The sequence below is a fragment of the Plantibacter flavus genome, assembly GCF_900177615.1.
Classification (GTDB): Bacteria; Actinomycetota; Actinomycetes; order Actinomycetales; family Microbacteriaceae; genus Plantibacter; species Plantibacter flavus.
Genome location: NZ_FXAP01000006.1, coordinates 1 through 225,949, shown reverse-complemented (window position 1 = coordinate 225,949; position 225,949 = coordinate 1). Strand labels below are relative to the sequence as shown.

Here is a 225,949-nt window from a genome sequence, read left to right as displayed (position 1 = left end):
TTCACGCCCGGCGATCTCGGCACCGACCTCGGAGCAGCACCTGCCGCGCAGCCCGTCACGATCCGAGACGTCGCCAGCTTCGCCCCCGCGGCACCCACGGTCACGACCGAACCCGCCGCCTGGGGTGTCCGCGGGCTCCACACCAACGTCATCGCAGGTGCTTCCGGCCACACCCGCACCGGCACCCTGTTGGGCCAGGTCGCGGAGGTGAACTTCATCCCCGTCGGCTTCACCTTCGACTACGGCGACGGCGACGGTGACACGACCACGACCCGGACCGGTGGATCCTCGTGGGCTGCCCTCGGACTGGCCGAGTTCTCCAAGACCCCGACCAGCCACCGCTACACGACGGTCGGGACCAAGACCATCACCGTCGAAGTCGAGTACGCCGCCGAGTACCGCATCGGCGACACCGGGTGGCTTCCCGTCGTCGGCACCCTGTCGATCCCGACCGAAGAACCCCACACGGTCCAGATCGTCCGCAACTCGACCGTCGGCGTCGACAAACCCTGCCGCCCCGGCAAACCAGCCATCGGGTGCTGACCGCCTGACCGGAACCGTGCTCGAGGCCGGTCCCGATCAGATGAGCCCCTCGCGACCGCCCGACGCCCAGTTCGGGTCGGCCGAGCGAGGTCCGCTCACCTGGTCGGCGTAGGTGTCGATCTCGGCTCGGATCTCGTCCGACAGGTCCACCTGGAACGCCTCGAGGTTCGCATGCAGGTGCGCGACGCTCCGGGTGCCGGGGATCGAGACGACCCGTGCACCGAGCTGCTGTCCTCGATCGTGCACCCAGGCGAGCGCGAGCGCCTCCGCGGTCGTCCCGATGCGGCGGGCGAGGGTGCGGAAGCGTGCGGCCAGTTCGAGGTTCGCAGCGAGGTGCTCGGGCTGGAAGCGCGGGAAGTTCGCTCGCGTCCCACCGAGTGGCACCGTCTCGGCCGTGAAGTCCTCGGTGAAGAGCCCGCGCGACAGCGGGGAGAACGCGACGACCGTCACGCCGAGTTCCGCCGCAGTCGGGACCACGTAGGTCTCGATGTCGCGGCTGACGATGCTCCACTCGGACTGGATCGCGGCGATCGGGTGCACGGCGTGCGCACGTCGAAGTTCGTCGCCCGTCGCCTCGGAGAGCCCGATGCGGAGGACCTTGCCCGCGGCGACCAGTTCGGCGAGCGCCCCCACCGTCTCCTCGATCGGGATGTCGGGGTCGACGCGGTGCTGGTAGTAGAGGTCGAGGTGATCGGTGCCGAGGCGGCTGAGCGTCCCGTCGATCTGCTCGTGGAGGTGTGCACGGTCGCCGCGGATCCCTCGTTTGCCGATGCCGCCGCCGGTGACGATGCCCACCTTGGACGCGAGGAAGACGTCGTCGCGGCGCCCCGCGAGGTACCGGCCGAGGAGTTCCTCGCTCCGGCCGTCGCCGTAGACGTTCGCGGTGTCGATGAGGTTCACGCCGCTCGCCAGGGTGGCGTCGAGGATGGTGGTGACATCGGCGTCGGCGATCGCCCCGTAGGTACCGGCGATGGACATCGCGCCGTACCCGATGGCGCCGACCTCCGCGGCGGTGTCGCCCGCGCCGATCGTGGTCGAGGGCAACGCGGTCGTGGACGGCGCTGTGGCCAGGGGTGCTTCGCTCATGAATTCACCGTACGGCTTCACGACAGGTTCGACGTCCGGTTCGTCACGCGGTGCAACGTCAGACGCGCGAGCCGGCGCGGGCGGCGAGCGCCTGCAGGAGCGCGGCGGGTTCCTCGGGATCGTCGATCGTGATCGCGAACTGCTTGCCAGAGGTGCTCGTGACGACGAGTCCTGGCCCGGAGCGCAGCACGACGGCAGAGCGGCCGGGCATGATCCGGTACCCCCAGCCACCCCAGTCCATCGGGCGGATGTCGGTGGCCTCGACGACGTCGACCTGGTCGAGGGGGATGCGCTTCATCGGGATGCCGAAGAGCGAGACGACGCGGAGGCCACGCCAGTCCACGCTCACGCGGAGGCGGATGAAGGAGGCGCAGAGGAGGGTCGCGGCCGCGAGGATCGACAGACCGAACATCGCGACGCCCGACTCGCCACCCAGCAGGATCGGCGTGTAGGCGACGGCGCCGATCGCGACGAGGGCGAGCGTGAGCCACAGGAACATGATGGCCGTGACGCTCCGACTCCAGGCACCGAACTCGGTCTCGCCGAGGTCCATCGGCGCCGGTCGTGCAGCGGCACCGGCGAGCAGCGGCTGAGCCGGCAGGATCACGGCGGGGATCACGCCCCAGAGCGAGCACGCGGCGAGCGGGACGATCCACCACCCGAGTACTGCGCCGTCGACCGATCCCGCCTGCACGGTGAGCCAGGTGGGGATGATCCACACGGACGCGGCCGACCCGGCGGCGATGCCGATGAAGAGGACGATCATGCGTTTGGTGCGCATGTCCGGCTTCGGCAGGGCGAGCAGGATGATGGCTGCGATCGCGGCGACGGACGCGATGATCAGCGTCACGAGGAAGACGCCCGCGGCGGGCAGGGAGTCGTCCGGTGCCCCGGTGCCCGACCAGTGCGAGGCGACGTCGACGGGGATCGCATCGCCCCAGACGAGCCGGGTGAGTGCGATCGCGATCGCCGGGACGGCCATGGCGACGCCGGCGAGCAGGATCCGTCCGCGCGCAGGTGCTGCCGGTGGCGGTGTGGTGGTGGTGTCGTGCATGCGCTCCCCCTGAGCTGCTGAGGTGGTCCGATCGTCGGTGGTGACGGCCGACGTGGTCGCGAGGTGGGCGCCGGGGATCGTCAGGTGCGTTCGATCATCCGGCTGAGGTCCGTCGGTGAGATCCCGAACTTGCGTGCCTCGGTGACGAGCTGGTCGACGAGTTCGTTGATCCGGACGAGGCCCGGCGCTGCATCCTGATTCACCCACGCACCGCGGCCCTGTCGCATCCCGATGAGCCCGTCGTCGCGGAGCTCTCCGTACGCGCGGAGGACCGTGTGCATGTTGATCTGCAGTGCTCGGGCGAGGTCGCGGGCAGGCGGGAGGCGCTCCCCCGGTGCCAGCGCGCGCGTCGCGATGCCGGAGCGCACCTGCACCGCGATCTGCTCGGCGAGCGAGACCGCGGAGGTGGGATCGACGCGGAACAACATGTTTGCAATGATACTAGAACAATGCCGCCCGTGACCGCGACATCCGTGGGGTTGAAGTCGGCGCGGTGCGCTGACGCGAGTGTGCGCCACTCGGCACGGGCGCACCCCGCAACCGCGAGCGCGCCCCTCCAGAGACCAGCGCTCACGCGGCAGACCCGCGCTCACGTCAGCGCACCGCGCTGGCACAAGCCACAGCGGAGGGAGGGGCCGGTCAGAGGGCGACGACGTGCACGGCGATGTCCGCGGCCGCGAGGCGCTCGAGCTCGTCGGGGTCGGCGGAGGAGTCGGTCACGAGGTCGTGGATCTGCCCCAACTCGGCCATGCGCGCGAGCGTGACCCTCCCGACCTTCGAGCCGTCGGCGACCACGATGACCCGCTGCGCGTGCCGCACCATCGCCAGGTTCGTCCGCGCCTCGCGCTCGTCGTGCGTCGTCGCACCGCCCTGCGCACTGATGCCGTCGGTCCCGAGGATCGCAGTGCCCACGTTGATCGCGCTGAAGGTGTTCTCGGCGAGCGCCCCCACCGCCTCGAACGACGAGGAGCGCACCAGGCCTCCCGTCATGATCACCTGCAGGTTCGGCCGCGAGGCGATCTCGGTCGCCGTGGTGAGCGAGTTCGTCACGATCGTGAGCTCCGACCGGTTCGTCAGCTCCTTCGCGACCGCCGCGGTCGTCGTGCCACCGCTCAACGCGATCGCGTACGGCCCCGCCGGGATCATCTCCGCCACCCGCATCGCGATCCGCCGCTTCGCCTCACGGAATTGCGTGTCTCGGAACCGGACAGGCACTTCGTCACGCGCCTCGATCGCCCGAGCCCCACCGTGGGTGCGGAGGACGAGACCGAGGTCGTCGAGGTCGGCGAGGTCGCGCCGGATCGTCGGCGCCGAAACCTGGAGCCGCTCGGTGAGCTCGTCGATCGGGACCACGACGTCGTCGACGGCGAGCAGCGCGAGGATGTCGCGCATCCGCTGGCTACGCTTCCCCGATGGCGCGTGTCGCGACAGCTCGGCCACTGTGGGTCCTCGCATGGTGACCTCCGTCATCATCGTCCGGCGCTCGGCGCCCGCATCGGTCGACCCGACACCAGTTGCTCAGCGAAAGTGAGCATTTGAGTCGATTTCCGATCAAGTTCTTGCTCGGTTCGATCACTGTAGTCGATGATCACTCCATGACACGAGTGACTTTCATCGGGGCGGGCAGCGTCGTCTTCACCCGCCAACTCATCGCCGACCTCCTCCGCTACCGCGACCTCGCCGGCCTCGAGATCGTCCTGCACGACATCGACCCCGAACGCCTCGCGGTGGCCGAGGGCACCGCCCGCCACGTCGACGAACGCCTCGACGGCCGGGCGACGATCTCGGCGGAATCCGACCGTCGCCGCGCCCTCGCCGGTGCGGACTTCGTGATCAACATGGTCCAGGTCGGCGGCATCCGCGCGACCGTCTCCGACCTCGAGATCCCGGCGGCCCGCGGTCTCCTGCAGACCATCGGCGACACCACCGGCGTCGGCGGCGTCTTCCGCGCCCTCCGCACCTTCCCGCTGCTCTCGGCGCTGACCGCCGACATGCGCGAGATCTGCCCCGACGCCCACCTCCTGAACTACACCAACCCGATGGCGATGAACATCTGGTGGGCGTCGGTCGTCGCCCCCGACATCAGCGCGATCGGCCTCTGCCACAGCGTGTTCTGGACGGTGAACGACCTCTGCGAGCTCGTCGGCGTGCCGATCGAGGGCACGAGCTACCGCGCCGCCGGCGTCAACCACCAGTCGTGGTTGCTCGAGTGGACCCACGAGGGACGCGACCTCTACCCGGCCCTGCGCGACCGCATCCGCGAGGACCCCGAGCTCAGCCGCCGCGTTCGCGTCGAGATGTTCCGCCGCATCGGCTACTACCCCACCGAGACGAGCGAGCACTCCTCCGAGTACCTGTCCTGGTTCCTCCGCTCCCCCGAGCAGGTCGAGCGCTTCCGCCTCCAGCCGCTCGAGTACCTCGGCATCAGCGAGGAGAACGTCGCGGAGTTCGAGGCGACGAAGGCCGCCCTCGCCGCCGGGACTCCGTTGACCCTCGAGGACGAGGCGAGCGAGTACGCGCCGCAGCTCATCCACTCGCTCGTGACCGACACCCCGCGACTCATCCACGGGAACGTCGTCAACCGCGGCCTCATCGACAACCTGCCGCAGGGCGCCGTCGTCGAGGTCCCCGTCCAGGTCGACGGGAACGGCATCGCCCCGCAGCCCATGGGTGCCCTGCCCGTGCAGTGCGCCGCGCTCAACCGCCCGTACGTCTCCGTCGCGGAGCTCACGATCGAGGCGGCCCGCACCAGCAATCCGACGCTCATCCGGCAGGCGGTCCTCATGGACCCGAACGCCTCGTCCACCCTCACGCCCGAGCAGATCTGGGAGCTGTGCAACGACCTCGTCACCGCGCACGGCGAGCTGCTGCCGGAGCCGCTCCGGGAGATCATCCCCGCCGACCGCATCTGACCGACCCGAAGTACCGCCGAACCGATTCCTTCCCGAACGATCGACACAGGAGACGACCACCGATGTTCCCACCCCGTTCCACGATCCACGCTTCCACCTCACCGCACGCCCGCCGCGCACGTCGCCTCATCACCGCGACCGCCGTCCTCGCCGTCGGGGCGCTCGCGCTCTCCGGGTGCGCCGGCGGATCCTCCGGTGCCACGACGCTCGACAAGGACGCGAAGGTGAAACTCACCTTCTGGACCGGGCAGGCCGACGCCGCGCAACAGATCCTGACCGGTCTCGTCGACGACTTCGAGAAGCTGCATCCCAACGTGACCATCGACGTGTCCTCGGGCGCGCCGTCCACGGAGGACCTCCTGCAGAAGCTCTCCGCGAGCTTCGCGGGCGGCAACTACCCCGACGTCTCGTACGCCTTTGGCTCCTGGGCGAGCCGGCTCGAGGCGTCCGGCCGCACCCTCGACATCACCGACCAGGTGGCCGAGCCCGACGTGAAGTGGGACGAGTTCTCCGAGGCGGCCCGCAAGACGGTGCAGCCGACCGGCGAGAAGACGATCGGCTTCCCCGCCGTGGTCGACAACATCTCCCTCCTGTACAACACGACCGTGTTCGATGCGGCCGGCCTCGACTACCCCACGGCGGACTGGACCTGGGACGACTTCCGTGAGGCGTCGAAGCAGCTCACCGACCCGGCGACGAACACCTACGGCTACGCCTACTCGGTGTCGGGCAGCGAGGAGACGACCTGGCAGTTCTGGCCGCACCTCTGGCAGAACGGTGGATCGATCATCTCCGACGACGCCAAGACGGCCGAGTTCGCCTCGGATGCGGGCGTCGACGCACTGACCTTCCTCCGCGACATGGCGGTCGAGGACAAGAGCGTCTACCTCGACCAGACCGATACGAAGTTTGGCGACCTCTTCGCCAGCGACCGCATCGGCATGATCACCTCCGGCCCGTGGCAGCTGTCGACGCTGCAGACGAAGGGCACGAAGTACGGCGTCACCGTCCTCCCCGGCACCGACGGCGATCACCAGACCGTCTCCGGCCCGGATGTCTGGGCGCTCTTCGACCACAAGGACAAGAACCGCGAGTACTGGGCGTACGAGTTCACGAAGTGGCTCACCGACTCGGAGCAGGACCTCAAGTGGAACGTCGCCTACGGCAACCTCCCGCTGCGCTCGAGTGAGATCGACACCCCCGAGTTCCAGGCGCAGGTGGCTCAGCTGCCCGGCCTCGACGTGATGGCCGAGAACGGCGTCAACGCCAAGCAGGCCCGCCCGACGGTGCCCGGCTACGTCGGCCTCTCGGAGGCCATCGGCAAGGCGATCTCCTCGGTGCTCCAGGGCCAGGGCGACCCGAAGCAAGCGCTCGAGGACGCCGCGAAGACCGCTGACGACGCCCTGGCGGAGGACTGATGTCCACGGTCGCCGGACGCGACACACGTCCATCGACGGAGCCGAAGCCGGAGCGTGCCGAGCGCGCTCCGGCCCGGCCCCGACGTTCCGGACGACGGTTCCGCGACAGCCTCACCGGCTGGGGCTTCGTCGCGCCGGCGATGCTCATCGTGCTGGGCCTGTCGATCTTCCCCGCGATCTGGGCGTTCTTCCTGTCGCTCCAGAAGTGGGACGGGTTCAGCGAGCCGGAGCAGGTCGGGCTGGAGAACTACGCCAGCATGATCGGCAACGACGAGCTGCAGGCGGCCGTCGTCCACACGGTCGTCTACACGCTCCTCTTCGTCCCGGCGTCGCTCGGACTCGGACTCTTCCTCGCCGTCGCACTCAACCGCCGGATCCGTTTCATCGGCGTCTACCGCACGGCGATCTTCGTCCCCTTCGTCGCCTCCGCCGCCGCGACCGGCATCCTCACGACCTACCTCTTCAACCCGCAGTTCGGGCTCCTCAACACCGTGTTCCGGTTCCTCGGACTCCCGGCGCAGGGCTGGCTCGAAGACCAGGGGCAGGCGATGGTCGTCATCACGATCATGTCGCTCTGGGGGCAGGCCGCCTTCACGACCGTCATCTACCTGGCGGCGCTGCAGGACATCCCCTCCGAACTGCTCGAGGCCGCGCGGATCGACGGTGCGAACGCCTGGCAGTCGTTCTGGCGCATCACCTTCCCGCAGCTCGGGCCGGTCACCGTGTTCGTCGCCATCTGGCAGTTCATCCAGGCGATCCAGCTGTTCGACCTCGTGTACACGACCACCAGGGGCGGCCCGCTCGGTGCCACCCAGACGATCGTGTTCTACCTCTGGGACGCGGCGTTCAAGCAGTTGCAGTTCGGGTACGGCTCCGCGGTCGCCTACGGGCTGTTCGTGGTGACACTCATCGCCACGATCGGTGTCGTCCTGTACTCCCGCCGTTCCAACGTGGAGGCATTCTGATGACCGCCCTGACCACCCCACCACGCGACGCCGCCACCGGCAAGCCGTCCGTGACCGCTCCGCCCGCCGAACGACGAACGCGTCGACGCTTCAGCCCCTGGCACCTCGTGCTCGCGCCGATCGCGATCGTCTTCGCCATCCCGTTCGTGCAGATGTTCATCACCTCGGTGACGCCGGAGTCGGAGATCAACACCTATCCGCCCCGCATCCTCCCCTCGCACATCACCTTCGACGGGTTCGCGAAGCTCTTCTCCGAGTCGAACATCCTGCTCTGGCTCGGCAACACCGTCATCGTGTCGACGGTCGCGGTCCTGTCCCACCTCGTGCTCTGCTCGCTCGCCGGCTACGGGTTCGCGCGCCTGAAGTTCCGCGGCAAGACGATGGGCTTCCTCATGATCGTCGCGACGATCATGATCCCGACGCAGCTGCTCATGATCCCGACCTACATCCTGTTCTCCCGGATCGGGCTCATCGACAGCCTCGGGGCGGCGATCGTGCCGTGGCTGGCGTCCGCGTTCGGCATCTTCCTCATGCGGCAGTTCTTCCTGTCGCTGCCGGCGGAGCTCGAGGAGGCCGCGCTCATCGACGGCTGCACCCGCCTGCAGGTGTTCTTCCGGGTGATCCTGCCGCTCGCGAAGCCCGCGCTGGCGACGCTCGCGATCTTCACCCTGTTGGGCTCGTGGAACGACCTCGTCTGGCCGCTCATCGCGATCAACAACGACCAGGCCTTCACGCTGCAGCTCGGCATCACGAACTTCCAGGGCGCCCGCCGCACCGACTGGGCGCTCCTCATGGCCGGCAACGTCGTCGCCACGCTCCCGCTGATCGTGTTCTTCCTCTTCGCCCAGAAGCAGTTCGTGGCGACCATGACCTTCTCAGGCCTCAAGGGGTAGGCACCGATCCCGGCGTGGCAGGATCACGTCCATCGCCGCGAGAGCGTCACACGATCAACCAACATCGATAGCCCCCAACTCCCCCTCATCACCTCGACCCACCCCAGGAGCAACCCGTGTCCATCACCACCATCGTCGGTTCGGAAGCCACCGTCCGCGAGATCACCCAGCAGCCCGACGTCTGGCTCGAGGCGTCGACGGGGATCGCCGCCCGCCGCGAGGAGATCGACGCGTTCCTCGCGCCGCTCCTGGCACGGCCCGAGCTGCGCATCGTCCTGACCGGGGCGGGGACCTCGGCCTTCATCGGCGAGATCGCGGCACCGGCCCTGACCCGGACGCTTCGTCGCCGGATCGACGCGGTCGCGACCACCGACATCGTCTCCAACCCGCAGGAGTCGTTCGCCGAGGACGTCCCGCTGCTCCTCGTGTCGTTCGCGCGCTCCGGCAACAGCCCGGAGAGCGTGGCGGCGACGGAACTCGCCGACCAGTCGCTCGCCGAGGTGCACCACCTGGTGATCACGTGCGACGAGACCGGCGAGCTGTACCGACGCCACCACGACCGCGCCTCGTCGCTCACCGTCCTCATGCCCCTGCGGTCGAACGACGAGGGCTTCGCGATGACGTCGAGCTTCAGCTCGATGCTGCTCTCGGTCCTCCTCATCCTCGGCGGCGCTGACGACGCCGCGGTGCAGGCGCTCGCGGCCGGAGCGACGACGATCCTCGATCAGCGCGAGGTGGACATCCGTGCCCTGGCCAACGAGGGGTGCGAACGCGTCGTCTACATCGGCAGCGGCCCGCTCACCGGCCTGGCACGCGAGTCGGCGCTCAAGCTGCTCGAGCTGACCGCCGGACAGATCGTCACCTACTACGACTCGGCGCTCGGGTTCCGTCACGGACCCAAGGCGGTCGTCGACGACAGCACGCTCGTCATCGTCTACCTGTCGTCCGACCCGTACACGCGGCGGTACGACCTCGACATCGTCGCCGAACTGCGCGCGATGCTGTCGCCGGAGCGCGTGATCGCGATCTCCTCGGAGCCGGTCGCCGGCGCCACGGCGTACGACTGGGTGCTGCCCGAGCTCGCCGGCCTCGACGACGCGCAGCTCGCGATCGGCTACGTGCTCGTCGCGCAGCTGCTCGGCCTGTCGTACTCGCTCCAGCTCGGTGCGACCCCGGACAACCCGTTCCCGAGCGGCACGGTGAACCGCGTCGTGCAGGGGGTGCGGATCCACCCGGTGACCGCCGACGCAGCGGGCACCGCACCCGAGGAGCGGTAGGCGTGTCACTGTTCCTCGGTGTGGACGGCGGCGGCTCGAAGACGGCGTTCGTGCTCCTCGACGACGGCGGACACATCGTCGCCGAAGCGCAGACGGCCAGCTGCTACTACTTCGACGACGGCATCGAGCTCGTCGGTCGGATCCTCACCGAGTGCGTGGCGGCGGTCACGTCGCGGGCGGGGGTCGAGGCATCCGACATCGATCAGGCGTTCCTCGGGCTGCCGGGATACGGCGAGGTCAGTTCCGACCTCGACCGCCTGAACGCGATCCCCGGCGAGGTGCTCGGCCACGGGCGGTACTCGTGCGACAACGACATGGTGTGCGGCTGGGCCGGATCGCTCGGCGCCGTCGACGGGATCAACGTCATCAGCGGGACCGGGTCGATGACCTACGGCGAGCGCCGTGGCCGCGGGCACCGGGTCGGCGGCTGGAGCGAGCTGTTCGGCGACGAGGGCTCGGCGTACTGGATCGCCGCCCGGGGCTTGAACGCGTTCACGCGGATGAGCGACGGCCGCCTGTCGCGCGGACCGCTCTACGACCTCATGAAGCTGCGGGTCGGGATCACGAGCGATCTCGATGTGATCGATGTCGTCGTCAACGAGTGGAAGGGGCAGCGTGCGTTGATCGCCGACCTCTCGAAGACGGTCGTCGATGCCGCCGGCCACGGTGACGAGGCGTCGGCGACCATCCTGCGGGAGGCGAGCGGAGAGCTGGTCGAGATCGTGGAGGCGACCCGCGTCGCGCTCGGCTTCCTGGACGACGAGGTCGTCCCGGTCTCCTACTCCGGCGGGATGTTCACGGCGGACGCGATCCGAGTCGGGTTCGAGCAGGCGCTCCACGCGCTGCCGCCGGCGTACGAACTCCGCGTCCCGATGTTCGGTCCCGCGGTGGGCGCCGCCCTGTACGCGGCGAAGCAGCACGGCTCGCCACTGGCCGAGACGGCCCTGGACCGCCTGGGTTCCCGGTAGCTCGCGACCCCGCCCGCATCCGCGGACGCCATCACCGTCACCCCGGCGACCGCGGGGGTGCACACTCCTGCCCGAATCAGCAGTCAAGGAAGACCATCGTGAAGAAGACCCAGAGTTGGATGTTGTACGCCGGACTGTTGGTGCTGTTCTGGGGCGTCTGGGGGGCGTTCTCGTCACTCCCCATCACGCTGTACGGCTACCCGGACGAGATGGTCTACGTCATCTGGGCGGTCGTGATGATCATCCCCGCCGTGTTCGCGCTGCGCGGCCAGACCTTCGACCGTCGACCACGAGCCGCCGTCTACGGACTGCTGATCGGGCTCACCGGCGCCGGCGGACAGCTGCTGCTGTTCAACGCCCTGTCGACCGGCCCGGCCTACCTGATCTTCCCGATCATCTCGATCTCCCCGACGATCACCGTCATCATGGCCGTCATCCTGCTGCGGGAGCGGCTGAACAGGCTTGCCGTGCTTGGCCTCGTCGCGGCACTCGCGGCGATCGTGCTCTTCAGTGTGTCGAGTGGGTCCGCCGAGGGCGCGTCAGGGCCGTGGCTGATCATCGCGATCCTCGTGAGCATCGCCTGGGGCGTCCAGGCGTTCTTCATGCGCAAGGCCGCGACCATCGGGGTGAACGACGCGACGACCTTCTCGTGGATGGCGATCAGCGGCCTCATCCTCACGCCGTTCGCGATCATCGCGATGGGTGGGCTCCCGCTCGACGCACCGTGGCAGGCACCGGTGCTGACGGCGGGCACGCAGCTGTTGAACGCGGTCGGGGCGCTGTTCCTCGTGATGGCGCTCAGCCGCGGGAAGGCGTCCGTCGTGGCGCCGACGACCAACGCGCTCGCGCCGGTGCTCACCATCCTCGTCTCGCTCGTCGTCTACCAGACCCTGCCGAGCATCTTCGGCACCATCGCGATCGTGCTGGCGCTCATCGGCTCGACACTCATGGTCTACAGCGACGAGCGGCGCGGCGAGGCCGTCCCGCCGGCTCTCCGCGACGGCGCTCGGGCGGCCGCGAACCGCTGACCCCTCCCCGCCCGGTTCGTGCCAGCGCGGTGCGCTGACGCGAGCGCGGTGCGTAGCCTCGAGCGCGGGTCTCCAAAGACCCGCGCTCGACCGTGCGGGGCGCGCTCACGCCGCATCGGGTGCACTCGGGCCGGGTGGGGTGTCCTCCTACCGAGTGTGAGTCGCTCGTGTCAGCGCACCGCGCTGGCGTGAGGACGGGCGACTTTGAAGCTTGACCCTCACGCGGCGTGAGGCTTTAGCGTCGTCACCATGACGATCACGATCCTCGACACCGCCAGCGGCATGCGCGCCGTCCTCGACGCGTCGGAAGCCGAACGACCAGCGCGACTCCGGGCCATGCTCGAGCCCGTCGCCGACATGTACCGGTACTTCCCGGGCGAGGTCGACCTGCTCTCCATGCACTCGATGGGCTCAGGGTTCCCGATCGGCCGGAGTCGGGATCGGGTCGTCGACGGCCTCGACCGACTCGTCGCGGCGGACGCGTGGGGACGGATCTCGCGGGCACTCGACGCGGCGATCGCCACCCAGCTCGACGCGGTACCGACCCTTGTCGTCCCCGACATCACCGTCCTGCTCGTCCTCGGCGACCCCGACGACACCTACTTCATGGAGTCGATCCGCGGATTCATCGGCAACGGCAGCGCGACCGGGTTCATCTCCCTCATCCTCTGGCCGACGGAGGAGAACCTCGCGCGCCTCGAGGCGTCCGCCGTCCACGAACTCAACCACAATCTGCGATACGCGCCGGGTGGGGTGGTGTGGGATCCGGCGACCGTCGTGGTCGGTGAGCAGGTGGTGTCGGAGGGGCTCGCGGACGCGTTCGCCCGGCAGATGTACGGACCGTCCGGCTACACGCCGATCGGTGTAGCGCACCTCGACGACGACGCGGTGTTCGACCGGGTCGTCGGGGGTCTCGACGTCCGAGGGATGCAACACTTCGTCTCGTGGGTGCACGGCGACGAAGCCGCGCTGCGATACGGGGGCGAGCCGGTCGGTCTGCCGATGGGTGCCGGGTATGCAGCGGGCAACCGTCTGGTCGACGCCTACCTGTCGGTGACGGGGGCGACCGCCGCCGAGGCGCTGCACGTCCCGAGCGCGACGATCATCGAGGTGGCACTCCGCGAGCTGGGCTGAGGCGGATCGCCCTCACTCCCAGACGGCGGTGTCGGGGTCCACGCCGTGGCTGCGCGCGTTCGCGTCGATGATGTTCGAAAGCCACTCGGCGAGGCCGGGCTCGATCCGGTCGTAGGTGTCGGCCATGCCGGGCTCCGTGAGGGCGAGGCGACCGGTGATCACGTGCATGGACGGCGTGCAGTGGAAGTACTCGCTGAGGGCGGCGCGATGCCGTTCGGCGAGGGTGTTCGCCGTCTCGCTTCCGGCGACGACACCGGCGCGCTTGGCCTCGGCGAGTTCGTCGACCAGGTCGCGCATGGGCCCGACCAGCGCCCGCCAGTCGTCCGGCGTGCGGGTCGCGGACCGCTCGGCGTACTCGGCCCACTGTGCGGAGTCACCCCAGCGAGTGCGCGCGGTCTCGGCCATCGTGGGGTTCCAGTCGTCACCGAACACCGCTTGGCGCTCGTCCTCGGGGACGAGCACGCCGAGCTCGTCGGCTTCGAGCAGGCGGTCGACGGACCGGGCGACGGCTTCGAGTCGCTCGATGGTGTCGCCGAGTTCGCGCCGGCGCTCCGCGAGCTCCGCGCGTCGTTCGGCGGCCGGCGCGGTGAGCAGGGCGGGGATGCGAGCGAGCGGGACACCGAGGTCGCGGAGGAGCACGACCCGGCGGAGTCGGGCGATGTCGACGGACAGGTACGATCGGTAGCCGCTCTGGTTCCTTCCGGACGGCTGCGCGACCCCGAGTTCATCCCAGTGGTGCAGCGTCCGCACGGAGACCCCGATCTCGGCCGCCGCCCGACCGACGGTCACACCACCCTCGGCCCTCCTATGCTCGGCCCTCCTATGCTCGTCCATCCACCCAGCATCGCACCCGGGCCCGACCTGCGCCTCCGGCTCTTGCGTCGACGACGCGCGCAGCCGGACCGGTCGCGGTTCACCACCACGAGGTGTCGAACGTGACGACCGGAGCACCACCATCGAGGTCGATCTTCCCGTCGACGGAGATTCGATCCGTGCCGGACATTGGTCCACCGAAGTAGCGCGCATTCGACGTGTAGGTCACTGCTGCCTCACCGTTCTCAGCGGTGGTGAACGCCAGGCCTCCTCGCAGGCGCTGTGTGATCTCGATGGTGGGCTCCTTCGTGATCGACCAGTGCACATCGCTGACGTCCGCCGTGAAGGCGTACACCGAGAAGGGGCATCCGTCGGGACGCAAGGTGGTCGCCGCGGCGCAGGAGGCGAGGACTTCGTCGACCTGCCGGTCCACTTCTTCGACGAGCGCCTCCGTCGGCTCGAGCTCCAGGGCACCCTCAGTGAGGGACCTTCCACCCTCCGCTGTGGCCAATAGGCGTGCCGTGGAGCCGGTGACCCATTCGGAGTCCTCAGGCAAGGCGAGGGTGTAGGCGCCGGGAAAGACGGGAAGCGACACCGTGCCCAATTCGCTTCGAATGACATCCGACACATCGATCGGCTGCTCGTTCACCATCACTTCGTCGATCCCCTCGGGCAGCTCGAGCGCCAGACTCGGCAGTCTGACGGTCTCGAGCCTCCAGGAATCGAAGACGAGGCCGACCTTGCCCTCTGCGACGAGACCGTAGTCGCTCCGTATCTTGCGACCGTCCTGATCGAGCTCCACCTCGACAGCGGTCCGACCTTGCTCGCTCGTCACCTCGATGACCCGATACCCCGTGATGCGTGACGTCGTCGCCTGCAGGACGTCGTCGCTGAGCAGGACGCGATCGCTGGAACTCGCGCTGATGTCGGCCAGCTCCATGGCGCGAGACGCATCCCCGGCGACGACCGCGTCGAGGTAGTTCCGTACCTGCTGCGTCGGGCTGAAGACCTGATCGTTGAGGACGGCTACGGCGACCGATCCGCCGACGGCCAGGACGAGCACGCTTCCCGCGACGACGACACCGGTGCGGACCGCCCGCTTCCGCTCCGGCGACAGCGGATCCGGGGTCGAGGACTCGAGTGACGCCGACACGACCGCAGACGATGGCTCCGCAGCGTCGACGGAGACCCCTGAAGATCGTGCCTTGCCGGCCTCCGCGATAACGCGCGTCAGCCGCGCCGGCAGCACTGCGATCAGCGACGGCGCGACGAGACGGGAGGCTGCTTCGACCCCGACACCGACCACCATGAAGATGAGGCACGTCCACGGGGCGACGCCGATGGTCACCGTCCCGCGCATGACCTGCATGAAGATGCTCCCGAACAAGCCGAAGCCGCCGGCTTGAGAATCGCTCCAAGCGGTCGCTCCACCAAACACGGTGATGAGCAGACCGAGGCATCCGAAGACACCGACGGTGATGAGCCAGGCCACCCCGACGTTCGCCGTGGCCGGGCGGCGGAGTCGGAGCACGGTCGCCGCCAAGACGATGAGGCCGAGCGCGACGATGATCGCTACGACGACGACCCAGAGCGGCGCGATCGACGGCAGCCACGGCGCACCCTCGGGCACCACTGCGTCCACGAGAGCGCCGCCGCCGCTCACCGTGACCGCCGACAGGTTCATCAGCGCGAGGGCGACGAGTCCTGCTGTCGGCGCCCAGAGCGCTCCGGTGAACGCGACCGACGGCTCGGGCGCGGCGGTCACCGCCCAGATGATGGCAGCCACCCCGGCGATGAGGACACCGACGGCGGCGTACAGCGCGGCTGCACCCATCGCCGACCAACATGCACGCAGGGCGGGTCCGCCGCGTTGGGTCAGCGGTCTGCCGGCCGCGCGAGCGTGCACGATGGCCCGGCCGAGGAACGATGCCAGCGTCCCGAGCACGAGTGCTCCGAGCCCGGCGGTCGGCGATGCCGCGCTGGCCGTGACCCGCACCGCGTCTGCAGCGTTCGAGAGCGACGAGACCGCTGTGAGTAGCAACACCGACAGCGAGAGGACGAACCCACTGAGGCCGCTGAAGATCCATCGGTGCGCGACCGCCGTGGGCCTCCGATGTTCATCTGCTGCACCCCCGACGACCAGCACCGCCGTCACCACGGCCGTGAGCGGGATCGGGATCCACAGCACTGATGCGGACATTGCCACACCGTACCCGGAGACGCCGACGGTCAACACGCCTCCGACAGCCATCCCGACGAGCTGGGCGGGGATCGTGCTGAGGACGAGGAGGTCCCGTTGATCGGTCGGCACGGCGAGACTGCTGATCATGGTGATGTGGGCAGCAGCGATGAGCGCCGCGACGAGGGCGAGCCCGGCGATCGCGGAGGCCCAAGCGATCCGCGGCCAGATCGACTGTCGGTGCCGGGAGGAGGTCTGTTCAGGTGCGGTACGAGCCTCTGGCGCGGTTGCCGGAGTCACGCCGGCGGCGGATCGATTGTCGACCGGCTGAGCATTATCGGTCTGAGAACGTGGTGCGTCGTTCGTCATATTTCCCCCTTCGCCCCCAGGGGGCTCGATCTCATATCTGAAACTTCAGATGATGATACCGGAGGTTCACCAGGAACGGCCCCGATCCGCTCGCGCGATCGGGGCCGTCTTGGTCAGCCGTTCAGGAGGTTCAGGCGGCGCGGCGCTTCCGCATTGCGACGAGGACACCACCGAGGAGGACCAGCAGGACCCCCGCACCGATCGTGCCGAACGGCAGCTCGGTACCCGTCGTCGCGAGCGCCCCACCCGACGCCGAACCGTCGACGCTCGTCCCGTCTGCCGCGACGATCCGCACCTCGGTCCAGCCGATGAGCGAGCCGTCCGCCGCGTAGACCGCGACCCGGTGGCCACCCAGCGTCGCGTCGGCCGGGATCGTCGCCAGCAGGTCACCAGCGGCGTTCGTCGTGCCGGTGGCGATTCGCGCCGGCGTCGAGTACAGCCACACCTCGACGGCCGTCGCAGCGAAGCGGTCCTCGAGGCCGACCGTCACGGTCTCGCCCCGCCGCACGGTGTCCGCCAGCGTGATCGCACCGCGGTTGGCCTCGGTGAGGCTCGTCCCGGGCAGTGGCGTGACCCCACCGGTCGGGGGCGTCACGGGCGGCGTGGTCGTTCCGGGCAGCGACCCGAGACGCAGGGCCTCGGAAGCGTAGCCGTCGGCGAACCAGTACACGGGACGCTTGCCGTCGACCGACAGGGAGGCCGGCGCGGTCGCGAAGCCCTCGTTGTTGAGGTTGGGCAGGCCCGCCGGACGCTCGACCTGAGCGATCCCCGGCTGCTCAGTCCCGTTCAACGTGATCTGCGCACCGGTACCTGCACAGCCGTCGTCGCATACGGCCCACAGCACGCCGAGCGTCGTGTCGTAGTCGAGCGCCATGACCGCCGGGAGGCCCGGGTCGATCGTCGAGATCAGCGTGGCCGAGCCGTCGGCGTTCAGTGCGAACGCGTACACGTCGCCGGTGTCCTCGACGCCGACGAAGAACAGTCCGTCACCGTGGCCCGCGTAGTCCGCCGGGTCGTACGTCGCCTTCGTGTTGTCGTCGAAGAGCTTGCCGACGAGGTCGCCGTCGGCCACCCACTCGACGGCCTCGACACCGAGGTTCGCGCCGACCGTCGGCAGCAGGGCCGTGAGGTCCCACTCCTCGGAGGCGACGACGTCGGGGCCGGGCGCGTTCGGGTCGACCTTGAGCACGGCGTTGAGCGTCGTGCCCTTCACGCTGTTGTCGCGCTCGACACCGACGTAGACGGAACCTGCGCCGTCGACCGTGATGCCCTCGGTATCAGGACCCGCAGCAGACGAGTTCGACGCGTCCTTCTGGAAGCGGGCCCGCTTGCCCTGCTCCCAACCGTCGACGAACGAGACCGAACCGTCGGCGTTGATCGCGAGCTTCCAGAACGAGCCGGTGCCGTTGTCGACCGCCCAGAGGAACGCACCGTCGGCGGTGACCTGGGTGTCGAGGCCGGAGCTGTCCTCAAGGAACATCGGCGTGGTGTCGAGCACCGTCACGTCGGGCGAACCGGGCCACGGACCGACCGGGATCTCACCGGCGCAGACGTTGGCCGCCCCCTTGGTGGCCTCGGCCGTCGCAGCGAAGGCGCCGGTCGCGTCGGGGCAGCGTCCCCAGGTGTTCGCCGGGTGTCCCTCGCCCCAGGTGGTCGAGTCGAGCAGTGCGTCGCCCTCGAACAGGCGGACCGTGTCACCGCCGCCCAGCCCGAAGCCGAGGGCTGCGCGCTCGATGACGAGGTAGCCGCCTGCCGCGATGCTCGTGCCGGTGGGGATGGCGTAGGCGTGGGTGTCGTCATCGTCCTTCACGACGATGCCGGAGACGTCGAGCGCGGCGGTCGTCGGGTTGACGAGCTCGATCCAGTCGTCGGGCGATCCGCCGTCGGACTCGACCTCGTTGATGCGCACCGGGTTGCCGCAGGCGTTGCGCAGACCCTTGGTGGAGACGGCGGTGTCGACGAACTCGCCCGTGCCGTCGGGGCAGCGCGCGAAGACGCCGTCCGCGTGGGCCGCGTAGGTGTACTCGGCGACCGTCGCGCCGGCGGCGTTCCGCACGGTGGTGGTGTCGCCGTTGCCGAGCCCGAACGCGAAGTTCACGTTCTGATCGAAGACGAAGTAGGCGCCCGGCTCGAGGATCGTGCCCGCGGGCAGCGGAGTCGTGTCGGTGGCGTGACCCACCGGGTCGTTGTCCATGAGCGTCCAGCCGGAGATGTCCAGCGCCGTCGCCTCGAGGTTGACGATCTCGACCCAGTCGGTCGTGTCCTTGTCGGATTCGACCTCGTTGATCGTGACGTTCGGGAGGACGCAGTCGTTCGCGGCGCCCTTCGTGATGCGTGCGAGCGTGAAGTCGTCTTCACCGTCGGGGCAGCGGGCGAGCGTGGCGGCGATGAAGTCACCGTCGATGGCCGCGTGGCCGCTCCACGTTCCCGAGCGGTCGACGAGCGTGCCGGTCGCGTCGAACAGGCGGATCTCGTCGGCGCTACCGATACCGATCGGGTCGCGGAACGCTCCCTGCGTCTCGGTGCCGCCGACCAGGCCGATCGTCGCTTCGTCGACCACGAGGAACTCGCCGGGGGCGATCGACGTGCCGGGCAGGAACTGCCAGCGGTGGTCGTCGGAGTTGTCGCGGATCTCGTAGCGCGAGATGTCGAGCGCCGTCGTGCCGGGGTTGAAGAACTCGACCCAGTCGGATGGCTGGGAGTCGATCTCGTTGATGCGGATCTCACCGTCGGTCTCCGGGACCTCGGGTGCGGTGAAGACGTTCGCGGCACCCTTCGTCGACTCGGTGGTCTCGGCCCAGCCGGCGCGGTCGGCGGTGACGCCGTAGGTGACCGGCGCGTGTGCGGTCCACGAGTATTCGTCGGCGATCGCCGCGGTCGGGTCGAACAGGCGGACCGAGTCCGCCTTGCCGAGACCGAAGCCGAGCTGGTCCTCGTCGACGACGAGGAAAGCACCGGGCTCGACGACGGTACCGGCCGGGAACGTGTAGTTGCTCTCGTCCTTGTTGTCCTTCACGACCCAGCCGTCGAGCGTGACGGCGGTCGTTGCGGTGTTGGTGAACTCGATCCAGTCTCCGGGGACGCCATCGGAGGACTCGACCTCGTTGATCTGGAGCCCCGGCGCTGGGGCGGCGATGGCGGCGGCGGGCGTCGCGATGAGGGCGGTTGCACCGATGGCGCACGCGGCGGTCATCGTCAACACACGGTTGAGGCGGGGCATGGGTCTCCAGGGCACGAAGGGACGGGGATCGTGTCCCATCCCATCGGCGTGGGGTGGCCGGGTGGAGGAGCGGCGGTGACCGGGAGGTGAACGGCGGGTGGCTTCCCAGGCGGGACGTGCTCACGCTCGCGCACGCCTGGCACGACGGACCGCGAGCCCGCATCACCGTCGCGGCGCGCACCCGCAGGCCCATACTCGCGTAGGACTGATCGCGCTCTCTCGTGGCCCATCGCCACATACAATGTGGACGACCGAATTGGGGAGAAAATGGCACGACGGCGTGGGTTCTTGGCGGAGATGCAGCACCAGACGAGGCTCGCGGAGCAGCGACAACGCAACGCAGTTCGACAACACAACGCGAACGTTCGCCAGGTGGAACAAGCGCAACGCGCGGCCGAACGAGCGCAGCTCGCCGCAGCTCGCGCGTCAGAGGCCGATCGCAAGCGCCTTGAGAAGGAAGCGGCAGCCGCGCACGTCGCCGCGATGCAGGCCGAGGTGGATCAACGGAACGCGGATCTGCGCGATCAGTACGCAGAGATCGACGGGCTGCTCAGCGCCACACTGGATGTCGACGACTACGTCGACCTCGAGGAGCTGCGTGTCCGAGTTGAACACCCACCGTTCCCTCGAGTCGATCTGCGAGTCCCGACATCCGCTCCCACCCCGATCCCCGATCCCCCGCTGCCGGTCAAGTACGCCGCCCAGGAGCCGGTCGGGATGTTCGGCAAGAAGCGGAAGCTCGCCGAGGCACAGGCAGCAGTGGAAGCACGCTATGCAGCCGACTATTACGCCTGGCAGGCGGCGGTCGCTGGACTCCCGCAACAGCGTGCGGCACAACAGGCGGCATACGAGTCTGCGGAGCAGAAGCGTCGTGGACGGCTCGCATTCGAAGAATCCAAGTACACGCAGGAGTGCGAAGCGCGCGAGACTGCCGCAGCCCAGCGGAACGCCGAGCTGGACCAGCTCATCACCGGTCTCGGCTACGGCACAGTAGAAGCCGTCCAGGAGTATGTCGGCATCGTCATGGCGAACTCGGTCTACCCGGAGTGGTTCACGGTCGACACCAACGCGACGTTCGAACCATCGACAGCCGAACTCAGTCTGCGAGTGACCATCCCTGGGCCGGACCAGATCCCGACGACCAAGGGCTATCGGTACGTCAAGGCGTCAGATGAGATCTCCGCGTCTCCGCTGGCGGCGAAGGAGGTGAAAGATCGATACGCGGCAATCGTTCACAACGTCGGACTGCGGAGCGTCCACGAAGTCTTCGAAGCCGATCGGCGCGCCCTCATCCACAATGTGTCGCTCGAATTGGGCACCGAGACGATCAACCCGGCGACCGGGCGCGAGACCTACGTGCAGTTCCTCGCCCTGGCCGTCTCTCGCGACGAGTTCCTGAAGCTGGATCTGGCCGCGGTCGTTCCGCCCGCAACCCTGGAACACCTTCGCGCAGTCGTGTCGAAGAACCCGCACGGGCTCATCGCGGTCGACGGCAGCGGGGTTCGCCGAGCATGACGGATAACGGATCGATGATCTTCAACCCGCCGCCGGGATGGCCGAAGCCTCCCGCCGGATGGAGGCCGCCCGCGAGCTGGACGCCAGATCCGAGTTGGCCACCTGCCCCAGCCGGTTGGGCACTGTGGATCGATCCGAATGAAGGACGCGAAGCCGAAGCACCAGCCGCAGTGGCTCCGACAACCGTGACCACGCCGCAGACGCCGAATACCTCGACGAATGCAGCAACCTCCGTCCGCATCCAGGAACTCGAGCGTGAGAACGCCGCCCTGCGCCAGAAGTTGGCCATCGGGCATACAGACGACCTCGTAGAACTCGACGACGCACGAGTCCTGCAGTCGGTGGGCATCTACCGTTTCCACCATCCTCTCGAGACCGCTGCCGCTTACCAATTGCGGCTCCAAGCGATCGAGGCTCGCATCGCCTCGCTCGTTCGGGACGACCGCGCGATCGAGAAGTCCGAACTCTTCACGTTCAACAACTCCCTAGCTCAGGGCAAGCGCATGACCTCGGATCTCGCCAAGCTCATGTTGCGTGCCTACAACTCCGAAGCCGACAACGCGCTCCGGACACTTCGTGCGGGAAACGTCGTGACCGCGAAGAAGCGTCTCGAGTCGTCTCGCACCGCGATCGCGAAGCTTGGTGCGCTGATGGAGATGCGGATCAGTGACGAGTTCCATCGACTTCGAGAGAAGGAGATCGAGCTGACCGCTGATTGGCTCATGAAGAAGCAGGTTGAGCGGGAAGAAGCCAAGGAGGAGCGGGCACGGATCAAGGAAGAGCAACGTGTTCAGAAGGAACTCGACGATGAGCGAGCACGTCTGGACAAAGAGCGCGCTCACCTGGTCAACACGCTCGCTGCCCTCCAGAACCAAGGGCAGACCGATGAGGATCTCCTCCGTCGTCTCGGGGCTATCGACGAGGCGATCGCTGACAACGACTTCCGAGCCGCGAACATCCGTGCCGGATACATCTACGTCATCTCAAACGAGGGAGCGTTCGGCCCCGACGTCGTGAAGATCGGACTCACTCGTCGGCTGACTCCGACCGACAGAATCTCCGAGCTCAGTGGAGCTTCGGTGCCGTTCCGGTTCGACACCCACACCTTGTTCTTCTCGGAAGACGCCGTCACCCTGGAGAACGAGCTGCACAAGCATTTTGCAGACCGGGCTCTGAATCAGGCCAACCCTCGAAAGGAGTTCTTCTTCGCTAGCCCGGCAGAGGTGCGCGATGTTCTCCTGCAGAAGGTCGGCAACATCCTCGAATTCTCCGACAGCGCCGAAGCTACGGAGTATCGGCAGTCCCTCGGCCGTTGGCCACAACGAGGCCAATCTCGGAACGAGATCGTGGCCCTCGGCTCGTAGCTCGCGTCTAAGAACTCTTCGCTCCCGAGGTTTGGCCACACCTGCTCCGTGACCCGTTTTGGGACTGATGACCCTCACATCGAAAGGGTCAAACTGAGGTGAGCCCTCTGATCCGCAACAGGCTGGTCACCACCTAGTCATCGGTGCGCCGCTCCACAACGAAAGAGGTTTTCTCATGCCGCAGCCCACGCGCTCCGCCGGAGTAGCCCTCTAATGGCGGTCGGCCGAGTCATCGGTGGGCACTACATGGACGCGACGGTGTCCACTGTCATTGGAAGCGACCTCGTGGTGCAGGCCGGGCTGAAGTGGAAGAAGCTCAATGACGTCCAGGTCTCCGAATGGGAGGAAGTCCTCTCAGAGTCGAAAGACGGAGTCGTCAGCGCCGTAGGGCAAGCAGTTGCAGGCGCCCTGCTACCGCGATTCCTCAGTAAGGGCGGGTCGGCCGCTGTTGGCGCTGCTCTTGAAGCGCGACGGCCACCCCGAGTCGTTCGGGTCAGTTGGGCTGACGGAAAGCGCTCACTCGTGAGACTTCCGGATGAGCTCTTCACCCACTTCGCGCTTGTACTCGAGCACCGTCGCACCGAACCGGCGCCGGTGGAGATGGTCACTAGCTCCGGCATCACCGCTTCGTCTGAGTCTGACGGGAAGCCACGAATTGCGGAGCAAGCGTTGACGCACCTTGCGGAAATACTGAAAGACCGGCTGCCCCGCAATAATGCACCTGCGATCGAACCGGGCGAAGCGGCTGCCCCACATGAAATCGATATCGCGGCTCAGCTCAGCACGCTCTCGCAGCTTCACCAAGCAGGACTCATCAGTGAGGCGGAGTTTACGGAGAAGCGGTCCGAGATGCTGATGCGCTTGTAGGAACCTGTCACAGGACTACGCTCACCCCATGACCGACGATGCGACCACCGACACCGCTCCGCGCGCAGACCTCACCGGCTGGGTGCGGACCCCGTTCACCGGCGGCGGCGTCACGCACGACCGCTTCGAGAAAGGGTCCGGGCCGGGCGTCGTCCTCATCCCCGAACTACCCGGACTCACGCCCGAGGTCCTCGGGTTGGCGGAGCACCTCGTCGCCGAGGGCTTCACCGTCGCTATCCCCTCGCCGTTCGGGACGCCTGGCCACGAGGGGACCATCGGCTACACGCTCGCGAGCGTGAGCAAGGTCTGCGTCTCCGCCGAGTTCAAGGCGTTCGCGACCGGCGCCCACCGACCGGTCGCCGACCACGTCCGGGCACTGGCCGCCGACCTCGCGGCCCGCACGCCGGGCCCTGGCGTCGGCGTCATCGGCATGTGCTTCACCGGCGGATTCGCCCTCGCTGCTGCCGTCGACGAGCACGTCCTCGCCTCCGTCATGAGCCAGCCGTCGACGCCGTTCCCCGTCAGCCGTGCCCGCCGCATCGACCCCGGGATGTCCGCCGCCGAGTTCGGCGCCGTCGCAGCCCGTGCGGCACAGGGCTCGGTCTGCGCGCTCGGCCTCCGCTTCAGCGAGGATCGAGCCGTCCCGCGGGAGCGCTTCGCCACCATCGCGGCCAAGCTCGGCGACGCGTTCGAGGTCATCGAACTCGACTCCTCCCCCGGCAACGCCGCCGGCTTCTCGAAGACCGCGCACTCGGTCCTCACCGGCGAGGTCCGCGAGCGCGACGGCCACCCGGCGTTCGAAGCCCGCAAGCGCGTGGTCGCCTTCCTCCGCGAACGACTCGCGAAACCGACCACGTCGGCCTGATCTTCCCAGCCGCCCGTCCCGCTGCGATCATCGACTCCATGACTTCGACACGACACGACCGCGCGACACCGAACCTGCCGTCACGCAGCTTCGATGCGACGGAGACGTTCTACTCGGCGTTCGGCTTCGAGCGCACGTTCCGAGACGAGGGCTGGCTGATCCTCGTCCGCGGTGGTCTGCAGCTCGAGTTCTTCCCGGCACCCGACCTCGACCCTGCGTCGAGCAACTTCATGTGCTGTCTGCGCGTGGCCGACGTCGACGAGCTCTACGACACCATTCAGAAGTCGGGAATCGCCGAGGCGACCGTCGGCGCGCCTCGCCTGCACCCGGTCCGGATGCAGGATTGGGGACTCCGAGCTGGATTCCTCATCGACCCGGACGGCACGCAGCTCACCCTCATCGAGCAACGCGACTGATCCGCGACGGCGCGGCATCCGCGGGTCGCTGCTCGGGAACGCCTAGAAGAACGTGATCCCGTGCGGTGCGCGCGGCGTCTGGAGCATTGATCGCAGCAGGAGCGGCGCAGCAGGGTCGGCCGCCTGCAGCACACCGGCTGCGGCGAGCGACACCGGGGAGACCGCGCCGAGCAGGAGCGAACCGAGGTCGGCGACGTCGAGCGCCAGGTCGGCGCCGGCAGCGTCGGTCTCGTCGCTCAGCTTCGTGGCCGTGCCGCGGCCACCGGTCACCTCGAGGCGGAAGGTGCCCGCCGCGTAGCCGAGCGCGTCGGTCACGGCGATCGTCAACGAGCCGTCGACCGCGAAGGGACGCGACGCGAGGACGGCCGGGAGGTCGAGGACGCGCAGCCACACGTGGTCCTCTTCGTGCTCGATGTCGTAGGCGCGGTTGTCGCCGAGGGCCGACACGATCGGGTCGTCGAGCCTGGCGCGGTTGTACTTCACGACGTCGTTGAGGTCGATGGAGAGCAGGAACTCCCAGAGCGACAGGTAGGCCGAGTCGGTCGCGTAGACGAGGTCGATGATCTCGATGCCGGTCTGACCGCCGGGCTGCTCGACCATGCGCCACGTGACGTAGCCGTCGACCTCCTCGCCGTCGGCGGGACGGTGCACGGCGGCGCGGGTGTCCTTCGCCGGTTCGCCGTCGCGACCCAGTGTGCCCAGGACCAGCGGCCAGGACCCGGTGTTGCGGACCATGGACCCGATCGAACGCTCGTCGAAGCGGTCGAACACCTGACGTGCGACGCCGTCGACCAGGTACTCGGGGGTGACGACCGACACGATGCCGCTCGTCGGCGCGAGGAACGGCAGGGCCTTCGCGCGCTTCACGACGACGTTGCGCTCACGAATCGCGGAGCCGAACCCGAAGCGACGGTAGATGGTGCCCTCGCTGGCGGTGAGGGCGGCGATCGCATAGCCGTCGGCGACGCCGCGCTCCAGAGCCTGCGTCATCATGCGGCGTAGGATCCCTCGGCGTCGTTCGGTCGGGCGGACCGTGACGTCGGAGATCGCCTGCGTGTTGATGCTGGTGCCGTCGCCCCAGCTGAGCGCCTTCGGGAACCAGGAGAAGGTGCCGGCCGGCCAGGTCTCGTCGACCGAACCGGGCTGCGGCTTGCGGACGTAGGCGCCGAGCAGCACCGCTTCGTCGGCGATGAGTTCGTTCACCTTGCGCTTGCGCGCCTCCGGCTTCGGGGTGGACTCGTGGAAGCCGAATCCGATGGCGTCGAGGGCCGCAAGGCTCTCGGGCGTCGGTTCGCCGTCGGCCCCGTTCGCGAACGGGAACTCACGGAGCTCGTACCGGGTGTCGAAATCTTTGCTGTTGGCCACGACTCCAGCCTAACGACCCGGCCTGACACACCCCAGGGAAGCGCGATGGGACCGCGACCTCACGGCAGGGTGATCGACACCTCGACCGTATACGGGAGAGTCAAACCTGCCACGACGGCCTCCAAGCTGCACCTCGAAGGTTCCTTAGTGAAGGATAAGCGTCTAAACTTCACTAACGGCCTTCGTAACTGCAACTTCGGCCGGGAAACAGGAGGGGACGATGACGACCGCTGTCACGTATGAACAGCGGCCCTGGCGGTCGCGCATCGCTCCCGACGCGTTGCCGAAGCGCGAGCGGCTGCTCCTCGCACAGCCATACGACGCCGCGGTCACGCCGCCGATCGCGGACCTCGACATCCGCTTGTCGGATGATCTCGTGGAACTGCTGGGCGAAGCGCAGGAACGGATCATCCGTTTCGACAGCGAGGTCGGTCACGTCACCGCGCCCTTCTCGTCGATCCTGCTGCGGAGCGAATCGGCGTCGAGCTCGCAGATCGAGAACCTGACGAGCAGCGCGAAGGCGATCGCCGAAGCCGAGTTGGACGAGCGTGACACCGGGAACGCACCGCTCATCGTCGCCAATGTCCGAGCTCTCGAGGCAGCACTCGCAGCATCGGACGAGCTCTCCAACACGACGATCATCGCCATGCAGGAGCAGCTCCTCGGCACATCGGCACCGGAGATCACCGGTCGATATCGCGACGAGCAGGTCTGGATCGGGGGCGGCAATTTCGGTCCGCATGAAGCAGACTTCGTTCCGCCGCACCATGACCGTGTCGCAGCGGCGATGGACGACTTCATCGCCTACTCCGTCCGACCGGCACCCCTCCCGCTCGCTGCGATCGCCGTCGCTCACGCGCAATTCGAGACCATCCACCCGTTCCCTGACGGCAACGGGCGCACCGGTCGAGCGCTGGTGCAGGCCGCCCTCCGGCGAGTCGGACTGACCAGCGGGGTCACTGTGCCCATCTCAGCCGGCATCCTGCAGCAGCGTGACGACTACTTCGCTGCACTCACCAGCTATCGGCAGGGCGACGTCGAGCCGATCGTCAGCGTCTTCGCCGACGGTGCGTTACTCGCGATCGCCAACGGACGGACGTTGGTGGAGGAGATCGAGACCATCCGGGCCGCATGGCAGCAGGCCTTGCGCGACATCCGCGCCGATTCGGCCGCGCATCGCATCACAGCACTGGCACTGGAACATCCGGTGATGAACAGTCGGCTCGTGCGCGAACATCTCGACGCCTCAGATCGCACGGTCTTCAACACCCTCGACACCCTCGTCGACCGTGGCATCCTCACGGTCGGCTCGTCGCGACAGCGGAACCGTCTCTGGACCGCGCCTCCCGTTCTGGCAGCGCTCGACGGGTTCGCTGCGCGCAGCATGCGGCGCGGTTGATCGGCCCCGCTGAAGAGCGACCCCCGACTACCCGGGCGCACGACTTCGGTAGCCTTCACGCGTGAACATCGATCCCACCGCATTCACCATCTTCTCCGTCACTGCCTGGCTGCTCGGCTTCATCCTGTTCGTGCTGGTGTGGATCTTCATCATCAGGACCGCGGTCCTGTCAGCGCTTCGGAAGCACCACGCGGAGACACAAGCCGAGCGCCGAGCCGCCGCAGGACGCGGCCTGCCGCAGTAGAGGCAACCGATGCCAGTTCCCCACGACACGGAGCACCTCAGGTTCCGGCGCATGACACAGGCGGACCTCGACGAGATGGCGAAGCTCCTCGGCAATCCTGCGGTCATGGAGTTCTACCCGTCACCGAAGACCCGAGAGCAGGCCGCGGCGTGGATCGCCTGGAACGAGGACAACTATGCCCAGCACGGTCTCGGCCTGTGGATCATCGAGACCCGCGACGGCGACTTCGTCGGTGACTGCGGCCTGACCTGGCAGCGGGTCAACGGGGAGCTGAAGCTCGAGGTCGGGTACCACGTGAGCCCCGCTTGGCAGGGGCGGGGGTTCGCGACCGAGGCCGCCGCCGCCAGTCGGGACTTCGCCCTGGAGCACACGGACTCGCTCGAGCTCGTCGCGATCGTCCACCCCGACAACCGGGCTTCGTCGCGCGTGGCGGAGAAGATCGGCATGCGGCGCGTGGACGACGACCGCGGCGCAGACGGGTCGGTGCGGCACGTGCTGAGCATGCGACTTCGATCGACGGACGCCCTCAGCGACGCCGATCACCTCGCTGAGTAGCCGCCGCAGCTACTCCCGTGCCGCCACGAACGCCGCGACGCAGTCCTCGATGTCCTGCTCGCTGTGGGCGGCACTGATCTGCACGCGGATGCGGGCCTCACCGCGAGGCACCACCGGGAAGCTGAACGGGATCACGTAGATGCCCTGATCCAACATCCGCGCCGCGACCTGCACCGCCTGCTGCTCGTCGTCGAACATCACCGGGATGATCGGGTGCGAGCCTTCCAGCAGCCGGAAGCCCTCCTCGGTCATGCGGGCACGGAACAGGTCGGCCTTGCGGAACAGTCCCTCGCGCAGCTCGTCACCCTCCGCCGCAAGCTCGACTGCCCGACGCGCCCCGGCGACGAGCGACGGAGCCAGGCTGTTCGAGAACAGGTACGGCCGGCCCGACTGCCGCAGCACGTCGACGATCTCCTGCTTCGCACTCACGTACCCGCCCGACGCACCGCCGAGCGCCTTGCCGAGGGTGCCGGTGAGGATGTCAACGCGGTCCTGCACCCCGAACAGCTCGGGCGTCCCGCGACCACCCGGGCCGACGAACCCGACGGCGTGCGAGTCGTCGACGAGGACGAGCGCGCCGTAGCGGTCGGCGAGGTCGCAGATCTCATCCAAGGGCGCGTAGAAGCCGTCCATCGAGAACACGCCGTCGGTGACGATCACGGTGCGACGAGCGTCGGCGGCGTTCATGAGCTGCTGCTCGAGGTCGGCCATGTTGCGGTTGCGATAGCGCAGGCGGCGGGCCTTGCTCAGACGGATGCCGTCGATGAGCGACGCGTGGTTGAGCGCGTCGGAGATGATCGCGTCGTGCTCACCGAACAGCGCACCGAAGACCGCTCCGTTCGCGTCGAAGCAGGAGGAGAACAGGATGGTGTCCTCCGTGCCGAGGAACGCGCTCAGCTCCTGCTCGAGGTCGCGGTGGATCTGCTGGGTGCCGCAGATGAAGCGGACGCTCGCGAGCCCGTAGCCCCACTCGTCGAGCGCCACCTTGGCGGCGTCGACGATCGACGGCTCGTTGGCGAGGCCGAGGTAGTTGTTGGCGCAGAAGTTCCGCACCTCGCGGCCGTCGATCGTCACGTGACTGCCCTGGCGGGACGTGATCGCGAACTCGCGCTTCGTGAGGTCGTCGGCCTCGATGCGGTCGAGCTGGTCGCGCAGCTGCGTCTTGATGGTGCCGTACATGTCGTCTCCTCGGGGTCGAGTGGGCGGTTGAGCTGAGTGGGGCGGTCGTTCAGGCGGCGGTCGCGGCGTGGGCGGTGACCGGTGCCTGTTCGTCGACGACGCCGGTGATGACGACGTCGCGGGTGTCGGTCCAGTCGATGAGCACCTTGCCCGCCGCTCCCCCGCGCGCGGTGTCGAACGCGTCCTGCCAGGAGGCGAGCGGGAAGCGGGCGGTGACGAGCGACTCGAGGGCGCCGCGGAGTTCGGGGCTGTGGTCGACCATCGCGCTCGCGTGGTGCCAGGTGTCGAACATCTCGCGGCCGTAGATGCCCTTGATGGTGATCATGCGGGTGATGACCTTGGTCCAGTCGATCTCGATGTTGGTCGACGGGAGACCGAGGAGCGCGACCTTGCCGCCGGTGTTGAGGTTCTCGATGAGCTCGCTCGCCGCGGCGGCCTGTCCGGACATCTCGAGGCCGATGTCGAAGCCTTCGAGCATGCCGAGCTCGGCCTGGGCGTCGGCGACCCGTTCCTTCGAGACGTCGACCACGCGGTCGGCGCCGACGGCGAGGGCCTTCTCGAGGCGGTCGGCGACGACGTCGGTCGCGACGATGTTGCGCGCCCCGGCCACTCGGCAGACGGCGATGGCCATGAGCCCGATGGGACCGCAGCCGGTGATGAGGACGTCTTCGCCGAGGATCGGGAAGCTGAGGGCCGTGTGGACGGCGTTGCCGAGGGGGTCGAAGAGGGCGCCGAGGTCGGGGGTGACCTGGTCGCCGTGGACCCACACGTTGGTGGCCGGCAGGACGACGTACTCGGCGAAGGCGCCGTCGAGGTTGACGCCCAGGCCGCGCGTGTGGCGGCAGAGGTGGCGGCGGCCGGAGCGGCAGTTGCGGCACGTGCCGCAGACGAGATGGCCTTCACCGGAGACCGCTGCGCCGACGGAGATCCCTTCGACGCGGCTGCCGACCTCGACGACCTCGCCGGAGAACTCATGGCCTGGGACGAGCGGGGCGTCGACCGCGCCGGCCGCCCACGGGTCCCAGGACTCGATGTGGAGGTCGGTGCCGCAGATGCCGGTGCGGTGGACGCGGATGAGGACGTCGTCCGAACCCATGGCCGGCATTCCGCGCTCGACGAGTTCGAAACCGGCGGTGTCGGGTCGTTTCCAGAGGGCGAGCAACGGCGTTCCTTCCTGCGGGAGCGGCGGCGGCCGGCGGTACCGGCTGTCGCGGACGGGCGTCCTTGCGCTGTCCTGGTGACCAACTTAGTCAGATCGACCCGTCATGAATATTGAGGGTTTCCACGTGACCAGTTAGCTTGAGCTGATGAATCTCTCTCAGATGCGGATCATGCGCGAACTGGCCGAGCGCGGAACGATCGCGGCGGTCGCGCGGCACCTGCATGTGACGGCGCCGGCGATCTCGCAGCAGCTGGCCGCGCTGCATCGTGAGCTTGGCGTCGCGCTGACGTATCGGGTGGGGCGCGAGATCCGATTGACCGAGGCGGGCATGGCGCTGGCCGAGATGGCGGGGACGGTGCACACGCTGATCGACCGTGCGGCCGAGACGGTGCGCGAGTACGGCGGCGACACCGGTGCGCGGGTGCGGGTGGCGGCGTTCCAGAGTGCCGGGCAGGCGTTGCTGCCGGGGTTGCTGGAGGACGCTGAAGGAGGTCCGTCGCTGGTGTTCGGCGAGCACGATGTCGCGCAACCCGAGTTCGCCGAGCTCGTCGATCAGTACGACCTCGTCATCGCGCACCGGATGGACCATGACGAGCCGTGGCCGTCGGAGCAGCTGTCGGTGACGACGTTGTTGAGCGAGCCGTTCGACGTGGCGATGTCGGTGGATCACCCGCTCGCTGGGCGATCGTCGCTGTGGGCGGCGGAACTCGCGGACGAGTCGTGGATCGCAGCGCACGCGGGCTTCGCGCCGGATGTCGCGCTCGGGGTGGTCGAGGCGACGGCGGGGGTGCGGTTCCATCGCGCGCATCGGGTGAACGACTACCACCTGGCCGCGTCGCTCATCGTGGGCGGGGAGCTGCTGGCGTTGTTCCCCCGGTACACGGCACCGCGGGCCGACCCGCGGTTGGCGCTGGTGCCGCTCGAGGACGTGCGGATCGCGCGCAACATCGACGTGCTCGCGCGTCCGCACGCGCTCGCGCGGGTCGCGGTGGCGGGGATGTTGGGGCGGCTTCAGGACGGAGCGGATGCGCTGCAGCGGGAGCGTCCGTCGGCACTGGTCGGGCCCGGACTGCATCACGTCGAGGTGTGGCTCGCGGACGTCGACGCGGAGCGGGCGGGCTGGGCCTGGCTGCTGTCTCGTGTCGGGTTCTCCATGGAGAGCGAGTGGCCGGGCGGCGAGTCCTGGGAGGCCGGCGGCACCTACGTCACGCTGACGGCGTCGCCGAACCTCAGTGCGTCAACGCATGATCGGCGACGGCCGGGCGTGAACCATCTCGCGTTCCACGGCGGCACGCGGGAGGCTGTCGACGCGATCATGGCGGCGGGCCCCGAGCATGGCTGGCGGCCGCTGTACCAGGATCGCTACCCGCACGCCGGTGGCGAGCAGCACTACGCGGGCTGGTTGGCGAACGAGGCGGGTTTCAAGGTCGAGGTGGTCGCGGATCTCGTGGTCAACGCTCTGCACAGCCTCAACGCCGCCGCCCCACCGTCAGCGCCTGAATGCTAGGCTTCACTCACCACATCCCCCACGCCTCTCGTTGAAGCGCACTCGGGGGATTTTTTTGTTCACTCGGGAGGACCATCGTTGCCTCGACCACCTCGACCCCGTGGCACCCTTCGCTATGAGAAGGAGGCGCTCAGCCTCGACTCGCTCGTGAGTCGACTCGAAGAGCGCGGTCTGACGATCGCTGACCGCAGCCACCCCGCCGCTGATCGCACGCCTCAGGACGGTGCAGTTCAGGGTCAGCTCGCGAGAACCCCACCGCCAGCAGGTCCGCTCGAAGTCGATCGCCGGTCACCCCGTCACCGCTTGCCGAGATAGATCTCACTGGCACAGAGCGCAGCGACCTCTGGAAGGGTGAGGCCCGATTCGGAAGAAGCGAGCTCTGGCACGCACAGCATGACCTCCATCGGCTCGATATCGAGCTTGTCGGTGACAGCGAGGACCGAACTCCACGCTCTGGAGAAGTTGTCGGTCGTGACCGGCGTACCGGTTGCGACCAGCGCCGCGGCGGTCGCCTGCTGCACTTGCCGGGAGGAGTACGAGCCGCCAACCACCTCGCGTGCTTGTTCTATCGGATCGTCTGCAGCCTGCATCGAAGGGCCGTCAGCTGGCGGCGAGTGCATCGACGACTGGCTGTCCGACTGGACGGCTGCTGGAGGACGCGATCCGCCGACGACAACGCTGACGACGACGATCGCGCCGATCGCCGCGATGATCGAGCACGCGATCAGAACCTGTCCCGCCGTCGTTCGCGTGAACTTCAGCGGCGCGGGTGGGTCTCCCCCGGAATCCGTTTCGGGTAGCGGTTCAGACATGCGGAGGTCACTCTCCATCGGGTCAAGTCGGAGTGGTCGATGCTGGCCGGGGCTACCGGGCTTGTCGATCCACCAGCGCTACCCTTCCACAACTCGGGCGCGTGACCCATTCTGGGACTGATGACCCCCGCCCCTCCCCCGCCAGACTGTGCTTGGCCCGGTTCGCGGGTCCGTCACCTGCCGTCGATGATCCGATGCCGCTGCGGGTCGCGTTGACCCAATGCAAGGACCGTTCCCATGAGCTCGACCACCCCGCCCTCTGCCACGCCCGCCGGCTGGTACCCCGACTACGCGGACCCGACGCAGCAGCGCTACTGGGACGGTGCCGCATGGACCACTCACACCGCGCCCGCCGCGGTCACACCTCCGCAGCAGGCGGCGACCGCTCCGCTCGTCAGCCAGCCGCTCCAGCTGCAGAAGTCCGCGCCGCCCGCGTTCGCCACCGCGCCGGTTCCGTCGCCGTACGCCACGCAGCCAGGCACCACATCCGGCATGAGCGGCAAGGCGAAGGGTTGGATCATCGCCGGCGCTGTCGTCGGTTCGCTCCTGCTCGTCGGTGGTGTCTCGAACGCGATCAACGGCGGACGGACCGAGCCGGTCGCCGTCGCGCAGACCGCAACCCAGACGCCGACAGCAACGCCGACACCGGTTCCGACCGCGACGGTCGAGCCCATCGCCGAGCCCGCTGCACCGGCCGTGGTCGATGTCGCCGCGTTCCAGGCGGGCGCGAGCAAGCACACCGCCGACATCGACAAGGACCTCGACGACATGGTCACCACGCTGGCCGAGGGCGGCACCTGGCGGTTGATCTCGAACACGGCTGAGATCAGCTTCAACCTTGGTCAGCTGGAGTCGCTGGACGTGCCGGCATCGATCGCCGCCGAGTGGGCGCCCGCCCTCGTCGGACTGCAGACCAACCTCGACACGCTGACGACCGCGGTATCGGGCGGCGACCCAGCCACCATCCAGGGCGCGATGGATGGCGTCCGCGCGTCGGCCGCCGTGCTGCGCGACATCGGCACTCGGGCGGTCTGAGTCAGGTTGGTGACTTCGGAGTCGGTCGAGACCGACTCCGATCTGCACGAGATGCTAGACGGGTTGGAGACGAGAGACAGATGGACATCAAGAACGAAGACGACCTCAGGAAGAGGCTAGGAATCGACTCATGGAGGAATCTGTCGAAAGACAAGCTCCTCGCGTTCGTATCGGAGATGCCGAACATGAGCAAGGAGGTGGCGCTCAAGGCGATCGAGCAGTTCCCGGACTTCAGGTCCCTCGTCGTCGACTCACTCACGCAAGTGCAAGCCCAGGCAGCACATGCCGTTGACGTCAACTGGAAGAGCCAGAAGAAGGTTCACAAGGCTCTCGCGGATTACCGCAAGGCGCTCGAGCGGGAGCTCGACCGAGAGAACCTCACGACCGAAGACCGCTTCGCGATTCTCGGATTGTTCCAGAAGGCGATCGATCAAGAGTCGGCGAAGGACTCCGAACACAAAGCGTTCGTATTCGGCATCATCGGGACCGTGGCCAAGGTTGCCGCAGTGGGTTTGGTCGCAGCTGTCGCGGTCCTTGGCGTGAGTACCAAGATCGGCGACGACAGCGCCTCGTAGACGCCAATCGTTGTTGCGCTAGCCAGCCGACAAACCGTCGATCGTCTCCCCTCGTCGCGCCAGGCGCCCGGACGCCAACCCGAACTCGAGGGCCTCGTCCAGGCGCGACCCGATCGCGGCGGTGACTCGCTTGCCACCGAAGATGGCGAGGGTCTCGCGTCTGAGTTCGTCGGGCGAGAGACCGGCCGACTCCTCCGCTGCGATCGCCATCGCGTTCGCGATCTCCACCAGGGAGATGTGCTCGATCGCACGGGCCGCTTCGGCCGAGGACTGACGCGCTCCGCGCCACGTGAGCGGGTCGATCGAGGTCGGCCAGGCGAACGGCTCATCGGAGCGGCCCAGCAACTCGGACGGGACCTTGTCGAGGATCGACTTCGCCCGCGAACCCGCCACCCGATCGAGACCGAACGCACCCGCGACCAGCTTCGCCAGACGCGTCACGTGGATCGGCCCCTCGGCCTCCACCGCAGCACGGATCGCGCCCTGCACCGCGACGACCGACTGACGCCCCGGCAAGCGGTCGAGCACTTCGATCCCACCCAGCATGGGTGCGTCCCAGGGCTGGTACTCCGAGAGCTCCGGGTGCCGCGCTGACGTGTCCGGCACCGGCGCCGCCTCGACGGGCTGCGCCGAACCGACCTTGCGATCGCGGAACTCCGACAGGGTCTCCAACGACGCCAGCCGCTCCGACCACTCCCGCACTCGGGCGCTGCGAACGGGTGCGGGTGCATCCGAAGCATCGGGAGCGACATCGGCCTCATCGGTAACCGAGGCATCAGCCGCATCCGACTTCGCACCAGCCGACACCTCCGGCACCGCACTCCCGGCAGCAGACCGCTCAGCAGCAGCCTCAACCGCCGCGACCAACCGGTCCAGCACCTCCTCGCGGTGGTGCAACCACTCCGGCAGCCACACGCGCTCGACGCCCGGCCACCGCATCAGGCCGCTCAGCACTTCGACCGGCAGTCCGTCACGGTCCGCGACCGTCCGTCGCTCACGCCACGACGCTCCGTCGAGCAACACCGCCACCAGCGGTCGGTCCGGCTCCGCTTCCGTCGCGATGCTGATGTCGACGCGGAAGTCCGACAGCCCGACATCCGTCCGCACGGCGTGCCCGGCATATCGCAGCTCGTCGGCGATCTCGTCGCGGTGGCGGTCGATGATCGCCTGACGACGACCGTCCTCGCCGGCGGCCTCGCTCCCCCGCTGCGCCAGCTCGAGATACGCCTTCAGGTGCTTGATGCCGATCGACGAGGTCTGCTCCGCCCGCAGCTCCGACGGGTCGAAGCTCGCGAACAGCACGACCTGCCGCCGCGCCCGCGTCACCGCGACGTTCAGCCGTCGCTCGCCACCTGCCCGCGTGAGCGGCCCGAAGTTCAATGGGATCACGCCCTTCTCGTTCGCACTGAACGCGATCGAGAACAGGATCGTGTCGCGCTCGTCACCCTGCACGTTCTCCAGGTTCTTGACGAACAACCCGTCCTGCTCGTCGAGCGCCAGCGCGATCCGTGGGTCGGCACTGTCTCGGAGCAGATCCTCGATCAACGTCCGCTGCTGCGCGTTGAAGGTGATGACCCCGAGCGACGGCGTCTCGTCCGGCGAGGCCTCGAAGCGACGCGAGATCTCCTCGACGATCGCCTGCGCCTCCACCGGGTTCGTCCGAAGCGACTTGCCGCGACCGCCCCGCTCGAACTGCCCGTCCAGCCGCACGAACGCCAGCCCGTGACCCGCGACCCCACCGTCGCCCGCACCCGCGAACGGCGCGGGGAACGACGACAGCTGGCTGTCGTAGTAGTGATGGTTCGAGAACGCGATGAGCGACTCGTCCTGACTGCGGTAGTGCCACGACAGCCACTTGCTCGGCACCCGCGCCTGCACGCACTCGGAGAGGATCGACTCCTCGTCCTGCAGCACCTCGCTCGTGTAGTCGGCGTCGTCGTCGATCGTCGCGCCGGCCTCGGCGAACGTCGTCGGCGGCATCTGCTTGCTGTCACCGACGACCACGACCGAGCGCGAACGCCCCATCGCCCCGATCGCGTCGGCGACGCGGATCTGCGACGCCTCGTCGAACACGACGATGTCGAACAGCTCGGCAGCGGCCGGGAAGAACCGCGCGACCGACTCCGGGCTCGCGAGCGTGCACGGCATGATCTGCGTGATGAGCTCGCCGAAGTTCTCGAGCAGCGCACGGACGCTCATCCCGCCGCGCTGGCGGTCGATCTGCCGACGCAGCCCGCCGACCTGACCGCTCTCCGACTGCGAACTGAACGTCCGCAGCCCGAGCACCGACGCCGGGATCGCCCGCGGCAACTCCTCGCGCACGGCCTTCACGCTCGTGGTGAAGCGGGTGACGCTGCGGTTGTGGGCGGTGGCGTCGAACGCGTCGAGCGTGGTGGTGCGTTCGCGCTCGTCGATCGACGCCTGCGCGAGACCCTTCTCGAACGCGAGTGTCGCGTCCTCGGTCTCGATGCGACCGGCGAGGATCGCGGCGCGGACGTCGTCGAGCCCGTGGGTGCGGAGCGGTTCGATGACCTGCACGAGGTCGAGCCAGCGTTCGAGGACGACGGGCTCGGCGGCGTCGAGACGGCGGGCGTCGCGCGTCGACCACCAGGCCTGCAGGAAGCCCTCGCCGCCCGACCACGCCGACTGGCGCTCGGTGCTGACGGCCGCGGTGCGCAGGAAGTCGCTCCAGGTGCTCGCGAGCGTCGTCAGCGCCTGGGCCGCCTGCTGCGATGGCTGGGTGATGGCGTAGTGGTCGCGGACGGCGGTGATGAACGCATCGTCGGGCGTGCCCGGGAGGCGGAAGCCCTCCGACAGCCAGCGATACCAGCCGAGCAGTTCGCGGACGGGCTGGGTCGGCTCGACGAGCGGGTTCCAGCGGTCGCCGACGAGCGGCAGGGCGGTGGACCGGAGCGTGCCGCGGAGCTGGACGAGGCGGTCCTGCGCCGCCTTCGCCTCGGTGAGCTGCGGGACGAGCTGCTTGACCTTGAACGAGGTCGCGTCGACGGCCAGCACGTCGCTCAGCTGCGCGAGCGCGGCCCGGAGCCGCTTCTTTCGACCGAAGAAGCTCGACGCGGCAGCCTGCTCGGCGGCGTGGAGGGGGCCGGCGATGTCGCGATCGAGGATGGCGGGCGTGAAGGTCGAGCGCCACTCGGCCTGGGCGTCGCGGAGCTGCTCGGCGGCGGCAAGAGCGTCGTCGAGCCGGGTGAAGTCCTCGGGCCTGGTTCCCGCCATGAGCGCGCCGATCGGCAGGCGCGGCGCGGCGACGGCGGTCGACCAGAGTCCGAGCAGGTCGGGGCGCGACGCGAGACGCAGGGCGTCCATCGGGAGGCCGGCGTCGAGCGTCGTCGCAAGAGAGGCGTCCAGCGCGCGGGCGGCCTGCTGCACGGTCGCGGCGTCCAGCCCGGGAGCGGACGGGCCGTCGAGGAACGCCCACGGGTGCGTCGTGCTCGGCCGCGCGAGGTCGGAACGTTCGGGCAGATCCCGGAACACCTGCCGCAGCCCCTCGAAGGCCTCGGGCGTGCCGGCGGCGACGAGCTGCTCGGGGATCGCCATCGGAACGAGGTCATGATCCATCGCGAGCAGGCGACTCCGTGCGGAGTAGAGCGAGAAGCCGGCCGCGTTGACCTCGTGGAGGCGGTCGGCGTAGCGGGTGAGGGTGCGGAGGCCGGACTCGGACAGCTCGCGGTTGGTGCTCAGCGCGTCGATGTCGGCCTTGGTGCGGAGGTCGAGGCCGGTCTTGATCTGCGCGCGGACGACGTTGGGCCGCGCGCCCTTGTCGTGGAGGTCGAGCGAGAACGCGCCGAGTCCGACGTCTTCGAGTCGCTGCTTCACGACATTGAGCGCCGCACGCTTCTCGGCGACGAACAGGACCTTCTTGCCCTCGGCGAGCGATCGGGCGAGGAGGTTGGTGATGGTCTGCGACTTGCCGGTTCCGGGAGGGCCTTCGAGCACGAAGGTGCGGCCGGCAACCGCTTCGGCAACGGCGTCGAGCTGGGAGGAATCGGCGGCGACCGGGCAGTCGAGGCCGAGGCGGTCGAGGTCGGTGTCGGTCTGCGCGGGCGTCGGGTCGGCGTAGGCCTCGAGCGGCGAGTTGATGAGGTGGTCGACGAGGCTGTTGGACGCGAGGGTCTCCCAGTTCTCGTCGAGGTCCTTCCACAGCCGGTACTTCGCGAACTGGAGAATCGACAGCGACGCGGTCTCCTCCACGCGGAACGGCAGGCCGGCGTCGAGGATCGCCTGACGCACGGCGGTGAACGCGGCCGGGAGGTCGATGCCGGAGCCGTCCTCGACGGGGTTGGCGAGTCCGGGGATCTCGAGGCCGAAGCCCAGGCGCAGCTTCTCGAGCAGGCAGTAGTTGGGTGTGGAGGAGCCCGACTCGTCGAGGGTGAGGCGGTAGGAGGAGCCGCGGCTCGTGGTCGTGAGTGTGACCGGCACGAGCACGAGGGGTGAGCGGAGGTCGCGGTCGCCGAAGCGCCAGCTCAGCATGCCGAACGCGAGGTAGAGGTTGTTGGCGCCCGTCTCCTCGACGATCGTCTTGGCCTTGTAGGCGAGGGCGCGGAGCTTCGTCGGGTAGGCGGCCTCGGTGACGTCGATGAACGCGCTCTTCTTGTCCTCGAGGAAGGTGATGCGGTCGCTCTCGTCGAGGTCGCGGCCGAAGCGGATGCCGCGCTGCTGGTCGATCGTCGCGACGCTGTCGGAGGCGACGAGGGTGAGCGGGGTGCCGTGGTTGATGCTGTCCTCGAGGCGACCGAGCGCGGGGCCGGGGACGGCGAGCTCGAAGCCGGAGCGGTCCGTGTAGTTGATGAGCTTGTTGCGGAGGCTGAGGTCGAGGAGGGCGTTCTTCCAGGTGGAGACGCGCTTGGGGACGTCGGGGCCGTGGCCGGCGGCGTTCGACTCGGCGGTGGCCGGGGCGTCCTGCGTGAGGGCGCGGGCTTCGGGTGCCTGGTAGAGGGTGACGACGGGTTCGCCCTCGGCGTTGATGCGGCGGCTCGGCAGCGGGTAGATCTTGCGGCGGCGGGCCTGGACGACGTCGGTGACGCCGATGAAGTCGTCGAGTGAGCCGGCGAGGTGGTCGGTGTGGGGCCGGCGGGAGGCCTCGGCGAAGGTGGCGGAGGTGCCGGTGAGCATGGTGGTCTCGACGACGCCGATGCGGCCGAGTTCGAGGGAGTTGACGGCTTCGGAGACATCGGTGCTGGCGACGACGTCGAGGGTGGTCTGGACGCGCCAGTAGCCGAGGAAGATGTGGTCCTTGAGCAGCCAGAGCAGGGGGTGGATGCCGATGGCTTCGAGGACGGACGCGAGCAGGATGGTGGTGTCGAGGCAGGTGCCGAGGTGGCTGGTGAGGACTTCCTCGGGGGTGCGGACCTTCTGGCCGCTCTGGCCCCAGCTGGCGGGCGGTTCGGCGTAGCGGATGTCGCGGGCGCGGGCGGCGTCCCAGACGGCGGCGACGATGGCGTCGATGCGGGCGGGGTCGTCGAGTTGGTAGGCGGCGAGAGAGCTGTTGCCGGTCTGTTTGTCGAGGAGGTCGGAGACCTCGAGCATGAGTTCGCTGACGACGAGGGCGTTGGGCTGTACGTGGGCGGCGAGGAGTTCGAGGCCGAGCTGCACGGGTGCAGCGATCCACTGGTTGGACGCGAGCACGGTGACGGGGCTCTCGACGGCGCCGAGCTGGGTGCCAGCGGCGTCGCGCACGGTGACGCGGATGACGCCGGGGCGCTGTTCTTCGACGAGGAGCATGCGGCGTGGGTCGAGGAGGACCTCGGGGCTGCGGAGGAGGGTGGTGCGGTCTTCGCCGAGGTCGGCGAGGAGCACCTTGGTGTCGGCGAGGGCGCCATCGGCGGTGACGACGTCGATCTCGACGGACGCCGCCCGGCGTTCCCCGCCGTGATTCTCGAGGACGATCTCGTCGATCACCGCGATGCTGCAGTGCGCCATCGCGTAGCTGAGCGTCGGCGTCGCGCTGACGCGGATGGTGACGGATGAGGGGGCGGCGGCGTCTGCTGCAGACGAGGTGCCTGCGGCGCCGTCAACGGAAATGGAGCCTGCGGCGCTCTGCTCACTGGCTCCGTCGGTCCCTGAGCCTGTCGAAGGGCCCATCTCGCCAACGCTCCCCGCCTCGGCCAACGCGACCCCCTCGGTCCCTGAGCTTGTCGAAGGGCCAACCAACACCCGCACCTTCAACTCCCCCACAACCGCAGCCTGCTCCGCGGCCCCGACACTCTCCAACAGCAACTGCATCGAGTCCAACGCCCGATACGCCGACTGCTCCGTGAACCCGGTGTTGTGAGCCCAGGCGTTCCGAACCTCCCGAAGCTCGCTCGCGTATCCGCGAGCACTCCGTGACAGCACTCGGTCGAACGGGTACCCCAGTTCCCCGATCCGCTCGGTCACCGCCCGGAGCATCAGCGAAACATCGATCGCGGAGTACCGCCCGTGGCTGCCCCCGGAAGCGCGGTCCTTATCCTCGATCACCCGCGTCCACTCGACCCCAGGAACCGCCTCTGCGAACGCGCCCTCGACGACGGGGCGAAGCCCCAGCCCAAGCTGCTCGAGCCCCTGGCCGACGGCGGAGTTGAGTTCAGAAGCGTCCATGTGTGGGCCTTTCATCGGGGTGGTGCGTTTGAGCCCGTCACGGATTTCGCGCATCAGACGGCCGCAACAGAATGCCATCGGTCGCATCTACCGCCGCAGTGTGATGTGCTCGCCGCGACGCGAGGAAGCCTGCCGGGCGCGCCAGTACGAACCCTAACCCGCCGTCGGCGACGCCTAAAGATCCTGGAGGAACGCCAGGCGGACCATCGTGCCCACCGATGGGAGAGTAACGCGCTCCTTTGATCGGCCTCATCAGTCACAATACGCCCCGCGCCGACGAACCTGAGTTCTCGTATTGGTCGGAGCGTTCATCGACCACTGCAGAAGGGAGTCGACAGCGCAATCGCCCCTTTGCTCTGCGGGCAGGATGCCATGCGTCCCACGGAGAGCCATCAAGTCAGGGGTGGGGCGCTTTGGCATGACATAGTCCTCGCCACGATCCACCTACAATTCTTCACAATATTGCGCATGATCCCACGCTGCAGGACCCAAATCTGGAAGGCGAGGCCAGCTTCGCGATCCGTAGATTGAGTACTGGGGACCATTCGACGCAGGTGCGTGGGCCGGAGCGCGAGCACGAGAGTACAGCCCTGTCCCGCAGAGGGTTCGAGAACGGGGCACCTTGAGACATCGCGCATTGATACCGACCGAGCAAGAGTGCATCTCCAACACTCGAATCGCCTCAATCCGCCAGCGGAGACGCTGCTCACTCACAGCCAACTTTCGTCGCAGGACAGCCCGCACTTCGAAAGGACACCTGCCCACCTTGCGTCAGACATCGGCAGGGCGCTTTAGCCATTCGCCCCTAGTGACAGCAGAACCTACCTGGCCTCAGAACACTTCGCCGGTTCAATAGCTCCCCGATCCGAACCGAACCGACCGCATCGTCTGTGCAAGACAAATTCGAAATGCTGGTGCCACTAGTCAACAACCGATAGAGTAGGAAGCATGCTTACACAGGAGTCCGTAGTCATATCACGCGGACCCCTCAGGCGAGTTGATGATGACGCAGCCATCCGCACACTCAGCCGCGATGCTTCGAGCAAAGCGCTCGTTATAGACCTGAGCCCCGAAGCCACCGACCAACTGCGCGGCGACACACGAATTACTACACTAACGCAGCAGGTCGAAGAACCCGGGGAGTCAATTTCTTATCCTGACCTTCCTCTCTTATTCTTCACCGGCGCGTCCGGCCAAGAAGTACTACTACTTCACATCACGTCAAACAAGCGACTTTGCTTAGTCTCCGTTTACAGCACCGGGCTCCTAAAGTCCGGCTGGCCAAAATCGCTGATTCACGCAACTAACGAGTCACTTATCTCCGTATTGATTCGCAATGCGCAGGAGCAATACGCAGAACCTGACTGGCACACGTTCGTGGCCTCGGTGCACAGAGAATTGAGGCAGCTGAACGCCCTTCACGTATCTCGGGTAATCGACGAAGCCACGGAGACCGCACGACGTGCGTTCACCGATAATATTGCAGACTTTCCACACCGTCGAACGGCATTTGAATACTTACTAGACACCCGGTCTCGCTTTCACAGTTCAATCGCTCACTACAGAGCACGCGGACTGGACACCGTCGATGAGCTCGCCGACCTAACCTCGGCCGTGACAGCTTGCGATGCACTAATCACGTCCATGTCTGGTATGGCCAACCTAGTACTTCAGGAGCAGAATGCAATTCGCATAGCCAAAGAAGCTCGTCGTGACGATATGCTTCGCACGCGTGATAGCCAGATCGCAAGACTCGCAGCCGCCATGCTAGCGCCCGGCTTATGGTTCGCGTTTCTCGGCGCTAATATTTTGCCGGAGAGTTTCAATGGATTGACTACCCAATCCATGCAATCAACTATCGCCAGCATCATCGTCGCCGCGTTCCTGGCTGCGAGCGGTTGGCTACTCATTCCGCGCGTACTCACCTCTAGAGAAAGGAGAAGACTCAATGAATAACCGAACCTCGTTTTCGAGTATCTTGGCCAGCCTGAGGACCGGATCCTCGAGCTTTGATATGAGCCGCGAACCGACCGGCAGTCCCTACATAACCGTACCAAGTTCAAGCTCGACCCCGTTTGTAGCCCCTGACTTCGAGCTAGACCATGCGGAATTCGATTCTGAAGCATCCGTCCTGCTAATTTCGGCTCCGGCTGCCGTTGGGAAGAGTTCGCTAGCCAACCAACTCGGTGCTCGGAGCGGAAACTTGGTTTGGGATCTATCCCGTTTCAGCGTCGGATCGAGCTTCTTCGTGGGCGCACTCGTACGGAACTTCGGTCCCAATGGACTAAGCCAAGTCACCAACGACCTGCGTGAGGGCAGGGCCACTCTAATCTTGGATGCGGCCGACGAGGCCTTATCACGAGCCGGTGCGAGCAACTACGCAGCTTCTCTCGAGGATCTAGCGAGGTTGATTGCCCCCAGCAACGCCGCCGGCCCTGCCGCAATAATTCTCGGCCGTCCAGACACCATGGACGAAACCGACCGGATCCTCGCCGCACTAGGCGTTCGTACTCAAGTCGCAAGAGTGGCATTCTTTTCGGAAGGACAGGCTCGAGATTTTGTGCGAGCGAAGGCGAGCGACACGGAGAGAGGAGGTGTAGCGGCGGATGAGCTCAACGACTTCTTGACTGAATTCTTCCGGGCAGTGGGCCCTGCGGTCGGCAATGGCGAATGGGCATCTAGTCAGTCCTTCCTGGGCTACGCGCCCGTACTAGATGCACTTGGCACCTTCTACCGAGATCAGAACAACCCCCTCCGACGCCTGAGTGAAATACGGAAGGGTAACTCGAACTCGCATGTTTGGGAGCTGCTCGCCGAGCTACTGGAAGCAATCTTGGTACGCGAGGCCGAGAAGTTTGGCCAGAACTTCGGCGGTGACGATGAGCGAAAGTGCGCATTCGGGGAAGCATCGTACAGTCCACAAGCACAGTTGTTGTTGCTACTCAGCGACACACCAGAGGACATAGAGATATCTCCACCTACGTCGCAGTACGCCGAGGATTCTTGGATTCTAGAAGAACTGATGCCCCGTATGTGGCAGTGGTTCGGGCAGCATCCTTTCTTGAAACGCGTCGCCGACGAGCCGAATCCATTGCTGCGTTTCGCTGGTGCAGCGTTCCGCGACTATTCTGTAGCATCTCTCCTGGCCGCTTCGGATCTTGCTGCCCTATCACGAGTTCGAGACTACTGGCAAGACCCGCGCGTTACGCCTTCTCCGATTTTCTCGCGCTTCTGCATGAGCGAGGTTGTACATCTCTCTGCCGTCCCGATAGATGTCATCTCTATGGTCGTAGACTCGCACGCAACTGGATTTCAACCATTGGCAGTTCTTGAGATCGAGGTCCACGACGAGCAGGACAACGCTTCGCTGGTTGAGTGCACTCTGCTCGAGAACGGCTCGCCGGTGCGCACACTGACCTCTCACATGCGGCACGGGGAATCTCTGTACCTCTCTCGCGGCATTGCGCAGACGATCATGGACGCACCGGATGTAGGAGTGGTAGTCGGGTCCGGCGCGCAAGACTTTGTCATTGGTCCAGAGGTAATCATTCGTTGCTCGCGGCTAAGTACGGAGTCAACTGAAGTTCGAGTGCGAGGAGGCGTTGATTCGGCGTCAGAAGTTCGGACCGATATCTTGCTGGGGTCGACACGTCGGGTTTCGGGTGCAGGACCGGATTCGCTTCGGATGACCGTGCCTGTCGCTGCCTTTCCTTGGCAGGCATACCGCATATTACCAAGTGTCGATGAGTTCGCTGACGCTGATCTCTACTGGGCAGGGATGGCGACACGCCGGTATCTGAAGTGGTTTGTCAGACGTTCTCTACTAGAGGTCGGCGGCCTACATTATCCTGCCGGGCAGATGGAGACCATTCTCGGCAAAAATCGAGCCTCAGCGGAAGTACACGAGTTCTTGTCAGAGCGAGAGTACGTGTATCGCGAGGGCATCCTACTTCGGCTTCGGTTACCTGGCATCAACGGCGCAACCGTTTTGTCGAATGATCTGCAGGATTCCGCCTATCGCTCCTTTCTCATTGACTTCATCAAGTGGACCCGCGTGCGATCTCTGAGCTCGGAAGCTCGCTGAGCGGTTCGTTTGCCGAAGCCACGCGACACCTCTCAGTCCGAGATTGTCGTGCCGGATTGTTTGGTGTTGCACTTACTAGGGCCCCGGCACTCGGCTGCACTTCGAGATGGTCGTTCCCATGAGCATCTACTCGAGGCAGAACTTCGACTGCTGCACTTTCCGTACTAGTGAGTTTTCGCCAGGACATCTCGGCCGCTGCTCTTGACTACAGTGCGCAGAGAATAGACCACACTTTGCTACGGAGACACCCCACTAACGACTATCGGGGTGTGAACGTCGCTCTACTGACTACGCGGCCCCTAACCAACAGAAGCGGTCCACACAGGTGGGATGCGTGCATAAGGGCAGGATCGGTGTAGGACGACATTTGACTGATTGCTCATTGGCTTAAATCGACCGTTGCATAGGAGACAATCTCGCGGCCTGAGAAGTGCACCCAATAGCGATCGTCATGATTGGCAAAAGCCTAATCTCGGCATCCTGCTCGCGCCGCCGGATCATCATGAGGATCTGCGAGGGCGATGTTACCTAGATTCAGCGGGGCGCGCTTTCCCAACCCCTTAGCAACCTTGGGGCAACCTTCAAAGCTGATTCAGGTGCGACAATAGTGCGAGCAGACGAACTAGGTCCGCTCAACATCCAGCAACGCATCCACCGATCCGACCTCGGCAACGAGCGCGCCCCACCCACGCTCCCCCGCGACCGCGGCCTCGCCGTCGGTGAGCAGCCGCAGCGTCCGCACATGCCCGACCACCTGGCCGGCCTCGTTCCGGATCTCGTCGAACGACGCTCCCCAGCGCGATGGCGTCACCAGTAGTGCAGAGATGGCTGTCCCGTTGAGGAACGGCGTGCCGTTGCGCCAGGGCGCGAGCACCGGTGGCACCCGACGGTTGGTCGCGATCTCGTTGATCACGATGCGCAGCGCGACCATCGCGGCACCCTGCTGGCCATCGACGACCTCCACCGCGAGCTCGATCCGCTCGCCGGAGTCGGTCTCGAGCCGGGACACCCCGGAGGTGAGGATCGTCACCGGCCCGTTCTCAGGCCGCTTCTCGATCACCATCACCGACCCACCGATGCGGTCCTTGAACACGACCGGATCCAAGCCGAGGGCATCGAAGATGTGGAGCGGGAAGGCGTCTTCGCCCGGGACGAGAGGGACATCGCTGCTCATGGGGCGAGCCTAGCAAGCGCTCATTCAGGCGAAAGACTCCAGCTCGGCAGGCACCACGCCACCAGGCGTCGCATGGGACGCCACATTCCCCGCATGACGTCCACCCCTGCCCCTCGGCGCCTGCCCTCGGTACGGTGGAACCAACGCAGCAGAGAGGCACCACGCGCATGTCCACTTCGAACCAGCCGCCCGCCCAGAACCAGCCCTACCCGCTCCCGGTGCCCGGCCCGGCTCCGGTGAAGACCGGCAAGCGCGGCAATGGACTCGGCATCGCCGCACTCATCGTCGGAGGGTTCGCGCTCATCGGTGCGTTCATCCCGATCCTGAACTACGTCGCCGGGTTCGTCGGACTCGTCGGCCTCGTGCTCGGCATCGTCGCGCTGTGCCTGAAGAACCGGAAGAAGGGCTTCGCCGTCGCCGGCACGATCGTCTCGGCCATCGCGATCGTCCTGAGCATCATCCTCGCGATCACGTACACGGCCGGGTTCGCCGGACTCGTCAGCGACGCCGTCAAGACCGCCGAAGCGAAGTCCTCCGAGGCCGCCAACAAGGAGATCTCCGTCGTCTACGAGGTCAACGGTACTGCCACCGACGCCTCCATCGTCTACTCCACGTACACGGCCGGCACCAACGGCACCGAGCAGTCCACCGGCCAGGCGCTCCCGTTCATCAAGGAGCTCACCGTCAAGGCCGGCAGCGACACCGACTTCACCGCGTTCTCCCTCGTCGCGACCAACGGCGCCGAGGACACCGGGTCCGTGAGCTGCAAGATCACCGTCGACGGCGACGTGGTCGCCGAGCAGACGTCCACTGGCGCGTATGCGTCGGTCGCGTGCTCGGCGTCGGGTGTCGACGGGGTGACGGAGAACAGGTAGGGACATCGACAACCTTCGCTTACGCGCACTGGACCCGACGCGCACAGAGCTGGACTGAAGACCGTTCGGTCACGGTGTCGATACCTCTTGGATCTAGACCGGAGAGCACGATAGTCGCCCCAGCCCCCTTGCCTAACTATCGCAGGGTGGGGTTGCTTCTCAGGCACGGGCTGACTTCCTGTCTAGAAAGACATACCACGACTCCATCGGCCATGGATCGCCCCGGTCTCCCCAATCGTTGAACGAGCGAAGCGGCACGACACGCCCCGACCCTTGTTGAACCGGGGACGTGCCCGTAGGCGCGATCAGTTCGGCAACCGTGCGAGCCGCTGCCGGTCTTGATGCGCGTGGGATTTCTGCACGGGCAGAGCTCACTGCGCTCCGGTTCGCTCGCCCTTGAAACGCCACTTATTAGATTCCCATCAGTTCTACCCAGCCTGGGTCACACGCGTCCACTTCGAGGTCGCAGCGGGTACACGCGAGCAGTGAGGACAAGGCGTAAGCGGTTCGCAGTTTGAGCACGGGCCCAGCGATCGTTTGGTCGTCAAAGTTCGACGTTCCGAGCAACGAGCGCACTCATAGGTACCCGGGGGCGCCTTCTTGTCGGCTGGAAATGGGGCCTCAGGCTCAAGCAGCGTCGCGGCAATCAGCTCGTTCTTCGCCACCAACCCACCAGCTATCACCTCAGCTTGAGTCATCATCAGGAGCACTTCCTGCACCCCACCCCTGGTACTTAGAAGATAGTCAGCTGCGCGGCCAGCGGGGTAAGACTTAGCTTGGGCCAACTTTTCAAACTCTTGTCGCGCGTAGTCGCTAGGGTGGGCAATCGCATTGCGAACCGTCACCAGCTCTGATGCCGCACGCTGCTCAATCGTTCGAAACCTCAATCGATCGAAAACGCTCCCCTCCTTGAGGTACACGTCGGCCAATTCAATCGTGCGACCCAGCGGTAGCCACGAGAGGAACTTCTCCCGCCGCCCGCCGGCACTGAGAACCAAGAGGTCAGCTTCATCGCGCGTCTTGACAGCGAGGGTTGGGCCATTGCCGGGTATTGCGGGATCGCGGAGCAACGATAGGTAGAAGAGCTCTTGAAGGAACGTCTCCAACAACGAGTGCGTACGAAGAGTAGCGAGCTCGACCACATTAGCCAGCGTGCCCCTTGAAACTCCAGCACTCTGAGCGTCTGTGATGGTGTGCTTCAGATCCTGCATCGCATCACCCAGCTGCTTCAGAATTCCTTCGCCAGCGTCCACTTCGAGCGCTTCTCTAGCTCGACCGGGCCAGAAGGTAATCAGCGCGTGCTTTACGACTCGTCTTATCCGCCGTCGCTCCTCTAAGCGGCTTCATCAAGACGTCGTCAGCCTCGGCCTTACGGATGTCAAGCTCAGTTTGTTCCATCCCCCGAACGATATCAGCGGCGGAGGGAGAGGCCCCAAGACGACCGGAAGCAACAGCAAATGCCACGTAGAACCAGGCCGTCGTGCGGAACCTGCGAAGGGAGGAACGCGACGCCGCTTCACCGTAGACGCCCTCCAGAATGTCGAAGGTCGCTTCAAAATCGCGGACGAGCGCTTCGCGGTCCGGCAAGCCATCGTCGAACTTGCGGTAGAGGCCATCAATCGACGCCTTGCTCCGAGCGGATATTCCGTTGATCAGAAAACCCAGGAGGTCAGCAGACAACTCCACCTCCTTCATCTGTGCAACGTCCTGTCGGGTGAATATCCCCCAATTCACCCAGCGTTGGTTCTGCTGATATGCCAAGGAGTACGAGGTTTCCTTGAACTCACCAAACCACGTGGCATTCCTGATTTCTTGGGGATTTAGTTTCAACCCGGTAGAGTTCATCCGCTGGAAGATCGTCAGAACGGTCACGTCGTCGATGTCAGACGGGAGCACGTTGACGGACAGGGGCGTTTGCAGGATTCGAGTCTGCACATCGTCGGGGAGCTGCTGAAACGACAGTCCGGCATACTCGCGATTATGCGCGCGGAGAACGGTGAAGCGATCCCATTCATCGACATTCGCGAGGCTGTCGATGTCAAGGTAGGCGAGGATGGTTCGCAGACGCTGCTGCCCGTCGACAACTTGCCGGACCGTTCTCGAAGTCGCGACGTCGAGCCGGTTGTGCAGGAACACCAGCGGTAGCGGGTACCCCCGCAGAAGCGAGTCAATCAACAAACTCTTCACCCGTGGATTCCACACTGATCGCCGCTGGTAGAACGGATTCAGGTCTAGAGACCCTTGCCGTTGCCACTCAAGGAAGTCCACGATGGAGTAAGTCGTCTTTGCAACCTCTAGTGCAGCCATGTGTCAATCGTAGGGGCGAACGGTTCGTTTCGCGATCACAGAGAATGGAAGCGCGAGTCGTACTCGTGCGCCATCCTGACGATCATCCCATCGTAGTAGAACGCGTCGCCAGGCCGGGGCGCTGGCGCCGCCTCCACTACGTCGACCGGGCCGCCTCTATTCTCAAAGCTGAGCACCGTCACGCCGATTCCGTCGAAACCGACCCCTGAAGTTCCACTGCGCCGCGGCAGCTCAGCGACCTTGCTGAGGATGCCTTCGACGTCCTTGGGCTGACGGTGACGCGTCACCCTGGCGGGCATATCGTTCAGGGAAAATGGGTTTGAAACCGAGGACATGAACACCTCTGCTGCATTGACCTGCACATACGCGATGGCCAGGGCCTGATTGGAGGCCCCATGCACACACAAATGAGACGAATTCAACTCGTCGTAGAGTCGAGGTCTCGCTTTCTGGTGGGCGGTCATCGCAGCCTTCGCTTCAAGTGCGATGAGTACCGCCCCAACGCTAGAGACCCGTATGTCGGGAAGTTTGTCCAGGAGACCTTGTTCGGCGGAAGTTAGCGGAATCCCGTAGCTCGACGCGAGCCCTTTGAAGGTGGGTCCCTTCTGACTCACAGGGCCCGAGGGTCGAGCGACCACGAGATCGAGCGCCTTCTCGCGATGTGTTTCAAAGTCGCGCATCGTGTGGTTGACGCCAAGCACCACGAGACCTCGCCTCGCGTGGTCCCGCAAGACGGCGGACTGGTTCAGAAGATCGAACGCAACTCCCCAGCATCCGACCTTGGAGTGGCGATCGGAGCGCGAGTTGTACTGCCAGCGGTTTCCATACATGTCAGGATCGCCAGGCGTGGAGAGAAAGTTCGCGAGAATTTGGGGCCCGTGCACACATAAAACGTACCCTGATCCCAGGCAATCCCCACTATCTCGGCGTCATGATCTCAACATGCGACGCGATGTCCTCGCGAAATCCAGGATGACGACCAAGATTTCCCCGCTCGAGCCGGCTGAGGAACCCGGCGGATGCCCTGTGAGACAGCGGCTCGGATGCTTCCCAGTCGACGACGTCTCCGAGGTGCGTGTATGGCATAGCCACAGGGAATTCCGACAAGCCGGGAACGGTCCACATTTCTCCGGCGCGTCCGTAGGCCGCGGTGGGCCAGCTCCCCTTCGAATGCGCCCAGGGCACATAGTCAACGCTCGGCTCGCCCGGAGAAGCGAGACGGCCACCAACCCATTGCGCGACGCCGACAGTGACCGCGTTTCCGACGAGCTTCCACCTGGGGCCGTTCTTCCGAGTACTGACGCCCTCGACCTCGGTCCATCCCCTGTCAAAGCCCTGCATAGCCTCAGCGTCTTCGATTGAAGGTTTGACGAACCGTCGACCGCGTGCGGCGGCGGGCACCCACACAGCTGGTGGCGACGGGATCCCGATTGTGGAGCCGCCCTTTAAGGTCGGAACGGCATCTTGCGCCCACCCCAGCCCACCGCGTCCTTCAGTCCAGTAGAAACCAAAGGCGTCATCTGACAATTGATCGGGAGTTGGGCTTCCAGCATCATCCGCAAAGAGAACCTGGCGGGGATCAAGGGTGGCGGACGCCACCATGATGACACGTCGTCTCCGCTGTGGCACCCCCGTGAAGCGGGAGTCCACCACCCGATAGGCCCAGGCGTACCCGAGCGATTCCAGCTCGCCCACTAGGTAACTCATGGCCTTGCCGCGATCGAGCGCAAGCATATTGGGAACGTTCTCAATCAGGAGGGTTGGCAATACCGAGCCTTCGCCGGCAAGCCTCAGCGCATCAAACAAGTGGCTCACCAGACCAGAGTTCGCGCCTCCGATCCCGGATGTACGACCTGCCTGGGAGAGGTCGGTGCAAGGGAATCCGGCTGTGACGAGGTTGACATCTTCCGGTAGGGTCCTAAGCTCGCGAATGTCGGGATGTACTTCCACGCCCGGGAAGCGCGCGCGGAGCACGTTCTGAGCTGGCTCCCACCATTCGCAGAACATGCTCGTTTCGACCTCGTGCCCTAGCGCACGCTCGAACCCTAGTTCGATGCCGCCGATGCCGGCGAAGAGGGCCGCCACCCTAAATTTTGGCTCAGTCACGCCCAACCTCCAACACATCTCGTCTGAGTCGACACTAGTTGAGTTCTGCGCAGAACTCGAGTCGACGCTCGCGCCTCACGTTAGAACACAGGTCCGACACTCCGCGATAGCTCAGCATCGATGCGATCTGCAACGTCTACCGGCGGCTCATGCTCCCAAGCCCGAAGGACCCGCCAGCCTGCAGCTGCGAGTTCCCGATCCACTCGACGATCGCGCGTCTCGTTCGCAGCCAGCTTCTCTGCCCACCAAGCGCTGTTCGACCTCGGCAGGGAAGCGTGTAGTGGACATTTATGCCAGAAACACCCGTCGATGTAGACGGCCAAGCGATGCTTAGTGAAGACGATGTCAGCTCGACTGCGCATGCCTCGAACCGGGGACAGATCAATCCGGTAGCGTCGCCCCCTTGCGAACAACTCGCGGCGCACCGCCAGCTCGGCGCCAGTGTCCGAGCGGCGTACGGACCTCATGCGGGACGAAGTCTTCGCGCTTGGCCGGTCAGGAGCTGGTTGCACACATACACAGTAAGTCGTTCCGCCCCGGCAGGGGATCGCCACTCTGACACCGCGAGGAGGCCCACATCCAAAGGAAGAGTGTGAGCCTCGGCGTCGTCCTCGCCGTAAGCATGGACCTCGACGATTCGTTGGGATGAGCTATTCGCCCCCGATCATCCCTTCGAAACGGTGATCTCCACCGGCGTCGGGTTCTGGAACAGGTCGAGCACCGGGCAGTGCGCATCGACCGCGGCGCGCAGCTCCTGGTACCGGTCCTCAGTCTCGGGGCCGCTGATGCTGATGTTCAGCCGGATCGTCGAGAACCCCGCGCGAACCTCGTCCGTGATGCCGAAGAGGTTGCGCACGTCGAGGTCACCCTCAGCTTCGACGCTGATGTCGTCGACCTGGATGCCCAGCGCGCTCGCGTACAGCCGGTAGACGACGATCTGGCAGGAGATGAGCGCACCGAGCGCGAACTCGACCGGGCTCGCCGCGACATCGTCACCAGCCAGCGCGGCCGGCTCGTCGACGAGGAAGCGGTGCTTGCCTGCGGTGATCGCACTCGCGACCGAGCCCTCGCCGGAGCCGGAGACGCGGTAGGTGAGCGCCGCACTCGATGGCGCGGAAGCGATCCGCTCAGACCAGGAGGCGCCCGCGGCAGCGAGGCGGTCCGCGCGCTCGGTTGCGGAGACGTTGGGGACGGTAGCGAGGTCGTTCGTGAGGAGAGTCATGCGGACAGTGTCGGCGGTGAGCGCGATATCTGGCCAGCGTCCGATGACACAACTCGTCACGAAGGCGACGGCACCGGCCTCAGGGCGGGCAGGACCGTCGCAACTGACGGGTCGACTCGCGGTCAGTACCGCCACTCCGACGCCGCACTCACATCGAGAGGCGGCGCACGAGCTCCTCGACGGTCGAGAACTTGATCGACTCGACGCCCTCTTCGTCGTCCTCGTCGGGCTCGACCTCGACGGCCTCGAAGGCGAGGTCGGCGTCGAGCTGCACGAGCACCGAGCTGTCGGGGAACTGCTTCGGCGCGTCGAACGAGAGCAGCACGGCGTCGATGAAGACGATCACCGATCGCAGCACGAGGTCGTCACGCAGGTCGGCGGTCTCGATGACCTCGTCCGACTCGACGGCCTCCTCGATCTCCGACGCCACGCGGTCGAGCAGCACCTTCCACTCCGCCGTCGGCGTCGACAGGACCCGCTGCGCCAAGTCGGCGAGCGCCGCCGGCTCCGGCTCGCCCTCCTGCTCCTCGGGCTCGGGGTCGACGTTGAGCATGACCTCGGCGTCGATCGCGCCGAAGCGGGCGAGCCCGTAAACGAAGGTGTCCTCGATCTCCGGAGAGGCGACGAGGCCCCGACGCGTGAGTTCTTCGGCCAGGGCAGTCAGCGATGCAGTCATGCGCGCCAGGCTATCGCGACCGGGTGAACGGAGGCAGAACGCCCCGTCGCGCTGAGTTGCCCGGATGTGTCGGAAAACGGGCGATATTGGAACCGTTCCGGGCGACTCAACACAGGTGGCGACGCCCGCGCACGTTGAGTCGCCTGGAAAGGTGAAGTTCGCCCCCTCTGCGATGCGGCGATCAGCGTTCTCGGAGTCCGGCGAGCAGGAGTTCGACGGCTGCGCGCGCCTCTGACTCCCAGTGGGGGCGATCGATCGTAGACGAGATGCCGTGGAGCACGATCATGACCGCTCCGACAGGCGTGCCAGGGCGGATGGCACCGTCGGCGGCCGCGTGTTCCAGGAGGTCGGCGACGGTGCGTTCGACTCTGATGCCGCCGTCGGCCAGTGCTGCAGGGTCTGTAGCTGCTGCCAGGGCGCGGGCGAGACCGGTGTGGGCAATCACGTACTCGACGAACCCGCGAAGGAACACGTCGAGGTTCTTCCCCGGAGACCGCGCCGGGTCGTTTGCCTGGTCGCAGAGTGCGGCGACCTCGCCCTCGTACACTGCGGCGGCCAGCGCCTCCCGGGTGGGGAAGTGTCGATAGAGGGTTCCAACCCCCACACCGGCGCGCGCCGCGAAGTCGTCGAAGCGCAGTTGCTCGTCCCGGTCGAAGACATCACGCGCAGCGGCTACGATCGCGTCCCGGTTGCGGCGGGCGTCCACTCGCAGAGCTCGAATCTCGGCCATGCAGACTCCTCTCATTGACAATTGGAGATGATCTCCATATATACTCCTCAATGGAGACGATCTCCATTTTAAGGAAGAGGCACCAGTTGCGCATCTTGATGTTCGGCAGAGGGGTGATCGCGACGCTGTACGGTCGCGTGTTCCAGGCGGCCGGCCACGACGTCGAGTTCTATGTGCGTCCAGGGCGCGCCGCGGAGTACGGCGACGAGGTGCAGCTGGACTGGATCGATGCGCGCCGGAGACCGTTCGGCCGCAGGGTTCGCGAAACGTTCCGGACCCCGCTTCGGGAGTCCCTCGATCCGGCAGATGGGTTCGACCTGGTCGTGCTGAGCGTCGGGCACCATCGTCTCGCGGAGGCGACCGCGTTTTTGGCTCCCCGCATCGGCGACGCGACAGTGTTGGTGTTCGGCAATGTCTGGGAGGAGCCGCTGACCGCGGTCGCGCCGCTCCCGGCCGAGCAAGTCGTGTTCGGGTTCCCTGGTAGTGGCGGCGGCTTCGGGGACGACGGGGTGCTGAGTGGCGCAATGCTGCCCTCGGTCATCATCGGCACGCCGGACGTCTCGCCCAACCGGCGGGAGGAGGAAGTCCTCCGAGCCTTCAGGGGAGCCGGCGTCGCCGTTCGGCGAGAACAGGACATCCGAGGGTGGTTGTGGTTGCACTTCATCGCCGACGCCGGCATGTTCGATCAGGCCATCCGGAGCGGGTCGCTGGCGAAGATGACGGGCGACCGGCGAGCATTCCGCGACGCCTTCCTGACGACCCGTGAACTGCTACCCGTTCTCGAGGCTCGAGGGGTCGACCTCCGATCACACCGCAACGCGATGCTGCCGTTTCGGCTGCCTGGCCTGATCGCTACTGCCTCCGCCTGGGCGACGAGGCTGATTCCGATGGCCAGGAGGAGCCTCGCAGCACACACGGATCCGCACACACCAGAAGCGTCAGCGGTCCTCGCGGACACGCTGCGCGAGACGCGCCGCCTGAACATCAGCACCCCTCGCCTCGAACGCTGACAATCTGAACGCTTCCCGACGGGCACAGCCGAGCTGGCGTGGGAACGCCCCGCGATCGTTTCCCGGTCACTTGCCCCTGACGGCCCGGCGACGTTCTCCAGGAGATCTCCCGCCCTCATCAATCACGGCCCCGCGACACACTCCACTCACAGAACGACGCCGTGAAGCGATCAACTCCACAGCCTGGAGCGGTCTCCGGGGCGAAACTGGAACACCTCCGGGCGCCTCAACCCAGGCCCGGCACCGCAGCTGTCAGCGGCACACGCCATGATCGCCGTATGCCCTTCGCAGACGAGCTCCTCGGCACCGCCGTCGCCCGCACCCTCACCCGCTCGCTTCAGGAGGCAGCGCCGGGCAACCCGTTCGACGCCACAGCCCACGCTGCCGAGCGACTCGACGGCCTCGCCCTCCGCGAGCGCGCCGACCTCCTGCGCGACGCCCTGCTCGAGGACGTCCCCGGCGACTACCCGACGCTCGCCGGCGTCATCCGCACCGCCCAGGCGACGAACCCCGCGTTCACCGGCTGGCTGATCTGGCCGGTGACGAGCGCCGTGGCAGCCCGTGCGGTCGAGGAGGGCACTCCCGACGCCTTCGACGACGCCATGCGACTCCTCGCCGAACTCACCGAACGCCTCACCGCCGAGTTCGCCATCCGTACCCTGCTCCGCCACGACCTCGACCGCGCGCTCGCCATCGTCGTCGACTGGACCACCTCCGACAACGAGCACATCCGCCGCCTCGCCAGCGAAGGCACCCGCCCCTACCTGCCGTGGGCCGTGCGCGTGCGGGAGATCGTCGCCAACGCGGGCGTCACCGTCCCGATCCTCGACGCCCTCTACCGCGACCCGAGCGAATACGTTCGCCGGTCCGTCGCCAACCACCTCAACGACCTCAGCCGTGACGACCCCGAGCTCGTCGTCGCCACCGCGAACCGCTGGCTGGCCGACCCCGACGCCAACACCCCGGCGCTCGTCCGCCACGCCCTGCGCACCCTCGTGAAGCGCGGTGACCCGGGTGCGCTCGCGGCCCTCGGCTTCGGCGCGGCGACGACGGAGGTCGAGGGCTTCGCGGTCGACAGCGCCCACGTCCCCTTCGGCGGAACGGTCCGGTTCGTCGCGACCGTCCGCAACACCGGCACCGACACGGCCCGCCTCGCGATCGACTACGTCGTGCACCACCAGAAGGCGAACGGCTCGCAGAAGACGAAGACGTTCAAACTGACGACGACCGAGCTGGCCCCGGGCGAGCACATCCTCCTCGCCCGGGAGCACTCGTTCCGCGCGATCACCACCCGCCGCTACCACCCGGGGGCACACGGGATCGCGCTGCAGGTGAACGGGGTCGCGACCGAGCCGCTGGCGTTCGAGCTGCTGCCGCCGGTGGAGTGAGGCGGGCGTCACCATGGCCGAGCTCAGTTCGTTGAGCCTGTCCAAGGGCGCACTTCGACAAGCTCAGTGACCGGTGGGAGCTCAGTGACCGGAGGGAGCTCGGTGAGGGCCTCGGTGGGCCGCTCCGCACCCGACCGCTGTAGGTTCGCGTCGGAGATGCCGGACCATGCCAGGATTCCAGCGCAGTCGGCTGCGGCCAGAAGGACAGGGTTCTTGGAGAAGTGGCATATTCCTCCACAGACGAGATGCCCTGAACACGATTACTCGACGCGTCGATTTCCGGGTCGGCGTCAGGTTGGCCTTGCAGCGGCACGTCTGGAGTTCGTTTGGGTGGCGGCCCAGCTTGCAAGCAGCGCGAGTGCCTGTTCTGAGGATGAGTCCGGTTCGGTGCCGTAGGCGATGAGGGAGAGTCCGTCGTCGGCGGTGAGCTCCATGGCTTCGAAGGTGAGTTCGATGTCGCCGACGACGGGGTGGTGGATGCGTTTCTTGCCGGTGCGGTGGGCGTGGACGTCGTGAGCAGCCCAGCGGACACCGAAGTCCTCACTCCGGGTGGAGAGTTCACCGATCAGATCGGTGAGTCGTTTGTCGTAGGGGCGTCGGCCGGCTTCGCCGCGAAGAGAGGCGACGAGGTCGGAAGCGAGGCGGTCCCAATCGGGATAGAAGTCCTTCGAGCGCGGGTCGAGGAACGTGAACCGGGCGGAGTTCGGTGTCCCGGCCGGGTCTATGAACATCGGCGCATACAGCGCCCGACCGAGCGTGTTGGTGGCGAGCATGTCGGATCGCCCGTTCCTGATGACGGCGGGGGCTCCCATGCTGTCGAGGAGTCGTTGGATCGTCGGGCGGACCCGGTTCGCGGGTGTTCGTCGGCGTGCGACCGGGGAGGCGTTCGCGACGTGAGCAAGATCGAGCAGGTGCGCATGCTCGGCCTCGTCGAGTTGGAGGGCGCGCGACAGCGCTTCGAGGACGCTCTCGGAGACGCCGGCGAGGTTGCCGCGTTCGAGCCGGACGTAGTAGTCGACGCTGACACCGGAGAGCATCGCGACCTCCTCGCGGCGAAGCCCCGCGACGCGCCGCTGGCCGCCCAGGTCTGGGAGCCCAGCGTCGTGCGGGGTGAGTTTCGCACGTCGACTGGTCAGGAACTCCTGCACCTGCGCTTTGATATCCACCCTGTAACGGTACGTCGCCGCGATCGCTCGTGGGAGGTACCGTCAGTAACTCCCACCCCGCTGGGCCGTGCTCGTAGCGTCGACGTATGGACACTTTCACTCTGAACAACGGCGTCGTCATCCCCGCTCTCGGGCTCGGCGTCTTCCAGACCCCGCCGGATGAGACCACCGCCGCGGTCTCCGCCGCCCTGCAAGCCGGCTACCGCCACATCGACACCGCGGCCGCCTACGCGAACGAGCGCGGGGTCGGTGACGCGATCGCCTCATCCGGCCTCGACCGTTCCGAGGTCTTCATCGAGACGAAGATCTGGATCAGCGACTACGGCTACGACGAGACGTTGCACTCCTTCACCAAGAGCGCCGGCAAGTTGGGTGTCGATCAGCTCGACCTGCTCATCCTCCACCAGGCTCTCCCGAGCGAGTTCGAGCAGACCATCGGTGCGTACCGGGCCCTCGAACAGCTCCTCGCAGACGGCAAGGTCCGGGCGATCGGCGTCAGCAACTTCATGGTCGAGCACCTGACCCGCCTCCTCGACGAGACGACCGTCGTCCCGACCGTCAACCAGATCGAGGTCCACCCGTACTTCCAGCAGCGCGAGGTCCAGGCGTTCGGCGCTGAGCACGGCATTCTCACGCAAGCGTGGTCCCCGATCGGCGGCATCACCTCCTACCGCGACTCCGAGCGCCGCAGCTTCGATGAGCCGGTCATCCTCGGCATCGGTGAGCGGTACGGGAAGTCGGCCGCTCAGGTGATGTTGCGCTGGCACATTCAGGAGGGCCGCCAGGTCATCCCGAAGTCGACCAAGTCGGTGCGCATCGCGGAGAACATCGACGTGTTCGACTTCGCGCTCACCGACGATGAGCTTGCGCAGATTGACGCCCTCGAGACCGGTGTCCGCGGCGGGCCCGAGCCGGAGGCCGTCACCCTCGAGGCCTTCGGCCGCGAGATCCCGGAGGCCTGACCCACTCTTGCGGGTGCCGGCCCCGCGCCGCGCCCGCAAGAGTCCCTCGCTACTGATCGGAGTGACGCTGATGAATCGACGTCTCTTCCTCACCGGCGCCGCGCTGCTCAGCGTTGGCTCCCTCACCGCCTGCACCAGTTCGGAGACCGCGATGCCTGCACCCGCCGAGCTGAGCGCCACACCCTCGACGACCCCTGATCGCCGCGTGCTGCTGGCGTACTTCTCCCGACCGGGGGAAAACTACTCCTACGGCGGCCGCACCACCCTCGACGTCGGCAACACCCAGATCGTTGCGGACATGATCGCCGCGGCGTCGACGGTCGATGTCTACCGGATCGAAGCCGCCGATCCCTACCCGGACGACTACGACGCGACCGTGGCCCGCAACGTCCAGGAGGAGAACGTCAACGCGCGCCCCGCGATCGCGAACCCACTGCCCGACGTCGCCGGCTATGACACGGTGCTGCTGGGCTGCCCCGTCTGGAATGTGCAGACCCCGATGATCCTGCGCACCTTCGTGGACAGCGTCGACCTCGCCGGGAAGCGCCTCCACCCCTTCGTCACCTACGCCGTCAGCGGCATCGGCCGCGTCGAAGACGACTACGCGGCCCTCTGCCCCGACGCGAATCTCGGCGAAAGCCTCGCCGTCCAGGGCGAGAAAGCCGCCGACGCGCGCGCCGACGTCGACGCGTGGCTGCGCCGCATCGGCCTCTGAACCCAACAAGCACCCGTCCCGGGCGCTACCGCCCAACCGTCTCCGATGAGAGGACACCTCGTGAAATATACCCGTCTCGGCAACTCCGGCCTGAAGATCAGCAGCATCGCGCTCGGCTGCATGACCTTCGGCGATCCCGCCAGCGGCCACCTGCCATGGTCCCTCCCGAAGGACGATGCGCTGCCGTACTTCCGGCAGGCACTCGACCTCGGCATCACGTTCTGGGACACCGCGAACGTCTACTCCTACGGCGATTCCGAGCGCATCGTCGGTGAAGCACTGCGGCAGTTCACGAACCGCGACGAGATCGTCCTCGCCACCAAGGCCCACTTCTCCGACACCCCCGGCACCGGCCCTGGCCTGCAGGTCGCCGGGCTGTCGCGGAAGGCGATCATGCAGCAGATCGACGCGTCCCTGACCCGCCTCGGCACCGACTACGTGGACCTGTACCAGATCCATCGCTTCGACCCCGAGACGCCGATCGAGGAGACGATGGAGGCCCTCCACGACGTCGTCAAGGCCGGCAAGGCGCGCTACCTCGGCGCGTCAGCGATGTGGGCGTGGCAGTTCGCGACGATGCAGCACGCTGCGGACCTTCACGGCTGGACCCGGTTCGTGTCTATGCAGGACCAGTACTCGCTCCTCTACCGCGAGGAAGAACGCGAAATGTTCGGCTTGCTCGCGTCCCAAGGTGTCGGCAGCATCCCCTACAGTCCCCTCGCCAAGGGGCGTGTCGCCCGCCCTGCCGGCGAGCAGACGCAGCGCTCCTCCGACGACCCGGTCGGTAACAGCTTCTTCGCTGACACCGAACGGGACCGCCCCGTGATCGACGCCGTGCAACGCGTCGCGGAGAGCCGCGGTGTCCCCATGGCGCAGATCGCGATGGCATGGGTACTCAACAACCCTGTCGTCGCAGCCCCCATCATCGGAGCGACCAAACCCCACCACCTCGATGACGCCGCGGCAGCCGTCGACATCGACCTCACCCCGGAAGAAGTCACCGCACTCACCGAGCACTACACCGTCCGCGCCGCCGGCGGCTTCTGACGGGAAGACGACACCGGAACTCTCGGCCACGCTGCGCTCGCTAGGCGCGCTTACCGAGACCGAGCGCGCCGCCCCAGTAGATGATCGCTCGATCCATCTGACGCGGTTCAGAGGGGCCTTCGAGCGGCTCTTCCCAGAGTCGGCGGTCTGCCTCCCGGCGGGCTTGCTGCTGTTCCTCGTAGATCGCGCGCGACCGTGCTGCGGCTTCGGTGCGGCTCGCGTCGACGATCCGCATGCGCTCCTGGTGGTTCCAGCCATTGCTGATGCTTGGTCTCGTTCACCGTGAAGTGCAGCAGCGCTTCGGCTCGTGGGTGCTACGCGACGAACACGGGGCGCGATTGTGGCTTCCCACTCAAGGCCCCGGCCGCGAGGCGGAGCGCATCCGCCTTATCCTTCGTGATCGAGTTGCTTGGCTCTTCGACGTGCGCGCCCGCGGTAGAGAAGTGTCTCGCTAGACGCGTTCTGATTCCGCAGAACCTGGCAAATATGCCAAACGCCTGTCACCTGCGCGTGGAACATGCCAACTTCACCTGGAACCTACAACCGCATCCGGCAGCCACGCCAATCGGAATACACATGTATTCTTTCCGCGTGTCCACTCTCTCTTCGCCCACATCCACGCCCGATCTGATCAGCGACCACCCCGCCGCGAGCTGGCGCGTGCGCGCACCGTGGCTCGCCGCCATCGCCCTCGCGCTCGTTCCCGTGATGTTCACGGCCGGCGCGTCAGCAACAGCGCAACTCTCCGGGGCGAGCGAGGCCGGAGCAGCCCTCATCCTCGCCGCCGGCGCGGCCGTCTCCGCGATTCTCGGCCTGGTCGTCATGCGCCTGTCGCCGCCTCGAGTCCGTGACTTCGGCTTCCGGCGTCCACGGCGAGCGCGCGCCGCGCTCTGGTTCATCCCGGCCGCAGCCACCGTCCTGATCATCCTCGGCACCCAGGGCGTCCGGGTCGACGCACCGACCATCGCGGCGTACGGAGTCCTCGTCGTCGCAGTCGCGCTGAACGAGGAGACCTGGTTCCGCGGCATCGTGTTCGCGATCCTCCGCGCACGCAGCACCCGCACGGCCGTCGTCGGCACTTCCGTCCTCTTCGGCGTCCTGCATCTGGCGAACCTCGCGGGCGGTGCAGACGTCGGATCCTCCATCCTGCAGGTGGCGTTCGCAGCCCTGTTCGGCCTCGTCGCCGCACAACTCCTCGTGCTCACCGGCAGCCTCTGGCCCGCGATCGCCTGGCACGCCGCCTGGAACTTCGTCAGCTTCATCGGCGGCGACTCGACCGACAGCCGTTCACTCGTCGGAATCGGCGCGGCCTGTGTCGCCATGCTCGGTTACGCAGTGCTCCTCGGGCGACGGACGCCCTCGCGGACGGACGGCGCAGCGACGACCGACGCCCCAGCCCTACCCTGAGAACGTGGACCTGACCGAGCGCCAAACCGAACTCGCCGACGCGGCGCTGCGGATCGTCGCACGATCCGGCCTGGGCGCCCTGTCGTTCCGCGCCGTCGCGAGTGAGGACGACTGCTCGCTCGGTTCCGTGCAGAAGGCGTTCCCGAGCAAGCAGCGGATGGTGGCGGCAGCGTTCACCCGACTCCGCGACACCTCGGCGCCCCTGCCACCCGGCGAACCGGGCCGCCCGAATCTGAGGCAGTGGCTCGTCGACCTGTTCATCGGTGTCCTCCCGCTCGACGAACCACGCCGAGCCGCACACCGCCAGGGTGAGGTGTTCGCGCAGGTCGCGCTCGTCGACTCGGACATCGCCGCCGCCATCGCCGAGAGCGACACCCGACTCCGCGGGCTCATCGCGTCGCTCATCGCGCGCGGACGCGCGGAGGGCGAGATCCCGGCCTGGGTCGAACCGGACACCACCGCCTGGGCCGTCTGGGCGCTCGCGGGCGGCGTCGCCTCCCAGCTCACGTACGACCCGGCACCTGAGAGCGACGTCCGGAGCAGACTCGATGCGGCGATCGGCGCGCTCCTGGGCGTCGCAGCCACCGACTGACGACCGGCCGATACGACCGAACCAACGCGGATGAACGTCCGCTGAGAATCGCCGAGCGGAGGAATGCCCCACCCCGCCGGAACCGTTCCCTCGAACATGACAACCATCGGAATCATCGGTTCAGGAAACATCGGCTCTCAGCTCGCACGCCTCACGGTGGCGCAGGGTCACGACGTCATCGTGTCCAACTCGCGCGGACCGGAGACGCTCACCGACCTCGTCTCGGAGCTCGGCGAGCACGCCACCGCCGGCACCGCCCTCGACGCGGCCGAGCGCGGCGACATCGTGATCGTCACCATCCCGCTGCACGCGATCGACACCGTCCCCGTCGCACCGCTCGCGGGCAAGGTCGTCATCGACACGGACAACTACTACCCCGAGCGCGACGGACACATCGCCGAGCTCGACGAGGAGACCACCACCACGGCCGAGATGTTGCAGGCACACCTCCCCGAGTCGAAGGTCGTGAAGGCGTTCAACCACATCTACGCCGCCGACCTCACCACCAAGGGCAAGCCGTCCGGCACCCCCAACCGCCGGGCCCTCGTCATCGCCGGTGACGACGCCGACGCGAAGGCCACCGTCGCCGCACTCATCGACTCCTTCGGGTTCGAGCCCCTCGACATCGGCGCTCTCTCCGAGGGATGGCGCATCCAGCGCGACACCCCCGGCTACGGCCCGGACGTCGACGCCGACAAGCTGCGTGAACTCGTCGCCGAGGCCAAGCGCTACCGCGACATGTAATCACGCCGCATTGCGAATCGCCCCGCGTGGTCGTCCAGGAGGCCCTGGTACGACCATTCGGGGCGATTCGTCGTTCAGCGGCCCGGTGGGTCGGCCCGCCACTCGAGGAGTAGCGGCGCATCCTCGAACCCGGCGCAGCGGTAGACCGGCGCACCCGCGTCGTTCGAGCTGACGGAGACACGGCCGATGTCGCGAGCGCGGGCGGCGTCGAGGAGTCCGTCGACGAGGCGACCGGCGATGCCGCGACCGCGGAACTCCGGGCGGACGAAGACACTCTGCACGTCGCCCGTCAGCCGGCGGAGTGTCCCGATGTTGGGTGCACGGGAGAACACGACGAGCCATGCCATCCCGACGAGCTGATCGTCGACCTCGGCGACCAGGCACACCCGGGAGTCGGGGTCGACCGCGATCCACGAGACGAGGTCGTGGGCGAAGAGCGCCCGTTCCCAGTCGGCGAGCGGGGCGGCCGGCGGTGACATCATCAGCTTCAGCTCGGCGAGCCCGGCGGCGTCGGCCGGCGTGGCGACGCGGATCACGACCTCGGGTTCCATGGGTCGAGTGTGCCACGGGCTGCTGTCATGGGCGGGAGGTGGCCCCTCCGCGGTGCCCTTCGACAGGCTCAGGGAGCGGAGAGGCGCCTCGGGCGGAGGTGGCTGCCGCTGGAGAAGTGACCCGGGACCGGTCACTGAGGCTGTCGAAGGGCAGGGAACGGAAGGGCGGCTCGAGCGGAGGGACCGCCGAGGCACCAGTGACCCGGAACCGAGTGACGGTCACTGAGCCTGTCGAAGTGCGGGGAACGGAAGAATGGCTCGAGCGGAGGGACCGCCGAGGCACCAGTGACCCGGAACCGAGTGACGGTCACTGAGCTTGTCGAAGTGCACGCGAGGGACGCCCGCCCGGACGCGAGCCTCCGCGCTGGAAAGCCGGACTCGAGGGCCCTTCGACAGGCGGATCTTGAGCCTGTCGAAGGGCAGGGAGCGGGATGGTGTCCGAGATAGAGGCCGCCGCCGCTAGCCAAGACTCGGGGCAGGGCTCCGCTCGCCGACCCCGTCGAGGTGCTCGAGGGCCCTTCGACAAGTGGATCCTGAGCCTGTCGAAGGGCGGGGAGCGGGATGGTGTCCGAGGTGGTGGTGACCGCCGCTAGCCGAGCGACCCGCGACCGAGGTCCGCGCGCAGAGCCTGTCGAGGTGTGCACGAGCGCCCTTCGACAAGCTCAGGGACCGGAGGAAGACGAGTTCAGGGAGCGAGCGCCGCGAAGCGGTCCAGGGCTGCACGGAGCACGGCGCTCTCCTCGGCGCCGCCGTGGCCCTCGGTCTCGACGATCGTCAGCTCGCTCACCGGCCACAGCTGGTGGAGGCGCCAGGCGGTCGCGGCCGGTCCGCTGATGTCACGTCGGCCGTGGACCAGCGCGCCGGGTATGTGCGCGATGCGGTCCATCCGCGACAGCACCGCCCGGTCGCCGGTGAGGAAGCCGTCGTGACTCCAGTAGTGGGTGACGAGCGTCGCGAACGCCTGGCGCACGGTCGCGTCGGCGAACAGCTGGCCGACGCGTTCGGGGTGGTCGAGCGACACATGCACGCTCTCCCAGCGGTCCCAGGCGGTCGCGGCGTGCGTGCGGTCCGTCGCGTCGCCCTCGCGGAGACGACGCGCGTAGGCCTCGACGACCCGCTCGCCGTCCCACCGACCACTGTCGGCCTCGAACCGCGCCCACTCCTCGGGGAACACGCGGCCGACGCCCTCGGTGATCCAGTCGACCTCGTCACGACTCGTGGTCGTCACCGCGACGAGCGCCAGCGCGATCACCCGATCGGGATGCTCCTGCGCGTAGGCGAGCGCGAGGGTCGTGCCCCACGAGACACCGGCGACCACCCAGCGCTCCACACCCAGCGCCTCACGCACCTGCTCGATGTCGGCTATCAGACGCTGGGTCGTGTGGTCGTCGAGCTGGTCGCGGGCGTCCACGATGTTCGGCAGGCTGCGACCGCTCCCGCGCTGGTCGATGCCGATGAGGCGGTACCGCGACAGGTCGAAGTGCGAGCGGTACCAACCGGTGCCGAGCGAACCGCCCGGGCCGCCGTGCAGCCAGAGCGCGGGAACGCCGTCGGGGGTCCCGGACTCCTCGACGAAGATCGACGCACCGCCCTCCACGTCGACGAAACCGGTGGTGTGCGGGTCGGCGTGCTCCTCGGTCATCCGTGCCACGGTACACAGATCGGGCCCTGCGTGCGGGCCCTTCGACAGGCTCAGGGACCGGGGACGGGTGAACTCAGGGACCGGGAAGGGGTGCGCGCCCTTCGACAAGCTCAGGGACCGAGAGGGAGCCGTCGCCCTTCGACAGGCTCAGGGATCGGGGACGGGTGAACTCAGGGACCGGGAAGGGGTGCGCGCCCTTCGACAAGCTCAGGGATCGGGAGGAAGCCGTCGCCCTTCGACAGGCTCAGGGACCGGGGACGGGTGTGCGACCTTCGACAAGCTCAGGGACCGAGAGGGAGCCGTCGCCCTTCGACAAGCTCAGGGACCGGGGACGGGTGAACTCAGGGACCGGGAAGGGGTGTGCGCCCTTCGACAAGCTCAGGGACCGGGGACGGGTGAACTCAGGGACCGGGAAGGGGTGCGCGCCCTTCGACAGGCTCAGGGACGGGGAGGGCGACCGCCCGATTTGTAGACTGGGCGCCCATGGGGGAAACGAACGCAGTCACGTCAGGGTCCAAGCAGGTGTGGATCGTCGCCGGAGCGCTCCTGGTCGGGTCGGTCCTCCTCGGCCCACTCGTCCAGATCGGGTCGTTCCTCGGGCCGACCGATGGCATCCTCGCGACGTTCCTGTCCGTCTTCTCGATCGCCCTGTTCGCGATCGGCTCGGACCGTTCCAGCAGCGTGACCGCGAGGCGCCCGCTCGGCACCGGCTCCCTCATCGCGCTCGGCATCTGGATGACGATCAGCTCGTTCGTCCGCGGTCTGGCGACGATCCCGGCCGCCGTCGAGACCTTCCTCAGCTTCGGCTACATCGACCTGCTCATCCAGTTCGTGCTCGCGGCCATCGCGACAACGCAGATCGCGCGCGCCGGAACCGTGCCCCGCCCCTGGAACCTCGCGCCACTCTGGGTCGTGGCGGTGACAGCAGCATCGTGGGTCGTCCAGCAGATCATCGTCGTGGCGGCGGGTTCGAACGTGTCCCTCTTCATCCCGATCATCTTCATCCTCGACGGGTGGGTCCGTGTCGTCGGCCCCGTCCTCCTCGGGATCGTCGCCATCGCCCTCGCCAGCCGCGAGTCGGCCGTCGCTGCTTCCGTCCGGGAGCAGGAGTCGTAGGCTGTCGGGAATCGACATCGGGGGACGTCACATGCATCGACGCATCGCAGCAGGACTCATCGCACTCACACTCGCCGGCGGGCTGAGCGCCTGCACTGGCGGGGTGACGAGCTACGCCGACCTCGAGCGCGACCAGGCCGACAAGGATCGGCTCCCGGCGAGCACCGCCGGAGCCGGCAGCGACGACCCGCTCGCCATCGACGCCGAATCGATCCGACTCGTCGCGGTCCAGGGCGACACGGAGATCTTCCTCGCGTCGGCGACGGAGCAGGGTCAGTCCCGGATCTGCATCATCGTCTTCGCGGAGACCGAACCGTTCCGGGCCTGCGGCAGCGGTGACCGCGTCAGCATGAGCGACAGCGTCAACGAATACACGGTGCTGTCCGACGCCGTCGTCGACACCGCGCTCGACCCCGCTGAGGACTGGACGAAGATCAGCGAGAACGTGTTCACCCGCCCGGTCCAGCCGACGACGAGCGACACGCAGTAACGATCGTCCTCCTGACAGCAGGAGAACCGCCCCGCAGCAGGACAGATGGGCCGCGAGCGTCCTGCTGCCGCGCGGATTTCCGGTTCCTGCGCCCTTCGACAAGCTCAGGGACCGGCGTGGCACGTCAGGCGGATACGGCCGCGGGACTGCGTGGGCCCTTCGACAAGCTCAGGGACCGGGAGCGACCGGGGAGCTACGAGACGAGCCGCTCACGCAGGCGTTCGACGGACGGGGCGACGTCGCGCCGGGTCGGGCTGATCGTCGCCCAGACCTCGTCGAGGGAGAGGCCGAGCACCTCCGCGACGGCGGCGATCGTCGAGAACGCCGGCGTCGCGACCCGGCCCGACTCGATCTTCCGCAGCGTCTCCGGCGAGAGGCCGGCGTCGAGGGCGATGTCGAGCATCGAACGCTCACCACGCGCCTCGCGCAGGAGCGCACCGAGGCGCTGACCGCGTTCGACATCGGAGGGGGTGAGCGGGAGGCGGACCATGCGCCCAGTGTAGTACGGGATAGTTTGACCGGTATAGTTATTGGCCGAGCGCCGTTCGCGGCACGAACACCACCGCACCACGAACGCAGCACGCCGACGGAAGGGCCCCGCATGATCGAGATCTTCACCCCCACCGAGGTCGCGAAGGCGCGTCGCACCGGCGAGCTCGTCGCGAACATCCTCCACACGCTCAAGCACCGGGTGACGGTCGGCACCAACCTGCTGGAGATCGACCGCTGGGCGAAGGCGATGATCCTCGAGGCCGGCGCCGTCTCCTGCTACGTCGACTACGCCCCCTCCTTCGGTCGCGGTCCCTTCGGCCACTACATCTGCACCGCCGTGAACGACGCCGTCCTGCACGGCCTCCCCCGCGACTACACGCTGGCCGACGGCGACCTCCTCACCCTCGACCTCGCCGTCCTCCTCGACGGCATCGCCGCCGACTCGGCCATCAGCTTCGTCGTCGGCACGGCGACCCCCGAGGACCTCGCGCTCATCGAGACCACCCAGGAGGCCCTCGCCGCCGGCATCGCAGCCGCCAAGCCGGGTGCGAAGATCGGCGACATCTCCTTCGCGATCGGCACCGTGCTGCGTGGCGCCGGCTACCCGGTCAACATGGAGTTCGGCGGCCACGGCATCGGCACCACCATGCACCAAGACCCGCACGTCTCGAACGACGGTCGCGCCGGCCGCGGCTACAAGCTGCGTCCTGGCCTGCTCCTCGCGATCGAGCCGTGGGTCATGGCCGACACCGACAAGCTCGTCACCGACGCCGACGGCTGGACCCTCCGCAGCGTGACCGGCAGCCGCACCGCCCACAGCGAGCACACCATCGCGATCACCGAGGACGGCGCCGAGATCATGACGCTGCCGACCGTCACGTTCTGAGCATCCGAAGGCCCGCCGGGCGCACTCGACCGGGCCGGCGCACCGTGTCTAGGCTGGTGAGATGACCGACGATCGCCGCACGGTCCTCCGGGGCCGGTACCTGAGCCTCGGACTCGGTGAACTGTTCGCCGCCGTCGTGTTCACCTGGGTCGCGTCCGTCTCGGTGCTGCCGTTGTTCGAACGGCCTTCCGATGCGCTGGCGTTCTGGTCGGCCCTCGCACCGCTGCTGCTGATACTCGTGCAGGCAGGCGTCTACTGGCTTGCCGCCAGGCGGTGGGTCGAGCAGGGCACGATGCCTCCTGGACTGGCCGCCGCCTTCCGCGGGTTCCGCGTGCTCGACGCGGTACTGCTGCTCGCCGGACTCGTCGGCATCATCGCCTGGTTCCCCGCCCACCCCTTCGCGGCCATCGGCATCCCGTTCGTCTGGCTCTTGGGCGTCACCGAATACGTGAACTACTTCGTCATCCGGCTCGCCTACCCACCGTCCGTGTGGTTCAAGCGGATCGGCGAGTGGCGTACGCCTCGACTCATGCAGGACGTCCGGGCGGCTCAGCGGAGCTGACGCTCAGCGAGCGGCGCTGAGCCCGTCGATCCACTGCGCGAACGTCTGCACACCGTGCTGCGCATCGAGCCCAGCCAGGGTCGTGCCGTCGCGCATCGCCTTGCCGAAGCCGCCGGGCAGCGGGATCTGCACGACCAAGCCACGGATGCCCGTGGCGGCGGTGTAAGCCTTGACCATCGCGGTCATCCGCAGTTCCTCGGGGCCCGCGAGATCGGCCGGGCGGCCCTGCGGCTCGCCCTCCGCCAGCTCAACCAGGCGCTCGGCGACTTCGCGCGCAGCGACCGGCTGCGACGTCATCGTGGGCACCATCGTGACCGGCCCGAAGCGGAACCGTTCGACCATCTGCTGCGCGAACTCGTGGAACTGCGTCGCCCGGAGGATCGTCCACGGGATGCGACCGGTGCTGACGAGCTCCTCCTGCAGCGCCTTGCCCGCGTAGTAGCCGAAGGGCGCCAGGTCGCTTCCGACGATCGACAGCGCGACGTGGTGGGGTACGCCGGCGGCGCCCTCGGCCTCGAGCAGATTGCGGGTGACTGCCCCGAAGAACTGGCGCGACTGCTGGGCGGACTGGGTGGCCGTCGAGGTCACATCGATGACGACGTCCGCGGCCTCCAGCTGCTGCGCGAGCCCGGCTCCAGTAGCGAGGTCGACGCCGGTGGCACGCGACAGCGCGACCACCCGGTGTCCGTGCTCCTGGGCCACCGCGACGACGTGTCGCCCGACCATCCCGCTGCCTCCTGCGACGACGATCTTCATGCGACACTCCCCTCTGCTCGACGGATGTCACTCTAGCGGCGGGATGCCACGGCGGTTGAGTTGCAGTCGGACGCAGCGTGATGTAGAACGAATCTGCGCGTCGAGATGGAGATTCGTCGGCCGGATCGATCCATCCCGAGGCGCACTTCCCGAACCCACCCGACCAGGAACCACCCGACCCCGATGACGACCCTGCAGCACCCCTCGACCACCGGCTCCATCCCCACCCCTCGGCAGCAGCTCGCGGCTCTTCCGCGCACCCTGCGCCGCCGCATCCCGACCGAGCAGCGCCAGCGGATCCACACGCTGGCCGCCACCATCGGCGGCTTCATCCTCGTCACCGGTCTCGCGGGTGCGTTCATCACCGGCTGGTTGATCCTGCTCGGACTCCCGGCTGCTGCGATCCTGATCGGCGCGACCACTCCGTAGGCGGTCACGGCCGCGCGTGAGGCCGGGCTGGTGGCGCCTAGAAGTGCGTCCGGAGGAAGGGCGCCTGCTCCGTCGCGAAGGCGAGGTCGAGCGCTCGGACCGCCTCCCATGACCCGGTGATGAGCCCTGCTTCGGCGAGCGCCGACACGCGCGGGCCGCCGAGGAGGACGGCCGACAGCTCGTTGATGGTGAGGCGCACAGCGTCGTCGTCGGCCGACTCCGGCACGTCACCGAGGCGTTCCGCGACCGCGGCACCGTGCTCGTCGATGCGGAGCTCGAACCGACCGCCGGCGAGACCGAGGGTGTCGTCGACGTCGAGCAGGTGCTCGCGAGGATCGGATGCCCCAGGGACGGTGAACCGGCGCGCACCGAGCACGGTCGGCACGTCGACGATGCGGAGCCAGAGCGAGTCGGCTCGCGCGGTGGTCTTGACCGCACGGCGATCGACCAGTCGCCACTGGATGGCTTCGACCGTCGGAGCCTGGTGGAAGGTGACCTTCGTCGTGAGGCTGATCCCGGTGAGGTGCCGCCAGAGCGCGTAGCGGGCCTCCGGGGTGGTGGCGACGAGGTCGTCGACGACGATCGTGCCCCACTCCTCGCCGACGCGGTAGAGCGCGTAGCCCTGCGGTTCGCCGTCCGCGTCGTCGTAGCGGATGGCGAGCGTGTCACCCTCGCCGTGGCTGAAGTGCCGGATGGTCACCTCGCGGAGGGCCTGCTTCCACCACGCGACGCCGCGGTCGATGTCGCCGGTGCCTCGGGAGCGCTCGAACAGCCCGGGTGCGACGGTGGCGAGCGAGCGCGGGTCGAGCGTGTGGACGCGGCCCGTGGGCGCCGCACCCCGCCAAGCGACGCGCTTGGGGTCGACCTCGTGCGTGAACTCCCAGGTCGCCGGGGCGAAGCCGTAGCGGCCGTAGATGGTCGCCTCGCTCGCGGTGAGTGCGACGACTGCGGCACCGGTGGCCTGCGCGTGGTGGAGTCGGTTCTCCATCAGCGACCGCGCGATCCCTCGACGCTCGTGCGAGGTGGAGACGGTCACCTCGGTGATGGCCAGGGCGCGGACGGTGCCGCCGGGGATCGACAGGGCGGTCGGGAAGGAACCGAGCGTGCCGACGGGGACGAGCGGTTCGGCTGCGGTGTCGTCGTAGACCCCGAGGATGGAGCTGCCGACGAGGAGCTGACGCCGCTCGGTGCGCACTGCCACGTCGGTCTCGGGCTTCGAGAGGAAGCCGCGGGACGCTGCACCCCACCAGAGGTCGAGGGCGGCGTGGTCCGTGTGGTCGAGCTCGACGGTGCGCAGGTTCATGCGCCAAGCCTATTGGGGTGCTCGGGACGCAGGAGATCGGCGCGAGAGCAGGACGGGCGGGCGCGAAGCGTCCTGCTGTCGGGCGGATGTCCTGCTGCCGCGCCGGGCGTCGGGCGGGTCAGGCGACGTAGACCTTGCGGAGGGTCTCGCGGACGGTCCAGGTGGTGCGGGCGCCGGCGGCGAGCCGGCCGATGGAGCCGGCACGGAGCTCCAGCGACGGGGTGCCGTCGGCGAAGTCGACGGTCGCCTCACCGGAGAGGACCACGAACGCCTCGTCGACCTCGGTGTCCTGCACGACGCCGACACCCAACTCCCAGACACCGACCTCGGTGTCACCGACGGCCGCGAGCGACACGATCCCACTCCGTGGCGACCCCGCGACGACGTCCTCGGGCGCGAGTGGGTTGTCGGCGAGCGCCACGTCGGCGCCCTGGAGCACGGCGTTGGGAGCGAGCAGGTGGTCGGTCATGAGGTACCTCTCTGAGCAGGGCGGAGACGAGCGGGGTCGGCGCAGCCGGACGACCTACCCGACGCCCCAGCCGTAGGCGAGCTTGTGGGCCTCGAGCACGAAGAAGGTCTCGGTCGACCGCACCCCGGGCGTCGGCTGCAGGGTGTCGAGGAGGAAGGTCTTGTAGTGGTCCATGTCGCGGCACACGGCCTCGACCATCACGTCGAAGCCACCGCTCGTGAGCACCACGTAACTCGTCTCCGCGTGCTTCGACAGCTCCTGGCACACCCCGCGCGCCATCCCCGGCTCACAGCGGATGCCGATGAGCGCCAGGTGGTCGAAGCCGATCGACAGCGGGTTCGCGATGCCGACGATCTGCAGGATCCCGGTGTCCTCGAGTCGCTGGATCCGGTAGCGGACGGACGAGGCCGGCAGCCCGGTCTCGGTGGCGATCTCCGAGAACGCCTTCCGTCCGTCCTGCTGCAGGATCGCGATCAGCCGACGGTCGATGTCGTCAAGGTCGTTCATGTGGCTCCTCCGGCAGCGGGCGGATGGTCATCTGGCAAGCGTAGCGAGGGAAGCCGTGCGGCCCGGGTGCGGTGTCCGCCCCACCCGAGCCACGAGCCCCGGCCGACCGACCGACCCGAACGCGGGCGGTCGACCGGGGCGACGCCGATCGAGCAGACCAAGGGAGGTCGCTGATTAGCGGGTCGGTCCGACTAGCGGACGTGGATCGCGCCGGTACGGAGGTCGGTCATGTCGTGCAGCGTGTACATGCCGCCGATCCGACCCCATCCGGTGCCCTTGCCGCCCGCGCCACCGAACGGCATGTTGATGTCCCACCAGCCGTTGGAGTCGTTCACGATGACCTGGCCGGTCTCGAGCTCCTCCATGAAGCGGTAGGCCTTCGACAGGCTCTCGGTGAACACCGCGGACTGCAGGCCGAGCGCGTCGGCGTTGGCGATGCGGAGGATGTCGTCGTCGTCCTGCGCCGTGAGGATGGGGAGGACCGGACCGAACGACTCCTCGCGCGACAGCAGACTGTCCTCGGAGACGCCGTCGACGATCGTGAAGTCGTAGTAGAGGTCCGTCGGGTGGCCGGTGGCACGACCGCCGCCGAGCAGGATGTCGAAGCCGAGCGCGCGGGCCTCGTCGAGGTGGCGGTCCATCTTGGCGGCGACGCCCTCGTTGTTGAGCGGGCCGAGGTTGATCCCCTCGTCGAAGGGGTTGCCGAGTCGCACGGTGGCCTTCGCGTAGGCGAGGGCCGCCTCGACGAAGGCGTCGTGGACGTTGTGGTGGACGATGAGCCGCTCGGTCGCGCAGCAGACCTGCCCGCCGCTGTAGAACGCGGAGTCGACGGCGGCCTTCGCGGCGCGTTCGATGTTCGCGTCCTCGAGGACGACGATCGGGCCATTGCCGGAGCACTCCATGAGCGAGCGCTTGAGGCCGGCGGTGCGGACGATCTTCGCGCCGGTGGCGGACGAACCGATGAAGCCGATCGCGTCGATGCCGTCATGCGAGACGAGCTCGGAACCGAACGCGCCGTCGCCGGGGAGGACGCTGACGAGCCCGGCCGGGACGCCCGCCTCGACGAGGCAGTCCATCGCCGCGAGGACCGCGAGGGGCGTGTTGCTCGGCGGCTTGACGATGCAGGCGTTGCCGGTGGCGAGGCCCGGAGCGACGAACTCACTGAACATGAGGAGCGGGAAGTTCCAGGGCGTGATGATGCCCCAGACGCCGACCGGCGCGCGCCAGGTGAACATGCGCTTGTCGATGTCGCTCGACGGCAGCGTCTCACCGTAGAGGCGGAGGGCGTCCTCGGCGTGGAGGTGGAAGAGCTGCGCGGCTTCGGCGATGTCGGCGATCGACTCCGCGAGCGGCTTGCCCTGCTCCAGCGTCTGCAGGCGGGCGAGCTCTTCCACCCGGGCGTTGATCGCGTCGCCGACCCGGTGACAGATCTCCGCGCGCTTGAACACGCCGAGCTTGCGCCATTCCCGCTGCGCCTCGTGCGCCCGGCGCACCGCCTCGTCGAGTTCGGCGGTGCCGGCCACGGGGATCGACGCGATGACGTCACCGGTGACGGGGCTGATCACCTCCGAGCGCTCCGAGCTGGATCCGTCGGTGAACTCGCCGGCGATGAAGAGCTGGGTGCGAGTGAGTGTCGGCAACGTGGTCATTCCGGACCTCCTGGTGTCGTGGCTGGGCCGACGACGCCGAACAGCGTCGTGCGGATGTCGTCGGGAGAATGTGGGATCAGCCTAGGACCTTGCGATTCCTCGAACAAGCAGTATTGTTTCGTCAAAGTTACGATTACAACAACGAAACCGACACGATCTTGTCGTCACAACAATTCTTCGGCACATTGAGTGCACCAGCAGCGAGACAGCGACGTCCCGTCCCCCACGAATCGAGAAGAGCCCATGTCGACCGAACACGTCACCAGCACCGACGAGACCACGCACCTGCCGAAACGGATGCGCTGGTTCGACGGCTTCGCCATGGCGATGACCATGCCAGCCGCGCTCATCGCCACCCTCGGCGCCTCCATCACCGGCCTCGGCGGCTGGGGGGCCGCCGTCCTGTGGGCGATCTCCATGATCCTCGCCATGGGAGTCAACTGGATCTACACCGAGCTCGCCACCATGTTCCCGAACTCCTCCGGCGGCATCGCGCACTACGCGGCCGAAGCGTGGAAGTCGCGCGCACCCTGGGTCGCACCGATCACGGGCGTCGGCTACTGGCTCCCCTGGGGCACCAACCTCGCCACCTACGGCGCGGTCACCGGTGCACTCATCCAGGCGCAGTGGTTCCCGAACGAGGACTGGGTGATCCAGCTCGGCCCCATCTCCATCACCTTCCCGATCCTCATCGGGCTCGGCGTCATCGGCGTGATGTACCTCATCAACGTCATCGGCGTCCGCGTCACGATGGCGTTCGTCTACATCACGGCGGGCATCCTGCTCATCCCGCTGTTCGTGTTCATCGTCTTCCCGCTCTTCAGCGCCGACTGGGCACCGCTCGACCTCACCTGGAAACTCGAGGGCATCGAGGGCCTGCACACCGCGATCGTCTGGCTGTACATCATGGCGTGGACCACCTTCGGCATCGAGGTCTGCGCGACCTTCGCCCCGGAGTACCGCGACTCGGTGAAGGACACGACCAAGGCGATCAAGGCCTCCGTCCTCTTCTGCCTCGGCGTCTTCTTCGTCATCCCGCTGACCCTCGGCGGCTACGCGGGTGAAGCGGCGATCGCCGACAACCCGGCGACCTTCTTCGTCGCCAGCTTCGCCTCGCTCGTCGGTGGCGCCGCGGACGTCATGGTGCTCTGCCTCATCGCCTCGCTGCTGCTCATCATGACCACCTCGGTGGCCGACGCCTCACGCGTGCTGTTCAACATGGGCAAGGAGCGCGTCACCGTCCCGTCGCTCGGCGTGCTCAACCGTCGCGGTGTGCCGTTCCGCTCGCTCAACGTGATGCTCGTCATGAACGTCGTCATCCTGGTGGTGCTGCAGAACCCGCTCGCGATCATCGTGACCGGCAACCTCGGCTACATCCTCACGCACTTCTTCGCCGTCTCCGGCTTCTTCCTGCTGCGCAAGGACCGCCCCGACGCCGTCCGCCCGATCCGCCTGCCGCGCTTCTTCGTGCCGCTGTCGGTCGTGCTGTCGGTCATCCTCGCGATCATCCTCATCGTCGGTGCCACCGGGTTCTCCACCACGGGCTACGGCGGGTTCCTCGAGCTCGGCATCGCGCTCGGACTGCTCGCGCTGGGCGTCGTCATCTGGCTGTTCGTGCAGCGGAGCACCAAGCTCGACGCGGGACTCGGGAGCGGCGGGGCATCCGCCGGAACCCCACGTGCCGAGGCCGAACACACCGACGCCGCCCGCACCGACTGACCGCGCACCACACACCAGCACCGAACCACGCACCACAGGGGACCCACCATGAGAACCACCTACGAACTGGCCGAAGAGCTCGCCGACACCGCACGCCTGCGGGAACAGCTGGCCTCGGCCGAACCGGAGCCGTACTGGCTCGACGACCCGGCGCGGCCCGCTCCGCTCCCCCGCCTCGAAGCGGACGTCGAGACGGACCTGGCGATCGTCGGTGGTGGGTACTCGGGCCTGTGGACCGCGCTGCTCGCGAAGGAGCGCGACCCGGACCGCCGGGTCGTGCTCCTCGAGGGCCGGCGCATCGCGTGGGCGGCGTCCGGTCGCAACGGCGGGTTCTGCGAGCCGAGCCTCACCCACGGATCGTCGAACGGCAAGAGTCGCCTGCCGCACGAGTTCGACCGCCTGGAGGAGCTGGGACGCGAGAACCTGCGCGAGATCGGCGAGACCATCGCCCGGTACGGCATGGACTGCGACTGGGAGGATACGGGGCTGCTGCAGGCGGCGACGGCTCCGCACCACGTCGACTGGTTGCGGGAGAGTGCCGAGGAGCACGGCGCGCGGTTCCTCGACCGCGAGGCGATGCAGGCCGAGGTCCACTCGCCGATCTTCCAGGCCGGCCTGTTCGAGCCGACCGGTGCGGCGCTCGTCAACCCGGCCAAGCTGGCGTGGGAGCTGCGACGCGTCTGCCTCGACCTGGGTGTGGAGATCCACGAGTACACGCACGTCCGTTCGATCCGGTCGGACGCGACGTCGGTGACCCTCACGACGACGCACGGCTCGGTCGTCGCGAAGCACGTCGCCCTCGGCACCAACGTCTTCAAAGCCCTCATCCCGAGTGCCCGGAAGTACACGGTGCCGGTCTACGACTACGCGCTCATGACGAACCCGCTCTCCGCCGAACAGCTCGAGAGCCTGGGATGGAAGGGCCGTCAGGGCATCTCCGACCTCGACAACCGCTTCCACTACTCGCGGCTCACGACCGACGCGAACGGGTCGACCCGCATCCTCTACGGCGGCTACGACGCGGTCTACAACTACGGCGGGCGGGTCGAGCCGCGGTTCGACCAGCGCGAGGAGTCCTTCCTCAAGCTCGCCGCCCACTTCGCCCACACCTACCCGCAGCTCGCCGACCTCGGCTTCTCCCACAAGTGGGGCGGGGCGATCGACACCTGCGGGCGGTTCTTCTCCTTCTTCGAGACCGCGCACGGCGGCAAGGTCGCGCACGCCGCCGGGTTCACCGGGCTCGGCGTCGGGGCGACGCGGTACGGCGCGAACGTCATGCTGGACCTCCTCGCCGGCACGCCGACCGAGCGTACGACGATGGACTTCGTCCAGAAGAAGCCGACGCCGTTCCCGCCCGACCCGCTCGCGTTCATCGGCGCGCGCATCTCGCTGTCGGAGATGGCCCGAGCCGACCGTAACGAGGGCAAGCGCGGACTCTGGCTCCGCACGATGGACGCCGTCGGGCTGGGCTTCGACTCCTGAGCGACGTTTCGGCCCATGAGCCGCGGTCCAACCCATGACAGGCGGAGCCTGGTTCGATACGGTGCAGGTGGTGGTCCCGCTCCCGTCGAACCCGCACAGCTCGCGTCGGCCCGCAACGGACACCGCACCGCACCAGCAGCACCTCAGACAAAGGAGCACACCAGTGAGCGACTACGCCGTCGTCAACCCCGCGACCGGAGAGACTCTCCGCGACTACCCGACGATCACGGACGAGGAGCTGCAGCAGGCGATCACCGCCGCGTCCGCCGCCCACGAGGAGTGGTCGCGTCGCGCTCCCGTCGCCAACCGTGCCGCGCTCATCGCCCGCGTCGCCGCCCTCCACACGGAGCGCCGCGAGCAGCTGGCCGAGATCGCCGTCCGCGAGATGGGCAAGACCTACGAGCAGGCGCTCGGTGAGGTCGACTTCGCCGCCGCGATCTACCAGTACTACGCCGACAACGGTGAGGCCTTCTCCGCCGACGAACCGATCGAGCTGTCCGACGGCACCGGCTCCGCATTCATCCGTCGTGCGTCGCTGGGCGTGCTGCTCGGCATCATGCCGTGGAACTTCCCGTACTACCAGGTGGCGCGGTTCGTCGGCCCGAACGTCGTCAACGGCAACACGATCCTCCTCAAGCACGCCCCGCAGTGCCCCGAATCCGCGCTGGCGATCGCGCAGATCTTCGACGACGCCGAAACCGAGCTGGGCGCCCACGACTCCGTGTACGTGAACATCTTCGCCACGAACGACCAGATCGCGACGGTCATCGCCGACCCGCGCGTGCAGGGCGTCTCGGTCACCGGTTCGGAGCGCGCCGGTTCCGCCGTCGCCGAGCTGGCCGGCAAGCACCTCAAGAAGGTCGTCCTCGAGCTCGGCGGGTCCGACCCGTTCATCCTGCTGTCGACCGACGACCTCGACGCCGCCGTCCAGGACGCCGTCAACGCCCGCATCGACAACAACGGGCAGTCCTGCAACGCCGCCAAGCGCTTCATCATCATCGACGAGCTGTTCGACGACTTCGCCGCGAAGTTCACCGAGGTCTTCACCGCGAACGCCCCGGCCGACCCGATGGCGGAGAGCACGCAGCTCGGCCCGCTGTCGTCGGCCGCCGCGACCGAGCGACTCGGCGAGCAGCTCGGCCGCGCGAAGGCACAGGGCGCGACGATCCTGGCATCCGGCGAGCCGTCGGGGAACTTCTTCCCGCCGGCCGTGCTCACCGACGTGACGCCCGAGATGGACGCGTTCCACGAGGAGTTCTTCGGACCCGTCGCGTCGCTGTACCGGGTCGCGTCGGAGGAGGAGGCCGTGCGCCTCGCGAACGACACCCCGTTCGGCCTCGGCTCCTACGTGTACACGACCGACCAGGAGCAGGCGCTGCGGGTCGCGGACGGGATCGACGCCGGCATGGTGTGGATCAACCTCGTCCTCGGCGACGCGGCGGAGCTGCCCTTCGGCGGCGTGAAGCGCTCCGGCACCGGCCGCGAGATGGGCAAGCCCGCCATGGACGAGTTCGTCAACAAGAAGCTCATCCGCATCGCGTAGGCTCCGCTCACTGAGCTTGTCGAAGTGCGGTCGCTGAGCTCGCACCACCGGTCGCCGAGCTCGCGCCACCGGTCACTGACGCCCCATCCGGTCACTGACGCCCCATCCGGTCACTGACGCCCCCATCCGGTCACTGACGCCCCATCCGGTCACTGAGCCTGTCGAAGTGCGGTCCCGCCCCATGTCGACCGCCCTTCGACAAGCTCAGGGTCCGGGATGGGTTGCGCGCGAGAACCGGGACACGGTGCACCCGCTCACCGCGCTCCTCACCCGCGGAACGCTTTCCGGTCACCGAGCCTGTCGGAGTGCGGTGCCGCCCCATGTCGACCGCCCTTCGACAAGCTCAGGGTCCGGGATGGGTTGCGCGCGAGAACAGGGACACGGTGCACCCGCTCACCGCGCTCCTCACCCGCGGAACGCTTTCCGGTCACCGAGCCTGTCGGAGTGCGGTCCCGCCCCATGTCGACCGCCCTTCGACAAGCTCAGGGTCCGGGATGGGTTGCGCGCGAGAACCGGGACACGGTGCACCCGCTCACCGCGCTCCTCACCCGCGGAACGCTTTCCGGTCACCGAGCCCGTCGGAGTGCGGTCCCGCCCAATGTCGACCGCCCTTCGACAAGCTCAGGGACCGGAACGTTGTGGCTCAGGGACCGGGATGGTGCAGCTCAGGGACCAGTCCGGCAAGGCGACTTGGGGACCTGAACCCCTGCTGGGGTTCGTCGGCAAGCGGCGGTCACCCCGAACCGTGCACCTTTTCCGCTCCCTGAGCCTGTCGAAGGGCCCACGGAGGCACCTCGACAAGCTCGGTGACCGGGGTGGGCTCGAGGACCGGGGTGGGCTCGGTGACCGGGTTGCGCTCGTCGATCGGGGCCCGAAGGATCTTCAGCCGTCGGCGAGCTGGAGGGCGCTCCACAGCTCGGCACGGTCGCCGAAGCGCGAGAGGTCGAGGTCGAGCAGCGACTCCAGCGTGGTGATGCGCGCGCGGAGGGTCTGCCGGTGGATCCCGAGTCGGCCAGCCGCCTGGTCGGTCACGCAGTTCGCCTCCAACCACACCCGAGCCGTCTCCACGTGGACCGCCCGAGCCTCGGCACCGAGCCCGCCCAACGGCTCCAGCAGCCGGTTCGCCAGCACCGACCCGCCCGAGGCGCTCAGCAACCCGAGCAACCCCTGCTCGGCGAGCGCCTCGTACCGCACGAGTCGCGGCGTCTCCCCGGCCGACGCGCGCGCCCGCTCGGCCTCGGCCAAGCCGTCCCGCAAGCCCTCCCAATTCGTCCTCGCCGACACCCCGCCCGACAGCCCGTGACGGCCGACGACGACGTCCCAGAGTCCGGTGTCCGCGTCGCTCGACACGATGACGATCCGTTCGTCCTGCTCGGCGAAGAACAGCTTGCCGCCGTGCGCCGCGGCCTGCACGTCGAGTTCCGAGAGGAAGCCCAGCTCACCCACGGGGATGTCGACCACGGCGACGCGGATCGGGTCGGGCGGCAGCGGCCCCCAGAGCCGCTGGGCGGTGCGCTCGGCGACGGCGCGGTCCCCGGAGAGCAGCAACTCGAGGAGCCCCGACCGCAACTGTCGGCGTGCGAGGTCGAGGGCGCCGTGCTGCTCGAGGGCGATGCTCGCGAGGCCGATGACGCTGGAGACGAGGTCATGCTCGGCGTGGTCGAGCGGCACGCTGGAACCGACCGCGAGGATGCCCCGCAGCTCGCCCCGGCGACCGAGCGTCAGCAGCGTCGCGCCCGCCGCTCCGTCCGCGAGGTGCAGGCCGGCCCGCGACCCGCGGCGCAGCACCTCCGCGACGGCTGCCTCCACGCCCTCCGGCACCGGTTCGCGCGTCCTCGTGGTGACCCGGTTGCCGAGCGCGTCGTACAGCGCGACCCAGCAGCCGAGCTGCTGCCCCAGCTCCGCGAGGATCGCGGTCAGGCCGTCGGGTCGGAGCGCCGCCCTCGCGACCGCACGCTGAGCGGCGAGTGACCACTCGAGCGACGCCACGCGTGCGGCAGCGACCGCGTCGGCGACGAACCGGATGATGCCGATGAACGGGGTCCGCTCCCCCACCTCGAGCAGGGTGAACCCGTGACGCTCGCACGCATCGACGAGCCGCTGCGGGATGTCGGCGTGGATGATCCCGGTGGCGAACCCGAGCGCGATCACGCCCCGCGCGGAGAGGCGGCGGACGTACTCGTCGGCGCGGCGGTCGGCGAGCTCGTCGCTCATCTCGCCGGTGAACTGCATGCCGTCGGTGAGGAGCAGCTGGCCGGGCTCCAGCCAGGGCGTCGGGTCGCCGAGGTCGGAGCTGTGCACCCAGGCGATGTCGCGATCGAGGACGTCGGCGTCACCCGCGACGACGAGGCCGAGCTTGAAGACCGGCTCGGCCATGAGCGTGCGCAGGGACACGTTCGAGGACGCACGGCCGACCTCGCCAGCGATCACGGAAGTGGTGGACATGTGCCGAAGCTATCACCGATCCCGCCATGTACATCGGCCGCGTCGATTGCCAGGCTGCAGGAGTGATCAATGACTTCCTCTCCGGCCTCGACAATGCCGGCGTCCGCGACGCCGACACCCAGCGCGTCCTGCACTCCTGGTCCGCCCAGAGCACGCTCAAGCCGCTCCCCATCGCGGGTGGTCTCGGCAGCACCGTGTGGGACCACGACGGACGCCACTACCTCGACTTCTCCAGCCAGCTCGTCAACGTGAACCTCGGGTACCAGCACCCGAAGGTGGTCGCGGCGATCCAGGAGCAGGCGGCGCAGCTCACCACGATCGCGCCCGCCGCCGCGAACGCGACCCGTGCCGAGGCGGCGCGGCTCATCCTCGAGCGTGCGCCCGAGGGCTTCGAGAAGGTCTTCTTCACCAACGGCGGCGCCGACGCGAACGAGAACGCGATCCGCATGGCGCGCATCGCCACCGGCCGCGACAAGGTCATCTCCACCTACCGCTCGTATCACGGCAACACCGGCGCGGCCATCGTCGCGACGGGCGACTGGCGCCGCATCCCCAACGAGTACGCCCGCGGTCACGTGCACGTGTTCGGCCCGTACCTCTACCGCACCGAGTTCTGGGCGACGACGCCGGAGGAGGAGTCGGAGCGCGCCCTCCGCCACCTCGAGCGCACCGTCCAGGCCGAGGGTCCCGGCTCGATCGCCGCGATCCTCCTCGAGACCGTGCCAGGCACCGCCGGCATCCTGACCCCGCCGCCCGGCTACCTCGCGGGTGTCCGCGCGATCGCCGACCGCTACGGCATCATGCTCATCCTCGACGAGGTCATGGCCGGCTTCGCCCGCACCGGCGAGTGGTTCGCGTTCGACGCCTTCGACGTGCGCCCCGACCTCATCACCTTCGCGAAGGGTGTCAACTCCGGCTATGTGCCGCTCGGTGGCGTCATCGTCTCGGAACACATCGCCCGCGTCTTCGACGAGCAGGTGTTCCCCGGCGGACTCACCTACTCCGGCCACCCGCTCGCCGCCGCGAGTGTCGTCGCGACCCTCACCGCGATGGCTGAGGAAGGTGTCGTCGAACACGCCAAGGCGATCGGTGCCGACCACATCGGCCCCGCGCTCCGCTCCCTCGCCGAGCGCCACGAACTCATCGGCGAGGTCCGCGGCAGCGGCGTGTTCTGGGCGGTCGAGCTCGTCGAGGACCGCGAGACCCGCGCACCGCTCGATGCGGCGGCGATGGGTCGGTTCAAGTCGTCCCTGCTCGAGGCCGGCCTCCTGCCGTTCATCAGCGAGAACCGCATCCACGTCGTCCCGCCCGCCGTCGTGACCGCCGACGAGGTCGCCTCGGGTGTCGCGATCATCGACGCCGCCCTCGGGGAGCTGAGCGCATGAGCGGCGACCCGGACCCGTTCTGGGACTCGGTGTCGGGACTCCCGGCACCCGTCCCGGCACGACCAGCACCCAGCACCAGCACCCCTGCACCCCACGACGCCCAGGAGCCCTCCGCATGACCACCACCGCCTCGAGCACCACCCCCACCTCCGACGCCGGTTCGCTGCCGGTCGTCCCGCACTGGATCGATGGAACCGAGGCCCCGTCCACGTCCTGTCGCACCGCCCCGGTCTACGACCCGGCACTCGGTGTCGCGACCAAGCACGTCGCACTCGCGAACCAGGCCGAGATCGATCGCGCCGTCGCATCCGCCGCCGCGGCCTTCCCCGCCTGGCGCGACCTGCCGCTCGCGAAGCGTCAGCAGATCGTGTTCAAGTTCCGTGAGCTCCTGGAAGCGAAGAAGGGTGAGCTGGCGGAGATCATCACCGCGGAGCACGGCAAGGTCGTCTCCGACGCGCTCGGTGAGATCACCCGGGGGCAGGAGGTCGTGGAGTTCGCGACCGGCCTCGCCCACCACCTGAAGGGTGAGTTCTCCGAGCAGGTCTCGACCGGTGTGGACGTGTACTCCACGAAGCAGCCACTCGGGGTCGTTGGCATCATCTCGCCGTTCAACTTCCCCGCGATGGTGCCGATGTGGTTCTTCCCGATCGCGATCGCGGCCGGGAACACGGTCGTGCTGAAGCCGAGCGAGAAGGACCCGTCCGCGGCGATCTGGCTCGCGAAGCTGTGGAAGGAAGCCGGGCTCCCTGACGGGGTGTTCACGGTGCTCAACGGTGACAAGGAGGCCGTCGACGGGCTCCTGACCCACCCCGACGTCCGTGCGATCTCCTTCGTCGGTTCCACGCCGATCGCGAAGTACGTGTACGAGACCGGCACCGCACACGGCAAGCGGGTCCAGGCGCTCGGCGGGGCGAAGAACCACATGCTCGTGCTGCCCGACGCCGACCTCGACCTCGTCGCCGACTCCGCCATCAACGCCGGCTTCGGCTCCGCGGGCGAGCGCTGCATGGCGATCTCGGTCGTCGTCGCTGTGGAGCCCGTCGCGGACGAGCTCATCGCCAAGATCGCCGAACGCGCAGCGACCCTGCGCATCGGTGACGGCCGCCGGAACTGCGACATGGGACCGCTGGTGACGAAGGTGCACCGCGACAAGGTCGCCTCCTACCTCGACATCGCCGAAGCCGATGGAGCGACGATCGTCGTCGACGGCCGCAACACGCCCATCGACGGTGACCCGAACGGGTTCTGGCTCGGCCCGACCCTCATCGACAACGTCCCGACGACGTCGAAGGTGTACACGGAGGAGATCTTCGGACCCGTCCTCGCGGTCGTCCGCGTCGCCTCCTACGAAGAGGGTGTCGCGCTGATCAACGGTGGTGCGTTCGGCAACGGGACCGCGATCTTCACCAACGACGGCGGCGCCGCCCGACGCTTCCAGAACGAGATCCAGGTCGGCATGATCGGCATCAACGTGCCCATCCCCGTCCCGGTCGCGACGTTCTCCTTCGGCGGGTGGAAGGACTCCCTGTTCGGCGACACCAAGGCCCACGGCGCCGAGGGCGTCCGCTTCTTCACCCAGCAGAAGGCCATCACCTCCCGCTGGCTCGACCCCTCCCACGGCGGCATCAACCTCGGCTTCCCCCAGAACTGAGGCTCCCGGCCCCTCGGCAGTGCTCCCCGCGAGCCTGCCGAGGGGCCGAGTGCTTCCGGAGACCCCTCGACAAGCGCACAGAACGGGTGGGAGACGCGGTCCCTGAGCCTGTCGAAGGGCGGGACCAGGGACGGCCCCGCCCTTGCCACGGGTCGGCCGCAGCCGCGACAATGGCCCCGCCGACCACGACCGACGAGGGGCGCCACTGATGGCCATCGGACCGACCGAGCTCGATCACCGCTTCACCGCGCCGATCGGCGTCGATGTGAAGGGCGACGTCTGGTCCTGCGTCGAGATGCCCGGCTCGGCCGAGTTCCTCGGCACCGGCAAGTCCGTCCGCGTCGACGCGACCGTCGACGTCCACCTCACCCGCCGCCTGAGCTGAGAGCAGGAGATCCGCGCGACAGCAGGAGATCCTGAGGGAGGACCTCCTGCTGCCGCGCGGATCTCCTGTGCTCAGCCGCCCGTGACCCGGCTGATGAGGTCCTGGATGAACGGCACCACGTCAGATGCCTGGTCGACGCCCGCGAAGGCGACCGCCAGCAGCGGCCACAGCGACACGAGGAGCGCCGAGATCACCGCGGCGACGGCGAGCACCCAGGAGAGTGCGCCGTTGCGGCTGCGGACGCATCCGAGCAGGAACAGCAGTGCGAGGACGTACCCGATGAGGAGCGCGACCACGATGCCACCGACCGGGACGTTGAGCGCACCGACCGTCGCGCCGTCGGCGGCGCCGATGAGCCCGAGGATCGGGATCAGTACGCCGACGACGATGAGGACGAGCAGGACGACCCCGGTGATCGCGGCGGCCCACACGGCTCGCGGCCGCGGGCGGGCGCCGTACGACGTGGTCCGGCTGAAGAGCGGCATGTCACTGCTCCTTCGTCGGCGCGGCAGCTTGGACGGCCGTGGCCTCGGCGGGAGCGTCCGCCACCTCGTCGACGTCAGCGACCTTCGGGGCAGGCTGGTCGTGCGTGTCATCGTCGGCGGGCTCGAGCGCGCTCGGAGCTCCGTCGACGGGCGCCGCGGCGCCGCTGTCCTGCTCGGGGGCCGGCACCAGGTCGGCATAGGGGCTCGTGGTGGCCGGCACTTCCACCGGAGCGTCCTGGATCGCATCAGCCGCACCGACGGGCTCAGGGTCGGCGAGGTTCGGGTCGGCGCCGTGCGTCACCTCGTCAGCGACGGTCGCGAGCGAGTCGGCCGCGGTGGCCAGCTGGCGCGCGGCCTCGGCGAGCTCCTCCGAAACGTCGTCGGAGGAATCCGACACCACCGCATCGATCGGTTCGCCGCCGACGTCGCCGTCAGCCACGAGCTCGCTGTCCGAACCCGCGGCCGCACCCGGCTGCTCGTCCTCCAGTGCCCGGCCGTCGTCGCCCTCGGACCGGCCGGTCCGCTGCTCCACCGCGTCACCAGCGGCGTCGGCCAGGTCGGCCGCTCCGGCTCGGGCCGAGTCCACCGCGTCCGATGCAGCAGCCTTGGCGTTGCCGAACGCGTCTCCAGCGGCCTCCGCCGCGTCGCCGATCGCAGCACCCGCCGCGGACGTCGCGTCGCCGACGGCGGCTTTCGCCTCGTCGATCACCTCCCCCGGATCGGGCTCGATCGGGTCGAACGGCCCGTGGATGTCGGTGACCGTGATGTCGATGTCGACCGGTCCCGGGTGGCGGGCTTCCAGCATGGCCGCGACGTCGGCCCGGACCGTGTCCGCGACCTCGTCGATGCTGGCCGGGTACTCGGCCACCAGTGAGACCTCGACGTTCAGCACGTCCTCGTCGGCCAGGACGTTGACGCCCGGGACGGCGGTGCGGCCGAGCAGGCGGGTGCGGGCGCTGTCGATGGCGCGGGCCGTCGGGGACCCGAGGGCGTGCACGCCGGGGACCGTCTCGGCCGTCGTGGCGATGACCTGGGCGAGCTCGTCGGCCTCCTGCTCACGTCGCCGGCCGGAGTCGAGCTCGACCACCGGTGCGTCCGCGGGTTCCGGCGAAGCCACCGGCTCCGACACCGTCACCGTCGGCGTCTCGTCGGAGACCGAGTCGATCACAGCCGGTTCAACAGCCTCTGATCCAGCGACCGTCGTGTCCGCCGCAGCGACCGATCCAGGAGCGGACACGGTCCCACCCGCGTGCTCGCCGTCGTGCGACTCGATGCGGCGGACCTCGTCATCGGGATGCGCGGGTACGAGCACCGTCGGGTGCTCCGCCCGGACCTCGGCCGGGGTGGGGATGTGCTGCTGGTCCGGGTGCTTCGTGTCGTCGCTCATGCGATCCTCCTCGCACCGCGTCGGCGGTGCATCGGTCCTACTGCTGTCGATTCGGGTGCCGCGGCGGCACCGCGGGGTGTCGGGTCAGACGACCCGGTTGGTGCTGGCGAGCCGCGTGCGCAGTCCGCTGACGATCTGGATGACCACCGGGGTGGACGTCCCGAGGACGCCGTCCCACTCGTGGATGGCCGCCTCGATGTCGCGCCGCAGCTGGACGGGCGAGGCGCCGCGACGAGCATGTGCGGTGAGGCGCAGGGTGGACTGCTTGCGGATCCGGAAGCCGGTGACGTCGACGGACACCACGTCGGGGTTGCGCCCGATCGCCTCCTCGAGGACCTGCTCGGCGACCTTCACGTCGAGCACGACGCGACCACCGGTCGGGGTGTCCTTCGTCCGCTGCTCGTCGACCTGCAGCAGCGTGCCGGTGTGGCCGCGGCCCTGCCGGAACACGAACCAGAGGATGACGAGGATGAGCAGCAGGGCGACGACCGCCGCGACCCACAGGATCCACGGCTGGGCGTCGATGGTGTCGTTCGTCGGTCCGACGGCCCGCTCGGCGTTCTCGCTGATCGTCCGCTGCACGTCAGGCAGAAGCGCACCCACGGACAGGGCCGCGCCGGCCGCGAGGACGACGAGTCCCACCACGAGGATGAAGAACCGGTTGAGGAATCGATTCGTGGAGTTCATCAGGCCACCGTTCCCTTGCTGCTCACGCGGACCTTGGCGCGGAGCGCCGGCCGGTAGTCGTAGGACGCGACCTCCGCGTCCACGGCCTGCTGGATCTCGCGCTGGTCGACGCGTCGGCCGCTCGTCGGCGTGACGTCGACGCGGGCGCTCCTGGCGCCGACGCTGACACTCACCTGCGAGGGGTCGATGTCACCGGCGTACGAGGCGACGCGGGCGAGCGACTGCGCGATCACGCGGTCGTCCACGACGGCCGCGGTGCGGTCGGCGATCGACCCGCGACGCCCTTGGCGGGCGGGAGCCAGCGACAGGACGATCAACACGAGGCCGATGATCGCCGCGACCGCGCCGATGGCGACGAGCAGCGGGGCCGGAGCGGTCGCCGCGGTGAGCACCGCGGTGACGATGTCCTTCGGTGCGACGAGGAGCGCCGGCTGCCCGATCGCGGCCAGGACCGATTCGGTGCCGAGCCAGGCGAGCACGAGCGCGAGAATGATCGCGATCGCGATCGCGAGCGTCGACCGCGGCGAGTGGGTCTCGCGACGCACCGCGCGGCGATACAGGGCTGGGGTGCTCACAACACCCTCCTTCGTTCTTCGAGCTTCGCGCCCGTGATGTGGAGGTCGACGCGTCCGATCGTCGACCCGGTCAGGTCCAGGCACCGCTCACGGATGCTGGTCTGTGCGCGTGCCAGGCGTTCGAGGACGGTTCCCGAGGTCCGGGATCCGGCGCCGAGCGGCGACACGTGGATGGGCGTGCTCGCGGTGACCGTGAGGGCCCCCTGGGCGTCGGAGAGCTCGACCGAGACCTCCGACGCCCGCACACCGAGTTCCTCCGCGGTGACGGCAGACACGACGCGACGCACGGCGCGGGAGCTGATCGTGTTGCGACCATGCACGGCCTGTTCGGCCGTCACCGCCGCGGTCACGACGACCGCCGCCCGCGGAGTGCGTCGGCGACACCGCGCAGGTCGAGCTTGCCCTCGAGCACGCGTCCGATGCCGAATCCGATCAGCATGAACAGCGCGACGAGGACCATGCTCCAGAAGCCGAATGCGACGGCCGCCAGCGCCAGGACGGCACCGACGAGGATGCCGCGATCGGTCGTGGTCACTGGACGCGGCTCTCGTCAGCGTCGTTGTCGTCGTCCGACGGGATGTGGACGTCGGAGACGGTGACGTTGACCTCGGTCACGTCCATGCCGACGACGTTCGAGATCGCGTCGGTGACGCTGCGACGGACGTCGTCCGCGACGCGCTGGAGGTCGACGGGGTACTCGGCGACGATCACGATGTCAGCGGCGACCTGCTTCTCGCCGACCTCGACCGAGACGCCCTGACCGCGGTCCTGAGCGTTGATGGCGTTGCGGATGGCGCCGATGGCACGAGCTGCTCCGCCGCCGAGGTCGTGCACGCCGGGGACCTCGCGGGCCGCGATGCCGGCGACCTTCTGGACGACGCCGTCGGCGATGACGTTCTTGCCCGTGGAGGCGGTGGCTGCGTGGTTGGCGGTGTCGGTGGTGTTCGACATGGTGTTGCTCCTTCGGTGGCTGGTACTGCGGTTTCACGTTCCGGGTGTCCGGTCGCGGTGCCCGTGTTGCGGGCGACATCTATGAGACTGCGCGTCACGCCCGATCCTCACGGTCGATCGTGGATTCGTCCGGAAGCACTCATTTTCTGGATATCCGAAGTCGGTCGATCAGGCGCGGAGGGTCTGGCTCGGGCCCTCGCCGAAGCGGTTCCGGTAGGCGGAGGCGAAGCGTCCGAGGTGGACGAACCCCCACCGCTTCGCGACCTCGCCGACCGTCGTCTCCTGCGGCGAGCTGTCGGCGAGCTCGCGGCGGGTGCGGTCGAGTCGGATGTCGCGCAGATAGGCGGTGGGCGACATGCCGAGCTCGCGGCGGCAGTGGAGCTGCAGCGTCCTCGTGTGCAGCCCGGCCGCTTTCGCCGCGTCGGCGGGCGTGATGGGTTCCGCCGCGTGATGGTGCAGGTATTCGACCGCGAGGCGCGTGCGCGCCATCGAGGGCTCGCGGAGCGGCTCCGGCAGGTCGACCACCGCCCACGGTGCGAGCTGCAGCAGCGCGAGGGCGAGCGGTCGTTGGGCGTTCATGCGGAGCAGCGGAGGCGCCGTCTCGTCGGTGAGCACCGGGGTGGAGGCGTTCAGCGCAACGCGCCAGCGCTCGATCGCCTCGGGTGTCGGTGTCGCCTCGAGGTCGAACGACACCTGCTGACTCGGGCCGGCGTGGATCTCGGTCGCGATGTCCTCGAGGTACGGTGCGGAGAACAGCACGGAGTTCTGCCGGTGCGGGGTGAGGTGCACCGTGTACGGCCGGCGGAACGGGAGGACGAACGGCGAGCGCGGGATCTCCATCCGTTGGCCGTCGCGACGCACGATCCAGCCGCCGCCGGTCTGGACCCACGAGACCACGTAGTCGGTGAGGCCGGGGGTCTCGCCGGTGACGTGCCCGGTCATCGTCGCAGTGCGGAGCGAGACTCGGTCGTCGCCGATCGACACCCACTGGAACGAGAACGGATCGGTGCCGCGGGTGACGGTGAATCGGCTGCCGTCGTAGGCGCGCTCGTAGTTCTGCCGGGCGACCGCCGGGTCGTCGCCGCTGACCGTGATCCTGCGGATCGGAACCGTCGACGCCGTACTACTCGCACTGCCGAGCAGCGGGCCGGTGTCGGAGTCGCTCTCCGGATCTGATTCGGATGCGAGGAAGGAGTGTTGCATGGTCGTCCTTGTGCGAGTGGGGGTCTCTTCGTCGCGGGACGGGCCCCAGGGCCCCGTCGGTTTCCCGCGTCATTGGAGAGACGGACCGAAAGGAGGAAATCTCACGGTTCACTCAGGTATTCGTCAGGGAACGCCGATCGGATGCTCCCTCTTGGTCCCTGAGCCTGTCGAAGGGCAGCCGAAAGCGCCCGTTCCGTCGTCCTGCAGCTCTCCAGACGACGCAACGGGCGCTCTCGGTGATGTCGCAGCGCCGACTACGCGGCGTCCAGATACCCGTTCGGGTTGAGGACGAACTTCTGCGCAGCCCCCGCATCGAACTCGGCGTACCCGCGCGGGGCATCCTCGAGGGTGATCGCGGTGGCGTTGACGTTCTTCGCGATGTGCACCTTGTCGTGCAGGATCGCCATCATGAGGCCGTGGTTGTACTTCATGACCGGGCACTGACCGGTGGTGAACGACAGCGACTTCGCCCAACCGGTGCCGAGACTCAGCGACAGCGCGCCCTTCTTCGCGGCTTCGTCAATGCCGCCCGGGTCGCCCGTCACATAGAGCCCGGGGATGCCGAGCGCGCCGCCGGCCGCGGTGATGTCCATGAGGGAGTTGAGTACGGTCGCCGGTGCTTCATGACCCGCGTCACCGCCGTGGCCACGAGCCTCGAAGCCGACGGCGTCGACCGCGCAGTCGACCTCCGGGACACCGAGGATCTGTTCGATCTGCTCCGCCGGCTCGCCCTTGGTGAGGTCGACGGTCTCGCAACCGAAGCTCCGCGCCTGCGCCAGCCGGTCGGCGTTCATGTCGCCGACGATGACCGCAGCGGCGCCGAGGAGCATGGCCCCGGTCGCTGCGGCGAGGCCGACAGGACCCGCGCCTGCCACGTACACGGTCGATCCGACGCCGACGCCCGCCGTCACCGCACCGTGGAAGCCGGTCGGGAAGATGTCGGAGAGCATCGTGAGGTCCATGATCTTCTCGAGCGCCTGGTCGCGGTCCGGGAACTTCAGGAGGTTCCAGTCCGCATAGGGCACGAGCACGTACTCGGCCTGGCCACCGACCCAGCCGCCCATGTCGACGTAGCCGTAGGCACTGCCCGGGCGGTCGGGGTTCACGTTGAGGCAGATGCCGGTCTTGCGCTCCTTGCAATTGCGACAGCGACCGCAGGCGATGTTGAACGGCACCGAGACGATGTCGCCGACCTTGATGAACTCGACGTCCGGTCCGACCTCGACGACTTCACCGGTGATCTCGTGTCCGAGGACGAGGTTCGGCGGTGCCGTGGTGCGGCCGCGGACCATGTGCTGGTCGGAGCCGCAGATGTTGGTCGCGACGGTCTTGAGGATGGCGCCGTGGGGGACCTTCCGGCCGACGTTGGCCGGGTTCACCCCCGGTCCGTCCTTGAGTTCGAAGGTGGGGTAGTCGATGTCGATGACCTCGACGACACCCGCTGCTTTGTAGGCGACAGCTCTGTTACCTGACACGTGATCCTCCTTGATCGCGGGCGCCCGTTGTGGGGCACCCTGTGTCTGCTCGACCCTATCCCTCCAGCGTCCGCAGCGGCAGGGGCGGAGGTCCTGCCGGGGTCCGTTCCGTCTGCTCCCCGAGCACCTTCGTCAGTCCCTGAGACCACCTCAGTCGGTCCCTGAGCGCACCTCCGCCGGTCCCTGAGCGCACCTCCGCCGGTCCCTGAGCGCACCTCCGCCGGTCCCTGAGCGCACCTCCGCCGGTCCCCTGAGCGCACCTCCGCCGGTCCCTGAGCGCACCTCCGCCGGTCCCTGAGCGCACCTCCGCCGGTCCCTGAGCCTGTCGAAGGGCACCCCCGTGGAGCGCGCGCTCGGTCGTCGGCACACCTTGTCCAGGCTTCCCTGAGACCGTCGGCCGATGCCGCGGTCATCCCCCACATGTACAGACGGAGGCCCAAAACGTACACTTGCGACATGTCCCGGATCAACGTCACCGAAGCTCGCGCGAAGTTCTCCGAGCTCATCGCGCGATCCCACACCGAAGCCGTGTTCGTGGAGCGTCGCGGGCGCGCAGAGGCCGTCATCATCAGTCCCGAACAGTACGACCGGATGATGGAAGCGCTCGAAGACGCCGAGGACGCCCGTGCCTTCGACGCGGCGATGGCCGAGGAGGGCGACAGCATCCCGTGGGCGCAGGCGAAGGCCGACCTCGGCTGGGAATGAGTCGATACGACATCGAGCTGCGGCCGGCCGCGATCAAGGCGCTCCGCAGGATCGACCATCAGGACCAGCGACGCATCCGGGCCGCGATCGCTCTGCTCGGGGAGAACCCACGCCCGCCGAGCGCCACGGCGTTGCAGGGGCGCCCCGGCTTCCGAGTCAGGGTGGGCAGGTATCGGATCGTGTACACGATCGATGACGGTGTGCTCCTCGTGGTCGTCATCACGCTCGGCCATCGGAGCGACGTCTACCGGGGCTGACGTCCGGTGACTTCGTGTCGGCGCCCACCTCTACGCTGGTGGAGCAGACCCGAGGAGAGCACCCAGCATGAAGAAGACTCCCTTGGCGTTGCTCGTCGCGCTCCTTGCAGCCGTCGTGGTGCTCGTCGCAACGCAGTTCGACGGCGGGACCGTGTTCGGCGGACCAGGATCATCGACGCCGACATCCGTCGCACCGACGCCCGCGGCGGTCAGCCCGAGCGCACGGGCATCGCTCGAGGCCGCCGGCTTCGCTGTCGTGGACGCGTCCGGGCAGTTGGTCGTCTCCGCCACCGCCGTCGAAGACGCGCTGGCCGACGTCGACACCGCCACCCAGGTCGCCACCGGCTACGACCGGGACCGTTTCGGTCAGCGTTGGGCGGACATCGACCGCAACGGCTGCGACACCCGCAACGATGTGCTGGCGCGCGATCTCGTCGACGTCACCTTCAAGCCGGGGACCCGCGACTGCGTCGTCCTCACCGGAGTGCTGCACGACCTCTACACGGGGTCGACGATCGACTTCCAGCGCGGCGAGCGGTCGAGTCAGCTCGTGCAGATCGACCACGTCGTCCCGCTCGCGTGGGGTTGGCGCCACGGCGGGAACACGTGGACGGAGCAGCAGCGCGAGCAGTTCGCGAACGACCCGATCAACCTGCAGGCCGTCGACGGCGCCACGAACTCGTCGAAGTCCGACTCCGGCCCCGGCGGTTGGATGCCGCCCTCGGCCGCCTCGCACTGCGAGTACGCGGCCAGGTTCGTCCTCGTGCTGATGGCGTACGACCTCACGGTCGACGACGCCGACCGCCAGACGCTCACGGGCACGCTGGACAGCTGCCGGGCGTAGCGGCGTATGGCAACCGCGCGAGAGCAGGACAAACGCCCGAGAACCGGAGATTTCCCGCGATTCCATCCGGTTCTCGTGCAGATATCCTGCTGTCAGGCGGCACGAAAAAAGCGGCCCACCGAAGTGGACCGCTTTCAAAACGTGCGCCCGAAGGGATTCGAACCCCCAACCTTCTGATCCGTAGTCAGATGCTCTATCCGTTGAGCTACGGGCGCATTGCTTGCTGAGAGAAGAGAACTTCGGCTCGGCAGGCCGAAGTAGAGCCTACAACACGGAAGCCGAAGACGCGAATCGCCCTTCGACAAGCCCAGGGACCGGGGAAGGTGCCGCCCTTCGACAGGCTCAGGGACCGGAGGAGGTGGCTCAGGGACCGGAGGAGGTGACTCAGGGAACGGAGGAGGTGGCTCAGGGAACGGAGAAAGTCGCGCAGGGAACGGGATGGTCGCTCCAGGGGCGGGTGCGGCTCGGGGACCATGGGAGGGCTCCCCATCGACACGACGGGCGCCGACATGGAACAGTCGATGCGACCACCTGCCGAGAGGACGACGTGAGCGCAGCACCAGGACCGACGAACGACGGATTCACCATGATCGGCCGCCCTCCCGCCCGGGCGAACCTCGTCCTCATCGTCATCCTGTCGGGCATCCTCGCCGCCATCGTCGGGTGGGGCCTCGGGAGCATCATCGATTCCGTCTTCGACGTCGCGCTCATCCCGATCATCACCATTCCGTTGTGCTTCATCATCACCGCCGGCATCTGCTTGTCCTACCTCCGGGCCGCCTTCCGCCCGGTCGGTGTCGACACCGTCCGCGGCACCGCGCTCCTCCGGGGCGAGACGATCCCGCTGCGCTCGATCGTGAGCGGCGAACTCCTCACCCGCAATCCCGCCGCCACGACTCCGGCCCTCAGCCTGCGGCTCACGACCGACACCGGCGCACGCGCGCGCATCATCGTGAACGGTGGTTGGCTCCGCAGCCTCCCCACCTCCGACCTCGTGCCGCTCGTCGCGCTCATCGCCGGCAGCGGCATTCCCGACGACACCGGCCAGGATCCACTCGACGTCGGCCGGGAACGCATCTCCCGCTCACTCGCTGGGAAGGGCTCGGACGTGATGATCGGTCGACGCGGGTTCATCGCCGACTGCATCGCCGTTGCGGAGTCCACCGGCGACGTGAAACTGCTCGAAGCGGTGGTCCAGGCCGCAGGGCCGCTCGGCCGGAGCATCCGGGACGAAGCGATGCGGGCCGCACAGGGCGCAGTGGAGGACGTTGTGCGTGCGCATCAGGACATCGCTCCGGCGGCGCCTGATGCCCCGAACCCGACTCCCCTGGTGCCGCCTGCGCCGCAGTACGGGTCGGTCGTCGCGGACGAGGACGAGGCGACGGCGGTCGACGACGACACAGACGACGACCGGTTCCGTCGACCGGACGACCCGGCCCGGCTGGCCGCCGAGCAGATCGTCGACCGGGTGCACCTCGACAAGCTCGGTGACCGGAATGGGGCGCTCGGCAATCGGGATGCGGAGCGCGTCGGCCCGGACGACGGACGCGAGTTGCCGTCGTGGATTCCGCCACAGGATCGGACGAGGGTCGGCTCCTGGCTCGCGGACGACGACGAGGTCGTCCACCTGCAACCGATCCCGGAGACGGTGGGCGCACGCACCCTCCGGAAGGTCTGCGACCGGATCCTCATCGGGCTCGCCGGCGTCGGCCTGCTCGCGATCTTCGGCGCAGCCATCGCCGAAGGCGTCATCGACCGCCTCCTGCCGTCCGATGCGAACGCGCTCGTCGCCGTCGCCGTGGTCGGCTCGGCGCTGCTCGCGTTCGTCGCGTGGATCGTCGGCGGCATCGCGCGGGCACGCGAGATCCACATCGCTCAGCGCTTCTCCCTCGACTGGCTCGATCGGCGCGGCCCGGAACAACGCCGCCGCGGACTTCCGCCGGTGCTCTTGCAGCACTTCCTCGGCCCGATCCCCGCGTCGCGCCTGTTCGCGGCCGGAGCGTACTTCGGCACCTGCGTCGGTGGCGTCGGGATTCTCGCGGGCGCCCTCCTGTCCGTCGACCCGGAGGAGCTGGGCGCGACCGGACCGATCATGCTCGGCATCAGCCTCGTCCTCACGGCCGTCGGGACGGTGCTCTTCATCGTGCGATGGCGACGGGTGAAGCGGCAGCGGGCGCTGGCGATCGAGCTCGGCGGCGAGCGCCTGGCCTATCTCGGGAACCTGTAGGCGAGCGGGCGATCGGCGGGCCCTTCGACAAGCTCAGGGACCGGAGGGAGGCTCAGGGACCGGAGGGAGGCTCAGTTACCAGACGAGGGCTCCCAGCCCTTCGACAAGCTCAGGGACCGGCGATGATTGCCGAGAGGATCTCTCGAGCGACCTCCCTGGGCCGTTTGTGAGTCGTGTCGATGCGCATGTCGTCGGTGAATCCGGCCCGCTCGAGGACGCCCGCCAGTTCGGGGTGACGCCGCGTGTGCCAGCTGAGCGCCGCCTCGTCGTCACCGTGGCGTCCGGCCAACCTTGAGCGCGCGACGTCCGGATCCAGGGTCAGGCGCACGTGCAGCGGCCTCGGGGAGCCGAGGGCGACGGTGGTGCGTTGCAGCTGGTCGGGCGTCTCCATCACCGTGGCGACGACGACGACCGCTGCGCCGGCGCGCCGGAAGTTCGCGGTGATCGCCTGCAGATTCTCGAGAGCGAGAGCGGTCCGGAACGGGTCGCCCTCCCGTGCAGGCCAGGACCGGCGCAACCAGTCGACGTCGATGACCGCGCCTGAAACGCCGCATCGCTGCAACGCCTCACCGACTGCCTCGGCAGCGGAGGTCTTCCCGGTGCCCACGCTGCCATTGATCAGGACGGTGTCGAACCTCGCAATGGGCATTGCCCGATGGTATCGGTCGCGGCCACGACGGTGCTGGTGCCTCCACCGCTCCTGCGGAGGGGTGAATGAGCGCCGCCGCGATTCAGGGGAGGTGACTCATCGAGCGACGACCTTGGCGAGCACCCAGCGCGCCTTATCGAGGGTGTTCGCGGGTGCCGGCAGGTACTGGAACGCCCGAGCACCACGCTGCACCGGGACGCCCTGCGCCTTCGCGGCCTCCTCCAGCTGCGTGGCGAAGCGCTGCCAGCCGTCGAGGCCCTGCGGGAAGCCGAGGTACTCGGTGAGCGACGTCACCACCACCTCGGAACCTGCGCCCGTCGACTGGACCTCGATCGTGACGTCGTCTTTGGCGACGTAGTCGATGCCCCACACGCCGGGCCGCAACGACTTGGCCTTGCGCTTCGGCAGCCCCTCGATGAGCGCGGTCGCACCGGCGGGGTCCGTGCCGAGGACGACCGAGCGCCCGAACTCCTGCAGCATCTCCGGCACCTTGGTGGCGCGACGTTCGGTCGCGGTCTCGCGCAGCTTCCGGCGGCCGAGTCCCTTCAACACCCCCAGCCCGACGATGGCGAGCAGGACGAGAATGGCGATGATTGCGAGCACGTTGCTGTCCACAGGAGCCCCCCAAGGCTGTCGGTCACGAGCGGTATCGCTCAGGACGAGGATGCCGCAGACCCGACATCCGTTCAATGGGTACCGGTCCCCACCCCGTCAAGCAACGGTCAGGCCGGTGACGGGAGTCCCGCGTCAACGGCCGCCGATCCACGCCTGTCCGTCGACGCCGAGACGGTCGACACCGGAGCGGACCGCGCGGCGTCCCGCCACATCGCAGCCGGCGTCACACCAGGGATCCCCGTGATCGAAGCGATACTCCGGAATCCGCTTCGCCGATACAGCGCGCGGTTGCGCTCGTTCGACGACTCCAGGTACACGGGGACGCCGTCGGCGTCGATGGCGCGCAGGCGTGACTCGAGGAGCGCACCCCCGACACCGGCCCCGCGAGCGCCGTCGCCGACGCCGATCTGTGCGAGGTACCAGTGCGGTTCGACCGGGCGGTGCAGCGCGAGAGTCCGCTGCAGGCGCATGGCTCGCGGAAGTCCGCGCAGTCCCAGCGCACGGGTGAACCTCGGCAGCTGCCGCACCTGGTCGAGCACGGAGTGGCGGGCGTCCGGCGTCTCCCAGACGGCGACTCCGAGGACGACCCCGTCGGCGTCCCGGCGAGCGAGGTCGACGCGGCCACTCGATGTCGCACCCGAGCACAGCATCGCTTCGAAGAGGAGGGCGAGCCGGCGCTCACGGTCGGAACCGGAGACGAGCGTCGCGGTGACCGTGTCCTGTCGGAAGGCGGTCGCGAGCACGGCCGCGGCCTCCTCGAGGTCGGCGGGCGAGGCGGGAGCGATGGTGAACACGCGGTTCCTTTCGGGCGGAGGGTGGGTATGGGGCGACGATCTGCGCGGGTCAGTGCGCCTGGGAACCGAGCTCGATGACGAGCACACCGACCGCGATGAGGCCGATGCCGACGATCATCTTCGGCGTCAGCTTCTCCTTGAACAGCACGCGCGCTCCGATGGCCGTGAGCGCGACCCCGCAGGCGGCCCAGATCCCGTAGGCGATCCCGACGGGCATGCCGTTCGCGAGCGCGATGGTCAGCAATCCGAACGCGGTCACGTAGAACACGGCGACGGGAGCGATCCACCGCTTCTTCCGCAGGCCTTCCGAGGCGCGCAGGGAGAGCGTCGCGGCGACCTCGGTGACGATGGCACCGGCCAGGAGCAACCAGGTCATGCGCCGACCTCCCCGTTCGTCGCGGCGGGCTTCGGCGACTCCGGGGCGTGGCCCGTCTCCACGAGCACGACGCCGGCGATCACGATCGCGATGCCGAGCCCGATCGTGAACGTGAACTGCTCGCCGAACACGAGCGACGCGAGCACCGCGGTGAGCGCGACGCCGGCCGCAGCCCAGATGCCGTAGACCACCCCGATCGGCACTCCCATGCGGAGCAGGAGCGACAGGGCGACGAACGCGCCCGCGTATCCGGCCACTGCGAGGATCGACCACCAGGGGTTCTCGATGGCGCCACGGAGCGAGAGGGTCGCCGTGACCTCCAACAGGATGGCGGCGGAGAGGATCAGCCACTTCTTCATCGGGAACCACCGCCCGCGAGTGTCAGGAGCCGTGAGACGAGGTCGGCGCGCTGGTCGCGGCCGACGTCGAGGATGCCGGTCGCCTCGGCGATCCAGAGGCCGTTCGCCGCCAACCAGACGAGCAGGAGGGAGGTCGAATCGGTGTCCTCGCCGAACCCGAACCAGGTGCGGAGGTACTCGAGCCAGGGAGCGGCGAGTTCGGGACGCCTGACCGCCTCGGCGAAGACGACGAACTCGCCCTGGCTCGCCCCGCCCTCCCCCGCGAAGGCGACGAAGGCCCGCACACGCTCCTCGAGCGTCGACGTCTCGAGTGGCGCCCCCAGCTCCTCGACGAGCTCGCGCTGCCAGCGGGCGACGACGTGCTCGATCACCGCGATCATCATCGCGTCACGCGAGGGGAAGTGGTAGCGCAGGCCGGCCTTCGTCAGACCGACCTCCTGCGCCACCGCCTCGTAGGTGATGTTCGCCTCTCCGGAGGCGTCGACGACGCGGACGGCGGCATCGAGGATCTCGTTCCGTGCACTCGGTCTCATGAGAGTTACTTTAGCTTACGTAAGGTAAAGTAATGCTGAGAAGCAGCCGGGAGGAAGCGGCCCGTCGCGGCCCATGTGACGCTCTGTTTCGGGCCCCTCGCGAGCATCCGAGCCCCCGAGTACCGTCGTGCTGGACGGCGCCGTGATCGCCGTCGGACCCAGCCTCGACGAGACGACCCGGTGGTATCCCTGTGAGCAAGCGCATCATCCTCAACGCGTTCGACATGAGCTGCGTGACCCATCAGGCGCCCGGCCTGTGGAAGCACCCTGACAATCAGGCGCACCGCTACAACGACATCGACTACTGGATCGACCTCGCCAAGCTCCTCGAGCGCGGCACCTTCGACGCCCTGTTCATCGCGGACGTCGTCGGCATCTACGACGTCTACCGCCACTCCTCCGCGCCCGCGCTCATCGACTCGGCGCAGCTGCCCGTCGGCGATCCGATCATCCAGGTGTCGGCCATGGCGAAGGCGACCGAGCACCTCGGCTTCGGCGTCACCGTCGCGTCCACCTACGAGCTGCCGTACGCGCTCGCGCGCCGCTTCTCCACGCTCGACCACTTCACGAAGGGTCGGGTCGGCTGGAACGTCGTCACCTCCTACCTCGACTCCGCCGCCCGCAACCTCGGCCTCACCACCCAGATCAAGCACGACGACCGGTACGGGATCGGTGAGGAGTTCCTCGACGTCACCTACAAACTGTGGGAGGGCTCCTGGGAGGACGACGCCGTCATCATCGACCGGGAGAACGGCGTCTACACCGACCCCACGAAGGTGCACCCCATCAACCACCGGGGTGAGCACTTCCAGGTGCCCGGCATCCACCTCTCGGAACCGTCGCCGCAGCGCACCCCCGTCATCTTCCAGGCCGGCGCCTCGGCCCGCGGTCGCCAGTTCGCCGCCACCCACGGCGAAGCGGTGTTCATCAACGGCCTCGTCCCGGAGCTGACCCGCAAGACGACCGACGACATCCGCGACCGCGCCGAGGCCCTCGGACGCCCGCGCGACAGCGTGAAGATCCTCACCCTCGCGACCGCGATCGTCGCCGAGACCGACGAGGAGGCGCAGGCCAAGTACGAGGAATACCAGCAGCACATCTCGCTCGACGGCGCCCTCACCCTCTACGGCGGCTGGTCGGGCCTCGACCTCTCCTCCTTCGACCCCGACAAGCCGCTCAAGTACGTCGACACCGACGCCGCCCGCTCGGCGCTCGCGATCTTCACCCTCGCCGACCCGGACCGCGAGTGGACGCCGCGCGACATCGCCCACTACATCGGCATCGGCGGTATCGGGCCCGTGTTCGTCGGCAGTGCCGCGACGGTCGCCGACGAGATCGAGCGCTGGATCGACGTCGCCGGGACCGACGGCTTCAACCTCGCCTACGTCATCACGCCCGGCACCTTCGAGGCCGTCGTCGACCTGCTCGTACCCGAGCTGCGCCGCCGTGGCCGGGTCTGGGACGAATACCCGGAGGGGACCCTCCGAGGCCGCTTGAACGGCACCGGCTCCCCCGTCGTGCCCGAGTGGCACCCGGCCCACCGGTACCGCGGCGCCTACGTCGGGCAGCCGTCCGCCGCCGACGACACCGCGCCCTCCCTCTTCGACACCGACAACGCCTACGAGACCAACGCCTACGCCACCGAAGGAGCTTCCGCATGAGCCTCGACACGATCATCACTTCGACAGGCTCAGTGACCGGGCAGCCGGTCCCCGAAGGGCGCACCCACTGGTCCGGCACCGCCGACGACGCCGAGCTCGCGCACTGGGACGCCGTCGCCTCCGAGGTCGCCACCAAGCTCGCGGTCGACGTCCTCGAACGCGACCGCGCGAACCTCGACCCCACCACCGAGCTCGACCTCCTCCGCGAATCGGGCCTCGTCAACCTGCTTGACCCCGCCGAGTTCGGTGGCGGCGGCGGGCACTGGGAGAGCGCCTTCCGGGTCGTCCGCATCCTGTCGCGCGTCGACGCCTCCATCGGCCAGCTGCTCGCCTACCACTACATCAACGCGGGCAACATCGGCTTCACCGCCGACCCGGCCACGCAGGCCGAGTGGCACCGCAAGACCGTGGAGGGCCGGTGGATCTGGGGCGACTCCGTGAACCCGACGGACCCCGACCTCTCGCTCACCCAGGACGGCGACGCGTTCCGCCTCAACGGACTCAAGCGGTTCTCGACGGGCGCCTCGGCCGGCGACGTCATCCTCGTCAACGCGGTCGTCCGCGGTGGCGACCACGACGGCACGATCTTCCAGTTCGTCCTCGACCACGACCGCGCCGGCATCGCCTACCTCGGCGACTGGGACGCGCTCGGCCAGCGACTCTCCGCGTCGGGTTCCGTGCGGTTCGAGGACGTCCTCGTCGAACAGGCGGACATCCTCGGCACCGTCGACGACGAACCGTTCTCCTCCCTCGTGACGCCCGGCATCCAGCTCGCCTTCGGCAACCTCTACCTCGGCATCGCGGAGGGCGCGCTCGCGCAGGGCACGGAGCTCGTCCGGGCGCGGAAGAACGCCTGGTTCCTCAGCCACGCCGAGACCTACCGCGACGACCCGTTCGTGCAGCGCGTCGTCGGCGAGTTCGTGTCGTCGATCGCCGCCGTCGAGGCGCTCGCCGACCGCACGAACGCCCGCTTCGACCGCATCATCGAGCGGGGAGCGGCGGTGACCGCGGAGGACCGCGGCGCTATCGCCATCGAGATCGCGAAGCTCAAGATCGTCTCCACAGAGCTCGGCATCGAGGTCGCGAACCGCATCTTCGAGGTCACCGGGTCCAGCTCGGCGAAGGCCTCCGTGGGGCTCGACCTGTTCTGGCGGAACGTGCGCACGCACTCCCTCCACGACCCGGTCGACTACAAGAAGCTCGAGGTGGGCGCGAACCACCTGAACGGCGAGCTGCAGCCGATCTCGCTCTACACCTAGGCCTTCGCGCCACTCCCGCCCTTCGACAGGCTCAGGGACCGGCATCCCGGGCCACTCCCGCCCTTCGACAGGCTCAGGGGCCGGCATCCCGGGCCACTCCCGCCCTTCGACAGGCTCAGGGACCGGGCCCCAGCTCAGTGACCGAACCAGCCATCGGTCCACGAGCACCTCCATCGGTCCCCGAGCACCTCCACAGGTCCCCGAGCACCTCCACCGGTCCCCGAGCACCTTCCACCGGTCCCTGAGCTTGTCGCAGGGCCCACCGACTGACCAGCCCACCGCCGCCTCCGGAACGGAACCAGATGACCTCCGCACCCTCCACCACCGCCCGCCCGGTCGGCTTCTCGGCCGCCCGCGAGCTGCTCCTGCCGCTGTTCGCCGAGATCCAGGCCGGCGCCGTGGAGCGCGAACTCGAGCACCGGCTCCCGCGCGAGGAGGTGCGGAAGCTCGCCGCCGCCGGCTTCGGCGCGCTCCGGGTCCCCACCGAGTTCGGGGGTTCGGGACTCACCTTCCCGGAGTTCACCGAGCTCCTGATCGAGCTCGCGGCGGCGGACTCGAACCTCCCGCAGATCTTCCGCGGCCACATCGCCCTCGTCGAGGACCAGCTGGTCGCCGCCCCGAGCGACCGACGCACCGCCTGGCTCGAGCGGTTCGTCGCCGGTGAGATCGTCGGCAACGCCTGGAGCGAGGTCGGCTCGGGCGCACTCGGCGTCTCCGGAACGGTCGTCACCGAGCGCGCCGGCCGCTACGTCGTGAACGGCCGCAAGTTCTACACGACGGGCAGCATCTACGCCGACTGGACGGACGCCACCGCGCGCCTCGTCGTCGAGGGCCAACCCGACACCGAGGTCACCGTGCTCGTCCGCACGAACCAGCTGGGCGTGACGATCGCCGACGACTGGGACGGCTTCGGCCAGCAGCTCACCGGCACGGGGACGATCGTCTTCGAGGACGCCGTCGTCGACGCCGATCAGCTGCACCCCTTCACCGACCGGTTCCGCTACCAGACCGCGCTCTATCAGCACGTGCTCATCGCCGTGCACGCGGGGATCGCGGCGGCGGTCGAGCGCGACGCCGGGGAGCAGATCCGTGCGCGCACCCGCGTCTACACGCACGGTCTCGCGCCGCTCGTGAAGGACGACGGGCAGATCCAGGCGGTCGTCGGCGAGATCTCGTCGATCGCGTTCGTCGCGAAGCAGACCGTCCTCGGGGTCGCCGCGGCGATCGAGCGGGCATCGGAGACCGCCGCCGACCGCGATTCCGCGGACGACCTGCAGGCGAACATCGAGGCCGAGATCCGTTCAGCCCAGGCGCAGGTGGTGCTCTCTGAACTGGTGCCGCGCGCCGCGACGCTGCTCTTCAACACCTTGGGCGCCTCGGCCGTCAGCCGCACGAGCGCGCTCGACCGGCACTGGCGCAACGCCCGCACGGTCGCGTCGCACAACCCCGTGATCTACAAGACGCGCATCGTCGGCGACTGGTCCATCAACGGCACCCCGCCGCCCTTCGTCTGGGCCGTCGGCACGGCGAAGCCGCAGTAGCCCGCCGCGGCACGAGAGCAGGACATCCGCACGAGAGCAGGACATTCCGCGTCGAAACGTCCGGTTCTCGGGCGGATGTCCTGCTGCCGAGCGGAGCGTCAGCGGCCGGCGAAGGCGCCGCGGTAGGCGCGCAGCGGGTGCGTCTCCGGGAGGGTGGGCTCCGCACCGAAGAGCTTCTCGCGGAGCGTGCCCGGCGCGTACTCGCGCTGGGCGAGCCCGCGCTCCTGCAGGACCGGCATGACCTCGTCGACGAAGACCTCGTAGGAGTGCGGGATCATCCAGTTGGCGACGTTGATCCCGTCGATCCCGGCCGCGCGCCACTCGGCCAGATGGTCGGCGATCTGCTCCGGCGTGCCGACGACGCGGCCACGCAGCTTCGCGGTGAGCTTCGCGAGGTCGCGCACGGTCGGCTCGCGGTCCGGCGAGAGGGCCTTCAGCGCATCGAGCATGCTGTGCCCGCCCTGGGTCTGGACGTCCTTGAGCGGAGTGTCCGGGTCGATCGGCTTCCCGGTCGCCTGGTCGGTGCCGAGGTTCGAGTGCGCGAGGAACGCGTCGGCGGACAGGAGTTCGTCGTACTCGGCTTCGATGCGCTTCGCCTCCTCCTCGGTGCTGCCGACGATGAACGACATCGCCTGCCAGAACTTGACGTCGCGCGGGTCTCGGCCGGTCTCGGCGACGAGCGCGCGCGTCGACTCCGCGGACGCCCGCGCGGCTTCAATGCTGGGCGCCATCATGAACTGCACCTCGGCGTAGTCGGCGGCGAACGCCTTCCCCGCGCCGGACGACCCTGCCTGGAACAGGAGCGGTGAACGCTGCGGCGACGGCGACGAGAGGTGCGGGCCCTCCACGCGGTACCGTTCGCCGACGTGGTCGATGCGATGCACCTTGGCAGGGTCGGCGAAGACGCCGCTGGCCTTGTCGGCGAGGAGTGCGCCGTCGTCCCACGACCCCTCCCAGAGCTTGCCGACGACCGCCACGTACTCCTCGGCCCACGCGTACCGCTCGTCGTGTTCGACGAGGCGGTCGAGCCCGTAGTTGCGCGCCGCGTTCTCGAGGAAGCTCGTGACGATGTTCCAGCCGACCCGCCCACCGGACGCGTGGTCGATCGTCGAGATCTTCCGCGCGAAGGTGAACGGGTGCTCCTGCAGGATCGACGAGGTGAACGCGAGGCCGAGGTGCTCGGTGCTGATCGCGAGTGCCGACAGCAGCATCGACGGGTCGTTGCTCGGCAGCTGCATGCCCTCGCGCGCGTTCACGTCGAACGACGCCCCCGCACCGCCGTAGACCCCCACGACGTCCGCGAAGAAGATCGTGTCGAACCGGCCCCGCTCGAGCGTCTTCGCGAGGTCGACCCAGAGGTTCACGTCGTCGAAGGTGTGCTGCTTCGCGTCCGGGTGGCGCCAGAGGCCGTGCTGCATGTGGGAGCCCGTGTTCATCACGAAGGCACCGAACTGGAGGCGGGAGGGCTGAGCGGCGGTCATCCCCTCACGCTACCGGCAGGGGCTCAACCGAAGGTGCCCTCGAGGTACACGTCGCCCTCGGGACCGGAGGTGTGGATCTGGTAGTCGGCGGGGTAGCCCGACGGACTCGTTCCGGCGAGCGCCGGATCCTGCAGGATCGCGACGATCGCTGCGGCCCCCTCCGGGGTCACGTCGTTCACGTAGAGCTTCGGTTGGGCGTTGACCTCGATCTCGACGTCGGGGTAGGCCTCGACGACGGCGAGGATGGCGTCGACCATCGGCACGCTCAGCTCGGCCGGGTCGTCCGCCATGGAGAAGCGTTCCGGCACACGGTAATGCGCCCCGTCCGGGTAGATCTCGCGGAGTTCCCGGACCGCCGCGGGAAGAGCGTCCATGGAGAAGACGGTGATGAGCGGCGCCCCCTCCGTGACGGCGATCGACACGTCCAGCCGCTCCGTCAGCATCAGCCGCTGCAGTTCATCGGCGATCTCGTCGATGCTCTGATCGCTCGGCACGAGCTGCACCCGCCACGGGCCACGCGGTGGGTCCTGTTGCTGAGCGGCCGACGTCGGGTCCGGCTCGCGCTGGATGACGACGATAGCGATGCCCTCGAGCTCCTCTCCGGCACGCTTCGCCGCATCGGCCGCGCCGAGCACCTGCCCGACGCCGGCATCGAGCGACATCGTCACCGTCGCGCCGTGACCGACGACCTCGATGTCGGCGATCCCGTCGATGTCGGCGAGCGCCCGAGTGAATCCGTCCTCGGCTTCGGACCGTTGCGCCGCGGCAACCTCGCGCGCGGGCGGCGGGCGGAACGCACCGGTCGACGCCACGATGACCGCGACGACGACGAGACCGGCGAGCACCGCAGTGACGACACGCACCGATCGCCGGCCGATGACGAAGGAGAGGAGCATGATGAGCGCGGCGACGATCAGCACGGGGGCGCCGTAAACGACGAGTCCGAAGACGAGTATCGCGAGTGCTGATCCGAGATTGCCCACCAGCCCACCAGCGGCTCCGCTGGCGATCAACCCCACGGGCGGTATCCCGAAGACCACAAGGACACCGAAGCCGATCCCGGCGACCATGACCGCCGTCAGGCCGCTCAAGTAGGCGAGCCCACGCGAGGGGGTCCTCCGACGGACGACCTCCATCACCGGTTGGACGATCACGAGCATGACGCCGACGGCGACGAGGATCCACCCGCCGAGCGAGCCGACCGTCTGGTACCAGAGCTCCGCCTCCGACGGTCCACCGAGCACGATCGGTGCGTCCGGGCCGTACGACCCGGTCGATTGATCGACGCGCATGGCGGTACCGACGATGTCGAACAGCGTCGTGACGACGCCCCCGATGGCGATGATGAGGACGGCCGAGACGGAGAGGTCGAGGGAGCGGGTGAGATATGCGATCAGGAACGCCACTCGGGGCGATCGGCGGGCAGGACGCTGGGGATCCGCGGATGCGTGGTCGGGGTCCGGCGAGGTCGCCACGGTCGAGGTCGCGATGCCGGATCCGGCGGCGCTGGCCTCGGCGTCATCGCGCTCAGGTGATGTCCCGGCTGCGCCCCCGTCGCTCATGGCTCCCCACTTCCGATGCGTCTCGATGACGCTCCCCCGCTCGTCAGTCTGACACGACCCCGTCGGGATGCCGCCGCGGCCAGGTCTGTCCCCGGTCAGCGCGCGTCGAGCGCGCGTAACTGCCGCTGCAGGGCGACCTGCCGGTACGAGGTGTCGATCAGTTCGGCGATGAGCGCCCAGTCGACGTCGTCGAGCGTGCGTCTGTCGTCGCCGTCGAGACCGGCGTCGAACGCGAGCTTGCCCGACGGGCCGTCGTACTTCGGCGACCAGAACCGCTCGTCCTCGAGCCAGGCGCCGCGTTCCTCCTCGGCGGGCGTGAACGTGATGCTGTGCGGAATGCGCATCTCCGACCCGACGGTCACGAACACCCGCTTGCCCGCCTTGAACCGCGGGCGTCCGTGGCCGAACGTCTCGACGGCCTCCGGATAGGCGAGGCAGATCCGCCTGACGCGTTCGACGAACGGATCGTCGGGTTCGTGCACGATCGGATGCTCCATGCGCTGACGCTACTCCGGGCGGGCGTCACGCGACAGCCCCGCTGAGTCGCCCGGAACCGCACAAATCCGAGCAGAAACCGTGCAGTTCCGGGCGACTCACCGTCAGGCGGCCGGCGCCTTCGGGCAGTGCAGCTGCGTGCGCGGGCCGGTCGTGCGGTCGACGATGTGCTCCGACATGGCGTGGCCGCAGATCGGACACCCCGATTGCGCGGCCGGAGGCAACGGCTCCTCATTGTACGGACCGAGCGGCGGCGGACCGAGCACCTTCCACATGCGGCCGTTCACCCAGCCGTACAGACCACCGGCCTCGCGCACGGACTCCCGGAAGGATCGTTTCTCGCTCATATTGATGAGTGTACTAATCATTTGGGTACGATGGGACCGTGACCGCCAACGAATCCACCACCGTCGCCACGGCCGACGACCTGCTCCAGCTCGAGAACCAGGTCTGCTTCGCGCTCGCCGTCGCGTCGCGCAGCGTCATCTCGCTCTATCGACCGATCCTCGAACCGCTCGGTCTCACCCATCCGCAGTACCTCGTGATGCTCGCGCTCTGGCAGCACAGCCCGCGCTCGGTCAAAGACCTCGGTGGAGCACTGCAGCTCGAGCCGGCGACGTTGTCCCCACTCCTCAAGCGCCTCGAGACCGCCGGGCTCGTCCGACGCGACCGCAGCCGACTCGACGAGCGCGTCCTCGACGTCTCGCTCACCACCGCCGGCCGTGAGCTCCGCACCCAGGCGGAGGCCATCCCGCACCGGGTCATGAACGAGCTCCGCATGGACACCGAGCATCTCACCCAGCTCCGCGAGATGCTCCATGCGGTGATCGGAGCGGCCACCACCGCGCCCGCCGTCACGGGTGTCGACCCGCTCTGACCGAGGGCTCGCCGCCCGGCGAGGTCGTCAGACCGGCGACGAGGTCGTCGTCTCCGAGGCGGTCGCGGTCCGCGGATTCCGGATGCCGACGAACGACACCACACCGCCCACGAACATGAACACGGCGGTCGCCAGGACCACCCGTGGGAACCCGTCGACGCCGAGCGCACCACCGGCGATGATGCCGACCAACGCGATCGACACGAGGCCGGCCACGCGCGACACCGCGTTGTTGACCGCCGACCCGATGCCCGCATGGGCCGGGTCGATCGATCCGAGGATGCCCGCGGTGAGCGGTGCGACCGTGATCGCGAGGCCGAGCCCGACGAGCAGGATGCCCGGGAACAGCTGCACCCAGTAGTTCAGATCCTGCTGCGCACCCATCATCAGCAGGAAGCCGACGCCGGCGATGATCGGCCCGACCGTCATGAACAGCCGCGGTCCGTGCTTGCCGGCCAGCTTGCCGAACCACGACGACAACGCGAGCATGACGAGCGTCGGCGGCAGCGTCGCGATGCCCGCCAGCGTGGCGCTGAAGCCCGCCGTCTGCTGGATGAAGACCGCGATGGCGAAGAAGCCGAGCGAGAGGGCACCGTAGATGAAGACGGTCGCGATGTTGCCGTAGCCGAAGTTGCGCACGCGGAAGAGCGACAGCGGCAGCATCGGATCGGGGTGGCGGCGCTCCCACCAGAGGAAGGCGACGAAGGACACGACACCGCCGATGAGCGGCACGAGCAGCATCGGGCTCGACCAGCTGTAGCGCTCCTGCTCGATGAGCGCGAAGACGGGACCACCGAGCCCGACTGCGCCGAGCACCGCACCGATGACGTCGATACGCGGGCGGTGTCCGGGCTCGGGTACGCGATCGGTGCGCATCATGAGCCACAGGGTGACGAGGATCGGGATGATGTTGATCGCGAAGATGAGGCGCCAGGACAGCGTGTCGACGAGCACGCCGCCGAGCAGCGGGCCGGTGATGCCCGCGGCCCCCGTCCATGCCGTCCAGGTGCCGATCGCCTTGCCCTGCGTGACGCCGCTGAACGTCGAGATGATGATGGCGAGCGAGCTCGGCACGAGCAGCGCAGCCGCGCCGCCCTGGAGCAGCCGCGCGATGATGAGGACCTCGGCGGTCGGCGCGACGGCGCACAGGATCGAGGTGACGCCGAAGCCGATGAGCCCGATGCGGAGGATGCGGATGCGCCCGAACGCGTCGGAGAGCGAGCCCGCGAGCAGGATGAGCGAGCCGAGGGTGATCAGGTAGGCGTCGACCACCCACTGCTGCACGATGAGGCCGCCGCCGAGTTCCTTCGTCATCGCGGGGAGCGCGACGTTCACGACCGAGCCGTCGAGGAACGCCACGAACGAGGAGAGGATCGCGATCGTGAGCACGAGGCGCTGCTGGCGGGTCATGGGTTCAGGGTAGCCCCGCGGACCGACGTGCCGAGCGCGATCCGGAGGAAGCTCGACAAGCGCAAACGCCGTCGACGACCGACGCCCGACGCCACGTCCTTCCCAGCCGATCCCCGTTCCGCGTTCGTAGACTGGAGCCCATGGACGATCTGTGGTGGCTCCCCTCGCTGATCGTGTTCGGGGGCGTCGGCATCATCGTCTGGTTGCTCGTCACCCTGCTGCGTCGGCGCAATCCGAAGACCCCTGTCGCCTCCATCGACGACCTCCACCGCCGTGCGGGTATCGCCCTCGTCCGCACCGACGACGCGGTCCGCGAGGCCGAGGACGAGGTCGGATTCGCCGAAGCGGAGTTCGGGCGCGAAGCCGCCCGGGGGTATGCGGCCGACGTCGCCTCGGCACGCTCGGCGCTCGGGGAGGCGTTCCGGCTCCGCCAGTCGCTCGAGGACGAGATCGCCGACACGGAGGCACAGCGTCGTGCCTGGAACGAGCGGATCATCAGCGTCTGCGAGGACGTCGAGCGCACCCTGAGCGCCCGACTGCGCGGCTTCGACGAACGCCGCGGAGCGGAGCGTTCGGCCCCCGACCTCCTCGACCAGCTCGAGCGACGCATCGACCGCGCGCGCGAACGGCTCACCACCACCGGCCTCGCGATCGCCTCGGCCGCCGATCGCTATGCGGTGAGCGCCGTCGAGGACGCCCGGGTGCTCCGCCGAGCCGCGCAGGACACGGTCGACCAGGCGACGGACGATGCCGCGCAGACGAAGGATCGGATCGACACCGGCCGGCCGGCCGCCGCGGCACTGCACGCCCTGGGGCGCGAGCTGCAGCAGGCGGAGGACCGGCTGGACGCCGTCGAGCGTTCGCTCGCGGGCATCACTGCTGCCGAGACCGAACTCGCCGCAGCAGGGCGGGAGCTCCGCACGGTGATCGCCGAAGCGGAAGCCCTCCGCGCGGAGGTCGAGCGCGCGGAGACGGCCGCCGTCATCGCGGCTGCCGTCGAGCGGGCGAACCGCGCGCTCCTCGAAGCGGAGTCGACCACGTCCACGGACGGCGACCGCGTCCTGCCCGATCCGGTGCGACGCCTGGAGGCGGTTCGCGCCGCCGACATCGATCTCGACGCCGCCCTCGCGACCGCCCGGAGCGCGCAGCAGCGCCTCGACAACGCTCGCGAGGCGCTGCGCGGGGCACTGTTCACCGCGGACAGCAACATTCGCGTCGCCGTCGACGTCATCGCCGCGCACCGAGGGAGCGTGGGTGCCGATGCGAGGACCCGCCTCGCCGAGGCACAGCGGCAGCTCGCGCTCGCGGAGGCGGCAGCGGTCGACGATCCGGTCGAGGCGCTCGACGCCGCCCGTCGGGCATCGCGGATCGCCCAGGACGCGGATGCACTGGCGCGATACGACGTGGGGTGACGTCGATCCGCCGAGGACCGATGTCGAACTGTCAGAATTCATGTTCTAGAATATGAGTTCGGTTGTCGCATGCTTCTGACCGTGCATCGCGCAGCCCTCACCGTCGACTCCCGAGAGGACCCCGTGCCCAGCTCGTCCGCGCGCCCGCCGCGCTCCGCGTCCCCGATCTTCACGACGCTCACCCACGGGTTCGATGCGCAGGAGGCGTCGTCAGCTCCGCAACAGGGCCGCCTGGACGGAGCGACGACCGAGCACGGGTCGCCGATCCCCTCACCCGACTGCCCGATCTTCGATCAGCTCGCGGGCCGACGTCTCGCCCGCCGCCGGAGCAACTTCGTACACCCTGCCTGACCCCGCCCTTCGACAGGCTCAGGGACCGGAGGAGGAGCTCAGGGTCCGGTAGAGGAACCCAGGGACCGGAAGAGGTGCGAGCGGGAGACCCGGTCATTGAGAGCCGGATTCGGCCACTGAGCCCCACCCCCGGTCGCTGAGCCCCAGCCCCAGTCACTGAGCCCCAGCCCCAGCCCCAGCCCCGGTCACTGAGCCCCAGCCCCGGTCACTGAGCTTGTCGAAGTGCACCGGGAGGTGCGGAGCGCCGGTCGACGTGCCGCAGTGTAGGGACGATCGCCCGCCCGCGCAGCGCGTTTACGTTTCATCTCGAACGGTGACGGTCCGCAGTAACGCAACGGGCGTCCACCCGCCTGCCTGTGGAAACTGGCTCCGTGCACGCACCAGTGCACCCACAGACAGAGCCGAGGACCATCATGAGTGAGCACACGGGACCAGAACCGAGCGAATTGCGGGCGTCGATCGCCTCCGGCAAGCGGAAGCGCCGGAACCTGCTGATCGGCGGTGTCGCGGTCGTCGCCGTCGCCGCGATCGCCGTCGTCGTCTCGGTCGTCGTCGGTGGCCAGAACGGGGCAGCCGACGCCGCGACCGGTTCCGGTGCGCCCGCCGAGCGCCTCAGCGTGAAGATCGCGGTGTCGGAGGACACGCAGTTCCAGGACGCCGTGAAGGAGGTCGCCGCCGAGAAGGGCCTCGACGTCGAGTGGGTGAACGTGAAGGACTGGGTCCTCCCGAACACCGAACTCGTCGCCGGCACCGTCGACGCGAACGCCTTCCAGCACATCCTCTACCTCTCGGCCTTCAACGCAGAGAACGACGCCGACCTGACACCGGTGTTCTCGACCGTCATCACGCAGTGGGGGATCTTCTCGAAGACGCTCACCGACGTCAAGGACCTCGCCGACGGCGCGCGCATCGCGATCCCCGACGACCCGTCCAACGGCGGCCGTGCCCTGAACATCCTGGCCGCGGCCGGACTCATCGAGATCGCGGCGGACGCGGGGAACTTCCCGACCGTCGAGGACGTCACCGCGAACGACAAGAACCTCCAGTTCGTACCACTGCCCGCGACGAGCATCCCGCAGCAGTTCGACGACCCGTCCCTCGCGGCCGTCGTCGTCGGGACCTCCTACTTCGACCCGAGCCAGGGCATCACGAAGGACGACGCACTCTTCCTCGACGACTCGCTCTCCGAGAAGAACCTGCCCTACGTCAACGTCATCGCCACGCGCGAGGAGGACAAGGACAACCCCGCCTGGAAGATCCTCGAGGACACCTACGCCGACCCGCGCGTCGCCGAGGCGCTCGACGACGAGTTCGCCGGGAACTCGATCCTCGTGAAGGTGCCGGTGAAGGACCTCCGCGACAAGCTCGCCGAGCTCCAAGCCGAAGCCGAGTAGGACGACGGCGGCCGGTCATCGCCTCCCGCGCTGATCGGCCGCCACCACGCAGTGGCCGTCCGGGGGCTCCCGGACGGCCCTCCCGCGAGAGGAGCAGGTGATGAACACAGCAATCGTCTTCGAGGACGTCAGCAAGACGTTCGAGGTGAAGGGCCGTGCCTTCGAGGCGCTGCGCCACGTCGACCTGACGGTCGAGCGGGGTGAGATCTTCGGCATCGTCGGATACTCCGGCGCCGGGAAGTCGACACTCCTGCGCACCGTCAACGCCCTCGAGCGGCCGACGAGGGGACGGGTGATCGTCGACGGCCTCGAGATCTCCGCACTCGCCGGGCAGGCGCTCTACGCCGCGCGTCAGCGGATCGGCATGATCTTCCAGCAGTTCAACCTCCTGGAGTCCCGGACCGTCTACAAGAACATCGCCTACCCGCTCAAACTCGCGAAGGTGCCGGACGCCGAGATCCTCGACCGCGTCGAAGAACTACTCGCGTTCGTCGGGCTGAGCGACAAAGCGCTCGCCTACCCGTCGCAACTCTCCGGCGGGCAGAAGCAACGGGTCGGCATCGCCCGCGCCCTCGCCACCCGCCCCGAGATCCTCATCTCCGACGAGGCGACCAGCGCCCTCGACCCGCAGACGACCGGCGAGGTCCTCGAGCTCCTCCGGCGGGTGAACGAGGAGTACGGCCTCACGATCCTGCTCGTCACCCACGAGATCGACGTCATCCGAGAACTCGCAGACCGGGTCGCCGTCATGGAAGACGGCGAGGTGGTGGAGCAGGGCAGTGTGTACGAGGTGTTCTCGGCACCACGCACCGCGACCGCGCGACGCTTCGTCTCGTCGGTGCTCCACCACATCCCCTCCGAGGAGGTGCTCGCGAAGATCCGGGCCGTGCACCACGGGCGCCTGGTCCAGCTGCACGTCGAGGACCGCGACACCAACCATCCGTTCCTCTCGCAGGTCGCCCGCGACAACGACATCGACTTCAACGTCGTGTTCGGCGGCGTCGACGAACTCCAGGGGCGACTGTTCGGCAGTCTCACGGTCGAGCTGCTCGGACCGGACGACCGCGTGGACGCCGCCATCGACGGACTCCGTGCCACGGCGACGGTCACCGCGATCGACCCGGCGCCCGCCCTTCGACAAGCTCAGGGACCGGGCGTGGGGCAACAAGGACCGATCGTCGAAGGGTACGAACCGCTCGCCGAGGACCCCAACACCCTGAAGGAGCACACCCATGCGTGACTTCGATCCCGACGCGTTCTTCCCGCGTCTCCTCAAGGCCATCGGGGAGACCGGCCTCATGGTCTCCGTCTCCTTCGCCGTCGCGACGGTCATCGGGATCCTGCTGGGCCTCCTGCTCTATGCGAGCCGGCCCGGCAACCTCCTGCAGAACCGCGTCGTGTTCGGCGTCCTGAACTTCGTCATCAACGTCATCCGTCCGGTGCCGTTCCTCATCGTCGCGATCGCGCTCATCCCGCTCACGCGGCTCGTGTTCGGCACCGGCCTCGGACCGCTTCCGGCGACGATCCCGCTCATCCTCGTCGCGAGCGTCGCCATCGGGCGCGTCTCCGAGTCGAACCTCGTCGCCGTGTCACCGGGTGCCATCGAGGCCGGCGCGGCCATGGGGGCGAGCCCCGTGCGAGTGCTGTTCACGATCGTCGTGCCCGAGGCGCTCGGCCCGCTGATCCTCGGCCTGACGTACATCCTCGTCGCCCTCGTCGATGCGACGGCGGTGGCCGGTGTGCTCGGCGGCGGCGGCCTCGGTGACCTCGCCATGACCTACGGTTACCAGCGGTTCGACTGGATCGTCGTCGGACTCGTGGTCGTCACGCTCGTCCTGCTCGTGCAGCTCGCCCAGTTGCTCGGCAACGTGCTGGCGAAGCGGGTGCTGCACCGATGAGCGCCGACGACTTCGACTCGTTCCTCTCCTCCATCCGCGGTGGCGCCGTGTCGCGCGAGGCCGACCGGCGGCTCCTGTTCGACGAGGTCGCCGAGCTGAAGCACCTGGGTTTCGCCGCAGCCAGAGTGCCCGTCGCGTCCGGTGGCGGCGGGCTCACCCTCGAGCAGCTGTTCGCGCGGCTCATCGCGCTCTCGGCGGCGGACTCGAGCCTCGGGCACGTCTGGCGCGGGCACATCCTGTTCGCCGAGGCGCTGCTCGCCTCGCCCGACGCCGCCTATCGGGAGCACTGGTTCGCACGGCTGAGCGCCGGCGACCTCGTCGGGAACGCGCAGTCGGAGCGGCACGCGACCGCGCACCTCGAGACCGTCGTCGACCGGGACGGCGAGCTCCTCGCGGTGACCGGCACGAAGTACTACACGACCGGCAGCATCTACGCCGACTGGATCCACCTGTCCGCACTGGACGGGACCGACCGCGTCGCGGTGACCGTCTCCGCGCACGATCCAGGCACCCGCTCGGTGGACGACTGGGACGGCTTCGGACAACCGTTGACCGGAAGCGGGACGACCACCTTCGACCGCGTGCCGGTGGACCCGCGCGACCTCGTCGTCCACAGCGGCGACGCGGCGGGGTGGCACCGGACGGGCGCCCTCCAACAGCTCATCCTGCTCGGTGTGGTGGCGGGCATCACGCAACGTGCCCTCGAGGACACCGTCGACTACGTGCGGGCCAGGCGACGGACCGTCGGCCACGCGGGCGAGCACCTGCCACGAGAGGATCCGCTCGTGCAGTCGATCGTGGGCCAGCTGAGCAGCGTCGTGCACACCGCCCGCGCGCTCGTCCTCGCGTCTGCTCGGACCCTGGACGGGTCGGCCACCGATCCCGACGCCGCGCGTTCGGCCCTCCTGGAGGTCTTCCGCGTCCAGCAGGTCGTCCTCCCGCTCGTCCTCGATGCGCTCAGTCGCCTGTTCGAGGTCGGTGGTGCCTCCGCCGTCGGCCGATCGACCGCGCTGGACCGGCACTGGCGGAACGTCCGGACGATCGCCTCCCACAATCCCGCCGTGCAGCGTTCGGCGGCACTCGGGCAGTTCGAACTCAACGGCACCCTGCCCGAGTGGCAGGCTCCGGGGGCGCGGCCCGAGACCGAGCCCGTTCCGGCGGATGGAGAGCAGGCATGAGCGAGACGGCGACGATCGACCGGGACCTGGTGCAGCGCTTCGCGTCGCTCTTCGACGAGCTCGGGCGGGACACCGTCGAACGGGAGCGCGAGCGCCGGCTGCCGTATGCCGAGGTGGAGGCGCTGCGTGAAGTGGGCTTCACCCGCGTGACGCTGCCGCGACGGTATGGCGGCGAGGAGGCCACGCACGGCGAGCTGTTCGAGCTGCTCGCCGAGCTGGCCAGACGCGACCCGAACCTCGCGCAGCTGTTCCGCTCCCACTTCTCCTACATCGACCGCACTCTGCACGCGCCGGCGTCCGCGGACCGCGAGGCACGCCTGGCCCGGCTGGCCGACGGAGCCATCGTCGGCAACGCGAGCCACGAGCGGTCGACCGCGAAGGTGGGCTCGCTCGCCACCCGGCTCACCGAGACGCCGGGCGGTCTCCGACTGAACGGCACCAAGTTCTACAGCACGGGCACCCTGTTCGCCGACCTCGTCGGGGTCGCCGCCGAACAGGACGGCGAGTTCGTCTCGGCGCTCGTGGAGACGGACGCCGCAGGTGTCGATCGGATCGACGATTGGACCGGGTTCGGACAACGACTGACGGGCAGCGGCACCACCGTCTTCACGGAAGTCGCCGTCGACGCATCGGCGGTGACCCGGCGCGAGCCGGAGCGCCTCTCGCACGGCGGAGCGTTCGTGCAGTTGGTCCTGCTGGCGGCGGTGACGGGCATCGGCCGCGCCATCGTCGACGACGCCGGTGCGTTCGTCCGCACGCGGACCAGGACGTACAGCCACGGTGCGGCGTCGACCGCCCAGGCCGACCCGATCGTGCAGGAAGTCGTCGGTGAGCTGTCGGCGAAGTCGTTCGCCGCCGACGCCGCACTGGCCGCCGCGACGACCGCGCTGGAGCGTTCGAGCGCGGCGATCCTCGGTGCCGGCCCGGATCTCGTCCAGGAACGGATCGCCGCCGTCGAACTCGCGACGGCGCGCGCGCAGCTGGTGATCCTGCCCGCCGTGCTCGACGCCGCGACCGCCCTGTTCGACGTCGGCGGTGCGAGCGCCGTCGAGACGCACCGGGCGCTCGACCGGCACTGGCGGAACGCCCGCACGATCGCCTCGCACAACCCGTCCCGCTTCAAGGCCAGGGCGATCGGCGACCACGTCGTGAACGGGACGCCGATCGCCTCCTGGTGGAGCACCGGCGAGGCGTGACGCCCCGCCAGCCACGCCCTTCGACAAGCTCAGGGACCGCCCTTCGACAAGCTCAGGAACCACCCTTCGACAAGCTCAGGGACCGGGGCGAAGTGCTACTTCAGCCCGGAGAACGCCAGCCCGTCGATCACCCGGCGCTGGAGCACGATGAACAGGATGAGTACCGGTGCCATTGCGAGGATCGACGCGGCCATCATCACCGGGTAGTCGGTCGTCTTGTCGCTCGACAGTGTCGCGAGACCGGCGGCGAGCGGCATCGAGTTGGCGTACGTGGACACCACGAGCGGCCAGAGCAGTTCGTTCCACGACCACAGCACGGTCGTGATCGCGAGGACGCTGATGCTGGGCCTCGCGAGCGGCAGCATGATCTTCCAGAAGATCTGGAACGGCCCGGCGCCGTCGATCCGCGCCGCCTCCTCGAGCTCGGTCGGCAGGTTCAGGAACGCCGTCCGCATGAGGAAGGTGCCGAACGCGCTGAACAGGCCGGGTGCGACGATGCCGAGCGTGGTGTTCAGCCAGCCGAAGCCCTGCACGATCTGGTACTGCGAGATGAGGTACGCCTGCGACGGCACCATGAGGATCGACAGCGTCACGGCGAGCAGCACCGCGCGTCCGCGGAACCGCATCCGCGCGAACGCGTACCCCGCCATGGTGCAGAGGACGATCTGCGCGAGGGTCCTGATCACGGTGATGACGATCGACGTGCGCAGCTGGTCGAGGAACGGGAGGCGCTCGAACACCGCGGCGTAGTTCTGCCACTGCAGTTCGGCCGGCCAGAACGTGGGGACCACGCTCTGCACCTCCGCGTTCGTCGACAGCGACATGATGATCTGCCAGATGAACGGGAACGCCATGATGAGCCCACCGACGCCGAGCACGATGTGGGCGACGACGTGCGACCCGCGCCGCTGGCCGGGCCGACCGGCATCGCGGCGTCGCGCGGACGCGGCGGACGGACGACCCGAACCCGGAACGGTGACGGCACGGGTGGTGAGCGGTGCTGTGGCCGTGAGTTGCTCAGTCATTGTTGACCCATCGTTTCTGGAGCCGGAACTGGAGGAGCGTCACGAGTCCGATGATCAGGAAGATCACGATCGCGATCGCCGCCGCGTACCCCTTGTCGTTCTGGACGAAGCCCTGGTCGTAGAAGAAGTAGACGAGCGACATGCTCTTCGGGAGCACCGGGTTGGTGCTGCCGAGGATCGCGTACAGCAGGTCGAAGAGTTGGAAGCTCGAGATGACCGTGATGATCGTGACGAAGAAGATGCTCGGGGTGAGCAGCGGCACCGTGATCGAGCGGAACTGCCGCCACCGGGTGGCGCCGTCGAGCTCGGCCGCCTCGTACAGCTCCGGTGCGATGTTCTTGAGCCCGGACGCCAGGATGATCATCGAGAAGCCGAGCGACGACCAGAGGCCGACGATCGCCACGGCGAACATCGCGGTGCCCGGCGTGCTGATCCAGTAGGGGCCGTCGACACCGACGAGCGACAGCGTGTAGTTGAGGATGCCGAAGTCGCCGTTGAAGATGATGCGCCAGACGATGGCCACGGCGGTCGGCATCGCGACGTACGGCAGGAAGAAGAGCACCCGGTAGAAGCTCGCGAACCGAAGGCCGGGGAGGTTCAACAGGCTCGCGAGGTAGACGGCGATCGGGATGCCGAGGAGCACGACCGCCGTGTAGATCAGCGTGTTGCCGAGGGAGGCGTAGAGCCGCCCGTCGGCGAACAGCCGGACGTAGTTCTCGACGCCCGTGAAGGTGGTTCCGCCGAAGACGCCCCACTCGGTGAACGAGTAGTAGGCGGTCTGGATCATCGGCCAGATGAAGAAGACGCCGATGCCGGTGAGGAGCGGGAGGACGAAGACCCACGGCCAGGCACCGTCGCCGCGGGCGGCACCCCGCCGGGCCACTCTCCGTGAGGAGAGCGGCGCCGACGGGGTGCGCAGCACGGTCTGACCGGTCACTTCTTGGCCAGCGCGGCGTTCATCTGCTCGGCGATGTCCTTCGCCACGTCGGAGACGGGCTTGTCGCCGCTGAACGCGTCGGGCAGGAGCTCGACCTCGAGCGCGTTCCACGCAGCGGTGTTCTCCGACACCGGCAGCGGCTTGGCGTAGTCGAGGGCGTCGAGGAAGACCTGCAGGTTCATCGTCGGGTAGGAGTCGACGAAGGACTGCTGCGTGCCCGTGAAGGCGGGGATGACGGCACCGAGGTCGCCCTGCTGCTGCTGGGCCTCCTCGCTCGCCAGGAACACCTGCAGTGCCTGCGCGGCCTGCTTGTTCTTGCTCGCCGCCGCGACGACGTTCGAGACGCCGTGGATGACCGTCGCCTGCTCCTTGCCGGTGGGCAGCGGGAAGGCCTGCGTGGTGGCGGCGACGTCCGACTCACCGACGAGGGGTCGCAGCCAGCTGCCGCCCCAGTACATGGCGACCTTGCCCGAGGTGAACCACTGGTCGGCCGGCGTGTCCGTCAGCTGTTGGATGCTGGGCGAGGAGCCGTTCGCGATGAGGTCGGTCCAGAACTGGAGCCCTTCCTGGGCCTCGGGGCTGTCGTACTCGGACTCGGTCTGGTCGGCGTTGATGACCTCGCCGCCGGCCTGCAGGATCGTGTTGTAGTAGGTGGTCTGGCCGTCCATGCCGCCGGCGGCACCGTAGACACCCTGGTCTTTGAGGTTCGTCGAGATCGTCTGTGCGGCGGTGTCGAAGTCGTCCCAGGTCCAGTCGTCGGCGGGCAGCGCGACGCCGGCCTGCTCGAAGAGCGCCGTGTTGACCCAGACGCCGACGGTGTCGAAGTCCTTCGGCACGCCGTACTGGGTGTCGTCGAGCGAGTACAGCTCGTTCAGTGCCTCGGGGTAGTTCTTCGGGTCGATGTCGCCAGCCTTCACGGCGCCGGTGATCGGCTCGATCTTGCCGTTCGCCGCGTAGACCTGGAAGTTCGGCCCGTTCAACCAGAAGAGGTCGGGCAGGGTGTCGCTCGAGGCCTGCGTCTGGAGCTTCGACCAGTACGAGGCCCAGGGCGTGACGTTCACGTTGACGGTGATGTCGGGGTAGACCTTGTTGAAGGCCTCGATGTTGGCGTCGATCGCCTCGACCTGGGCCTGGTCCCAGACGCCGTAGGTGATCTCGGCCTTGAGGTCCTTCGGGGCGGCGGCGTACTCGCCACCGGTGGCGCCCCCGCCACCGGTGCTGCAGCCGGCGGTGAGCGCGGCGGCGGCGAGGAGGCCGATGCCACTGAGGACGGCACGGCGGCGGTTGCGACCACCGGGTGCGGCGTTGCGGTTCAGGAACGGCGAAGGCATGACTGGAGTCCTTTCGAGGTGCGCTACCGGGTGGCGGCGTCGAGGGAGTGCGGTGCGGTGCTGGCGGTGAGGGAGGAGAAGTACTCGACGAGTGCGGGGTCGAGCGGCGGGACGTCGAGCGGGATCGAACCGTTGCGGAGGGAGTGGGCGGCGAGGGCACCGGCGGCGACGGCCTGGCGCGCGGCGACCGGCGACAGCGTGGTCGGGGTGCCGTCGGCGACGAAGGCGAGGAACTCGTTCATCGTGTCGAGATCGGCGTCGGCATGGCCCTCCTCGACGCCCGCGATCGGGTACTCGACGTCGCCCTCCGTGCTCCAGGTGCGACGACGGTTCCAGACCTTGACGGTGCCACCGGCGGTGTCGCCGATGTTCTCGAGCCGGCCGTGCGTCCCGATGACGGTGTAGTTCCGCCAGTAGTCGGGGGTGAAGTGGCACTGCTCGTAGCTGGCGGTGATCCCGTGCTCGAGGGTCATGAGCATCATCGAGACGTCCTCGACGTCGACCACGGGGTTCAAGCCGCGCTGCGCTTCGGGCGGCCAGTTGTCGTACGAGAACCAGTCGGCCATGGTCTGACCGCTGCGATCCTCGTGATCGTCGATGTCGCCGTAGACCGCGAGGTCGCCCATCGCGACGACGCGCTGCGTATACGCGCCGGCGAGGAAGTGGACGACGTCGATGTCGTGGCTCGCCTTCTGCAGGAGCAGGGTGTTCACGCGCGAGCGGTCGGCGTGCCAGTCCTTGAAGTAGTAGTCGCCGCCGTTGCCGACGAAGTGACGCACCCAGACGGACTTGACCGCGCCGATCTCGCCGCGCTCGATGACCTCGTGCATGAGCCGGACGACGGCCGCATGTCGGAAGTTGTGCCCGACGTAGAGCGGCGTCCGCGACTCGTAGGCGGCCTGGAGGACCGCGTCGGCGTCGTCGAGCGTGATCGCGAGCGGCTTCTCGAGGTAGACGGCGATGCCGGCACGCAGCAGGTCGACCGCGATCTCCTTGTGGGTCCAGTCGGGCGTCGTGACGATCGCCGCGTCGACACCGCCCTGCGCGATGAGCGCCTCGTGGGAGTCGAAGACCGCGATGTCGTCGCCGAACAGCTGCCGTGCCCGACCCCGACCGATCTCGGTGGTGTCGACCGCTGCGACGACCGATGCGGACGTGGGGCTCGTGGCGACGTGTTCGGCGATGTAGGCGCGCTGGCCGGTGCCGATGACGGCGACCCGGAGGCCTTCTGGGGTGGTGGCTGGTGCAGTGCTCACTCGATCACATCCGCTTCCTTGCGTGAAGTTGATTCATATGATGCCAAAACGATCATGAAATGACAATAGGCGATCACAGGGCTGACGCAAGTGCGGGGCGGCCGATGTGGAGAGGTTTTACCGCACGGAAACATGGGGAGCGGTGTCGCACTTCGACAGGCTCAGTGACCGGAAAGCGGCTCAGTGACCGGAAAGCGGCGGCTCAGTGACCGGGAGGGCGGCTCAGTGACCGGGAGGGCGGCTCAGCGAACGGGAGGGGATGGCTCAGCGGCCGAGAGGAGGGACAACGAGCGGGAGGGTGCGGCACTTCGACAGGCTCAGTGACCGGAGGAGGGCGGCTCAGTGACCGGAGGGGGATGGCTCAGTGACCAGAGGGGGCGACTCCGCGACTCACCGGTCGGCGACCGCGGGAGACTCAGGCGGCGATGATGAGCTCGACGCCGGCCGCGGCCAGAGCGTCGGCGAGTGTCGGATCCACCGACTGGTCGGTGACGAGCACGTCGATGCGGTCGAGCGGGCAGATGCGGGCGAAGGTCGCCTTCGTCATCTTGGTGCTGTCGGCGACCACGATGACCCGCTTCGCGACCTTGACGAACTCCTGGCTCACCGAGGCCTCACCCTCGTGGAGGGTGGTGGCTCCGAACTGCGCACTCAAGCCGTCGACGCCCAGGATCGCGACGTCGAGGGCGATCTCGGCGAGCGCCCCCGCCACAAGAGAACCCACGAGTTCGTAGGACTGGCGGCGCGCGACGCCACCCGTCACGACGATCTTCACGTGGGAGCGCACGGACAGTTCGAAGGCGATGTTGAGCGCGTTCGTCACGATCGTGACCGAGGCGTCGCCGTCCGAGCGGACGAGGTGCTCGCTCCGCCCGATCACTCGCGCGACCTCACTCGTGGTGGTACCGCCGTTGAGTCCGACGGCGTCGCCCACGTTGATCAGGGCGGCCGTGGCCTTCGCGATGGCCATCTTGGCGTCGGCCTGTCGGGCGATCTTGTACTGCAGCGGCAGCTCGTAGCCGGTGCCGAGGGCGGCGGCACCGCCATGGGTCCGCGTGACGAGTCGCTGTTCGGCGAGCGCCGTCAGGTCGCGACGAGCAGTGGCCGCGGAGATGCCGAGCGCTTCGCCGATCTCCGCGATCGTCACGTTGCCGCGTTCGCTCACGAGCTCGAGCAGGGCGTTGAGTCGCTGTTGCTGCGTCATCTGTCCTGCTTTTCCGGTCGGGTCGGGCGTACTGTGACCATCATATGGGCGCCCAGCCAGCGCCTGTCTGATTGATTCTGACGATTTGCACTGGTATCGATCAGATTCGATCCGGTATGGTTGCGGCAACGCATCGCCATGCTGCGATCGCGTCCCCTCACGTGAAAGGCACGTCATGCCCGAGACCTTCGTCGCCGCCGAACTGGCGTCGCAGCCCGAATCCTGGCGCACCGCCGCCGCCCTCGTGCCGGAGGCCGGTGCCGTGCTGCCGCAGCCGGGCGAGCGGGTCGCGGTGGTCGGGTGCGGCACCAGCTGGTTCATCGCGATGAGCTACGCCGTGTTGCGCGAACAGGCGGGGCTCGGCATCACGGACGCGTTCGCCGGCTCGGAGTTCCCCGGCGTCCGCGACTACGACCGCATCGTCGCCATCTCACGCTCCGGCACGACCACGGAGATCGTGCACCTGCTGGAGGCGGTGGGCGACTCGGTCACCACCGTCCTCGTCACCGCGGTCGACGACTCCCCTGCGACCGTTCCGGCGGCACACGTCATCGCCCTCCCCTTCGCCGACGAGCGTTCCGTGGTCCAGACCCGCTTCGCCACGACGACGCTCGCGCTCCTCCGCGGCTCGCTCGGCCACGACGTCGAGGCACTCGCCGTCGAAGCCGAGCAGGCACTGCAGATCCCGATCGACGAGTACCTCGCCGCCGACCAGGTCTCCTTCATCGGACTCGGGCACGCCGTGGGCCTCACCTTCGAGGCCGCGCTCAAGACGCGGGAGGCGGCACAGTTCTGGGCGGAGTCCTACCCCGCCATGGACTACCGCCACGGTCCTATCGCGATCGCGCAGCCCGGCCGACTCGTCTGGTCCCTCGGACCGACGCCCGCCGGCCTGCCGGAGGACGTCGCGGCCACCGGAGCGACCTTCGTGCAGCACGACCTGGACCCCATCGCCGGGCTCGTCGTCGCACAGCGCTTCGCGGTCGCATTGGCTGAGGCCCGCGGCCTCGACGCCGATCACCCCCGTTCGCTCACGCGCTCCGTCATCCTGACGCCGTGACCGAGCGGGCGGTCCTCGGCATCGATGTCGGCGGGACCGGGATCAAAGCCGCACTGACGGATGCCGACGGCACGGTCCTCGGGCGCTGGCGCGAGGCGACGCCCTCGGGCGACACCTCGGGTGCTCTGACTCGCGACATCGTCCTCGGACTGGTCGCCATCGCGAGCCGCGTCGCAGCCCCAGCGGCCGTCGGGGTGGTCGTGCCCGGCGTCGTCGACGAGGAGCACGGCGTCTGCATCCACGCGGTCAACCTCGGTTGGCGCGACCTCGCCTTCCCCGAGCTCCTCCGTCCCGCGCTCGACGTCCCGCTGGCCTTCGGGCAGGACGTCCGCGCCGGGGCGTTGGCGGAAGCGGTCTCGGGCGCTGCAGCCGACGTCACGGGCACGATCGCGTTCGTACCGGTCGGAACCGGTCTGGCCTCGGCGCTCGTCATCGACGGCGTCCCCTTCGCCGGCGGCGGCTGGGCCGGCGAGATCGGCCAGCGCGTGATCCAGGACGGCCCGCATCGTGGGCTCCGGGTCGAGGAACTCGCCTCAGCGGGCGGCATCGCGCGACGCGCGGGCGCCCGGGACGCGAAGACCGTCGCCGACGCGGTCGCCAGCGGTGACACCGCCGCCATCGCCATCTGGAACGACGCCGTCGATGCACTCGCCGAGGCCCTCGCCGGCATCACCGTCGTCGCCGCACCCACCGCCATCGTGATCGGCGGTGGGCTCGCCCTCGCCGGAGCCGCCCTCTTCGAGCCACTCGAGCACGGACTCCGTGAGCGACTCGACGTCGTCCGCGTCCCGCAGCTCCTGCCCGCTCGTCACGGCGACGAGGCGGCCACGGTCGGTGCGGGGATCCTCGCGCGCCGACTGGTGACGGCCCGATGACCACCCCTGGTGCGCGCCGCGTCGTGGTCGTCACGCCGAACCCGGCCGTCGACATCACCTACACGGTCGCCGAGCAGCAGCTCGGGGTCACGCAACGCGTCCAGTCCGTCGTGCGGCGTGCCGGCGGGAAGGGCGTGAACGTCGCTCGCGTCCTCGAGACACTCGACGTCCCGACCCTGCAGGTGCTCCCCCTCGGTGGCGCCTCCGGCACCTGGCTCGCGGACGCCCTCGCGGCCGACGACCTCCCCACCCGGGTCGTGGAGCTCCGCGCCGAGACACGCTCGACGGTCGCGGTCGTCGACGGCATCCACCATCCGACCCTCTTCGCCGAAGCCGGTCCGGTCGTGACACCCGAGGAGTGGGCCACCCTGACGACCGAGCTCCGACGCGCACTCCACGACGCGAGCGCACTCGTCATCTCGGGCTCGCTCCCGCCGGCCACGCCCGACGCCGTCGTCGAAGCCCTCGTCCGAACCGGGCACGACGCCGGCGTCCCCGTGATCGTCGACGTCAGCGGCACGGCGCTCCTCGCCGCGGCCCGCGCCGGTGCGACGATCCTCAAACCCAACCTCGACGAGGCCCTCGAGGCGACGGGCGCCGCCGACCTCGCATCGGCTCGCGCGGCACTCCTCGCGCTCGGCGCCCGCGCGGTCGTCATCTCCCGTGGGGCCGACGGCCTCACCGCCGGCGACGCCGATGGTGCCCACGAGGTCCCGGCCGTCCCCGGCGTCAGCGGCAACCCGACCGGCGCCGGTGATGCCGCCACGGCCGGCCTGGTCGCAGCACTCCGCGCGGGAGCCACACTTCCCGAGGCGCTCCGCACGGCGGCGGCGGCAGGTGCTGCGGCCGTGCTCGAACCGATCGCCGGCGCGATCGACCTCGCCGCCTTCCACCGATTCCTCGACGCACCCGCCGCACCCGACCCCATTGGAGCAACCGAATGACCACCGCCCTCGACTTCACCACGCTCCTCGCCAACGCCTCGGCCTCGAACGCCGGCATCGCGGCGTGCAACGTGGTCCTCCTCGAGCACGCGGAGGCGATCGTCGCCGGCGCCGAGGAGGCCGGGCTGCCGGTCATCCTGCAGATCAGCGAGAACTGCGTGCGGTACCACGGGTCGCTCGCCCCCATCACACTCGCCTCGCTGGCCATCGCCCGCGCAGCGACGGTCCCGGTCCTCGTCCACCTCGACCACGTGGAGTCGGCCGAGCTCGTGCGCGAGGGCGTCGAGCTCGGCGTGGACAGCGTGATGTTCGACGCCTCGACCCTGCCGTACGACGAGAACGTCCGCGCGACGAAGGAGATCGTGGACTTCTGCCACACGCGCGGCGTGGCCGTCGAAGCGGAGCTCGGTGAGGTCGGCGGGAAGGACGGCGTCCACGCTCCGGGCGCGCGCACGGTGCCGGCAGAGGCCGTCGCGTTCGTCGCAGCGACCGGCGTCGACGCCCTGGCCGTGGCCGTCGGCACCTCGCACGCGATGACGAGCCGGGAGGCCGCCGTCGACCACGCGCTGATCGCGCAGCTCCGCCGCGAGGTGCCCGTCCCGCTCGTGCTGCACGGCTCCTCCGGGCTCCCCGACGACGAACTCCGCGCGGCGGTGCGATCAGGGATGACGAAGATCAACCTCTCGACGCACCTCAACGGACTGTTCACCCGGGCGGTGCGCGACGTCCTCGACGAGCAGCCGAAGCTCGTCGACCCCCGCACCTACGTTCGCGCCGGTCGCAGCGCGGTGGCGACCGAGACCGCGCGGATCCTGCACCTCCTCGCGACGGACTGAGCACTCCCAGGAATCCCACAGCAACACGCAACGCTGAGCTGTTAATATATATTGTGTTGGAGTTCTTCCAACACCTCCACCGGTAACCGATCGTCCCCCGCGATCACCCTCCGGCCTCCCGAACCCGATATCCCTTCGGGTGCGCGGGAGATACGGCCACCCCTCCCCTAGGTGCGGTGGCCCGAAGCTCTGCGACACCGCCGGTCGATGCTCGGGTCCAACCTCGGGCATCGACCCGCGCACGCTCCGACGCCCGTCATTCCCAGGTCGTTCTCAGCTTGGTCGCGTATATTCGTTCCTCGAGTGCCGATGTCGCAACCGGCTTCCGTGTGCAGAGTCCACACCTCCACGGATACGCCGATGCTCCCGACACGACACCACCAGCCGTCATCCAGAACGGCGAACAACGATCCACCGGACGGCCCCAGCCGACCAGCGCAGCCGAATCTCGGCGCAGCTGCACTCCGGACGGTCTCGTCGCTCCATCCATGCGACCAGCACTGATCGTCATCGCATTCCCCCTCTGGAACCGGCCCATCCATCATCCGCAACACCAGAATCGAGAATCACCATGTCCATCACTCAGACTCGGACCCCCGCGTCCGCAGGCCGTTCCGCGGGCACCGCCGTCCACGGCCGCGGTCACTCCACCGAGAAGCTCACCTACCGCTTCGGTCTCCGCACCCGCGAGACCGGTGCGGAGCAGCGCGGCTCCAGCAGTGCGGCCAACCGCCGCGGCTGAGCCGCCTCACCGTTCCAACCGACGCCCCCGCACGGCTTGACCGTGCGGGGGCGTCGTGCGTCCGCAACCGGCACCGATCCCGGCCACTCCGGAGTTCGGACGATCGTATGGACGACCACGGCCTCCCGGGTGGGAGAATCCCCACATGGATCCCGTCGCACTCATCTCGTGGATCGTCGTGTTCGTCGTCGTCACCGTCATCGTCTCTGGCCTGTCCGGCCGAGCGGGCGTCTCCGCCCCGGTGGCACTGGTGCTCGTCGGCGGCGTCGCGTCGTTCATCCCCGCCGTCCCGACCGTCGAGATCGAACCCGACCTGATCCTCTACGGACTGTTGCCGCCGTTGCTCTTCGCGTCGGCGATCCGGATCTCCCTCATCGACATCCGTGCCCGTAACGACGGCATCATCCTGCTCTCGGTGGGAGCGGTCGCGTTCACCGTCGTGTCGGTCGGGTTCGCCAGCTGGCTCCTCATCCCGTCGATCACCCTCGCGGCGGCGTTCGCGTTCGCAGCGGTCATCGCACCGACCGACGCCGTCGCCGTGAGCGCGATCGCCGGACGACTCGGGCTCCCCCGCCGTGTGCTGACGATCCTCGAGGGCGAGAGCCTGCTCAACGACGCCACTGCACTCGTGGCACTCAACGCCTCGATCCTCGCCATCACGAGCGTCGTCAACCCCGTCATGATCGCCGGAGAGTTCGTCATCGAGGTCGTCGCCGGCGTCGGCGTCGGTCTCGCGGTCGGCTGGGTGCTGTCCGAGGTCCGCCGACGCCTGCGCGCCCCAGTCCTCGACACCTGCCTCTCCCTCATCACCCCGTTCCTCGCGTTCCTCCTGGCGCAGGCGATCCACGGTTCGGGCGTCCTCGCGGTCGTCACCGCCGGGCTGCTGCTCGGCTACCGGGCGCCCATCGTGCAGTCGGCCGAGGCACGCATCGCCGAGTCGCTCAACTGGCGCACCATCCAGTTCCTGCTCGAGAACGCCGTCTTCCTGTTCATCGGGCTCAACCTGGCGGGCATCCTCGAGGGGGCGATCCAGACCGGTCCGGGGCTCTGGCCGACCGTGTTCATCAGCATCGGGGTCCTCGCGGCGCTCATCGTCTCGCGGTTCGTGTGGGAGATGACGGTCACGGCGATCTACCGTCTCGGGCCGAGACGGCTCCGTGAGCGGAGCTGGTCGTGGGGAAACGGGATCGCCGTCTCCGCAGCCGGCGTCCGCGGCGTGGTGACCCTGGCGGCCGTGTTCCTGCTGCCCGAGGACACCCCGTCGCGCGAGTTCCTGCAGTTCCTGGCGTTCGTCGTCGTGGTCGGCACGCTCCTCTCGGGGCTCGCGCTCCCCCGGATCATCCGCGCGCTGCACCTCCCGCCGCCGAACCACAGCCAGGAGCGCGTCGAGCAACTGATGCTCATGGCGGAGGTCCAGACGGCCGGCCTGGACCGCCTCGACGAGCTGACGACCGAGGCGGACGAGGAGCAGGTGCTCAACCGTCTGCGGACCAATGCGAGCTTCGTGGCCAACGCCCTCGAGCAGTACACGGGTGACGGCTCCGAACTCCGCACGGTCGCGTTCGCCCGACTCCGCCGCCAGATGATCGCGGCGGAACGCGAGGCGCTCCTCTCGGCGCGCGCCGAGGGTCGCTACCAGGAACCGGCGGTCGCGGCGGTCCTGGCGGCGATCGACGCCGAGGAGGCGACCCTCAAGGCGATGACGCCGAAGCCGCCGCGGTCATAGCACCCCGAACGCTCTGCCCGCACGCCCCATCCGAACGACCGGTGCAGGACGATCGGTCGGGCAGGATGAGCGCATGATCATGTTGTTCCCGGCCGCCGTCTTCGCGGTGCTCTACGTCGCGAGTCGACGCCGCGACGCCCGCCGCCTGCGCAACGGGGTCTTCCTGGTCTCCGCGATCGCCTGCGGGCTGGTGGCACTCCTCTCGGAGGCGTCCCGCACGACGCCGTTCACCGTGCTCCTCGCCGCGTTCGGCACGGTCCTGCTGGTGGGCGTGCTCGGGGTCCTCCTCATCGGCAACGGCATCACGATGCTCCGGCTCGAAGGACGCAGCCTGGGCAACCTGCTCTCGCTGTTCGCCGGGGTCGCGATCCTCGTCCTGCCCGTGCTGGCCGTGCTGCTGGTCCTCGGAGCGCACCCGCAGTCCCTGCCCTCGTGGCTGACGATCGTCCTCGTCGCATTGGGTCTCCTGCTCGGGTTCGCGTGCTGCTACGCGGCGGCGACGTTCGCGGCCTTCGGCGTGTACTCACTCGTCTACAGCCGCTACCGCCACACCCGGACGCCCGACGCCCTCGTCGTCCTCGGTTCCGGCCTCATCCACGGCGAGGTCCCGCCGTTGCTGCGCAGTCGCCTGGACCTGGCACTCCGCATCTACCGGGCCACGTCACCGGGGATGACGCGACCGCTCCTGATCCCGTCCGGCGGCCAGGGCGACGACGAACCCCGCCCGGAGGGGACGGCCATGGCCGAGTACCTCGTCGCGAACGGCGCGGACCCGTCGGACGTGCTCCCGGAGACCGCGTCCACGAGCACGCGCGAGAACCTGTTGCTCTCCCGGGACCTGCAGCAGTCAGCCGGGCGGGACGGAGCGACGATCGTGGTGACGAACAACTACCACGTCCTGCGCGCGGCGCTCCTCGCACGTTCGATCGGGAGCGACGCGCAGGTGATCGGCTCCCCGACGGCCGCCTATTACGTGCCGAGCGCGTTCCTCCGCGAGTACGTCGCCATCATGGTCGAGCACCGCCTGCTCAATGCACTGGCGATCGCGGGCGTCGCCGGCCTGATCGCCCTCGCCGTGGTCTGGTCGCTCCTACCGATCTGAGCCGCCGTCTCGCTCGGGCACGGCGACCGCAACGCGCGACGGGCCGTCGTCCGAATGGATCGGAGGACGGCCCGTCGGGCGTGTGGTGTCCGACTCAGTCGGGTGCGGTGTCGTAGACCTCGCGGGCGTCGTCGGTGGCCTCGGAGGCCGGCCCGGAGTCGGGCTGGTGGTCGGCCGAACCGTCGGCGTCGCCGCCCTCGCCCTCGGCCAGCGGTGCGTCGAGTTCGGTCGAGGGCTCCGGGGTCTCGACGGCCTCCTCGGTCGCCTGCTCCTCGTCGGGAGCCGCGTCCTCCGAGCCGGTGCCGTCGACGGTCTGACTCGACCCGTCGGCGCCCGGTCCGGCGGTCGTCTGGTCGGAGCTCACGAGCTCCGCGGTGTCGATGTCGGCACCCTCCCAGGCCTCCTGGTCCGCTCCGGCCGCACCGGTCGCGAGGTCGTCGCCTGAACGCTGGTTCTGCTGATCCGTCATGATGCACTCCTCTCCGCGGAACGCGTCGCGCTCCGTGTCCTCGGACTCTACGTCGTGATCCTCCACGGTCTCCCGGGGTTGACAGCCACCGACGGGCGCCCGGGCCGGCCGCGATAGCGTGGGGACATGAGCCTCCCCGTCACGGACACACGCGTCACCTATCCCTCCGGTGCCCTCGTCTCGACGGGCACGGTGCTGCACGTCGAACCGGCCGGCGACCACCTCGCCGTCGTACTCGACGAGACGGCGTGCCACCCGGTCGACGCCGCGTGGCCCGACCAGCCCGCCGACACGGCGACCATCACCTTCGGTGCGGGTACGAGCGCCGAGGAGGTCGCCGTGATCGATTGCGTCGTCGCCGCGAGCGACGGCACTCAGTTGTACCTCGGCGCCGACATCCCCGTGAAGAAGGGCACCGAGGGGTGGGCCTTCCTCGTCGCCCACCTGGTCTCCACCGAGGCGGCCCGGAGTGCCGTCGAGGGCGCGACAGCGCGCATCGAGGTGGAGGCGCCCACCCGACACGCGCTCTCCGCCGGGCATACCGGGTGCCACCTCGCATCACTCGCCTTGAACACCGCGCTCGCCGACGCTTGGCGCAAAGAGGTCGTCCCCGACGCCCTCGGGGCCCCGGATTTCGACGCGCTCGCCTGCGAGTCGTCGCGCATCGCTCCGAACGCGTCGACCGACCGCTACCGCATCGGCAAGTCGCTCCGGCGGAAGGGGTTCGACCCGGCCGCCCTCGACGACCTCGACGCGCTCGGGTCACGCATCCGGAACACGCTCGACGGCTGGTTGGACAGCGGCGCCGCCGTCCGGATCGATCGCGAGGGCGAGCTGCTCACCGATCGGCGCAGCTGGCACTGCGAGCTGCCGGGCGGCCCTGCGGTCATCGCCTGCGGCGGCACCCACGTGGCATCGCTGAGGCAGTTCTCGAGCATCGCGGTCTGGCTGGAACGCGAAGACGTCGACGGTGCCGTGGTGCTGTCCATGGTCAGCACGGTCGTCCCGGCCGGCTGACCGGCGGCTCGGCGGCTGACCAGGGGCTAGGCTTCGATGCCCGTGGATGCCGCACCGCCGACGCCGGCGAGCAGCCCGCCGATGACGAACACCCAGAGCAACACGAGTGCCGCCCAGACGAGCAGGAACAACCCGTTGAGCACGACGCCCGTGATGGCCATCGCGCGACCGGCGGGCTCGCGGCGGAGCCCCATGAGGCCGAGGACGAATCCGACGACCGGGAGCACGAAGGTGAACCCGAAGAACAGCGACACCAGGCCGATGACCATGCTGGAGATGCTGAGCCCCTTCGGCGGCGACGCCGGGTACGGGTACGGCGCGGGGTACACGGGCGCATACGGCTGCGCGTACGGCTGCAGGGCGTACTGCTGCGGGTAGGGCTGCTGCTGCGGGTAGGGCGCCTGCTGGGCGTACGGCTGCACCCCGTACTGCGGCGACTGGAGCTGCTGTTGCGGGTACGACTGCGGCGGAACCGGCTGCTGCGAGTGCGCCTGCTGCGGCGCAGGGGGCTGCTGCTTCGATCCGTCCGGTGTGCTCATGCCCGCCAGCCTATCGATCCGCTCGCGCTCGATGCCCGACGGGCACCCCCGACAGCACCCTCCAGCTCTCTGGGAGCTCAGGCGCAAGGGCGGTGAGGGGCTCGGAAAGCGACTACCGTATTCGTGCGGTCCTCGCAGGGAACCCGGAACACGGACCGCGCCACACCCAGAAGGAGCACCGTGCAGAACGACGCGATCGCCGAGGAACAGGACCATCTCGATCGGCTGCACGACGTGATCCGGTCGCAGTCGGACCTCGAGGAACGACGCTCCGAACTCGCCCTCCGCGCCTTCGACGGCGACGACGACTCGAGCTTCTCGGAACGCGACGCCCTGGTCGCCCACCACCGCCAGCGGATGGTCGAGCTGCGTTCGTCCAGCTACGGACTCCTCTTCGGCCTCCTCGAACGCGAGACCGACGAGCGGCACCACATCGGGCGCATCGGCCTGCGCGACCCGGAGAGCGGCGACCAGCTCCTCTTGGACTGGCGCGCGCCGGCCTCGCGCCCGTTCTACACCGCGACGCCGCTCCGCCCCGAAGGCCTCCGCCTGCGCCGACGCATCGGCACGGCCGGTCGCCGCGTCACGGAAGTGCACGACGAGGTCCTCGACACGACCATGCTCAGCGACGACGAGCCGAGCGGCATCGGCGAGTCCGGTGCGCTGCTGGCGGCCCTCGGTCGCGCCCGGACCAAGCACATGGCCGACATCGTCGACACCATCCAGGCCGAGCAGGACGCGATCATCCGGGCACCCCTCCCCGGCACGCTCCTCGTCCAGGGTGGTCCGGGCACCGGGAAGACCGCCGTCGCGCTCCACCGTGCGGCGTACCTCCTCTACGAGCACCGCGAGCGACTCATGCGCAGTGTCGTGCTCATCGTCGGGCCGAACTCGACCTTCCTCGACTACATCAGCCGCGTGCTGCCGTCGCTCGGCGAGACCGCCGTCGTCCTCGTCACCCCGGCGACCCTCGTGCCCGGACTCGACGCACACGCGGAGGACTCGCTCGAGGCCGCCGAACTCAAGGGTCGGCTGCGGATGGCCGACGTCGTCGCCCGGGCCGTCCGCGAGCGCCAGGTGCCGCTCGACGAGCCGGTCACGATCCGCATCGCCGGCGACGGCCCGCTCCGCGTCACGCCGGGCGTCCTGCGCCGGATCAAGGCCGGGATCGAGCGCTCGGGTACGCCGCACAACGAGGCGAAGCTGCGATTCGACCGCGCCGTGCTGACGCACCTCATCGGGCTCGAGGCGAAGCGCGACGGCTTCGAGCCCCGCACCGGCGAGGACGCCGACGAGCGCCGACAGGAGCTGAGCGAGGAGCCCGCGGTCGAGGAACTGCTCGACACGATGTGGCCGATCCTCGAACCGGCCGAGATCATCGACCGCCTCTTCACCGACCCCGAGCTGCTGGCTCGCGTCGCTCCCGACCACACCGAGGAGGAGCGTCGCCTGCTGCTCCGCGAACCCGCCACCGGAACGGACGGCACAGCTGCGACCGACTGGGCCGTCCGGCTCACGCCCGGCGACATCGCCCTCGTCGACGAGGCCGCCGAGCTCATCGGCGAAGACCAGCGCCCCGAGCTGGAACGGCAGCGCCGCGCCGCCTACGAACGCCGTCACGACGTCGAGTACGCGCGCAGCGTCCTCGAGATGATCGGTGACATCAGCATCGACGACGAGGCCCAGGACGACGACTACCTCCGTTCCGCCCAGGACCTCGCCGACCGCCAGACCATGGAGGACGACCGCAGCCCCGCGGAACGCGCCGCGAGCGACCGCACCTGGGTCTACGGGCACGTCATCATCGACGAGGCGCAGGAACTCACCCCCATGCTGCTGCGGGCCGTCCTGCGACGCGGTCCCAACCGCTCGATGACGCTCGTCGGCGACATCAACCAGCAGAGCACCTCCGCCACCCGCTCCAGCTGGCAGGAGCTGCTCGGCCCCCAGCTCCCGCGCTGGACCGAGGAGCTGCTCACCGTCAACTACCGGACGCCCGAGCAGATCATGGCGCTCGCCGATCCCGTCCGGCTCGAACTCGACCCGGACTCCCCGGCGCCCGTGTCGATCCGACGCGGCGAGGAGGAGCCCGTGCAGCTCACGGTCGAACCCACTGCGCTGGCCCCGACGGCGGTCCGCGCCGCCGTCGACGCGATCACCGCACACGCCGGTATCGCGGGCGTCATCGCACCCCGCTCGCTCCTGGCGGAGATCGACACCCTGCTCGCCGACGCCGGAGCCGATCGCGCGCGGGTGTGGACCGGCACCGCGCGCGAGAGCAAGGGCCTCGAGTTCGACAGCGTCGTCCTCGTGCAGCCCGCCGCGCTGGGCGGGACGGGCCACGCGGCCCTGTCGCTCCGGTACGTCGCGCTCACCCGCGCCACCCAACGGCTCACGGTCGTCGACTCGTCGAGCTGACCGTCGGCATCCGGCGACGCACCCGTCGTCCGGACCCCTCCAGAGCATCGGGCGACGGGAAGGACCGTAGGCTTGGGCTCTGCCAACAGAATGTGAGGCTGGGATGAAGGTCATCAGCTACAACCTCCGCAAGAACAAGGCCAGCGGCGAGCTCGTCGCACTCACCGAGGAGTTCGGCCCCGACGTCCTCGCGTTGCAGGAGGCCGACACCCTGCAGCTGCCCGCCGAACTCGGCGGCCTGCACCTCGCCGACAGCACCCACCGCAACCGGCTCGGCCTCGCGATCTACTACCGCCGCGACCGGTTCACCGCCGAGTCGACGCAGACGTTCGCGCTGAAGAAGTCGCTGCACGACATGGTGCTCGCGCCGGCGCACGAACGGCTCATCGGCACCCGCCTCACCGACGTCGAGGCCGGGCGCGAACTCATCGTCGCCTCGTTCCACGCGGCCCCGCTCACCGCGCTCAACTCACTGCGTCGGCACCAGATCAAGGCCGCGCACGAGCAGCTGCACGCGATGGGCGACGTCCCGACGCTCATGGTCGGCGACTACAACTACCCGCTCTTCCAGAAGGGCCTCGGCACCAAGATGCAGGAGAGCGGCTACGATCTGAGCCTCAGCGACCGCAGCACCTACACCCGCTACAAGATGTTCCGTGGGCACTTCGACTTCGCGACGTCCGTGGGCCTCAAGATCGACCGGGTGCAGACGCTCCGCCGCGGTATCTCGGACCACCTGCCGATCCTCGTGGACGCGAGCTACGGCTTCGCCGTGCCCGAGGACGACGGCGCACCGGAGTCCGCCGCCCGCTGACCCGGTCGCCTCCCCCTGTGCGCGCCCCGTCCGTCTCCTCACACCTCCTTTTCCTCTTTCCCTAACTCAGGACGACGTCGGCGTGTCGCGAGGTCGGCGCCCTATATCGGTCCGACACGCCGAGGCGTTCCTGAATTAGGGACCGAGCCGTGGGCCCGACGTGGACCCGCGGGGGCTGGATCAGATGAGGCCGCGGAGGAACTCCTGGACGCTCGTGCCGGCCTCGCGGGCGCGACGCACCAGGCGCTCGTGCTCGTCGGACGTGAGGTCGAGGGTGAGCTGGTGCCACGTCGGCTCGACGTCGAGTGAGAACAGCGCGCCGTCGTCCTCCGCGTCGAACACGGGGGCGGTGCGCTCCTCCTCCACCTCGAGGTCGGCGAACAGCTCCGGCTCGGTCGTCTCCGGTGCGTCCTCAGCGACGGCGTCGGTCTCGGGGGTCGCCGGGGCCGCCGCAGCTCCGGCACCGGTCCAGCCTGGTCCCTCAGGCACCGGCGTCTTGCGCTGGAACGCCTCGGCGGCCGTCCGCGCGCGGATGTCGGCGGCCTCGTTGAGCCGGTGACCGACGTGCCCCTTCACCCACTCGAACCGGTAGCGCCGCCCGGCGATGGCGGCGTCGATCTCCTGCATGAGCTCGAGGTTCATGACGGGCTTGCCGTCGCCCTTCTTCCAGCCCTTCTTCTTCCAGCCCGGCATCCACTTCGTGATCGAGTCGATGACGTACTTGCTGTCGCAGAGGATGTGGAGGTCCTCGTCGAGGTGCTCGGTCGCGCGGAACAGCTCGAGGACGGCGCGCAGCTCGCCCATGTTGTTCGTGCCGTGCGGCCATCCCCCGGCTGCCCAGCAATCGTCGTCGACATACCAGGCCCAGCCGGCGGGTCCGGGATTGCCGAGGGCGGAGCCGTCTGCGGCAGCGGTGATCGTCATGAGCGCCTTTCGATGAGTGCCCTCCATCGTATCGACGCGCCACTGACGCCCCGACGCCGGCCTCGAGGTGCCGGCGTGAGAGTGGCCGGCGTCAGGCTGGCCCGAAGACGCTGAGCGTGACGGCGACCGTGACCGTCGTGTAGCCGGGCAGGTCGGCGATCGCCTGCTCGAAGACGTCGTCGTCGAGGTGGTGGGCGCTCGGCCCCATGCGGACCTCGTCGCGAACCTCTTCCGGCATCAACTCGACGGCGTACTCGAGCGTGTCGCGGGAGCGGAGCGCGAACCCGTCGAGCTGCGCGTCCAGTCGGGCGTCCTTGCGCTCGGCGATACCGATCATGCCGAGTCGGTCGCGCAGCTCGGCGAGGTGACCGGGTTGGGGCGTCACGACGGTGAGCAGGCCGTCCGGGCGGAGCACCCGATGCATCTCGGGACCGTTGCGTGGGCCGAAGATGCTCAGCAGGTGGTCGACCGAGGCGGTCCGGAGCGGGAAGGGTGCCCAGGCGTCGGCCGTGGCGGCTGCCGCTCGTCCGTGCGCGCGCGCTGCGCGGCGTGCTGCGAGCGGTGACAGGTCGAACCCGAACCCGCGCCAGGCCGGCCGGGCGTCGAGGATCCGGCCCAGGTAGTAGCCGGTCCCGCCGGCGATGTCCACGACGAGTGGGGCGCTGTCGTCGTCGACCGAGCCGTCCGGGAGGAAACGCGCGAGCGGCAGGGTCGTGGCGACGTGGTCCGCGATCGGCTCGTAGTGCTCGGCCTCGAGGAACGCTGCGCGGGCCGCGACCATCTCCTGCGTGTCGCCGGTCTTCGGCGTCCGACCGCCGACGACGAGCGAGGCGTACCCCTGCCGGGCGATGTCGAAGCTGTGACCGGCGGGGCAGCGCAACACGCGGTCGCCGAGCTCGAGGGTCGCGGTGCAGATCGTGCACGCGAGATCGGGGGCGACGAGGCTCAGCCGATCGTGCTGCGGGACGTCGGCGAGGATCGGCATGCCTTCGAAACGCTCCGCTTCCAGCTGCTGTGTCCGTCGCCGCCGCGATGCTTCCGGTTGTCGCACTTCACCCACACGGTGAGTCTAGGCGCGTGCCGCATGGTGCGTGCGCCGGAACGTTCGAGCGGCGATCGGTCGCGGCGGGGCTTCGGCACCGCGGTGACTCGATCAGCTCGCCGACTCAGTCCTCGAGCGCGCTCCGCAGACGCTCGACGTCCTCGCGTGCTGCGTCGCTCGTTCGCTGCGCCCGGTCAGCCTCTCGTTGGCGTCGGGCCCACTCGCGATCGGCGTCGGCGATGTCCGCGTCGAGCTCCTCGAGCCGCCGTGCGAGGTCCTCGCGGTCACGCTGCAGTCCCGCTCGCCGGACCGCCGACTCGTCCAGGAAGGCGATCGTCTCCTCACTCGCGCTGGACGCTGCCTCCTCGTCGCGCTCAGCCGCCTCCAGCCGGGCCCGAAGGCGTCGGCGTCGGTCGTCGTCGTCATCGTGGGAATGGTCGCCGTCTCCGTCGCCCCGCGTCCCGACGGACCCGTCGGCGGTGGAGCGTCTACCGGGGGTTCCGGCCCCGCCGACGACACCACCCCAGCCCGCTCCGCTCGAGGTCGGGGCGTCGGTCAGCCGCCCGGACGACACCTGCGCGGCGAGGTCGGCATCAGCACTCGCCGCTTGCAGACTCTGGCGGACGGTCTCGATCACCGCTCCGGAGAGCGACGCCCCCTCTGCTGCTGCGGCTTCGACGGTGGCGGTGACGAGCGTCGCGATCAGCGAGCGACGTTCGGCGCCGAGCGTGCGGAGCGCTGCGGCGTCCCCGTAGCGTTGAGCGTCGCCGAGCGCGGAGCCGAGCTGTTCGAGTTCGCCGAGGAGGTCGGGGCGGTGCGCCGTCAACGCGTTGAGCGCCCAGGCGGCGACCGACGGTTTGCGGAGCGCGAGGATCGCCGTCGCCAGGTCGTCGTCCCCGTCGTCGCGCGCTGCGACGGCAAGGCGTTTGCGCTCCGTCACGAAGCCGCTGAGGGGGACGCGCAGCAACTCGACGGCGGCGGACGCGAGGCCCGTCGGGGCCGGCGTTCCGGTGTCGCGGTCGTCGGGCACGGTGCCGCTCCCTCGCATCATTTCACGTCAGGCTAGCGCCCTCTTGCGCCAGAACGGAGTCCGACTGTCGCCTTTTCGGGGGTCGATACCGACAATGTGGACATGGATGCCAGACCTTACCCCGATACGGTGGAGCCGCCAGAAACAACGGCCTGCACCGACTTGAAGTCCCTCCTCAGGACCGTGGACTTCCCGATCTCATGCCGCGAACTGCAGTCGATCGCCGTCCGTTCCGGACTCGACCGCGGGACGCTCGCCGCGCTCAACACGCTCACCGAAGAGCACTACGCCGGCTCGTTCGGCATCCTCCGCGAACTTCGCCACCACGGCGAGCTCCGTCGCTCCGCCTGACCACCCCGCCTGACCGCCCCGCCCCGGCACCTGGTGGACTCCCCAGCGCGGTGCGCTGACGTGAGCGCGGGTCACAGACGCGGGCGCGGGTCTCCGGAGGGGCGCGCTCACGTGTGCGGGGCGCGGTGACTTCAGCGCACCGCGCTGGCTATTCCGACAGACATCGCGCAACACAGAAACCCCCGGCGAACCGAGGGTTTCGAGCTGAGATCCAGTGCGGAGACGGCGGGATTTGAACCCGCGGTCCCCTTACGGGGACTCCACCTTAGCAGGGTGGTGCACTAGGCCGAACTATGCGACGTCTCCATGTGCGCTCGCAAGCGGACGCACGACGACCAGCATAACCGGAGATGGGCGTGGTGACGAATCCCCGGGGTCGATCAGGCCCGAGACGCCCTTCGACACGTCGACACGTCGACACGCTCAGTACGGCGCAGCTCTGTGCTGCGCAGCTCGCAGACCGGCGCTCTGGTCCCCGGGGATCAGTCGAACGACAGGGACCGAACCAGACGAGGACCGAGGCCACTGACAGAGCGGAACGCCTACTGGTCCTCGAGGGTACGACCGCGGGAGCAGGTGCGCTGGTCCGCGGTCTGGCCGGTCACGGACGACGGAAGGACCACTGCACCACCGGCGGCGGGGTCGGTCGCATCGGCAGGTGGAGCCGTCGCGGCAGGGTCGGCTCCGGCATCCGCGCCCTCGGCGGGGTCGACCGCGGTCGGATCGGTCGGGTTCGCCACCGCACCGGCGCCGGTCGCACCCGAGAGCTGGATCGGCTGGTCGTTGCCGAGCGCCTCGAACAGCGCGGTCGCCGCATCGTCGATCGGCTCGACGCCACCCTCGACGGCCGCGTTCGGGTACTGCACGAACGCGATGTTCGCCAGGTCGACCTCACGCAACGTCATGGCGATCGCGATCATCGTGTCGAGGCTCGTCAGGCTGTCGGACAGCTGCATGTTCTTCGCCGCCGCCTTGGCCAAGGAGTAGAGGATTCCAGGATTCGTCAGCGTCTCGGCGCTCTTGACCTGCTGCATCATCGCCGACAGGAACACCTGCTGGTTGCTGATGCGGCTGAGGTCGCTACCATCGCCGACGCCATGCCGAGTGCGGAGGAACTGCAACGCTTCGTACCCCTCGAGCGTGTGTTCACCGGCCGAGAGGAAGGTGTTCGTGTACTCGTCCTCGATCGGGTCGGCGACACATACCGTCACCCCGCCGAGCGCGGTCGACATGGCCATCACGCCACTGAACTGGACCTCCGCGGCGAACGGGATCTCGAGCCCGGTGAGCTGCGACACCGTCAGCGCCGTGCAGGCGAGCCCGCCGTAGCTGAGCGACGTGTTGATCTTCTGCCGGCTCATCGAGTCGAACGAGCCACCGGACGGGTCGGGACAGGACGGGATGGGGACGAACATGTCGCGCGGGAAGCTGACGACCGTCGCGTTGCTGTGGTCCTCGGAGATGTGCACGAGCATCGTGACGTCGTTGAGGTTGCCGGTCTCCTCTTCTGCGTCACCGAAGACGGGGTCCTGCCCGGCACGAGAGTCGCTGCCGACGATGAGGAGGTTGACGCCACCCGGATACGCCCCGATCGCGGGCAGGTCGGTGACCGCCTCACCCTGCGAGTCGACGAGCGCGACGCCGGGTTTCACGGTCGCGGCGACGTCCCAGAGCGCGATGCCGGCGACGATGCCACCGCTCACCAGCGCGACCGCGAGCGTCGAGGCGACGATCTTCAAGCCGGTCGCGATCGGGTTCGACCGCTTGAGTCGTCCGTGGCGGGCGATGGTCGCGAGCTTCTTCGGGCGGGGCCCACGAGCTGCCGGTCGGCGTGCCGCGGCGTCGCCGGCGGGCTCGTCGATGTCGGTCGAATGCGGGGGCATCCGTCGATTCAACCACGGGTTCATGTGAAGCGCACAGCCCGGCGGCCGAGCATCGAGGCGCGGGAGCCCCGTGACGTGGTGAAGGAAGCTGCGGAGGGCGTGGGATTCGAACCCACGAGACATTTCTGCCCACCAGTTTTCAAGACTGGCTCCATCGGCCGCTCGGACAGCCCTCCTGATGGTCGATCGCCCACGATGACGCAGCGGACGACCAGGATCGAGTGTATCGGATGGGGCCAGCGGCGAAGCGGCCCCATCCGATCACGCGGTGACTACTGGTCTTCCTCCGGACGACCGGCCGTGCAGGTGTTCTGCGCGGCGTTCTGGCCGGTGATCGTGTCGGGCAGGGCGACGGGGCCGGCGGCCGACGGGTCCGCAGGCGCAGCCGGGTCCGCCGTGGCAGCGGGATCCGCCGCCGCATCGGTCGTCGCCGGGTCTGGCGTGACGGGAGCGTTCGGGTCGGTCACGACGTACTTGCCGGTGGCGGACAGGGCGACCGCCTGGTCGCTCTGCAGCGCCGTCCACAGGACGTCAGCATCGGAGGTCGCCTCGACCCCGCCCTCGACCGTGGCCGTCGGCGTCTGGACGAACGCGACGCGGTCCAGGGGGATGTCCTTGAGCGCTGCGGCGATCGACACCATGGTGTCGATGTTGTTCAGGCTGTTCGACAGCGTCACGTTCTTCAGCGCTGCGCGGGCGATCGAGTAGAGCTTGATCGGGTCGGAGAGCGTCTCGCTGCTCTTCAGCGTGCGGACGAGCGAAGAGAGGAACACCTGCTGGTTCGAGATGCGAGAGAGGTCGCTGCCGTCGCCGACGCCGTGACGCGAGCGGAGGAAGGCGAGGGCGGACGCGCCCGAGAGGTCGTGGGTGCCGACGTCGAGGTTGATGCCGCTCCAGGCGTCGTTGAGGGGCTCGGTGATACACACCGGCACGCCGCCGACCGCGTTCGACATCGAGATGACGCCGTCGAAGCCGATCTGCGCGGCGAAGGGGATGGACAGCCCCGTGATGCCTTCGACCGTGGACACCGCGCAGGCGAGCCCGCCATCGGCCCCGCCGTACATCAGGGCGGTGTTCATCTTGTCGCGACCGTTGCCGCCGTCGGCGCAATCGCCGATCTGCACGTACATGTCGCGCGGGAAGCTGACGACCGTCGCGCTCGAGTGGTCTGCCGAGATGTGCATGAGGATCGTGACGTCGTTGAGGTTCTCCTCGCGATCGCCGTACGCCGCATTGCCGTCGCCGGAGTCGCTGCCGACGAGGAGCAGGTTCACGCCGCCCTCGATCGCGCCGATGTTGGGCGGCGGTGCACCCGGCGTCTCGTTGTCGAGGTGGGCGACGGGCTTCACGCTGTTGGCGAGGTCGAGCGCTGCCACACCGGCGACCGCGATGCCGCTCACGCCCACGACGGCCGCCGTTGCGGCGATCACCTTCGCAACGGTGACGAACGGGTTCGACTTGCGGAGTCTGCCGTGACGGACGGCGGCGCGCGGTTTGGACGCGTCGGCGTTGCGGGTCATGGATCTCGCTCTCAGGTCAGGAACAGGGGCGGCTGGAGCCCTTGACACCGGGCTGCAGCGAGTCGTCCGGCGGCACCGGAAGGCGGCGCACACCGACGCCCCGTGCCCACCGGAAACGGCGTATCGGCACGGAGCTTTGGACGATGCTAACCCGAAATGCTCCTCAGGAGCTGAGAGAGACCGTCGTCGGTGACCGTGCCGGTCACCTCCGACGCGACCGCGAGGACCTCCTCGGGCGCCTGGCCCATGGCGACACCGCGTCCTCCGGCCGCCGCCCAGCCGAGCATGTCGACGTCGTTGCGGCCGTCGCCGACGGCGACCATCTGCGAGCGTTCGAGCCCCAGCCACTCGCGCACCCGCTCCAGCGCGGTCGCCTTGTTGACGCCCTTCGGCGCGATGTCGAGCCACGCCGTCCACCCGATCGCGTAGCTGACCTGGCTGAGCCCGATGCGGTCGACGATGCGGAGGAACTCCTCCTCGTCGTGGCTCGGGGACACGACGACGACGCGCGTCACCGGGCTCGTCACGAGCTCCTCGAACGGCACCTCGATCGCGTTCTCGAGGTTCCAGTCCTCCATGCCGACCGTGTACTTGCGGAAACCGTCGGGGTACTCGACCATGTAGCTACCCTCGGAGAGGTGCGGCTGGATGAGACCGAGGACCTCCGTTGGGTCGAATGTCTCCATGAAGAAGCGCTCGTAGGAGTCGGGCTTCGACTCGTCGCGCTTCATGATGAGCGCACCGTTCGCGCAGACGACGTACTGCGGCGTCAGCTCGAGCTCCTCGAGCACCGGGCGCGTGCTCTCCCAGCTGCGACCGGTGGCGAGCGTGACGATGTGGCCGAGCGAGACCACGCGGCGCACCTCGTCGGCGACCGACAGGCTGAGCGAACCATCCTCGTGCAGCACGGTGCCGTCGATGTCGAGGGCGATGAGCAACGGGGTCGCGGTGGTGGTCGTCTCGTCCGTCATCGGATCGGCCTCGCGACCTCGATGCCGCCCAGGTACGGGCGCAGCACCTCGGGGATGACGACGCTGCCGTCCTCCTGCTGGTGCGTCTCGAGGATCGCGACGATCCAGCGGGTGGTCGCGAGCGTCCCGTTGAGCGTCGCGACCGGCGTGGTCTTGCCCGACTCCGTGCGGTACCGGGTGTCGAGGCGACGCGCCTGGTAGGTGGTGCAGTTCGAGGTGCTCGTGAGCTCGCGGTAGGCGTCCTGCGTCGGCACCCAGGCCTCGACGTCGAACTTGCGTGCCGCGCTCGATCCGAGGTCGCCGGCGGCCGTGTCGATGACCCGGTAGCTGAGGCCGAGCGACTGCAGCATCGCCTCCTGGTACGACAGCAGGCGCTCGTGCTCGGCGGCGGCGTCCTCCGGCTTGGTGTAGACGAACATCTCGAGCTTGTTGAACTGGTGCACTCGGATGATGCCGCGGGTGTCGCGTCCGTAGGACCCGGCCTCCTTGCGGTAGCAGGTCGACCAGCCGGCGTAGCGGAGCGCGCCCTGCTCGAGGTCGAGGATCTCGTCGGAGTGGTACCCGGCGAGCGCCACCTCGCTCGTGCCGGTAAGGAAGAGGTCTTCGCCGGCGATCTGGTAGACCTCGTCGGCGTGCTCACCGAGGAAGCCGGTGCCCTTCATGATCTCGGGGCGCACCAGCGTCGGCGTGATGAGCGGGACGAAGCCGGCCTCGATCGCGCGGTCGAGCGCGAGGTTCATGAGGGCGATCTCGAGGCGGGCGCCGATGCCGCGGAGGAAGTAGAAGCGCGAGCCGCTGACCTTGGTGCCGCGCTGCATGTCGATGGCGCCGAGGAGTTCGCCGAGCTCCAGGTGGTCGCGCGGGGTGAAGTCGAAGGAGGGGCGTTCGCCGACCTCGCGGAGCGTGATGAAGTCGGCCTCGCCGCCGGCGGGCACGCCGTCGAGCACCGGGTTCTGGATGCGACCGGCGACGTCGGCGAAGTAGGCCTCGGCCTCCGTCGCGACCTGCTGGGCCTCCTTGACGCGGGCGGCGAGCTGTTGCGCCTGGGCGACGAGGGCGGCCTTCTCCTCCTTGGGGGCCTTGGCGACCTGCTTGCCGAACGCGTTCTGCTCGGCACGGAGTTCCTCGAACCCGGTGATCGCGGCGCGGCGTGCGGTGTCGGCGTCGATCGCCTGGTCGACGAGGTCGACGAGGGACCCTCGCTTCTGCTGCGACGCTCGGAGGACTTCTGGCTGTTCGCGGAGGAGTACGGGATCGATCACCCGGCAAGTCTAGCGATCGAGGTCGGTGACGAGGCCCCGGGACAGTACCGTTGGGCCATGCCGACTCCCCCGCACGCCGCGCTCGTGTACAACCCGGTGAAGGTCGACGCCACCAGGCTGCGGAGCGCGTTGGAGGCACGGTCGCACGAGGCGGGATGGGCGGCTCCGCACCTGTACGAGACGAGTGTCGACGACCCCGGTGTCGGTCAGGCGCGGCGCGCGGTCCTCGACGGTGCTCAGGTGGTGCTCGTGGCCGGCGGCGACGGGACCGTGCGTGCCGCCGCCGAAGGGCTGCGCGGGAGCGGTGTGCCGCTGACCCTCATCCCCTCGGGGACCGGCAACCTGCTCGCGAGGAACCTCAAGCTGCCGCTCGGCGACCAGGTGGCCGCGATCGGGACGGCGTTCACCGGTGACACGCGAGCGATCGACATCGGTGTGGCCATGATCACCCGCGCCGACGGGTCGGAGGAGGAGCACGCGTTCGTCGTGATGGCCGGCATGGGGATCGACGCGATGATGATCGCCACCGCGAACCCCGACCTCAAGAAGTCGCTCGGCTGGCTCGCCTACGTCGAGTCCGGTCTCCGCTCGATCGCCACGGCCGCGCCGTTCCGCATCCACTACCAGTTGCGCGGGCACCGGCAGCATGCCGCGACCGTGAGCTCGGTGCTCGTCGGGAACTGCGGCACGCTGCAGGGCGGGGTGCAGCTCATGCCGGACGCCGAGCTCGACGACGGGTTCCTCGACGTCGCGGTGCTGCAGCCGAAGGGTGCCTTCGGCTGGCTGCTCGTGTGGCGGAAGGTGACGTGGGAGAACCGGGTCCTGCGGCGGACCGCCGTGGGGCGACGGATGATCCGCTTCACCGAGGGCCGGGGTGGGAACACCGTGACGAACCTGCGTGCTGAGGCGCTGACCGTGCGGGTCGACGAGGCGCAGGACCTCGAGCTCGACGGCGACGCGTTCGGCCTGGCGACGATGGTCGCGTTCGACGCGCACCGCGGCGGGTTGCTCGTCAAGCTCCCCTAGCCACCACCCGTCCCCCATCCCGACTCGGTGTGGGAGGGGTGCCAGCGCGGTGCGCTGGCGTGAGCGCGGGCCATGGACGTGAGCGCGGGCCTCCGGAGGGGCGCGCTCGCGTGCCTGACCCGCGGTGACGCCGATACGTGGCTGGTGACGTCAGCGCACCGCGCTGGCGGTCGAACGGCGACACCGAAGCACGCGCACTGTCTGGCGGGCCAGACATGCACAGCCCGCTCGCTCTCGCCGTGCGGCCGCCCGAGGAGTGGACTGATCCTATGACCGACATGCCGACCACCACCCGGACCATCCGTGCCGCTCGCGGCACCATCCTCACCGCCAAGAGCTGGCAGACCGAGGGCCCGCTCCGGATGCTCATGAACAACCTCGACCCCGAGGTCGCCGAGCACCCGGAGGACCTCGTCGTCTACGGCGGCACCGGGAAGGCCGCGCGCAACTGGGAGGCGTACGACGCGATCGTCCGCACGCTCGAAGGGCTGGAGGCCGACGAGACCCTGCTCGTACAGTCCGGCAAGCCCGTCGGCGTCTTCCGCACGCACGAGTGGGCACCGCGCGTGCTCATCGCGAACTCCAACCTCGTCGGCGACTGGGCGACGTGGCCCGAGTTCCGCAAGCTCGAGGCCGAAGGTCTCACCATGTACGGACAGATGACCGCCGGCTCGTGGATCTACATCGGCACGCAGGGCATCCTCCAGGGCACCTACGAGACCTTCGCCGCCATCGCCGACAAGCGGTTCGGCGGCACCCTCGCCGGGACGCTGACCCTCACGGGCGGCGCCGGCGGCATGGGCGGGGCACAGCCACTCGCCGTGACGCTCAACGAAGGCGTCGTGCTCATCGTCGACGTCGACCCGAGCCGACTGGAGCGACGGGTCGAGCACCGCTACCTCGACGAGATGACGGACGACCTCGACGACGCCGTCGAACGTGTGCTCGCCGCCAAGGCCGAACGGCGCCCGCTGTCGGTCGGTCTCGTCGGCAACGCCGCGACCGTCTTCCCCGAACTGCTGCGGCGCGGGGTCGCCATCGACATCGTCACCGACCAGACGAGCGCTCACGACCCGCTCGCCTACCTGCCCGAGGACACGGCGCTCGCCGACTGGCAGACCGAGGCGGCGGCCGACCCGGTCGACTTCACGCGCCGCTCACGACTCGCCATGGCGAAGCAGGTGCAGGCGATGGTCGACTTCCAGGACGCCGGCGCCGAGGTCTTCGACTACGGCAACTCCATCCGCGCCGAGGCGAAACTCGGCGGCTGCGAGCGCGCGTTCGACTTCCCCGGCTTCGTCCCGGCGTACATCCGGCCGCTCTTCGCCGAGGGCAAGGGCCCGTTTCGCTGGGCGGCCCTCTCCGGCGACCCGGCGGACATCGCCGCGACAGACCGCGCCATCCTCGAGCTCTTCCCCGAGGACGAGAAGCTGCGCCGTTGGATCACCTCGGCCGGCGAGAAGATCGCCTTCGAGGGGCTGCCCGCCCGCATCTGCTGGCTCGGCTACCAGGAGCGCCACCTCGCCGGCCTGAAGTTCAACGAGATGGTCGCCTCGGGCGAACTGAGCGCACCCGTCGTCATCGGCCGCGACCACCTCGACTCCGGTTCCGTCGCGTCGCCGTACCGGGAGACGGAGGCCATGGCCGACGGCTCCGACGCGATCGCCGACTGGCCGCTGCTCAACGCCCTGCTCAACACGGCGTCCGGCGCGACCTGGGTGTCCATCCACCACGGCGGCGGGGTCGGCATCGGCCGCTCCATCCACGCCGGTCAGGTGATCGTCGCCGACGGGACGCCGCTCGCCGCCGAGAAGATCGCGCGCGTGCTCGTCAACGACCCGGGCACCGGCGTCATGCGTCACGTCGACGCCGGCTACGAGCGGGCGGCCGAGGTCGCCCGCGAACGCGGCCTGCGGGTGCCGATGTGGGAGGGCGAGTGACCGACGGCCTGATCGCCCACGGTCGGCTCGCCGGGCTCGACGAGATCACCGGCGTCGGGGCCGATCCGGCACGCGGCGGGTACTCCCGCCACGTCTGGACGTCGGCCGAGTCCGAGCTGCGCGAGTGGTTCACCGCTCGTGCCACCCGACTCGGGCTCGACGTCGAGACGGACCGGAACGGCAACCTCTGGGCGTGGTGGGGTAGGCCTGGGCCCGACGCGGTCGTCACCGGCAGCCACCTCGACTCCGTCCCGGGCGGCGGCGCCTTCGACGGGCCGCTCGGCGTCGTCTCAGCGCTGGACGCCGTCGCGCGTCTGCAGGCCACCGGGTTCCAGCCGTCGCGTCCCGTCGCCGTCGTGGTGTTCGCCGAGGAGGAGGGGTCCCGGTTCGGGGTCGCCTGCCTCGGATCCCGGCTCCTGTCCGGGGCGATCACCGCGGACGCCGCCCGAGCGCTGACGGACGCCGACGGGGTCACCGCGGCGGAGGCCGCAGCCGCTGCAGGGCTCGCTCCCGAACACCTCGGCCGCGATGACGAGGCGCTCGGCCGCATCGGACTGTTCATCGAGTTGCACGTGGAACAGGGTCGCGGCCTCATCGACCTCGGCTCGCCCACCGCCGTCGCCTCGTCGATCCTCGCCCACGGCCGCTGGCGCCTCCGGGTGAGCGGTCAGGGCAACCACGCCGGCGCGACCGGCATGCGCGAGCGCCGTGATCCCGTGGTCGCCGCAGCTCGCGCCGTCCTCGCGGTCGAGGAGGCCGCCCTCGCGACGGACGACGCCCGCGCCACCGTCGGCCGCCTGCGCATCGTGCCGGGCGGCACCAACGTCATCGCCTCAGAGGTCGACGCCTGGGTGGACGCCCGCGCGGCCACCGACGCCGGCACGCGCGCCCTCGTCGCGGACATCGAGAGCCGGGTGCAGGAAGCCGTCGCCGATTCCGGGTGCGCGGTGGAGCTGATCGAGGAGTCCTGGTCGGGCGTCGTCGAGTTCGACCCAGAGCTCGCCGCACGGCTCGCCGGCACCCTCGGCGGAGTCCCGCTGCTGCCGACGGGCGCAGGCCACGACGCCGGGGTCCTGAGCGGCGCGGTGCCGACCGCGATGGTCTTCGTCCGGAACCCGACCGGTGTCTCACACTCGCGGGAGGAGTTCGCCGAGACGGCCGACTGCATCGCCGGCGTCGAAGCGCTCGAGGCCCTGCTGCGGAGCGTCCTGTGACGGTCGCGAGCGTCGACCCCGGCGCAGCGGACGTGCGGGCTCCCATCTGGGCCGCGACGGCGATCATCGGCGGTCGCCCGACCCACCGCGTGCGCTTCACGGCCGACGACTCCGGACGGATCACCGCCGTCGAGCGGGGCGTCGAGCCGCAGACGGGCGACCGACGTCTCAGAACGGTCATCCCTGGCATGGGGAACGCCCACTCCCACGCGTTCCACCGTCCGCTCCGCGGACGCACCCACGCCGACGGCGGCGACTTCTGGCAGTGGCGCGAGGCGATGTACGCGGCGGCCGCGAGCCTCGACCCGGACCACTACGGCCGGGTCGCCCGCGCCGTGTTCGGCGAGATGCTCGTCTGCGGCTGGACGGCGGTCGGCGAGTTCCACTACGTGCACCACCAGGCCGACGGCACCCCGTACCCGACCGCCCACGCGATGGAATTGGCGGTCGCCGAAGCCGCCGCCGACGTCGGCATCCGGCTCACCCTCCTCGACACGGCCTACCTCGCGAGCGGCCTCGGGTCCGCCGGGGGTCCCGCCGCTCCGCTGCTCACCGAACAGCTCGCGTTCGGCGACGGCGACGCGGCCGGCTGGCTCGCCCGCTGGCATCGACTGCGCGACGCACTGTCCGCCTCGGTCGGCGCCACCGGGCTCGTCACGCTCGGTGCCGCGCTGCACTCCGTGCGCGCCGTGCCCGTCGACGCCATGCGCACGATCCTCTCCGGCCTGCCCGACGACGTCCCGCTGCACGTCCACCTGTCGGAGCAGCCGCAGGAGAACGTCGACACACTCGCGAAGACCGGCAGGACGCCGACGGGCGTGCTCGCCGCGCTCGGTGCGCTCGCCCCACGCATCAGCCTCGTCCATGCGACGCACCTGACCGACGCGGACGTCACGGCGATCGGGCGGTCCGGCGCGACCGTCGTGATGTGCCCGACGACCGAGGCGGACCTCGGCGACGGCATCGGACCGGCCCGCCGCCTCGCGGACGCGGGGGCCCGGATCGCCGTCGGCTCCGACCAGAACGCGGTGGTCGACCCGCTGCTCGAACTGCGTGGCCTCGAAGCCGGGGAACGGCTCGCCTCCGGCAGACGCGGCCGGTTCTCGCCCGCCGAGCTCCTCGAGGCGGGCACCGACAACGGATACCGTTCGCTCGGACTCGGGCCGCACACGCTGGATGTCGGCGACCCGCTCGACCTCGTCGAGGTGTCGACGTCGAGTCTGCGCACCACGGGCATGGACCCGGCACAACTCGCCCTCGTCGCGACCGCGTCCGACGTCGAGCGGGTCGTCGTCGGCGGGCGGCTCGTGGCGGAGGGAGGTCGGCTGCTCGCGACGTCACGGGAGTCGACACCGGAACAGCTTCTCGCGGTGGCCCTCGCCGAGCTGGCAGCATCGACGGAGACGCCCCGGACAGCCACCTCGTCCCCGACACCTGATCACCCCTCGCAGGAGATGCAGCCATGACCAGCGAACTCATCACCGGCATCGCCGAGCTCACGACCAACGCGGGGTCCGGGCCGGGCGACGTCGACGGCAACCGGATCGCCGATGCGGCGCTCGTCATCGAGGACGGCCGGATCGCGTGGCTCGGCGCGGCGGTCGATGCGCCCGACGCCGACGCGCGGACCGACGTGGGCGGGCGCGCCGTGCTCCCGGGTTGGGTCGACACGCACACCCACCTCGTGTTCGCGGGCGACCGCTCGGCGGAGTTCGAGGCGCGCATCGCCGGCGGCCGGTACGCGGCGGGCGGGATCGCGACGACCGTGGCGGCCACCCGGGCGGCTTCCGAGGAGCAGCTCGTCGCGGGTGCGCGGCGGTTGCGGGCGGAGGCACTCGCGCAGGGGACGACGTTCCTCGAGGCGAAGACGGGCTACGCGCTCGACGTGGAGGGCGAGGCGCGATCCGCTCGGGCGGCGGCCGAGGTCGCCGACGTCGTCACCTTCCTCGGGGCCCATCTCGTGCCGGCCGGTGTCGACCGCCGCGACTACCTCGACCTCGTGACCGGGCCGATGCTCGCGGCGGTGGCTCCGTTCGCGTCGTACATCGACGCGTTCTGCGAGGTCGGGGCCTTCGACGTCGAGGAGTCGCGGGAGGTGCTGCTCGCCGGTCGCGCCGCGGGCTTGGGTGTCCGGGTGCACGGGAACCAGCTCGGCGAGAGCGGCGGGGTGCGCCTCGCGGTCGAGCTGGAGGCCGCGAGCGTCGACCACTGCAATCACCTCTCGGACGCCGACGTCGACCTCCTGGCGGGTTCGTCGACGGTCGCGACCCTGCTCCCGGCCTGTGATCTGTCGACGCGTGAACCGTTCCCGCCGGCGCGCGCGCTCATCGACGCCGGTGCTTCGATCGCCCTCGCCACCAACTGCAACCCAGGCACCTCGTACACGACGTCGATGGCGTACTGCGTGGCGACCGCCGTGCTGCAGATGCGGCTGACGATCGCCGAGGCGGTGTGGGCGGCGACGCGGGGGGCCGCGGTGGCGGTCGGTCGCGAGCACGGTGCCGACGCCGTCGGATCGCTCCGTGTGGGCGGTCTCGCGGATCTGCAGGTACTCGACGCGCCCTCGATCTCGCACCTCGCCTACCGGCCGGGTGTGCCGTTGGCGGTCGGCGTCCGGCAGCGCGGCGAGCGCGTCACGGCAGGGACGACGCAGTGGTGAGCGACGCGGTGGAGGGTCGTGCGCTCGTGCTGCTGCCGGCCGACCGGCATCGGAGCTACCGCTGGCGGAACGGGCTGGGGGCCGCGACGGAGATCGCCGTCGAGCCCGTCGGGCCCCGGACCGATGGTGGAAGCGCTGATGGTGAGGGTGACGCGCCGGCCGCTCCGGGGTGGACGCTGAGCATCGCGACGGTCGAGTCGGACGTCGCCTTCTCGTCGTTTCCGGGCGTCGACCGTCAGCTGATGGCGTTGTCGGCGGGCGGACTCGGACTCGTGATCGACGGCGAGCCGGTCGAGTTGGACCGGTGGCAGGTCGCCGCCTTCGACGGGGCCTCGGCGGTGTCGTCGCGGGGCGTGGTCGGGCCGACGCTCGATCTCAACCTGATGGTGTCGCGGGAGCGGTTCCGTGGATCGCTCGAGGTCGGCGTCGTCGACGGGTCGAGGCTGGTGACGACGGCGCCGGGAGCCACCACGTTCGTCGTGTTCCTCGACGGGCTGCTGTCGGCGGAGGGGCCAGGTCTGGACCTTGGTGCGCTCCAGCAGCACGACACCCTCCGACTCGAGGCCGGCACCCTGTCCCTGACCGGTGACGCCACGATCGCGCTCGCGCAGGTCCTCCCCCGTCGGTGATGGGCGCCAGCGCGGTGCGCTGACGCGAGCGCGCCCCACAGCCGCGAGCGCGGGCCTCCGGAGGGGCGCGCCCACGTCACAGACCCGCACTCACGCCGATTCGACAGGTCTCGCGTCAGCGCACCGCGCTGACCTGAGACCTCCCCACCGGGTGCCGGCGCGGTGCGCCCACGTGAATGACGCACACCCGGCGTGAGCGCTCCCCGCGCGCGCGAGCGCGGGCCTCCGGAGGGGCGCGCTCACGTCACAGACCCGCGCTCACGTCAGCGCACCGCGCTGGCACACACCCCAGCGGCGCCGGCTACTTCGTTCGGTCGAGGACCGAGAAGCGGAAGGTGTACGTGGCGTCGAGCGTGTCCTCGAGGCCCGTCACGTTCTTCTGGGCGAGCACCGTCTCGGTGCCCTGGAGCAGCGGGATGATCGGAGCCGCAGTCGCGGTCAGCGCCTGGATCTGCTCGATCGCCGCGATGCGCGCCGCCGGATCGGTCGCCGTCGCCTCGGTGTCGATGAGCGCGTCGACGGCCGGGTCCGAGTATCCGTTGGCGACGGACGCCCCGGTCGTCGAGTACGCCGAACGCAGGAAGTTGTCGGGGTCCGGGTAGTCCGGGAAGAACCCGAGCTGGTACGCCGGGTAACCCGACTCCGGGTTCAGCTCCTTCACGTAGCTCGTCCACTCCGTCGACTGCAGGTCGACGGAGAACAGACCGGACTCCTCCAGCTGCGACTTGATGAGCGCGTACTCCTGGTCGGAGTCGGGGCCGTAGTGGTCGCTCGTGTACTGGATCGGCAGGGCGACCGGAGTGCTGACACCGGCGGCCGCGAGGATCGCCGCGGCCTTCGCCGGGTCAGGCGCGTCACCGAACGCGGTCTGGAACGCGGGCGTCGCACCCGTCTGACCGTCGAGCACGACCGAGTACGCCGGCGCGTAGGTGCCCTTGTAGACCTGGTCGGCGATCTCCTCGCGATCGACGAGCGACGCGACCGCCTGCCGGATCGCGAGCTTCTGCGCGTCGTTCGCGCCCGGCTGGGTGTTCAGGTTGAACGTGAGGAACCGCACCGAACCGCCCGGCCCCTCCACGACCTGCAGGTCGGAATCGCTCCCGAGGTCGGCGACGTCCGTCGCGGTCAGCGAGCGGTAGGCGATGTCGACGTCGCCCTTCTCCAGGTCGAGCCGCAGGTTCGACGCCGTCGTGTACGGCTTGAGCACGACGTGCTGCGTCTTCGCGCGGGTCCCGGAGTAGCGCGAGTTCGCCTCGAGGGACAGCAGCCCGCCCGCCTGGTAGCTGTCGACCTCGTAAGGACCGGAGCCGATCACGTCGTCGTCGCTCAGCAGCTCGTCCGCCGGGAACACCTCCTCGTCGACGATCGGCCCGGCCATGCTCGTGAGCACGTAGGGCCAGGTCTGGTCGTTCGGAACCGTGAGGTGGAAGACCACCTGGTTGCCCTCACCCTCCTCGACGCTGTCGAGGTTCGCGAGCAGCGGCGACGGGCCGTTGTCGGCGGCGATCTCACGGACACGGGTGAAGGAGTAGACGACGTCCTCGGCCGTGAGCGCGTGGCCGTTGGAGAAGGTCAGCCCCTCCTTGACCGTGCAGACGTAGGTGGTCTCGTCGGTGAAGTCGCACGATTCCGCCGCGTCGGGGGCGGGGACGACGTCGCCCTCGTCGTAACTGAGGAGGTGCTGGTAGATCTGGTTCTGCGGCGTGAAGGAGCCGCGATCCCAGGCACCAGCCGGGTCGAGCGAGACGATCTGATCGGTGGTGCCGATGACGAGCGCGGTGGTCGTGGTGGTGCCGCCCTGGGCCGTGCAACCGGCGAGGGCGACGACGACACCGAGGCCGATGGCGACCGTGGCGAATCTGGCGGATCGGTTCATGGAGCGGTTCCTTCGGGTGACTGCGGAAGTGCTGATGCTGATGGCGCGACGGGTACCGCGTGTGCGGCGAGCGCGAACCTCGGGTGCGGTTCGGCTCCGTCGACGAGATCGGCGATGAGGCGTCCCAGCACCGGGCCGAACTTGAACCCGTGACCGGAGAATCCCGTCGTGACGATGATGCTGTCGATCCGGTCGATCACGAAATCCTCGCTGGGGCTCAGATCGTAGAGGCAGCTGATGGTATGGGGTGCGGACGCGTCGACGCCGGGCACCCATTCGGCGACGTAGGCGGTGAGCCGCGCGAGTTCCACGGGTTCGGCGAGGCCGTCGCGTTCGTCGGGGTGGACGTGGACGGCACCGCCGTGCAGCCCGACCTTGACCCCCTCGCCCGGCGTCAGCAGGCCGTACACGCTCGACCCCTCGGCGGGGTAGTGGACGAAACTCGGCCAGGCGTCGGCGGCCAGCTCGCTCGGAAAGTGGGCAGGCTGGACCTGCGTCACGACGATCTCGGGCAGCGGGCGACCGACGCTGCGAGCGAGGGCGCCGACGAGGTCGGGCGTCCAGGAGCCGGCCGCGACGACCACGTGGTCCGCGACGACGTCGCCCAGCTCGGTGCGGACGACGGCGCCGGCGACACCCGCGGTCGGCTGAGTCGGATGAGTCGGTTCGACACCCGCCACCCGCACGCCGAAGCGCAGGGTCGCTCCGGCCACCTCGGCGAGGTCGAGCAGGGCCTCGATCGCCTCGGCGGAGTACAGCCGCCCGCCGGTCGCGTGGTGCAGGACCTCGCGGTCGAACCGCAGTCCGGGCCAGCGGTCGCTCGCCTGCTCCGGGGTGAGGCGCTCCGACGCGATCCCGCCCCGGGTCATCGCCGCCTCGATCGCCGCGAGCATCTCGGGTCGGCCGTGGTCGAGCGCACCGGTGAGATCGAGCAGCGTCCGCCCGCTCGCCGATTCGAGCGCCCGCCAGGCTGCGAGTGCCTCCGAGGTCAGGGCGACGTAGTCGTCGGCGTCGTAACCCTGACGGAAGATGCGGGTCGCGCCGTGGGAGGAGCCGTGCTCATGACCGCGCGGGTACCGCTCGAGGAGCAGCACGTCCCGGCCCTGCTCGGCCAGGGAGCGCGCAGCCGCCGCGCCGACGATCCCGGCACCGATGACCACGACCTCGGCGCGAGCCGGCAGCGCGGGCTGCGTCGCGTGCACTGCCGGACCCGGCGCGGTCATCGGCCCGACTCCGCAGGCAGGCCCGACTCCGCAGGCAGGCCCGACTCCGCAGGCAGGCCCGACTCCGTCGTCACGCGCGTCGCTGCGGCAGCGCGCGCGTCGACCGCCCGACGAGCCGGCATCGCGGCGGCCACGGCGGCCTCGTCGGCGAACGGACGGGACGGGAATCGACCGGGCGCGTACCGCGACGCGTCGACGAAGGGGCTCTCACCCGTGACCATCAGTTCGGCGAGCATCCGGCCGAGTCCGGGGCCGTGCGTGACGCCGGACTCGTTGTCTCCGGCCACGACGTACAGCCCGTCGAGCTCCGGGACGGGTCCCGCGATGAAGCGGCGGTCCGCGGTGTACGACACGATCCCCTGCACGGCTTCGGCGTCGTCGACGACGGGCGCGGCGGCCGGGATGAGCTCGGAGACGATCGGCGACAGGTGCTCCCGCATCGCCTCGACGAGGTCGGGGCGGTCCGGACGACGGTCCGCCGGGCTGTCGTGCACCGCGAGCGTCTCGTAGCCGACGCCGTTGCCGTAGGTGAGACCACCGAGGTGTTCCCGGATCCACAGTCCGTCGAGTTCCGGGATCATGAGGGTCGGCACCTCGCCGAGGCCGAACGGGGCGGTGGTCAGGCGGCTCGCGATCACCCGCGCGAACGGCAGCACGCGGTCCGTGGCGGCGAGGAGGTCGTTCGTCCAGGACCCGGCGGCGAGGACGACCTCGTCGCCGAGGACGCGCTCGCCGGCCGCGGTCAGCACGCCGACGGCTCGGCCACCGTCGGCGAGGAAGTCGACGACGGGCGTGTGCTCGACGATCTCGACGCCCTCGGCCCGGGCGAGCGCCGCGAGCGCGAGTCCGGCGTCGGGCGCGCTGATCTGGATGCCGCCCGGATGGATGAACGCCCCGACGATGGCTTCGGGGTCGAGACCGGGAACGAGCTCAGCGGTCTCGACGGCGGTGAGCAGCCGGGCGTCCTCGGGACGGAGCGGGTGCTCGGCGAACGGCAGCAGGTGGTCGAGCACGGCCTGCTCGGTGAGGGCGAGCCACACGTTGCCCGTGTTCCGCAGCCCGATGTCGTATCCGGCCGCGTCGAGCCCGCGGTAGAAGTCGAGGCCCGCCTGCTCGAGGGCGAGTTCCGACTCGTCCCAGTACCAGGCGTAGCCCGCCGCCCAGAGGCCGACGAAGCCCGCTCCCGCCGCGGTCGTCGCCCCGGCGGCGGTGCCCGACTCGAGCACCGTCACCCGGCGCCCGGCGCGGGCGAGGTGGACGGCGGTCGTCAGGCCGAAGAGGCCGGCACCGACGATGACGGTGGTTGCGGGGCGTGGGTCGGTCACCCTTCGAGGCTAGTCACTCACCGCCCAGGAGCCGACCATCCCGCCACATTCCGACACCCGCCGCCGGCTCACCGCTGCCTCCTTCCCCAACTCAGGAGCGGACCGGCGTGTCGTCGGGCGGGTGCGGCGCGTCGGACGTTTCAGAGCACGACACGCCCCGACGCTCCTGAGTTGGGACGACCGGATCGAGCGAGGTGCGTTGGTGAGAGCGGCAGTCGGATCGCCTGACGAGGGCTAGATGACGCCCTGGGCGAGCATCGCGTCCGCGACCTTCACGAACGCGGCGGTGTTCGCCCCGACGACGTAGTCGCCCGGCCGACCGTAGCGTTCGGCGGCTTCGTAGGCGGCGCGGTGCACGCCGTGCATGATGCCGCGGAGTTTCACCTCGCTGTCGCCGAAGGACCACCGCTGCCGGGCCGCGTTCTGGCTCATCTCGAGCGCCGAGGTCGCCACGCCACCGGCGTTCGCCGCCTTCCCCGGGCCGAAGAGCACGCCGGCCTGCTGGAACACCCGCACGGCCTCGGGCGTCGACGGCATGTTCGCGCCCTCCGCGACCGCGATGACGCCGTGCTTCACGAGGGCGATCGCGTCGCGTTCGTGCAGCTCGTTCTGCGTCGCACTCGGCAGCGCGATCTCCCCCGGGACGTCCCAGACGCTGCCGCCGGCGACGAAGTGGGCTCCCTGACGGCGGGCGGCGTACTCGGAGATCCGGCCGCGCTCGACCTCCTTGATCTGCTTGAGGAGCTCGAGGTCGATGCCGGCGTCGTCGACCACGTATCCGGAGGAGTCCGACGCGGTGACGGCGGTACCACCGAGCTGGTGGACCTTCTCGATCGCGTACGTCGCGACGTTCCCGGAGCCCGACACGATGACGCGCTTGCCCTCGACCCCGCGGCCGTCGACGGCGAGCATCTCGTCCACGAAGAACACCGTCCCGTACCCGGTCGCCTCGGTGCGCACCTCGGCGCCGCCCCAGCCGACGCCCTTGCCGGTGAACATGCCCGACTCGTGACGGTTGGTGATCTTCCGGTACTGGCCGAAGAGGAAGCCGATCTCGCGCGCGCCGACGCCGATGTCGCCGGCCGGGACGTCGGTGTGCTCGCCGAGGTGCCGGTAGAGCTCGTTCATGAAGCTCTGGCAGAAGCGCATGATCTCGGCGTCCGATCGCCCGTGCGGGTCGAAGTCGCTGCCGCCCTTCGCACCGCCGATGCCCTGCGCGGTGAGGGCGTTCTTGAAGATCTGCTCGAACCCGAGGAACTTCACGATCGACAGGTTCACGCTCGGGTGGAAGCGCAACCCGCCCTTGTACGGGCCGAGGGCCGAGTTGAACTGGACGCGGAATCCTCGGTTCACCTGCACCCGGTTGCGGTCGTCGGTCCACGGCACGCGGAACACGACCTGCCGCTCGGGTTCGACGAGACGTTCGAGGATGCCCGCCTCGAGGTACTCGGGGTGTTCGTCGAGCGCCGGGCGGATGGACTCGAGGACTTCGAGGAGCGCCTGGTGGAACTCGGGTTCGCCCGCGTTGCGCCGCAGGGCGGCCTCCGCGACGGCGTGGACGGGGTCGGTGGACATGGTGGTGCCGGTCACTGTGGTGCTTTCTGATCGGCCGACCAGGCGTCTCCGGCTGTCGCTCGACGGTGGTCGGAGGCAGTGGAGCGCGACTCGCCGGCGGGGAGGTACACGGGCCGTCGTGGGGCCTCGGCAAGCCTGGCAGCCGCGATAGATATCCGTCAAACGTCGACTAGACGAGCCGACCGAACCGGTGGGACGACGACCTAGAGGTGGTCGTGCTCCGCGGCCTCGCTCGGGATGATCGGGATCGCGAGGGCCGGGAGCACCGCGACAGCGAGGAAGGCGAGCGGATAGCCGACCAGCCCGATGAGCGCACCGACCGCCGGGCCGACGACCGACGCGGCGATGAACTGGCCGGTGTTCTGCGCACCCAGCGCCCGCCCGGCCCAGGCGGGGCCGGCCATCTCCGCGACCGAGGTGAAGGCGAGCCCGTTGTCGGCGACCGTCACGGCACTGGCGACGACGAGCGCGACGGCGACCGCCACCGGCCACTGCAGCAGCCCGACACCGGCGAGGAACAGCATGACGACGACCGCCGACACCGCCACCCAGCGCAGCGGTCGCACCCGGCTGCCGACCCGGTCGCTCAACACCCCGACGCCGATCCGACCGATCGCTCCGACGAACTGCGCGACACCGACGAGCACGCCCGCCGCGAGCGCGTTCCAGCCCTGATCGGTGACGAGCCACACCAGAGCGAAGGTCGTGAGCGTGAACTGCGGCACCACGAGCAGGATCGACACGGCGTGGATGCGCCAGAGGAAGCCGTCGCCTCGGTAGGGGTTGCGGGGTCGCCCGGCCACGGGGTTCGGCGTCGTCTCCGTCGGGACCGGCTTCGGCACGACGGTCCGTGGCGGATTCCGGAGTCCGATGGTGCAGGCCACGGCGAGGACACCCGTCGCGACGAGCGAGATCACGAGGGCGGCGGAGATGCCCGACGCCGCCGCCACGGACGGCACCGTCACCGCGGCCGCCGTGACGCCGAGGGGCTGCGACATCTGACGGATCCCCATCGCGAGGCCGCGGCGGTCCTTCGGGAACCAGCCGACGACGATCCGGCCGCTCGCCGAGTTCGTACTCGCGGAGGCGGCGCCACCGAGGAGGAGCAGGATGCCGAGCGGACCGTAGCCGAGCGAGGGGATGAGGCCGTCCGCGGCGATCGCCCCGCCAGCGGCCAGCGCGGTGAGGGCGAGGCCGCCGGCGATGACGATGCGCTCGCCGACGCGGTCGGCCAGCCAGCCCCAGGCGATGAGCGTCAGCACCATGCCGAGCGTGGGGGCGGCGGCCAGGACGCCGGCCTCGGCGAGCGACATGCCCCGCTCGGCGTGCAGCAGTGGGATGAGGAACGCCGGGGTGCTGACGAAGAGCGTGCCGGCGGTCTGCGCGGCGACGCCGAGCCCGAGGACGGTCCAGGCCCGACCGGCGTTCGGCATCGGTGGACGCGCCCCGCGCGCGGTCGCCGGAGCCATAGGGGCTGGTGTCGATCCGGTCATCGTGCCGCTTCCTGCGCTGGGCTTCTCCCACTGCTAGCATGACGGTACACCATTTTGGTATACCAAGCGCCACCGGCCGGATCGGGATCACGCATGAGCACTCCGACGCAGACCACGCAGCTCTACGAGCGCCTTCGCGGGGCGATCCTGACCCTCGACCTCGCGCCCGGGCAACCGCTCACCGAGCGGGGTCTCGAGCAACGGTTCGCGGCGTCACGGACGCCCGTGCGCGCCGCGCTCACCCGACTCGAGGCCGAGGGGCTGGCGCGTCGCGACGGCCGCGGCTGGATCGTCGCACCCATCGACCTCGAGGAGATCGGGCTCATCGCCGAGGTCCGTGAGGCGCTCGAGACCGCTGGCGTCCGGCTCGCCGCCGAGCGTGCGACCGAAGCACAGCTCGCCGCGATCCGCACCCTCCTCGACGAGCCGAGGGCCGACGACGAGCACACCGTGCTCCGCGTCGGCGGCGACTTCCACGAGGAGCTCGCGGCGCTGTCCGCGAACCACCTGCTCGCCGAAGGGGTGCACGGCGCGATGGTCCGACTCGCCCGCACCCGCTGGCTCGAGGTGCGGACGCCCGAGGCCCGAGAGCAGGCCGCCACCGAGCACCGCGCCATCCTCGACGCGGTCGCGGCGCGCGACCCCGAGCGCGCGGCGGACCTCGTCGCGCGCCACATCCGCGGCACGAACGAGCGGCTCATCGCATCGCTCACCGCCGACCAGCGTCGCCTCCGCGGTCACGGTGTCGACATCGTCAGCTGAACCGCGGCGACACCTCGTCGGCGCTCGCAACTCCTGCACCCGGCCGCGAATCCCGCCGACACGCCGTCCCCGAGCTCGGACCCGGACCGTCAGCAGGAGTCATGCGCGAGCGTGACGGCTCAGTCGTCGAGGGGCTCCGCCGAGAGCAGTCCACGCAACCAGTCGCGGGCCTCGATGAACACCTCGTCGTTGTAACGGGAGTGGTAGTCGACGGCGGTGCGATCGGCGCTCGGGTACGAGCCCAGGAAGATCACGTTCGGACTGAAGCGTCGGAGCCCCAGTAGGGCGTCGGCCATCCGCTCGTCCTCGATGTGTCCGAGGGCGTCGATCACGAAGCGGTAGCGGCCGAGCGCGTCGCCGATGGGCCGCGACTCGATGAGGCTCAGATTCACGCCTCGCGTGGAGAACTGCTCGAGCATGCCGAGCAGCGAGCCCGACTCGTCGTTCGGCAGCTCGACGATGAGGCTCGTCTTGTCGGCACCTGTCCGGGCCGGGATCTCCCGTGAACGACTGACGACGACGAAGCGGGTCACGGCGTTCGGGTTGTCGCCGATGTTCTCGGCGAGGACGTCGAGGTCGTAGTGGTTCACGATGCCGGGTGGGGCGACCGCGGCGTCGGCGGTCGAGGTGCCGTCGAGCAGCGAAGCCGCGGCGGCAACGTTGCTCGACGCCGGGATGTGTCCGTGCGTGGGCAGCTTGGCGTCGAGCCAGAGGTGGCACTGCCCGTAGGCGACTGGGTGCGCGTTCACGACCGAGACGTCCTCGAGGCGGGTTCCGGGACGGGCGACGAGCACGAAGTTCACCGGCACGAGCACTTCGCCGACGATGCGGAGACCGGGCATCGTGGCGAGTGCATCCTGCGCCACGGACACGCCGCCGTCGACCGAGTTCTCGATCGCGATGACCGCCGCCGTACTGCGGCCTTCGAGGACGTCGCCGAGCGCCTCGCCGACGTTCGACACGGGCTTCCAGATCTGGCCCCGTGCCTCCTCGACCTGGCCGAGCGCCACCTCGGTGAAGGTCCCGCTCGGACCGAGGAAACTGTAGCTCCGGGGGGCGTCGTCGGCGGGTGCGGCTGGCATGCCTCCGAGCGTACCGTGCGGTTCGCGACACGCCCCCGGACGACCATTACCTCCCATCCAGGTCACATTCGGGTGATTTCCAGGAAGATCGGGCCATTTCGGTCCCGATACCCCCCGTTTTGAGCTATTCAAATCACGCCAATACCCGCCACAATGGATACAAGGGTGTATTGAGCGCTGCCGCTCGTCTCGGGAAGCGAGTTCACGGCCGTTCGTCTCCCCGATCTCGATGCGCGATCCGATGTCGCGCGAGGCTCCACCCGACGGGCTGAGACAGGAACAGGAGTGACGTGACGAGTGTCTTCACCGACGCCGCCCCGCGGTCCACTCCCCGACTGAACCTGGCGGGCGGCGGCGAGGCCGCGTTCAGCCTCGGCTCCTCCTGGAGCCTCCCGTCGTTGTCGCTGCCGACCTGGGTGCACCGGCCGATCTCGGCGGCCCGCGCGACCCTTGTCAAGTCGCTCGTCATGACCATCGCGATCGCCGCGATCCTGGCCGGCGTCGTCACAGTGACGCAGACCTCGACCGCCGGTGCGACCGCGATCTCCGCCGCCGACTTCGCACCGGCGGCCTCCTCCGTTCCGACGATGACGGCCGCGGCCTTCACCACCGCGTACGCCGGGGATCTGGCCGCGGCGGCGACGGCCCTCACGACGATGTCCTCCTCGCAGGTCGCGCAGCTGTGGAGCGAGCTCGCTCCCGGGTACCGCGCACTGCTCATCACCGGTCACCCGGCGGTCATCGGCAACCTCGAGGGCGTCGCCTACACGGATCGGGCGACGGCCAACGTCTCCCGCCTCGCCGGTCTCCTCGCCGACACCGAGGCGAGCTACCGTTCGCTGACGGTGAGCAGCGACCAGGTCGACGGCCAGGCCGACTCGGCGGCCCTCGCGACGACCCTGTCCCGCCTGGACGCGATCAAGCTGCTCGCCGACCGGTACACACCGGACGCGATCGCCGCCCGCCTCCAGCCGGAGTACCTCATCACGTTGCAGGCGGGCGGCTCCGGCCCCCCGCGGGTCGCGGTCGCCGTCGGAGACGTGGACACCGCCGCCTACGTCACGGTGTTCGTCCCCGGGATGAACAGCAGCGCCCTCGAACTCGACGACTACCTGCGCGGAGCGAAGCGGATCCAGACCGCTGCCGCCGACAGCGCGGTCATCCTCTGGATCGGCGGACACAGCCCGAGCGCGCTCGAGGTGCCGTCGAACGACCGGGCCGTGGAGGGGGCGCCCCTGCTCGCCGGGGTGCTCGCCGGATACGACGCCGTCCGTTCCGCTCACGGCGTCGTCTCCCAGTTGAGCGTCGTGGCGCACTCCTACGGCACGGCGACGGCCTCGCTCGCGTTGGCGTCCGGCGACTACCACGTCGACGACTTCGTCATGCTCGGCTCCGCCGGCATCCCGACGGAGATCGGAATCGACGATCTGCACGTCCCGGCCGGCCGCGTCTACGCCTCCCAGGCGAGCGCCGACACCCTCGCCGGTCTCGGCCAGCTCCTGTCAGGTCGAGCCGACCCCGCCACGAGCTCCTGGGGCGCGACCACCTTCGGCTCCGACGGGCTGACGCTCGGCGACGGCGGCCACCTCGGTGCCGTCGACGGACACAACGCGGTCGGGTCGAGCAACACCGACGACCGGGGCAAGTACCTCGGGCCGGCGACCGAGAGCCTCTACGCCATCCAGCGCATCGTCACAGGTCAGGCCGACGCGGTCGCCGACCTGACGACGCCCGGGTCGTCCCACCAGCGCGCCTCCGCGCCGGACGCCGCCGGCGCCGGGGCGGGCGCATCCACGACGAGCACGACCGCCTCCGCCTCCGCCTCGGCCGCGGCGCTCCTTGCCACTCGCTAGTCGACAGCCCTCCACAGGCACCTGGAGCAACGACCGCTCCACAGATCCGCGTCGGCTCACTCCTGCGCCGATGGAACCCAATAGCGTCGTTGACATACCGACATACGCCTTCGTAGGCTCGGGTCATGCGAACGACCATCCGACTCGCCGACGAGTTCTACGAGGCCGTCCGCGAGCACGCCTCGCAGGAGGGGAAGACCGTGACCGCCTACATCGAAGAGGCCCTGCGCGCGAAGCTGGCCGCAGCAGCCACACCGCCCGAGCGGGAACCCTACAAGGTCGTGCCGTACGGCGGGGGAGGACCCCGCCCAGGAATCGACCTCACGAACAACGCGCAACTCGAGGACATCATGGACGGTTTCGAGTGAAGGTGGTCGACACCAACGTCCTCATCGGCGCGTTCCGACCCGATTCACAACACCACCGCACGCTCGCAACCTGGTTGGAAGATGCCGTCCGATCGAGAGAGCCCCTGGGCGTCAGCGAAGCCGTGCTCGCGGGGTACATCCGGATCGTGACCCAGCGTCGGATCTTCGTCGATCCCACTCCGATCTCCATCGCGCTGGAGCAGATGCAGCGACTCCGCGACGAGCCCGGGGTACAGGTGGTCCACCCTGGCCCGTCGTTCTGGACGGTCTTCACCTCGCTCTGTGCAGCGGTCGAGGCCCGAGGCAACCTCGTTTCGGACGCGGCCCACGCCGCACTCGCGATCGAACACCGGGCCACCTTCGTCACGCTCGATCGCGACTACGCGCGCTTCCCGGACCTCCGGTGGGAATCGCCACTCGCCACGGGTCAAGCGCCTTCCTGACATCGGTCGTTCCTGCCAGACTGGTGCGATGAACGATCGCGCAGGTACCCCCGCCACCGAAGCAGATCTGATCGACGTCCCGTCGCTCATCGACGCGTACTACACGCTGAAGCCGGACGTCTCGATCCCCGAGCAGCGGGTGGTGTTCGGCACCTCCGGCCACCGCGGCTCCTCACTGAACACCGCGTTCAACCAGGACCACATCGCCGCCACCACGCAGGCGATCGTCGAGTACCGCACGAGCCAGGGGATCACCGGGCCGCTCTTCATCGGCTCCGACACCCACGCGCTCAGCGGGCCGGCGCAGACGACGGCCCTCGAGGTCCTGGTCGCCAACGGTGTGCGCGTCCTCGTCGACGAGTTCGACGACTTCGTTCCGACCCCCGCGCTCAGCCACGCGATCCTCAAGTACAACGCCGAGGGCAACGGCGACCAGGCGGACGGCATCGTCGTCACGCCCAGCCACAACCCGCCGGCCGACGGCGGCTTCAAGTACAACCCCCCGCACGGCGGACCTGCCGACTCCGACGCGACCTCCTGGATCGCGAACCGCGCCAACGAGCTCATCGCCGGCGGGTTGCACGACGTCAAGATGGCGGAACCGTCCGCCGTCGAGACGTACGACTTCCGCGGCAACTACGTCGACGACCTGAAGCACATCATCAACCTCGACGCCATCAAGCAAAGCGGGATCCGCATCGGTGCCGACCCCCTCGGCGGTGCGAGCGTCCACTACTGGCAGGCGATCGCCGACCGCTACGAGATCGACCTCACCGTCGTGAACCCGCACGTCGACCCGGCCTGGGCGTTCATGACGCTCGACTGGGACGGCAAGATCCGCATGGACCCGTCGTCACCGTCCGCCATGGCGGCGCTCGTCGCACGACGCGACGAGTTCGACCTCCTCACCGGCAACGACGCCGACGCCGACCGCCACGGCATCGTCACACCCGACGCCGGGCTCATGAACCCCAACCACTACCTCGCCGTCGCGATCGACTACCTCTACGCGAACCGGCCGGGCTGGCGCGACGACGCAGCCGTCGGCAAGACCCTCGTGTCGTCGTCTGTGGTCGACCGCGTGGCCGAGTCCCTCGGACGCCGCCTCTGGGAGGTCCCGGTCGGCTTCAAGTGGTTCGTCCCCGGTCTCGTCGACGGCTCGGTCGGCTTCGGTGGCGAGGAGAGCGCCGGCGCGAGCTTCCTCCGCTTCGACGGCTCGGTGTGGACCACCGACAAGGACGGCATCCTCCTCTGCCTGCTCGCCGCCGAGATCCTCGCCGTGACGGGCAAGACGCCCTCGGTGCTCTACCGCGAACTGACCGAGCGCTTCGGCGACCCCGTGTACGAGCGCGTCGACGCCGCGGCCTCGAAGGAACAGAAGGCACGGCTCGGCAAGCTCGACGGCGACGCCATCACGGCGACGGAGCTCGCCGGCGACCCGATCGTCGCGAAGCTCAGCCACGCGCCGGGCAACGACGCGGCCATCGGCGGCGTCAAGGTCGTGACCGAGCACGCGTGGTTCGCCGCGCGTCCGTCCGGCACCGAGGACGTCTACAAGATCTACGCCGAGTCGTTCAAGGGCCCGGAGCACCTCAAGCTCGTCCAGGCGGAGGCGAAGCAGATCGTCGACGCCGCCCTCGGCGCGTAGGCGGCCGACGCCTCGACCTCCGATCAGCGGAAGCCCGAACTGCTCAGCCCGTCCTGCAAGGCCGCCAGGACGCCGAGGCGCTCGTCGAGACGGACCTCGGTTCCCGTCAAATGCAGCTCACGGGCCAACCGTTGCTCATCGACGCCAGCACCCCAAGCCTGCGCGAGCGCTGTTCCGTCGACGGCGCCGAGGAGTGTCGCGATGTCGGAACCCAACAAGGCGCCTGCCGCTCGGCTCGGGTCCCAGTCGTACCGTTCCAGCAGTGTGGTGTCCTCGGAGTCATAGAGACGCTTCGACACTTCCGGAGACTCGGAGTACCAGTACAACGCAACGGCGATGTCGCCGGCGTCCTTCATGATGCCGATCGGAGCACGGTCCAACCACGCCCGGAGCTTCAAGGCGGCGTAGCCCGCAGGTTGCGGGATGCGCACGCTGTCACCCGAGGGCATGAGCACCTCCGCGGACTGGGTGCGGACAGCTTCGAACCCGAAGACGTTCATCCCGTCGACCCGCGGCGGAGGAGTGACCGTACCTTTCGGCTGCTCCACCCCGCCGAACGGCATGATGTCGACCGGGAATCCCGCAATCCTGAAGCGGATGCCATTCTGACCGATGGCGGGCCGATCCTCGATGATGGCGAGATAGTGGTCCCAGTCGCTGACGACGATGGCGAGATCGAGGTCGTCGGTGCTCCGGAGCGCGGACCGATGACCGAGGGCGCTGTGGATGATGTCCCGCGCCTGCGCACCGATGACGAGGATCTGTGATCCGGCCCGCACGAACGTCGGAAGTTCCTGCACGACCGCGTCGACGATCTCGAACACGTGGGGCTCAGCTTCATCAAAGTTCAGCATGAGAGCTCCGGTAGTCCTCGGCCACCTCGCGGAGCCTGGGATCGTTTGAGCCGAGGAGGTCCGCGTAGATCAGCAGGCGGGGTGCAGCGTGCACGTCCGCGGTGATCGTCCGCGAACCGGGTTCCGTCCAGAACTTCCGTCTGAGAAAGACGTTGGGTTCACGGTCGCTTCGCCAACGGTTCTCCGCGATCGTCCGGGGCTCGAGCTGGTCGACGTAGATCTCGACCGTCTCAGGATTCCGAACCAGGTCGGTGGCGCACTCGCCGCTCAGCCAGAGCGGTTGGGTTCCCGTCGAGACCGAGCGGGGGTCGCCCGAGAAGGACCGGATCCAGAGTGAACGCTGCAGCGCGGCCGGGTAGGCCGCAACCCACGCCTGGGTGAGGGCCGACCGATCGTTGAGCCGAGCGCCTGCAAGGAATCCCTTGCGGTCGAGGAGCTTCACCGTGCTCTGCGCCAGGCCGAGCGACACGCCCGCGGCTTCGCTGATGGCGCGAAGCCCCCTCGTCAGCAGGTCTGGCCAGACGAGAAGCACGAAGACCACCTGGGCTCGTTTGCTGGAGAAGAGGTTGGGTTCGACAGTTTCCGTTGCGACAGGCCTCGGCTCGGTGCGGCGCCGGTTTCGACCTCGAGCGTCCACTCTCACGCCACCGAAATCAAGGTTGGCGTTCCCGGCGGCATCGACGTACTGGATGCCGCGCGTCCGGAGTGTGTCCGCGCTTCGCTCAGTGATGCGGTCGGTCAAGAACAGCGTTGCGATCATGTTCGGCACCTCGCTGGCCGTCGACATGGTCAGGACCGGCAGATAGCGCCATGGGTAGGAGTGGACTCCCTTCGCATGGACCAAGCGCACGTACCCTGCTGCTCCGTCCGCCTCGAACGCGATGCCGTACTCGTGCAGGCGGTCTCCGAACTCCCGCAGTATGGATCGGGGTATTGCCGGATCGTTCAAGAAGTCCATATGTACACTCTAATTGAACATCAAGATTTCATGAACACCGAGCCACGACCTCCGTCTTAGGCGGATACACAGAGCCACGGACGAGCACGTTCACAATGGATGCCTGTTCACCAGAAATGAACCGACCCAGGAATTGAACTAGGCCAAGTACCCGGGCGCCGCCGGGAGCCCGAAGAACTCCTCGAGCGTCGTCACGCCGGTGTTGTGCATCTCGGTCGCGAGCGGCACGCCGATGTAGCGGTAGTGCCACGGTTCGAACGAGAAGCCGGTGACGTCGACCTTGTCGGCCGGGTACCGCAGGAGGAATCCGAAACGGTAGGCGTTCGCGGCGAGCCACTGCCCCTCCGCCGTGTCGCCGAAGCAGGTGTTGAGCGAGCAGTTGCCGCTCTCTGCGCCGATGTCCATCGTCCAGCCGGTCTGGTGCTCGCTGTAGCCGGGGCGTGCGGTCGTCGAGTCGTCGGGTTCACTGTCGTACACCGACACCTGGCTCGAGTAGCTGCGGTACGCGCTGTTCGAGGCGAGGGACAGGCCGGCCTCGGCTGACGCGGTGTCGAACAGCTGCACGATCGCGGCGGCGGCCTCGGCACGCAACAGCGGGTCCCAGGTGTGGGCGACGGGGACGGACACGAGGTCCGGTGGCGTGTAGTCGACCGGGTTCAGCGGTCGGGTCTTGTTGACGACCACCCACGGGCTCAGCGGGTCGTCGATCGAGTAGGCGGCCTTGTCGAACGCCGGCGGGGCTGGGGGCGCGACCGGAACCGTCTCCGTCGGCGTCGGCGTGGGGGTCGGCGTCGGAGTGACGGACGGGGTCGCGCTCGGTGTCTTCGTGGCGGCGGCCGGGGTGGGCGTGGCGCCGCCGGCGATGTTGACGACGAGCACCACGAGCAGGATCGCGAGCGCGGCGGCCAGGACGCTCAACGCGATCACGCGGTTGCGTCGGACGCGCCGCGAAACCGGGCGTCGGTGGGAGGGCTGGTGGGCTGCGGTCACACGTCGAGCCTAACCGCGACACGGCGCATGCGCCTCTGCCACACTGTCGACAGGCTTGCACACCGGACGAGGGGCCCGACCATGACCGCAGGGACTCCAGCACACCACGCCCCGACGCACCGGAAGCGCCCGCGGTTCCGTCGGCTCCTGACCGCGGCGGCCGTCGTGATCGGTCTCGGCCTCGTCGTCGCGGTCATCGCAGCCATCACTCCGTGGCCGTCCGCGCTCCTCATCCGCTCGGTGTTCGAACGCGGCGGTGCTGCGACGGTCGCCGAGATGGAACCGTACGTCCCCGACACGAAGCTCACGGAGTTCCGCGACATCGCGTACGCCGCGCCGAGCGGCGGCCGACCGCAGGTGGACACCACCCTCGACGTCTTCACCCCAGCGGACGGCACCGAACCGCTGACCACGATCGTCTGGATCCACGGCGGCGCCTGGATCTCCGGCGAGAAGGGCAACGTCGAGCCCTACCTCCGCATCCTCGCAGCAGCGGGGTACACGACGATCGCGGTCAACTACACGATCGCTCCCGAGGCCGTCTATCCGACGGCCGTGAACCAACTCAACGGCGCCCTCGCGTATATCTCGGAGCACGCCGCCGAGTGGAACGGGAACCCGGACCGCCTCGTGCTCGCGGGCGACTCAGCGGGATCGCAGCTCGCCAGCCAGCTCGCCGTCCTCACGACCAATCCCGACTACGCGACGCTGTCGGGCATGACGCCGGGGATCGAGGCCGACCAGCTCGTCGGAGCCATCCTCAACTGCGGGGTCTACGACCTGCCGGCGATGGCCGAGCTCGACGGCATCGGCGCCTGGGGCCTTCAGACCGCCCTCTGGGCCTACGCGGGCACGAAGGACTGGTCGGAGACGTCGACCGGGACGCTCATGTCGACGATCGACTTCGTCACCGCCGACTTCCCGCCGACCTTCATCACCGGCGGGAACGGCGACGCACTCACCTGGTTGCAGTCGGTCCCGATGAGCAGGGCCCTCGAGGACGCCGGCGTCGACGTGACGAAGCTGTTCTGGGCCGCGGACCACGAGCCGGCACTCCCCCACGAGTACCAGTTCCACCTCGACCTCGACGACGCCCACGTGGCGCTCACGGCCAGCCTGGACTACCTCGCGGCGCTCGACGCCGACCTCGACGCAGCACCGACCACCACGCCCTGACCGAAGCGGTTGCCGCGGAACTTGCGCCGGGTGTAAGTTTGCACATTACGCAAAATCCCCAACGTCGGTGCGCCTGCAAACCGGCGCGCCCAGAGTCGAACGAGACCGTATGTCATCCAGTTCCCCCGCCTCGACCGAGCCGTCGGGATCCGCCCCCGTCCTCAGTCACCGGCAGATCCTCTTCATCATCTTCGGCCTCATGGCCGGGATGTTCCTCTCCGCACTCGACCAGACCATCGTCGGCACCTCGATGCGCACGATCGCCGACGACCTCGACGGCATGGCCCTCCAGGCGTGGGTCACCACCGCGTACCTGATCACCTCCACCGTCTCGACGCCGATCTACGGCAAGCTGTCCGACATCTTCGGCCGCCGCCCGCTGTTCATCATCGCGATCTCGATCTTCCTCATCGGCTCGCTCCTCGCCGGCATGTCCGGTTCGATGTACGAGCTGGCGATCTTCCGCGCCATCCAGGGCCTCGGTGCCGGTGGCCTCATGGCCCTGCCGCTGACGATCATGGGTGACATGCTCGCCCCGCGCGAGCGCGCCAAGTACCAGGGGTACTTCCTCGCGGTCTTCGGCGTCTCGAGCGTCATCGGCCCGCTCATCGGCGGTCTGTTCGCCGGCGCCCCCGAGCTGCTGTTCATCACCGGCTGGCGCTGGGTGTTCCTCATCAACCTGCCGATCGGTGTCATCGCGCTCGCGATCGTCCTCCGTTTCCTGCACATCCCGCACACCCGCCACAGCGTCCGCATCGACTGGTGGGGCGCCGCCACGGTCGTCCTCGCCGTCGTGCCCCTGCTGCTCGTCGCCGAGCAGGGCCGCATCTGGGGCTGGGCCTCGGCCGGATCCATCGCCTGCTACGCCATCGGGGTCGCCGGCATCGTCGGGTTCATCCTCGTCGAGCGGGCCATGGGCGACGACGCACTCATCCCGTTGAAGCTGTTCAAGAACTCCACCTTCCGGGTCGCCACCATCCTCGGTGTGCTCGTCGGGTTCGGCATGTTCGGCGCGATGATGACGGTGCCGCTGTTCCTGCAGCTGGTCGAGGGGGCGACGCCGACCGAGTCCGGCCTGCTCATGCTGCCGATGATCCTCGGTCTCATGATCTCCTCGATCGCGAGCGGGCAGATCATCGCACGCACGGGCAAGTACAAGGCGTTCCCGATCGTCGGTACCTTCCTGCTCCTGAGCGGTTTCTTCTACTTCAGCTTCGCGACGGCCGACAAGCCCGTCTGGTGGATGATGGGCGGCATGCTGCTCGTCGGCCTCGGACTCGGCCAGCTGATGCAGACGCTGACGATCGCGAGCCAGAACGCCGTCGAGGCACGCGACATCGGGGTGGCGACGAGCTCGTCGACCTTCTTCCGTCAGATCGGCGGAACGCTGGGCACGGCCGTCATCTTCTCCGTGCTCTACACGCGACTCCCCGACACGATCGGTGCGGCGTTCAAGGACCCGACACTGCTCGCGAACGCCCAGGCTGCAGCGCAGAACCCTGCCGTGCTCTCCGATCCTGCCAACAAGGGGATCCTGGACGTGCTCTCCAAGGTGCAGTCCGGCGGCTCGGCCGGTTCCGCGCTCGACGGCGACACCTCGTTCCTCGTCGGCGCGAACCACGACCTGGCCGCGCCGTTCCTCACGGGGTTCGCGGACGCGACCGTGACCGTGTTCTGGGTGAGCTTCGCGGTGGTCGCCGTCGCGTTCGTGCTGAGCTGGTTCCTCAAGGCGCCGCCGCTGCGGGCGAAGTCCGCGCTGCAGGAGCGCACCGACGCCCAGGCTGCGGAGGAAGCCGAGGACGAGTTGTCGCTCGCCGCCCAGCGTGCCGCCGAGCTGGCGGGGTCGCAGCTGTCGCCCGACACCGCGAGCAACCGCGTCGTCGATCCGTCCGCCCGTCACTGACCGTCGTTCGTCGGTGACCGTCATCCGTCGGTTCGCCAGCGCACCGCGCTGACGTGACCGCGGGGTGACCGCCACCAGCGCACCGCGCTGACGGGGTCCCCCGGGTGCCAGCGCGGTGCGCTGACGTGAGCGCTGTCGAATCGGCGTCACCGCGGCCCCAGCGCATGAGCGCGCCCCTCCAGAGGGGCGCGCTCACGCCGCCGACCCGCGCTCGCGTCAGCGCATCGCGCTGGCGCCACACCCCACCCACACCCGACACCAGCATGAGAGCGCTCTCAGCAGGCGATAGCATGGGCGTGCACCCAGCCACGAGGAGCTTCGATGACGCACGCCCCCCAGCCCACCACCCGTCCGGCCCTGATCCTGCCGTCGTTCCTCTGGGGTTCCGCCACCGCGGCCGCCCAGGTCGAGGGAGCAGCACACGAGGACGGCAAGGAGGACTCCGTCTGGGACGCCTTCGCCCGGGTGCCCGGCGCGATCGCCAACGGCGACGACCTCGAGGTCGCCGTCGACCACTACCACCGCACCGCCGGCGACGTCGCGATCATGTCCGAGCTGGGGCTCGACGCCTACCGCTTCTCCACGAGCTGGGCCCGCATCAAGCCGGGCGACCGCGCCGTCAACCCCGCCGGCCTCGACTTCTACAGTCGCCTCGTCGACCAGCTGCTCGACGCCGGCATCCTCCCCTGGCTCACCCTGTACCACTGGGACCTCCCGCACGCACTCGAGGAGCAGGGCGGCTGGACGAACCGCGACACGGCCCTGCGCTTCGTCGACTACGCCGAGGCCACCTACGAGGCACTCGGCGACCGCGTCCAGCACTGGACGACCTTCAACGAACCGTTCTGCTCCTCCCTGCTCGGCTACGCCGTCGGCGTGCACGCACCCGGCCGACGCGACGAAGCCGCCGCTCTCGCCGCCATCCACCACCAGCACCTCGCCCACGGGCTGGCGACCACGCGCCTCCGCGAGCTCGGCGCCGAGCAGATCGGCATCACCCTCAACCTCACGAACGCGATCCCGGCGGACCCCACCGACCCGGCCGACATCGACGCCGCCCGCCGCGTCGACGGGATCATGAACCGCATTTTCCTCGAACCGATCGTCCTCGGCGCGTACCCGACCGACGTCGCCCACGACCTCGAAGGCCTCGGCCTCGACACGCTCGTCCACGACGGCGACCTCGAGACCATCTCCGCCCCGATCGACTTCCTCGGCGTCAACCACTACCACGACGACCTCGTGTCTGGTCACCCCGACGACTCCGGCGCTGACGGCGGCCACTCCGGCGCGACCGAGCGCGAGGCCGGTTCGCCGTGGCTCGCCTCGCCCGACATCTCCTTCCCGAGTCGCGGACTCCCGCGCACCGCGATGGACTGGGAGGTGCACCCCGCCGGCCTCCGCACCCTGCTCGTCCGGCTCGGCCACGAGTACCCGACGCTGCCGCCGCTGTACGTGACCGAGAACGGCGCGGCCTACGACGACGTCGTCGCGGAGGACGGCCGCATCCACGACGTCGATCGCGACGCCTTCATCCAGGACCACATCGACCAGGTGGAACTCGCGATCGCCGACGGCGCCGACGTGCGCGGCTACTTCGTCTGGTCACTGCTCGACAACTTCGAGTGGGCGTACGGCTACGACAAGCGGTTCGGCATCGTGCGGGTCGACTACGACACGCAGGAGCGCACGATCAAGGACAGCGGACTCGCGTACGCACGCCGCATCGCCGCCTCGCGTGTCCTGCCCGCCGTGGCGGAGCTCCCCTGACCCACGAACACTCCGGCGTGTCGCGATCGAGGGGCCGCGACACGCCGGTCACCTCCTGAGCAGCTGCGCCGCCCACGGACGTCCAGACGCCCGGCGATACACTGCACTCGGCACGCTCACCCGCTCGGAAGGGGACGATGATGCAGTCCGGTCAAGGGGCCCCCACGCTCGAGATGGTCGCGACCCGCGCAGGCGTCTCCCGCGCGACCGTGTCGCGGGTCGTCAACGGTTCACCGAAGGTCACGGCCGAGGTCGTCGCGGTCGTGAACGAGGCGATCGCCGCGCTCGACTACGTGCCCAATCGGGCCGCCCGGTCGCTGGCGTCCCGACGGACCCAGGTCATCGCGCTCGTCGTGCCGGAGTCGACCGCCCGGGTGTTCTCGGACCCGTTCTTCGCCTCGGTCGTGCAGGGCGTCGCCCTCGAACTGGCGCAGACCGACTACACGCTGAACCTCCTCATCGCGACTGAAGCGGACTCGGAGAAGACCCGCCGCTACCTGCTCGGCGGCAACGTCGACGGCGCGCTCGTCGTGTCGCACCACAGCGGTGACCACTCGTACACGAGGCTCGGCCGGGAGCTCCCGATCGTGTTTGGCGGTCGCCCGATGGGTGCCGACGTCGTCGACAGCACCTACGTCGACGTCGACAACGTCGAGGGCGCGAGGACCGCGGCTCGGCACCTCATCGAGGCCGGCCGGACGCGGATCGCGACCATCGCGGGCCGTCAGGACATGCCGGGTGGGGTCGACCGACTCGCCGGGTGGCGTGCGGAGCTCGAGCTCGCAGGTCTTCCACACGACCTCGTCGAGGTGGGCGACTTCTCCCCCGCCGACGGCGCTGCCGCGATGCGGCGTCTCCTCGCGCGCGGCGTGCCCATCGACGGGCTCTTCGCCGCGAACGACCAGATGGCCGCCGGCGCCTACTCCGTCATCCGCGAGGCCGGCCTGACGATCCCCGGCGACATCGCCGTCGTGGGCTACGACGACGACCGCTACGGCGAGACCGCCGCACCGCCGCTCACGACGATCGCGCAGTCGCCCGTCGACCTCGGTGCCGAGATGGCGAGGGTGCTGGTCCGTCGCCTCGCTGGCGAGCCGGTCGAGCGCGTCACGATGATGCCGACCCGCCTCGTCTCGCGCGCCTCCGTCTGACCCTCCCCGCCAGCCCGCGAACTGTCACCAGACGACAGTCCCGGGCGCAGCGACTGTTCTGAACTGACAGTTCGCGGGCTAGGAGAGGCGGGCGCGGATGATCTCGAGCGCCTGCGGGTTCTCGTCGACGAGGACGTACCGACGACCGAGCGCCTTCGCGACCGCCCCCGTCGTGCCGCTGCCGGCGAAGAAGTCGAGCACCCAGTCACCCTCGCGGGAGGACGCCTGCACGATACGGCGCAGGATTCCCTCCGGCTTCTGGGTCGGGTACCCGGTCTTCTCGCGGCCGGTCGGCGACACGATCGTGTGCCACCAGACGTCGGTGGGAAGCTTGCCGCGCGCCGCCTTCTCCGCGGTGACGAGCCCGGGCGCCATGTAGGGCTCGCGGTCGACGGTCGCGTTGTCGAAGTGGTACCCCTTCGGGTCCTTCACATAGACGAGGATCGTGTCGTGCTTCGTCGGCCAGCGGCTCTGCGCCTTCGCGCCGTAGTCGTAGGCCCAGATGATCTCGTTGAGGAAGCACTCCCGGCCGAAGAGGGCGTCGAGGAGCACCTTCGCGTAGTGCGCCTCGCGGTAATCGAGGTGGAGGTAGAGGGTGCCGTCGGCGGCAAGGACGCGCCAGGCCTCGACGAGTCGCGGCTCGAGGAAGCCCCAGTAGTCGTCGAAGGCGTCGTCGAAGCGTCGGAGGTCGCCGCGGATGCGCTCGTACGCCTGCCCCTTGAAGCCGGCGAAACGGTTCACCCCCGTCTCGGCCGTCCGCACCGAGGTCGAGGAGTGACGACGCTGCACGCGCCCGGTGTTGAACGGCGGGTCGAGGTAGATGAGCGTGAACGACTCGTCGGGCAACTGCGCCACGACGTCGAGGTTGTCGCCCTCGAGGACGAGGTCGGGGCCGTCCGGGGTCCATCGCAGCGGCACTTCATCGACTGCTGCGGCGAGGGACATGTGCCTATTCTGGCAGTCCGCTGCCCGCACACCAGGGAAGGAACGATCGGCCCCGCGCGTTGCACCGCATATGACCACGGAGTTCACCAACGAGACCGATGCCCAGCGCTACACCATGCACGTCGACGGCCAGCTGGTGAGCGTCGTCGACTACCGGATCTCGGGCGACTCGATCTCGTTCCCCCGCACCTTCACCACGCCGCCGTTCCGCGGCAAGGGGTACGCGGGCGAACTCGTCGCCTACGCGGTCGACGACGTCGAGCAGCACAGCGACCGTCGGATCGTCCCGATGTGCTGGTACGTGGGCGAGTGGTTCGACGCGCACCCCGAGCGTCAGGGCCTCCTCACCCGTTCCGCCGGCTAGCACCAGCGCGTCACCCAACGGCCACCTGACGGTTACGCACGGGGACTAGCGTCCCGACCATGCAGCAGCTCGTCTCGCACTACGCCCCGCCGCCCGCACTCGATCAGGTCGACGGCTACCAGGTGGTCGACGTCGACGACGACGACCCCATCCTGCTCGACGCCGCCGGCAGCCACATCGACACGTGGCGCGAGGGCTACCCGTACGCCGAGCGCATGTCGCGAGAGCAGTACGAGAGCGACAAACGGCTCCTGCAGATCGAGCTGCTGAAGCTGCAGAACTGGATCAAGGCCAACGACCGTCGGCTGGTCGTCGTGTTCGAGGGACGCGACGCCGCCGGCAAGGGTGGCACGATCAAGCGCTTCACCGAGCACCTCAACCCGCGCGGCGCCCGCGTCGTCGCGCTCGAGAAGCCCACCACCCGCGAGTCCACGCAGTGGTACTTCCAGCGCTACGTCCAACATCTGCCGGCCGCCGGCGAGATCGTGCTGTTCGACCGGTCCTGGTACAACCGCGCGGGCGTCGAACGCGTGATGGGGTTCTGCACCCCGGCACAGTACGACGAGTTCATGCGCCAGGCCCCGCTGTTCGAGCAGATGCTCGTCGGTGACGGCGTCGACCTCGTGAAGTTCTGGTTCTCCGTCTCCGCCGACGAGCAGCGCACGCGCTTCGCGATCCGCCAGGTCGACCCGGTGCGACAGTGGAAGCTCTCCCCGATGGACCTGGCCTCCCTCGACAAGTGGGGCGACTACACCCGCGCGAAGGAGGCGATGCTCGAGGCGACGGACACCGCGGACGCCCCGTGGACGATCGTCAAGAGCAACGACAAGAAGCGCGCCAGGGTCGAGGCGATGCGGCACGTGCTGCACCGCTTCGACTACGACAACAAGGACCATGAGGTCGTCGGCACGCCCGACACCAACATCGTCGGGCCCGCGGCCTCGGTCTACGAACGCGGCGAGCGCAACGTCGGCGACTGAACCGGACGCCGGGCCGCAGCGCCCGCTATCCTCTGGATCATGCAGCCGAACCCGTCACCGTTGCGACGCCTCACCTCGTCGAGCGCGATCTACGGCACCGTCGTGTACGCCGGCCTCATCGGCGCGTCGAGCGTGTACGAGGAGGACGACGTCGACCAGGTGCTCATCACGAGTGCGCTGACCCTCATCGTGTTCTGGCTCGCGCACGTCTACTCGGCCGCCCTCGCGCACCATGGTGACGACCGACACGAGGCGTTGGTGACGCTCGGCGCGTCGATCAGGCATGGGTTCCAGGAGTCGTCCGGGATGCTCCTGTCCGCCGTCCTCCCGACGATCCCGCTCGTGTTCGGCATCGCCGGCGTGCTCAGCCACGAGCACGCCGTCATCCTGGCGTTGCAGGTGTCGACGCTGATGCTCTTCGTGCTCGGGTGCGCGGCGTTCGTGGTGCGCGGGTCACGCTGGTGGTGGTGTCTCCTCGGCGGCGTCGCGACGGCCCTGTTCGGGATCGTGATCATCCTGCTCGAGGCCGGCACCCACTAGGACAGCCTGCAACGGGTCCCGAATGGCTGGTGCCGAGCGTCCGGGACCGACCGCTCGGGCCCCATCGCGAGCTCAGCGGCGGGCGGCGAGCGCTTTCGCGGACTGCTGCGCGGCGCGACGGACCTCGCGGTCGGGGTCGCGGAGGAGCGCTTCGAGGAGCGGCTTGGCGTCCTCACCACCGACGACGGCGAGCGCCCGGGCTCCGGCTGCGCGAACGCGGGCGTGGTCGTCGCTCAGCAGTGGTGCGATCGCGGCGACGTCGCCGATGCGGCGCTCGGCGCAGACGCGCGCGGCCATCTCGCGGACGCGCCAGGCCTGGTTGCCGAGTGCACCGACGACGGGCGCGGTGGCCGAGTCGTCCCACACGTGCAGCAGGGCGCGGGTGCCCCACAGCTCGGGCCAGTACAGCGCGGGCGCTCCGCCGAGGATGCCCTCGGCGTGGTGTCCGCCGACGACGCGGAGGAAGTCCTCACCCTCGTAGCGACCGGCGAGGAGGGACACGCAGCGTTCGACGACCCGGGTCTCGCTCTCGGCGGCCACCGCGTCGGCGAGCCGCTGCTCGAGTGAGGCCTGCGGGGCGGGGGTCGACGGGTCGGGTGTCTCGTTCTGCGCTGTCATCGTCCCCCCACCCTAGCCCGCGAGCTGTCACCAACGGTGGGTGATGCAGCCACACACCCGCCACTGGTGACAGTTCGCGGGCTGCGGCAGGTTACGGGACGCGGGTGAGCCAGGCGTCGGTGGCGAACTTGTCGGTGACGAGCTGCTCGGCGGCGGAGCGTTCGGCATCGGTGACGTGGCCGGGGGTCGCGCCGGTGATCTCGACGAAGGTGTCCTTCATGCGATCGATGATCTCGGCCCGCGAGAGCCCGGTCTGGCTGCGGAGCGGGTCGACGCGTTTGGCGGCGGAGGTGGTGCCCTTGTCGCTGAGCTTCTCGCGCCCGATGCGGAGCACCTGCGTCATGAGCTCGCCGTCCATGTCGTAGCTCATCGTGACGTGGTGCAGCACGGCGCCGTTCCCGAGCCGCTTCTGCGCGGCACCGCCGATCTTGCCCGACGGGCTCGTGATGTCGTTGAGCGGCTGGTACGTCGCCTCGATGCCGAGCGAACGCAGGGCGACGAGCACCCAGTCGTCGAGGTAGGCGTAGGAGTCGGCGAAGGTCATACCGTTCACGAGCTCGGCCGGCACGTAGAGCGAGTAGGTGATGATGCCACCGCGCTGCATCATCATCGCGCCGCCGCCGGAGACGCGGCGGACGACCTCGAAGCCGTTCGCCTTGGCGTTGTCGAGGTCGACCTCGTTCTTGAGCGACTGGAAGCTGCCGATGACGACCGCCGACTGGTCCCACTCCCAGATGCGGAGCGTCGGACCGCGGCGGCCCTCGCCGACCTCGTTCGTCAGGACCTCGTCGAGCGCGAGGTGGAGCTGCGGTGACACCGAGCCCTCATGGATGAGCTGCCAGTCGTAGTCGCCCCAGCCCGTCGCCTTCGCGAGCGAGCGGCGAATGGCCGTCGCGACGGCCTCGGGCGTGAAGCCGAGGAGCACGGCGTCCTCCGGCAGGGCGCCGCGGATGGCGGCGGCGAGACCTGCGGCGTCCGTGGTGGCGGGGAGCCCAGTGACGGCTCGGTCGATCAGCGCGAGCGCGTCGTCGGGTTCGAGGAAGAAGTCGCCGGCGAGGCGGAAATCCGCGATGCGGTCGTCGACCACCTCGAGATCGACGACGACGAGCTTGCCACCCGGGACCTTGTACTCACCATGCATGCCCCCAGCCTATTCCTGGACGGCGTCCGGATTCCCCGGAAGGGGCGTCGAACCAGGTCAGGAGTCGAAGCCGATGCCGAAGCGGTCCATGACCTTCAGGAGCAGGCCGTCGCGGCCCTCGTTCGCGTCAGAACGGGCGACGGCGCGGCGGACGGTCTGGATGGCGGGGTTCGCGATGGGTTCCGGCGGGATGGGGATCGGCTTGGACCGGACCATCTTCAGGCGGGTCAGCTCGGTCGACTCGCCGCTCAGGAGATCGAGCATGACCTTCGCCCCGAAGCGCGTCGCGCCGACCCCGAGCCCGGTGAACCCGGCGCTGTAGGCGACGCGTCCGCCGAGTGCCGCGCCCTGGAACGCCGAGAGCCGCGAACACATGTCGATCATGCCGCCCCACGCGTGGGTGAACCGGACGTCGAGCTGCGGGTAGGTCGTGAAGAAGTGGTCGGCGAGGGTCTCGAACGTCTCGCGGCGCTGATCGTGCTCCGGCCGGATCCTGCCACCCCGGTGGTAGACCGCGTCGAAGCCGCCGTAGAGGATGCGGTCGTCGGCGGACCGGCGGGAGTAGTGGAACTCGCGGCTCGAGTCGGCGATGCCGAAGCGGTCCGTCCACCCGATGCTCTCCAACTGCTCAGCGGAGAGCGGCTCGGTCATGAGCACGTAGTCGTACACGGGGATCGTCAGGAGCTCGGTGCGCTTGAGGAGCGACGGGAAGCCGTTGGTGGCGAGCGCGACCTGCCGAGCCTGCACCCCGCCCTGCTTCGTGGTCACCGTGACGCCGTCGCCCGAGCGCCGCAGCCGGGTCGCCGGGGTGTGCTCGAAGACCCGCACACCGAGCTCGATGCACGCGCGCTTCAAGCCCCAGGCGAGCTTCGCCGGGTGGACGAGCGCCGTGCTCTTCCACTCGCGCTGACCGGCCAGGTACACGGGCGAATGCACGAGCGCCTGGACGGCCTCGCGATCGAGGAAGACGCCGTCCCCCGACACCTCGCGCATGGCGTCCACCTGGTGCGGCTCGGTCGCGACCGTGAGCACACCGGTGTGCTCGAACTCGGCGTCGATCCCGAGGCGGTCGAGCGTGGCGACGAACTCGTCGAAGTTCTCGTCCGCCAGGCGTTCCAGCTGCGGCAGTTCGTCGGCGAAGTGGCGCTCGCCGTTGTCGACACCGTGGGTGAGGCTCTCCTCGAAGAAGCCGCCGTTCCGGCCACTCGCCGCCCAGCCGACCTCCTTGCCCTCGATGAGCACGACGTCACGCGCGGGGTCGGCCTCCTTGGCGATGAGCGCCGTCCACAGTCCGGAATAGCCGCCACCGACGACCAGGAGGTCCGCCGTGACCTGGCCGACGAGTCGAGGCTCCGGCGACGGACGATCAGGGCTGTCGAGCCAGTACGGGACCGTGCTCGCGCCTGCGAGCGACCGCGCGATGCGCTCCGCCGAATTCCGTCTGCGGTGGCTGTAGGTGGGTCCGTCCGAGGTCACCGGGTCTCCTCTGCGTCGAGTGTGGGTGCCGAGACTGTACCCCGCGGTCCCTGAGCTTGTCACCGGGTAGCCCGCCATACCGGTCCCTGAGCCTGTCGAAGGGTGACGGACCCGCTTGTGGTCAGCCCTTCGACAAGCTCAGGGACCGGCACGGATGCTCAGGGACCGGCACGGGTGCTCAGGGACAGGGGCGGGCGCTCACGGGCCCGGGCGGCTCAGGTGCGCTTGTCGAGCCACTCCACGACGTCGCGCTCGACGTCCTCGCGGTTCAACTCGTTGAAGATCTCATGCCGCGCCTCGGGGTAGATGACGAGCGTCACATCCGTCAGCTTCGACCGCTTCACGTACGCGTCGCGGAGGAGGGTCAGGCCGCGGACGCCACCGAGGGCGTCGTCGGATCCGCCGAGGATGAGTACCGGAACCGCGCGCGGCAGACGCTTCGGCGGGCGACCGAGGAAGGCGAACGCCTGGATCGGGTTCCACACGGGGGTGACGCCGATGTCGAAGTTGCGCTCGTCGGCGGCGAACGCGGCCCAGGCGGCCGGGTCGCGGTTGAGCCACTCGAGACCGGTCTTCCCCGTCTTCCGCCAGCGCTTGTTGAGGTCGCCGGCGTTGATGACGCCGGGCATCGCGAGCGAGGTGCCCGAGAGGATGAGGAGCTCATAGAGGTCGTGTTCGGCGACGACCTTCTGCGCCATGAGCGAGCCCCAACTGTGACCGAGCAACGCGAGCCGCGACTCGGGGAAGCGGGTCCGCAGGTACCGGCCGACGGCGGCGACGGAATCGATCGCACCCCGGGTGGTCCGTGGGCCGAGCTTGCCGAGGCCGAGGTGCTCGAGCCCCGTGCGACCATGGCCGCGGTGGTCGTCGGCCGCGACCGTGTACCCGGCGTCGTTGAGCCGTGCGGCGAGGCGCCCGTACCGGAGGGCGTGCTCCCCCGCACCGTGGGCGATGTGCACGACGGCCCGCGGGTTCGGCACCTCCCACAGGTAGACGTAGACCGTGACGCCATCGTCGTCGACGATCGTCTCGGTCGCATACGGTCGCGGCTCGACGGGGCGGTTCGCGTCGTCGACGGGTGGCGGGGTCTGCTCGCTCATCCCGCCAGCGTAGGCCCTCGGCCCGGCGTCGTCGCGAGTCCGTTTGCGGTTCCCGGAGGGCAGGCGTACGGTGAACGAGGCCCGAACGGCGGGCCGGCAGGTTTCGACGGAAGCGAGGTGAGCGGCCATGGCTGGTGACAGTACCCGCGCCACCGCATCGACGAACCGCCTCGCCTCCCTCACCCGGTAGGCGCTGCCACCGCCGGTGCCGAGGCGCCCTCACTCACACCTCCCCGGGTGCGATCCACCGTGATCGCCTGCACCCGCGCGGCCGCCGCACGTTTTCGTCGATCGATGGACGGAGACCTCATGGCACTCATCGACAACGGCATCTACGTGACCGGACGGCGCTCGGCGAGCCCGCGATCGCTCGACGCGACGTACGAGCTCCTCAACGAACAGCGCGGCATGGCCTGGATCGGTCTGTACCGCCCGGAACCGTCGGAGATCCGCTCCGTCGCTCAAGAGTTCGACCTGCACCCGCTCGCCGTCGAGGACGCCCTGAAGGGCCATCAGCGGGCGAAGCTCGAGCGCTACGGCGACACGCTCTTCGTCGTCCTGCGTCCCGCCCGCTACCTGGACGAGGAGGAGCGAGTCGAGTTCGGCGAGGTGCACCTGTTCGTCGGACCCGGGTTCGTCGTCACGGTCCGCCACGCGGAGAAGCCCGACCTCGGCCAGGTCCGGCGGCGACTCGAAGCCCGGCCCGACATCCTCGCGCTCGGCCCCGACGCCGTCCTGCACGCCGTGCTCGACCAGGTCGTCGACGGCTACGGTCCCGTCGTCGCGGGGCTCGAGAACGACATCGACGAGATCGAGGACGAGCTCTTCGGCGACGCTGCGGACGTCTCGCGTCGCATCTACGAACTGCTGCGCCAGGTCATCGCGTTCCAGCGTGCGACCACGCCGCTGCGCGCCATGCTCCACGGGCTGCTGCAGGGTGCCGACAAGTACGGTCTCGACGAGGAGCTGCGCAACGGCTTCCGCGACGTGCTCGACCACACCCTGCGGATCGCGGAGCGCGTCGACTCGTTCCGCCACCTGCTCCGGAACGCGCTGACGGTGCACGCGACGCTCATGACGCAGCAGCAGAACGAGGAGATGCGACGCCTCTCGGAGGCGAGCCTCGCGCAGAACGAGGAGTCGCGTCGGATGAGCGAGACGGCGCTGGCGCAGAACGAGGAGATCAAGCGGATCTCCTCCTGGGCGGCGATCCTCTTCGCCCCGACACTCATCGGCACCGTCTACGGCATGAACTTCGACGACATGCCGGAGCTCCACTGGCAGTTCGGCTACCCGGTCGCGATCGGAGCGATGCTCGTCCTCTCCGGGACCCTGTACGCCATCTTCCGAGCCCGCCGCTGGCTGTAATCCCCACCCCGGCCCGCGAACTGTCACCAACCGCTAGTCCTACACCCCGTGCACTGTCGGTTGGTGACAGTTCGCGGGTTTACTTAGGGTGGCTAATTTGCTAGGCTAATGAATCGTGGCAAGCGGAGCAGCGACGAAGACCAGGGCACTGACGATCGCCGAGCAGGCGTCCGAACTCCGGATGGGCACCTTCCGGCTCGCCAGACGACTGCGCGGAGAGAAATCGGTCGACGACCTCAGCGATCCGCAGTTCTCCGTCCTCGGAGGGCTCTACAAAGAGGGCTCCGCAACCCTGCGGGCACTGGCCGAACGCGACCGCGTGTCCGCGCCATCCATGAATCGCACCGTCAACTGCCTCGAAGAGGCCGGGTACGTCACCCGAGAGACCGACGCGGCCGACCGCCGGAAGGTCACCATCGCCCTCACCGAAGCGGGCCACACCACCGTCACCGAGACCGTCCGGAAACGCGACGCGTGGATCACCCAGCAGCTGCGCGCGCTCACCCCGGACGAACGCGACACCCTCGCCCGCGCAGCCGAGATCATGAGGAGACTCGCCACCCAGTGAGTGCAATGTTCCGTTCCCTGACCAGCGTCAACTACCGCATCTGGTTCATCGGCGCCCTCGTGTCGAACGTCGGCGCCTGGATGCAGGCCACCACCCAGAACTGGGTCGTGCTGACCGACCTCACCGACAACGACGCCGTGGCCGTCGGCGCCACCATGGCCCTGCAGTTCGGGCCGCAGCTCGTCCTCGTACCGATCACCGGTCTCATCGCCGACCGCTTCGACAAGCGGAAGATCCTCATCCTCACCCAGTCGAGCCTCATGCTCCTGGCCTTTGCCCTCGGCGCCCTGCTCATCTTCGGTCACGCCGAGCTGTGGCACATGTACCTCTTCGCGCTGGCCCTCGGCATCATCAACGCCGTCGACGGCCCGGCCCGCCAGACCTTCGTCTCCGAGCTCGTCGACGAGCACAACATGTCGAACGCCGTCGCGCTCAACTCGGCGTCCTTCAACGCGGCGCGCATGGTCGGCCCCGCCATCGCCGGTCTCCTCATCGTCGCGATCGGCTCCGGGTGGGTGTTCGTCGTGAACGCATTCACCTTCCTCGGCGTCATCGGCGCCCTGCTGGCCCTGCGCACCGGCAAGCTCCGTCGCGCGCCGCGCCCACCGCGGGCTCGAGGACAGTTCATCGAGGGCTTCCGCTACGTCCGCGGGCGGCCCGACCTCATGGTCGTCTTCGTGATCGTGTTCATCATGGGCGCGTTCGGCATGAACTTCCCGATCTTCGCCTCGACCATGGCCGTCGAGTTCGGCAAGGGCGCGGGCGAGTACGGCATCCTCTCCTCGGTGCTCGCGATCGGTTCCCTGACCGGCGCGCTGCTCGCGGCGCGGCGGGCGCAGGCCCAGATGCGGATGATCGTCGGCGCGGCCGGGCTCTTCGGGGTCGCTGCGCTCATGGCTGCGTTCATGCCGAGCTACTGGTCGTTCGCCGCCGTGCTGATCCTCGTCGGCTTCTCGACGGTGACGCTCCTCACCACCGCGAACGGACTCGTGCAGACGAGCACCGAGGCCGCCGTCCGTGGCCGGGTGATGGCGCTGTACATGGCGATCCTCATGGGCGGCACCCCGATCGGCGCGCCCATCGTCGGGTGGGTGGCGAACACCTTCGGGCCACGCTGGGCGCTCGGTCTGGGCGCGCTCGCCGGGTTCGCCGCCTGCGCCACCGGGCTGACCTACGGGGTGTTCCGTCATCACCTCCGCCTGCGCGTCGCGCCCGACTCCCGCTGGCGCCTGCAGTTCACCCACGACGGCGTCGTCTCACCCGTCACGCCGGAGGACTTCTCGGAGCAGATCGCGCTCACCTCGCCGATCCCGCTGCCGAAACCGAAGTCGCGCGCGAAGACGGCCGAGCCGCGTCCGGATTCGCGTCCCGAGTCGTCGCCCGTCGACGAGTCGACGACCCTCACCGGCTCCCGCCGCTAGACGGTCCTCCGCTCCGGGCCGCTCGGTGTTCACAACTCCTGCATCCTGCGACCGCCGGGGCTCCCAGGCGGTCGGGGCGGCGGGTGACGCGGCCGGTCGTCGCAGGCAGCAGGAGTTACGAACGGGCCGCCACCGGCCGGAGGCTCGGGACCCAGCACCGCAGGTCCTCGCGGTAGCGGCGGTAGGGCTCGCCGAAGCGTGCCTCGAGGTCGGCTTCCTCGACGGGCCGGACCAGGACGTTCCAGACGACGGCACCGAAGACCGCGTAGACGACCACGATCCAGGACGACAGCAGGAGTCCGACGCCGACGCCCTGGACGATGCTGCCGACGGCCATCGGATTGCGGACGACACGATAGGGCCCGGCGATGACGAGTCGGTTCGGCATCGCGGCGGGAAGCGGCGTCCCACCACCGGTCGTCGCCATCGCGGCAGCGGACCAGAGCCCGACGACGCTCCCGAGCACCACGACGACGATGCCGATGACGACGGCGAACTGCTCCGCACCCGGCGGCAGGGCGACCGTGACCCGCCACCGCAACTCGAAGAACCGCAGGACGGCGGGGATCACCGCGAGGAAGACGCCCCAGAACGCGACGATCTCGACGGCGGTCCTCACGAGTTGCGAAACGGTCGATGCCGACGCATCCGCTGGGCGGAACGCGAACGGCCCGATGGCGATCCACGCTCTCGGGATCCCGCCGGTGAGGACGAGTGCGAGGGCCGTGACCGAGCCGACCGCGGCGCCGACCATCAGCAGGGCGCCGATCCCCGCCTCCTGGGTCACGGCCGCGAAGATCCCCAGTGACACGGTGACCAGCAGCGTCCATCCGGTCGCGAGGATCGCCGCCCATCGGATGGCGCATGCGGCGAGCGCCGAGGCGACGACGAAGAGCGGGACGTCGAGCACGGCCATGACGACGGGGTCGAGGCTGCCGAGCGTCGCCGCACGGACGGGCGGGACGAGGAACACGGACACCCACCATGCTGCGCCGGCGAGGGCCTGCACGGCGAAGTACCAGCGCCCCCAGCGGCCGGCGCTCATGTGCTCGTCGGTGTCGGGGTCGTCGGCGTCATCGGCGTCGGCGGGCAATGAGCCACGCGACGAGGCGCCAACCCAGGAGGAGTGCGGCGAGGACGAGGACGGTCACGATGACGAAGCTGAGCTCGACGCCCTGGCCGGAGACCGCGCGCAGCACCATTCCGACGACGACGGTCGACACCCAGACGACGACGCCGGCCCAGCGGACGGAGCGGGTCTCGCGCTGACCGAGGACGAGCGCGAGCACGTGTCCGACGAGGAGTCCGACGGCGAACGGCCACAGCGTCACGAGGAGTCCGAGGATGCCTTCGCCGTGGCTGGCGCGGCCGATGACGACGAACACGATGACGGCGAGGAGGTCGATGCCGACGGTCGCGGCGAATCCTGCGGGGGTCCTGCTGGGGCGGTCCATCCCCTCACCCTATTGGCGTCGTCGCCGCCCACACTGGAGGGTGGCCGCATGGCGCGCTGTGGGGCCTGTCGCTCAGTGCCGTCGCTGGCTACGATGGGGCTGACACCCGATCGACGAAGGAGCTGTCATGTCGTTCCAGGCCTATCTCGATGCCGCCGAGGCGAAGACCGGTAAGACCCCGCGCGCGCTCGTCGACGAGGCGCACGCCCGCGGCTTCGACGCGTCGACGAAGGCCGGCGAGATCCTCGAGTGGCTGAAGACGGACTACGAGCTCGGCCGGGGTCATGGGATGGCGCTCGTGCACGTCATCAAGAACGGACCGACGATCAGCGACAAGCATGTCGGCACCGCCGGGGTGCACCGCGACGAGTCGACCGAGCTCTGGCTCGACGGAGCGGCGACGAAGCCCACCGCCAGCTGACTCCCATCCAGGTTGCTGCCAGCGCGGTGCGCTGGCGTGAGCGCGGGGCTGTGGCGTGACCGCGCCCCTCTGGAGACCCGCGGTCACGCGCCAGACCCGCGCTGGAACCTGAACACCGCCGCTCGCGTCAGCGCACCGCGCTGGGCCCGCAACGCCGACCTTCGCGTCAGCGCGGTGCGCTGGCAGGCGGACACACCGCTCAGTACCAGAAGATCGGGATCCAGTCGCGGTGGTGGGCGTGCACGATCGCGAGGAAGACGATCGCGTCGAACAGCAGGTGCACCGCGAGGATGTAGCCGAGCGACCGCGTCTTCGAGAACAAGTACCCCTGGAGGAGCGCGAACGGGAACGTCAGGAGCGGACCCCACGAGCGGTAACCGAGTTCCCACAGGAACGAGACGAAGATGACGGCCTGCAGCAGGTTGGCCTGCCAGACCGGGAAGTGCCGTCGCAGCAGGGCGAAGCAGGTGCAGATGAAGAACAGTTCATCCCACGTGCCGACCGCGTTGACCCCGACGAAGAACCGGCCGAGTTCCCCGGCGTCGCTGATCACCGGCCAGTTCTCGTAGGCGCCCGAGCGGATGAAGTAGAACGGGAGGATCGCCCAGCCGAGGAGCGGAACGGCGAAGAGATAGGCGATCTCACCCTTCGTCTTCTTCTCGCGGCTGCGCCAGGGGAAGGTGATCGCCTTCCGCCGGTAGACGAATCGGTCGATGAGGAACGGGACACCGACCGCCAGCAGGAGGACGGTGCCGATGCGGAAGAAGCTCGGCCAGGAGACGTCCGCTTCCACGGACGTGGTCGAGACGATCCCGATGCCGATCGCGATGAGGAACAGGTCCTTCGCGAGCTCACGGTCGATGAGGATCGCTGTCGCGAGCGCGGCGACGAGGAGCGGGTAGCCGGCGAGCGGCTGCATGAGGCCGAAGAGGCAGAACGCGGACGCGGCGAGCAGCACCGCGGGGACCAGCTTCATCGGGCGGCGGGCCGGGACGATCATCTCGGTCTGCATGCCGTCGATCCTACGGGTGCCGGCGCGGGGCGCCGACGTGAGCGCGGGCTCGTGGGCGTCGGCGCGGTGCGCTGACGCGAGGGCGCCCGAACAGGCGCGACCGCGGGGTGGGCGCGTGAGCGCGGCCCTCCGGAGACCCGCGCTCACGCGTACGACCCGCGCTCGCGTCAGCGCACCGCGCTGGCGCATCCACCGAGGAGGGTCTCCCGCGGTGGATGCGGGTCAGGCCTCTCGGGTGATCTCGACCTTCACGAAGAGCTTCGAGCGGTAGGGGCCCGCGTAGACTCCACGGAGCGGGGAGACGTCACCGTAGTCACGACCCCGCCCGATGAGGACGTGACGCTCACCCACGTCGACCATGTTGGTCGGGTCGAACCCACGCCAGTCACCGCAGAACCACTCGACCCACGCGTGCGACTCCCCCGTCACCGTCTCGCCGATCGCCGCGTGCGGCTTCGGGTGCAGGTACCCCGACACGTAGCGGGCCGGGATCCCCACCGAGCGCAGCGCCCCGAGGACGATGTGCGTGATGTCCTGACAGACGCCCTTGCGGTTCGCCCACGCCTCGGCAGCGGTCGAGTACACACTCGTGACGCCCTGCACGTAGTCCATCTGCTCGCCGATCTCCCGGCTGATGGCCATCGCGGCCTCGCACGGACTCTCGTAGCGGTCGGCGATGGTCCGGGCGAGCTCGACGAGGTCGTCCGGCGGGGTCGTCCGTCGTGTCTGTTCCAGGTGCTCCACCCGGGTCACGGCGGCCTGGGTCGCGATGTCGAGCTGCTCCCAGCCGGTCGGGTGCGGCTCGTGCTTGCGCGGCCGGACCTCGACGAGGCTCGTCGCCGTGAGCGAGAGTTCCTCGTGCGGCGTCAGCACCTCGAACGCCGAGACCTTCATGCCCCAGTAGTCGGTGTACGTCGACTGCGACGCCCCCGGCTGGATGTCGATGTGCGAGTACAGGACGTACTGGTCCTCGGTCGTCACCGGCAGCATGCGCGCCTCGTTGTACGACGCGTTGACCTTGCCGCCGTAGGAGAACCCCGTGCTGTGCTTGATGTGGAGCCGGGTCATGAGTTCTCTCCGATCCACGCGGGCACCGCATGAGTGGGGAAGTAGCGTTCGCGGATCGCCTCCGACACCTGGCTGGTGACGTTCTGCACGGCGTCCATCCGACCAGGGAGGTCGACGAGCGTGTCCTGGATGGGCCGGTACTCGAGGTCGCTGCGGATCTGTCCGAGCAAGCGCTGGGCGGAGTCCACCGTCCCGACGCGGCCTCGGCGCGGTTCGAGGTCGCGCATGCACTCCTCGGCCCGGCTGATCGAGAACATGACCGACCGGGGGAAGAGCTGGTCGAGCAGGAGGAACTCGGCCGCGTTCTTCGCGCTCGGCATGCCGCGGTACGTGCGCAGGTAGGCCTCGTAGGCGCCGCAGGAGCGGAGGATCGTCGTCCAGGACGGACCGCTCGCCTCGGTGAGGGACCGCGTCGCCAGGAGTCGGGCGGTCATGTCGGCGCGTTCGAGGCTGCGGCCGAGGGTGAAGAAGCGCCAGGCGTCGTCGCGACTCGTGGCGGAGTCGACGATGCCGACGGCGAGGGCCGAACGCTCACGCACCCATCCGAAGAACTCGTGCACCTTGTCGCTCGCGACGCGGCGCGGCATCCGGGCACGGGTCGTGTTGAGGCACTCCCAGAGCTCGGTCGACACGATCTCGCGGGCGCGCCGGGCGTTCTCACGGGCGGCGCCGAGCGAGTAGGCGATCGACGCCGGGTGCGTGCGGTCGACGGCGAGCTGCGCGAGGACGTCCTGGCGGGTGAGCTCCTGGTCGGCGGGCGCGTCGCTGCCCATGACGGAGAGCAGCGACCGGCAGGCGGTGTCCTCGTCGATCCACGGATCCTCGAGCAGCAGCTGCAGGTGGACGTCGAGGATGCGCGCGGTGCCGTCACTGCGTTCGATGTAGCGTCCGATCCAGAAGAGGCTCTCGGCGATGCGGCTCAGCATGATGCGTCCTCCTGCCCGCCGGGGAGCGGTTCCTGAGCTTGTCGAAGGGCAGGGTCCGGGGAGTCGAGCGCCGGAGGCGAGAGCGTCTGCTGCTGTTGCTCCTGCTGGTCCTGGTTGCCGGCCGGACGGTCCTGGGGCGAGTGCTCCGGGGTCGTGCCGTGGTCGTAGATGATCGGGATCGACGTCGTCTCGGTCGTGGCCTGCTCCGCGACGAGACCCTGGATGTCGTGCGAGGACGCCTCGGGCGCCGCGTTGGGATCGAACGGACGTCCGACGACCCAGGTGTCCTTCGAGCCGCCGCCCTGGCTGGAGTTCACGACCAGCTGCCCCTCCGGCAGGGCGACGCGCGTCAGGCCGCCTGGCAGCACCCAGACGTCGTTGCCGTCGTTCACCGCGAACGGTCGCAGGTCGGCGTGGCGGGGACGCATGCCGTCCTCGACGAGCGTCGGGATGGTGGAGAGCATGACGACCGGCTGCGCGATCCAGCCGCGCGGGTCCTCCTGCAGTTTCGTCTTGAGGGTCGCGAGCTCCTCCTTCGACGCGTCAGGACCGACGACGAGCCCCTTGCCGCCGGAGCCGTCGACCGGCTTGATGACGAGCTCGTCCAGGCGGTCGAGAACCTCTTCGAGAGCGAGCGGGTCCTCGAGACGCCAGGTGTCGACGTTCGGGAGGATCGCGTCCTCGGCGAGGTAGTACTTGATGAGGTCGGGCAGGTACGTGTAGACGAGCTTGTCGTCGGCGACACCGTTCCCGACCGCGTTCGCGATGGTCACGTTGCCGAGGCGCGCGGCGAGCATGAGCCCGGGCGAACCGAGCATGGAGTCGGCGCGGAAGGACAGCGGGTCGAGGAACTCGTCGTCGACGCGGCGGTAGATGACGTCGACGCGGGTGGGCCCGGCGGTCGTCCGCATGAAGACCTTGCCGCCGGAGCAGAAGAGGTCGCGGCCCTCGACGAGCTCGACGCCCATGAGCCGCGCGAGCAGCGTGTGCTCGAAGTACGCGGAGTTGTACACGCCGGGGGTGAGGACGACGACGTTCGGGTCCTCGACACCGGGCGGGGCCGACGCACGCAGCGCCTGCAGGAGCTTGTTGGGGTAGTCGCCGACGGGTCGGACGCGCATCGAGACGAACAGCTCGGGGAGCGTCTGCGCCATCACGCGACGGTTGGAGATGACGTAGCTGACGCCGGACGGGACTCGGACGTTGTCCTCGAGGACGCGCATCTGACCGTGCTCGTCGCGGATGAGGTCGATGCCCGAGACCTGGATGCGGACGCCGTTCGCCGCCTGGATCCCGTAGGCCTGCCGGTGGAAGTGGGAGGACGAGGAGATGAGCTTCGCGGGGATGACGCCGTCGCGCACGGCGAGCTGCGGGCCGTAGACGTCGGCGAGGAAGGCCTCGAGCGCCTTGACGCGCTGCTTGATGCCGGCCTCGACCTGCGTCCACTCCTGCTGCTCGATCACCCGCGGGACCGCGTCGAGCGGGAACGGACGCTCCTCACCGGCGAAGTCGAAGGTCACGCCCTGCGCGAGGTAGGAGCTGGCGAGGGCGTCGGTGCGGCCTCGGAGCTCCTCCTGGGTCATCCGTGCGAGGGAGCTGTAGATCTCCTGATACGCCCGCCTGGCGGTCGCACCACCCGCGTGTTCCGCCGCCTCGCCGAACATCTCGTCGAAGGCGGGGACGCCGCCCGGAGTCTTGCGCGGGGCGAGCGTGCCGCCATAGCCGTTGAACAGGTCACCCATGGGCCGACTCTACCGGGACACATGTTGCCGGGGTGTTTCGGAGCGCGGAGAGGAACCCTCGCCGAGCGGACGCGGGACGCGAGCCCCGCATGTGATATTTCAATGCGAACCACTCTGGCGCGAGCCGGCGGAACATCGGCCGACCCACGCAGCGGGCGAGTCGTCGGTGCGCTCACCATGCTGTCGGCGCTCGTCGCGATACCGTGCCCGGCGGCGTTCATCCCAGCCGTCATCGGCTCGGCCGTCTGCGTGCGGCGCAGACGGCGAGGTCGATGCGCCAGCCGTCTCGCCGTCGGAGGCATCGTCGCGACCTGCGCGTCGGCTACCGCCTCCACCGTCGCCACGCTCGCGCTCGTGTCGTCGGGTGGGTAGTTCCGCGCACCCATGGGTCACCCAGCCACCCCATCGGTCACCGCCCCGTCACCGAGCCGCCTCCGGCCACCGCGCTTGTCGAGGTGCGCCCTTCGACAAGCTCAGGGACCGGAACGGGTGTGCCCTTCGACAAGCTCAGGGACCGGAACGGGTGCGCCCTTCGACAAGCTCAGGGACCGGAGGAGGTGTCTCAGGGACCGAAGGAGGTGACTCGGACCGAAGGAGGTGACTCGGACCGAAGGAGGTGACTCAGGGACCGAAGGAGCTACGGGACCGGAGGGTGCCCCGGACCGGCTGGTTGACGCCCTACGCGACCGAGGCGGCGGTGAGAGCGGCCAGCTCGTCGGCGGAGAGCTCGAGCGTGGCGGAGGCGAGGAGGTCGGGCAGCTGCTCGACGGTGCGGGCACTCGCGATGGGCGCGGCGACGGTCGGCTGCGAGCGGAGCCACGCGAGCGACACGGTCGCGACCGAGACGGCGTGGGCCGCTGCGACCTCGTCGAGGACGGGCAGGAGCGCGGCGTGGTCGGCGAGGTAGGCCTGCGCGCCCTCGGCGCGGACGCTGTCGACGCTCGACCCCTCGCGGTACTTGCCCGTCAGGAAGCCCTTGGCGAGCGAGAAGTACGGGAGCACCGCGAGCTGCTCGCGCTCGGCGATCGTGCGCAGCTCCCCCTCGAACTCGCGCTCGACGAGGTTGTAGTGCGGCTGGAGGGCGATGGGGCGGTGGAGCCCCTTGGCCTCGACGATCTCGAACCACTCGGCGATGCGCGCTGCGGAGTAGTTGGAGATGCCGAGGTAGCGGACCTTGCCGGCGTCGACGAGGGACGACAGTGCCGTCACCGTCTCCTCGAGCGGCACCGACTCGTCGTCGAAGTGCGCGTAGTAGAGGTCGATGTGGTCGGTGCGGAGGCGCTCGAGCGAGGCGTCGGCGGCCTTCAGGATGTTGTCGGCCGCGAGGCCCTGGAAGTCGGGGTGCTGGCTGACCTTCGTCGCGATGACGAGCTCGTCGCGGTTGCCGCGGAGTTCCTGCCACTCGCCGATGAGTCGCTCGGAGTCGCCGCCGGTGTTGCCGGGCACCCACGCCGAGTAGCCGTCGGCGGTGTCGATGAAGTTGCCGCCACCCGCGACGAAGGCGTCGAGGATGTCGAACGACGTCTGCCGGTCGGCGGTCCAGCCGAACACGTTGCCGCCGAGGTTCAGCGGGAAGACGGACAGGTCGGACGTTCCGAGGGTGGTGCGGGCGTGAGTCATCTGATGATCCTCCAGGGTTCTGTGCATCGTTGGTGCTTCTCCTCACGCTAAGCCCGCGGACGGCTCGACTATTCCGTCGTGTCGCCCGATGACGAGCGGGCCACCGAGGCCGGACTGGCTCTCCATGGCCCGGCACCGACCGTCCTACAGTGGGCCGATGGGCTACCGCACCGACGACTCGAAGGACCGCATCGACCGGGACGCCGTATGGGCCCTGCTCCGCGAGGTCTACTGGGCCAAGTGGCGCAGCCAGGCCGACGTCGAGGCGCAGATCGACGACGCCTGGCGCGTGATCGGCGTGTACGAGGAGGAGACCGGCGCACAGGTCGGCTTCGCACGAGCGGTGTCAGACGGACTCGGCTTCGGCTACCTCGCCGACGTGATCGTCGACGAAGCACACCGGGGCCACGGGCTCGGCAAGCGGATCGTGCAGGCGATGATCGACGACGGTCCCGGCGCGCACTTCCGGTGGACGCTCTTCACGAGCGACGCGCACGGCCTCTACGAGCAGTTCGGGTTCACCGACCCCGGCCCGACGGCGCTCGTCCGGCCTGCCGCGCAACTGCCCGTCCACCCGAGCCAGGTGCCGACCGACTGAGGTGCGGCGACTCGTCGTCCCACGGCGACTCGAACGACGAATCGACGCACCTCACCGCAGGCCTCCAGCCGCGACGGGCTAGCGTTGACGTATGTGGATCTCCGACGACGGCCGGTACAACATCGTCGACGTGCCCGCGGAGTCGTATCCGGGGCGCGCCTATCTGCTCGAACTCGTCGCCGGTCTCGAACCCGACGAACTCCACACGCTCGTGACCCGCATGCAGGAGTTCGACGACGCGATGATCGACCGACTCGAGGTCCTCGTCGACGACGACGCCCCCGAGGTCGCTCCGGATCCGGAGCGTGAGGCGCCGTACGTCGACGAGATGATCCCGCGACGCGTGCTCGACTCGATCGACTGGGACGCGATCCTCACGCCACCGTTCCGGATCGAGGCCATCGACGTCGCCGGTGACCGCTGGCGCATGGACGCGTGGGCCTTCCTGGAGTCGATCGTCGAGCCGCCCGTCACCCGACCGAGCGCCCGCAACCTCGGCTCCTCCCCCATCGACCCGGCGTAGACCGGCACCTGCCGAATAGGCTGGGCGTCATGACCGACGACGACGTCACCATGACCGATCCTTCGCCGCTGCTCGCTGAGGGAGCCGAACTCGAGCACCTGTACACGGGCGCGATCTGGAGCGAAGGGCCCGCGTGGATCGCGGAGACCGGCCGCGTGCGCTGGAGCGACATCCCGAACGACCGCATCCTCGAGTTCGACACCGCGACCGGTGAGACGGCCGTGTTCCGCGACGGCGCCGAGTACACGAACGGCCGCACGATCGACCGCGAGGGCCGGGTCGTGCAGTGCAGTCACGGGCGGCGCGCGGTCGAGGTCGAGGGGCCCGACGGTCCGATCACGCTTGTCGACCGTTGGTCCGGCGGCCGGTTCAACTCCCCGAACGACGTCGTCGTGCACTCCGACGGCTCGATCTGGTTCACCGACCCTCCGTACGGCATCGACGCCAGCGGCCGTGAGGGGCACCCGGGTGAGCAGGAGTACGACGGCTGCTACGTCTTCCGCTTCGAGCCGGCGACCGGCGTGGTCGAACCCGTCATCACCTCGCTCGTGCACCCGAACGGGCTCGCGTTCTCCCCTGACGAGTCGATCCTGTACGTGTCGGACACCGGTGACGGTGCACTCCGCATCGCCGCGTACGACGTCGCGGAGGACGGCGTCTCGGTCGTCTTCGGTGACACCCCGGGTCGCACCTTCGCGAGCACCGCGGTACCCGCGTCCGACGGCTTCCGGATCGACGTCGACGGCAATGTCTGGTCGTCGGCCGGTGACGGCGTCGAGGTGTTCGACCCGTCCGGCGCGACCATCCTGCGCATCCCGGTCCCGGAGCGCACCGCGAACGTCTGCTTCGGCGACCCCGACGGCCGCACCCTCTACATCACGGCCAGCACATCTCTCTACCGCATCCGAACCGCCACCCGCCAAAGCCCGCGAACTGTCACTCCAGCACAGTGACGGGGCGCTGGACTAGCCGTTGGTGACCGTTCGCGAGCTGGCTCGGGGGACGAGTTCGGGGGCGAAGACGATGTGGCGGGATGACGGGGGCGGGAGGGGGGCACCGTCGGCGACGGCGAACTCCTGGAGGAGCAGCTCGACGGCCGCGACACCGAAGCCCTCGTGCGGCGCACGCACCGAGGTGAGCGGGATGATCGACGACTCAGCGAACTCGATGTCGTCGTAGCCGACGATCGCGATGTCCTCGGGGACCCGGACCCCGTGCTCGACCACGAGCGCCTGCATGATGCCGAGCGCCAGCAGGTCGTTGACCGCGAAGACGGCGTCGGGACGGGCGTCGACCGGCCGTGCGGCGATCGCGCGTCCGAGCTGGCGCCCCTCGGCGATCGTGCGCTCCGTGCCCGCGATCACCTCGAGCGTGGATCCCGGAACCGCTGCGACGGCCGCACTCGCACCCTCGAACCGATCGGCGACCTGGCGGATGCCGAGCGGACCACCGACGAACGCGAGCCGTCGACGCCCGGTCTGCAGCAGATGCTCCGCGGCGAGGAACCCGCCACGGACGTCGTCGACCGACACCGACGGCTGGTCCGGTGACGACGCGAGCTGTCCGACGAGGACCGACGGGATGCCCCGCTGCCGGATGCTCGTCAACCGCTCCTCGACTGACTCGTGGGAGGCGACGAGCATGCCCTGCACGCGCTGCGCCTCGAACATGCCGAGATAGGCGTCCTCGCGCTCACGACTCCGGTTCGAGTTGGCGATGAACACCGAGAGACCGTCTTCGGCCGCGCGCTGCTCCACCCCTTCGGCGATGGTCGCGAAGAACGGGTTGCTGACGTCCGGCGCGATGTACGCGATGGTGCCGCTCCGACCGAGACGGAGTTGCCAGGCCGCGTTGTTCCGCACGAACCCCAGCTGGTCGATCGCCCGCTGGATGCGTTCCTGCTTCTCCGGCGAGACGCGATCGGGGTGGTTGATGTAGTGGGAGACCGTCCCCATGGAGACGTCGGCGAGCGTCGCGACCTCGCGGATTCCGACTCGTCCCATGGTTCACCCCTGCTCTCGTGCTGCATCCCCCGGGAGCGTTCCCGCGGCCCGGCTCAGTCTAGATCGCCCCGTCCGGGTCACTCCTGATCGCGATGCGGCTCCGGCCCGAGCGGCTCGGGGATCTCCACGCCGACCTCGATGAGGGCGTCGGTGACGACCCGGATCGCGTTGAGGGCGCGAGGGAACCCCGCGTACTGCACGGTGTGGATGACCGTCTCGAGGATCTCCGTCGCGGTGCAGCCCACGTTGATCGCACCGCGGGTGTGGCCGCGCAGCTGTGGTTCGAGCCCACCGAGCGCGACGAGCGCCGCGAGGGTGATGAGCTCCCGCTGCGCCAGCGTGAGCCCCGGCCGGGAGTAGATGTCGCCGAAGTTGAACTCGATGCCGAAGCGCGCGAGGTCCTGCGCGAGCCCCGTCTGCATCGCGACGAGCCCCTCCGACCTGCCCTCGCCGTACACCTCGTCGAATTTCGCCTTGCCGCGCTCGAGCCTCGTGAGGCCGTCGTCCTGTGTCGTCATCGTCGTCGCCGTCCCGTCGCCTAGATCGAGTGTCCGCCGTCGAGCGGCAGGATCAGCCCGGTGATGTTCACCGCGGCGGGCGACGCGAGGAACACGACGGTCTCCGCGAGGTGCTCCGGTTCGCCGAGCAGGCGTGTGGGGATCTGGTCGAGGAGGGCTTCGCGACGCTCGGGAGTGTCGTTGTCGCGGCCGGGCGTCGCCTGCGCTCCGGGGGCGAGCGCGTTGACGGTGACCCCCTGTTCGGCGACCTCGATCGCGAGCGCCTTCGTGAGTCCGACGACGCCGGCCTTGGCCGCGGCGTAGGCCGTCGCCCCGCGCACGAGGCGTCCGCCACTGACGGCGGCGATGGACGCGATGCTGATGATGCGACCGGAGCGCTGTTCGAGCATCGAGGGCAGGACCGCGCGCGTGACGTTGAACACCGAGTTGAGGTTGCGGTCCATCTGGGTCATCCAGGTCTCGTACGTCATCTCGTGGAACAAGCTGACCGCGCCGCCGCCCGCACCGTTCAGCAGGATGTCGACCCCGCCCCACTCGTCGACGATGCCGCCGACGGCAGCCTGGACGGCGTCGAAGTCGGTCAGGTCGGCCGTCGCCGATGCGGCCCGCACCCCGTGCGCACGGACGAGTTCCGCCGTCTCCTCGAGCCCCGCGGCGTTGAGGTCGAGGCCGGCTACGTCGGCCCCCTCCGCGGCGAGCCTCTGGGCGATCACCCGGCCGAGCGCTCCTGCTGCCCCGGTGATGACGGCTCGTTTGCCCTGCAACCTCATGTGCGGTTCCGTTCCTCGTCCGGCGGGTTGAATCGCCGTTTATCGTCGTTGACTGTGGTCGTGCCGACATGATCGAGATCACGGGACGACGATCACCCATTCTCGTCGCCGTCTTGAAACGTGTCAATATGCATTCCGTCCAGCCGTCGTCATGCCCGAAGTGCCTCGCCGAGCGGAACTGATCCGACGCTTGACATGCGACCCGAGCGCGGTTAGCCTCAGCAATTGAAACGCTTCAACTTTGCTCGCGACCATCACCGCTCGCGTCTCAACATCACTGCCACATCTTCAAGGAGGAAATGTGTCCACAGCGCACCGGGCCCCGAAACGTCGGTCGGCCACCGCCATCGCCGCTCTCGGCGTCACCGCTCTCGCCCTGACCGCCTGCGCAGGGAACGGCGGCGCATCGAGCGCCACGTCGTTCGACTACCTCGCGGCCGTCGAGAACTCGATCGTCCGCGACGAACTCACCGCTCTCGGCGACGGCGCGTGCGCCGCGAACGAGAAGGCACTGCCGCTCAAGGTCGAGACCCTGCCCCAGGCCGACGTGCTCCAGCGCGTCACCCTGCTCGCCAGCCAGAACGCCCTGCCCACCACCTTCACCGCACCGACCGCACCGCTGCGGCCCGGCGGCACCCTCGGCGACGACGACACCGTCCTCGACCTCGAGGACACCCTCACCGAGCTGGGCGTCATGGACGACATCCTCCCCTCGGCCGTCGCCACCGTGAAGAACATCTACGGCGACCGTTTCGTCTCGATGCCCTACCAGTACAACGTCGAGGGCTTCTTCTACAACAAGACGATGTTCACGGACCTCGGCATCGCGGTCCCGCAGACGTGGGACGAACTGCTCGACGCGGCCGACACGGTGCAGGCCTCCGGCAAGTCCGCCTTCACGGTCTCCGGCGCCCAGGGGTGGACGATCACCCGCTACATCAGCACCTACCTCTTCCGCCTGCTCGGCCCGGACGCGATGAACGACATCGCCTCGGGTGACGCCAAGCTGACCGACCCCGAGTACGTCGAGGCGATCACCGCCGTCGCGGACCTCGGCAAGTACTTCGGTGCCGGCATCACGACGATGGACATGCAGACCGCGACGAGCGAGTTCTTCACCGGCAACGCGGCCATGATGTACAACGGCACCTGGATGCTCGCCGACGTCTACAACACCGAGCTCAACCAGATCGGTGAGGACGCGGTCGGCTTCATGCCGTTCCCGACCGTCGAAGGCGGCAAGGGTTCGATCGACCAGTACCCGGCCAACACCGGTGCGGCGACCTCGTTCTCCACGAAGGGCTACGACGAGGAGAAGGTCGGCGGCTGGCTGAGCTGCATCGCGGAGAACTACGGCTCCAGCGTGCTGAAGAACCAGGGCGTCATCTCCGGGTTCAAGCTCAACGAAGAGGTCACCGACGTCCCGGCGCTCACCGCCGAGGTGCAGGGCATCATGGCCGACACCGATGAGACGGTCACCTGGTTCGAGACCTTCCTCCCCGAGAAGGCCGGCGTCGACGCCCAGACCAACGCCGCCCCGCTGCTCACCGGCGGCATCTCCCCCGAGGACTTCGCGGCGCTCGTCCAGGCCGGCGTGGACGCGGGTCTCAAGAAGTAGCCGGCGATCCGGTCGCCCGGCAGTCGCCCGGCGACCGGATCCGTCCGTCCGCGGACGTCCACCCCCGCAGCGGGTCACGCACCTCGCCGCCCAGCCTCACGGTCCCCCGACCGACTCAGGAGCACAGCATGAAAGACGTCCTCGGCGACAGGAAGGCCATCGCCATCCTGCTGGGCCCGGCCCTGCTCATCTTCACCCTGGTGAAGCTCGTCCCGGTGATGTGGTCGTTCGGCCTCACCTTCTTCCAGGGCGACCTGCGCGGCTTCGAGTTCGTCGGCCTCGACAACTTCGCCCAGCTGTTCGCCGACCCGACGGCACCGGAAGCGATCTTCTTCAGCATCAAGTACTCGCTCATCGCGACGGTCGCGCAGATCGCCCTCGGGTATGCACTCTCCCTCTTCTACGTCTTCGTCCTCAAGAAGGCGTCGACGCTCGTCCGCACGCTCGTGTTCTTCCCGGTCGTGCTGCCGACCGTCGCCGTCGGTCTGCTGTTCAAGCGCCTGTTCGAGGTCGCGCCGCAGACCGGACCGGTCAACGCCATCCTGAACGGCTTCGGCATCGACTCGGTGGACTGGTTCAGCTCGCCCGACAGCGCGTTCGTCGTGATCATCATCATGGACCTCTGGCGGTCGATGGGCTTCTACGCCGTCCTGCTCTATGCGGGGCTCCTCGACATCCCCGAGGAGGTGATCGAGTCGGCCCGCATCGACGGCGCCCGCGGCCTGAAGCTCGTCCGGTACATCATCGTGCCGCTGTCACTCCCCGTCCTGCTGTCCGCGGTGATCTTCAGTTTCAACGCGACGCTCAAGGTGTTCGACTCGGTGCTCGCCTTGACGGGCGGCGGGCCAGGGACGGCCACGACCCCGCTGACGCTGTACATGTACAACACGACGTTCACGTACCAGAACTACGGCTACGGCTCGACACTCGCGTTCGTGCTCACGATCATGTGCTTCCTCGTGACGCTCCTGATCTTCAAGACCTCCCGCAAAGACCTGACGAAGGACTGACGCCATGACGACCGCCATCACCCCGGCGCACGGCGCCACCACGCCGGCCTCGAGCGGCAGCGGCGACGGATCCGGCACCGCCGTCCGCCGGCCGAAGATGCGTCGCGCTCCCCGCTCGCGCGCCTACTACCTGCGGAAACTGCCCTCGGTCATCCTCATCGGACTCCTGCTCGTGATCGAGATCTACCCGATCATCTGGTTGTTCCTGTCCTCGTTCAAGAACCAGCGCGAGTTCCTGCAGGAGTCCACCTTCTCCCTCCCGGAGTCGTGGAGCTTCGACAACTACGTCACGGCCTGGACGACCGGCAACATCTCGCAGAACCTGCTCAACAGCGTCATCGTGACCCTGCCGTCGCTCGTCTTCATCCTCATCTTCGGCGTCGCGGCCGCCTTCGCCCTCGAGGTGATGGTGTGGAAGCGGCGCAACCTGACGCTGCTGCTGTTCATCTCCGGCATCATGATCCCCGGCCAGATGATCCTCGTCCCGCTCTTCGTCGCCTACTTCAACCTCGGCCTGACGAACACCTACTGGCCGATGATCATCACCTACACGGCACTCGGGATGCCCTTGACGGTCTTCATGATGACCGCCTACTTCCGGGCCGTGCCGCGCGAGGTGTTCGAGGCGTCGACCATCGACGGAGCCGGCATCATCCGTTCCTTCTGGTCCATCGGGCTGCCGATGGTGCGGAACGCGCTCTTCACGATCGGGCTCGTGCAGTTCCTGTCCATCTGGAACGACCTGCTCATCTCGCTGACCTTCACGACGAACGCCGACCTCCGCACCATCCAGGCCGGCCTGCTGAACTTCAGCGGGGAGTTCGGCCAGGTCGACTACGGGCCACTGTTCGCGGGCATCTGCATCAACGTCTTCTCGCTGCTCGTCGTGTTCGTGTTCCTCAACCAGCGGATCATGAAGGGGCTGGCATCCGGCGCACTCAAGGGGTGACGCCCAAGTGCCCGACGACTGCAGGATGGACGACATGATCAATGACGACCTGACCCACACACCTTCCACCGACCAGACGACTCCAGCGGTGGCGACACCAGACGACCGCCGCCCGCTCGGCTCGACCGGACTCCTCGCGAGCCCGGTCACGGTCGGCACCTCCGGCCTCGGCACCCCGGCGAGCGCCGACGGCTCCCCGGCTGCAGGCTCCACGGCGTTCGCGACGGCCGCCCTCCGTGGGCCGAACCTGCTCGTCGACACCTCGAACGCCTACTCGGACGGGCGCAGCGAGACGGCCATCGGCGACGCCATCCGCCAGGGTGGTCTGCCCGAGGGGCGCGGGGTGGTGACGAAGGCCGACCAGGATCCGTCGACGGCGGTGTTCGACCGCGACCGGGTGCTGCGGTCCTTCGAGGAGAGTCTCGAGCGGCTCGGCGTCGAGCGCATCCCGGTGTTCCACCTGCACGATCCGTACTCGGTGTCGTTCGAGGACGCGTCGGCGCCGGGCGGTGCGATCGAGGGCATGCTGGCGCTCAAGGAGCAGGGCCTGGTCGATGCGATCGGGATCGCCGCGGGTGCGATCAGCGTGATGCTGCCCTACGTACGGACCGGCGTGTTCGACGTGCTCCTCACGCACAACCGGTTCACGCTCGTCGACCGGTCGGCGACCGGCTTGCTGGAGGAGGCGCGGTCGCGAGGGATGGGCGTCTTCAACGCGGCGCCGTTCGGGGGCGGGCTCCTCGCCGGGCGTCGTGGCCGCGACGGCAAGCCGGCCACGTACGCGTACCAGGCCGGTTCGCCCGAGCTGCTCGCCTGGGTCGACCGCGCCGACGAACTCGCCACCCGCCACGGCATCCCGCTCGCAGCGGCCGCGCTCGCGTTCTCGACACGATCGGAACTCGTGGACTCGACGGTCGTCGGGATGAACCGCCCGGAGCGGCTGGAACAGGTCGAGGCACTGCGCACGACCCTCATCCCCGACGACTTCTGGTCGGACCTCGAGGCCCTCGGCACGCCGCCGAGCACCATCACCGACTGATCGGTGATACCGCTCTCCCTAACTCAGGACCACCCCGGCGTGTCGGGTCCGCGGCACGGCCTGTCACCCGCGACGCGCCGAGCGGCTCCTGAGTTAGGGGAATTCGGGAACCCGACCGGGTGAACACCACACGACGATGAAGGTTGCACGACGATGAACGACTCAGCAGGGCTCGCGGCGTCGTGGGTCGAAGACCCGATCCCGGGGACCGGGCGGCGGCGACCCCGTGCCGACGAATTGAGCGACGCACGTCGACTGTCCCTCAACGGCGACTGGGCGTTCACCCTCTCGCCGACGGCCGACGGGACTGGCGACACCTTCGGCGATCCGACGCTCGACGACTCCTCCTGGGACCGCATCCGGGTGCCTGCCCACTGGGTCCTCGAGGGCCACGGGCAGCCGCTGTACACCAACACCGCGTTCCCGATCCCGATCGACCCGCCTCGCGTGCCTGAGGAGAACCCGACGGGCGACTACCGCCGTACCTTCGTCCTGCCGGTCGGCTGGCGTCGCACGGACACGGTGCTGCGCTTCCAGGGCGTCGACTCCTGCGGGACCGTGTGGTTGAACGGCGTCCTCCTCGGCCACAGCAAGGGCAGCCGTCTCCCGGTGGAGTACGACGTCGGCGAGCACCTCGTCGCCGGTGAGAACGTCCTCGCCGTGCGGGTCCACCGGTGGTCGAGCGGCACCTACCTCGAGGACCAGGACATGTGGTGGCTGCCGGGGATCTTCCGCGACGTCGACCTCCTGGAACGCCCGGCGGGCGCGATCGACGACGTCCAGGTCCGTGCGGGCTTCGACCACCGCGACGGCATCGGCGTCCTGCGCGTCGACACCGACGTACCCGGCCTCGTCGACGTCCCCGAGCTCGGCATTCGCGACCTCCCCACCGGCACCGCGACCGCTCTGCCGGTGGAGCCCTGGAGCGCCGAGGTGCCGCGCCTCTACACGGCGCACCTCAGGCCGCGACCGACCGACGAGACGCCCGTGGCCGGCGAGACCGTCGAGCTGCGCGTCGGGTTCCGTACCGTCTCCATCGAGGACGGCCGCTTCCTCGTGAACGGCGTCCCGGTGCTGTTCCGCGGCGTCAACCGGCACGAGCACGACCAGGACCGCGGCCGTTCGCTCGACACGGAGACCATGCGGCAGGACATCCTGCTCATGAAGCAGCACAACCTCAACGCCGTGCGCACGAGCCACTACCCGCCCCACCCCGACTTCCTCCGCCTCTGCGACGAGCTGGGGCTGTGGGTGGTCGAGGAATGCGACCTCGAGACCCACGGCTTCATCTACACCGACTGGGCCGGCAATCCGCCGACGGAGCCGGTCTGGCGCGACGCGATGCTCGACCGTGTCCAGCGGATGGTCGAGCGCGACAAGAACCACCCGTCGATCGTCGTCTGGTCGATGGCGAACGAGAGCTGGGTCGGCGAGAACTTCGACGTGCTGGAGCGGTGGATCCGCGAGCGCGACCCGTCCCGGCCGATCATGTACGAGCGCGATCCGTCGTATCGGAACTCGGACTTCTCGAGCCTCATGTACCCCGACCAGGAGCTGCTCGAGGCCATCGGCCGTCGCGAGGAACCGACACCCGCGGGCGTGGTGGCTGGTTCGCCGGACGACGTGCGTCGGCGGCGACTCCCGTTCCTGCTCTGCGAGTACGCGCACGCGATGGGCAACGGCCCGGGGTCGCTCGTCGACTACCAGCGGATCCTGGAATCCTCCGACCGATTCTGCGGCGGCTTCGTCTGGGAGTGGATCGACCACGGCTTCCGCAGCACCGACGCCGCCGGGAACGAGTTCGTCATGCACGGCGGCGACGTCGCCTTCCGTCCGAACGGCGGACGCTACTGCCTCGACGGACTCGTCTTCGCCGATCGCACGCCCTCCCCCGGCCTCGCCGAGCTGCACGCTGCGATCAGTCCGGTCGAGCTCCTCCTCGACGTCCACAACCCCTGCTTGTGCGGCGCGAGCCGGAGGACGGGCCCCGACTCGCGGGAGGCGGACACGGCGATCGGTGAGGTCTGCAGGAGTTGTGGACGACAAGCCGGGGGCACGCTGACGATCCGGAACAAGTACGACGTGCGGTCGCTCGACCACCTCGCGCTGCGATGGGTCATGGAGGACGACGGTATCGCGGTCGCGTCCGGTGAACTGGAGATGCCTGCGGTGGGCGCCCGGAGCGCGGCGACCGTCGACTTGCCGACCGAGGCGCTCGTGCCGACCACGGATGCCGACCCGGTCTCCGGCGCACCGGTCGAACGCTGGCTCACCGTGCGGGCCGTCCTCGCCGCGGACGAACCCTGGGCGACAGCGGGACACGAGGTCGCGTTCGGGCAGGCGCGGATCGCCGCCGACCGACCGGCGGATCCGACCGGCGTCACCGTTCCCGTGCCGACCGTGCCGCGCAGACCCCTCGTACACGCCGACCGCACGCCGGGGCACCGCATCACCCTCGGCGCAGGCTCCTTCGACGCCCGCACCGGTCGGCTCGTCGCGCTCGGCGACCTGGAGCTCGACGGCCCCGTCTTCGACATCATGCGCGCACCCACCGAGAACGACCGCGGTCAGGGCCCGCGGAACACGGCCGCCGCCAGTTGGAAGCTCACGGGACTCGACCGCTTCCTCCACCGCACCGACGCCGTCGAGCGGATCGACGACGGGCAGGGTGGCGGCCTGCGGGTCTCCGGCCGCAGCGCCCCCGCCGCGCACGGGCTCGGCCTGCGCTGGACGTTCGACTGGACCGACGTGGGTGGCGCCCTGGACCTGTCGGTCACCGTCGTCCCGGAGGGGATCTGGACACACACCCCCATCGGTGACCACGTGCTGACACTGCCGCGCCTCGGCCTCCGGCTCGGTCTGCCCGGCGGGTATCGCGATGCGAGCTGGTTCGGGCGCGGCCCCGGCGAGTCGTACGCGGACAGCCTCGCCGCGGCCCGCATCGGTCGCTTCACGAGCAGCATCGACGGGCTCCAGACCGACTACCCGGTGCCCGAGGAGAACGGCAACCATGTCGGGACGCGGTGGGTGGAACTCACCGGCGACGGCCTGCCGACCCTGCGCGCCGAGCAACTGCAGGACGCCGGTTTCGACTTCACCGCCCGACGATGGACGAGCGAGGCGCTCGAAGAGGCCCGCCACCCGCAGGACCTCCGAGACTCCGGCCGCGTGTGGCTCAACCTCGACCACGCGCAGCAGGGCCTCGGCAGCTCGTCGTGCGGCCCGGCCCTACCCGAGCGCTACCGGGTGCCGGTGACGGAGACGACCTTCGGCGTGCGGCTGCGGACGCTCACGCCCGACCCTGCAGGATGAGGTTCCAGTACACCCAGGGCAGGACGTAGCGGTCGGCGAAGAACCTGAACCGACGCTCCTTCGCGAGCCCGTTCCACAACGGGATCGAGGGCTTCGGGCGGTAGCGGTCGTCGAACTCGGCGAACACCACCGTCCCGCGGGAGACCGTGAACGGGCACACCGAGTAGCCGTTGTAGACCGTGTCCGGCTCCCGGCCGGACCGCACGGCGACGAGGTTCTTCGCGAGGGTCTTCGTCTGTTGCCGGAGGGCACCGCCGGACTTCGAGCTCATCACCGCGGCGGCGTCGCCGAGCGCCCAGACGTCGGGGAAGCGCGGATGCCGCAGGGTCAGCGAGTCGACCTCGACGAACCCACCAGGGTTGCCCGGGTCGGCGAGCGCCGTGGCGGCGAGCCAGTCGGGTGCGGACTGCGGCGGCTCGGCGTGGAGGACGTCGTAGGGGAGCTCCTCACGGAGTCCGCCCGTCACGCCGTCCTGCCCGCGATCCGGGCCGTCCTGCGGGTCGGTCTGCGCGACGGTCACCACGCGCCGCTCCGGATCCACCGCGACGAGCTCGCGCGAGTATCGCACCTCGATGCCGTACTCGGCGACCTTCCGGTCGAGCTCGGCGTCGATCATCGGCATGCCGAACATCGTGGGTGTGGGCACGACGAGCACCACACGGATGTCGTCGAGGACGCCCGTCTGCCGCCAGTAGTCGCACGCGAGGTACATCGGCTTCTGCGCGGCACCCGAGCAGCTCGCGGGGCCGGCCGGCTGCGTGAACACGACGGTGCCGGAGCGGACCGACCGGAGCACACGCGACGCCTTCTGCGCGTACTCGAACGTGTAGTTGGAGATGCCCACGGGCGACGCCATCGCCTGCGGGAGGCCGGGAACGGCGTCCCAGTCCTGCTGGATGCCCGGAGCGACGATGAGCTGGTCGTACTCGACGGCGGTGCCGGATTCGAGCGTCACCGTCTTCGCGACCGGGTCGATGGACCGGACCCGGTCCTGGATCCAGGTCACGCCCTTCGGCGTCACGGCGTGCTGCGGCCTCGTGGCGACCGACGCGGAAGCGGTCCCGCCCGCGACGTGCGAGAACATCGGCTGGTACCGGTGGTGCTCGCGCGGTTCGATGACCGCGACGTCGTCGACCCCGTATCGCCGGACCCTCCCCGCGACGGAGAGGCCGGCGTTGCCGCCACCGATGACGACCACCTCGTGATGGAGCTGTGCCGTCCTGGGATCGGTCACGGTGGCGGCGGCGCTCAGGATCCGGACTGACCGCGACCGGTGGCGTTCTGCAGCCGGTCGATGTGTTCGGAGGCCTGCGCCTTCGTCAGGTCGGCGGGGAGCTCCTCGCCTGCCTCACGGGCCAGGGTGTCGAGGTAGCTGCGCTGCGGGCCGGTCATCGGCTCGTCGCCGGTGACCCAGTCCTCGGGGTCCTTGCTCGCGCTCGTCGAGCTGTCGTCGCCGCGGGCTCCGAGGGTCTCCTCGGTGGCCCCGATCGTCTCGGGTGCGCCGGAGGTCGTCGCGTCGGGGGTCGTTGCATCGGTCTGTTCTGCGTCAGTCATGCGGCAACGGTACGTCGAGCCGGCGATCGGGCAGGAGGGGTTGCGCGGCCCGCGCGATCGGTGTCGGAATAGCGACGGACGACACCCGGTTGACCCAGGCGACCGCGTGCGGCCGCACCGTCCACGAAGGAGACCCATGTCCGACACCGCTTCCGGAACCGACCGATCGGCCGACGAGCCGACCTCGTCGCAGGGCATCACCGTCGGCATCCTCGGCGCCGGCAAGGTCGGCACGGTCCTGGCACGACTCGCGGTCGCCGCCGGGTACCGCGTGCTCATCAGCGGCTCCCGCGACGCCGCCCGGATCGCCCTCACGATCGACGTCCTCGCGCCGGGCGCCGTCGCCACGACCTCCGCCGACGCAGCGGCCCAGGCCGACATCGTCATCCTCGCGCTGCCCCTCGGCAAGCACCGGTCGGTGCCCGTCGACGAGCTGCGCGGCAAGCTCGTCATCGACGCCATGAACTACTGGTGGGAGGTCGACGGACATCGCGAGGACCTCAGTGCACCGGAGACGTCGACGAGCGAGCTGGTCGCCGCCTTCCTGCCGGAGTCCCGGGTCGTCAAGGCGTTCAACCACATGGGCTACCACGACCTCGACGGGGAGCCGCGTCCGGCCGGCACGCCGGGCCGCAAGGGTATCGCGATCGCCGGCGACGCCCCCGCGGACCGGGCAGCCGCCTCGGCCGTGGTGGACGCCCTCGGGTTCGACCCCGTCGAGATCGGACCGCTGCGCGCGGGCGTCGTCCTCGAACCCGGACACGAGCTCTTCGGGGCGAACATCGGTGCCGACGAGATCCGCGAGGTCGCCGAGGTGCGGGCGTTCGCGGCGGACGTCCGCTAGCAGACCGGCGTTCGCCGAGACCGGATGACGTGGTGAACGCCGTGCGGCGTTCAGACGATCGTCCTGAGGTAGACGACGACGGTACCGTCCTCCATGTCGCCACGCGCAGCCTGTCCCTTCCCGAAGCGGATCGGGCCCACGCCGGTCGCTCCTTCATGCCCGAGCTTGGCATTCAAGCCCTCGGAGGCCGTCACTGCGGTCGCGGCCGTCGGCACCTCGGCGGAGGAGGCGAACTCGAGCCTGGCGGTATAGGTGATGGACAGGATGCCCGATCTCCTCAACTCACTGACCCGCACGTCGTCGCCCAGGTCGACACCGAACACCGTCTCGACCGACGATCGCAGCTCCACCTGGCATTCGGACTCGACGGAGGCGTAACCGCACGTCTTGACCTGCCCGTCGAGAGTCGGGTAGGTGCCCTGGAATGATCCGATACCGAACCCGATCACCGCGATCACCGCGGCGACACCGGCCACGAGCATCGCGAGCGTGGTTGCGAACCGGCGAGCAGCCTGCCTGAACGGAGTCCTCGGATACTCCCGCTCGTGGAAGAACCCATCAGCCAAGGGCACGACTACACCCGGCGCGGTTTCCTCCGTCGGCGGCTCGATCGATGACCCGGTCATACTTCCCCCAAAGCTGCGGTCCACCCCCGGACCGCCGCCCGATCACCCTACCTCGCACCGAATTCGAGGCGGCCGATCAGCCCTGGGCTGCCTGCTCGAACTCGTCCCGCCAGGAGTACTCGGGCTCGAAGCCGAGCCGTGTGCGGGCCTTGTCGATGGACATGAGCGTCTCGAACTCGCCGAGCCCCGCCCGCAGCGGGACACCGGGGAAGTGCGTCGCCGCGAGCTCAGCCGACGGCACGGTCGTCCCATTGTCGGAGGCGCACACGTCGTAGACCTCGAAGCCGGGCTCCGCTCGCGCCAGCGCCAGCGCGACCGCCTGCGCACCGTCACGTGCGTCGACATAGCTGAACAGGAGGTCGCGCCGGTACCCGGGCTCCGACGCCCGCGCGAACGTGCCGTACTCCCCCGGCGCCACGACGTTCGTGAACCGCAACGCGGTGATCGACGTCCCGTCGGCCCACCGCACCAACTGTGCGGCCATCGCCTCCTCGGCGACCTTCCCGAGCGCATACGTGTTGTTCGCGCGACTGACGGTCTCGTCGATCGGCAGGAACTCGGGCGCCTCCTCGAACGGGAACCCCATGGCCGTGATGCTCGACGCCGTCACGATCGTCCGGATCCCCGCCCGCAGCGCCGCGTGCAGCACGTTGAACGACACCGTCAGGTTGTTGTGGAACGTCGCCGCATCCGGCACGAGCCCGTTCACCGGGATCGCCGCCAGGTGCACCACGGCGTCGACATCTGCGAACCTCGCCGTCACACCGAGCAGGCTGTCGATCGTCTGCCCGTAGTCGGTCAGGTCCACGCGGGTGAACCCCGGCCCGGCCGCGCCCGCGACGTCGAGCCCATGCACGTCGTGGCCGTCCCGACACAGTCGATCGACGGTGGCGGAACCGAGCTTGCCCGAACTCCCGGTGACGGCGATGCGCATACGGACGATCCTAGGCTCGGGTGGGGAAGTCGGCGGGCAGCGGGAGCGCGGTCACCACGTGCCCGGCGGCGTCGTCATCGTTCGCGTGCAGATGGCCGACGCGCCCACCGGCCGGGAGTCCCGTCTCCGTGAAGAAGCCGCGGATCGTCTCGTACACCTCGACGATGTCGTGGGTGTCGCCGGCCTGCGTCAGCACGATGTCGCCCGACTGCACGTAGCGCTCACCACCGTCGACGAGCACCTTCCCCTTGCCCTCGGTGATGAACCAGATCTCGTGGTCGTCGTGGTGGTGCCGGTCGAACCGTCCGCCGTCGACCGACACCGCGAAGCGCCCGATCGTGCCGATCTCGCTCCAGTCCGGCTTCGAACCCGGATGCACCCAGGAGCCCGGTTCGATCACCGGCATCAGCGGTCCTGCTTCCAGCTCGGGGCCGTTCCGGCGTCGAGGATGCGCGCGTCGGGCAGGCCGTCGAGACCCGTCTCCGCGCCACCCGGCGTGTACACGACCGACAGCCGCAGCGGACGCCACGTCGTGTTGTACGTGGAGTGCACCGTGTCCTTCGGGATGTACACGGCGTCGCCCTCGCGGATCGGGAACGCCGGACCGTCGCCGACCGTCTGCACGCCCTCACCGGAGATCACCGTGATGACCTCCTCTTCGCCCGGGTGCTGGTGGGGCGCGTGGCCCTGCCCGGGGTAGACGATCACCTCGCCGACCGTGAGCCCGGCGCCCTCGTCGAGGTGCGGGGTGACGAGCCACTTGATGGTGCCCCAGTCGAAGACCCGGGTGGGGACCTCGTCGGGGCGACGGCCGGCGGTGGCGGGGGTGATGGTGTGTTCGGTCATGTGAGGCTCCTCGTCGAGTGGTCGTGCGGTGGGCGGTGCGGGTCGGTCAGCGGGGCTGGATGGCCTTGAAGTCCTCGATCTGGCGCTTGATGGCGCGCTCGGTCGGGAGACGCTCGACGGATGACGCGCCGAAGAACCCGGAGACACCCGTCGTGTTGGCGAGGATGTAGGCGGCATCCTCGGGTTCGGCGATCGGGCCGCCATGGCACAGCACGATGACGTCCGGGTTGATCGCGACGGCCGCGTCCCGCATCTCCTGCACCCGGTGCGCCGACTCCTCCAGCGAGAGCGCCGTGGTCGCGCCGATCGTGCCGGCGGTCGTGAGGCCCATGTGCGGGACGAGGACGTCGGCACCCGCCTCGGTCATCGCGACCGTCGACTCGACGTCGAAGACGTACGGCGCCGTGAGGAGTTCGCGCTCGGCGGCGAGGCGGATCATGTCGACCTCGAGGTCGTAGCCCATGCCCGTCTCCTCGAGGTTCTGACGGAAGACGCCGTCGAAGAGCCCGACGGTCGGGAAGTTCTGCACGCCGGTGAACCCCATCGTCTTGAGTTCGTCGAGGAAGCGCTCCATGATCCGGAACGGGTCCGTACCGTTCACGCCGGCGAGCACGGGGGTGTCGCGGACGATCGGCAGCACCTCCCGGCTCATCTCCACGACGACCTGGTTCGCGTCCCCGTAGGCGAGCAGGCCCGACAGCGAGCCGCGACCGGCCATCCGATACCGGCCGGAGTTGTAGATGATGATGAGGTCGACGCCGCCCGCTTCCGCGGACTTCGCCGAGATGCCGGTGCCCGCCCCGGCGCCGATGACGGCCTGGCCACGCGCGACGGTGGCGCGAAGTCGTTCGAGTGCGATGATCCTGTCCATGGTCAGTCCTTTCCCGTGGTGTCGGTGCGGTTCCTGTCGCCGTCTCGCTCGATCAAAGCGTGGAGGGTGTCGGCGGCGAGCCTCGCGAACACCGGGTCATTGAGGTGTTCCGGACGGTCGACGACCGTGACCGCGCTGCCCGCCACGCCCGCGAGCACCGCATCGATGAGCGCCGCGTCCGCCACCGGGTCGTGGAAGGGCAGGCCCTCGGCGTCGAGCGCCGAGATGCCGCCGCGCGGGAGCAACAGGACGGTGGGCGCCTCGGCCCCGGCGAGCTTCGCCCCGATCCGCTCGCCCAGCTCGCGGTTCTCGTCGACCGTGGTGCGCATGAGCGTCACCGTCGCGTTGTGGACGAAGAAGTCGCGATCGGCGAACCGCTCCGGCACGGTGTCGCGGGGGCCGAAGTTCACCATGTCGAGGGCACCGAGGCTGACGAGCTGCGGGACGCCTGCCGCGCCCGCCGCGGTGAGTCGGTCGGCGCCCGCCGTCAGCACGCCACCGACGAGATCGTCCGCGAGTTCGGTCGTCGTGAGGTCGAGGACCCCCGCGAGCATGCCGCTGCGGGCGAGCGATTCCAGTGCCTGCCCACCCGAGCCGGTGGCGTGGAAGACGAGGACCTCGTAGCCGAGTTCGTCCAGCCGCTCGCGGGCCACGTCGACCGCCGGCGTCGTGACCCCGAACATCGACGCCCCGACGAGCGGGCGGTCCGTCCGCTCGGCGGACGAGGCCGGACCGCGCGCCTGCGCAGCCGCCGCCATGCCGGCGATGGCCGCCACCGCGTTCCCGAGGACGGCACGGGAGATCTGGTTGATCCCGGCGATGTCGACGACGCTGTACGTGAGCGTCACGTCGTTCGCGCCGACGTACGGCGCGACGTCCCCGGACGCCATCGTCGACACGAGGAGCTTCGGGGCCCCGATCGGCAGTTCGCGGAAGACCCGGGCGGCGATGGCCGAGCCGCCGCTGCCACCGAGGGCGAGGACGGCGTCGACCCGCCCGGTGGCGTGCAGCCGGCCGATCACCGTCGCGGCACCTTCCGCCATCGCGCTCACGGCGGCTCCACGGTCATCCGCGGCGAGCAGCGTGTCGAGATCGGTCCCGCCAGCGGCGGCCACCTCGTGGTTCGGGTGGTGCACGGCAGCGTCGTACCCGTGGGGCTCGCGCGTTCCGGCGTCGACGACCACGACGTCTGTGCCCAGTTCGCCGAGACGCTCAGCGACCCATCGGTACTCGGCACCCTTCGTATCGAGGGTGCCGACGAGGGCGACGGTCGGTCGGACTCCTGCTTCGGGTGCTGTCATCGTCGCTCTCCATCGTCGTCGTCGTGAGCGCAGGACCGCCGCACATCGGCGCGCCCCACCTGACGGATCCGCTTCGACCCCGCCAGCGCCTCCATCCTGGTCCAGGTTTTGAAACGTGTCAAGAAGTATCGCACCATCCTCGCTTTCTCGTATACCAACGCTGTAGCATCGGGTTTTGAAACGTGTCAGAGTTGATCGCCGAGCGAGCTGCGACGCGCCCTGCCTGACGAAAGGACCAGCAGCCACGATGGTGACCACGAGCGCCCCCAGATTCGAGCACCTCCGCGAGGCCCGAGGGATCGGCGAAGCCACCCCGAGGCTGAGCTGGACGAACCTCGCACCCGCCGGCTGGGAGCAGCACGCCGCCGAGATCGAGATCACCCGCGACGGACGGGTCACGACCACGGGCCGGGTCGCCACCGGCGAATCCGTCCTCGTCGCCTGGCCCGCCGCTCCCCTGCGGTCTCGGGAGGTGGCATCGGTGCGCGTGCGGGTGTGGGGCACCGGCGGGAGCCCCGGTCAGGCGATCGAGGCGGCCGACTGGAGCCCGACGTCGACGGTCGAGGCCGGCCTGCTCGCACCGGGCGACTGGGTCGCGGTGCCGGTCGCAGCCGACTGGGATGAGGAGGAGAGCGACACGCGTCGGCCACCCCTGTTGCGGCGCGACTTCACCGTGGGTGCCGACCTCGTCTCGGCGCGGTTGTACCTCACGGCGCACGGCGTCTACGAGGCGGAGATCAACGGTCGGCGCGTCGGGGACGAGGCTCTCGCGCCGGGCTGGACCAGCTACGCGAGCCGGCTGCGCACGGCGACGCACGATGTCACCGAGCTCCTGCACCCAGGCGAGAACGCCATCGGCTCCTGGATGGGCGACGGCTGGTACCGGGGCCGCTTGGGGTGGCGCGGTGGCTTCCGCAACCTGTTCGGCTCGGACCTGTCGCTCATCGCCCAGCTCGAACTCCGCTATGAGGACGGTCGCGTCGAGACCATCGTGACCGACGAGCACTGGCGCGCCTCGTTCGGCCCCATCATCAGCTCCGGCAACTACGACGGTGAGCACTACGACGCCCGCGAGGAGCTCCCCGGATGGTCGGAGCCCGGCTTCGACGACAGCGGCTGGGCCGGCGTACGGATCGGCACACGCGACCCCGCCACCTTGGTCGCACCGCAGGGACCCCCGGTGCGCGCGACGCAGGAGGTCGCGCCGATCGCGGTCCTCACGAGCCCGAGCGGCAGGCGCATCCTCGACCTCGGCCAGAACCTCGTCGGTCGACTGCGCATCCGGGTCACCGGTCCGGCGGGCGAGACGGTCGTGATCCGGACCGCGGAGGTCATGCAGGAGGGCGAGATCTACACCCGTCCGCTCCGCGAGGCGAAGGCGACCGACAGCTACACCCTCGCCGGCCGCCCGGCTCCGGCGGACGGCGGTGCCGCAGAGGAGTGGGAGCCGCGGTTCACGATCCACGGCTTCCGGTACGCGGAGATCACCGGATGGCCGGGCGATCTCGACGAGGCGGTCGCGAACGGCGACGTCGTCGCGCGGGTGTACCACTCCGACCTCGAGCGGACGGGCTGGTTCGAGAGCTCCGACGAGCGGGTGAACCGCCTGCACGAGAACGTGCTCTGGAGCATGCGTGGGAACTTCGTCGACCTCCCCACCGACTGCCCGCAGCGGGACGAGCGCGTCGGCTGGACCGGCGACCTGCAGGTCTTCGCACGCACCGCCTCGTTCCTGTACGACGTGTCGGGCATGCTCGGCTCCTGGCTGCAGGACGTCGCGGTCGAGCAGCACGAGGACGGCACCGTGCCCTGGTACGTCCCCTTCATCCCCGACGACGGCCAGTGGACGCCGAACCGACCCGGCGCCGTGTGGGGCGACGTCGCCGTCCTCACCCCGTGGGTGCTCTACGAGCGCTTCGGCGACATCGGCGTCCTCGCGGCCCAGTACGACAGCGCGAAGCGGTGGGTCGACCTCGTCCACCGGCTCTCCGGTCCCGACCACCTGTGGAACGAGGGGTTCCAGCTGGGCGACTGGCTCGACCCGGCCGCACCACCGGATCGGCCGGCGGAGTCGCTCACCGACCGCCACCTCGTCGCCACCGCCTACTCGGCCTGGTCCACGGCGCACCTCGCGAAGACCGCCACCGTGCTCGGTCGCGTCGACGACGCTGAGCACTACGCCGAGCTCGCTGAGGCGACCCGCCGGGCGTTCCTCGCGGAGTACGTCGGCGAGGACGGGCTGATGACGAGTGACGCGCAGACCGCGTACTCGCTCGCGATCGCGTTCGAGCTCCTGCCGGACCCGGCGGCTGTGGACCGCGCCGGCGAGCGGCTGAGCGCCCTCGTCGCCGCCGCCGGCAACCGCATCGCGACGGGCTTCGTCGGGACGCCGATCGTGAGCGACGCGCTGACGACGTCAGGGCATCTCGACCGCGCCTACGACCTCCTGCTCGAGGACGAGTGCCCGTCCTGGCTGTACGCGGTGGGACAGGGGGCGACCACGATCTGGGAACGCTGGGACAGCATGCTGCCCGACGGGACGGTGAACCCGGGGCAGATGACCTCGTTCAACCACTACGCGCTCGGAGCGGTGGCGGACTGGCTGCACCGGGTCGTCGCCGGCATCGCTCCGGCCGCGCCCGGCTACCGCTCGATCCTGTTCAAGCCGCGGCCCGGCGGCGGGCTCACCCACGCCTCGGCGGTGCACCTGACGCCGTACGGGCACGCGTCGATCGCTTGGACCGTCGCCGACGGCGCATTGCAGGTCGAGGTCGAGGTGCCGACTGGGACCTCGGCGGTCGTTGACCTCCCGGGCGCCGAGCCGGTGTCGGTGACGAGCGGGACGCATCGCTTCGCGGTGATAACCTCGGCTCCATCTGCTCCCGAGAACGCAAGCACACCGCCCTAACTGCCTAGACAGCTCGGTTGTGACGCGCCGCAGGCATCGAACGCCGGCGCGATCGTGCCCAGCACGTAGAATTTGACCGCCAGAAGACATCAGCATAGGAGGACACGGTGGGCTCCTCAACGACAGTACAACTGGCCGCGCTTACGCGAATGTTCTCCGCCCGAGTGATCCGTGAACTCGGCGAGAACGGACATTCCCAGCTTCTTGTTCGGCTCCTTCGCGAGTCCGGCCTGTCCTCGCAGCTAGGTGAGGACGCGACCCTCGCGACCGCATTCGAGGCAGCGTTCGAAGCATTGCGGCGCCTAGGGTCCAGAGATGACTATGTCTACCGCGCAGCCATCACACAGAAAGTTGCGTTTGGTCGCCACAACATCCGAACAGCGACCGTGGTGAACGAAATGCGCGCCGGCGCCTCGAAGGTCGACGTTGTCATCTACAACGGTACATCTACTGCATATGAGATCAAGTCCGAACGAGACAACTTGAAACGCCTTCCGGCGCAGCTGCAGGATTATCAGTCCGTCTTTGCGGCAGTTAATGTAGTTACCAGTCCCATGCAATGCGACGAGGTCCTGCAACTCGCGCCACACCACGTCGGTGTCATTGTGCTTTCCAAGCGCTTCCGCCTCCAGGTGGCTAGGCCTGCTCTTGATCAGCCAGAGCGCACCGATCCTCTGGCCATACTCGAAACGCTTCGTATCGATGAGGCTGTCGCTGTACTGACCGGTCTTGGAATTGAATTCCCTCAGGTTCCCAACACCAGACGCCGAGGCCTGCTGCGCGCGATTTACGCAACACTTGACCCTGTTCGAGTGCACACAGAGTCAGTAAGGGTACTCAAGTCGACGCGATCACCTGCTCGATTGGGCCCTTATTTAGAGCGCCTCCCGGTACCATTGAGGCCAGCCGCCTTGGCAGCCGAACTCTCGGACGCGTCGAGGGCTCGGCTACAGTCCGCGACGCTTCGGCCGGTCGCGAACTTGTTCGCGTGGAGTGAGGACCCCCATGTACTACCCCTTCTTTCGAGGAAAGCAGTTTGAACTCTTAGCGATTCGCGAATCCGCCGGCGTCATCGCCGATGCCGGGTTCCACCCAATCATCGAGCCAGTACGAGAAACACTGAGTGGGCTGGAGCGCACCCTTCAGGAGCTGGAAGCACACGGTGGCGCCGCGGCAGTGATCATCAATCCCCGCCACGGTGACCACCGTCATGACGGCGAGGGCCTGGAGGAGTACCTTCAGGAGCATTACGGGGACAACGACGCGATCATCCCTGGCATCCTTCTGTCGAATGCTATGTCAACGCGAGACGCATTGCAGAGCATTTCCCGCCACGACGGCGCGCCACTGATGCTCATTCACGCTGGATTCACCGATGGCAAAGGCCTTGCGGCCTCCCTTACCACTGAGCCGATCACCCACGCATTTCTGGACGCGCGTAACACGTTGTATCGCCGTCATTTCCGAAGCGGAAAACGCATTCTCATTGAAGATGGGTTTGAGCGTATGAAGAATTCCGCCTACGGTCCGATCGACCGATTCTCAGATTTGCACATAACCTACGCAGAGCTGGGCGGCGACGGTTACGGCGACTTCCTTACTGTAGGAGACTATTACTCCGAGGGCGGCGGACCAGCCTACGCTGTCGCAATTCACCTCACATTCATCGACCCAGACCAAGATGGCGCGATGTTTGTCTACCATTTTGTTTCTGACTCAAACGACACGCCAGTGGACCCGGCTGGCAAGTTCGCGCAGGCCCTCGATAAGCTCATCGCGCAAGTTGACGATCCGGGGTCCAATATACTTGAGACTTCAGCCGTGTCTGAGTTTCGAGAGCTGCACGCCCGATCGCACTTCCCGGGATTGGGATACATAAAGAAACTATCAATTCGCCATCACTTGGAGACGCTGGCTGACTTCCATGCCTGAACGCCGCTGTTGCGCGAACTGTTTCGGCGATTATCTCATCCGGGACCAGTACGTGCCGATGTGCGACCCGCTCGTGCGGACCTGCGATTACTGCGGTTCGGAGAACGTCGATTGTGTCGTGCCCTCGCGGCTATCACCCTGGTTCGAAACCCTCATGGCCACCTATGAGGTCGACGAGGAGGGCGATCCGATAGTTCAGCTTCTTCAGGAGGAGTGGCGGCTGTTCGAAGGCTCCGGTTTGAATGCAGCACAGGCCAAGGAACTGCTCTCCGACGTGCTCGATGATGGCCAGCGCGTGCGTCTTACATATCGCGCTATTCAGCATCCCAGTGGCGGGCACCTTCGCGACTGGGAGGACTTACGTGGTGAGATGATGCACCGGAACCGGTGGTTCCTCGATGAACCGATGGACATGGCCCGCGTTGCCGAGCTGCTCTCGCAGCTAATTACACAGTCCTCCAGTCTTTCCGGCGTTGCTTGGCATCGGGCCCGGCTTATGAGTGGCGACGAGCTTTTCCCCCTAGACGAGATGGGCGCCCCGCCCAGGCACCTGGCGGGGCACGGACGCGCGAACCCGGCCGGCATTCCCTACCTCTACCTTGGGTCCTCCCCTGCGACCGCCGTCGCCGAGCTTCGCCCTCACACTGGCGAGATGGCGTGTATTGCTGACTTTGCATTGCCCGACCTGACATTCGCGGATCTGCGAGACCCCCGAGGGAGAGTCTCGCCGCTTCTTGAGGAGGAGGGAGACATCATCCGACTCCGCGCCGACCTGCCCCTCCTCGAGCGACTTGGGATGGAACTCACTCGACCGATCCAACCCCGCGGGGCGCCCTACGAGTACATCCCAACGCAGTATCTCTGTGAGTACATCAAGACGCAGTCGTTCGACGGCGTTCTCTATCGAAGTTCGGTGAGCGCAGACAACGGATTCAATCTCGCACTGTTCAACCCGTCCCGGGTGGTGCCGACCAATCTCCGCGGAGTCTCCGTAGAACAAGTAACCGTTCGCATCTCGAGCTAGGAAACGGGTCGACGATCCATTCACCGGAATAGAAGCCGTGCGTGCGACGCTGTAGCCAGCGTGAAGAAGATCGGATTCCTGTCCTTCGGACACTGGCAAGACGTTCCGGGCTCCAGCGTGCGCACCGGGCGTGACGCACTCCTGCAGAGCATCGACCTCGCGGTCGCCGCGGAGGAGGTCGGGGTCGACGGCGCCTACGTGCGCGTGCACCACTTCGCCCGACAGCTCGCGTCACCGTTCCCACTCCTGGCGGCGATGGCGGCGAAGACCTCGACGATCGAACTCGGCACCGGTGTCATCGACATGCGCTACGAGAACCCCCTCTACATGGCCGAGGAGGCGGCGGCCACCGACCTCATCAGCGACGGCCGACTGCAGCTCGGCGTGAGCCGGGGATCACCCGAGACGGCCCTCCGCGGGTCGGAGTCGTTCGGTTACGTTCCGGGCGACGATGAGACCGACGCGGACATCGCCCGCTCGCACACCGAGGTGTTCCGTGCGGCCATCGCCGGCGCGGGTGTGGCCCGCGCCAACCCGCAGATGACGGGGACGAACGGCCTGCTCGCTATCCAGCCGCAGTCGCCGGAGCTCGGCGAGCGCGTCTGGTGGGGCGCCGGCTCTCGCTCCACCGCGGTGTGGACGGCGGAGCAGGGCATGAACCTCATGTCGTCGACGCTCCTCACCGAGGACACCGGGGTACCGTTCGACGAGCTACAGGCGGAGCAGATCCAGATGTTCCGCGACGCCTGGTCCGAGGCCGGTCACGAGTGGCAGCCGCGGGTCTCCGTGAGCCGCAGCATCCTGCCGCTCATCGACGACGAGACGCGCCGCTACTTCGGACTGCGCGCCCAGGCCGACTCGAAGGACCAGGTCGGACACCTCGACGGCGGACTCGCGCGCTTCGGCCGCAGCTTCATCGGCGAGCCCGACGTCATCGCCGCCGAACTCGCGGCCGATGCCGCCGTCCAATCCGCCGACACCGTCCTCGTCACCGTCCCGAACCAGCTCGGCGTCGACTTCAACGCGCGCATCCTGGAGTCGATCGTCAAGGACATCAAGCCGGCCCTGGGGTAGCCCCGCTCACCGCCCAAGACGGTGCCGCGGAGGACGATCCCGCACTCACGAAGCATCCCCTTCGCCTGCGGTGGACCCGGCAACTCCTGCGCGCAGCCATGGCCCGAAGGCGCGCAGGAGGAGCGGCATCACGACGAAGGTGAGCAGCGAGACGAGCGTCACCGACAGGATGAGCGTCACCACCGGGATCGGCAGGCCGAGGATGAGTGGCCCGAGCGCCAACAGCAGCAGCGTGATGAGCGGGTACACCCCGAGCCAGGTGACGACCGCCATCTTCCAACGGGGCGGCGGCGTCATGCTGTGTACGCCCCGGCGGCGATGTCCTCGACCAGCGTCGGGCCGGTGGGACCCCATCCGTACGCGGCGCGGGTCGCCGCGCTGGACGCCGTCATCTCGGCTCCGAAGAAGCGCCCGATGAAGCCGAAGTGACCCGCCGCGTCATCCGGGTCGATCGACGTCGTCGGGAGGCCGAGCACCTCACCGATCGCCTCGGCGATCCGGCGCGCCTGCGCGCCTTCCTCTCCGACGGCGTGCACTCGGGCTCCCGCAGGAGCCTGCTCGAGCGCGAGTCGCACGAGCCGGGCCGCATCGCTGCGGTGCACGGCGGCCCAAGAGTTCGAGCCGTCGCCGATGTATCCGGAGACACCCGTGCGCTGCGCGGCCGCGACGATCTGTGCGATGAACCCGTGGTCGTGGTGGCCGTGCACGGTCGGTGCGAAGCGGAGAGCGATGCTCCGGACCCCGCGATCCTGGTAGTCGAACGCGAGGTTCTCGCTTCCACCGCGCATCGACTCCGGCCCGACGGCCGGGTGCGGATCGGTCTCGAGCACCGGCCGGTCCGCGTCGGGTCGGAACAACCCTGAAGCGAGGCCGAGTGTCTTCCCGGACCCGACCAGCGCTTCGGCAAGCGTCTCGACCGCCATGCGCTCAGCGCGGTTCGACTCCGCAGGGTTCGACCAGTCGTGCTTGTTCGCGAGATGGAGCGTCGCCTCGGACTCCACGGCTCCGCGACGGAGCGACGCGAGGTCGTCGAGATCACCGCGGAGGACGACCGCCCCCTTCGCTTCGAGGGAAGCCGCGGAGGCGTTGCTGCGGGCGAGGCCGAGCACCTCGTGACCCGCCGCGAGCAACTCATCGACGGCGGCACTCCCGATCCAGCCACTTGCTCCGGTAACGAAAACACGCATGGCGTGCTCCTTTCATGTCAGTGAATGACATCACTCTAGCACCTGATGTCAGCCACTGTCATCGCTAAGATGGATCCATGGCTCGTTGGCAAGCGGATACCGAGGGGCGGCTCAAGCTGGCCGCCATCGAACTCTTCGGGACGCATGGATTCGAGGCCGTCACGGTGAGCGACATCGCCGCAGCCGTCGGTGTCACCGAGCGCACCTTCTTCCGCTACTTCACCGACAAGCGCGAGGTGCTGTTCACGAACCAGGACGACTATCAGGCGCGGTTCCTGGACGCCCTCCTCGCATCCGAAGCCACGGCGCCGATGACACTCGTCGAGGCCGCACTCCACGGGGGCGCGGCGTTCTTCGCGGACGAACGGCGCACGTGGTCCCGCGCACGCCAGCGGATCGTCGACTCCAGCGCAGCACTGATGGAACGCGAGTCGCTCAAGCGCAGCTCGCTCACCGACGCCCTCACGACCGCACTCATCGCAAAGGGCGTCGCTCCCGTACCCGCAGCACTCGCAGCGCAGAGCGGTTCCGCTGCCTTCCACCTGGCCTTCGCCGCCTGGATCGCCGACGACGAGACGAGATCGTTCACCGAACTGCTCGACGACGTCCTCGCCGACCTCCGCGCCCTCCTCGGCTGACCACGCGCGGCGCCTGAAGGTTAGGGCAACGTCTGCGGCGACTGCCAGGCACCCGAGCCGTCTCGCTCCAGCGGCAGCTCGGTGACGACGGCCGGCCCGGCGGTCGGGAGGGGTGCGAGCACGCGCGGTTCCGGTTCCAGAACCACCTCGATGCCCGCTGCCTGCAGCTCCTCCACGTCGAGCACGATGAGCACGAGCGGCAGCTGGAGCGACCCGTAGACCCGCCCGAGCACCTCGGGCAGTCGGTCGACGGTCGTGGCGTGGACGAACCCGGCGTCGACGAACGGCACGGCTCGCGTCGACACCTCGTACTCGCCGAACGGCCGACTGGCCTCCCAGTCGTCGACGATCGCGACATGCAGGATCTTCGTCATCTCCACCCTCTCCATTTAATGAGACGTTACCGTATCATTAGAGCATGGAATCGAGACGTGGTCGCCCGACGGCAGCCGAACGCGACCGCCGGCGCGACGCGATCCTCGACGCCGCCATCCACCGGTTCGCCGAACACGGGTACGGCGGGACGACGATCGAGGCGATCGCCGCAGACGCCGGTGTGACGAAGCGGACGATCTACACCTGGTTCGGCGATCTCGCCGGCATGCTGACCGCGGCGGTCGAACGGCAGCACGGGTACCTCCTCGCGGCCGACGAGCCAGGCTCCGAGGAAGAGCCTCTCGAGGACGCGGCCACCCGACTGGTCATCGCACTGCACTCGGGCGTCTCGATCGCGCTGCACCGACTCGTGATCGCAGAATCTCCACGCTTCCCCGAGGTCGCCGCCGGCTTCTACGCCGTCGGCCCGGCCCGCTCGATCGCGTTCCTCGCCGGCCATGTCGGCGAGCGGGCGGAGCAGCTCTACACCCTGCTGCTCGGCGAACCGCATCGACGCAGGCTGCTCGGCCTGGCCGCTGCGCCGACGCCGGACGAAGCGCGTGCGCATGCCCGCGCGTGCCTGACACTGGTCGTCGACGGGTAGTCGGGTGGCCAGCGCCACACTCAGCGGTCGAGCGTGACCACGTCGCTCAGGCCCGCGGTCGCGTCGGCGGCCAGCACCCCGTCACGCGCGAAGTCGGCCCACATCTGACGCAGGAAACGGCCACGACGGTCGACCTCGGCCCACGTCGCCGAGCCGATGAGCGCTGTCCGGCTCCACGACCGTTCGGTACCGAGGAGCAGGGGCAGGTCCGTCACGTGCGACGCGCCGTACGGGCTGCCGGGCGGCGCCCAATTGAGCTCGTAGCGCGTGGCCCGACCGCCGGACGCACGATGGCGCTCGACGAACTTCCGGGCGTCGCGCGTGTACGTGAGGTGCGTGGTCGCACCGACGAGCGCCCTCCGGATGGGGTCACCGACGAGCGGCGCCGAGGTCATTCGGGCGAAGGCCGGGATGAGCGGCACGTACAGCCGCGTCTCCTCAGTGGTCGAGCCGATCAGGACGTCGATTCGTGAGGCTGCCTCCCGCCAGGCGGCGTCGCGGTCGGCCTCCGCCGGGAGCGGCGCGTGACCGTACTGGGTGCCGAACGCCATGCCGCCACGCAGTCCGAACCGTCGCGCCGCCCGCTCCACCCGCTCTTCGAGCGCGAGCAGTTCAACCACCGGCGTGTCCCGCGTCGGGCTGCCGGCCGCCCGCATCATCGCGCTCGCCATCTTCGCCCGACCACTGCTGATGCCGAGCGGCGCGCTCTGGACGATGGCGCGCTGGAAGAGCCCCGCGGTGCCGTCGCTGATCATGAGGTGCGCGATCGCATCGCCGCCCGCCGACTGCCCGAAGAGCGTGACCGACCCCGGATCGCCGCCGAACGCAGCGATGTGCTCGTGGACCCACCGGAGCGCGAGGACGAGGTCCAGCAGGCCGAGGTTGGCCGGCAGCGTTTCACCGTCGCCGAGGAAGCCGAGGATCCCGAGCCGGTACGTGACCGACACCACGATGACCCGCTGCTCGACGACCAGGCTGATCGGATCGTAGACGTCGAGGTCGCCGGCGCCTGTGACGTAGGCGCCGCCATGGATCCAGACCATCACCGGCAGCGACTCGTCCGGACGCATGTCGGCAGGGACCGTGATCGAGAGCGCCTGGCAGTCTTCGGAGTCGACCATCCCCTCGCCAGCGCCCTCGAGGACCGCCTCGAGCACCCGCGAGGTGCGCTGGGGTGAAGCAGGCGCCCGCTTGAAGGCCCGGAACGGCACGGGATCGCCGTCAGTGCCGACGGGAAGACCGGTCGGCTCCGGCAGCTCGAAGCGCCCCGCGCGGGCGTACGGGATGCCGCGGGCCCGAACCACCGCGCCGTCGACCCGACCGAGGATCGTGCCGAGGGAGGTCTCGAAGCTGCGTGTGTCGCTCATGGCTCCACGGTATCCGTCGCTCCGGCTGAGTTGCCCGGAACCGTGCGTATTTACGGTGAAAACGCACCGTTCCGGGCGACTCAGCGCTCGGCCTACGGGATGCGGATGTAGACCGGGTCGCCCCAGATCGACAGACGGTGCTGGACGTAGCGACCCCAGTCGGGAGAGTCGTACATGCCACCTGCACCGTCGTAGATCGCGATGTGGCCTTCCGGCCAGTAGAGCAGGTCGCCGGCGACGGCCTCCGACGCCGAGATCTGCACGCCCGACGCGGCCTGGGCACCGGCGCCGCGAGGCAGGGACACACCGAACGCCGCGAAGACGTACTGCACGTAACCGTCGCAGGCGAAGCTGTAGGACGGGTCGTTACCGTTGCCGTAGGGGACGACACCGACGAACTGCGCCGCGTAGGCGAGGATCGCCTCGCCGGATCGGGCGACGGCGGGAGCCGCGTAAGTGCGTCCCGCCGAAGCCGACGCGGACGACGAGGAGGCGGCGGATGCACTCGCGGCCGCTTCGGCTGCAGCAGCTGCAGCGGCGGCCGAGGCGGCGTCGACCTCCTCCTGGCTGGTCGCGCCGTAGCCGTCGCGCACGAAGGGCACATCGGCTGCGGTCGACGGCACGGAGTACGACACCGACTGCATCGTCGCCGCAGACGGGATCGCTCCACCGGTCGCCGCATCGACGTCGACGCCGGCAGCGGCCGCCGGCAGTGACACCGACACGAAGAGCCCGGTGGCGAGCGTCATCACGCCGAACGTGGCGAACGGCTTGGCGCGCTTCGCGAACGAGCTCTTGGCGCGCGGGGCCGAGGGCCGCTTGGTGGGCACGAGGTCGACGTGGCGTCGCTCCTCCTCGACGGAGGCGGTCCAGCTGGCGTCCTCGAGTCGAGCCGCGCGACGGGCGGCTCGCGGGCTGAGGGCCACGTGGCGGCCGCCGGTCCGGGTGGGGGTCACGGCCGGAGTGTTCGGGTCGCGGCGCTCGAGGGCGCGCGCAGGAGTGGTGCTGGTCATGTGCGGGGTACCGTCCTGGGTCTCGGTCGCGTCGGGGGCGCGCTCGGTTCATGCTCGGTGGGTGCAGCATCGCCTCGGCAGAGCCGCCCCTCGATGACCGCGGTCGACCGGTTGCCCGATCCGAGGGAGGCGAAACGGCCACCCTACGTGGACGTCCCTGAGAGGATCCTCCGCTTGGCGTGGCCTGTGGAGGACCGATGAAGCCCGAACCGCGAAGTGCTAGCATCGCGCTAGCACTCCATTCCCACGAGAGGTGACGACATGCCCACGGTGACCGTCCGGAATCTCGACGAGGACACGAAACGCGGTTTGCAACAGCTCGGCGTCTTGCACGGACGATCCATGGAGGCGGAGATCCGGGCGATCCTGGCCGCGGCCGTCAGGACGACGACGGCTGAGGATATCCGCGCCGCCTCGGCCGCTGACAGCGACCGACCGGGGCTGGCGGAGCGTATTCATCAGCGCTTCGTCGACCTCCACCTCGACGGTGAACTCGTCGTAGAACTCCCCGACCGCACCATGACCACGCGACCGAATCCGTTCGACGATGCCGCGAGCGCCGACGCGGACGACCCGGCCCCGAGATGATCATCATCGACACGAACGTCGTCTCGGAACTGTTCAGACCACGGCCCGACCCCACGGTGGCGCGGTGGCTCGACCGGCAGGACGAGGCCGACCTCCACCTCACCGCGATGACCGCTGCCGAACTCCTTGAAGGAGCCCTGCGCCTTCCTGCAGGCGCCCGCCGATCGTTGCTCGTCGAGGCCGTGGCGACCGTGCTCGATGCCGACTTCGCAGGGCGCGTCCTCCCCTTCTCCGCGGAAGCCGCGCTCGATTACGCGGAGCTCATGACGACGCGACGCCGTTCCGGCAACCCCATCGGACCTCAGGATGCGATCATCGCGGCCATCGCGAGATCCTCCGGCGCCGCTCTCGCGACGCGGAACACGCGCGACTTCGCCGGTGTCGGCCTCCGCCTCATCGACCCGTGGGTCCCCGACCACCCGGCGTGACCCAGGGCGGCACCCGCCTCAGGACGGGTCGACGCCGACCGTCGACTGCCGGACGACGAGTTCCGGCTGGAAGACGATCTGCTCGGGCACGCGTCGAGCGCCCGCGTCCGCCTCACGGAGCAGGAGCTCGACGGCGGTGTGGCCGATGAGCGCGCTCGGCTGACGGATCGACGACAGCGGGACGACCGCCGCCGACGCGAAGTCGATGTCGTCGTACCCGATCAGGGCGATGTCGTCCGGCACGCGCACCGAACCGAGCATGCTGAACGCCTGCAGGACCCCCATCGCGAGGAGGTCGTTGGCCGCGAACACCGCGTCGGGCCACTCGTCGCGAGGACGGTTCCGGATGGTCTCGCCCGCGGAACGGCCCTGCAGCACCGTCAACGCGGTGGTCTCCACGACCTCAAGGGTGACCTCGGCACCAGCGGCCGAGGCTGCATCGACCGCCTGGCGCGCACCGGCGAGCCGGTCGACGACCTGCCGGAGCGAGGACGGACCACCCACGAGCGCGATGCGGCGCCGACCGAGTCCGATGAGGTGCTCGACCGCCAGTCGCCCGCCCGCGACGTCGTCGACGGCGACCGATGAGAAGCTCGTGTCCTCGGTCTGCCGGTCGACGAGGATGTGAGCAGCCTCGCTCTGTGTCGTCGTTTTCGCTGCGATCGGTGTCGGGTCAGGTGGTGCCGATGACGAGGGTGCTGCGGGCGGCCTCGACGAC

213 protein-coding genes, 3 tRNA genes and 2 pseudogenes (1 of these 218 cut by a window edge) are annotated in these 225,949 nt (G+C 68.9%); 111 read left to right on the top strand and 107 right to left on the bottom strand.

Annotation, left to right across the window (positions count from 1 at the left end):
* Positions 1-543, top strand: partial view of a hypothetical protein gene (locus tag B9Y95_RS17645; RefSeq protein ID WP_123539752.1) — the 3' portion only. The gene continues 66 nt to the left of window position 1, outside the view; only the last 543 of its 609 coding nucleotides appear in the window; its start codon lies beyond the left edge, outside the window; the stop codon is at positions 541-543.
* Positions 544-579: 36 nt separating this feature from the next.
* Here the strand turns inward: B9Y95_RS17645 and B9Y95_RS17640 are convergent, their stop codons facing one another.
* The 4 genes from B9Y95_RS17640 to B9Y95_RS17625 all read right to left on the bottom strand — a co-directional run bounded on the left by B9Y95_RS17640 (position 580) and on the right by B9Y95_RS17625 (position 4,138).
* On the bottom strand, positions 580-1,629 hold the full coding sequence (locus B9Y95_RS17640) for an aldo/keto reductase (protein ID WP_085514061.1): 1,050 nt from the start codon (positions 1,627-1,629) through the stop codon (positions 580-582).
* Between the two features lie 58 nt (positions 1,630-1,687).
* Positions 1,688-2,683 (bottom strand): hypothetical protein, encoded by a 996-nt coding sequence (locus B9Y95_RS17635; RefSeq protein WP_085513890.1) that lies wholly within the window; start codon positions 2,681-2,683, stop codon positions 1,688-1,690.
* 80 nt (positions 2,684-2,763) lie between these two features.
* The gene (locus B9Y95_RS17630) at positions 2,764-3,111 is read right to left on the bottom strand and encodes a GntR family transcriptional regulator (RefSeq protein WP_085513888.1); all 348 of its coding nucleotides are present in this window, start codon (positions 3,109-3,111) and stop codon (positions 2,764-2,766) included.
* Between the two features lie 211 nt (positions 3,112-3,322).
* Positions 3,323-4,138 carry a DeoR/GlpR family DNA-binding transcription regulator gene (locus B9Y95_RS17625; protein ID WP_085514060.1) on the bottom strand — a complete coding sequence of 272 codons (816 nt, stop codon included), beginning with the start codon at positions 4,136-4,138 and terminating at the stop codon, positions 3,323-3,325.
* A gap of 140 nt (positions 4,139-4,278) precedes the next feature.
* On the opposite strand from B9Y95_RS17625, the gene melA reads away from it, so the two are divergent.
* The 8 genes from melA (at position 4,279) to B9Y95_RS17585 (ending at position 13,278) form a co-directional block, all read left to right on the top strand.
* A complete protein-coding gene (melA, locus tag B9Y95_RS17620) occupies positions 4,279-5,595 on the top strand; it encodes an alpha-glucosidase/alpha-galactosidase (RefSeq protein WP_085513886.1) in 1,317 nt (438 codons plus the stop codon).
* 62 nt (positions 5,596-5,657) lie between these two features.
* Positions 5,658-7,013 (top strand): ABC transporter substrate-binding protein, encoded by a 1,356-nt coding sequence (locus tag B9Y95_RS17615; protein ID WP_085513885.1) that lies wholly within the window; start codon positions 5,658-5,660, stop codon positions 7,011-7,013.
* Positions 7,013-7,978 carry a carbohydrate ABC transporter permease gene (locus tag B9Y95_RS17610; RefSeq protein ID WP_085513883.1) on the top strand — a complete coding sequence of 322 codons (966 nt, stop codon included), beginning with the start codon at positions 7,013-7,015 and terminating at the stop codon, positions 7,976-7,978. The genes B9Y95_RS17615 and B9Y95_RS17610 overlap by 1 nt, the downstream gene beginning before the upstream one ends.
* Positions 7,978-8,871 (top strand): carbohydrate ABC transporter permease, encoded by an 894-nt coding sequence (locus tag B9Y95_RS17605; RefSeq protein WP_085513881.1) that lies wholly within the window; start codon positions 7,978-7,980, stop codon positions 8,869-8,871. The genes B9Y95_RS17610 and B9Y95_RS17605 overlap by 1 nt, the downstream gene beginning before the upstream one ends.
* Before the next feature lie 116 nt (positions 8,872-8,987).
* Entirely contained in the window at positions 8,988-10,148 is a 1,161-nt protein-coding gene (locus B9Y95_RS17600) for an SIS domain-containing protein (protein ID WP_085513879.1), read from the top strand.
* A 2-nt stretch (positions 10,149-10,150) separates the two neighbouring features.
* Positions 10,151-11,116 (top strand): BadF/BadG/BcrA/BcrD ATPase family protein, encoded by a 966-nt coding sequence (locus B9Y95_RS17595; RefSeq protein ID WP_200811435.1) that lies wholly within the window; start codon positions 10,151-10,153, stop codon positions 11,114-11,116.
* 98 nt (positions 11,117-11,214) lie between these two features.
* A complete protein-coding gene (locus B9Y95_RS17590) occupies positions 11,215-12,144 on the top strand; it encodes a DMT family transporter (RefSeq protein WP_200811434.1) in 930 nt (309 codons plus the stop codon).
* A 249-nt stretch (positions 12,145-12,393) separates the two neighbouring features.
* The gene (locus tag B9Y95_RS17585; RefSeq protein WP_085513877.1) at positions 12,394-13,278 is read left to right on the top strand and encodes a DUF2268 domain-containing putative Zn-dependent protease; all 885 of its coding nucleotides are present in this window, start codon (positions 12,394-12,396) and stop codon (positions 13,276-13,278) included.
* 12 nt (positions 13,279-13,290) lie between these two features.
* On the opposite strand, the gene B9Y95_RS17580 is transcribed toward B9Y95_RS17585, so the two are convergent.
* The 3 genes from B9Y95_RS17580 to B9Y95_RS17570 form a co-directional block, all read right to left on the bottom strand.
* Complete coding sequence (locus B9Y95_RS17580; protein WP_234994163.1) at positions 13,291-14,067, bottom strand: MerR family transcriptional regulator; 777 nt, start codon at positions 14,065-14,067, stop codon at positions 13,291-13,293.
* Positions 14,068-14,191: 124 nt separating this feature from the next.
* A complete protein-coding gene (locus B9Y95_RS17575; protein WP_085513873.1) occupies positions 14,192-16,570 on the bottom strand; it encodes a zinc ribbon domain-containing protein in 2,379 nt (792 codons plus the stop codon).
* 199 nt (positions 16,571-16,769) lie between these two features.
* Positions 16,770-19,859: a lamin tail domain-containing protein gene (locus B9Y95_RS17570; RefSeq protein WP_085513871.1), complete on the bottom strand. Its 3,090-nt coding sequence runs from the start codon at positions 19,857-19,859 to the stop codon at positions 16,770-16,772.
* Positions 19,860-20,231: 372 nt separating this feature from the next.
* Here B9Y95_RS17570 and B9Y95_RS17565 point away from each other — a divergent pair, with 372 nt between their 5' ends.
* The 5 genes from B9Y95_RS17565 (at position 20,232) to B9Y95_RS17545 (ending at position 24,886) form a co-directional block, all read left to right on the top strand.
* A complete protein-coding gene (locus tag B9Y95_RS17565; RefSeq protein WP_234994162.1) occupies positions 20,232-21,374 on the top strand; it encodes a hypothetical protein in 1,143 nt (380 codons plus the stop codon).
* A complete protein-coding gene (locus B9Y95_RS17560; protein WP_085513869.1) occupies positions 21,371-22,738 on the top strand; it encodes an SNIPE associated domain-containing protein in 1,368 nt (455 codons plus the stop codon). The genes B9Y95_RS17565 and B9Y95_RS17560 overlap by 4 nt, the downstream gene beginning before the upstream one ends.
* Before the next feature lie 246 nt (positions 22,739-22,984).
* A complete protein-coding gene (locus B9Y95_RS17555; protein ID WP_143736565.1) occupies positions 22,985-23,605 on the top strand; it encodes an SHOCT domain-containing protein in 621 nt (206 codons plus the stop codon).
* A 28-nt stretch (positions 23,606-23,633) separates the two neighbouring features.
* Complete coding sequence (locus tag B9Y95_RS17550; protein ID WP_085513865.1) at positions 23,634-24,470, top strand: dienelactone hydrolase family protein; 837 nt, start codon at positions 23,634-23,636, stop codon at positions 24,468-24,470.
* A gap of 38 nt (positions 24,471-24,508) precedes the next feature.
* Complete coding sequence (locus tag B9Y95_RS17545; RefSeq protein ID WP_085513864.1) at positions 24,509-24,886, top strand: bleomycin resistance protein; 378 nt, start codon at positions 24,509-24,511, stop codon at positions 24,884-24,886.
* A 42-nt stretch (positions 24,887-24,928) separates the two neighbouring features.
* Here the strand turns inward: B9Y95_RS17545 and B9Y95_RS17540 are convergent, their stop codons facing one another.
* Positions 24,929-26,251 (bottom strand): GNAT family N-acetyltransferase, encoded by a 1,323-nt coding sequence (locus B9Y95_RS17540; protein WP_085513862.1) that lies wholly within the window; start codon positions 26,249-26,251, stop codon positions 24,929-24,931.
* 220 nt (positions 26,252-26,471) lie between these two features.
* Between B9Y95_RS17540 and B9Y95_RS17535 the strand changes: the two genes are divergently transcribed.
* The 3 genes from B9Y95_RS17535 (at position 26,472) to B9Y95_RS17525 (ending at position 28,449) form a co-directional block, all read left to right on the top strand.
* Positions 26,472-27,650, top strand: a complete 1,179-nt coding sequence (locus B9Y95_RS17535; RefSeq protein WP_085513860.1) for a Fic family protein — start codon at positions 26,472-26,474, stop codon at positions 27,648-27,650.
* Positions 27,651-27,711: 61 nt separating this feature from the next.
* On the top strand, positions 27,712-27,894 hold the full coding sequence (locus tag B9Y95_RS17530; protein WP_085513859.1) for a hypothetical protein: 183 nt from the start codon (positions 27,712-27,714) through the stop codon (positions 27,892-27,894).
* Positions 27,895-27,945: 51 nt separating this feature from the next.
* On the top strand, positions 27,946-28,449 hold the full coding sequence (locus B9Y95_RS17525) for a GNAT family N-acetyltransferase (protein WP_234994160.1): 504 nt from the start codon (positions 27,946-27,948) through the stop codon (positions 28,447-28,449).
* 9 nt (positions 28,450-28,458) lie between these two features.
* On the opposite strand, the gene B9Y95_RS17520 is transcribed toward B9Y95_RS17525, so the two are convergent.
* Positions 28,459-29,628: a glycine C-acetyltransferase gene (locus tag B9Y95_RS17520; RefSeq protein ID WP_085513855.1), complete on the bottom strand. Its 1,170-nt coding sequence runs from the start codon at positions 29,626-29,628 to the stop codon at positions 28,459-28,461.
* Positions 29,629-29,677: 49 nt separating this feature from the next.
* Positions 29,678-30,790 carry an L-threonine 3-dehydrogenase gene (gene tdh / locus B9Y95_RS17515; protein ID WP_085513854.1) on the bottom strand — a complete coding sequence of 371 codons (1,113 nt, stop codon included), beginning with the start codon at positions 30,788-30,790 and terminating at the stop codon, positions 29,678-29,680.
* Positions 30,791-30,935: 145 nt separating this feature from the next.
* Between tdh and B9Y95_RS21045 the strand changes: the two are divergent.
* Together B9Y95_RS21045 and B9Y95_RS21040 are read left to right on the top strand one after the other, a co-directional pair.
* A pseudogene (locus tag B9Y95_RS21045) lies at positions 30,936-31,796 on the top strand (LysR family transcriptional regulator); the annotation flags it as partial.
* A 48-nt stretch (positions 31,797-31,844) separates the two neighbouring features.
* Positions 31,845-32,297 (top strand): VOC family protein, encoded by a 453-nt coding sequence (locus B9Y95_RS21040; protein WP_412458839.1) that lies wholly within the window; start codon positions 31,845-31,847, stop codon positions 32,295-32,297.
* Positions 32,298-32,593: 296 nt separating this feature from the next.
* On the opposite strand, the gene B9Y95_RS17505 is transcribed toward B9Y95_RS21040, so the two are convergent.
* Positions 32,594-33,127 carry a hypothetical protein gene (locus B9Y95_RS17505; RefSeq protein WP_085513849.1) on the bottom strand — a complete coding sequence of 178 codons (534 nt, stop codon included), beginning with the start codon at positions 33,125-33,127 and terminating at the stop codon, positions 32,594-32,596.
* Positions 33,128-33,346: 219 nt separating this feature from the next.
* On the opposite strand from B9Y95_RS17505, the gene B9Y95_RS17500 reads away from it, so the two are divergent.
* Both B9Y95_RS17500 and B9Y95_RS17495 read left to right on the top strand, forming a co-directional pair.
* Entirely contained in the window at positions 33,347-34,144 is a 798-nt protein-coding gene (locus tag B9Y95_RS17500) for a DUF2510 domain-containing protein (RefSeq protein ID WP_085513847.1), read from the top strand.
* Between the two features lie 80 nt (positions 34,145-34,224).
* Positions 34,225-34,719, top strand: a complete 495-nt coding sequence (locus B9Y95_RS17495; protein WP_085513845.1) for a hypothetical protein — start codon at positions 34,225-34,227, stop codon at positions 34,717-34,719.
* Positions 34,720-34,737: 18 nt separating this feature from the next.
* Here the strand turns inward: B9Y95_RS17495 and B9Y95_RS17490 are convergent, their stop codons facing one another.
* Complete coding sequence (locus B9Y95_RS17490; RefSeq protein WP_412458838.1) at positions 34,738-40,818, bottom strand: DUF3320 domain-containing protein; 6,081 nt, start codon at positions 40,816-40,818, stop codon at positions 34,738-34,740.
* Positions 40,819-40,944: 126 nt separating this feature from the next.
* Positions 40,945-41,313: pseudogene (locus B9Y95_RS21210) on the bottom strand (Swt1 family HEPN domain-containing protein); the annotation flags it as partial.
* A 948-nt stretch (positions 41,314-42,261) separates the two neighbouring features.
* On the opposite strand from B9Y95_RS21210, the gene B9Y95_RS20475 reads away from it, so the two are divergent.
* Positions 42,262-43,269 carry a hypothetical protein gene (locus tag B9Y95_RS20475; RefSeq protein ID WP_143736563.1) on the top strand — a complete coding sequence of 336 codons (1,008 nt, stop codon included), beginning with the start codon at positions 42,262-42,264 and terminating at the stop codon, positions 43,267-43,269.
* A gap of 511 nt (positions 43,270-43,780) precedes the next feature.
* Positions 43,781-45,397 (top strand): hypothetical protein, encoded by a 1,617-nt coding sequence (locus tag B9Y95_RS20470; RefSeq protein WP_143736561.1) that lies wholly within the window; start codon positions 43,781-43,783, stop codon positions 45,395-45,397.
* Positions 45,398-46,019: 622 nt separating this feature from the next.
* Here B9Y95_RS20470 and B9Y95_RS17485 read toward each other — a convergent pair.
* Positions 46,020-46,571 carry a suppressor of fused domain protein gene (locus B9Y95_RS17485; RefSeq protein WP_085513842.1) on the bottom strand — a complete coding sequence of 184 codons (552 nt, stop codon included), beginning with the start codon at positions 46,569-46,571 and terminating at the stop codon, positions 46,020-46,022.
* A 167-nt stretch (positions 46,572-46,738) separates the two neighbouring features.
* On the opposite strand from B9Y95_RS17485, the gene B9Y95_RS17480 reads away from it, so the two are divergent.
* Entirely contained in the window at positions 46,739-47,446 is a 708-nt protein-coding gene (locus B9Y95_RS17480; protein ID WP_085513840.1) for a DUF4190 domain-containing protein, read from the top strand.
* A 1,266-nt stretch (positions 47,447-48,712) separates the two neighbouring features.
* Here the strand turns inward: B9Y95_RS17480 and B9Y95_RS17475 are convergent.
* The 7 genes from B9Y95_RS17475 to B9Y95_RS17445 all read right to left on the bottom strand — a co-directional run bounded on the left by B9Y95_RS17475 (position 48,713) and on the right by B9Y95_RS17445 (position 54,487).
* Positions 48,713-49,753 (bottom strand): DUF262 domain-containing protein, encoded by a 1,041-nt coding sequence (locus B9Y95_RS17475; RefSeq protein ID WP_085513838.1) that lies wholly within the window; start codon positions 49,751-49,753, stop codon positions 48,713-48,715.
* Between the two features lie 35 nt (positions 49,754-49,788).
* Complete coding sequence (locus B9Y95_RS17470; protein WP_143736559.1) at positions 49,789-50,637, bottom strand: hypothetical protein; 849 nt, start codon at positions 50,635-50,637, stop codon at positions 49,789-49,791.
* A gap of 34 nt (positions 50,638-50,671) precedes the next feature.
* On the bottom strand, positions 50,672-51,859 hold the full coding sequence (locus B9Y95_RS17465; protein WP_234994159.1) for a DNA cytosine methyltransferase: 1,188 nt from the start codon (positions 51,857-51,859) through the stop codon (positions 50,672-50,674).
* An 80-nt stretch (positions 51,860-51,939) separates the two neighbouring features.
* Positions 51,940-52,371 (bottom strand): very short patch repair endonuclease, encoded by a 432-nt coding sequence (locus B9Y95_RS17460; RefSeq protein ID WP_268808599.1) that lies wholly within the window; start codon positions 52,369-52,371, stop codon positions 51,940-51,942.
* 152 nt (positions 52,372-52,523) lie between these two features.
* The gene (locus tag B9Y95_RS17455; RefSeq protein ID WP_085514055.1) at positions 52,524-53,081 is read right to left on the bottom strand and encodes an OsmC family protein; all 558 of its coding nucleotides are present in this window, start codon (positions 53,079-53,081) and stop codon (positions 52,524-52,526) included.
* Positions 53,082-53,229: 148 nt separating this feature from the next.
* On the bottom strand, positions 53,230-53,757 hold the full coding sequence (locus B9Y95_RS17450) for a hypothetical protein (protein WP_085513831.1): 528 nt from the start codon (positions 53,755-53,757) through the stop codon (positions 53,230-53,232).
* A 181-nt stretch (positions 53,758-53,938) separates the two neighbouring features.
* Positions 53,939-54,487, bottom strand: coding sequence for a TetR/AcrR family transcriptional regulator (locus B9Y95_RS17445; protein WP_085513829.1), 549 nt, complete (start codon positions 54,485-54,487; stop codon positions 53,939-53,941).
* 50 nt (positions 54,488-54,537) lie between these two features.
* Between B9Y95_RS17445 and B9Y95_RS17440 the strand changes: the two genes are divergently transcribed.
* Both B9Y95_RS17440 and B9Y95_RS17435 read left to right on the top strand, forming a co-directional pair.
* Positions 54,538-55,497: a ketopantoate reductase family protein gene (locus tag B9Y95_RS17440; protein WP_234994158.1), complete on the top strand. Its 960-nt coding sequence runs from the start codon at positions 54,538-54,540 to the stop codon at positions 55,495-55,497.
* Between the two features lie 278 nt (positions 55,498-55,775).
* The gene (locus B9Y95_RS17435) at positions 55,776-56,885 is read left to right on the top strand and encodes a DNA alkylation repair protein (RefSeq protein ID WP_085513827.1); all 1,110 of its coding nucleotides are present in this window, start codon (positions 55,776-55,778) and stop codon (positions 56,883-56,885) included.
* 290 nt (positions 56,886-57,175) lie between these two features.
* Here the strand turns inward: B9Y95_RS17435 and B9Y95_RS17430 are convergent, their stop codons facing one another.
* Positions 57,176-58,051, bottom strand: a complete 876-nt coding sequence (locus B9Y95_RS17430; RefSeq protein WP_085513825.1) for a helix-turn-helix transcriptional regulator — start codon at positions 58,049-58,051, stop codon at positions 57,176-57,178.
* 86 nt (positions 58,052-58,137) lie between these two features.
* On the opposite strand from B9Y95_RS17430, the gene B9Y95_RS17425 reads away from it, so the two are divergent.
* From B9Y95_RS17425 to B9Y95_RS17415, 3 genes are read left to right on the top strand one after another with little or no spacing between them, the layout of a single operon-like run.
* Positions 58,138-59,013 carry an aldo/keto reductase gene (locus B9Y95_RS17425; RefSeq protein ID WP_085513823.1) on the top strand — a complete coding sequence of 292 codons (876 nt, stop codon included), beginning with the start codon at positions 58,138-58,140 and terminating at the stop codon, positions 59,011-59,013.
* Positions 59,014-59,026: 13 nt separating this feature from the next.
* Positions 59,027-59,728, top strand: coding sequence for a flavodoxin (locus B9Y95_RS17420; RefSeq protein WP_234994157.1), 702 nt, complete (start codon positions 59,027-59,029; stop codon positions 59,726-59,728).
* Between the two features lie 60 nt (positions 59,729-59,788).
* Entirely contained in the window at positions 59,789-60,775 is a 987-nt protein-coding gene (locus B9Y95_RS17415) for an aldo/keto reductase (protein ID WP_085513821.1), read from the top strand.
* 40 nt (positions 60,776-60,815) lie between these two features.
* On the opposite strand, the gene B9Y95_RS17410 is transcribed toward B9Y95_RS17415, so the two are convergent.
* Positions 60,816-61,010 (bottom strand): hypothetical protein, encoded by a 195-nt coding sequence (locus B9Y95_RS17410; protein ID WP_085513819.1) that lies wholly within the window; start codon positions 61,008-61,010, stop codon positions 60,816-60,818.
* Positions 61,011-61,366: 356 nt separating this feature from the next.
* Here B9Y95_RS17410 and B9Y95_RS17405 point away from each other — a divergent pair, with 356 nt between their 5' ends.
* The 3 genes from B9Y95_RS17405 (at position 61,367) to B9Y95_RS17395 (ending at position 63,518) form a co-directional block, all read left to right on the top strand.
* A complete protein-coding gene (locus tag B9Y95_RS17405; RefSeq protein WP_159453444.1) occupies positions 61,367-62,182 on the top strand; it encodes a CPBP family intramembrane glutamic endopeptidase in 816 nt (271 codons plus the stop codon).
* A 4-nt stretch (positions 62,183-62,186) separates the two neighbouring features.
* Complete coding sequence (locus B9Y95_RS17400) at positions 62,187-62,774, top strand: TetR/AcrR family transcriptional regulator (protein WP_085513815.1); 588 nt, start codon at positions 62,187-62,189, stop codon at positions 62,772-62,774.
* A 96-nt stretch (positions 62,775-62,870) separates the two neighbouring features.
* Complete coding sequence (locus B9Y95_RS17395; RefSeq protein ID WP_085513813.1) at positions 62,871-63,518, top strand: NADPH-dependent F420 reductase; 648 nt, start codon at positions 62,871-62,873, stop codon at positions 63,516-63,518.
* Positions 63,519-63,592: 74 nt separating this feature from the next.
* Here B9Y95_RS17395 and B9Y95_RS17390 read toward each other — a convergent pair whose 3' ends face one another.
* Complete coding sequence (locus B9Y95_RS17390) at positions 63,593-64,069, bottom strand: GNAT family N-acetyltransferase (protein WP_085513811.1); 477 nt, start codon at positions 64,067-64,069, stop codon at positions 63,593-63,595.
* A gap of 685 nt (positions 64,070-64,754) precedes the next feature.
* Positions 64,755-65,711: an alpha/beta fold hydrolase gene (locus B9Y95_RS17385; RefSeq protein ID WP_085513808.1), complete on the bottom strand. Its 957-nt coding sequence runs from the start codon at positions 65,709-65,711 to the stop codon at positions 64,755-64,757.
* Positions 65,712-66,194: 483 nt separating this feature from the next.
* On the opposite strand from B9Y95_RS17385, the gene B9Y95_RS17380 reads away from it, so the two are divergent.
* Positions 66,195-66,827, top strand: a complete 633-nt coding sequence (locus B9Y95_RS17380; protein ID WP_143736556.1) for a hypothetical protein — start codon at positions 66,195-66,197, stop codon at positions 66,825-66,827.
* Positions 66,828-66,858: 31 nt separating this feature from the next.
* The gene (locus B9Y95_RS17375) at positions 66,859-67,317 is read left to right on the top strand and encodes a hypothetical protein (RefSeq protein WP_085513804.1); all 459 of its coding nucleotides are present in this window, start codon (positions 66,859-66,861) and stop codon (positions 67,315-67,317) included.
* Positions 67,318-67,510: 193 nt separating this feature from the next.
* Here B9Y95_RS17375 and B9Y95_RS17370 read toward each other — a convergent pair whose 3' ends face one another.
* A complete protein-coding gene (locus tag B9Y95_RS17370) occupies positions 67,511-67,807 on the bottom strand; it encodes a helix-turn-helix domain-containing protein (protein WP_085513802.1) in 297 nt (98 codons plus the stop codon).
* Between the two features lie 111 nt (positions 67,808-67,918).
* Here B9Y95_RS17370 and map point away from each other — a divergent pair, with 111 nt between their 5' ends.
* Both map and B9Y95_RS17360 read left to right on the top strand, forming a co-directional pair.
* The gene (gene map / locus B9Y95_RS17365; RefSeq protein ID WP_079706538.1) at positions 67,919-68,695 is read left to right on the top strand and encodes a type I methionyl aminopeptidase; all 777 of its coding nucleotides are present in this window, start codon (positions 67,919-67,921) and stop codon (positions 68,693-68,695) included.
* Positions 68,696-68,756: 61 nt separating this feature from the next.
* A complete protein-coding gene (locus B9Y95_RS17360; protein ID WP_085513800.1) occupies positions 68,757-69,257 on the top strand; it encodes a hypothetical protein in 501 nt (166 codons plus the stop codon).
* A gap of 3 nt (positions 69,258-69,260) precedes the next feature.
* Here B9Y95_RS17360 and B9Y95_RS17355 read toward each other — a convergent pair whose 3' ends face one another.
* Positions 69,261-70,013: an SDR family oxidoreductase gene (locus B9Y95_RS17355; RefSeq protein WP_085513799.1), complete on the bottom strand. Its 753-nt coding sequence runs from the start codon at positions 70,011-70,013 to the stop codon at positions 69,261-69,263.
* 183 nt (positions 70,014-70,196) lie between these two features.
* Here B9Y95_RS17355 and B9Y95_RS17350 point away from each other — a divergent pair, with 183 nt between their 5' ends.
* Positions 70,197-70,442 carry a hypothetical protein gene (locus tag B9Y95_RS17350; protein ID WP_085513797.1) on the top strand — a complete coding sequence of 82 codons (246 nt, stop codon included), beginning with the start codon at positions 70,197-70,199 and terminating at the stop codon, positions 70,440-70,442.
* A 37-nt stretch (positions 70,443-70,479) separates the two neighbouring features.
* Here the strand turns inward: B9Y95_RS17350 and B9Y95_RS17345 are convergent, their stop codons facing one another.
* The 4 genes from B9Y95_RS17345 to B9Y95_RS17330 form a co-directional block, all read right to left on the bottom strand.
* The gene (locus B9Y95_RS17345) at positions 70,480-71,745 is read right to left on the bottom strand and encodes a GNAT family N-acetyltransferase (RefSeq protein ID WP_085513795.1); all 1,266 of its coding nucleotides are present in this window, start codon (positions 71,743-71,745) and stop codon (positions 70,480-70,482) included.
* A 118-nt stretch (positions 71,746-71,863) separates the two neighbouring features.
* Positions 71,864-72,214, bottom strand: a complete 351-nt coding sequence (locus B9Y95_RS17340) for a cupin domain-containing protein (RefSeq protein ID WP_085513793.1) — start codon at positions 72,212-72,214, stop codon at positions 71,864-71,866.
* Between the two features lie 54 nt (positions 72,215-72,268).
* Entirely contained in the window at positions 72,269-72,721 is a 453-nt protein-coding gene (locus B9Y95_RS17335; RefSeq protein ID WP_056013555.1) for an Lrp/AsnC family transcriptional regulator, read from the bottom strand.
* 191 nt (positions 72,722-72,912) lie between these two features.
* A complete protein-coding gene (locus B9Y95_RS17330) occupies positions 72,913-74,370 on the bottom strand; it encodes an aldehyde dehydrogenase family protein (RefSeq protein WP_085513790.1) in 1,458 nt (485 codons plus the stop codon).
* A gap of 243 nt (positions 74,371-74,613) precedes the next feature.
* Between B9Y95_RS17330 and B9Y95_RS17325 the strand changes: the two genes are divergently transcribed.
* From B9Y95_RS17325 to B9Y95_RS17315, 3 genes are all read left to right on the top strand, one after another.
* Complete coding sequence (locus tag B9Y95_RS17325; RefSeq protein WP_085513788.1) at positions 74,614-76,089, top strand: APC family permease; 1,476 nt, start codon at positions 74,614-74,616, stop codon at positions 76,087-76,089.
* A gap of 48 nt (positions 76,090-76,137) precedes the next feature.
* Positions 76,138-77,571, top strand: coding sequence for an NAD(P)/FAD-dependent oxidoreductase (locus tag B9Y95_RS17320; protein ID WP_085513786.1), 1,434 nt, complete (start codon positions 76,138-76,140; stop codon positions 77,569-77,571).
* A 163-nt stretch (positions 77,572-77,734) separates the two neighbouring features.
* Positions 77,735-79,114: an NAD-dependent succinate-semialdehyde dehydrogenase gene (locus tag B9Y95_RS17315; protein ID WP_085513784.1), complete on the top strand. Its 1,380-nt coding sequence runs from the start codon at positions 77,735-77,737 to the stop codon at positions 79,112-79,114.
* Positions 79,115-79,996: 882 nt separating this feature from the next.
* Here B9Y95_RS17315 and B9Y95_RS17310 read toward each other — a convergent pair.
* Positions 79,997-81,559 carry a PucR family transcriptional regulator ligand-binding domain-containing protein gene (locus tag B9Y95_RS17310; protein ID WP_085513782.1) on the bottom strand — a complete coding sequence of 521 codons (1,563 nt, stop codon included), beginning with the start codon at positions 81,557-81,559 and terminating at the stop codon, positions 79,997-79,999.
* Positions 81,560-81,621: 62 nt separating this feature from the next.
* Here B9Y95_RS17310 and B9Y95_RS17305 point away from each other — a divergent pair, with 62 nt between their 5' ends.
* The 4 genes from B9Y95_RS17305 to B9Y95_RS20465 all read left to right on the top strand — a co-directional run bounded on the left by B9Y95_RS17305 (position 81,622) and on the right by B9Y95_RS20465 (position 84,980).
* Positions 81,622-82,944: an aspartate aminotransferase family protein gene (locus B9Y95_RS17305; RefSeq protein ID WP_412458836.1), complete on the top strand. Its 1,323-nt coding sequence runs from the start codon at positions 81,622-81,624 to the stop codon at positions 82,942-82,944.
* Positions 82,941-83,063, top strand: a complete 123-nt coding sequence (locus B9Y95_RS21130) for a hypothetical protein (protein ID WP_268808597.1) — start codon at positions 82,941-82,943, stop codon at positions 83,061-83,063. The genes B9Y95_RS17305 and B9Y95_RS21130 overlap by 4 nt, the downstream gene beginning before the upstream one ends.
* Positions 83,060-84,595: a CoA-acylating methylmalonate-semialdehyde dehydrogenase gene (locus B9Y95_RS17300; protein ID WP_085513778.1), complete on the top strand. Its 1,536-nt coding sequence runs from the start codon at positions 83,060-83,062 to the stop codon at positions 84,593-84,595. Before B9Y95_RS21130 ends, B9Y95_RS17300 begins: the two co-directional genes overlap by 4 nt.
* Positions 84,596-84,803: 208 nt before the next feature.
* Complete coding sequence (locus B9Y95_RS20465; protein ID WP_234994156.1) at positions 84,804-84,980, top strand: hypothetical protein; 177 nt, start codon at positions 84,804-84,806, stop codon at positions 84,978-84,980.
* A gap of 71 nt (positions 84,981-85,051) precedes the next feature.
* Here the strand turns inward: B9Y95_RS20465 and B9Y95_RS17295 are convergent, their stop codons facing one another.
* The 9 genes from B9Y95_RS17295 to fdhA form a co-directional block, all read right to left on the bottom strand.
* Complete coding sequence (locus B9Y95_RS17295) at positions 85,052-85,465, bottom strand: hypothetical protein (protein ID WP_085513776.1); 414 nt, start codon at positions 85,463-85,465, stop codon at positions 85,052-85,054.
* A gap of 1 nt (position 85,466) precedes the next feature.
* Entirely contained in the window at positions 85,467-86,852 is a 1,386-nt protein-coding gene (locus B9Y95_RS17290; protein WP_085513774.1) for an Asp23/Gls24 family envelope stress response protein, read from the bottom strand.
* An 84-nt stretch (positions 86,853-86,936) separates the two neighbouring features.
* Positions 86,937-87,539, bottom strand: coding sequence for a hypothetical protein (locus B9Y95_RS17285; RefSeq protein ID WP_085513771.1), 603 nt, complete (start codon positions 87,537-87,539; stop codon positions 86,937-86,939).
* Positions 87,539-88,114, bottom strand: a complete 576-nt coding sequence (locus B9Y95_RS17280; protein ID WP_085513769.1) for a DUF6286 domain-containing protein — start codon at positions 88,112-88,114, stop codon at positions 87,539-87,541. The genes B9Y95_RS17285 and B9Y95_RS17280 overlap by 1 nt, the downstream gene beginning before the upstream one ends.
* Positions 88,111-88,464 carry a hypothetical protein gene (locus B9Y95_RS17275; protein WP_064296820.1) on the bottom strand — a complete coding sequence of 118 codons (354 nt, stop codon included), beginning with the start codon at positions 88,462-88,464 and terminating at the stop codon, positions 88,111-88,113. The genes B9Y95_RS17280 and B9Y95_RS17275 overlap by 4 nt, the downstream gene beginning before the upstream one ends.
* Entirely contained in the window at positions 88,461-88,649 is a 189-nt protein-coding gene (locus B9Y95_RS17270) for a DUF2273 domain-containing protein (RefSeq protein ID WP_085513766.1), read from the bottom strand. The genes B9Y95_RS17275 and B9Y95_RS17270 overlap by 4 nt, the downstream gene beginning before the upstream one ends.
* Positions 88,646-89,065: an Asp23/Gls24 family envelope stress response protein gene (locus B9Y95_RS17265; RefSeq protein WP_085513765.1), complete on the bottom strand. Its 420-nt coding sequence runs from the start codon at positions 89,063-89,065 to the stop codon at positions 88,646-88,648. Before B9Y95_RS17265 ends, B9Y95_RS17270 begins: the two co-directional genes overlap by 4 nt.
* Before the next feature lie 168 nt (positions 89,066-89,233).
* Entirely contained in the window at positions 89,234-90,268 is a 1,035-nt protein-coding gene (locus B9Y95_RS17260; RefSeq protein ID WP_085513763.1) for a helix-turn-helix transcriptional regulator, read from the bottom strand.
* Positions 90,269-90,522: 254 nt separating this feature from the next.
* Complete coding sequence (fdhA, locus tag B9Y95_RS17255) at positions 90,523-91,743, bottom strand: formaldehyde dehydrogenase, glutathione-independent (protein WP_079706515.1); 1,221 nt, start codon at positions 91,741-91,743, stop codon at positions 90,523-90,525.
* A gap of 456 nt (positions 91,744-92,199) precedes the next feature.
* Here fdhA and B9Y95_RS17250 point away from each other — a divergent pair, with 456 nt between their 5' ends.
* The 3 genes from B9Y95_RS17250 to B9Y95_RS17240 all read left to right on the top strand — a co-directional run bounded on the left by B9Y95_RS17250 (position 92,200) and on the right by B9Y95_RS17240 (position 93,549).
* On the top strand, positions 92,200-92,448 hold the full coding sequence (locus B9Y95_RS17250; RefSeq protein WP_064296825.1) for a type II toxin-antitoxin system Phd/YefM family antitoxin: 249 nt from the start codon (positions 92,200-92,202) through the stop codon (positions 92,446-92,448).
* Entirely contained in the window at positions 92,445-92,705 is a 261-nt protein-coding gene (locus B9Y95_RS17245) for a type II toxin-antitoxin system RelE family toxin (RefSeq protein WP_085513761.1), read from the top strand. Before B9Y95_RS17250 ends, B9Y95_RS17245 begins: the two co-directional genes overlap by 4 nt.
* 67 nt (positions 92,706-92,772) lie before the next feature.
* Entirely contained in the window at positions 92,773-93,549 is a 777-nt protein-coding gene (locus B9Y95_RS17240) for an HNH endonuclease family protein (RefSeq protein WP_085513759.1), read from the top strand.
* A 142-nt stretch (positions 93,550-93,691) separates the two neighbouring features.
* Here the strand turns inward: B9Y95_RS17240 and B9Y95_RS17235 are convergent.
* Positions 93,692-93,764 (bottom strand) — tRNA-Arg (locus B9Y95_RS17235).
* A 332-nt stretch (positions 93,765-94,096) separates the two neighbouring features.
* Here B9Y95_RS17235 and B9Y95_RS17230 point away from each other — a divergent pair.
* Positions 94,097-95,776, top strand: coding sequence for a hypothetical protein (locus B9Y95_RS17230; RefSeq protein WP_085513757.1), 1,680 nt, complete (start codon positions 94,097-94,099; stop codon positions 95,774-95,776).
* 109 nt (positions 95,777-95,885) lie between these two features.
* Here the strand turns inward: B9Y95_RS17230 and B9Y95_RS17225 are convergent, their stop codons facing one another.
* From B9Y95_RS17225 to B9Y95_RS17200, 6 genes are all read right to left on the bottom strand, one after another.
* Positions 95,886-96,425: an AAA family ATPase gene (locus B9Y95_RS17225; RefSeq protein WP_085513755.1), complete on the bottom strand. Its 540-nt coding sequence runs from the start codon at positions 96,423-96,425 to the stop codon at positions 95,886-95,888.
* Positions 96,426-96,521: 96 nt separating this feature from the next.
* Entirely contained in the window at positions 96,522-97,028 is a 507-nt protein-coding gene (locus tag B9Y95_RS17220; protein WP_143736554.1) for a hypothetical protein, read from the bottom strand.
* 119 nt (positions 97,029-97,147) lie between these two features.
* Positions 97,148-97,834: a GNAT family N-acetyltransferase gene (locus B9Y95_RS17215; protein WP_085513752.1), complete on the bottom strand. Its 687-nt coding sequence runs from the start codon at positions 97,832-97,834 to the stop codon at positions 97,148-97,150.
* Positions 97,835-97,883: 49 nt separating this feature from the next.
* A complete protein-coding gene (locus tag B9Y95_RS17210) occupies positions 97,884-98,210 on the bottom strand; it encodes a DMT family transporter (protein WP_071260538.1) in 327 nt (108 codons plus the stop codon).
* Complete coding sequence (locus tag B9Y95_RS17205; RefSeq protein WP_085513750.1) at positions 98,207-98,569, bottom strand: DMT family transporter; 363 nt, start codon at positions 98,567-98,569, stop codon at positions 98,207-98,209. Before B9Y95_RS17205 ends, B9Y95_RS17210 begins: the two co-directional genes overlap by 4 nt.
* Positions 98,566-99,102 carry a TetR/AcrR family transcriptional regulator gene (locus B9Y95_RS17200; protein ID WP_085513748.1) on the bottom strand — a complete coding sequence of 179 codons (537 nt, stop codon included), beginning with the start codon at positions 99,100-99,102 and terminating at the stop codon, positions 98,566-98,568. The genes B9Y95_RS17205 and B9Y95_RS17200 overlap by 4 nt, the downstream gene beginning before the upstream one ends.
* Before the next feature lie 191 nt (positions 99,103-99,293).
* Here B9Y95_RS17200 and B9Y95_RS17195 point away from each other — a divergent pair, with 191 nt between their 5' ends.
* The 3 genes from B9Y95_RS17195 (at position 99,294) to B9Y95_RS17185 (ending at position 103,563) form a co-directional block, all read left to right on the top strand.
* Positions 99,294-100,763 carry an LLM class flavin-dependent oxidoreductase gene (locus B9Y95_RS17195; RefSeq protein WP_085513746.1) on the top strand — a complete coding sequence of 490 codons (1,470 nt, stop codon included), beginning with the start codon at positions 99,294-99,296 and terminating at the stop codon, positions 100,761-100,763.
* On the top strand, positions 100,760-102,022 hold the full coding sequence (locus B9Y95_RS17190; protein ID WP_085513744.1) for an acyl-CoA dehydrogenase family protein: 1,263 nt from the start codon (positions 100,760-100,762) through the stop codon (positions 102,020-102,022). Before B9Y95_RS17195 ends, B9Y95_RS17190 begins: the two co-directional genes overlap by 4 nt.
* Before the next feature lie 302 nt (positions 102,023-102,324).
* Positions 102,325-103,563, top strand: coding sequence for an acyl-CoA dehydrogenase family protein (locus B9Y95_RS17185; protein WP_085513742.1), 1,239 nt, complete (start codon positions 102,325-102,327; stop codon positions 103,561-103,563).
* 98 nt (positions 103,564-103,661) lie between these two features.
* Here B9Y95_RS17185 and B9Y95_RS17180 read toward each other — a convergent pair whose 3' ends face one another.
* From B9Y95_RS17180 to B9Y95_RS17165, 4 genes are all read right to left on the bottom strand, one after another.
* Positions 103,662-105,044: an LLM class flavin-dependent oxidoreductase gene (locus B9Y95_RS17180; RefSeq protein WP_085513740.1), complete on the bottom strand. Its 1,383-nt coding sequence runs from the start codon at positions 105,042-105,044 to the stop codon at positions 103,662-103,664.
* 23 nt (positions 105,045-105,067) lie between these two features.
* A complete protein-coding gene (locus B9Y95_RS17175; protein WP_085513738.1) occupies positions 105,068-106,606 on the bottom strand; it encodes an ABC-2 transporter permease in 1,539 nt (512 codons plus the stop codon).
* Positions 106,607-106,701: 95 nt separating this feature from the next.
* On the bottom strand, positions 106,702-107,103 hold the full coding sequence (locus tag B9Y95_RS17170; protein ID WP_085513736.1) for an MmcQ/YjbR family DNA-binding protein: 402 nt from the start codon (positions 107,101-107,103) through the stop codon (positions 106,702-106,704).
* A gap of 102 nt (positions 107,104-107,205) precedes the next feature.
* Complete coding sequence (locus B9Y95_RS17165) at positions 107,206-107,448, bottom strand: hypothetical protein (protein WP_064296841.1); 243 nt, start codon at positions 107,446-107,448, stop codon at positions 107,206-107,208.
* Between the two features lie 38 nt (positions 107,449-107,486).
* Between B9Y95_RS17165 and B9Y95_RS17160 the strand changes: the two genes are divergently transcribed.
* Positions 107,487-107,978 (top strand): MarR family winged helix-turn-helix transcriptional regulator, encoded by a 492-nt coding sequence (locus tag B9Y95_RS17160; RefSeq protein ID WP_085513733.1) that lies wholly within the window; start codon positions 107,487-107,489, stop codon positions 107,976-107,978.
* 27 nt (positions 107,979-108,005) lie between these two features.
* Here B9Y95_RS17160 and B9Y95_RS17155 read toward each other — a convergent pair whose 3' ends face one another.
* A complete protein-coding gene (locus B9Y95_RS17155; protein WP_085513731.1) occupies positions 108,006-109,388 on the bottom strand; it encodes an MFS transporter in 1,383 nt (460 codons plus the stop codon).
* Positions 109,389-109,528: 140 nt separating this feature from the next.
* On the opposite strand from B9Y95_RS17155, the gene B9Y95_RS17150 reads away from it, so the two are divergent.
* The 7 genes from B9Y95_RS17150 (at position 109,529) to B9Y95_RS17120 (ending at position 116,817) form a co-directional block, all read left to right on the top strand.
* Positions 109,529-110,800, top strand: coding sequence for a coiled-coil domain-containing protein (locus B9Y95_RS17150; protein WP_085513729.1), 1,272 nt, complete (start codon positions 109,529-109,531; stop codon positions 110,798-110,800).
* 69 nt (positions 110,801-110,869) lie between these two features.
* Positions 110,870-111,151, top strand: a complete 282-nt coding sequence (locus tag B9Y95_RS17145; protein ID WP_085513727.1) for a hypothetical protein — start codon at positions 110,870-110,872, stop codon at positions 111,149-111,151.
* Positions 111,152-111,564: 413 nt separating this feature from the next.
* A complete protein-coding gene (locus B9Y95_RS17140; RefSeq protein ID WP_085513725.1) occupies positions 111,565-112,545 on the top strand; it encodes a MetQ/NlpA family ABC transporter substrate-binding protein in 981 nt (326 codons plus the stop codon).
* A 100-nt stretch (positions 112,546-112,645) separates the two neighbouring features.
* Complete coding sequence (locus B9Y95_RS17135) at positions 112,646-113,785, top strand: methionine ABC transporter ATP-binding protein (protein ID WP_085513722.1); 1,140 nt, start codon at positions 112,646-112,648, stop codon at positions 113,783-113,785.
* Entirely contained in the window at positions 113,778-114,443 is a 666-nt protein-coding gene (locus B9Y95_RS17130; protein ID WP_079706489.1) for a methionine ABC transporter permease, read from the top strand. The genes B9Y95_RS17135 and B9Y95_RS17130 overlap by 8 nt, the downstream gene beginning before the upstream one ends.
* Positions 114,440-115,621: an acyl-CoA dehydrogenase family protein gene (locus B9Y95_RS17125; protein WP_085513720.1), complete on the top strand. Its 1,182-nt coding sequence runs from the start codon at positions 114,440-114,442 to the stop codon at positions 115,619-115,621. The genes B9Y95_RS17130 and B9Y95_RS17125 overlap by 4 nt, the downstream gene beginning before the upstream one ends.
* Positions 115,618-116,817: an acyl-CoA dehydrogenase family protein gene (locus B9Y95_RS17120; RefSeq protein WP_085513718.1), complete on the top strand. Its 1,200-nt coding sequence runs from the start codon at positions 115,618-115,620 to the stop codon at positions 116,815-116,817. The genes B9Y95_RS17125 and B9Y95_RS17120 overlap by 4 nt, the downstream gene beginning before the upstream one ends.
* 95 nt (positions 116,818-116,912) lie before the next feature.
* Here B9Y95_RS17120 and B9Y95_RS17115 read toward each other — a convergent pair whose 3' ends face one another.
* The 5 genes from B9Y95_RS17115 to B9Y95_RS17095 form a co-directional block, all read right to left on the bottom strand.
* Positions 116,913-117,842 carry a carbohydrate ABC transporter permease gene (locus tag B9Y95_RS17115; RefSeq protein ID WP_085513716.1) on the bottom strand — a complete coding sequence of 310 codons (930 nt, stop codon included), beginning with the start codon at positions 117,840-117,842 and terminating at the stop codon, positions 116,913-116,915.
* On the bottom strand, positions 117,835-118,779 hold the full coding sequence (locus B9Y95_RS17110) for a carbohydrate ABC transporter permease (protein WP_234994155.1): 945 nt from the start codon (positions 118,777-118,779) through the stop codon (positions 117,835-117,837). Before B9Y95_RS17110 ends, B9Y95_RS17115 begins: the two co-directional genes overlap by 8 nt.
* Positions 118,776-120,110: an ABC transporter substrate-binding protein gene (locus tag B9Y95_RS17105; protein WP_085513714.1), complete on the bottom strand. Its 1,335-nt coding sequence runs from the start codon at positions 120,108-120,110 to the stop codon at positions 118,776-118,778. Before B9Y95_RS17105 ends, B9Y95_RS17110 begins: the two co-directional genes overlap by 4 nt.
* A gap of 23 nt (positions 120,111-120,133) precedes the next feature.
* Positions 120,134-121,366, bottom strand: coding sequence for a Gfo/Idh/MocA family protein (locus tag B9Y95_RS17100; protein WP_085513712.1), 1,233 nt, complete (start codon positions 121,364-121,366; stop codon positions 120,134-120,136).
* 415 nt (positions 121,367-121,781) lie between these two features.
* Positions 121,782-122,570, bottom strand: a complete 789-nt coding sequence (locus B9Y95_RS17095; protein ID WP_085513710.1) for a DeoR/GlpR family DNA-binding transcription regulator — start codon at positions 122,568-122,570, stop codon at positions 121,782-121,784.
* A gap of 175 nt (positions 122,571-122,745) precedes the next feature.
* Here B9Y95_RS17095 and B9Y95_RS17090 point away from each other — a divergent pair, with 175 nt between their 5' ends.
* From B9Y95_RS17090 to B9Y95_RS17065, 7 genes are all read left to right on the top strand, one after another.
* The gene (locus B9Y95_RS17090; protein ID WP_085513708.1) at positions 122,746-123,630 is read left to right on the top strand and encodes an SIS domain-containing protein; all 885 of its coding nucleotides are present in this window, start codon (positions 122,746-122,748) and stop codon (positions 123,628-123,630) included.
* Positions 123,627-124,505, top strand: a complete 879-nt coding sequence (locus tag B9Y95_RS17085; protein WP_085513706.1) for an ROK family protein — start codon at positions 123,627-123,629, stop codon at positions 124,503-124,505. The genes B9Y95_RS17090 and B9Y95_RS17085 overlap by 4 nt, the downstream gene beginning before the upstream one ends.
* Complete coding sequence (locus tag B9Y95_RS17080) at positions 124,502-125,449, top strand: 1-phosphofructokinase family hexose kinase (RefSeq protein ID WP_085513704.1); 948 nt, start codon at positions 124,502-124,504, stop codon at positions 125,447-125,449. Before B9Y95_RS17085 ends, B9Y95_RS17080 begins: the two co-directional genes overlap by 4 nt.
* A complete protein-coding gene (locus B9Y95_RS17075; protein ID WP_085513702.1) occupies positions 125,446-126,285 on the top strand; it encodes a class II fructose-bisphosphate aldolase in 840 nt (279 codons plus the stop codon). The genes B9Y95_RS17080 and B9Y95_RS17075 overlap by 4 nt, the downstream gene beginning before the upstream one ends.
* A 571-nt stretch (positions 126,286-126,856) precedes the next feature.
* The gene (locus B9Y95_RS20760) at positions 126,857-127,027 is read left to right on the top strand and encodes a hypothetical protein (protein WP_159453443.1); all 171 of its coding nucleotides are present in this window, start codon (positions 126,857-126,859) and stop codon (positions 127,025-127,027) included.
* A gap of 145 nt (positions 127,028-127,172) precedes the next feature.
* Positions 127,173-128,753 (top strand): cation:proton antiporter, encoded by a 1,581-nt coding sequence (locus B9Y95_RS17070; RefSeq protein ID WP_064296856.1) that lies wholly within the window; start codon positions 127,173-127,175, stop codon positions 128,751-128,753.
* A 73-nt stretch (positions 128,754-128,826) separates the two neighbouring features.
* The gene (locus B9Y95_RS17065; protein ID WP_085513700.1) at positions 128,827-129,855 is read left to right on the top strand and encodes a YdcF family protein; all 1,029 of its coding nucleotides are present in this window, start codon (positions 128,827-128,829) and stop codon (positions 129,853-129,855) included.
* 94 nt (positions 129,856-129,949) lie between these two features.
* Here B9Y95_RS17065 and B9Y95_RS20755 read toward each other — a convergent pair whose 3' ends face one another.
* The gene (locus B9Y95_RS20755) at positions 129,950-130,324 is read right to left on the bottom strand and encodes a hypothetical protein (RefSeq protein WP_159453442.1); all 375 of its coding nucleotides are present in this window, start codon (positions 130,322-130,324) and stop codon (positions 129,950-129,952) included.
* A gap of 126 nt (positions 130,325-130,450) precedes the next feature.
* Here B9Y95_RS20755 and B9Y95_RS17055 point away from each other — a divergent pair, with 126 nt between their 5' ends.
* On the top strand, positions 130,451-131,341 hold the full coding sequence (locus tag B9Y95_RS17055) for an alanyl-tRNA editing protein (RefSeq protein ID WP_085513698.1): 891 nt from the start codon (positions 130,451-130,453) through the stop codon (positions 131,339-131,341).
* Positions 131,342-131,367: 26 nt separating this feature from the next.
* Here B9Y95_RS17055 and B9Y95_RS17050 read toward each other — a convergent pair whose 3' ends face one another.
* On the bottom strand, positions 131,368-131,880 hold the full coding sequence (locus B9Y95_RS17050; RefSeq protein WP_085513696.1) for a DUF4190 domain-containing protein: 513 nt from the start codon (positions 131,878-131,880) through the stop codon (positions 131,368-131,370).
* A gap of 180 nt (positions 131,881-132,060) precedes the next feature.
* Between B9Y95_RS17050 and B9Y95_RS17045 the strand changes: the two genes are divergently transcribed.
* The gene (locus B9Y95_RS17045) at positions 132,061-134,298 is read left to right on the top strand and encodes a HelD family protein (protein WP_085513694.1); all 2,238 of its coding nucleotides are present in this window, start codon (positions 132,061-132,063) and stop codon (positions 134,296-134,298) included.
* Between the two features lie 103 nt (positions 134,299-134,401).
* A complete protein-coding gene (locus tag B9Y95_RS17040; RefSeq protein WP_085513692.1) occupies positions 134,402-135,112 on the top strand; it encodes an endonuclease/exonuclease/phosphatase family protein in 711 nt (236 codons plus the stop codon).
* A 180-nt stretch (positions 135,113-135,292) separates the two neighbouring features.
* Here the strand turns inward: B9Y95_RS17040 and B9Y95_RS17035 are convergent, their stop codons facing one another.
* The 3 genes from B9Y95_RS17035 to B9Y95_RS17025 form a co-directional block, all read right to left on the bottom strand.
* Positions 135,293-136,036 (bottom strand): RNase H family protein, encoded by a 744-nt coding sequence (locus tag B9Y95_RS17035; RefSeq protein ID WP_085513690.1) that lies wholly within the window; start codon positions 136,034-136,036, stop codon positions 135,293-135,295.
* Positions 136,037-136,127: 91 nt separating this feature from the next.
* Complete coding sequence (locus B9Y95_RS17030; RefSeq protein ID WP_143736552.1) at positions 136,128-137,096, bottom strand: putative RNA methyltransferase; 969 nt, start codon at positions 137,094-137,096, stop codon at positions 136,128-136,130.
* Between the two features lie 106 nt (positions 137,097-137,202).
* Positions 137,203-138,108: a hypothetical protein gene (locus B9Y95_RS17025; protein ID WP_143736550.1), complete on the bottom strand. Its 906-nt coding sequence runs from the start codon at positions 138,106-138,108 to the stop codon at positions 137,203-137,205.
* Between the two features lie 102 nt (positions 138,109-138,210).
* Here B9Y95_RS17025 and B9Y95_RS20460 point away from each other — a divergent pair, with 102 nt between their 5' ends.
* Positions 138,211-138,459 (top strand): hypothetical protein, encoded by a 249-nt coding sequence (locus B9Y95_RS20460; RefSeq protein WP_143736548.1) that lies wholly within the window; start codon positions 138,211-138,213, stop codon positions 138,457-138,459.
* Between the two features lie 217 nt (positions 138,460-138,676).
* Here B9Y95_RS20460 and B9Y95_RS17020 read toward each other — a convergent pair.
* The 6 genes from B9Y95_RS17020 to serS all read right to left on the bottom strand — a co-directional run bounded on the left by B9Y95_RS17020 (position 138,677) and on the right by serS (position 144,095).
* Positions 138,677-138,765: transfer RNA gene (locus B9Y95_RS17020), tRNA-Ser, on the bottom strand.
* 236 nt (positions 138,766-139,001) lie between these two features.
* On the bottom strand, positions 139,002-140,342 hold the full coding sequence (locus B9Y95_RS17015) for an LCP family protein (protein ID WP_085513683.1): 1,341 nt from the start codon (positions 140,340-140,342) through the stop codon (positions 139,002-139,004).
* A 91-nt stretch (positions 140,343-140,433) separates the two neighbouring features.
* A tRNA-Ser gene (locus B9Y95_RS17010) sits at positions 140,434-140,518 on the bottom strand.
* Between the two features lie 96 nt (positions 140,519-140,614).
* On the bottom strand, positions 140,615-141,862 hold the full coding sequence (locus B9Y95_RS17005) for an LCP family protein (RefSeq protein WP_085513681.1): 1,248 nt from the start codon (positions 141,860-141,862) through the stop codon (positions 140,615-140,617).
* Positions 141,863-142,008: 146 nt separating this feature from the next.
* Positions 142,009-142,833, bottom strand: a complete 825-nt coding sequence (locus tag B9Y95_RS17000; RefSeq protein WP_085513679.1) for an HAD family hydrolase — start codon at positions 142,831-142,833, stop codon at positions 142,009-142,011.
* Positions 142,830-144,095, bottom strand: a complete 1,266-nt coding sequence (gene serS / locus B9Y95_RS16995) for a serine--tRNA ligase (RefSeq protein ID WP_085513677.1) — start codon at positions 144,093-144,095, stop codon at positions 142,830-142,832. The genes B9Y95_RS17000 and serS overlap by 4 nt, the downstream gene beginning before the upstream one ends.
* 57 nt (positions 144,096-144,152) lie before the next feature.
* Here serS and B9Y95_RS16990 point away from each other — a divergent pair, with 57 nt between their 5' ends.
* The 6 genes from B9Y95_RS16990 (at position 144,153) to B9Y95_RS16965 (ending at position 151,563) form a co-directional block, all read left to right on the top strand.
* Positions 144,153-145,121 carry a diacylglycerol/lipid kinase family protein gene (locus B9Y95_RS16990; protein ID WP_085513675.1) on the top strand — a complete coding sequence of 323 codons (969 nt, stop codon included), beginning with the start codon at positions 144,153-144,155 and terminating at the stop codon, positions 145,119-145,121.
* Between the two features lie 269 nt (positions 145,122-145,390).
* Positions 145,391-147,061, top strand: a complete 1,671-nt coding sequence (gene hutU, locus B9Y95_RS16985) for a urocanate hydratase (protein WP_085513674.1) — start codon at positions 145,391-145,393, stop codon at positions 147,059-147,061.
* The gene (locus B9Y95_RS16980; RefSeq protein WP_123539757.1) at positions 147,058-148,275 is read left to right on the top strand and encodes an allantoate amidohydrolase; all 1,218 of its coding nucleotides are present in this window, start codon (positions 147,058-147,060) and stop codon (positions 148,273-148,275) included. The genes hutU and B9Y95_RS16980 overlap by 4 nt, the downstream gene beginning before the upstream one ends.
* A complete protein-coding gene (locus B9Y95_RS16975) occupies positions 148,272-149,741 on the top strand; it encodes a formimidoylglutamate deiminase (protein ID WP_234994154.1) in 1,470 nt (489 codons plus the stop codon). The genes B9Y95_RS16980 and B9Y95_RS16975 overlap by 4 nt, the downstream gene beginning before the upstream one ends.
* Positions 149,738-150,934, top strand: coding sequence for an imidazolonepropionase (gene hutI, locus B9Y95_RS16970; protein ID WP_085513672.1), 1,197 nt, complete (start codon positions 149,738-149,740; stop codon positions 150,932-150,934). The genes B9Y95_RS16975 and hutI overlap by 4 nt, the downstream gene beginning before the upstream one ends.
* The gene (locus B9Y95_RS16965) at positions 150,931-151,563 is read left to right on the top strand and encodes a HutD/Ves family protein (protein WP_159453441.1); all 633 of its coding nucleotides are present in this window, start codon (positions 150,931-150,933) and stop codon (positions 151,561-151,563) included. The genes hutI and B9Y95_RS16965 overlap by 4 nt, the downstream gene beginning before the upstream one ends.
* A 301-nt stretch (positions 151,564-151,864) precedes the next feature.
* Here the strand turns inward: B9Y95_RS16965 and B9Y95_RS16960 are convergent, their stop codons facing one another.
* The 5 genes from B9Y95_RS16960 to B9Y95_RS16940 all read right to left on the bottom strand — a co-directional run bounded on the left by B9Y95_RS16960 (position 151,865) and on the right by B9Y95_RS16940 (position 158,995).
* Positions 151,865-153,439, bottom strand: coding sequence for an ABC transporter substrate-binding protein (locus B9Y95_RS16960; RefSeq protein ID WP_085513668.1), 1,575 nt, complete (start codon positions 153,437-153,439; stop codon positions 151,865-151,867).
* Positions 153,436-154,662 carry an FAD-dependent oxidoreductase gene (locus tag B9Y95_RS16955; protein ID WP_085513666.1) on the bottom strand — a complete coding sequence of 409 codons (1,227 nt, stop codon included), beginning with the start codon at positions 154,660-154,662 and terminating at the stop codon, positions 153,436-153,438. The genes B9Y95_RS16960 and B9Y95_RS16955 overlap by 4 nt, the downstream gene beginning before the upstream one ends.
* Positions 154,659-155,987 carry an NAD(P)/FAD-dependent oxidoreductase gene (locus tag B9Y95_RS16950; protein ID WP_085513664.1) on the bottom strand — a complete coding sequence of 443 codons (1,329 nt, stop codon included), beginning with the start codon at positions 155,985-155,987 and terminating at the stop codon, positions 154,659-154,661. Before B9Y95_RS16950 ends, B9Y95_RS16955 begins: the two co-directional genes overlap by 4 nt.
* Positions 155,988-156,221: 234 nt before the next feature.
* Positions 156,222-157,562 carry an NADP-specific glutamate dehydrogenase gene (gene gdhA / locus B9Y95_RS16945; RefSeq protein WP_085514049.1) on the bottom strand — a complete coding sequence of 447 codons (1,341 nt, stop codon included), beginning with the start codon at positions 157,560-157,562 and terminating at the stop codon, positions 156,222-156,224.
* 203 nt (positions 157,563-157,765) lie between these two features.
* Complete coding sequence (locus tag B9Y95_RS16940; protein ID WP_085514048.1) at positions 157,766-158,995, bottom strand: MFS transporter; 1,230 nt, start codon at positions 158,993-158,995, stop codon at positions 157,766-157,768.
* Positions 158,996-159,148: 153 nt separating this feature from the next.
* On the opposite strand from B9Y95_RS16940, the gene B9Y95_RS16935 reads away from it, so the two are divergent.
* A complete protein-coding gene (locus B9Y95_RS16935; RefSeq protein ID WP_085513661.1) occupies positions 159,149-159,817 on the top strand; it encodes a GntR family transcriptional regulator in 669 nt (222 codons plus the stop codon).
* A gap of 119 nt (positions 159,818-159,936) precedes the next feature.
* On the opposite strand, the gene pheA is transcribed toward B9Y95_RS16935, so the two are convergent.
* The gene (gene pheA, locus B9Y95_RS16930) at positions 159,937-160,899 is read right to left on the bottom strand and encodes a prephenate dehydratase (protein ID WP_085513659.1); all 963 of its coding nucleotides are present in this window, start codon (positions 160,897-160,899) and stop codon (positions 159,937-159,939) included.
* A 290-nt stretch (positions 160,900-161,189) separates the two neighbouring features.
* On the opposite strand from pheA, the gene B9Y95_RS16925 reads away from it, so the two are divergent.
* The 4 genes from B9Y95_RS16925 to pgm all read left to right on the top strand — a co-directional run bounded on the left by B9Y95_RS16925 (position 161,190) and on the right by pgm (position 165,211).
* Positions 161,190-162,752 carry an alpha/beta hydrolase gene (locus tag B9Y95_RS16925; RefSeq protein WP_085513657.1) on the top strand — a complete coding sequence of 521 codons (1,563 nt, stop codon included), beginning with the start codon at positions 161,190-161,192 and terminating at the stop codon, positions 162,750-162,752.
* A gap of 125 nt (positions 162,753-162,877) precedes the next feature.
* Positions 162,878-163,120 carry a ribbon-helix-helix protein, CopG family gene (locus B9Y95_RS16920; RefSeq protein ID WP_085513655.1) on the top strand — a complete coding sequence of 81 codons (243 nt, stop codon included), beginning with the start codon at positions 162,878-162,880 and terminating at the stop codon, positions 163,118-163,120.
* A gap of 2 nt (positions 163,121-163,122) precedes the next feature.
* On the top strand, positions 163,123-163,563 hold the full coding sequence (locus B9Y95_RS16915; protein ID WP_234994153.1) for a type II toxin-antitoxin system VapC family toxin: 441 nt from the start codon (positions 163,123-163,125) through the stop codon (positions 163,561-163,563).
* A 28-nt stretch (positions 163,564-163,591) separates the two neighbouring features.
* Positions 163,592-165,211, top strand: a complete 1,620-nt coding sequence (gene pgm, locus B9Y95_RS16910) for a phosphoglucomutase (alpha-D-glucose-1,6-bisphosphate-dependent) (RefSeq protein WP_085513651.1) — start codon at positions 163,592-163,594, stop codon at positions 165,209-165,211.
* A gap of 23 nt (positions 165,212-165,234) precedes the next feature.
* On the opposite strand, the gene B9Y95_RS16905 is transcribed toward pgm, so the two are convergent.
* The 3 genes from B9Y95_RS16905 to B9Y95_RS16895 all read right to left on the bottom strand — a co-directional run bounded on the left by B9Y95_RS16905 (position 165,235) and on the right by B9Y95_RS16895 (position 168,013).
* Complete coding sequence (locus B9Y95_RS16905) at positions 165,235-166,065, bottom strand: hypothetical protein (RefSeq protein ID WP_143736546.1); 831 nt, start codon at positions 166,063-166,065, stop codon at positions 165,235-165,237.
* Positions 166,052-167,023 carry a type IV toxin-antitoxin system AbiEi family antitoxin gene (locus B9Y95_RS16900; RefSeq protein ID WP_085513647.1) on the bottom strand — a complete coding sequence of 324 codons (972 nt, stop codon included), beginning with the start codon at positions 167,021-167,023 and terminating at the stop codon, positions 166,052-166,054. Before B9Y95_RS16900 ends, B9Y95_RS16905 begins: the two co-directional genes overlap by 14 nt.
* 138 nt (positions 167,024-167,161) lie before the next feature.
* Positions 167,162-168,013: a M15 family metallopeptidase gene (locus tag B9Y95_RS16895; RefSeq protein ID WP_234994152.1), complete on the bottom strand. Its 852-nt coding sequence runs from the start codon at positions 168,011-168,013 to the stop codon at positions 167,162-167,164.
* 81 nt (positions 168,014-168,094) lie between these two features.
* Here B9Y95_RS16895 and B9Y95_RS16890 point away from each other — a divergent pair, with 81 nt between their 5' ends.
* The 4 genes from B9Y95_RS16890 (at position 168,095) to B9Y95_RS16875 (ending at position 174,013) form a co-directional block, all read left to right on the top strand.
* Positions 168,095-169,189, top strand: coding sequence for an alpha/beta hydrolase (locus B9Y95_RS16890; protein ID WP_123539758.1), 1,095 nt, complete (start codon positions 168,095-168,097; stop codon positions 169,187-169,189).
* 109 nt (positions 169,190-169,298) lie between these two features.
* Entirely contained in the window at positions 169,299-171,092 is a 1,794-nt protein-coding gene (locus tag B9Y95_RS16885) for an MDR family MFS transporter (RefSeq protein ID WP_085513641.1), read from the top strand.
* A gap of 321 nt (positions 171,093-171,413) precedes the next feature.
* On the top strand, positions 171,414-172,862 hold the full coding sequence (locus tag B9Y95_RS16880) for a GH1 family beta-glucosidase (RefSeq protein ID WP_085513639.1): 1,449 nt from the start codon (positions 171,414-171,416) through the stop codon (positions 172,860-172,862).
* A 137-nt stretch (positions 172,863-172,999) separates the two neighbouring features.
* Positions 173,000-174,013, top strand: a complete 1,014-nt coding sequence (locus B9Y95_RS16875) for a LacI family DNA-binding transcriptional regulator (RefSeq protein ID WP_085513637.1) — start codon at positions 173,000-173,002, stop codon at positions 174,011-174,013.
* Positions 174,014-174,091: 78 nt separating this feature from the next.
* On the opposite strand, the gene B9Y95_RS16870 is transcribed toward B9Y95_RS16875, so the two are convergent.
* The gene (locus B9Y95_RS16870) at positions 174,092-174,958 is read right to left on the bottom strand and encodes a DNA-methyltransferase (RefSeq protein ID WP_085513634.1); all 867 of its coding nucleotides are present in this window, start codon (positions 174,956-174,958) and stop codon (positions 174,092-174,094) included.
* A gap of 70 nt (positions 174,959-175,028) precedes the next feature.
* Here B9Y95_RS16870 and B9Y95_RS16865 point away from each other — a divergent pair, with 70 nt between their 5' ends.
* The 3 genes from B9Y95_RS16865 to B9Y95_RS16855 are packed head-to-tail and all read left to right on the top strand — an operon-like array spanning position 175,029 to position 176,842.
* Positions 175,029-175,322, top strand: coding sequence for a GNAT family N-acetyltransferase (locus B9Y95_RS16865; protein WP_085513632.1), 294 nt, complete (start codon positions 175,029-175,031; stop codon positions 175,320-175,322).
* A gap of 59 nt (positions 175,323-175,381) precedes the next feature.
* A complete protein-coding gene (gene ppk2 / locus B9Y95_RS16860) occupies positions 175,382-176,302 on the top strand; it encodes a polyphosphate kinase 2 (protein WP_085513630.1) in 921 nt (306 codons plus the stop codon).
* A 39-nt stretch (positions 176,303-176,341) separates the two neighbouring features.
* Positions 176,342-176,842 (top strand): hypothetical protein, encoded by a 501-nt coding sequence (locus B9Y95_RS16855; protein WP_085513628.1) that lies wholly within the window; start codon positions 176,342-176,344, stop codon positions 176,840-176,842.
* 72 nt (positions 176,843-176,914) lie between these two features.
* Here the strand turns inward: B9Y95_RS16855 and B9Y95_RS16850 are convergent, their stop codons facing one another.
* The 4 genes from B9Y95_RS16850 to B9Y95_RS16835 all read right to left on the bottom strand — a co-directional run bounded on the left by B9Y95_RS16850 (position 176,915) and on the right by B9Y95_RS16835 (position 181,177).
* Entirely contained in the window at positions 176,915-177,460 is a 546-nt protein-coding gene (locus B9Y95_RS16850; RefSeq protein WP_085513625.1) for a HEAT repeat domain-containing protein, read from the bottom strand.
* Positions 177,461-177,551: 91 nt separating this feature from the next.
* Positions 177,552-178,601 (bottom strand): lipoate-protein ligase LplAB, encoded by a 1,050-nt coding sequence (locus B9Y95_RS16845; protein WP_085513623.1) that lies wholly within the window; start codon positions 178,599-178,601, stop codon positions 177,552-177,554.
* A gap of 57 nt (positions 178,602-178,658) precedes the next feature.
* Entirely contained in the window at positions 178,659-180,077 is a 1,419-nt protein-coding gene (locus B9Y95_RS16840) for an NAD(P)/FAD-dependent oxidoreductase (RefSeq protein ID WP_234994150.1), read from the bottom strand.
* A gap of 215 nt (positions 180,078-180,292) precedes the next feature.
* A complete protein-coding gene (locus B9Y95_RS16835) occupies positions 180,293-181,177 on the bottom strand; it encodes an alpha/beta hydrolase (protein WP_159453440.1) in 885 nt (294 codons plus the stop codon).
* Positions 181,178-181,486: 309 nt separating this feature from the next.
* Between B9Y95_RS16835 and B9Y95_RS16830 the strand changes: the two genes are divergently transcribed.
* The 3 genes from B9Y95_RS16830 to B9Y95_RS16820 all read left to right on the top strand — a co-directional run bounded on the left by B9Y95_RS16830 (position 181,487) and on the right by B9Y95_RS16820 (position 184,534).
* Positions 181,487-182,545, top strand: a complete 1,059-nt coding sequence (locus B9Y95_RS16830) for a magnesium and cobalt transport protein CorA (protein ID WP_064295772.1) — start codon at positions 181,487-181,489, stop codon at positions 182,543-182,545.
* Positions 182,546-182,660: 115 nt separating this feature from the next.
* Positions 182,661-183,113: a MarR family winged helix-turn-helix transcriptional regulator gene (locus B9Y95_RS16825; RefSeq protein ID WP_229939713.1), complete on the top strand. Its 453-nt coding sequence runs from the start codon at positions 182,661-182,663 to the stop codon at positions 183,111-183,113.
* A gap of 5 nt (positions 183,114-183,118) precedes the next feature.
* Positions 183,119-184,534, top strand: coding sequence for an MFS transporter (locus tag B9Y95_RS16820; RefSeq protein WP_085513616.1), 1,416 nt, complete (start codon positions 183,119-183,121; stop codon positions 184,532-184,534).
* A 115-nt stretch (positions 184,535-184,649) separates the two neighbouring features.
* Here the strand turns inward: B9Y95_RS16820 and B9Y95_RS16815 are convergent, their stop codons facing one another.
* Both B9Y95_RS16815 and B9Y95_RS16810 read right to left on the bottom strand, forming a co-directional pair.
* On the bottom strand, positions 184,650-185,627 hold the full coding sequence (locus B9Y95_RS16815) for a methyltransferase family protein (RefSeq protein ID WP_327083105.1): 978 nt from the start codon (positions 185,625-185,627) through the stop codon (positions 184,650-184,652).
* Entirely contained in the window at positions 185,608-185,988 is a 381-nt protein-coding gene (locus B9Y95_RS16810) for a DUF3054 domain-containing protein (RefSeq protein WP_085513614.1), read from the bottom strand. The genes B9Y95_RS16815 and B9Y95_RS16810 overlap by 20 nt, the downstream gene beginning before the upstream one ends.
* A gap of 127 nt (positions 185,989-186,115) precedes the next feature.
* Here B9Y95_RS16810 and B9Y95_RS16805 point away from each other — a divergent pair, with 127 nt between their 5' ends.
* Positions 186,116-186,409, top strand: coding sequence for a DUF4287 domain-containing protein (locus tag B9Y95_RS16805; RefSeq protein ID WP_085513611.1), 294 nt, complete (start codon positions 186,116-186,118; stop codon positions 186,407-186,409).
* Positions 186,410-186,608: 199 nt separating this feature from the next.
* Here the strand turns inward: B9Y95_RS16805 and B9Y95_RS16800 are convergent, their stop codons facing one another.
* The 4 genes from B9Y95_RS16800 to B9Y95_RS16785 form a co-directional block, all read right to left on the bottom strand.
* Positions 186,609-187,421: a CPBP family intramembrane glutamic endopeptidase gene (locus B9Y95_RS16800; RefSeq protein WP_085513609.1), complete on the bottom strand. Its 813-nt coding sequence runs from the start codon at positions 187,419-187,421 to the stop codon at positions 186,609-186,611.
* A gap of 222 nt (positions 187,422-187,643) precedes the next feature.
* On the bottom strand, positions 187,644-188,489 hold the full coding sequence (locus B9Y95_RS16795; protein ID WP_079706431.1) for a transglutaminase family protein: 846 nt from the start codon (positions 188,487-188,489) through the stop codon (positions 187,644-187,646).
* Complete coding sequence (locus tag B9Y95_RS16790) at positions 188,486-189,415, bottom strand: alpha-E domain-containing protein (RefSeq protein ID WP_064295753.1); 930 nt, start codon at positions 189,413-189,415, stop codon at positions 188,486-188,488. Before B9Y95_RS16790 ends, B9Y95_RS16795 begins: the two co-directional genes overlap by 4 nt.
* Positions 189,409-191,157 (bottom strand): circularly permuted type 2 ATP-grasp protein, encoded by a 1,749-nt coding sequence (locus tag B9Y95_RS16785; protein ID WP_085513607.1) that lies wholly within the window; start codon positions 191,155-191,157, stop codon positions 189,409-189,411. Before B9Y95_RS16785 ends, B9Y95_RS16790 begins: the two co-directional genes overlap by 7 nt.
* Before the next feature lie 102 nt (positions 191,158-191,259).
* On the opposite strand from B9Y95_RS16785, the gene B9Y95_RS16780 reads away from it, so the two are divergent.
* Positions 191,260-191,529: a hypothetical protein gene (locus tag B9Y95_RS16780; RefSeq protein ID WP_143736544.1), complete on the top strand. Its 270-nt coding sequence runs from the start codon at positions 191,260-191,262 to the stop codon at positions 191,527-191,529.
* Between the two features lie 306 nt (positions 191,530-191,835).
* Here the strand turns inward: B9Y95_RS16780 and B9Y95_RS16775 are convergent, their stop codons facing one another.
* On the bottom strand, positions 191,836-192,777 hold the full coding sequence (locus tag B9Y95_RS16775) for an aldo/keto reductase (protein WP_085513604.1): 942 nt from the start codon (positions 192,775-192,777) through the stop codon (positions 191,836-191,838).
* Between the two features lie 157 nt (positions 192,778-192,934).
* Here B9Y95_RS16775 and B9Y95_RS16770 point away from each other — a divergent pair, with 157 nt between their 5' ends.
* The 3 genes from B9Y95_RS16770 to B9Y95_RS16760 all read left to right on the top strand — a co-directional run bounded on the left by B9Y95_RS16770 (position 192,935) and on the right by B9Y95_RS16760 (position 194,851).
* Entirely contained in the window at positions 192,935-193,375 is a 441-nt protein-coding gene (locus tag B9Y95_RS16770) for a GNAT family N-acetyltransferase (protein ID WP_085513603.1), read from the top strand.
* A 91-nt stretch (positions 193,376-193,466) separates the two neighbouring features.
* Positions 193,467-193,898 (top strand): hypothetical protein, encoded by a 432-nt coding sequence (locus B9Y95_RS16765; protein WP_085513600.1) that lies wholly within the window; start codon positions 193,467-193,469, stop codon positions 193,896-193,898.
* Between the two features lie 29 nt (positions 193,899-193,927).
* On the top strand, positions 193,928-194,851 hold the full coding sequence (locus B9Y95_RS16760) for an SMP-30/gluconolactonase/LRE family protein (RefSeq protein ID WP_234994149.1): 924 nt from the start codon (positions 193,928-193,930) through the stop codon (positions 194,849-194,851).
* 12 nt (positions 194,852-194,863) lie between these two features.
* Here B9Y95_RS16760 and B9Y95_RS16755 read toward each other — a convergent pair whose 3' ends face one another.
* The 3 genes from B9Y95_RS16755 to B9Y95_RS16745 form a co-directional block, all read right to left on the bottom strand.
* Positions 194,864-195,901 carry a LacI family DNA-binding transcriptional regulator gene (locus tag B9Y95_RS16755; protein WP_085513598.1) on the bottom strand — a complete coding sequence of 346 codons (1,038 nt, stop codon included), beginning with the start codon at positions 195,899-195,901 and terminating at the stop codon, positions 194,864-194,866.
* A gap of 77 nt (positions 195,902-195,978) precedes the next feature.
* The gene (locus B9Y95_RS16750; RefSeq protein WP_085513595.1) at positions 195,979-196,419 is read right to left on the bottom strand and encodes a carboxymuconolactone decarboxylase family protein; all 441 of its coding nucleotides are present in this window, start codon (positions 196,417-196,419) and stop codon (positions 195,979-195,981) included.
* A gap of 20 nt (positions 196,420-196,439) precedes the next feature.
* Positions 196,440-197,189, bottom strand: coding sequence for an SDR family NAD(P)-dependent oxidoreductase (locus B9Y95_RS16745; protein WP_085513593.1), 750 nt, complete (start codon positions 197,187-197,189; stop codon positions 196,440-196,442).
* A 301-nt stretch (positions 197,190-197,490) separates the two neighbouring features.
* Between B9Y95_RS16745 and B9Y95_RS16740 the strand changes: the two genes are divergently transcribed.
* The 5 genes from B9Y95_RS16740 to B9Y95_RS16720 all read left to right on the top strand — a co-directional run bounded on the left by B9Y95_RS16740 (position 197,491) and on the right by B9Y95_RS16720 (position 205,117).
* Positions 197,491-198,807: an ABC transporter substrate-binding protein gene (locus B9Y95_RS16740; RefSeq protein ID WP_079003547.1), complete on the top strand. Its 1,317-nt coding sequence runs from the start codon at positions 197,491-197,493 to the stop codon at positions 198,805-198,807.
* A gap of 128 nt (positions 198,808-198,935) precedes the next feature.
* Positions 198,936-199,817: a carbohydrate ABC transporter permease gene (locus B9Y95_RS16735; RefSeq protein ID WP_064295739.1), complete on the top strand. Its 882-nt coding sequence runs from the start codon at positions 198,936-198,938 to the stop codon at positions 199,815-199,817.
* 4 nt (positions 199,818-199,821) lie between these two features.
* On the top strand, positions 199,822-200,766 hold the full coding sequence (locus B9Y95_RS16730) for a carbohydrate ABC transporter permease (protein ID WP_234994148.1): 945 nt from the start codon (positions 199,822-199,824) through the stop codon (positions 200,764-200,766).
* A 34-nt stretch (positions 200,767-200,800) separates the two neighbouring features.
* The gene (locus B9Y95_RS16725; protein ID WP_085514045.1) at positions 200,801-201,805 is read left to right on the top strand and encodes an aldo/keto reductase; all 1,005 of its coding nucleotides are present in this window, start codon (positions 200,801-200,803) and stop codon (positions 201,803-201,805) included.
* A gap of 153 nt (positions 201,806-201,958) precedes the next feature.
* On the top strand, positions 201,959-205,117 hold the full coding sequence (locus tag B9Y95_RS16720) for a glycoside hydrolase family 2 TIM barrel-domain containing protein (protein ID WP_085513591.1): 3,159 nt from the start codon (positions 201,959-201,961) through the stop codon (positions 205,115-205,117).
* On the opposite strand, the gene B9Y95_RS16715 is transcribed toward B9Y95_RS16720, so the two are convergent.
* Both B9Y95_RS16715 and B9Y95_RS16710 read right to left on the bottom strand, forming a co-directional pair.
* Positions 205,095-206,351, bottom strand: coding sequence for an NAD(P)/FAD-dependent oxidoreductase (locus B9Y95_RS16715; protein ID WP_085513588.1), 1,257 nt, complete (start codon positions 206,349-206,351; stop codon positions 205,095-205,097). The genes B9Y95_RS16720 and B9Y95_RS16715 overlap by 23 nt on opposite strands.
* Before the next feature lie 14 nt (positions 206,352-206,365).
* Positions 206,366-206,671: a DUF3072 domain-containing protein gene (locus B9Y95_RS16710; protein WP_079706423.1), complete on the bottom strand. Its 306-nt coding sequence runs from the start codon at positions 206,669-206,671 to the stop codon at positions 206,366-206,368.
* 136 nt (positions 206,672-206,807) lie between these two features.
* Here B9Y95_RS16710 and B9Y95_RS16705 point away from each other — a divergent pair, with 136 nt between their 5' ends.
* Positions 206,808-207,515 carry an NADPH-dependent F420 reductase gene (locus tag B9Y95_RS16705; RefSeq protein ID WP_085513587.1) on the top strand — a complete coding sequence of 236 codons (708 nt, stop codon included), beginning with the start codon at positions 206,808-206,810 and terminating at the stop codon, positions 207,513-207,515.
* Positions 207,516-207,565: 50 nt separating this feature from the next.
* On the opposite strand, the gene B9Y95_RS16700 is transcribed toward B9Y95_RS16705, so the two are convergent.
* The 6 genes from B9Y95_RS16700 to B9Y95_RS16675 all read right to left on the bottom strand — a co-directional run bounded on the left by B9Y95_RS16700 (position 207,566) and on the right by B9Y95_RS16675 (position 212,093).
* Positions 207,566-208,081 carry a hypothetical protein gene (locus B9Y95_RS16700; protein ID WP_143736542.1) on the bottom strand — a complete coding sequence of 172 codons (516 nt, stop codon included), beginning with the start codon at positions 208,079-208,081 and terminating at the stop codon, positions 207,566-207,568.
* A 136-nt stretch (positions 208,082-208,217) separates the two neighbouring features.
* Positions 208,218-209,075 carry an NAD-dependent epimerase/dehydratase family protein gene (locus B9Y95_RS16695; RefSeq protein ID WP_085513583.1) on the bottom strand — a complete coding sequence of 286 codons (858 nt, stop codon included), beginning with the start codon at positions 209,073-209,075 and terminating at the stop codon, positions 208,218-208,220.
* Between the two features lie 10 nt (positions 209,076-209,085).
* Positions 209,086-209,481 (bottom strand): AraC family ligand binding domain-containing protein, encoded by a 396-nt coding sequence (locus B9Y95_RS16690; RefSeq protein ID WP_085513581.1) that lies wholly within the window; start codon positions 209,479-209,481, stop codon positions 209,086-209,088.
* Positions 209,481-209,921 carry a cupin domain-containing protein gene (locus B9Y95_RS16685; protein WP_085513579.1) on the bottom strand — a complete coding sequence of 147 codons (441 nt, stop codon included), beginning with the start codon at positions 209,919-209,921 and terminating at the stop codon, positions 209,481-209,483. The genes B9Y95_RS16690 and B9Y95_RS16685 overlap by 1 nt, the downstream gene beginning before the upstream one ends.
* A gap of 46 nt (positions 209,922-209,967) precedes the next feature.
* Complete coding sequence (locus B9Y95_RS16680; protein ID WP_085513577.1) at positions 209,968-210,792, bottom strand: phosphoenolpyruvate hydrolase family protein; 825 nt, start codon at positions 210,790-210,792, stop codon at positions 209,968-209,970.
* A gap of 2 nt (positions 210,793-210,794) precedes the next feature.
* Complete coding sequence (locus tag B9Y95_RS16675) at positions 210,795-212,093, bottom strand: Tm-1-like ATP-binding domain-containing protein (protein ID WP_085513575.1); 1,299 nt, start codon at positions 212,091-212,093, stop codon at positions 210,795-210,797.
* A 247-nt stretch (positions 212,094-212,340) separates the two neighbouring features.
* Between B9Y95_RS16675 and B9Y95_RS16670 the strand changes: the two genes are divergently transcribed.
* From B9Y95_RS16670 to B9Y95_RS16655, 5 genes are all read left to right on the top strand, one after another.
* Positions 212,341-215,001: a glycoside hydrolase family 78 protein gene (locus B9Y95_RS16670; protein WP_085513573.1), complete on the top strand. Its 2,661-nt coding sequence runs from the start codon at positions 212,341-212,343 to the stop codon at positions 214,999-215,001.
* Positions 215,002-215,150: 149 nt separating this feature from the next.
* Complete coding sequence (locus tag B9Y95_RS21205; RefSeq protein ID WP_412458837.1) at positions 215,151-216,041, top strand: sce7726 family protein; 891 nt, start codon at positions 215,151-215,153, stop codon at positions 216,039-216,041.
* The gene (locus B9Y95_RS16665; protein WP_085513570.1) at positions 216,007-216,933 is read left to right on the top strand and encodes a sce7725 family protein; all 927 of its coding nucleotides are present in this window, start codon (positions 216,007-216,009) and stop codon (positions 216,931-216,933) included. The genes B9Y95_RS21205 and B9Y95_RS16665 overlap by 35 nt, the downstream gene beginning before the upstream one ends.
* Positions 216,926-217,957 carry an RES family NAD+ phosphorylase gene (locus tag B9Y95_RS16660; protein WP_085513568.1) on the top strand — a complete coding sequence of 344 codons (1,032 nt, stop codon included), beginning with the start codon at positions 216,926-216,928 and terminating at the stop codon, positions 217,955-217,957. Before B9Y95_RS16665 ends, B9Y95_RS16660 begins: the two co-directional genes overlap by 8 nt.
* A 60-nt stretch (positions 217,958-218,017) precedes the next feature.
* A complete protein-coding gene (locus tag B9Y95_RS16655) occupies positions 218,018-219,031 on the top strand; it encodes an LLM class flavin-dependent oxidoreductase (RefSeq protein ID WP_085513565.1) in 1,014 nt (337 codons plus the stop codon).
* Between the two features lie 45 nt (positions 219,032-219,076).
* On the opposite strand, the gene B9Y95_RS16650 is transcribed toward B9Y95_RS16655, so the two are convergent.
* Positions 219,077-219,328 carry a putative antibiotic biosynthesis monooxygenase gene (locus B9Y95_RS16650; protein ID WP_143736538.1) on the bottom strand — a complete coding sequence of 84 codons (252 nt, stop codon included), beginning with the start codon at positions 219,326-219,328 and terminating at the stop codon, positions 219,077-219,079.
* A complete protein-coding gene (locus B9Y95_RS16645) occupies positions 219,325-220,218 on the bottom strand; it encodes an SDR family oxidoreductase (RefSeq protein ID WP_085513560.1) in 894 nt (297 codons plus the stop codon). Before B9Y95_RS16645 ends, B9Y95_RS16650 begins: the two co-directional genes overlap by 4 nt.
* A gap of 77 nt (positions 220,219-220,295) precedes the next feature.
* On the opposite strand from B9Y95_RS16645, the gene B9Y95_RS16640 reads away from it, so the two are divergent.
* Complete coding sequence (locus B9Y95_RS16640; protein ID WP_085513558.1) at positions 220,296-220,856, top strand: TetR family transcriptional regulator; 561 nt, start codon at positions 220,296-220,298, stop codon at positions 220,854-220,856.
* Between the two features lie 20 nt (positions 220,857-220,876).
* Here the strand turns inward: B9Y95_RS16640 and B9Y95_RS16635 are convergent, their stop codons facing one another.
* On the bottom strand, positions 220,877-221,230 hold the full coding sequence (locus tag B9Y95_RS16635; protein WP_085513556.1) for a DUF952 domain-containing protein: 354 nt from the start codon (positions 221,228-221,230) through the stop codon (positions 220,877-220,879).
* Between the two features lie 44 nt (positions 221,231-221,274).
* Here B9Y95_RS16635 and B9Y95_RS16630 point away from each other — a divergent pair, with 44 nt between their 5' ends.
* On the top strand, positions 221,275-221,835 hold the full coding sequence (locus B9Y95_RS16630; RefSeq protein ID WP_085513554.1) for a TetR/AcrR family transcriptional regulator: 561 nt from the start codon (positions 221,275-221,277) through the stop codon (positions 221,833-221,835).
* A 20-nt stretch (positions 221,836-221,855) separates the two neighbouring features.
* On the opposite strand, the gene B9Y95_RS16625 is transcribed toward B9Y95_RS16630, so the two are convergent.
* Together B9Y95_RS16625 and B9Y95_RS16620 are read right to left on the bottom strand one after the other, a co-directional pair.
* Positions 221,856-223,202 (bottom strand): carboxylesterase family protein, encoded by a 1,347-nt coding sequence (locus B9Y95_RS16625; RefSeq protein ID WP_085513552.1) that lies wholly within the window; start codon positions 223,200-223,202, stop codon positions 221,856-221,858.
* Positions 223,203-223,294: 92 nt separating this feature from the next.
* Positions 223,295-224,215, bottom strand: coding sequence for a C40 family peptidase (locus tag B9Y95_RS16620; protein ID WP_085513550.1), 921 nt, complete (start codon positions 224,213-224,215; stop codon positions 223,295-223,297).
* Positions 224,216-224,476: 261 nt separating this feature from the next.
* On the opposite strand from B9Y95_RS16620, the gene B9Y95_RS16615 reads away from it, so the two are divergent.
* Positions 224,477-224,803 (top strand): FitA-like ribbon-helix-helix domain-containing protein, encoded by a 327-nt coding sequence (locus B9Y95_RS16615; protein ID WP_200811432.1) that lies wholly within the window; start codon positions 224,477-224,479, stop codon positions 224,801-224,803.
* A complete protein-coding gene (locus B9Y95_RS16610; protein ID WP_085513548.1) occupies positions 224,800-225,231 on the top strand; it encodes a type II toxin-antitoxin system VapC family toxin in 432 nt (143 codons plus the stop codon). The genes B9Y95_RS16615 and B9Y95_RS16610 overlap by 4 nt, the downstream gene beginning before the upstream one ends.
* 18 nt (positions 225,232-225,249) lie before the next feature.
* Here the strand turns inward: B9Y95_RS16610 and B9Y95_RS16605 are convergent.
* Positions 225,250-225,949 (bottom strand): substrate-binding domain-containing protein (locus tag B9Y95_RS16605; RefSeq protein ID WP_143736536.1); only part of this gene is annotated, 700 nt, incomplete at its 5' end.

What these genes read in the sequence shown, in the direction of transcription:
- B9Y95_RS17640 (WP_085514061.1), bottom strand. Translation starts at nt 1,629, where the DNA reads ATGAGCGAAGCACCCCTGGCCACAGCGCCGTCCACGACCGCGTTGCCC.
- B9Y95_RS17635 (WP_085513890.1), bottom strand. Translation starts at nt 2,683, where the DNA reads ATGCACGACACCACCACCACACCGCCACCGGCAGCACCTGCGCGCGGA.
- B9Y95_RS17630 (WP_085513888.1), bottom strand. Translation starts at nt 3,111, where the DNA reads ATGTTGTTCCGCGTCGATCCCACCTCCGCGGTCTCGCTCGCCGAGCAG.
- B9Y95_RS17625 (WP_085514060.1), bottom strand. Translation starts at nt 4,138, where the DNA reads ATGCGAGGACCCACAGTGGCCGAGCTGTCGCGACACGCGCCATCGGGG.
- melA (WP_085513886.1), top strand. Translation starts at nt 4,279, where the DNA reads ATGACACGAGTGACTTTCATCGGGGCGGGCAGCGTCGTCTTCACCCGC.
- B9Y95_RS17615 (WP_085513885.1), top strand. Translation starts at nt 5,658, where the DNA reads ATGTTCCCACCCCGTTCCACGATCCACGCTTCCACCTCACCGCACGCC.
- B9Y95_RS17610 (WP_085513883.1), top strand. Translation starts at nt 7,013, where the DNA reads ATGTCCACGGTCGCCGGACGCGACACACGTCCATCGACGGAGCCGAAG.
- B9Y95_RS17605 (WP_085513881.1), top strand. Translation starts at nt 7,978, where the DNA reads ATGACCGCCCTGACCACCCCACCACGCGACGCCGCCACCGGCAAGCCG.
- B9Y95_RS17585 (WP_085513877.1), top strand. Translation starts at nt 12,394, where the DNA reads ATGACGATCACGATCCTCGACACCGCCAGCGGCATGCGCGCCGTCCTC.
- B9Y95_RS17570 (WP_085513871.1), bottom strand. Translation starts at nt 19,859, where the DNA reads ATGCCCCGCCTCAACCGTGTGTTGACGATGACCGCCGCGTGCGCCATC.
- B9Y95_RS17560 (WP_085513869.1), top strand. Translation starts at nt 21,371, where the DNA reads ATGACGGATAACGGATCGATGATCTTCAACCCGCCGCCGGGATGGCCG.
- B9Y95_RS17555 (WP_143736565.1), top strand. Translation starts at nt 22,985, where the DNA reads ATGGACGCGACGGTGTCCACTGTCATTGGAAGCGACCTCGTGGTGCAG.
- B9Y95_RS17550 (WP_085513865.1), top strand. Translation starts at nt 23,634, where the DNA reads ATGACCGACGATGCGACCACCGACACCGCTCCGCGCGCAGACCTCACC.
- B9Y95_RS17545 (WP_085513864.1), top strand. Translation starts at nt 24,509, where the DNA reads ATGACTTCGACACGACACGACCGCGCGACACCGAACCTGCCGTCACGC.
- B9Y95_RS17535 (WP_085513860.1), top strand. Translation starts at nt 26,472, where the DNA reads ATGACGACCGCTGTCACGTATGAACAGCGGCCCTGGCGGTCGCGCATC.
- B9Y95_RS17525 (WP_234994160.1), top strand. Translation starts at nt 27,946, where the DNA reads ATGACACAGGCGGACCTCGACGAGATGGCGAAGCTCCTCGGCAATCCT.
- B9Y95_RS17520 (WP_085513855.1), bottom strand. Translation starts at nt 29,628, where the DNA reads ATGTACGGCACCATCAAGACGCAGCTGCGCGACCAGCTCGACCGCATC.
- B9Y95_RS17505 (WP_085513849.1), bottom strand. Translation starts at nt 33,127, where the DNA reads ATGGAGAGTGACCTCCGCATGTCTGAACCGCTACCCGAAACGGATTCC.
- B9Y95_RS17500 (WP_085513847.1), top strand. Translation starts at nt 33,347, where the DNA reads ATGAGCTCGACCACCCCGCCCTCTGCCACGCCCGCCGGCTGGTACCCC.
- B9Y95_RS17495 (WP_085513845.1), top strand. Translation starts at nt 34,225, where the DNA reads ATGGACATCAAGAACGAAGACGACCTCAGGAAGAGGCTAGGAATCGAC.
- B9Y95_RS17490 (WP_412458838.1), bottom strand. Translation starts at nt 40,818, where the DNA reads ATGGGCCCTTCGACAGGCTCAGGGACCGACGGAGCCAGTGAGCAGAGC.
- B9Y95_RS20475 (WP_143736563.1), top strand. Translation starts at nt 42,262, where the DNA reads ATGCTTACACAGGAGTCCGTAGTCATATCACGCGGACCCCTCAGGCGA.
- B9Y95_RS20470 (WP_143736561.1), top strand. Translation starts at nt 43,781, where the DNA reads ATGGACGAAACCGACCGGATCCTCGCCGCACTAGGCGTTCGTACTCAA.
- B9Y95_RS17485 (WP_085513842.1), bottom strand. Translation starts at nt 46,571, where the DNA reads ATGAGCAGCGATGTCCCTCTCGTCCCGGGCGAAGACGCCTTCCCGCTC.
- B9Y95_RS17480 (WP_085513840.1), top strand. Translation starts at nt 46,739, where the DNA reads ATGTCCACTTCGAACCAGCCGCCCGCCCAGAACCAGCCCTACCCGCTC.
- B9Y95_RS17475 (WP_085513838.1), bottom strand. Translation starts at nt 49,753, where the DNA reads ATGGCTGCACTAGAGGTTGCAAAGACGACTTACTCCATCGTGGACTTC.
- B9Y95_RS17455 (WP_085514055.1), bottom strand. Translation starts at nt 53,081, where the DNA reads ATGACTCTCCTCACGAACGACCTCGCTACCGTCCCCAACGTCTCCGCA.
- B9Y95_RS17450 (WP_085513831.1), bottom strand. Translation starts at nt 53,757, where the DNA reads ATGACTGCATCGCTGACTGCCCTGGCCGAAGAACTCACGCGTCGGGGC.
- B9Y95_RS17445 (WP_085513829.1), bottom strand. Translation starts at nt 54,487, where the DNA reads ATGGCCGAGATTCGAGCTCTGCGAGTGGACGCCCGCCGCAACCGGGAC.
- B9Y95_RS17440 (WP_234994158.1), top strand. Translation starts at nt 54,538, where the DNA reads ATGGAGACGATCTCCATTTTAAGGAAGAGGCACCAGTTGCGCATCTTG.
- B9Y95_RS17435 (WP_085513827.1), top strand. Translation starts at nt 55,776, where the DNA reads ATGCCCTTCGCAGACGAGCTCCTCGGCACCGCCGTCGCCCGCACCCTC.
- B9Y95_RS17425 (WP_085513823.1), top strand. Translation starts at nt 58,138, where the DNA reads ATGGACACTTTCACTCTGAACAACGGCGTCGTCATCCCCGCTCTCGGG.
- B9Y95_RS17410 (WP_085513819.1), bottom strand. Translation starts at nt 61,010, where the DNA reads ATGCGGATCGTCGACGCGAGCCGCACCGAAGCCGCAGCACGGTCGCGC.
- B9Y95_RS17395 (WP_085513813.1), top strand. Translation starts at nt 62,871, where the DNA reads ATGACAACCATCGGAATCATCGGTTCAGGAAACATCGGCTCTCAGCTC.
- B9Y95_RS17390 (WP_085513811.1), bottom strand. Translation starts at nt 64,069, where the DNA reads ATGGAACCCGAGGTCGTGATCCGCGTCGCCACGCCGGCCGACGCCGCC.
- B9Y95_RS17385 (WP_085513808.1), bottom strand. Translation starts at nt 65,711, where the DNA reads ATGACCGAGGAGCACGCCGACCCGCACACCACCGGTTTCGTCGACGTG.
- B9Y95_RS17380 (WP_143736556.1), top strand. Translation starts at nt 66,195, where the DNA reads ATGGGGGAAACGAACGCAGTCACGTCAGGGTCCAAGCAGGTGTGGATC.
- B9Y95_RS17375 (WP_085513804.1), top strand. Translation starts at nt 66,859, where the DNA reads ATGCATCGACGCATCGCAGCAGGACTCATCGCACTCACACTCGCCGGC.
- B9Y95_RS17370 (WP_085513802.1), bottom strand. Translation starts at nt 67,807, where the DNA reads ATGGTCCGCCTCCCGCTCACCCCCTCCGATGTCGAACGCGGTCAGCGC.
- map (WP_079706538.1), top strand. Translation starts at nt 67,919, where the DNA reads ATGATCGAGATCTTCACCCCCACCGAGGTCGCGAAGGCGCGTCGCACC.
- B9Y95_RS17360 (WP_085513800.1), top strand. Translation starts at nt 68,757, where the DNA reads ATGACCGACGATCGCCGCACGGTCCTCCGGGGCCGGTACCTGAGCCTC.
- B9Y95_RS17355 (WP_085513799.1), bottom strand. Translation starts at nt 70,013, where the DNA reads ATGAAGATCGTCGTCGCAGGAGGCAGCGGGATGGTCGGGCGACACGTC.
- B9Y95_RS17350 (WP_085513797.1), top strand. Translation starts at nt 70,197, where the DNA reads ATGACGACCCTGCAGCACCCCTCGACCACCGGCTCCATCCCCACCCCT.
- B9Y95_RS17345 (WP_085513795.1), bottom strand. Translation starts at nt 71,745, where the DNA reads ATGAACCTGCGCACCGTCGAGCTCGACCACACGGACCACGCCGCCCTC.
- B9Y95_RS17340 (WP_085513793.1), bottom strand. Translation starts at nt 72,214, where the DNA reads ATGACCGACCACCTGCTCGCTCCCAACGCCGTGCTCCAGGGCGCCGAC.
- B9Y95_RS17335 (WP_056013555.1), bottom strand. Translation starts at nt 72,721, where the DNA reads ATGAACGACCTTGACGACATCGACCGTCGGCTGATCGCGATCCTGCAG.
- B9Y95_RS17330 (WP_085513790.1), bottom strand. Translation starts at nt 74,370, where the DNA reads ATGACCACGTTGCCGACACTCACTCGCACCCAGCTCTTCATCGCCGGC.
- B9Y95_RS17325 (WP_085513788.1), top strand. Translation starts at nt 74,614, where the DNA reads ATGTCGACCGAACACGTCACCAGCACCGACGAGACCACGCACCTGCCG.
- B9Y95_RS17320 (WP_085513786.1), top strand. Translation starts at nt 76,138, where the DNA reads ATGAGAACCACCTACGAACTGGCCGAAGAGCTCGCCGACACCGCACGC.
- B9Y95_RS17310 (WP_085513782.1), bottom strand. Translation starts at nt 81,559, where the DNA reads ATGTCCACCACTTCCGTGATCGCTGGCGAGGTCGGCCGTGCGTCCTCG.
- B9Y95_RS21130 (WP_268808597.1), top strand. Translation starts at nt 82,941, where the DNA reads ATGAGCGGCGACCCGGACCCGTTCTGGGACTCGGTGTCGGGACTCCCG.
- B9Y95_RS17300 (WP_085513778.1), top strand. Translation starts at nt 83,060, where the DNA reads ATGACCACCACCGCCTCGAGCACCACCCCCACCTCCGACGCCGGTTCG.
- B9Y95_RS20465 (WP_234994156.1), top strand. Translation starts at nt 84,804, where the DNA reads ATGGCCATCGGACCGACCGAGCTCGATCACCGCTTCACCGCGCCGATC.
- B9Y95_RS17295 (WP_085513776.1), bottom strand. Translation starts at nt 85,465, where the DNA reads ATGCCGCTCTTCAGCCGGACCACGTCGTACGGCGCCCGCCCGCGGCCG.
- B9Y95_RS17290 (WP_085513774.1), bottom strand. Translation starts at nt 86,852, where the DNA reads ATGAGCGACGACACGAAGCACCCGGACCAGCAGCACATCCCCACCCCG.
- B9Y95_RS17285 (WP_085513771.1), bottom strand. Translation starts at nt 87,539, where the DNA reads ATGAACTCCACGAATCGATTCCTCAACCGGTTCTTCATCCTCGTGGTG.
- B9Y95_RS17265 (WP_085513765.1), bottom strand. Translation starts at nt 89,065, where the DNA reads ATGTCGAACACCACCGACACCGCCAACCACGCAGCCACCGCCTCCACG.
- B9Y95_RS17260 (WP_085513763.1), bottom strand. Translation starts at nt 90,268, where the DNA reads ATGCAACACTCCTTCCTCGCATCCGAATCAGATCCGGAGAGCGACTCC.
- B9Y95_RS17250 (WP_064296825.1), top strand. Translation starts at nt 92,200, where the DNA reads ATGTCCCGGATCAACGTCACCGAAGCTCGCGCGAAGTTCTCCGAGCTC.
- B9Y95_RS17245 (WP_085513761.1), top strand. Translation starts at nt 92,445, where the DNA reads ATGAGTCGATACGACATCGAGCTGCGGCCGGCCGCGATCAAGGCGCTC.
- B9Y95_RS17240 (WP_085513759.1), top strand. Translation starts at nt 92,773, where the DNA reads ATGAAGAAGACTCCCTTGGCGTTGCTCGTCGCGCTCCTTGCAGCCGTC.
- B9Y95_RS17225 (WP_085513755.1), bottom strand. Translation starts at nt 96,425, where the DNA reads ATGCCCATTGCGAGGTTCGACACCGTCCTGATCAATGGCAGCGTGGGC.
- B9Y95_RS17210 (WP_071260538.1), bottom strand. Translation starts at nt 98,210, where the DNA reads ATGACCTGGTTGCTCCTGGCCGGTGCCATCGTCACCGAGGTCGCCGCG.
- B9Y95_RS17205 (WP_085513750.1), bottom strand. Translation starts at nt 98,569, where the DNA reads ATGAAGAAGTGGCTGATCCTCTCCGCCGCCATCCTGTTGGAGGTCACG.
- B9Y95_RS17200 (WP_085513748.1), bottom strand. Translation starts at nt 99,102, where the DNA reads ATGAGACCGAGTGCACGGAACGAGATCCTCGATGCCGCCGTCCGCGTC.
- B9Y95_RS17190 (WP_085513744.1), top strand. Translation starts at nt 100,760, where the DNA reads ATGAGCCTCGACACGATCATCACTTCGACAGGCTCAGTGACCGGGCAG.
- B9Y95_RS17185 (WP_085513742.1), top strand. Translation starts at nt 102,325, where the DNA reads ATGACCTCCGCACCCTCCACCACCGCCCGCCCGGTCGGCTTCTCGGCC.
- B9Y95_RS17180 (WP_085513740.1), bottom strand. Translation starts at nt 105,044, where the DNA reads ATGACCGCCGCTCAGCCCTCCCGCCTCCAGTTCGGTGCCTTCGTGATG.
- B9Y95_RS17175 (WP_085513738.1), bottom strand. Translation starts at nt 106,606, where the DNA reads ATGAGCGACGGGGGCGCAGCCGGGACATCACCTGAGCGCGATGACGCC.
- B9Y95_RS17170 (WP_085513736.1), bottom strand. Translation starts at nt 107,103, where the DNA reads ATGGAGCATCCGATCGTGCACGAACCCGACGATCCGTTCGTCGAACGC.
- B9Y95_RS17165 (WP_064296841.1), bottom strand. Translation starts at nt 107,448, where the DNA reads ATGAGCGAGAAACGATCCTTCCGGGAGTCCGTGCGCGAGGCCGGTGGT.
- B9Y95_RS17155 (WP_085513731.1), bottom strand. Translation starts at nt 109,388, where the DNA reads ATGACCCGCCAGCAGCGCCTCGTGCTCACGATCGCGATCCTCTCCTCG.
- B9Y95_RS17150 (WP_085513729.1), top strand. Translation starts at nt 109,529, where the DNA reads ATGGACGATCTGTGGTGGCTCCCCTCGCTGATCGTGTTCGGGGGCGTC.
- B9Y95_RS17145 (WP_085513727.1), top strand. Translation starts at nt 110,870, where the DNA reads ATGCTTCTGACCGTGCATCGCGCAGCCCTCACCGTCGACTCCCGAGAG.
- B9Y95_RS17140 (WP_085513725.1), top strand. Translation starts at nt 111,565, where the DNA reads ATGAGTGAGCACACGGGACCAGAACCGAGCGAATTGCGGGCGTCGATC.
- B9Y95_RS17135 (WP_085513722.1), top strand. Translation starts at nt 112,646, where the DNA reads ATGAACACAGCAATCGTCTTCGAGGACGTCAGCAAGACGTTCGAGGTG.
- B9Y95_RS17130 (WP_079706489.1), top strand. Translation starts at nt 113,778, where the DNA reads ATGCGTGACTTCGATCCCGACGCGTTCTTCCCGCGTCTCCTCAAGGCC.
- B9Y95_RS17125 (WP_085513720.1), top strand. Translation starts at nt 114,440, where the DNA reads ATGAGCGCCGACGACTTCGACTCGTTCCTCTCCTCCATCCGCGGTGGC.
- B9Y95_RS17120 (WP_085513718.1), top strand. Translation starts at nt 115,618, where the DNA reads ATGAGCGAGACGGCGACGATCGACCGGGACCTGGTGCAGCGCTTCGCG.
- B9Y95_RS17115 (WP_085513716.1), bottom strand. Translation starts at nt 117,842, where the DNA reads ATGACTGAGCAACTCACGGCCACAGCACCGCTCACCACCCGTGCCGTC.
- B9Y95_RS17105 (WP_085513714.1), bottom strand. Translation starts at nt 120,110, where the DNA reads ATGCCTTCGCCGTTCCTGAACCGCAACGCCGCACCCGGTGGTCGCAAC.
- B9Y95_RS17095 (WP_085513710.1), bottom strand. Translation starts at nt 122,570, where the DNA reads ATGACGCAGCAACAGCGACTCAACGCCCTGCTCGAGCTCGTGAGCGAA.
- B9Y95_RS17090 (WP_085513708.1), top strand. Translation starts at nt 122,746, where the DNA reads ATGCCCGAGACCTTCGTCGCCGCCGAACTGGCGTCGCAGCCCGAATCC.
- B9Y95_RS17080 (WP_085513704.1), top strand. Translation starts at nt 124,502, where the DNA reads ATGACCACCCCTGGTGCGCGCCGCGTCGTGGTCGTCACGCCGAACCCG.
- B9Y95_RS17075 (WP_085513702.1), top strand. Translation starts at nt 125,446, where the DNA reads ATGACCACCGCCCTCGACTTCACCACGCTCCTCGCCAACGCCTCGGCC.
- B9Y95_RS20760 (WP_159453443.1), top strand. Translation starts at nt 126,857, where the DNA reads ATGTCCATCACTCAGACTCGGACCCCCGCGTCCGCAGGCCGTTCCGCG.
- B9Y95_RS17070 (WP_064296856.1), top strand. Translation starts at nt 127,173, where the DNA reads ATGGATCCCGTCGCACTCATCTCGTGGATCGTCGTGTTCGTCGTCGTC.
- B9Y95_RS17065 (WP_085513700.1), top strand. Translation starts at nt 128,827, where the DNA reads ATGATCATGTTGTTCCCGGCCGCCGTCTTCGCGGTGCTCTACGTCGCG.
- B9Y95_RS20755 (WP_159453442.1), bottom strand. Translation starts at nt 130,324, where the DNA reads ATGACGGATCAGCAGAACCAGCGTTCAGGCGACGACCTCGCGACCGGT.
- B9Y95_RS17055 (WP_085513698.1), top strand. Translation starts at nt 130,451, where the DNA reads ATGAGCCTCCCCGTCACGGACACACGCGTCACCTATCCCTCCGGTGCC.
- B9Y95_RS17050 (WP_085513696.1), bottom strand. Translation starts at nt 131,880, where the DNA reads ATGAGCACACCGGACGGATCGAAGCAGCAGCCCCCTGCGCCGCAGCAG.
- B9Y95_RS17040 (WP_085513692.1), top strand. Translation starts at nt 134,402, where the DNA reads ATGAAGGTCATCAGCTACAACCTCCGCAAGAACAAGGCCAGCGGCGAG.
- B9Y95_RS17035 (WP_085513690.1), bottom strand. Translation starts at nt 136,036, where the DNA reads ATGACGATCACCGCTGCCGCAGACGGCTCCGCCCTCGGCAATCCCGGA.
- B9Y95_RS20460 (WP_143736548.1), top strand. Translation starts at nt 138,211, where the DNA reads ATGGATGCCAGACCTTACCCCGATACGGTGGAGCCGCCAGAAACAACG.
- B9Y95_RS17015 (WP_085513683.1), bottom strand. Translation starts at nt 140,342, where the DNA reads ATGCCCCCGCATTCGACCGACATCGACGAGCCCGCCGGCGACGCCGCG.
- B9Y95_RS17005 (WP_085513681.1), bottom strand. Translation starts at nt 141,862, where the DNA reads ATGACCCGCAACGCCGACGCGTCCAAACCGCGCGCCGCCGTCCGTCAC.
- B9Y95_RS17000 (WP_085513679.1), bottom strand. Translation starts at nt 142,833, where the DNA reads ATGACGGACGAGACGACCACCACCGCGACCCCGTTGCTCATCGCCCTC.
- B9Y95_RS16990 (WP_085513675.1), top strand. Translation starts at nt 144,153, where the DNA reads ATGCCGACTCCCCCGCACGCCGCGCTCGTGTACAACCCGGTGAAGGTC.
- hutU (WP_085513674.1), top strand. Translation starts at nt 145,391, where the DNA reads ATGACCGACATGCCGACCACCACCCGGACCATCCGTGCCGCTCGCGGC.
- hutI (WP_085513672.1), top strand. Translation starts at nt 149,738, where the DNA reads ATGACCAGCGAACTCATCACCGGCATCGCCGAGCTCACGACCAACGCG.
- B9Y95_RS16960 (WP_085513668.1), bottom strand. Translation starts at nt 153,439, where the DNA reads ATGAACCGATCCGCCAGATTCGCCACGGTCGCCATCGGCCTCGGTGTC.
- B9Y95_RS16955 (WP_085513666.1), bottom strand. Translation starts at nt 154,662, where the DNA reads ATGACCGCGCCGGGTCCGGCAGTGCACGCGACGCAGCCCGCGCTGCCG.
- gdhA (WP_085514049.1), bottom strand. Translation starts at nt 157,562, where the DNA reads ATGTCCACCGACCCCGTCCACGCCGTCGCGGAGGCCGCCCTGCGGCGC.
- B9Y95_RS16940 (WP_085514048.1), bottom strand. Translation starts at nt 158,995, where the DNA reads ATGCCGAACGCCGGTCGGGCCTGGACCGTCCTCGGGCTCGGCGTCGCC.
- B9Y95_RS16935 (WP_085513661.1), top strand. Translation starts at nt 159,149, where the DNA reads ATGAGCACTCCGACGCAGACCACGCAGCTCTACGAGCGCCTTCGCGGG.
- pheA (WP_085513659.1), bottom strand. Translation starts at nt 160,899, where the DNA reads ATGCCAGCCGCACCCGCCGACGACGCCCCCCGGAGCTACAGTTTCCTC.
- B9Y95_RS16920 (WP_085513655.1), top strand. Translation starts at nt 162,878, where the DNA reads ATGCGAACGACCATCCGACTCGCCGACGAGTTCTACGAGGCCGTCCGC.
- pgm (WP_085513651.1), top strand. Translation starts at nt 163,592, where the DNA reads ATGAACGATCGCGCAGGTACCCCCGCCACCGAAGCAGATCTGATCGAC.
- B9Y95_RS16905 (WP_143736546.1), bottom strand. Translation starts at nt 166,065, where the DNA reads ATGCTGAACTTTGATGAAGCTGAGCCCCACGTGTTCGAGATCGTCGAC.
- B9Y95_RS16900 (WP_085513647.1), bottom strand. Translation starts at nt 167,023, where the DNA reads ATGGACTTCTTGAACGATCCGGCAATACCCCGATCCATACTGCGGGAG.
- B9Y95_RS16890 (WP_123539758.1), top strand. Translation starts at nt 168,095, where the DNA reads ATGACCGCAGGGACTCCAGCACACCACGCCCCGACGCACCGGAAGCGC.
- B9Y95_RS16885 (WP_085513641.1), top strand. Translation starts at nt 169,299, where the DNA reads ATGTCATCCAGTTCCCCCGCCTCGACCGAGCCGTCGGGATCCGCCCCC.
- B9Y95_RS16880 (WP_085513639.1), top strand. Translation starts at nt 171,414, where the DNA reads ATGACGCACGCCCCCCAGCCCACCACCCGTCCGGCCCTGATCCTGCCG.
- B9Y95_RS16875 (WP_085513637.1), top strand. Translation starts at nt 173,000, where the DNA reads ATGATGCAGTCCGGTCAAGGGGCCCCCACGCTCGAGATGGTCGCGACC.
- B9Y95_RS16870 (WP_085513634.1), bottom strand. Translation starts at nt 174,958, where the DNA reads ATGTCCCTCGCCGCAGCAGTCGATGAAGTGCCGCTGCGATGGACCCCG.
- B9Y95_RS16865 (WP_085513632.1), top strand. Translation starts at nt 175,029, where the DNA reads ATGACCACGGAGTTCACCAACGAGACCGATGCCCAGCGCTACACCATG.
- ppk2 (WP_085513630.1), top strand. Translation starts at nt 175,382, where the DNA reads ATGCAGCAGCTCGTCTCGCACTACGCCCCGCCGCCCGCACTCGATCAG.
- B9Y95_RS16855 (WP_085513628.1), top strand. Translation starts at nt 176,342, where the DNA reads ATGCAGCCGAACCCGTCACCGTTGCGACGCCTCACCTCGTCGAGCGCG.
- B9Y95_RS16850 (WP_085513625.1), bottom strand. Translation starts at nt 177,460, where the DNA reads ATGACAGCGCAGAACGAGACACCCGACCCGTCGACCCCCGCCCCGCAG.
- B9Y95_RS16845 (WP_085513623.1), bottom strand. Translation starts at nt 178,601, where the DNA reads ATGCATGGTGAGTACAAGGTCCCGGGTGGCAAGCTCGTCGTCGTCGAT.
- B9Y95_RS16835 (WP_159453440.1), bottom strand. Translation starts at nt 181,177, where the DNA reads ATGAGCGAGCAGACCCCGCCACCCGTCGACGACGCGAACCGCCCCGTC.
- B9Y95_RS16830 (WP_064295772.1), top strand. Translation starts at nt 181,487, where the DNA reads ATGGCACTCATCGACAACGGCATCTACGTGACCGGACGGCGCTCGGCG.
- B9Y95_RS16820 (WP_085513616.1), top strand. Translation starts at nt 183,119, where the DNA reads ATGTTCCGTTCCCTGACCAGCGTCAACTACCGCATCTGGTTCATCGGC.
- B9Y95_RS16810 (WP_085513614.1), bottom strand. Translation starts at nt 185,988, where the DNA reads ATGGACCGCCCCAGCAGGACCCCCGCAGGATTCGCCGCGACCGTCGGC.
- B9Y95_RS16805 (WP_085513611.1), top strand. Translation starts at nt 186,116, where the DNA reads ATGTCGTTCCAGGCCTATCTCGATGCCGCCGAGGCGAAGACCGGTAAG.
- B9Y95_RS16800 (WP_085513609.1), bottom strand. Translation starts at nt 187,421, where the DNA reads ATGCAGACCGAGATGATCGTCCCGGCCCGCCGCCCGATGAAGCTGGTC.
- B9Y95_RS16795 (WP_079706431.1), bottom strand. Translation starts at nt 188,489, where the DNA reads ATGACCCGGCTCCACATCAAGCACAGCACGGGGTTCTCCTACGGCGGC.
- B9Y95_RS16790 (WP_064295753.1), bottom strand. Translation starts at nt 189,415, where the DNA reads ATGCTGAGCCGCATCGCCGAGAGCCTCTTCTGGATCGGACGCTACATC.
- B9Y95_RS16785 (WP_085513607.1), bottom strand. Translation starts at nt 191,157, where the DNA reads ATGGGTGACCTGTTCAACGGCTATGGCGGCACGCTCGCCCCGCGCAAG.
- B9Y95_RS16780 (WP_143736544.1), top strand. Translation starts at nt 191,260, where the DNA reads ATGCGAACCACTCTGGCGCGAGCCGGCGGAACATCGGCCGACCCACGC.
- B9Y95_RS16775 (WP_085513604.1), bottom strand. Translation starts at nt 192,777, where the DNA reads ATGACTCACGCCCGCACCACCCTCGGAACGTCCGACCTGTCCGTCTTC.
- B9Y95_RS16770 (WP_085513603.1), top strand. Translation starts at nt 192,935, where the DNA reads ATGGGCTACCGCACCGACGACTCGAAGGACCGCATCGACCGGGACGCC.
- B9Y95_RS16765 (WP_085513600.1), top strand. Translation starts at nt 193,467, where the DNA reads ATGTGGATCTCCGACGACGGCCGGTACAACATCGTCGACGTGCCCGCG.
- B9Y95_RS16760 (WP_234994149.1), top strand. Translation starts at nt 193,928, where the DNA reads ATGACCGACGACGACGTCACCATGACCGATCCTTCGCCGCTGCTCGCT.
- B9Y95_RS16755 (WP_085513598.1), bottom strand. Translation starts at nt 195,901, where the DNA reads ATGGGACGAGTCGGAATCCGCGAGGTCGCGACGCTCGCCGACGTCTCC.
- B9Y95_RS16750 (WP_085513595.1), bottom strand. Translation starts at nt 196,419, where the DNA reads ATGACGACACAGGACGACGGCCTCACGAGGCTCGAGCGCGGCAAGGCG.
- B9Y95_RS16745 (WP_085513593.1), bottom strand. Translation starts at nt 197,189, where the DNA reads ATGAGGTTGCAGGGCAAACGAGCCGTCATCACCGGGGCAGCAGGAGCG.
- B9Y95_RS16735 (WP_064295739.1), top strand. Translation starts at nt 198,936, where the DNA reads ATGAAAGACGTCCTCGGCGACAGGAAGGCCATCGCCATCCTGCTGGGC.
- B9Y95_RS16730 (WP_234994148.1), top strand. Translation starts at nt 199,822, where the DNA reads ATGACGACCGCCATCACCCCGGCGCACGGCGCCACCACGCCGGCCTCG.
- B9Y95_RS16725 (WP_085514045.1), top strand. Translation starts at nt 200,801, where the DNA reads ATGATCAATGACGACCTGACCCACACACCTTCCACCGACCAGACGACT.
- B9Y95_RS16720 (WP_085513591.1), top strand. Translation starts at nt 201,959, where the DNA reads ATGAACGACTCAGCAGGGCTCGCGGCGTCGTGGGTCGAAGACCCGATC.
- B9Y95_RS16710 (WP_079706423.1), bottom strand. Translation starts at nt 206,671, where the DNA reads ATGACTGACGCAGAACAGACCGATGCAACGACCCCCGACGCGACGACC.
- B9Y95_RS16705 (WP_085513587.1), top strand. Translation starts at nt 206,808, where the DNA reads ATGTCCGACACCGCTTCCGGAACCGACCGATCGGCCGACGAGCCGACC.
- B9Y95_RS16695 (WP_085513583.1), bottom strand. Translation starts at nt 209,075, where the DNA reads ATGCGCATCGCCGTCACCGGGAGTTCGGGCAAGCTCGGTTCCGCCACC.
- B9Y95_RS16690 (WP_085513581.1), bottom strand. Translation starts at nt 209,481, where the DNA reads ATGCCGGTGATCGAACCGGGCTCCTGGGTGCATCCGGGTTCGAAGCCG.
- B9Y95_RS16685 (WP_085513579.1), bottom strand. Translation starts at nt 209,921, where the DNA reads ATGACCGAACACACCATCACCCCCGCCACCGCCGGCCGTCGCCCCGAC.
- B9Y95_RS16680 (WP_085513577.1), bottom strand. Translation starts at nt 210,792, where the DNA reads ATGGACAGGATCATCGCACTCGAACGACTTCGCGCCACCGTCGCGCGT.
- B9Y95_RS16675 (WP_085513575.1), bottom strand. Translation starts at nt 212,093, where the DNA reads ATGACAGCACCCGAAGCAGGAGTCCGACCGACCGTCGCCCTCGTCGGC.
- B9Y95_RS16670 (WP_085513573.1), top strand. Translation starts at nt 212,341, where the DNA reads ATGGTGACCACGAGCGCCCCCAGATTCGAGCACCTCCGCGAGGCCCGA.
- B9Y95_RS21205 (WP_412458837.1), top strand. Translation starts at nt 215,151, where the DNA reads ATGTTCTCCGCCCGAGTGATCCGTGAACTCGGCGAGAACGGACATTCC.
- B9Y95_RS16665 (WP_085513570.1), top strand. Translation starts at nt 216,007, where the DNA reads ATGTACTACCCCTTCTTTCGAGGAAAGCAGTTTGAACTCTTAGCGATT.
- B9Y95_RS16660 (WP_085513568.1), top strand. Translation starts at nt 216,926, where the DNA reads ATGCCTGAACGCCGCTGTTGCGCGAACTGTTTCGGCGATTATCTCATC.
- B9Y95_RS16650 (WP_143736538.1), bottom strand. Translation starts at nt 219,328, where the DNA reads ATGACGCCGCCGCCCCGTTGGAAGATGGCGGTCGTCACCTGGCTCGGG.
- B9Y95_RS16645 (WP_085513560.1), bottom strand. Translation starts at nt 220,218, where the DNA reads ATGCGTGTTTTCGTTACCGGAGCAAGTGGCTGGATCGGGAGTGCCGCC.
- B9Y95_RS16640 (WP_085513558.1), top strand. Translation starts at nt 220,296, where the DNA reads ATGGCTCGTTGGCAAGCGGATACCGAGGGGCGGCTCAAGCTGGCCGCC.
- B9Y95_RS16635 (WP_085513556.1), bottom strand. Translation starts at nt 221,230, where the DNA reads ATGACGAAGATCCTGCATGTCGCGATCGTCGACGACTGGGAGGCCAGT.
- B9Y95_RS16630 (WP_085513554.1), top strand. Translation starts at nt 221,275, where the DNA reads ATGGAATCGAGACGTGGTCGCCCGACGGCAGCCGAACGCGACCGCCGG.
- B9Y95_RS16625 (WP_085513552.1), bottom strand. Translation starts at nt 223,202, where the DNA reads ATGAGCGACACACGCAGCTTCGAGACCTCCCTCGGCACGATCCTCGGT.
- B9Y95_RS16620 (WP_085513550.1), bottom strand. Translation starts at nt 224,215, where the DNA reads ATGACCAGCACCACTCCTGCGCGCGCCCTCGAGCGCCGCGACCCGAAC.
- B9Y95_RS16615 (WP_200811432.1), top strand. Translation starts at nt 224,477, where the DNA reads ATGCCCACGGTGACCGTCCGGAATCTCGACGAGGACACGAAACGCGGT.
- B9Y95_RS16610 (WP_085513548.1), top strand. Translation starts at nt 224,800, where the DNA reads ATGATCATCATCGACACGAACGTCGTCTCGGAACTGTTCAGACCACGG.